Here is a 230,686-nt window from a genome sequence, read left to right as displayed (position 1 = left end):
AGAAATTCGTACATTTTATCGCTACGCAGGGTAACTTTACAGCCAATCGGCATGTCATCACGAATTTTAAATCCGGCAATAGATTTTCTTGCCAAGGTAACAACTGCTTTTTGTCCCGATATTTTTTCCATATCAGAAACAGCAGATTGCAAGACCTTCTTGTCCGCAACAGCCCCACCAACGCCCATATTAAGGGTTATCTTGGTGAGCTTTGGCACTTGCATGATTGTTTTATAACCAAACTGCTCCTGCATCGCAGGGACAACTTCAGATTTATATTTACTTTGTAGTCTAGCCATAGCCTTATTACCTTAGAGACCGACGTTTTCGTTAGTGGATTTAAAATATCTGACTTTTTTACCATCATCCAGAGTTCTAAAACCAACTTTGTCGCCTTTTTTAATTTTTGGGTTAAATAAAGCCACATTCGAGATGTCAATTGGCATGTTTTTATCAACAATACCACCGGAAACACCCATATTTGGATTACCTTTTTGATGTTTCTTTACTAAGTTAATGCCTTCGACTAACAACTTGTGATCTTCAAGTACTTTACTAACTTTGCCTAACTTACCCTTATCTTTTCCGACTATTACGATGACTTCATCGCCTTGCTTAATCTTTTGCATCTTTGGACCTCTATCTATAATACTTCTGGCGCTAGAGAGATAATTTTCATGAACTTATCGCCTCTCAATTCACGAGTAACCGGCCCAAAGATACGAGTACCAATTGGTTGTAGTTGGTTATTTAAAATTACGGCCGCATTTCCGTCAAAACGAATAACTGAACCATCAGCCCTCCGAACCCCTTTACGGGTCCTGACGACCAATGCATTATATACATCGCCCTTTTTTACTCTAGTACGCGGCATAGCGTCCTTGACGCTTACCTTGATGATATCACCTATGCCTGCATAGCGGCGGTGTGAACCTCCAAGGACCTTGATACACATGACCTTTTTTGCGCCACTGTTGTCGGCGACGTCAAGGCTAGTTTGCATCTGAATCATTTTTTAAATCCCAACTAAAATTATTATTTATCTATTGAAAGCTTCCAACACTTCCAACAGTTTGAACGCCTTATTTTTTGAAATAGGGCGGCATGACGTAATCGAAACAACATCACCTTCCTGGCAAACGTTGTTTTCATCGTGAACGAGAAGCTTAGTGGATCGCTTAATATACTTTCCATATACCGGATGCTTAACCAATCGCTCAACCAGTACAGACGCAGTTTTGTCCATTTTATTGCTAACTACCCTACCAGTTACTTTACGTACACTATCTAAATTTTCGCTCATATCTATACTCTTACCATTTCATTTAGAATAGTATTAATGCGAGCTATATCTCGCCTTACCAGCTTTATTTGACTTGGCTTGCTAAGCTGTCCAGTTCCTTTTTGCATTCTCAAATTGAACTGTTCGCGAGACAATTCCAAAAGACTGGAATTTAACTCTTCTTTTGTTTTGCTTCTTAAATCTTTCGCTTTCATTACATTATTGTCCGTGCAGAGAAAGTCGTTTTCACCGGCAATTTGGCAGCGGCCAACTCAAAAGCCTCTCTCGCCAATTCCTCGGAAACACCCTCAATTTCAAACAGCATTGTGCCTGGCTTAATTTGCGCAACCCAGTATTCTACACTACCTTTACCTTTACCCATACGTACTTCTAATGGTTTTTTAGTAATAGGCTTGTCAGGGAAAATTCTGATCCAGATTTTCCCCCCACGTTTTACATGCCGACTTATTGCCCTTCGGGCCGCCTCTATCTGGCGAGCCGTCATTCTACCACGGCTAATCGATTTTAAACCATACTCTCCGAAACTGACCGACGAACCACGCAAAGCGGTGCCGTTATTTCTGCCGGTATGTTGTTTACGAAATTTTGTTCTTTTTGGCTGAAGCATTTTTTATACCCCTTCAACTATTTTTTTGAGTCGGCGTTTAAAGACGCAGCATGCGCATCCATATCAAACACCTCACCCTTAAATATCCAAACCTTTATACCGATAATTCCGTAAGTAGTTTTGGCCTCGGCGGTGCCGTAGTCAATATCAGCACGTAACGTATGAAGAGGCACACGACCCTCACGATACCATTCTGTTCTGGCGATTTCCGCTCCGTTTAACCTACCAGCAACTGTGATTTTAATACCTTCAGCACCTAATCGCATAGTATTGGTTACTGCGCGCTTCATTGCACGACGATACATAATACGTTTTTCAAGCTGCTGAGCTATACTTTCAGCCACTAAATATGCGTCCAGCTCAGGCTTACGAATCTCTTCGACATTCAACTGAACAGGTACACCCATCATCGCAGAAATGCTCTGTCTCAAAACATCTATATCCTCGCCTTTCTTGCCGATTACAATTCCTGGGCGAGCAGTGTGTACGGTGATATTGGCATTATTCGCCGGGCGATTAATCTGCACTCTGCTAACAGATGCGTGAGCCAATTTTTTCTTGATATACTCCCTAACCTTCAAATCCTGCAACAGAAACACAGGATAATTTTGGCTATTTGCATACCATCTTGAAGTCCAATCTTTAACTATCCCGAGACGAATCCCTGTGGGATGTACCTTTTGTCCCATTTGCTACCTCTATTTCTCTGCTACTTTAATTGTTATATGGCAAGTTCTTTTCAGGATGTGATTCGCACGCCCTTTCGCCCTCGCGCTAACTCTTTTTAACGTTCTACCTTCGTTAACAAATACAGTTGAAACTTGTAACTCATCAACATCAGCGCTTTCGTTATGTTCTGCATTAGCTATTGCCGACTCAAGAACTTTTTTGATTATCGCAGCAGCTTTCTTAGAGCTGAAACTCAACAAATTTAATGCTTTTTCAACAGGTAATCCGCGTATTTGATCCCCTACAAGCCGTGCTTTTTGCGCAGAAAGAGGAGCATTACTTAATTTGGCCGAAATTTCCACATTCACTCCTTATCTTGATTTCTTGTCTGCTATATGGCCTTTATAAGTTCTTGTAGGGGAGAACTCACCCAACTTATGTCCGACCATATTTTCCGAAATCAATACCGGCACATGCTGTTTGCCATTATGCACAGCAATAGTCAATCCCAACATGTCAGGGCTGATCATTGACCTTCTAGACCAGGTTTTAATCGGTTTCCTATTATTAGCTCGCACTGCATCTTCAACTTTCTTAAGCAAGTGATGATCTATAAATGGACCTTTTTTAATTGAACGTGGCACGTCAAATACCTCTTATTTTTGCTTACGGCGTCTGACAATCATGTTGTCAGTACGTTTGTTTTTTCTAGTTTTATAGCCTTTTGTTGGCGTTCCCCAAGGAGATACCGGATGTCTACCACCCGAAGTTCTACCTTCACCACCACCATGAGGATGGTCTACAGGATTCATCGCCACACCCCTAACAGTTGGTCTAACACCGCGCCATCTTTTCGCGCCTGCCTTTCCTAATGAGATAAGATTGTGTTCCGAATTAGAAACTTCACCGACTACACCTTTACAATCTGATGGCACCTTTCTCATTTCGCCAGAACGTAGGCGAATGGTAACGTATGCACCATCCTTAGCCACTAATTGAACAGAGGTCCCGGCGCTCCTGGCAATTTGAGCACCTTTTCCGGGTTTTAGTTCGATGCAGTGAATTGTGGTACCCAAAGGCATATTCCGCAGAGGCATACAATTTCCAGGCTTAACTGGGGTTGTTTCCGCGCTTAGTATTTCCTGTCCGACCTCGATACCTTTTGGCGCAATAATGTATTTTCGCTCGCCATCTCTAAAAAGAATCAGCGCTATATTCGCCGTTCTGTTCGGATCGTACTCGATACGCTCAACTAGCGCAGGAATATCTGTCTTGTTACGCTTAAAGTCTATTATCCGATAGAATTTTTTGTGCCCCCCGCCAATATGACGAGTTGTTATTCTACCTAGATTGTTACGACCGCCGGTATTGCTCTTTTTGTCAAGTAGTTGTGCAAATGGCTTACCCTTATGCAAATCATTATTTTGTACACGTACTACAAACCGAGAACCCGGAGATGTCGGTTTTGATTTTAGAATAGCCATGCTCTTCTACCGCTCCTTATTTGCCTTAAAGTATTTATGCTGTCGCCAATTCGATGTTATGACCAGATTGAAGCTTTACATACGCTTTTTTCCAGTCCGAACGTTTACCCAAAGTACGCCCAAATCGCTTAATTTTACCTTTAACGTTCAAAACGCGTACGGACGCCACCTCAACTCCAAACATCAACTCAACGGCGTTTTTAATCTGCAGCTTCGTGGCCGATTTTTTCACTTTGAATACAAATTGGTTGTGCTGATCAGCAGCATTAGAACTTTTTTCCGACACAATCGGCGCATATAAAACACTTGCTAATTTTATCTTTTCGATGCTCATGCCAAACGCTCCTCGATCTGCTTCAGCGCGCTGGCTGTCGCAATTACCTTGTCAGCGGAAACCAAGGACACTGGATCCACGCTACTTGGAGTAACTATCGCTATATAAGGAAGATTTCTAGCCGCAAGAATTAAATTCTCATTTAAGTCATCCGCAACCACTAGCAACCTTTTTGCATCAATACCTTTTATTTTACTCAAAAAGTCTTTTGTTTTTGGTGTTGCAGGCGTGATGTCGTCGCAGACAGCTAATCTGCCCTGCCTCAACAACTCAGAAAAAATTGATCTAATACCGACCTTGTACATTTTTTTATTCAGCTTCTGATCGAATGATCTTGGTTGAGCGGCAAACGTCACCCCGCCTGTACGCCATATTGGACTTCTGGTTGTTCCAGCACGCGCACGCCCCGTACCTTTTTGACGGAAGGGCTTTGCTCCACCACCACTGACCGCAGCTCGGTTTTTTTGGCCTTTGGTACCGGCCCTTGCTGCTGAAAGATACTTAGTTACTAGCTGATGCACCAATGTTTCATTAAAATCCTGTCCGAAAACTTCCTCGGAAACCTCGAGTGCCTGTGCTGAATCTTGATTATTAATTGCAGGTATTTGCAAAGTCATAAATTAACCTTTATTTAACATTTTTACTGCTGGGGTGATGACAACATCTCCACCCTTGGCACCAGGCACAGCGCCTCTGACTAAAATCAGGTTCCGCTCAGCATCTACCGCATGGATAGTCAAATTTTGTGTTGTTGTTTTGACCGCCCCCATATGTCCGCACATTTTCTTACCCTTAAATACGCGACCCGGTGTTTGGTTCATACCGCTAGAGCCAGGAACCCGATGGGATCGTGAGTTACCATGCGTGGCATCTTGTGTTCTAAAATTATGGCGCTTAACAGTACCGGCAAAACCTTTACCGATGCTGGTGCCAGAGACATCAACTACCTGTCCGGCTTCAAACACATTAACTTTTAGCTCTGTCCCTGCCGAAAACTCAGTTACTTCGCTTTCGCTAAGCCTAAACTCCCACAAACCACGACCAGCGGTAACATTGGCAGATGCGTAATGCCCAGCCATTGCTCTGTTGACTTTTGAAGACTTAACATCACCCGCCGCTACCTGAATAGCGCGATAACCATCAGTTTCAACACTCTTCACCTGTATGACTCTGTTAGAGTCAATATGGAGCACGGTAACAGGTACCGAAGTGCCATCTTCGCAAAAAATTCGGGTCATACCACATTTACGACCAATAAGACCTATTGACATCTGCCAATCCCTCTAAATTATAACTTGCTGCTATTTAAGCTTAATTTGAACATCGACTCCAGCCGCCAGATCTAACTTCATCAAGGCGTCAACAGTCTTATCGGTTGGCTCAACGATATCAAGCAACCTTTTATAAGTTCTCAGTTCATACTGATCACGAGCATCTTTATTTACATGCGGTGAGATCAATATAGTAAAACGTTCCTTCCTAGTAGGCAAAGGAATGGGGCCCTTTACTTGCGCGCCCGTTCTCTTTGCTGTTTCTACTATCTCACCCGCTGACTGATCAATTAATTTATGATCAAACGCTTTTAATTGGATTCTGATAGTTTGATTAGCCATCTTGATTACTCGATAATAGAAGCAACAACACCCGCACCGACGGTACGACCACCTTCGCGAATTGCAAAACGTAAACCGTCTTCCATCGCAATCGGTGAGATTAGTTTCACGGTAACGGCGATGTTATCGCCAGGCATTACCATTTCAACGCCTTCTGGCAGATCGACCGCTCCGGTTACGTCGGTGGTTCTGAAGTAGAACTGCGGACGATAGCCATTAAAGAACGGGGTATGACGACCACCCTCTTCTTTTGACAGCACGTAAATCTCAGCCTTGAAGTGCGCGTGTGGCTTGATGGAGTTGACATGAGCCAATACTTGACCACGCTCAACATCTTCTCTTTTAGTACCACGCAACAATACACCGACGTTATCGCCCGCCTGACCTTGGTCAAGCAGCTTGCGGAACATTTCTACACCGGTACAGGTCGTTTGAACGGTATCTTTAATACCAACGATCTCAACAGCCTCACCGACTTTGACGATACCACGCTCAACACGACCAGTTACCACGGTACCGCGACCGGAGATGGAGAATACGTCTTCGATAGGCATCAGGAACTTGCCATCAATAGCACGCTCTGGCTCAGGAATGTACGTATCCAATGCTTCAACTAAGCGAACTACGGATTGTACACCGATTTCGCTTTGTTCGCCTTCTAAAGCTTTCAATGCAGAACCGACGATGATAGGGGTATCATCACCTGGGAATTCGTATTGATTCAACAGTTCGCGAATTTCCATCTCGACCAGTTCGATCAACTCGGCATCGTCAACCATGTCCGCCTTATTTAGAAACACTACGATGTATGGCACACCCACTTGGCGTGACAACAGAATGTGCTCACGGGTTTGCGGCATAGGACCGTCCGCGGCGGAGCAAACCAGAATCGCGCCGTCCATTTGGGCAGCACCGGTAATCATGTTTTTGACGTAGTCAGCATGACCCGGGCAGTCAACGTGGGCATAGTGGCGATTGGCTGACTCATATTCTACGTGTGAGGTGGAAATGGTGATACCGCGCGCACGTTCTTCTGGGGCGTTGTCGATTTGATCAAAAGCTTTAACTTCGCCGCCTTGCAGCTCCGCCATTACTTTTGTTAATGCCGCTGTCAATGTGGTCTTACCATGATCAACGTGACCAATCGTACCAACGTTTACATGCGGTTTCTTTCTTTCAAATTTTTCTTTAGCCATGATTCAATACCTGATATGTAAAAAATTTAAGATACTTTTCTAATAATCGCTTCCGCAATATTTGCAGGTGCTTCGTTATATCTTTCAAACTGCATACTGTACGTTGCCCTGCCCTGAGTCGCCGACCTAAGATCCGTGGCATAACCGAACATTTCAGCAAGAGGCACTTCGCACTCTATTACTTTTCCGGCCGGAACATCTTCCATCCCGTGAATAACACCTCTCCGTCGATTAATGTCACCCACAACCTCACCCATATAATCTTCGGGAGTTACCACCTCGACTTTCATAATGGGCTCCAGCAACGCAGGATTTGCAGTCTTAGCTCCATCCCTGAAACACATAGATCCTGCTATCTTGAAAGCCATTTCATTCGAATCGACATCATGATATGAACCATCGAATAAACTAACCTTTACATCAACAACTGGAAAACCAGCCAGAACGCCGTTTTCCATTTGCTCTTGCACACCTTTATCTACAGCTGGAATATATTCTTTAGGAATAGCACCACCAACCACTTCGCTCACAAACTCGTAACCAGAACCCGGCTCCTTTGGCTCCAATCTAAGCCATACATGGCCGTACTGCCCCTTGCCACCAGACTGCCTTATGAACTTCCCTTCGCATTCCACGATATTCTTAATCGTTTCTCGATAAGCAACTTGCGGCGCGCCAACATTTGCCGCAACGTTAAACTCTCTTTTCATTCGGTCGACGATAATCTCAAGATGCAACTCACCCATACCTGAAATTATAGTTTGACCCGATTCAGGGTCGCTACCTACTCTAAAGGAGGGATCTTCTTGAGCTAACTTCGCTAACGCAGCACCCATCTTATCCTGATCAGCCTTTGTTCTTGGCTCAACCGCTACAGCAATAACCGGCTCAGGAAATTCCATTTTTTCGAGCAAAATCGGCTTTTCAATATCGCAAAGCGTGTCGCCGGTTGTTACGTCCTTAAGACCGATTAAAGCGGCTATTTCACCAGCCCTAACCTCACTGATTTCAACGCGACTATTGGCGTGCATCTGAACGATGCGCCCTATACGCTCTTTTTTACCTTTTCCAGCATTTAAAACTGCATCTCCAGACTTGACCACCCCGGAATAAACCCTAAAAAAGGTCAGAGTTCCGACAAATGGGTCTGTAGCTATTTTAAATGCCAACGCGGAGAAAGGCTCTTCATCAGAAGCACTACGAACTACGTTGTTCTCTGCATCTGACAGGCCCTCTACTGGCTTAATGTCGAGAGGGGACGGCAGAAAGTCAATCACGCCATCAAGAACACACTGGATACCTTTATTCTTAAACGCCGACCCACAATAAGCTGGAACCAACTTATTCTGAAGAACTTGCGCCCGTATACCCTGCTTTACCTCTTCGTTTGTCAAAACACCTTTTTCGAGGTATTTATCCATTAATTCTTCGGTTGCTTCTGCGGCGGCCTCAACCATATGCTCGCGCCACTCTGCAGCAATACCTAGCATTTCCGAGGGAATCTCCATCTCCGTAAAGCCAACGCCCATGTTGGCATCTTCCCAGTAGATTGCCTTCATTTTCAGCAGGTCCACAACACCTTTAAAGGTTTCTTCAGCACCAATAGGCAGCTGCATAGGAACCACGACCCCACCCAGCCTTATCTTGATTTGTTCGACGACACGCAGAAAATCTGCTCCGGAACGGTCCATTTTGTTCACGAAAACCAATCTTGGCACATGGTACTTATTAGCCTGCCTCCAGACCGTTTCGGACTGAGGCTCCACACCACCAACAGCACAAAAAACCGCGCAAGCCCCGTCCAACACGCGCAGCGACCGCTCGACCTCTATCGTGAAATCAACATGACCAGGCGTATCGATTATGTTAATCCGATGCTCTGGGTATTGTTTTTCCATTCCGAGCCAGAAGCAAGTCGTCGCAGCGGAAGTGATTGTTATCCCTCTTTCCTGCTCTTGCTCCATCCAATCCATGGTAGCAGCACCATCATGGACTTCGCCCATCTTATGCGAAACGCCCGTATAGAACAGTATTCGCTCAGTTGTCGTTGTTTTTCCAGCATCAATGTGAGCCATGATGCCTATATTACGATAACGCTCAATAGGCGTCTTACGAGCCACAACAACAACCTAATCTAGCTTTGTTACCAGCGATAATGAGCAAACGCTTTATTTGCTTCCGCCATTCTATGCGTATCTTCACGCTTCTTCGCAGCTGCACCGCGGCCTTCCGAGGCGTCCAACAACTCACCAGCCAGCTTAGCCGCCATAGTTCTTTCGTTACGCTTACGCGCAGCATCAATCAACCATCTCATCGACAGCGCCAGCCTCCTAGCAGGACGAACCTCTACAGGCACCTGATAAGTCGCACCACCAACCCGGCGAGATTTAACCTCGACTCGCGGCTGTACATTTTCCAATGCTTTTGCAACCAAATCCAAAGTCTCTTTATGACCTTTACCTTCGATAACATCCAAGGCACCGTAAACGATTTTCTCGGCGACCGATTTCTTACCATCTTCCATGATCATATTCATGAATTTTGACAACATATCGCTACCAAACCGCGGATCCGGATTAATGACTCTCTTTGCAGCAACTCTTCTTCTTGACATCTTATATCAACCCTTATTTCTTAGGTCTTTTCGCGCCATATTTGGAGCGACCACATTTTCTATCCTTAACACCAGAAGTATCGAGACTTCCCCGAACCACGTGGTAACGAACACCAGGCAAGTCCTTTACACGACCACCCCGAATCAAAACCACGGAATGCTCCTGAAGGTTATGACCCTCACCACCGATGTAGCTACTTACCTCTGCGCCATTGGTCAACCGCACCCTCGCAACCTTACGTAAAGCCGAGTTTGGCTTTTTCGGGGTCGTGGTATAAACCCTAGTACAAACCCCGCGACGCTGAGGACAAGCCTCCAACGCCGGAACGTTAGTCTTTTCTATTTTTTTAGCACGAGGCTTACGGACCAATTGATTGATCGTGGCCATTCTTAACTACTCCGAATATGCAATGTTTAATAAGCAATAAAGAAATCTGCACAATTACAGATTTATATAGCTCCGCCCAAACCTATTGGCTGATGTGAGCAGAGCATAATACCTTTACAAAAGAACTAGGTCAAGCATTTTTGAGAACATCTACTCGACATTCAATGCTTGTTTCAAAGCCTCTTCAACGTCAACCGCTTCAATAGCGTGGACGGATGAATCCGAACCGGAAACGGCGTCGGCAGCCCTTCTCTTCCGTCGTTGTTCATGATAGGCCAAACCGGTACCTGCCGGAATCAGACGACCAACAATCACGTTTTCTTTGAGTCCGTTCAATGGGTCACTGATACCCCTCACCGCCGCATCGGTTAACACTCTCGTGGTTTCCTGGAATGAAGCGGCGGAAATAAATGACTCTGTAGCCAACGACGCTTTTGTAATACCCAACAGCAGAGAATCGTAGCTGGCAGGTATATTACCTGCTCTTTCAACTTGATCGTTGACAGCATTAATCGTTGTCCGCTCTACCTGTTCGCCCTTAACGAAATCAGTATCGCCGGAAGCGGTAATCTCTACTTTTCTGAGCATTTGGCGAATAATCGCCTCAATGTGTTTGTCGTTGATTTTTACGCCTTGCAAGCGGTAGACATCTTGAATTTCCTTGACCAGATAATCTGCCAATTCCTCTATACCGCGTAATCTTAAAATATCGTGCGGAGTCAATTCACCTTCAGCGATGGTTTCACCCTTATCAACAAACTCACCCTCGAAAACGGTAATATGCCGCCACTTAGGAATCAGCGTTTCATATTGCTCACCCTCAGAATCGGTAATGATAACGCGTTGCTTACCTTTAGTTTCCTTGCCAAAGGACACCATACCGGTTGCCTCAGCTAGAATCGCGGGATCCTTGGTTTTACGCGCTTCGAATAGGTCAGCTACCCGCGGTAAACCGCCTGTAATATCCCGCGTTTTACTAGATTCTTGCGGAATTCTCGCCAAAACGTCCCCGACCTTCACCTCTCCACCATCCTTAACACCGGCGATAGCGCCTGCTGGCAAGAAGTACTGAGCTGGGATATCAGTTCCTGGCAAATTAATTTGGCCGCCTTGCTCATCGATTAGGCGAACCATAGGCCGCAATTCTTTACCAGCCGAGCTTCTCTGCTTTGGGTCGGTAACTACTCGCGAAGTTAAGCCGGTTACGTCATCAGATTGCTCTTGAACAGTAATACCATCCACGAAGTCGAGCAGCTGAATAAAGCCTTCTACTTCGGTGATAACTGGGTGAGTATGTGGATCCCAATTAACTATAATATCGCCGGCACTAACCGGGCTACCGTCGCCAACCGACAATACAGCACCGTAAGGAATTTTGTAACGTTCGCGCTCACGACCGTAATCGTCCATCACCCCTACCTCGCCCGACCTCGAGACCGCTACCAGATTATTTTCTCTGTTCTTGACGGTCTTCAAGTTATTGAGCTTTGCAGTACCGCTTGATTTTACCTGAACGTTACTAACCGCAGCAGATCGCGAAGCCGCCCCACCAATGTGGAATGTCCGCATCGTTAACTGAGTGCCTGGCTCACCGATCGACTGAGCCGCCACAACGCCCACGGCTTCGCCGATGTTAACCAAATGACCGCGACCTAAATCACGACCGTAGCAACTGGCACAGACCCCTTGGCGCGATTCACAAGTTATCACGGAGCGCACCAACATCTTATCGACACCGTTATCTTCCAAAACCGTGACTAGATTTTCATCAATCATGGTTCCGGCAGGAATCAGAACATTATTGCCGGCTGCATCAGTGACGTCCATCGCAGCAACTCGTCCCAGCACGCGATCAACCAATGGCTCAACGACGTCGCCGCCTTCGATAATCGGCATCATGGTCAGGCCGTTTTGCGTACCACAGTCTGATTCGGCAATAACCAAATCCTGCGCAACATCAACCAATCGGCGGGTCAAATAACCAGAGTTAGCGGTTTTTAGCGCGGTGTCGGCCAAACCTTTGCGAGCACCGTGGGTTGAAATAAAGTACTGTAATACGTCCAGCCCCTCGCGAAAGTTCGCAGTAATAGGCGTCTCGATGATAGAACCATCGGGCTTAGCCATCAATCCACGCATGCCCGCTAACTGTCGAATCTGTGCTGCAGAACCCCGCGCACCAGACTCAGCCATCATAAAGATGGAGTTGAAAGATTTTTGTTTTACTTTCTCGCCTTTTGAGTTTGTGACTTCGTCTTCACCCAAACCTTCCATCATCACTTTTGCGACTTGATCGTTAGCTCGCGACCATATGTCGACAACTTTGTTGTAACGTTCGCCGTCGGTAACCAAGCCTGATGCATACTGATTCTGGATTTCGTTAACCTCGGCATCCGCTGAGCGAATGATATCGGCTTTCTTGACTGGAATTTCCATGTCTTCGATACCGAAAGATACTCCGGAACGCGTAGCATATTTAAACCCAAGGTACATGATCTTATCTGCCAACATCACGGTTTCTTTGATACCGAGATAGCGATAGCTATAGTTAATTAACCGAGAAATATTCTTCTTGGTCATATCGACATTGACTAGCTCATAGGGCATACCGTCTGGCACGATGTCCCAGACAATCGCGCGACCAACCGTGGTTTTCTTTCTGCTTACTAAGGTTTCGAAATCGCCTTCCGGGGTTTTTAATTTCTCAACGACCCGTATTTCAATTTTACTCTGCAATTCAACTGCCTTAGCATCCAGGGCCAGCATCACTTCAGACAAATCGCCAAAGATACTACCCTCGCCCACCGCATTAACTTTTTCACGCGTGATGTAATACAACCCCAACACCACGTCTTGCGATGGGTTGATTACCGGCTCCCCGTTCGCAGGTGACAAAATGTTGTTCGTCGCCATCATCAAAGTACGTGCTTCGAGCTGTGCCTCAATCGATAACGGAATATGCACAGCCATTTGGTCGCCATCGAAATCGGCGTTGAACGCACTACAAACCAACGGATGCAACTGAATAGCCTTGCCTTCGATCAAAGTTGGCTCAAATGCCTGAATACCCAATCTATGCAGAGTTGGTGCGCGATTCAATAGCACCGGGTGTTCACGAATAACTTCTTCGAGAATATCCCATACTTCGGCGCCTTCGCGCTCCACCATTTTTTTGGCGGCTTTTATAGTTGTCGCCAAACCCCGCAACTGTAATTTACTGAAAATAAAAGGTTTAAATAGCTCCAAAGCCATTTTTTTCGGCAAGCCACATTGATGCAGTCTTAATGTCGGACCAACCACGATAACCGAACGACCGGAGTAATCGACACGCTTGCCCAACAAGTTTTGACGAAACCGACCTTGCTTACCTTTGATCATATCGGCCAAAGATTTCAGCGGACGTCTGTTGCTACCAGTAATCGCTCGTCCACGACGGCCGTTATCCAACAAGGCATCGACTGCTTCTTGCAACATCCGTTTTTCATTGCGGACGATAATGTCCGGCGCATTCAAATCCAACAAGCGCGTCAAACGATTGTTTCTGTTGATGACCCTACGATATAAATCATTCAAATCGGAAGTCGCAAATCGACCACCGTCCAGTGGCACCAATGGCCGTAACTCGGGCGGCAGCACTGGCAGCACCGTCATAATCATCCATTCCGGACGATTATTCGACGCCAGCAAAGAGTCGATAACTTTTAAGCGCTTCGAATATTTTTTGATTTTGGTATCGGAATTCGTTGCGTTGATCTCTTCACGCAACGTGTTGATTTCGTCTTTTAAATCTATGGATTTAAGTAAATCATAGATCGCTTCCGCGCCCATTTTTGCGACGAAATCATCGCCGTGCTCTTCAACCGCGTTTAAATACTCTTCGTCGGTTAACAGTTGACCTTTTTCCAAAGGCGACATGCCCGGATCGATCACTACAAATGTTTCAAAATACAACACGCGTTCGATAGATCGCAGCGTCATATCCAACAGCAAAGCAATCCGGGACGGCAATGATTTCAAAAACCAAATATGCGCTACCGGGCTGGCCAAATCAATATGACCCATTCTTTCCCGCCGCACTTTCGATAGAGTAACCTCTACGCCGCATTTTTCGCAAATTACACCGCGATGCTTTAGACGCTTGTATTTACCGCACAAACACTCGTAATCGCTAATCGGTCCAAAAATCTTGGCGCAAAACAGGCCGTCACGTTCCGGCTTAAAGGTACGGTAGTTAATTGTCTCAGGCTTTTTAACTTCACCATAAGACCATGACCGAATCATGTCTGGCGAAGCCAATCCAATGCGGATATTGTCAAAATCATCTGTCCGACCTTGACGTTTTAAGAAATTCATTAAATCTTTCAAGAGCTTATCCTCTTTAAATGTTATCCGATATTGTCCAGAATCTATCTCGCAAAGAACGGAATTAATCTTGTTCCATTTCGATATTCACTGCCAGCGAACGTATCTCTTTCACTAAGACATTGAATGATTCCGGCATGCCGGCTTCCATTGAATGGTTGCCATCGACAATGTTTTTGTACATTCTGGTTCTGCCAGTCACGTCGTCGGACTTGACCGTCAACATCTCTTGCAATGTATATGCAGCACCATAGGCCTCAAGTGCCCAGACCTCCATCTCACCGAAACGCTGACCACCGAATTGTGCTTTACCGCCTAATGGCTGTTGCGTAACCAAACTGTAAGGACCGGTCGAACGCGCATGCATCTTATCGTCCACCAAGTGATTCAATTTCAACATGTACATATAACCCACCGTTACTTCGCGTTCGAATGGTTCACCCGTCAACCCGTCATAAAGCACGGTTTGACCGTGTTCCGGCAAATCCGCCAAACGCAGCATAGTACGAATATCCTCCTCCGAAGCGCCGTCGAATACGGGTGTCGCCATCGGCACACCAGCGACCAGATTCACAGCCATTTCCAAAATTTCTTTATCTGTGAACGAATTCAGATCTTCTATTCTGCCGCTGCAATTGTAAATTCTATCCAAGAAGCCGCGTATTTCCACAACTTTTGCCTGAGCTTCCAGCATCTTACCGATCTTGATTCCAAGCCCCTTAGACGCCCATCCTAAATGGGTTTCCAATACCTGGCCGACATTCATCCGGGATGGTACGCCTAACGGATTGAGCAAAATATCTACCGGATTGCCATCGGCGGTATAAGGCATATCTTCAATAGGCACGATTTGCGAGATAACCCCTTTGTTACCATGCCGACCGGCCATTTTATCGCCCGGTTGGATACGTTTTTTCACGGCCAAATATACTTTTACCATTTTCAACACGCCTGGCGCCAAATCGTCGCCCATCGTGATTTTTTTCTTTTTCTGCTCGAAACGCTCGTCGAATTCCTTGCGCTGCTGCTCGACATGCTCAGCAACTGTCTCCAATTGCACGTTAATATCTTCGTCCTGAGTGCGGATTTTCAACAACTCAGACGGCACCAATACATCCAGATAATCGGCGGTAATGTCGTCGCCTTTTTTCAGAGGGTTCGGACCTTTTTCGGCTTTCTTACCAGTCAACAAGGTCTTTACCCGAGCGAAAATATCGTGTTCGACGATTTTCAATTGATCGTCCAAGTCTTTACGGTATCGCTTGATTTCCGCGTCTTCAATTTCCAAAGCTCTCTTGTCCTTCTTCACACCGTCGCGGGTGAAAACCTGAACATCGATGACCGTACCGCGAACATTACCTGGTACGCGCAGAGAAGTATCCTTAACATCAGCGGCTTTTTCACCAAAAATAGCCCTCAGCAGTTTTTCTTCCGGTGTTAATTGCGTCTCGCCTTTTGGCGTCACTTTACCAACCAGAATATCGCCACCTTTCACTTCCGCACCGACATAAACGATCCCAGATTCGTCCAGTTTGGATAAGGCCTCTTCGCTAACGTTAGGAATATCCGCAGTAATCTCTTCCGGACTATGTTTGGTTTCGCGAGCAACGCAGGTTTTTTCCTCAATATGAATGGTCGTGAAACGATCTTCTTTGACCACTCGCTCGGATACCAAAATGGAGTCTTCGAAGTTATAACCATTCCAAGGCATGAAGGCGATCAGCATGTTTTGACCAAGGGCCAATTCGCCGATGTCAGTCGATGGACCATCTGCCAAAATATCGCCCGCTCTAACGATGTCACCCAATTTAACCAACGGCTTTTGGTTGATACAGGTGTTTTGGTTCGAACGAGTGTATTTAATCAGGTTATAAATATCGACACCTGGCACACCGGCTACGGTTTCGTTATCGTTCGCACGTACCACGATACGCCCAGCGTCGACCGCTTCGATACGACCGCCACGCGTTGCAACCACGGTTACACCTGAGTCTTTGGCCACTACGCGTTCCATACCGGTACCGACCAACGGCTTTTCAGCGCGTAAAGTTGGAACCGCTTGACGCTGCATGTTCGACCCCATTAACGCCCGGTTCGCGTCGTCATGCTCCAAGAACGGAATAATTGACGCCGCCACGGAAACGATCTGCTTGGACGATACATCCATGTATTGCACGGTCTCGGACGATGCTAGCGTAAACTCATCCTTGTAACGGCAAGATACCAAGCCTTCAACCAGTTTGCCGTTTTCATTCACAGCCACACTAGACTGCGCAATGACATATTCGCCTTCTTCAATTGCCGAAATATAATCGACTTGGTCGGTAACTTTACCCTCAACCACTTTCCGGTAAGGCGTTTCCAGGAAACCGTACTCATTGGTTCTAGCATAAACCGACAACGAATTGATCAAACCGATGTTCGGTCCCTCAGGCGTCTCAATCGGACAAACCCGGCCGTAGTGAGTGGTGTGAACGTCACGAACCTCGAAGCCCGCCCTTTCTCTGGCCAAACCGCCTGGACCTAACGCGGAAACGCGGCGTTTATGCGTTACCTGCGACAGTGGATTGTTTTGGTCCATAAACTGCGACAACTGGCTGGAGCCGAAGAATTCTTTCACTGCGGCAGAAACAGGTTTCGCATTGATGATTTCCTGTGGCATATAGCCTTCGGAATCAGCCAGGGTCAAACGCTCTCTGACAGCCCGCTCGACTCGTACTAAACCGATACGGAACTGGTTCTCGATCATTTCGCCGACAGAGCGCACACGTCTGTTACCCAAATGGTCGATATCGTCTACAGTACCGTTACCATTTCTAATTTTGATCAGCTCTTTAAGTACATCAATGATGTCTTCTTTGCTTAGCGTTCCCAGGCCTTCGGTTTCTTCGCGACCCAAGCGACGATTGAACTTCATCCTGCCAACGGCGGATAGATCATAGCGTTCGTCAGTGAAAAATAAGTTTTCGAACAGATTTTCAGCAGATTCCACGGTAGGTGGCTCGCCAGGACGCATCATTCGATAAATTTCGACCAAGGCTTCCAAGCGATTTGAGGTGGTATCCAGGCGCATCGAATTGGAGATGTATGGACCTCTATCCAAATCGTTGACGTACAGGGTATTGATCTCGCTGACACCAGCGTCTATCAATTTCTGTAACAAGTTATCGGTGATTTCGTCGTTAACGCTAGCTAACAATTCGCCGGTGGAAGTATCGACCACATTGTGACCAAGAATTTTTCCATGCAGATAGTCTCTAGGCACTTCAATTTCAGTGACACCGGACTTTTCCAGCTGGCGAACATGTTTCGCGGTAATTCTGCGCCCTTCTTCGATAACGACTTTGCCTTCGTGCTTAATGTCGAAGACAGCCATTTCACCCCGTAATCTATCGGGGATGACGTGGAACATTAATTTTTCGGCAGCCAATGAAAACTTGTTGGTTTCGAAGAAAATGTTGATCATTTCTTCGTTTTCATATCCCAAAGCCCGCAACAAAATAGTGGCTGGAATTTTTCGGCGTCTGTCTATACGCACATATACGGCGTCTTTATGATCAAATTCAAAATCCAACCAAGAACCGCGATACGGAATGACCCGAGCATTGAACAACAATTTACCGGATGAATGGGTTTTGCCTTTGTCGTGATCGTAAAACACCCCCGGAGATCTGTGTAGCTGCGACACGATGACCCGCTCAGTACCATTAATCACGAATGTACCATTGTCGGTCATTAGAGGCAGTTCACCCATGTAAACTTCTTGTTCTCTAATATCTTTGACGACCTTGGTATTGGCTGGCGCATCTTTATCATAGATGACTAGACGCACTAATACGCGCAACGGAGCTGAAAATGTAGCACCGCGCTGTTGACATTCTCTTACATCGAATGCGGGTTCCCCCAAGCGATATTTAACATACTCCAATACGGCATAGCCGGAATGGCTCACCACCGGAAAAACACTGGAGAATGCGGCATGCAATCCTTGATTACGTCTTTTATCTGGCTCTATGCCAGACTGCAAAAAATTTGCATACGAATCAATTTGTGTTGCCAAAAGATATGGGACTTCCAATACTTCGGAACCCTTCCCAAAATTATTACGGATACGCTTTTTTTCGGTAAAAGAATAGGCCATATTGCTTCTATACCTTCGTCGTCAGAGATTATTTACTACTGTTTCAGAAACAGTAAAAGGCCGACGGCAAAATGCCGTCAGCCCGGTTTGGTAGGCTTATGCCTGGTATGCAGTCAAGATGCTTATTTGATTTCGGCAGTTGCGCCAGCGTCTTCAAGATCTTTTTTGGCAGACTCAGCTTCGGATTTGCTGACGCCTTCTTTAACAGTGGTTGGCGCACCTTCAACAGCATCTTTAGCTTCTTTCAAGCCCAGACCTGTCAAACTGCGAACCGCTTTAATAACCGCTACTTTGTTTTCGCCGAAACCGGTCAAAATAACATCGAATTCGGTTTGTTCTTCAACAACAGCCGCCGCTACAGGAGCAGCAACCGCTACCGCCGCAGCAGCAGAAACGCCAAACTTTTCTTCCATCGCTGAAATCAGATCAACGATTTCCATCACAGTCATGTTAGAGACTGCTTCCAAGATGTCTTGTTGTGAAATTGCCATTGTATATTCCTCTAAAATTATTGAGTTTTAACTGGTTAACGCGAGATTATGCCGCTTCTTTCTCGTCTCTGACTGCAGCCAGAGTACGCGCGAGTTTCTCAATCGGTGCTTTCATGACAGACATCAGCATGCTGATACCTTGGTCACGCGTTGGCAATCTTGCCAATCTGTCCAGCTCCGATCCGTCAAAAGCCTGTCCGCCAATCGCCACTACTTTTGCGATCAGTTTATTATGGCCTTTAGAGAATTCGCTGATGAGTCGTGCAGCGCAGCCTGGATCTTCCATAGAAAATGCCAGAATTAAAGGACCAACCAGTCCTTCCTGCATACATTCGAACTCAGTCCCAGCGACAGCACGTTTAGCCAGTGTGTTTTTGACTACGCGCAAATAAACACCCGTTTCTCTCGCGGTTTTACGCAGTTCCGTCAATTCGGTAACTGTCAAACCCCGATATTCCGCAGCGACTGCGGAATGGGCTTTAGCGGCGAATTCAGCAACTTCCTCTACGACAACTTTTTTGCTATCTAAATTGAGTGCCACATCTACCTCCGGTACTTTCCGATTATGCATCGGATCTATGAAACGCATCTTTCGATGCCCCTTTCACGGTCCCTTTCACCAACTTTGCGGCTCCAGCTCCCGTCTGCGTAGGAAAATTAAGCTTTCGCACCTACGGTCTTTGACGGTTACCGATAACTCGGCAACCCAAAGCCTTAAAACTTGTTATTTTAAATCTCGATACTGCTTTGATCGATCCACAAACCAGGGCCCATGGTCGAAGATAGCGCGATCTTTTTCAGATACACGCCTTTGGCAGCAGTGGGCTTAGCTTTCTTCAGATCTGTAATCAAAAACTCCAGATTCTGTTTAAGTGAGGTTTCATCGAAAGACACCTTACCGATGGAGCAATGAATGATGCCCGCTTTGTCTGTGCGGTATCTGACCTGCCCTGATTTGGCATTTTTGACTGCAGTAACGACGTCAGGAGTAACGGTTCCTACTTTTGGGTTAGGCATCAGTCCTCTTGGTCCCAAGATTTGCCCCAATTGACCAACCACGCGCATTGCATCAGGTGAAGCGATGACCACATCGAAGTTCATCTCGCCTCGCTTAACTTGCTCGGCCAAATCGTCCATACCGACGATGTCTGCACCCGCTTCGCGAGCCGCATCAGCATTAGGGCCTTGAGTAAACACAGCAACCCTTACGGTTTTGCCTGTTCCGTTGGGTAACACGGAAGCGCCACGAACGTTTTGATCAGATTTACGCGGATCAACACCCAAGTTAACACTGACATCAATTGACTCGTCAAACTTGCTATTTGCGAATTCTTTTAACAGAGCGACTGCTTCCGTAACCGAATATTGTTTGCTTCTAACTACCTTTTCTTTGATAGCCTTGGCTTTTTTAGTAACTTTTGCCATTACACGCCCTCCACGTTCAAGCCCATGCTGCGAGCGCTTCCCGCAATAATTCTTATCGCCGCTTCTAAATTAGCCGCATTTAAATCTTCCATTTTGGTTTTCGCGATTTCTTCTAATTGAGCACGAGATACTGTGCCAACCTTATTCGAATTCGGTTTGCTACTTCCGCTTTTAATACCAACTGCTTTTTTCAACAAAACTGACGCCGGCGGAGTTTTAGTAATAAAAGTGAAGCTTTTATCACTATATACAGTGATAACGACCGGCAAAGGCAAGCCTTTCTCAACTTCTTGAGTTCTTGCATTAAATGCCTTACAGAACTCCATAATATTTACACCACGCTGACCCAGAGCGGGACCAATTGGAGGACTAGGATTAGCCTCGCCTGCCTTCACTTGCAGCTTGATGTAAGAATCAATTTTTTTTGCCATTTTATACTCCTAACGGGTGCATACGCTTTTCAGCTCCCCAACAAACAAAAATCCCTGCCATAAAAATGACAGGGATTCGTAAAAACCTCGAATTATAGACTAGGCTTTTTCAACCTGACCAAATTCTAATTCGACTGGTGTAGATCTACCGAAAATAAGAACAGACACGCGCAACCGGCTTTTCTCGTAATTGACTTCCTCAATATTGCCATTAAAGTCTTTAAATGGGCCATCGGTAATCCGAACAACTTCCCCAACCTCAAACAATACCTTAGGCCTTGGTTTATTTACGCCTTCTTCAACGCGATTCAATATAGCCATCGCTTCTTTTTCTGAGATAGGCGACGGCCTATCCGATGCCCCACCAATAAAGCCTAAAACTCTAGGGACGTTCCTAACTAAATGCCATGTTTCATCATTCAATTCCATTTGCACAAGCACGTAACCAGGAAAGAATTTTCTTTCGCTTTTCCGTTGCTGGCCCATGCGCATCTCAACAACTTCTTCGGTGGGAACCAGGATTTTCCCAAAAAACTCCTGCAAACCTTCCCGCGTAATCCGCTCTTCCAGGGCTTGTTTAACCTTGTTTTCGAAATTCGAATATGCGTGAACAACATACCAACGAAGCGACATTATTTAATCCCCTGACTCATCAGCAGTTGAACACCCCAAAATAAAAACATATCCAGCAACCACAGTATTAAGCCGACTATAAAAACCATTAGAAAAACCATCAGCGTAGTACGAACCGCCTCGTCTTTAGTAGGCCATACGATTCTTTTGAATTCCTGCTTAGATTCAAGCATGAAGCCCCACAAACCTCGCCCTTTGGCTGTTGTGAACCCCACAGCGACAGCTGCAGCCAAAACCGCAACCAAAATCAAAACACGATAAAGTAGCTGGAAATCAGAGAAATAATAGAACGCTGAAATGCCGGCAACAACAAAAACCAGAGATAAAGCCAACTTTACGATGTCGACCACTGAGGAGACTTCTTCTGCGTGTGCGTTCATTTAGTTAACTTGAATTAAATTATGAAGATTTCCTGAATGGCAGGCCAGGAGGGACTCGAACCCCCAACTTGCGGTTTTGGAGACCGCTGCTCTACCAATTGAACTACTGACCTATTCAGAAAATATTTTTTGAATCAAAACAGATGTTACTCGATAATAGAAGCAACAACACCCGCACCGACGGTACGACCACCTTCGCGAATTGCAAAACGTAAACCGTCTTCCATCGCAATCGGTGAGATTAGTTTCACGGTAACGGCGATGTTATCGCCAGGCATTACCATTTCAACGCCTTCTGGCAGATCGACCGCTCCGGTTACGTCGGTGGTTCTGAAGTAGAACTGCGGACGATAGCCATTAAAGAACGGGGTATGACGACCACCCTCTTCTTTTGACAGCACGTAAATCTCAGCCTTGAAGTGCGCGTGTGGCTTGATGGAGTTGACATGAGCCAATACTTGACCACGCTCAACATCTTCTCTTTTAGTACCACGCAACAATACACCGACGTTATCGCCCGCCTGACCTTGGTCAAGCAGCTTGCGGAACATTTCTACACCGGTACAGGTCGTTTGAACGGTATCTTTAATACCAACGATCTCAACAGCCTCACCGACTTTGACGATACCACGCTCAACACGACCAGTTACCACGGTACCGCGACCGGAGATGGAGAATACGTCTTCGATAGGCATCAGGAACTTGCCATCAATAGCACGCTCTGGCTCAGGAATGTACGTATCCAATGCTTCAACTAAGCGAACTACGGATTGTACACCGATTTCGCTTTGTTCGCCTTCTAAAGCTTTCAATGCAGAACCGACGATGATAGGGGTATCATCACCTGGGAATTCGTATTGATTCAACAGTTCGCGAATTTCCATCTCGACCAGTTCGATCAACTCGGCATCGTCAACCATGTCCGCCTTATTTAGAAACACTACGATGTATGGCACACCCACTTGGCGTGACAACAGAATGTGCTCACGGGTTTGCGGCATAGGACCGTCCGCGGCGGAGCAAACCAGAATCGCGCCGTCCATTTGGGCAGCACCGGTAATCATGTTTTTGACGTAGTCAGCATGACCCGGGCAGTCAACGTGGGCATAGTGGCGATTGGCTGACTCATATTCTACGTGTGAGGTGGAAATGGTGATACCGCGCGCACGTTCTTCTGGGGCGTTGTCGATTTGATCAAAAGCTTTAACTTCGCCGCCTTGCAGCTCCGCCATTACTTTTGTTAATGCCGCTGTCAATGTGGTCTTACCATGATCAACGTGACCAATCGTACCAACGTTTACATGCGGTTTCTTTCTTTCAAATTTTTCTTTAGCCATTACAAAACACCCCAACTACAACAAAAACAATCAATCTTATCTGGAGCTCATAACCGGATTCGAACCGGTGACCTCTTCCTTACCAAGGAAGTGCTCTACCTACTGAGCTATATGAGCGAGTACTTTACCCGAAGAATGGAGCGGGTGATGGGAATCGAACCCACGCAATCAGCTTGGAAGGCTGGAGTTCTACCATTGAACTACACCCGCAGATCCCATTAAATTTGGTGGTGGAGGGGGGAGGATTCGAACCTCCGAAGGTAGAACCGGCAGATTTACAGTCTGATCCCTTTGGCCGCTCGGGAACCCCTCCGTTACTTATTCGATCAATTATCCTTATTTACAAAATCCTAGTCAAGCTTTTTTTAAGGCCTCTCTTAAGAGAGGCCTTTCAATCATTGATCAGCGTAAGATTGCCGACGATTAGCGCCTCCATATTGCTTGCCAATTCCTCAAATAATCTCGCTAATCTCGCCTGCCCATCGAGCGACAAGCCGGACAATACATAATCCGCCACTTTTTCTCCTGCAACAGGACGACCAATACCGACCCTCAGCCGGTAAAAATCTCGGGAATCAATATGAGCAATAATATCGCGCAACCCATTATGCCCTCCATGACCACCATCCCTTTTTGACTTAACGAGCCCCTCGGCAAGCTCAAGATCATCATGAACCACAAGCATTTCCTCAGGATTAAGCTTGTAATACCGCAAAAACCTGCCAACAGACATGCCGCTTCTGTTCATAAAGGTCATCGGCTTTAACAATATAAGCTTATATCCACCAATACTGCACTCGGCTACCTCACCAGAAAACTGACCACTACCCGACCAAGCTGCACCAGCAATCCTTGCCAAATGCTCCACAAACAAAAACCCGGCGTTATGCCGGGTTTTTTCGTATTGCCGCCCGGGATTACCCAGACCAACAATTAACTTAATCATTTAACTCAAAACCTGAAATACACTTATTCAGCAACTTCCGCCGATTTTGATTTAACGATTTGCGCAACAGGATGATCATGCTCCGCACCATGCTGCAGAGCAGCAATTTCGACACCAGCGGGCAATACTAAATCAGACAAATGTATTGTCGATCCTGTATCCACACCCGCCAAATCAACTTCGATAAACTCCGGCAGGGCAGAAGGCATACAGAACACCTCTACATCGGACATGGCATGAGTAACCACGCCACCCTTTTTCACACCTACTGAAATAGCTTCGTTAATGAAATGCAAAGGCACATGCACCTTCAACTTATGCGCCCCATCAACGCGCATGAAGTCCATATGCAAAACTAGCGGTTTTGCAGGATGCCGCTGTATATGCTTAAGAACAGCTTTTTCAGTCCTGCCATCAATCTTAAGATCAAGCACATGGGAATAGACCGCCTCATGCACCAAATGCTTAACCACCTCATTATGATCCAGCAACAACATCTCAGGAGCACCGCCACCGCCGTAAATTACCGCAGGAACTTTACCCCGGCGACGAACAATTTTGGCCGCACTACTGCCTGAGGCACTGCGAGCTTCTGCAACAAATTCAAACACGTTAGCCATCTTTTTCTCCAAAAGCTTGTTCCACAAGCACTACTTTAATTCTTATCAATCAACATAAAGCGAGCTTACAGACTCGCCCATAGCTATACGGCGTATTGTTTCCGCCAACATCTCTGCAACACTCAGCTGCCTGATCTTAGCAACCCCGGACAATTCTGCCGTCAACGGGATCGTGTCGGTAACCACTAATTCATCAAGAACGGAGTTTTGAACATTTTCCGCCGCAGCACCAGACAACACAGGATGAGTACAGTAAGCAACGACTTTCTTAGCACCATTTTTCTTCAACGCCTCGGCGGCGTGACATAAAGTGCCCGCCGTATCGACCAAGTCATCCACCATGACACAAGTCCGCCCCTCAACATCGCCAATTATGTGCATAATTTCCGAAACGTTCGGCCTCGGCCGGCGCTTATCGATTATAGCCAAGTCTGCATCGCCCAGACGCTTAGCAATCGCACGCGCCCTGACCACACCGCCAACATCCGGCGAAACCACAATCAAATTCTCGTATTCTTGCCGCCAAATGTCACCCAGCAAAATCGGCGACGCATATACGTTATCAACAGGGATCCCAAAGAACCCCATAATTTGATCCGCATGCAAATCGACCGTCAAAGCTCTGTCGGCGCCAGCATTACCTATCATATCCGCGACCAATCTAGCAGTAATAGGCACCCTCGCCGATCTTGAGCGTCGATCTTGCCTGGCATATCCGTAGTAAGGCATAACGGCCGTTATTCTCGCCGCTGACGCCCGCCTGAGAGCATCAATCATTACCAACAATTCCATTAAGTTTTCGTTGGTTGGCGCGCAGGTAGGCTGTATAACAAATACATCCCTACCTCTAACATTCTCTTCTATCTCAACAAAAATCTCGCCATCACTAAAGCGACCAACACTGGCCATGCCGAGGCGCATGTTGAGCTTCTTCACAATACCTTCAGACAACGCCTTATTGGCATTACCTGAGAATACCATTACCGAGGCTTCACGCATTCAAGCACTCCCAAGGAACTATTGTGTGGAGATTATGGCTGGGCTGCAAGGATTCGAACCTTGGTATGCGAGGATCAAAACCTCGTGCCTTACCGCTTGGCGACAGCCCATTAAAATGATTAAACAGATCCCTGTTCTAATTTCTCGTACAGTGGCGACCTATTCAGCCCTTGAGCCAAATAAACCGACCAATTCGGACTCAGCGCAGAAAATGCCTCGCGCGCCGATTCTTCGGAATCGAACTGAGCAAACACACACGCCCCAGTTCCCGTCAATCTAGCTTCTGCGTATTGGGACAAAGCATCCACTGCCTCACCCACTGACTTATATAAATTGCTAACCACCGGAAGACAATCATTTTTCCAATCGCCTGCAATGAAGTCGCGCATTGTGATGGGTTTACTATCTCTTGTCAACTCTTCTGCTAAAAAAATTTGCCTGGTGTTAACGTGGCAATCAGGCTTGATCACCACAACCCATTGCTCCGCAAGCGTTATTGACTGCAACTCCTCGCCAACGCCTTCCCCCCAAGCAGTATAACCATAAACAAAAACAGGGACATCGGCGCCAAGCCGCAAGCCTAGCTCCATCAATTTGTCTAATGGCAACTTCAGGTTCCACAACTTATTCAGGACCAAGAGAGTGGTTGCAGCATCCGAACTACCACCCCCCAAGCCACCGCCCATGGGCAGGTTTTTTTCAACATCAATGCATACACCCAGTCGACAGCCGGTATATTGCTTCAATAAATTGGCAGCACGAACCGTCAAGTCTTCCTGCTCCGGCACACCCGGAATGGGATCACGCAAAAATACCCGACCATCCTCCGCAGGGTAAAAACTTATCCAATCACACAGATCAATAATTTGAAATACTGTTTGTAGCAAATGATAACCATCGGAACGACGCCCGGTGATTCTCAACATTAAATTTAGCTTAGCCGGCGCCGGCCATCTCTCGCCCCAGCCCGACACTTTTTCTTGCACTTCCGTCACGACAAATCCCACTGATCCACGACTAATTTAATTCTTGTTTTATCTTTTTCCGCGTTGATTTTTCGCGGCAGCACTACGGCATTAACATGCTGCATTTCTCTGAAACCGACCCGCCAGCCAGCCTGCAAGAAACCATCTCCCTGATCGACAAACGACTGTTCCGGATCTGGCAACCCGAGCACCCAATATTTCAAAGCGTTCACCGGCATCGCCACACCTAGTTGCTCCGCCAATACCTCTTCGACCGGCCCACGAAACTCTTTGCGGGTATCGCCGTCGTCTACCGACACGATGTCAGCCTCTACGGATATCATAAGCTTGCCTTGAGCCAGCGGCCCAGCCAGCTCAATATCATCGCGACCCAAACGATGCCTCCAACTCACCGACGCGGAAAACGAATCTCTCTCATCAGCCAATGCCAAACGCCCCTCGAAATACCAATGCTGCTGTTGCAAGACCCGCATATCTTGCAATCGATACACGCCATCAGACTTCTCAGATAACAAAGAACATCCGGCTATTAAAAAGACAGGCAATAAAAACACGCTCCCCTTAAAAATCATTGCCCGTTCTGCAGAAAGCGCTTTTTAAATTCCAACAAATACTCGTCATCGGGCGATTTTTTATAAACACTGTCAAAAAGTTCTTTGGCTTCTTTTTTCTCACCTAAAGACCAAAGCACCTCGGCAATATGTGCAGCAATCTCATTTTCCTGCTGCTTCTCGTAAGCTCTACGCAGAAACTCCAACGCTCGCTCGGGCTTTCCGAGCTTAAACTGCAACCAGCCATAACTGTCTATAACCACAGCCTCATCAGGCTGTAAGCTCAAAGCGCGCTCCAAATATTTCGCCGCCTCATCGTAACGCTGCGTTCTATCCGTCAACGTATAACCCAACGCATTCAACGCACCGACATCATCAGGCTTTTTGTCTAAAATCTTTTGCAAGTCGGCTTCCAACACATCCAACTTATCCAAGCGCTCGGCAACCAAAGCCCTGGCATATAGCACCTCTCGGTTATCGGGCATGTCTTTCAAAGCCAGCGTCAGGACATCAAAGGCTTCCTGGTAATTACCCAGTTGATTATATAGTTCCGCCCTAACCATCAAAATCCGTAAATGCTGCTCCGGATACTTGTCATCCATTCGCTTGATACGAGCCTCAATCTCGTCGAATCGTTTTTGATTCATCAACAAAGACACCGCCGCCATATCCGCGTCGAACGCATAATTACCGTCGCCGACCCGATCAAACCAAACCAAAGCCTTATCGGGATGCTGTTTCTCAAGTTCGATTTTACCCAGATAAAAACTAGCCTGCCCTTCCCATTCGGGATTGCTCAGCAACTTCTCAAGCACATTTTCAGCCTTATCGACCTGGCCTTGCTGCATATGGATCAAAGCAAGCGTAAACAAAGTTTCCGCATCGTCGGGCTTATCTTCCAGCACACTCTGACAAAGCTTTATAGCATCGTCGTAGTCTCGGTCATTGACCAACACTTCCAGCAACATTTTTCTCAGCATCCTGTCTTCCGGAGCCGCTTTTAGTGCCTTTTCCAAAGATGCGCGCGCCTTCGCCAAATCGCCCGAGCGCCCCGCCAATTGCGCTTGTAAAATCACCGCTTTATTCCAATCAGGCTGTATCAACAATGCTTGATTGACTTTTTGCTGGGCCAACTCGTTATTTTGCAAAACCGACGCCAAAACTGCCTGCAAGAAAAACACACTCGCCTGAACAGGATGCTCGATTGCCAATTCATCCAACACATCATAAGTGAACTGAGTGCGACCTTCTTTTTCCAGCAGCTTGGTCATTTCCAGCACAGCCACCTCAAAACCTGCAGGATCGTCAGCCAACATCGCATTGAGATTTTCTACCGCAGCCTTTTTATCTGAATTTTTGATCGCCAGTAACACAGCAAACTTTCTGGCCGCCAAATTTTTACCATCTTTGGCCAACCAAACCGTCAACGCCTCGCGAGTACGCTGCTCGTCTTTCAGAAACAGACCGATTTTGACGGCTCGTTCTGCGATCCGCGGATCATCGACCCGCTTAGCGGCTTGCAAATAAGCGTCCATCGCCAAATGATACTGATTGCGTTGACCGGCTAATTCGGCGGCCATCAGCAAATACAGCACCTCTTCATCGATCACCGTATTGCGATTAACCCTGCTTTCCAAACCCTCCGGCTTGGTCTGCAAACCCTCTACGTCAGGCTCTTTCTCGGGCGAAACAGCACATCCCGACATAGATAAAAATATTGCTATGGCTATCCATTTTTTCATGCAATCTATTGACCCATTTTTGAAAAACTATTGATGATAGATTACCAGAAAAAGCCCCCGAATCGGACTGTCGTTTCATTGTATTTGGACAAAAACCGCGTATTCCTTAAAATAGCGCACTTTTCTTGTGCTATTGTTCGCAAACGATGACTCTTCTTGCCGTAGGGATAAATTACAATACAGCGCCGATCGCGATCCGCGAACGCTTGGCGTTCCCGACGGAAATGCTCGACAACACGTTGAAAAACCTGTGGAATCTTCGCGAGATTAGCGAGGCCGCCATTCTGTCGACTTGCAACCGCACCGAGTTTTATTACCAGGCCGACAATGACAATCAATCCTCGCTAGTAAACTGGATTGCCGACACCAAACAAATCAAACCCGCCGAATTTACCCCTTATTTATACAGCCATAAGGATAGTCAATCGATACGCCACATGTTCAGAGTGGCTTGCGGCCTGGATTCGATGATACTGGGTGAGCCGCAAATTCTCGGCCAAATGAAAACCGCCTACCACGCCGCCTCACAAGCCGGCACGCTGGGCAGAAATCTCAGCAAATTGTTTCAACACACATTTTCCGCCGCTAAAAAGGTCCGCACCGACACCGCTATCGGCTCCAGCCCGGTCTCAGTCGCATTTGCCGCCGTGCAACTGGCACAGCAGATTTTCGACAAGCTCAGCGAACAAACCGCCCTACTGATAGGAGCCGGCGAAACCATAGAACTTACAGCCCGCCATCTTTATCAGCACGGCGTCGGCCGCATCATCATTGCCAACCGCACTTACGACAAAGCCCACGCACTGGCGATGCAGTTCAACGGCTACGCAATCAATCTCGCCGAGCTGCCGAATCATTTGGCGGAAGCTGATATTGTCGTGTCATCCACCGCCAGCCTACTGCCGATTCTCGGCAAGGGCCGCGTGGAAAGTGCGATTAAGATCCGCAAACACAAACCGATGTTCATGGTCGATCTGGCCATACCGCGCGACATCGAAGCCGAGGTGGCACAACTGCGAGACGTCTATCTCTATACCGTCGATGACTTGCAAAACACCGTCAATCAAAATATGGATTCGCGCCGCCGAGCCGCCGAGCAGGCCGAAGAAATTATCGACACCCAAGTCGAACACTTCATGGCTTGGTTGCGTTCCCAAGGCGCACAAGAAACCATCCGCGACTTCCGCACTCAGGCCGAGCAAACTCGCGACGAAGCATTGCAAAGAGCGCTCTCCCAGCTCAATGGCGGCGTAGCTGCCGACGAAGTACTGCAACGTCTCGCACATACCTTGACCAATAAGCTGATTCACACCCCCTGCGCGCAATTACGCGAAGCTGGCGCCAACGACCGCCACGACCTGATCGCTGCTTCCCGCGAACTTTTTAAATTACGATAAACCACTGAATGAAATCCTCGATACAAACCAAACTGGAAAACCTCGGCGAACGCTTCGAGGAAATCACCGCACTGCTGTCGCAACCCGAAGTACAAAGCAATCAAAACCAATTCCGCAGCCTAAGCCAAGAATACGCGCAGATCGAACCGCTAGTGGCTTGCTACAAAACCTATCAGGACAACGAAGCCAATCTGGAATCGGCTCAAGAAATGGCTAAGGACAGCGACCCTGAGCTGCGGGAAATGGCCAAAGAGGAAATCCAAGCCGCCGAGACACAGCGCGAAGAATTGGTACAACAACTGCAAATCTTGCTGCTGCCCAAAGATCCCAACGACAACCGCAACATCTTTTTGGAGGTGCGCGCCGGCACCGGCGGCGACGAAGCGGCGATCTTCTCCGGCGACTTGGCGCGCATGTATCAACGCTATGCGGAAAGACAAGGTTGGAGCAGCGAAATTATCAACGAAAATCGCGGCGAACACGGCGGCTTCAAAGAGGTCATTATGCGTATCAGCGGTCAGAATGTTTACTCGCAATTGAAATTCGAGTCAGGCACCCACCGCGTGCAACGCGTGCCGGAAACCGAATCGCAAGGCCGCGTGCATACTTCGGCCTGCACCGTGGCGATCATGCCGGAAGTCGATGCGGTAGACGAAATCGACATCAATCCCGCCGATCTGCGCGTCGACACCTTCCGCGCCTCCGGCGCCGGCGGCCAGCACGTTAACCGTACCGAATCGGCGATCCGCATTACCCACATCCCATCTGGTGTTGTAGTGGAATGTCAGGACGAGCGCTCGCAGCATAAAAACCGCGCCCGAGCGATGGGGGTATTACAAGCGCGCTTGATGTCCGCCGCCCAGGAAAAGCAACATGCCGAACAGTCTGAAAGCCGCAAACTGCAGGTGGGTAGCGGCGACCGATCCGAGCGCATCCGCACCTACAACTATCCACAAGGGCGACTAACCGATCACCGCATCAATCTGACGCTCTACAAACTGGAAGAAATCATGGAAGGCGGGTTGGAACATGTGATTCAGCCGCTGATTCACGAACATCAAGCGGAATTGCTAACCCAGTTGGGCAATGCCTGATTACGCTGCCGAATCGATTCAGAGCCTGTTGAGCAACGCCGCCGCAACGCTCAGTACAACATCCGAAACGGCAATGCTCGATGCGGAAGTATTACTCTGCCATTGCCTGGACAAAAGCCGTTCGTTTCTCAGAGCTTGGCCGGAACATCGGCTAAGCCCGCAACAAATCGCGCAATTTCAATTATTGGTCGAACGACGTTCGCAAGGCGTTCCTGTTGCCTACTTAACCGGCCAGCGCGAATTCTGGTCGCGCAATTTCAAAGTCAGCCCGGATGTGCTGATTCCAAGACCCGACACCGAATTGCTGATAGAGCTCAGCCTGTCGCTATTACCGACAGATCGGCCCTGTAAAATCATCGATCTCGGCACCGGCTCCGGCATTATTGCCATCACGCTAGCCGCCGAAAGACCCTTAGCCCAAGTGATTGCCTGTGATCTAAGTTCGGCGGCTTTAGAAGTCGCCCGATATAACGCGCAGCAAATCAACACCGACAATATTCGTTTTCTGCACTCGAATTGGTTCGACAACATCCAGGAAACAGGCTTCGATCTGGTACTGAGTAATCCGCCCTACATCGCCGATTATGACCCGCATTTGCACGAAGGCGATTTACGCTTCGAACCCAGCAGCGCCTTGATTAGCGCCGAAAACGGCCTGCAAGACATTCGCCAGCTTGCCCAACAAGCCCGTCAGCACTTAAAAGATCACGGCCAATTGTTGGTCGAACACGGCTACAATCAACAAACCGGGGTACAAGCCATTTTTAACGAATTTGGCTACCAGCAGGTCAACACCTTTGCGGATTTATCCGGCAATCCTCGGGTAACATCAGGAATATGGAAACCAGTATGAACAACAGCGAAATTTATCTACCGCGCAAGCTCACTAATCAATTGCTGCATTTAGCGCAATTATCTCCGAACGCCGAGGTTTGCGGCCTTATAGGTATGGATAGCAACGGCATGCCCGTGAGCTGTTACCCGGTAGAAAATCGCGCGCCCACCCCAGAGAACCGTTTCCTATTGGACGCCAGCCAGCAAATCGAGGCCATGCGCCAAATACGCGATAGGGGCGAAACGCTATTTGCGATCTATCACTCCCATCCGCACAGCCCGGCCCTACCCTCGCCAACCGACATCAAAGAAGCCAACTATCCGGACGCACTACATTTGATCATTTCCTTGAATACCAAGGGCGTATTGGAACTGCGGGGCTTTAAAATCGCCGGGCAAAGCGCGGAAGAAGTGGTTTTAAATCTGATTGAAGCTTAATTGCCCCAACTAGGAGCGGCCCATGGCCGCGATGACGGGCTCAATGCTCCCAAGACGCCACATCTTCGATAGGTTCAAGATGGGTATCGATATCGATATTGTCGAACTTATCCTTTATCTGCCCCTCGATGGTTTCCAACAAATCATGGCCCTGCTGCACCGTCCACCCCCCCGGCACCAGCACATGTACCGACATGAAACGCCGAGCTCCGGCATACCGTGTTCGCAACGCATGATACGCAATCCCTTCGGCGGTAACATAGCCTTCCAACACCGCAACGATTTCGGCGAGCTCATCAGGCGATAGCGCCGCATCCAATAAACCCGCCACGGTGCGGCGTATCAATTGCAAACCCGCCCAGACGATATTCAGAGCGACAGCTATCGCAATAATTGGGTCGAGTATTTCCCATCCATTCAGTCCCAATTGTTTGGCAAGCGCCAAACTTGGCTCGAAACGGTTGGCCACGGAAATTATAGCGATGCCGATTAAAATGCCGACCGTAGTCCAAACATCGGTCATCAGATGTTTACCATCGGCTTCCAGCGTAATCGATTGCCTGCGTTGACCAACGCCAATCAAGATTCTGGCGACAACTAAATTAATGAGCGACGCAAAGACCGAGACGGCAATCCCCAAATCCAGCTGATGTAATGCCAACGGATGCCATAGCCGCTCCCAGGCAGCATAAGCGATACTAAAGGCGGCCAGCAAAATCATGATGCCTTCCGCACCACTGGAAAAGTATTCGACTTTTTCGTGTCCGTAAGCGTGCGTGTCATCCGGCGGCCGCGCTGAAATACTCAGTACCACCAGCATGATAATCGCGGCCACCAAATTAATGACAGACTCCAATGCATCCGATAATAGACCCACCGAACCGGTCAACCAATAAGCATAGCTTTTCAAGGCTATAGTACTGACGGCAGCGGCAATGGATAGCCAACCGTATAGGGTTAAAGATTTTTGTTGGGGATTCATGCGAATTAACTAGATTTAAGATAGGCCTTAGTTTAGCAGACTGGCTTGCCGGTAATTTTGGCAGGGCAATTGTATACACGAAGCCTGAAACGAATATGACTAACAATAAACTACGAGCATAAAAAAAACCGCCTCGCCCTTGGGGGATCGAGACGGTTTTTAATTGGGTTGAGGCTATCCTTGCCTCTTGACTACTTCCTTACCAGTCAACTTGAGCGCGCATTTCAACCACATCAAAGTTAGAGCTGTTGTATGCCGCAGAGCGTGCCGCCATACCTTTTGTATCTATATTCAAAGCGTGAATAAAGTTAGCCATTAAGCGAATATGCGAATTGGGATACCAGTTCACACCTACTTTGCCGGTTGTCGCGCGACCACCATTGATGTTGCCGTCAACCAGATTTAAATAATCGTAACCGGCCGCGATTTCCCATGCCCCCCATCCGCCGTGGGTGTTAAAGTTTTGCTTTGGCTTAATTCTGTCCCATGCGCCGGTAGACGTTTTATAAGCTCTGGATTCGCCGGTCAGAAAGTAACTACCATAGCCATACCAGCCATTCAGCATTTCGTCGTTATAGCCTTTGCCGGAAACATTGGCTTGGATGTACTCAGCTTGCGCTGAAAATGGGCCGTAAACCAATGCTGTTTCGCCACCGAAACGGGCAATCCGTTGAGCAATGCGGCCATTGGCAGTCAACTGGCCGGTATTCAGAATATAGGTTCTATCTACATTCGTATTGAGTTGGTTACCAAAGCTGATACCGCCATTACTGAACGTACCGTCGGATTTAAAATTGTTGTCGATCTGACGCTCGGAACCCGACAAACCAACATGCAAGAACTTAGTTTTATCTTCGAACCAAGGCAAACCGGTGACACGGCCGGTTACCCCCCAACCCGTATCGCCTGAACCGTTGTTACGGTTGGTGTTACCCATAGTATTCAGCGAACTGGTACTGCTGGATGCACCACCTGAACCGACTGATTCGGTTTGCAAGGCAATGTTGGCCGTCCAACGTGGTTGCGAATAACCCAAGCCCAAGCCAACTTTGTAGGCATTGTCATTATCAGAGAAGGCGTTGACCACATTGTTACGCTCAATGAACGTCAAATAACGGTTACTGGTCGCCTCTTCCAAGCTGAATGGCTCTTTAAACTGGCCGATTTTTACAGCAAAAGGTGCATAGCCGTTCCAGGTCATGAAAGCATCGGTAATTCCGCTGGCTACTGTACCGTTACCGCGCGCAAAGTCGTACTCAAATTTGTATCCGAAGTCTTTGTAATAGCTACCTTCAATCCCAATACGGGCTCGACGAATACCTGCACCGTCAGCCAGTTGATTGGTTGTATTTGCGCCAGTTGCATTAGCTACACTGTCGCTACCCGATACATTCGTCATCGAATCGACCTGCATTCGGCCGTTTATTGACATTTCGAAATTTCCATCCTTACTTTCGAATTTGATACCTTTGTCGTCAATTTTAAGTTCGCCAAACCGCTCGTCTTTTACATGCTCGTCCAAAGATTTCAATTCGTTAGTTTTCAGCGCCAATTCTTCCTTGATTTGTTGAATTTCGGCTTTTTGAACCTGGGCGTCTGCTTTTTGCGCCGCAGTGTCTTCAACCTTTTCAAATGAACCTAATTTGGTGCGGCCGGGACCGGGTTCAGCAAAAATCTGCTTGGTTTTTGCATCAACATACAAATCCAGCGCCATTGCTTCAGCATAGATACCCGAGCCAATAATGGCCGCGACTGCCAGGCTCAGTTTAGAAAGTCTCATCAAATTTCTCCAAATATTTATATAAATCAATGCATTAACTCAACGATTATGACAATCAGCGAGCTTGAGCGCATTGTATGGAGGCAATGTGACAGCTTTGTGACAAAATGAATTTAATTGGCCTGCCCGTTGTTTTTTTGCGACAAGAACAGCACTCAAGGCGATTTTTCAGCCTATTGCTAGCTGAATATTGAGTTATTCAGATTGGCTTCTGTCACCTTTCAGCAACAGATATTCAGAGAATTGTAAGATTGGGTAGCAGAAGACTAAGCCCGTTTAGACGGTGGGATAAAACAATTTAAAAATGACTTCGAACTCGTCGCTGATTTTATCGAGGATGAAACTGAGTTGCTCGGGTGTCAGATTCAGGGCATTTACAGCTTGGGCGTCATAGGGATTTTCGATTCGACTCAAGCAGTTCGCCAGTCTAACCATAGCCGCCAAATCAGCATATGTTCCGATTAGATCTGGAAAGCAATGCAAGCGAATGCTCTCCACAATAACCTCCGGTAAATTCCATTGCTTGCACAACTCGGCACCGGCCTGAAAGTGATCGAATCCGATCACGTTCTGCTCTATGGTGACCTCATCGTCCACCGCAAGTTGGGTTTGAGACTGCACTAACAAGTCGACTTCCCGGGCCAATACCGGAATCCGCCGATAGAACACTAACTGACCGATATTATGGACCAAGCCGCACAGAAACGCCGTGTCGGCATAATGCTTGCCGAAATGAATATCCAACTCGCGTGCAATCAACGCGCAGCGCAGATTCCTGGCCCAGAAATCATGTACGGAGAAATGCTGTCCCGGCAAATCGGAAAAGCGTTCGACAATCAAAGCGCCCAACACCAAATTCTGTAACTCGCGGGTACCGATTAAGGTTATCGCTTTGGGTATCGACGCTATTTGGGACGGAAAGCCATAAAAAGCACTGTTGACTATCTTCAGCAGCTTTATCCCCAATGCCGCATCGGCTTCGATCACAAAAGCCGCATCCTTGGCAGTCTTATTCGGATCGTCGACTATTTTTTTCAACAAGAAATATGCATTTGGCGGCGAGGCGAGTTGTAAATCGCCTCTCAGCAAATCGGCAACAGTCAATGTAGATGGTGAGTGAGCAATCATCAATAATTCTAAAAAATTAAATTAACACCTATACTAAAAACCAAAAGCATGGAAATAACATTAAAGGCTGCGCTTAACCCTAGACCAATTATATGAAAATACAAGCTTATTGAATGCCGGCCTCTTCCATACAACCTGTTTACAATCCCCATGTTTAGCCAGTACCTGGATGGTAATAGATGATTGCCAGCGATGCGCTTAAAGAGAAATTGATTGTCGTTGCGGAACATAACGAAATCTCTGCTCAAAAAATTGTTTCCACATTAAAAGCCACGGGATTTACCGAAATTCGCATAGCCGAAAATGGCAATCAAATTTACGAAATTCTGAAGCCTTACGCCGACCAGCCCGATATGATCGGCCTCATCGTGTTGAATGCAGCGCTACCGCTTTGCCAAGTGCGGGAGATGTGCCAAAGTCTATCCAGCGCCAATTCGATATCGGTAATCCCGGTCGTGATTCTGAAGGACGACAGCGTTACCTGCGATCTCGACCGTTGCCTGCCACACCAAGACGATTGCCTGACATATAAAATCAATACTCCGGTCAACACGCAGGAGCTGATACTCGCCGTAAAATTTTTGCTACGCCTGAAACAAGAACGCCAGTTGCGTCATCGCCAGGAAGAGCAGTTGATCAACGAACTGGCCGCGAAAAACGTGATTGACGCCAAACTGAAGTTTCTAGTCGCTCACGACGAATTAACCGGCTTGTTCAATCGCAGCAGCTTCGAGCGCCAGCTAAGACTGGTGTTAAATCACAGTAATAAAGCACAAAAAGACGGGTCTTTATTATTCATTGACGTAGACCGCTTCAGCCTGATTAACGAACTGGAAGGCTTCGAAGTGGGTGATCGCTTGCTGGTCGAAATGGCTATTTTGGTCAGAAAACTATTGCCGGCTGGCAGTTTGTTCGCCCGTATCGGTGCCGACGAGTTTTGCTTGTTTCTGGAAAACAGAACCCAAAAGCAAGCGCAGATTCTGGCGGAAATCATCAAAACCACCGTGGACAATTTCCGCTTTTTTACCGGAGAAGTGTCTTATAGCGCCTCGGTTTCCATCGGTATTTCCACGCTGGACAGTACCATTTCCGCTTTCCATCCGGGCGAAATGATTTTGCATGCGCGCCAAGCCTGCAACTTTGCGAAAAGCACCGGTAGAGACAAAGTCTATATCTATAACAGCGAGGATCTGACCGTCAAGGAAAGACGCCGAGACATCTATTGGGTTCCCATCATTCGCAAGGCCTTGCGAGACAACCAGTTGTTTCTGGTTTTTCAACCTGTCGTGCAGTTGTCCGACGGTAATGTCTCCCACTATGAAGTGTTGTTGCGCATGCGCGGCGAAGGCAATGAAATCATCACCCCGGATCAGTTTATTCCGGTAGCCGAAAGAACCGGTTTGATTCACTCCATAGATCTTTGGGTCGTTGAAAATGCCATCGACTTTCTGGCAGCCCTACCAAGCTACATGTCATATATCTCCCTGGCCGTCAACCTCTCTAGTACCGCGTTTCAATATCCGGATTTACTATCGACCATCAAAGATAAACTGCAAATCACCCGGATCGGCGCCGACCGTTTAACCTTCGAAATCACTGAAACGGCAGCTGTCGACAATTTTGAAAAAACCCGGCACATGATTAACAAAATCAGAGCGTTAGGCTGCAAATTTGCACTGGACGATTTCGGCGCGGGGTTTTGTTCTTTCAACTATCTCAAAACCTTTCCGGTCGATTACGTGAAAATCGACGGTCAATTCATACGAAATTTGCTCGACAACGAAACCGACCAGATACTCGTCAAATCCATGGTGGAGATTGCCTCAAAACTCGGCAAGAAAACCATAGCCGAATTCGTTGAGTCGGCAGGTACGGCGATGAAGCTGAAAGAAATTGGCGTTAATTTCGGCCAAGGCTATGCATTCGGCAAACCCGAGCAGAACCTACTGGAGGGCCATAAAATTTCGCTGGGGCTGTTGCTAGCCAGCAGCCAGCCAGCTTAATCACCTAAAACCATTGGAAAACATTCCGCGAACCATGCTGCAAAAGGGGTATTAGTTTACCGACTTGACTAGCTCTGGTATATTCGCTCGCGGTGTTTAACACGCGTCATCACATTGTTCTGAATCTTAATAAATAAAACAAACAAAGGGGAAGGGTTATGGCTGAATTGCTTTTTATAGCGACGACAATTTTTGTTGCTTATGTAGTATTTGTTGTAATGGGCGGTAAAAAGGAAAAACCGGAAACAAGTAAACCCGAGCCTGCCAAGCCGGAATTGACTAAACCGGCAGTCCAAATGGAACAGGCACCGCCTCCCCTCGCCGCCGTGAAAACCAGCGCAAAACCCGCTCCAGCCAAAACCGCCACACCCAAACCCGCCGTCTCCAAAGCTAGTAAATCCGCCCCGACCAAAAAAGCCGTTGCCGCTACCCCATCCACCGCCGTCGAAAGTCTGAAAAACCCAAACACAGGTGAAGTCGCCAAAATCCCAGCCAGTTATGCCTTTGCCAAACGTTGGATTAAAGATGCACTGGTAGAAGAAGGCCTGCTGGAAAAAGTGTATAAAAACAACGAACTGGACGACGCCGCAAACGCCAAAATCCAAACCGCGCTACAACAATTGAAAGGCATGAGCAAATATCAATAACAGCTTATTAGGCGAGTAGCTGGCTACTACTCGCTTCCAACCCAGTGCGCTCGCTCTATTCAAGTCCCAGTTTTTTCAAGCGATACCGCAGCGAACGAAAGCTTAAACCCAAGTATTTAGCGGTAGCGGTCTTGTTCCAACGATTTTCCTCCAGCGCGGCGCTCAAAGCTTTTTTCTCTATGCCTTCGAGATAAGTTTCCAGCGACATCTTCTCAGCGTCAAAATCTTCGACTGCGGCCAACTCCATCCCCAAGGGCAAATTCAGATCGTCAGCCTCGATTACACCGTCTTCATGCAGCGCCAGCGCCCGTTCCAAGATATTCTCCAGTTCCCGGACGTTGCCGGGGAAATAGTAGCTTTTTAACGCCTTCATCGCCGGCTCGGTCAACTTGGGCAAAGCCATACCATTGGCTTTGGCCAAACCCTGCAACAAGTGTCCGGTAAGCTGCGGAATATCGACAGGCCTCGCGCGTAAAGGCGGCAAGCTTAGTTCGATAACATTGATCCGGTAATACAAATCCTGCCTAAAACTGCCTTCCTGGACCATTTTGGCCAAATCCTTGTGAGTTGCGCTCAATAAGCGCACATCAACGGCGACTTCGCGCTGCTCGCCAACCGGACGGACTTTCTTCTCCTGAATCGCCCGTAATAACTTGACTTGCAAGGGCAAAGGCAAATCGGCCACTTCGTCCAAAAATAAGGTTCCGCCATCGGCCGCCTGAAACAGACCTTGCTTATCGCTTACCGCGCCGGTGAAACTGCCTTTTTTATGGCCGAAAAATTCGCTTTCCATCAATTCAGGCGGAATCGCGCCGCAGTTAATCGCAATAAACGGATTCTCGCCGCGCGGGCTTTGCTGATGTATCAATTTGGCCACCAACTCCTTTCCCGAACCGGACTCACCGCTGATATAAACCGGCGCCTGATTGCGAGCCACCTTATCGATCTTCGAGCGAATATCGCACATCAGCGCCGACTCGCCGAGCAAAATGTCACGGGTACGCCGCTCTTTGTCGGTCACACGGGTCAGCGAGGCTTGTAGTGCGTGACTGACCAACTGCCGCAGTACCCCCAGATCGACCGGCTTGGACAGAAAGTCAAAAGCGCCCTTTTTCATGGCGTTGATCGCTATATCCATGCTGCCATGCGCGGTAATCACCGCCACCGGCAACTGCAATCCGACTGTTTGAATATAATCGACTAATTCCAGCCCGTCGCCGTCCGGCAACTTCATATCGGTAAGACACAAATCAAACACCTCAGCGGCTAGTAACTGTTTGGCTTCTGCCAAATTTGCCGCACAGCGGGTTTGAATGTGCATCCGGTTCAGGGTTATTTCAAGTAATTCTCTGATGTCGGGTTCATCGTCGACAACCAGTGTGACAGGCATATTCATATTTCAATGACAGCGTGATCGGCATTAGCCAGTAACAAGGTAAAACAACGCTTTTCGGGATAAGCAGCATAGCTCAACTCCGCTTGATTCAATTCCGCCAACTCCTTGGAGATATACAAGCCTAAACCAGTGCCTTGGTGAGAAGTGGTAAAGAACGGTTCGAACAAATGCTGTCGGTGCTCCGCAGCAATTCCAGCAGCATTATCGATAAATTTAATACACGGCGCATCCTGTATCTGGCTTACCTCAAGCACAATAGGCCCTAACTCCGGCCTACCGTATTGCAACGCGTTGGCGCAAAGATTATCGAGAATTTGCTTTAAATGGCCGCTATCGATACAGGCATTAACCCCTTGAACTTTAAAAATCAATTTAAAACACTCCGCCCGCTCACCCAGATTCAATTTCTGGTCGTTAAGGTAGGTCGGTAACCACTGATCCAAAGCGATTTTTTGTTTCTGCGACGGGTTGCGCCGAGACAGTTTAAGGATGTCCTCAATGATGCTGTTTACCCGCTGGCAGTGGTGTTGGATAATTTCGGTCAAACGCAGCTCTTGCGCGTCTAAATCCGGGGCTTCCGATAGTAATTGTCCCGCATGACTTATTGCGCTGAGCGGATTGCGAATTTCATGCGCAATACTGGCGGTCAGTCGGCCTAAAGACGCCAGCTTGCTCTGCTGTAAGCGTTGGTTATACAAAGCGATGTCCTCGAAAATCAGCATATACAAGGCTTCGTCATCCATACGCAACTCGGAAAATCGCACTTGCACTTCACTGCGATTGGCTAACTGGATAATCGCAAAATCCTGATCCCGATTATTCCGCCACAACTCGAAAGCTTGCCTGAGTTCCGGCGCTACCTCGGTCAGTTCTTCCGGATGCAGCACCAGCCCCAGCAAACGCAGCGCGGATTGATTGGAAAGCTGAGTGACCTGTCGTTCATCGACGATCATGATGCCCGATTGCAAATGCTGGATGATATAGCGGTTAAGACTTTCCAGTCTGGCAATGGTCTGTTCGTGCCGTCTGGCTAAAACCGCCGATTGTTCAGCGCGCTGCGCCAAGATCACCGACAAAAACGCGATAGAAAAAAACGACACACCAAGCATGCCGGCATAGGTCAAGGTAGTATTTTCGAAGGCATGTATTTCTATCGCATACACCTCTTCTGCAAGAATAGCCAGACTGGCCAAGGCCGCAAACAACATGGCGCAACGTCCGCCAATCAATAAGCCACCAGCCGCGATTGAAATAGCCAGCAAGATACCGATGCCGCTACCGATGCCGCCGCTGGCATGCATTAACAGGGTAATGATGACAATATCGGTAAAAATAAATAACTGTGCCAGACTGGCATAAGCCCAATGCGACCGAACTGCGAACGGCGCGGCAAACAACGAAATCCCCAGATAGGCAACACTGGTGAACTGATACAATGACGGGTCATAGGAACCCAATAACGACGGCCCAAACCGTAAATAAAACAGCATGACGAACAAGCTGGCGGCAATAAACCGATATAGGGCAAAAATCTTCAACATTAACCATGCTTGTCGAACGGGAATGCCGTACCCTTTAGAGAAAGGGCAGGGATAAAGAGTATCGACCTGTGAAGAAAGCATTGCCCGTGTTTTTTATGCAGAGTTAGTTAGAATGTTTTTTAGTTCAATCATAGCACCAACTTGAGACGCCGCGATTTAAGCCATCCATGGAGCACAAATGAATATTCACGAATACCAGGCGAAACAACTGTTCAGAGAGTTTGCGATCCCCGCACCGCAAGGCGCCGTGGCGACAACGCCCGAACAAGCGCAACAAGCCGCACAAACCTTAAGCAGTCCGGCCTGGGTGGTCAAAGCGCAAATTCATGCCGGCGCCAGAGGCAAAGCCGGCGGCGTCAAGCTTGCCCGGACTCTGGATGAAGTAAAAGACTACAGCGCGGCAATGCTGGGCACACGTTTGGTAACGCATCAAACCGATGCAGCCGGCCTGCCGGTCAATAGCGTCTGGGTAGAAGAAGCATCGGCAATCAACCAAGAATTTTATTTGAGTCTGTTACTGGACAGAGAAAGCGAACGACTAATTTTTATCGCTTCCGCCGCTGGCGGTATGGACATCGAAGCAGTAGCCGCCGAAACGCCGGAGAAAATAGTCCGCGTGCCGGTACACCCCGCAGCGGGACTACAACCCTATCAGTGCAGGCAAGTTGCGGCAGCGCTAGGACTGGGCAAGGACCAGCAAAGCCAGCTACAAACCATCATGACCGGTCTGTATCAACTGTTTTTGGCTAAGGACGCCAGCCAAATCGAAATCAACCCGTTGATCCAAACCGATAACGGCAAACTGGTCGCGCTGGACGGCAAGATCAATTTCGACGACAACGCCATCCCCTTGCACCCAGACATCGCCGCGATGCGCGATGCTTCGCAAGAAGATGCCAAAGAAGCCGAAGCCAAGCAATTCGATCTTAATTACATCACGCTGGACGGCAATATCGGCTGCATGGTCAACGGCGCCGGCTTGGCCATGGCAACGATGGACATGGTCAAGCTCAAAGGCGGCGCGCCGGCCAACTTCCTGGATGTGGGTGGCGGCACCAATAAAGACAAAGTGAAAGCCGCATTTAAATTGATTTTATCCGACGGCACCACCAAAGCGGTGCTGGTGAATATTTTCGGCGGCATCGTCAAATGCGACGTGATTGCTGCCGGCATCCTGGCCGCAGTCGAGGAGATGCACTTGTCAATCCCGGTGGTGGTGCGTCTGGAAGGCACCAATGTTGAACAAGGACTATCCATGCTGAAAGACTCCGGCTTGGGCCTTTACGCAGCGGAAGATTTGAACAGCGCAGCCGAACAGGCAGTTAAATTGGCGGAGGGCGTCGCATGAGCATTTTGATCGACAAACAAACTAAAGTCATTTGCCAAGGTTTCACCGGCAAACAAGGTACTTTTCACTCCGAACAAGCGCTGGCCTACGGCACACAACTGGTTGGAGGCGTCACACCAGGACGCGGCGGTTCTCAACATCTGGATTTGCCGGTATTCGACACCGTCGAACAAGCGGTGAAAGCTACCGGCGCCAAGGCAAGCATGATCTATGTACCGCCGTTTTTCGCCGCCGACGCGATCCTGGAAGCCGTCGATGCCTGCATCGAACTGATTATCTGCATCACCGAAGGCATTCCGGTGCTACAAATGCTCAAGGTCAAAGCAGCGATGCAAGGCACCAGTTCACTGTTAGTCGGCCCCAACTGCCCCGGCGTGATTACGCCAGGCCAATGCAAGATCGGCATCATGCCCGGCCATATCCACCTGCCCGGTAAAATCGGCATCGTTTCCCGCTCCGGCACTTTGACCTACGAAGCGGTGCATCAAACCACCCGTGAAGGACTGGGGCAAAGCACTTGTGTCGGCATCGGCGGCGACCCGATCCACGGCATGAACTTTATCGACGTGCTGAGCCGTTTCCAGAACGACCCACAAACCGAAGGGATCGTGATGGTCGGCGAAATTGGCGGCAGTGACGAGGAGCAGGCGGCGGAATTCATCAAAGCCCATGTCAGCAAACCCGTGGTTGGCTATATCGCCGGCCAAACCGCACCGCCCGGCAAACGCATGGGCCACGCCGGCGCAATTGTCACCGGCGGCGCGGGCACTGCGGCCGGTAAGATTTCGGCGATGCAAGCGGCCGGCGTGAGCATGGTCAGTTCGCCTTCGGATATTGGCGTGGCAATGCGAGATTGTTTTTCAAAAAAATAATGTCGATAAAAATAGCTTTAGCCCAACTGAACTTAACAGTTGCCGATATTCAAACCAACACCCGTAAAATCCTGGCTACCGCTGCACAAGCCAAAGAACAGCAGGCCGACCTGGTGGTATTTCCGGAGCTATGCGTTACCGGCTATCCACCCGAAGACTTGCTGTTTCGGTCTGATTTTATTCTGCAGGCGCAACGGGCCGTCGCCGAAATTGCCGAGAAGATTGCCGGCATAACGGTAGTGATCGGCTATCCTCGGCAGCAGGATGGCCGGCTTTACAATACCGCCGTGGCATTGCGTGATGGCGAAACCATAGCCCAGTACCATAAACAGGCCCTACCCAATTATGGTGTGTTCGACGAACAACGTTACTTTACCGCCGGCGCACAAACCTGTCTGTTTATGGTTAAAGACAGCCTGTTAGCGTTGACGATTTGCGAAGACATCTGGCAACCCGGCATCATTGCCCAAAGCCGCGCTGCCGGCGCTGACATTATCCTGACATTGAACGCCTCGCCGTTTCACGCCGGCAAGATGCAACAGCGCGAGGACATTATCTGCACGCAAGTCAAAGAAGCCGGAATTCCGCTGGTCTACGTGAACCAAATCGGCGGCCAAGACGAGTTGATTTTCGACGGCGCCTCGTTTGTCGCTGATCGTAACGGCAACGTCGTGTTCCGAGCAGCCGAATTCGCGGAGCAACTCAGCATCGTCGAATTCGTCGATCAACAACCGCAGACATCCACTATCGCCGATTTGTATCAACCGGTGGTTAGCGAATACAAAGCCCTGGTGCTGGGCATTCAAGACTACGTACGCAAAAACGGCTTTCAAGGCGCCATTCTCGGTTTGTCCGGCGGCATCGACTCTGCACTTGTGCTGGCCTTGGCGGTTGATGCGCTAGGAGCCGATCAAGTGGAAGCCGTGCTGATGCCCTCGCGCTATACCCAAGACATGAGCAATCAGGACGCGATCCAGGAAGCCGAAGCCTTGGGCATCAAATATCACGTACTGCCCATAGAACCGGCGGTGACTGCCTTCAACGCAATGCTGGCTCCGCTGTTTGCCGGCAGCAAAAAAGACACTACGGAAGAAAATATCCAGGCCCGCTGCCGTGGCGTGTTGTTGATGGCGCTTTCCAATAAACAAGGCAAACTGCTGCTGACCACGGGTAATAAAAGCGAAATGAGCGTGGGTTATGCCACGCTTTACGGCGATATGGCCGGCGGTTTTGCGCCGCTAAAAGACGTATCCAAATTACTGGTCTACCAGTTGGCCGAATACCGCAACACCTTGTCACCGGTTATTCCACAACGCGTTATCACGCGAGCGCCCTCGGCGGAATTGGCGCCAGACCAAAAAGACGAAGATTCCCTGCCGCCCTATGCTGTACTGGATCCGATCCTTGCTTTGTATGTGGAACAGGATAAATCCGCCGCCGAGATCGTGGCGCAAGGCTTCGCCGCAGCCGACGTACACCGGGCTATTTCCCTGGTCGATAGAAACGAATACAAACGTCGCCAATCGCCGCCCGGCATCCGCATCACGCCCAGAGCGTTTGGTCGTGATCGCCGCTACCCAATTTCATCCGCATATCGCGGCACGGCCGCGCTTAATCAACCTGCGCCCGACAACGTTAAGGAGTAAATCATGTCAAAAATGCGTGCCCTGTTACTATCCACCGGCTTGCTGCTGACCGCACAGACCGGTATTGCCCGCGAAATCAATATTCCGGTGCCGATGGAATACGGCTTAATCAAAAGTGTGCTGGTTAGCCAACTGTACGACGGCCCGGATCAATCGGTAAGGGCCTGGAAAGACGGCAAGCAATGTAGTTTTCTGGATCTGGACCACCCGCAAATCAGCGGCGAGCAGGGCCAAGTCAAAATCCAGAACAATGTACAAGCCCGCGTCGGCACCGCGCTGGGAGGCAAGTGCATGACACTGATCGAATGGTCCGGTATCTTGCAAACCTTGCAACAACCGACATTGGATGCTTCCGGCAATGTGCTGAGCTTCCCGGTCACCCAACTGAATGCGTTCGATCGCAACGGCCAGCCCTTGAATATCGCCCAATTGCAATCGCTGATCAAAAAAGCCGCGGAGCCGAAACTGGCGGCTCTGAAAATCGATTTAAACCAATCCCGCCCGGACATTGCTAAAACCCTGCTGCCGTTTATCGCCGCCGAAGATAGCGAGGAATTGCACGACACCATCAACAGTCTGCGCTTTAATCAAGTCAAAGCCGACGAGAAAGGTATTTTAATCAATGTGGGCTACACCGCTACCAACCAGAGTGCCGGCGACTTAAAAGCGGCCCCCGCATTGAACGAAACGGAACTGAAACAATGGCGCAGTCTCTGGCAAGGTTGGCAAGCATCCTTGGAAAAAAATATTGAGAAAGCCCCTATCAATACCGACGCCGACGCGAGCAGAGCCGCCTTACGCGATGTATTGCAAAAAGCCGGCGTGGCCTTTGAACAAGGCCTGACTGCGGAATATGTTGCGGAAAACGATCCGGTACGCAAGTTCTTCAACAGTTCCTGGGACGTGCTCGCCCCGCTGCTGCGCAACACATCTACTCAGCTACCCGGCAATAACAGCCTGCGCTATGTGACACTAATTGCCGCGACCGACTTGATGTACGAACTGGAATCGATAGGCTCGCCGCTGGGCCTGGAAGTATCGTCCAACGGTTTGCGCAAACTGGCCCGTTCGCTGATCGCTCAAGAATTCCCAAAAGGTAAAGCCAAGGCCAAACGCAAAGGTTAAATAGATAAAGCACGGTTGCCGCTCAACCGCGCTACAAAATAAAAAGGGATACCGGCCGTAAGACCGGTATCCCTTATTTTTTAGGTGTCGACGAGTTTAAACTGCGCCGGCGGCATAGGGTGCCAACGGATCGGCACCCAAGGTTCCCACCAGAGACTGCAAATAATCCGGCGAAGCAAACTCCACCAGTTTTTGCTGCGCCTGCCTATGCCGCTCAACCAACCTCTGCTCGCTGATCAAAGTCTGGTGGCTGCTTTCTTGTAGGAAACCGCCCAAATAATCGACGTGTCTTTGCCATAAAGCGATGTCGCGTTGCTGCTTGATATGCAGACGTTCCCGATACCAATCCGAGGCCAGTAAATAATCGCGGGTAAACATCGCCCGAATCTCCGGATGATGCGCATCCTTACCCTGATAATGACCGTCGGCCATGATATGCAGCAAGGCATACAGCGGCGGACAGGCATCTTCTATGCTGCCGTCTTCGATATATTGTTGCGCCACGCGCTGTTGGGTTTCGACGATATTATTGATACCGTCCACAAACACCTCCAAATCCTGGCGCTCCGGCTGCAAAATCTCGTCGGTAAATACCGCATAAGGATTATCGAAGATTTTACCCATCAAGCCATGTACGAAATGGCTGGTGATCCGATAACCCAGACGGCTGGCCAAGACGATTTGCCCCTTGTATTCGAAATCGCTTAAAGGTTCCAGATAGCCATGTTGCAACAGAAACTTGGGGTGACGCTCTTCCCGCGACAACCGCGCCCAGATCTCCGGCACCAACAAACTGATGTCGTGATCGACGCGGGTATCCGGACCGATAAATCCCGCCGAACTGGAAAAGCCGGGATAACCGGTCAAAATGAACGAGACCAGCGCGTTGTTCAAATCGGCGGTGCCGCGTAAGGCGTTGAACGGCCCTTTGGTCAACGCGCCTTCACTGCCAGCTCCGGTGGTAGACGGCGATTTGCCGGTCAAAGAACTGACAAAGTCCATGAACAGTTCCGGCAACTCTTGATAATGAATCGGGTTATAAACCGCCAGCGCACGAATGCCCGGCTCGGGCGGATTGTTGCGGCGCCCGGTCAACACCGCATCCACCGGATGGCAGAGCGGTTGATTGAGCGGAATTTTGCGATGCAAACGCGCGCCCAGCTCGGCCACATATTTGCGCAAGGGCTTCACCACATCAACGCGAGTTTCCAGGTAGCGGGGATTTTTCGAGGGCTTGCCGTTCACCAAGCGCGGATGCGCGGAACACACCACATAGCCTTTACCATCCTGGTAAGCATCGCTTAACAGCTTCTGCATCGGCGGCGTAAATTTGGAAAAGGTCATCACATCTTCCACGACAGCCGACAATTGCTGATGATTCAAAGGCTCGAAATTGGCCATGAAATTGCCGGGCCCGGCCATGTTCAGCTCGGTCTGCTTGTCGTAACCGGGAATAATCGCATCGTCCGGGCGCTGAAACAGCCGATATTCGCAGTTGCTGACCAATTTCAAGCTCGTTTCGTAGCCCTCATCCGGTAGCCAGGCGCGCACCGCCTCGGTAAGCACCACAACCGAAGCGCTAATATCGTCTTCCATTTGCACTTTCTCGCAGGCGATATAGTCTTGCCGCACTTTAAAAGTCCGCCAGCCACCATCCAGATCAAAACCTACCCGTAAATAAGTAGCCACGATCTTACGCTGATTCAATTTCAGCTCATGGCCGGGCGCGCCGTCAATCACGTCCACCGATAAATTGTCGCGCCAGTTATTACCCCATTCCGGGCGGTAAAAACGCTTGATCAAAAACACCAAAGCCAGAATGCTGGGCGGAATGGATCGCAGCCAATCATTGAACTCCGGAAGGTGATTGGGCGAAGGCGTCAACAACTTGATCACGGAACCCAGACTGCGTTCCTGACTGAGCACAGTGCGGCTAGGGCCATGGTCTTCGCGCTCGAAACCCGGCAAGAAGCGGCCGGTATAGTCTTTGTCGAAAATCGCCTGCACTCGATCCAGGTCGTGCTGCAAATCGTCCACAAACAGTGGCCCATAGATCGCCGCGTCCTCGATGGATTTGGAAATCTCCGATTTACCGCCGCCGGACACTGTGCAAGGCTTATGGCAAAAAGTGCCTTCCGCGACAGTACCGATCAAGCGCCAGGACGGCGCGCCGGGATGCTTGCACATCTCGATTTTATAACCGTTGGGCTGCACGTATATTTTGCCGGGTTGCAAACGAATACCGTGGCTCTGGCCATTTCTGATCCAGGTGATTTTCTGAGTCGCCAGACTCATTCGCAAATCCTGCGGTACGTAGATGATCTCCGGAAAGTGCCTATCCACCGCATAACCTTCCGGATGCACATCCATAATCGCGCCGTAGTGATAAGTCATTTCGTCGAAATCGTAGCCCGGTTCCCGGGTCAAACTGCCGATACCAAACTCATCGCCATGATTGATGCGGCGAAATGCCAGTGCGCCACCGGCATGTTCCTCTTCCGCCAAACCGAACAAATTGGCGGCATAGCTGATCTGGGTTTTAACTTCCTTCTTGCAATAGCCGTAATAGTTATCGGCCAGCAAGGTGACGATCACGCCACTGCGGTCGCGCGCAGTCAGTTTAAACGCCTGGCCTTCGTTATACAGTTCCGCCGGCTCCTGCCAGCACATGCCATCGGCGCGCTGGCGTTCGCTGGCTTCGTCCCAGTGCGGCAAACCCAGCTGTTTTTTGGTGAGCTTGGTTAAATGCGGCGCTAGAATCACGCACCCGCTGTGCCCGGACCAATGCTCCACATCCAAGGCCGCATCGCATTCCGGCAAGGCCGGATTACCGCCGTTACCGAAGATGCTCTCGACGAAATCCAGATTGCTGACCAGATTGCCCGGCGCGAAGAAGCGGATTTCCATGGACTTTTCGGCGGCAACGCCGGGAATTTCCGGACAGACTACCGGCCGCATCAACAAGGAGGCAAACATCCGCGCCGGCTTGGCTTGGTGAGCAGTAAACGGCAGCACCATCAAATCGTCGGGTGGATTCAGCGCCTCGCCTAACATCAACGCAAAGGTCAGTTTAGGCACCTGCTTCTTGTCGCCGGGCACCGGCAGACCGCCTTCGGCAACATGAAACGAGCCTTGCGTGGTACGCCGGTCGCTGGCCGGATTATGCAAAATGCCCTGTTTGACTCGAAAGCTGGAAACGATTTCGGAACGAAATTCGTCCTCGCCCAAGGGCAAAGACAATTCGCGCGCAACGCCATGCTTATCCAGCTCAAAAGTCATGGTTGGCAAACTAGGGATTTTGGCAAAGCCCAGATCTGCACAATAGCGCTCCAGAAAATCTTGAATGCGTCTATCGGCAGGATAAAGGGAGGAACTGGCCAACAGCCGGCTTTTTTCCAGATAACTATTCAGCAAGTCCTGGGCGGTATCCATAAATTGCGCCGACCCGGTATCGATACAAGTCGGCTGCCCGCACGAAGCCAGTTTAAGATTGATATAGAGATGCAACTGCTGCTTAACAGCTTGTTCGTCCTGCCCAACCGACCCGAGCCCCAGCGCCCTTAGCTTATCCATAACCCTCCCCCTTTTAGTTTTAAAAATCGATGCTTCCATGATATAGCAAACTTGGGGTGTGGGTCAGCAGCAATCCAATGCTCGCAACCACTAACCGGGCGTGCTTACACTAAATAGCCCAAAGCAAAACGCCAAACATTGGTCTGCGCTGATAGCAGATTGGTCAATTTTTCTCCATTTCGTCGTCACCAAGATTATTCAAAAACCACATTGCCGCGATTTGCTTGTGTAAATCGTCGAATTTGCTCTGCAAACCGTCCAACACTTGATGCAACTGCTCCGGCGTAGTCTGTTTAATATCGATGGCCAATATCTCTTGTTCCAATTGCTCCAATTGCGGGAACAACTCGGCGGCATTTGGCAAGCGCTTGATGCAATAGGTAGTCTCTTCGATACAGTGCACCACGGCCCTAGGGAAATCCGGGTTTTTTAACAGAAAATTCAGCACATCCTCACCGTTAATACGATTGCGGACGTGCTTGCGGTACATCAACACCGCGCTCAACGACTTCAAGACGTTGATCCACAAAATGGTTTCGTACTCACGCATCTTGGTGCTGCGATTTTCAGCGAGCAGCACGGTACCGAAATCCATAATCCGGCTGGTCATGTCGGCGCGTTCCAGATTGCGACCGATACAGATAAACCGGGCACTGTCGCTGCGGCTCATCGCCCCGGCCATAAAACCGGTAAAGCGCTGACAACCGGCCATGATTTCCTGTAAGAACAGCGCCCTACCCCGGCGATTGGACAGGCTGTCCAGATTATTGTTGGCGTACAAATACATTTCGTTGACTTGCTGCCAGGCTTCGTCCGGCATCAGCTCGCGACTGGTACGAATATTCTCACGGGCAAACGACAAAGACGCCAGCAAGGAGCCGGGATTACTCATATCGGCTAATAAAAATCGGGTGGTGTTCTGCTCGCTGGGGTTTTTAAAGCGTTGGTAAAACGCCTCTTCCACGCCGCAGATGTTCAGCAAATTGCGCCAGCCCAGTTCCACACCATAGGGTAAATCGTAGATCAAATGCATCGTGGCACTAATCAAGCGGGCGGTATTTTCGGTGCGCTCCAGGTAACGGGCCATCCAGTACAAGCGTTCGGCGGATCGCGATAACATCTTATTGCTCCCTGTTGATAATCCAAGTGTCTTTACTGCCGCCGCCTTGCGAGGAGTTCACTACCAGCGAACCGGCACGTAGCGCTACCCGGGTCAGACCACCGGCAGTCACAAAGCTGTTCTCGCCTTGCAGAATGAACGGCCGCAAATCGATATGGCGAGGCTCCAGTTTGTCGTTGCATAAGGTCGGGCAAGTCGATAAGGCCAGCGTGGGCTGAGCGATGTAATTGCGCGGGTTTTCCTGGATTAATTTATGAAACTGCTTGATTTCTTTTTGGGTGGCATGCGGACCGACCAACATACCGTAACCGCCGGATTCGTTGGCCGGTTTCACCACCAGTTCCGCCAAATGTTTCAACACATAGGCGCATTGCTCCGCGTCGCTGCATAGATAAGTCGGCACATTGGGCAGAATCGGCTCTTCATTCAAGTAGTAGCGAATCATCTCCGGCACGTAGGCATACACCACCTTGTCGTCGGCCACGCCGGCGCCGGGCGCATTGGCCAAGGCCACATTGCCGGCTTTCCAAGCCCGCATCAAGCCCTTCACGCCCAATACCGAATCCTTATGAAACACTTCCGGGTCGAGAAACAAATCGTCGATGCGCCGATAGATAACATCGACTTTTTCCAGACCTTTGATAGTGCGCATGTAAACGCAATCGTCATCCTTGACCAGTAAGTCGCCACCTTCCACCAATTCCGCGCCCATTTGCTGCGCCAGGAAAGCGTGTTCGAAATAGGCCGAGTTATAAATGCCGGGGGTTAATACGGCAATTTGTGGGGTGTCGCCGGTATCTGGTGCCAATGAGGCCAGCATTTCGAACAGCTGAGTCGGGTAATCGTCTACCGGTAAAATATTCAGATTTTCCAACAACTCGGGAAAGATACGCTTGGTAATTACCCGGTTTTCGATCATGTACGAGACGCCAGAAGGCACCCGCAGATTGTCTTCCAATACATAGAGCTTGCCGTCGCCAGCTCGCACCAGATCGCTGCCGCAGATATTGGCCCAAGTGCCGAACTTGGGCTGCATGCCCAGGCATTCCTTGCGAAAATTGCTGGAACTGTTGATCAAATCAGCGGGTACCAGGCCCTCTTTGATAATCTGCTGCTGGTTATAGACGTCATTAATAAAGCAGTTCAAGGCTTTCAGGCGCTGTTTCAGGCCGGTCTCCACCACTTGCCACTCCTGAAAATCGATCAGGCGCGGAATGATGTCGAAAGGCCAAGCCCGGTCGATATTGCCTTCGTCGCTATAGACGGTAAACGTAATGCCCATCTCCATGATGGCTGCTTCCGCCGCCGACAAGCGGCCTTTTATTGCGTCCATGCCCAAAGATTGCAAGTACTGACTCAAAGTAGCGCAAGCGTCCCTGGGTTTACCACCCGTCGCCATCATCTCGTCGTAAGCCTTGTCGGCGCTGTAATCCGCCCAAATTGTTGGTGTAACCATGTTGTATACATCCGTGAACGTTGCTTTTATGGTGCAGCTCCGCGCAGAATTGGTGCAAAAACGATCGCACCATTTCAACGCAAACCGGTTCTAATGCCTTAACCGAATTAAAGCAATAGCGATGCCAAGTTGTGAACGTACTAGCCGCATCCACTTAATATTTGCTCAACCTCGGCGGATTTATTTAGCCGTTCGTGATCGGAAATACCCTTTAGTTCAGAAGCTTGAATCAAACGAATGCTTTATATTAGTCTCTTCAAGGCAGAGCAACCGAATACATGCGGCCAGCCATGCTATCGGCCATTTCTTAACGTAACGGCATGTTTCTTGCGGGATTCTTCGACTACGCATCAAACCGAAGTCTCGTCAGAATAAGCATCGGCGCGGAAAATCCGGCTTGGAAAATATAAATAAACGAGTTCGGCTTTGATAAATTGCGCAATACCCGGTAAACCGGCAAACTAAACCTATGAAAACCTTAAGCACACCAGAAGCTTTCGCGCCGGGATACCGCCTCGACAAAGGCGTCCACGACGAAATGCTGGACGAGACCAGCCGGGTTAGGCCGCATTGGGCGCATCTGATGCAAGCATTGCAACTGCTCGGTTCCCGCGAAGTGGGACAACGCCACCAGGAAGCACTAAAGCTGCTGCGTGAAAATGGCGTTACCTATAATGTCTACGGCGACCCGGACGGCATTAACCGGCCCTGGCAACTCGATCCGATACCGTTATTGGTATCCGGCGACGAGTGGTTCGACATCGAAGCAGGGCTACTGCAACGCGCCGAACTATTAAACCTGATTTTGGCCGATCTGTACGGTCCGCGTCAGCTCATCAAGAAAAACCTGCTACCCTTGGAGCTGATTTATAACCATGGCGGTTTCCTGCGCGTTTGCGATCAAGTAAGCTTGCCCGGGCAACATCAGTTGGTGCTGTGCGCCGCTGACCTGGCTCGCGGCCCGGATAAAAAGATGTGGGTGCTGGGCGACCGTACTCAAGCGCCATCCGGCGCCGGTTACGCATTGGAAAACCGCTTGGCCATGTCGCGGGTCCTGCCCAGCTTGTTTCGCGACACACATGTCCACCGACTGGCGCGCTTCTTCCAATCGCTGCGCGCCGGCCTGAATGCTATCGCCCCCGGCGACGCCGACACTCCGCGCGTCGTGGTACTGACTCCCGGCCCGCTAAACGAAACCTTCTTCGAACACGCTTATCTGGCGTCCTATCTGGGCTATCCCCTGGTGCAGGGCGACGACCTGACCATTCGCGACGGCTATGTCTGGTTGAAATCGCTAGTCGGCTTACAGCGAGTGGACGTCATTCTGCGGCGGGTGGACGACAATTACTGCGACCCTTTGGAACTGCGGGAAGACTCGCGGCTCGGCGTTCCCGGCCTATTGGAAGTGGTCAGACGCGGTAATGTGGCGATTGCCAACCCGCTCGGTAGCGGTGTGCTGGAAAACCCCGGCATCATGCCCTTCCTACCAGGTATCGCCAAATACTTCCTGGGCCAAACCCTGAAGTTAAATTCGATAGCCACGTGGTGGTGCGGCCAAGCCCGCGAATTAAATTACGTCCTCGCCAACCTGGAACGTTTGGTCATCAAACCGATATACCGCAAGCCCGGCGAACACTCGGTGTTCGGCCATCAACTCAGCCGAGCACAACTCACGGACTGGCGCGCGCGCATCAAGGCCCGCCCGGCACTTTACGTCGGCCAGGAATACGAAAGCTTTTCCACTGTGCCGGCCCTGGTAACCGGCGGCTACGAACCCCGCCAAACCCTGCTGCGCTGCTTCATGGTGGCACGGGCGGACGGTTATACCTTGATGCCTGGCGGCTTGAGCCGCAGTGCGCCGAAATACGGCAATATGATGATCAGCAACCAAACCGGCGGCATCAGTAAAGATACCTGGGTGGTTGCCACCGAACCGCAACATCCGGCCATTCCAGCCAAACGCGGCGGCGGCCTGACCGGCCACGGCAATGCCTTGCCCAGTCGCGCGGCGGATAATATTTTCTGGGTGGGCCGCAACGCGGAACGAGCGGAAGGCGGCGTGCGCTTGTTGCGCGCCACTATAAAAAAACTTTTCAGCAACCCGGATCGCGACAGCCCAGACTATCAGCTCAGCCTGGAAACCCTACTGCGTTGCGTCACCAGCATGACCGGTACCTACCCCGGTTTTTTTGCCGAGGATAACGAAAGTTTACTGCAAGCGCCCGAAGCCGAATTACTGGCGGTAGTGGTCGACGAAAGCCGGGCAGGCAGCCTGGCCAACACAGTAAATCGTATGACCCAATCCGGTTACGCGGTGCGCGATTTATGGTCATCGGACACCTGGCGGGTCATCGACGAAATCGAGGAACAGGTTTCCGAAGCCCGACGGCTGGGTAAAACCGGTTTATGGTCGATGCAGGAACAAATGGACCAGCTGATTACCACCCTCTCGGCCTTCAGTGGCCTGGTAATGGAAAGTATGACGCGCGGCAACGGCTGGCTGTTTCTGGACATCGGCCGGCGCCTCGAGCGCGGCTTACAATTGGTATCGGTGTTGAGAACGGCGTTTGCCATGCCGCAAAGCGAGGCGGCGGAAACCCGCTTGCTCGAATCCTTATTGGATACCAGCGACAACCTGATTTGCTATCGCCAGCATTACCGCAGCAATCTGGAATTAGCCTCGTTTTTGGAATTGCTACTGATGGACCCTAACAATCCCCGCTCACTGGCCTATCAAATCGCCCGTTTGCAAGAACATGTCGGTAAACTGCCGCGCGAACCCGGCACGCGCCGTATTAGCCCGGAGGAGAGGCTACTATTAGAGGCCAGTTGCATTCTGAATATCGCCAACGTCGAAGACTTGTTGAACGTATCCGAATCCGGCATTCGCGAGGCGCTAGACCAACAACTCAGCAAGATTTACGCACTACTGGCCGCGCTGTCCGATACCTTGACCGCCAACTATTTCCGCCACGGGGACGCGCCGCAATCGCTGTCCTAAGGGAGTCACCATGCGTTATCGGGTTACCCATACCACGACTTACCGTTACCAACAAACCGTAGGCCTGTCCTACAACGAAGTCAGGATGCAGCCGCGTCCTTGTCCGAATCAACAATTGCTCAGCTCACAACTGAAAATCAGCCCCCTACCCTGCGACTATCGGACCCGCACCGATTTTTTCGGCAATCAAGTCGCCTGGTTTTCCATCCGCGAGCCGCACCGGGAATTTGTGGTCACTGCCAGCAGCGAAGTGCAGATTTTTCCGCAACCGGCGCAGTTGGACTTCAGCCACGGCATGAGCTGGGAATTGGTCAAGGAAGCACTCAGAACCGACAGAAGCGAGCCGCTACTGGAAGCGCGACAATTTACACTGGACTCGCCATTCATCTCCGCCGATACCGAGCTGGCTAACTATGCGCAGGCCTCGTTCACGCCCGGTAAAGCCCTGATCGAAGCGATACATGATCTGATGCAGCGCATTCACCGCGATTTCACCTTCGACCCGGAGTTCACCAATTTAGCCACTCCATTGACCACCGTACTGCAACATCGGCGTGGCGTCTGTCAGGATTTTGCCCATCTGGCCATTGGCTGCATCCGCTCGCAAGGTCTGGCGGCCCGCTACGTCAGCGGCTATATCGAAACTCTACCGCCGCCCGGCAAGAAAAAACTAGTGGGCGCCGACGCCTCGCATGCCTGGTTCTCCGTGTACTTACCGGACCTGGGCTGGATGGATTTCGACCCCACCAACAACCAATTACCTGGCGATCGGCACATCATCGTCGCGTGGGGCCGTGACTATAGCGATGTCACCCCGTTAAAAGGCGTGATTTTCGGCGGTCAGCACCACGAATTGAAAGTCGCGGTGGAAGTTGAAAATTTGGGCGTATAGAATACGAATAGGCGCAGAAAAAACAATAACAAAGCCCCAGCACCGTTAACTTTAATCCGTTAGAAACGCGCCGAAACACCCACACTTAGCTCGTGACAAAACCTTGCTTTTCGTGAGATAAACAGAACCTTTTGCCTGTCTATTCGTAAGCTTTTAATAAATCAAGGTACTCTCTTGCGCCGTTTTTTCACCTTTTCCCATGCAGAACTAGCCCATCTTACCGGCCTGGCTGCCACCTACGCACTCGCCGCAAAGCTAGTGCTGATGTTTTTCGCCGCCAATCACGTCGTTTCCGTCATCTGGCCGGCTAGCGGCATCGCATTGGCAGCCTTGTTGCTCGGTGGTAAAAAATTATGGCCCGGCGTGTTCCTCGGCGCATTGCTTGGCAATCTGTGGGTCGGCAATCCGCTGGAGCAGGCCCTGCCTATCGCTTGCGGTAATACTGTTGAAGCACTTGGCGGCTGCTATTTCCTGGGCGAGATTCGCAAACTGCAACAACCGCAGGACTACTTGCGCATATTGTTTGCCGGCGCCTTAGCTTCGGTGATCGCGGCAATAGCTGGCTCCTTAACCCTGTTGCATTTCGACGCTATAACGGCTCAGCAATGGTTGCCCAGTCTAACGCATTGGTGGATGGGCGACGTATTGGGTATCGCGATTATCACACCGCTAATTTTGGTCTGGCGGCAACCGCCAAGCTTTGACTGGAGCCCACCTCAAGTGTGGCGAGCAGTGCTGTATGTAACAACAGCGTTTCTCGTTGGGCACATGATTTTCTTGGAGTGGCCTCTAGGCCTTGGCCACTACGGCAAAGCTTTTTATATCTTCGCTTTTCTGGTTTACGGCGCGTTGTATTTTGGCTTACATGGCACTTTGCTACTAATCAGCATGGTGATGCTACAAAGTATGTTCGGCGCCATTTTTCAGGTAGGTTTTTTTGCAGCCGACAGCAGTGAAACCGGCTTATTGCTGCAATGGTGGTTTTTGCTGGTACTCTCCAGTGTCGGCATTTCTCTGGCGCTGGCCATTGAGCGATACCAGCAGTCCGAACAGACCACCAAAGCTCTCGGCGATTTCAATCAACATATTTTGCAATCCATCCAGGAAGGCGTAATTGTTTACGATGTGCATGGCCGTATCAAATTATGGAACAGCTTTCTGGAAGTCCTTAGCGGCCGAACTCAAGCAGAGTGCCTAGGTAAAACGCCGCTTGAACTGTTCCCTTGGCTGGCACAAACAGAAATTCCGAACGGCATTCAAAACGCCCTCAATGGCAGAACAATTTACCATCCGCCTTTTGCTGCCAGTGATGGCCGTTGGATTAGCTCCATGCAAATGCCTTTGCGTGACGATAACCAGCGAATTGTCGGCGTCATCGAGTTAATTAAGGACGAATCATCAAAGATCGAGTTCGGCAAATCGCTATCGGTTAGTGAATTGCGTTTTCAGAGCATTCTCGACAATACTCCCACGGTCATTTACAGCAAAGACCTGAAAGGCAATTACCTACTGATCAACCGTCAATTCGAAAAATTGTTCGCAATGAACAACAAAGACATCAAAGGCAAGCGGGATATGGATTTATTTCCCCTTGAGCAAGCCGAACCGTTGCGGGAACACGACTTACAAGTATCAAATAGCGGCCAGGCGCAGATATTCGAAGAAAAACTCCCCCATCAAGACGGCAACACTCACACTTATTTGTCGCATAAATTTCCGTTACGCAATGCACAAGGCGAAATTTACGCGGTGTGCGGTATTTCAACCGACATCAGCGAACGCAAGGAATCGGAAAAACTCTTGCAAGAAAGCGAGTTGCGTTGGAAATTTGCGCTGGAAAGCGGTGGCGACGGCGTCTGGGATTGGGATTTGACTACCGGCAAAGTATTTCTGTCGCCGCGCTGCATGGAAATTCTGAACTTTAGTGAACAGGATAGAGACAACGATTACCGCAATTGGGAAGCGACGATACATCCGGAAGACAGTGCCAGGATGATGGCCGACTTACAAACACATCTGGAAAATCGTAGCGCGCGCTTTAGCAACGAACACCGGGTCAAACATGGCGATGACCAATGGCGTTGGATTCTGACCCGCGGCCTGGTGATCAGCCGCGACAGCAAAGGCAAAGCCCTGCGCATGATCGGCACCCAAACCGACATTACCGAACGCAAGCAACTGCAATGGCTGCAATTATCCAAGATTGTCGACGGCTCGCCGGAAGCGACGCTGTTGGTCGGAGAGAACGGCACCATAAAGCTAGCCAACCCTCCCGCCGCGAAAGTGTTTATCTACAGCCTGGAAGAGTTGATCGGCCAGACTGTCGATGCACTGGTGCCTGAACGTGCCCGAGCTAAACACCCGAAGCAGCGCGCGCAATTTTTACAGGAAAACAAAGCCAGACCAATGAGCGCCAGCCGCTCGCTAACCGCAATGCGCGGTGACGGCACGGAATTTCCGGTGGAAATCAGTTTGACACCTATCGATATCGACAACCGGCGTTACATACTGGTGTCTGTTCTGGACATTAGTGAGCGTAAACGACTTGAACACGAAATGCAGTTGATGGCCATGATTTATCAGGCCATCGGCGAAGCGGTGATGGTGGCCGATGCCGACAATCGTATCATCGCGATCAACGACGCGTTTACTCGCCTGACCGGCTACACAGCGGAAGACGCGATAGGACATTCCACCGACATCCTGAAATCGGGCCGACACAATCCGGATTTTTACCAAACCATGTGGCACTCGCTGTTACAAACCGGTCATTGGCAAGGCGAAATCTGGAATAAGCGCAAAAACGGCGACATCTACCACGAGTGGTTGGTCATCAACACCATTTACAGCGAACATGGCGAAGTGGAGCGCCGGGTGGCAATGTTTTCGGAAATTACCGAGCAAAAACATGTCGAGCAAACCATCTGGCGCCAAGCCAATTTCGACCCGCTTACCAATCTGGCCAACCGCCGGATGTTTCAGGATCGCTTGAATCAGGAAATTAAAAAAGCCCACCGCGACAAAAACAGCTTAGCGGTGATGTTGCTCGACCTGGATCGCTTCAAAGAGATCAACGATACCCTGGGTCACGGCATGGGCGACATTTTGCTGCAAGAAACCGCGCAGCGCATATTGGCTTGCGTACGCAATGTCGATACGGTGGCCCGCCTAGGTGGCGACGAGTTCACTATCATTCTGGGCGAATTAGACTCGGAAACCAATATAGACCGAGTCGCACAGGGCATTCTGCACCAGCTTACCGAACCTTTCAGTCTAGGCGAAGAACTGGCTTATATCTCGGTCAGCATCGGCATTACTTTCTATCCGCAAGACGCGCTGGAAGCGGAACAACTGATCAAAAACGCCGATCAGGCGATGTATTCCGCCAAACAACAAGGTCGTAACCGTTACAATTTCTTTACCAGCGAAATGGAGCAAACCGCGCAAAACCGGATGCGCCTGACCAGCGATCTGCGCCAAGCGCTGACCAATCAGGAATTTTGCCTGTTCTATCAACCAATAGTCGAACTGAACAGCGGCAAAATGCATAAATGCGAAGCGCTGATCCGCTGGCAACATCCCACACGCGGCATGATCAGCCCGGCGGAATTTATCCCCTTGGCGGAAGAAACCGGACTGATAGTCGATATCGGCGATTGGGTATTTCGAGAGGCCGTAAAACAGGTCGCCGAATGGCGCGCCCAATATCGCCCGAACTTCCAAATAGGTATTAACAAGTCGCCGGTCCAATTTACTCGCAGCAATCTAGGCGACAATAAATGGATAGACTATTTACAGGCGCTGGGATTATCCGGCCAATGCGTGGTCATAGAAATTACCGAGAGCCTGCTGCTGGATGCCGACAACATCGTCCGCGACCACTTGTATGCCTACCGCGATGCCGGCATCCAGGTCGCTATCGACGATTTCGGCACCGGTTATTCTTCCTTGTCTTACCTCAAAAAATTCGACATCGATTATCTGAAAATCGATCAGAGTTTTGTGTGCAATCTGGAAGCAGACTCCAGCGACCTAGCGCTGTGCGAAGCAATCATCGTGATGGCACATAAGCTCGGCTTAAAGGTGATAGCCGAAGGCATCGAAACCCAGCAACAGCGGGAATTGCTAAGCGCTGCCGGCTGCGACTCCGGGCAGGGGTATCTGTTTTCCAAACCACTCGCCGCAGCCGAATTTGCACTGCTATTCGACGCCGAAGATCGACAGCCCACACCGCACGCCAAAACACTAAGCAAACCGGGTGGCCGCGGCGATTCCAGCATATCCAAGCTGTTCGGCTCCGACAGTTAAGCGGTTTGAACAAACGCGTATTAGGGGAATACTGTTTTGAATATAGAACGCATTCGGCATCAGCCGACCAAAATCGCTACTATGAATCTGAATGCCAAACCTTAAGGAGTATTTATGCGTTTCGGGAAATCCGCTTTGCAAGTCATTTTACTGACCAGCGCCACGCTATTCTGCCCACTAGTCTCCGCCGACGATGCGCCTAGTCCGCAACAAGCGTTGCAAAATTTCGGTATAGGTGCCGCACAAATTCCGCAACTGGAACGCGGCGAAATCGTCGGTTACGACGTCAGCGAAACCAGCCAAAAAGAACTGGCTATCGGCGTGGCAATGATCATGCCGGTGGGCTTACCGCAGCTCGCCGATTACATCAAAAAAGGCAAACTCAATGCCGGCGAAAGCGACATCCTCGCCACCGGTATGCTGGACGGCAACGCCAGCATCGACAGCTTTAAAAAACTCGCCTTTACCGAAAAACAACTGGACGAGGCCAAGGCCTTTCTGGAAGCGGAGCCGGGCGACGAATTCAACTTATCCAAAGCCGAATTCGACAGCTTGAAAAGTCTGCAGGCCGGCCTAAACGATGCCGACAACAAAACCCTGCTAAAAACCGCCAACCAAAAATACCGCGAGTTTTTACTGCAACGCCTGCAAGCCTATAAAAAAAGCGGCCTGGCCGGGATTGCCCCCTACAGCCGCGATGGCGGCACAGCCGATCCGGCTGCGGAACTGCGCAACGACGCCGTCAACAGCAAAGCCTGGGCGCGTTACTTTCCAGAACTGCAACAAGCCTGGTTAAACTATCCTGCCGCATTGCCGGCCAATGCCAGCGAACAGTTTTTATGGTTGAATCGGCGCGTGGAAGACCGCCCCACCGCCGTGCTGAATCATCGTGTCATCGCCATCAGCGAGGGCGGTGGGATTGTGGTTTCCCGGCAGTTTTACGTTGGCCACTCCTACAATTCCAGCCACGTAGTAGCCGGTGGCTTACCCTATAAAGACGGCACGCTGGTGTTTTATTCCATCCGCAGCTCCACCGATCAAGTCGCGGGCATGGGCAGTAGCCTGAAGCACTCGATAGGCCGTGAACAGATGAAAAAAGAAATGATCAAGCGCCTGCAACGGCTGAATAAAGACATGAAGCTCAAACCCGCAACAGTCGCGGCCGAAGAGTAACGGCGGCGAACATTGCCGATGATTTTGAACACAAGGCCAATCAAGCGCTAGTATTACACTTGATTGGCTTGCGCATTGCCCCCAACCTGGTAAATATCCCTATAACCTTATTCCCCAAAGCCCCTAAATCTTAGATGAATATAAAACACAAAGCCCACCCCTGGCACGGTATCTCGCCCGGCGACAACACCCCGGACATCGTCACGGCCTTTATCGAAATCGTCCCATCCGATACCGTTAAATACGAAATCGACAAAGACAGCGGCTATCTGAAAATCGACCGTCCGCAAAAATTCTCCAACATGATTCCCACTCTGTACGGCTTCATCCCGCGCAGTTATTGCGCGGAAAAAATCGCCGAATACGCGGCCGCCCGGTCCGGCAAACCGGTCAGCAAGGGCGACGGCGACCCTTTGGATATTTGCGTATTGAGCGAACGTAGCGTGACTCACGGCGACATCCTGTTGCAAGCCATTCCCATCGGCGGATTCCGTTTATTAGACGGCGGCGAGGCTGACGACAAGATCATCGCCGTAATGAAAGGCGACGAATTCTACCGGCAATGGCGCGACGTCTCCGACTGCCCGGAATCGTATATCAACCGTTTGAAGCACTACTTCCTGACCTACAAACACTTACCCAGTGAAACAAGCATCTGCGAAATCACCCACGTCTACGGCCGCGAAGAGGCCCATGAAGTAATCAAACGGGCAATGGCGGATTATCAATATCATTTTGGCTGCCAGGACGACGAGTAGCGTTGTTTGGGAATGGATGCGCTGAGCCGTTTGCAGCGCGTCCAGGCTGACAAATAGATTTTTCAAGCGCCTCTAACGACAAGCAGCACAGACTCATGATAGACTAAACTAAGTTAACTTGGTTTACTGGAGCTCATCGTGCAAACCGTCAACATCCACGAAGCAAAAACTCACTTATCTCGATTGGTTGAACAAGCTGCGAAAGGCGAACCGTTCGTGATTGCCAAGGCGGGTAAACAGCTCGTCAAGGTTTCCGCGCTGGACAGCCCAACGCGCGATCAAGTCCGACGTTTGGGGTTCCTGAGCGGATATATCAAAGTGCCTGACGATTTCGACAGGATGGGCGGCGAAGATATTGCGCAGTTATTCGCATACGATGAAACTGCTGCTTGATACCCATCTGCTGCTTTGGGCGGCTGGCTCGCCAGATTTGCTACCTGAACAAGCTCGCCGGATGTTGGAAGATATGCAAAACCAGCTATTTTTCAGCGCCGCCAGCCTCTGGGAAATCGCCATCAAACGCGGCCTCGGCCGTGACGATTTTCAAGTAGACGCAAGAGTGCTGCGGCGCGGTTTGCTGGACAACGGCTATACCGAAATCCCCATCGGCAGCGATCACGCGGTTTTCATCGAAAGTCTACCGCCCATCCACAAAGACCCGTTCGACCGCATCTTGGTTGCGCAAGCCAACGTAGAAGGTATAAGGCTTTTAACTGCCGATGCACTGGTTGCAAAATATCCGGGGCCGGTCAGGTTAGTTTGATACTCAAAAACTTTATTTTTTTGGGCCGGAATAAACGGAAGCATTTCTGGACTACCTGCTAATCTCAACGCAATTTTGAATCCGCCTAGAGATAAATAAATTTAACATCTGGCCTTGCCTGTTTGAATATTTCCAGATCCTTTTCCAAAATACCCGTTTTACCCAATTGAATTCGTTTTAATGATTTTATTCCGATTAAAGGACTTAGGTCATAAACATTTAAATTATGTAGGAATATATTCTCTAGTGATTTCAGAGCAGATATTGGTGACAAGTCATTTACTCTGGTGTAGTTTAGCAATAAGCTATTCAAAGAATTCAACTGTGCCAATGGCGCTAGATCAATGATATTTGTGTTGGATAAATTTAAATATTGAAGGGCATTTAGCTGTTTTAATTCATTGAAGTCATTAATTTCTGTAGCCTCTAAATTTAGCCTTTGAAGTGAAATCAAGCTATGCAATGGTACAAGACTGGTAATCTTGGTACCTCTCAAATTCAACGACTCAAGCGAACACAAATTAACCAATGCATTGAAGTCTCCAGCCTGTATCTTTTGCAAGCTAAGTTGACGGAGAGAAACTAACTTGCACAATGGCTCTATATTTTCTATAGGACAACTATCCAAGTCCAATCGCTCAAGACTGACTAATTCAGCAATATCGCTAATATCCTGTATTTCCGTATAGTCGCAAATTAGTGTTTTTAATTCTTTTAGACCAGCTAAAGGCTTGACATTACTAACTGGAGAAAAGGTAAATCTAAGATACTGTAATGATTTCAAATACCCCAGCGGCCCAATATCTCTTACGGGAACGTGAAAAATAGAGAGATGTTGGAGAGAGGTCAGTTTAACCAGTGGATTTAAAGATGTAACGTAAGTATCGTGGAGAAAGAGCTGCTTCAAATGTGTTAAATCTTCTAATAGGCTAATATCGGTGATACGGCCGGATGACAACCAAAGCGATTCTGTTTTGAGGAAAGGCCACGGTAATCGCTCACCAGGAAACAATTCGTTACAGACCAGGATCCATTCACAAATAAGCTGAGATGAGTTTGAGATTACAGAATTTATTGACTTCAACGCTGTTTTTGCTTTTGAGCCACCAACCAAGCGTAACAACCTTAAGCAGCGAGTCGCCATGTGACCATTCTGCCCATTCCACCAAGAGCTACTTTCCAAGGTGTCAACGCCGTAGTTTAGGATTTTCGGCCCAAGCAATGCCAACGCTTCAACTTCGTTCATGGATGTTGGCGGTAGCAAACTATCTAAAAAACCATCAATTTTGTTGGTTAAATCGGATGCCAGTTGCTTAGCGGCCGCCCTGCACCGGACCAAAAAGAATTGTCGAGATTTTGTCAAGACCAGCGCTTTCTTTTGTTGTTTGTTCAGAGCACCTTTTTTTGTTGGTACCTTGCTTGAAGTGATTTTATCCAATAAGCTTTTGACTAACGACGAACTAAAACTTTCTTGGGCCAAGGCCAATGCAAATAGAATCACCGGTTGCCAAGAGGGGTCATCTGCGTGTTTAGTCAAAATTTGCCAATTATTAGCTTCGACCACTCGTGTCGCCGCTAAATACTCTTTCAATGTATTATGAAGAAAGTCTATTCGGTCATCACTAGCCGGACGTAACATCCCACTTCGCTCTACTAGAGCTTGAACAACTTCACTTGCTTCAGCTTCTGTTCTGCCCGGAATAAAAGGAAGTGCTTCCGCAACTAACAATTCTGCGTCTCTAAGTTCGATGGAGGACTTGCCGTTGCTCACCATCCACCAAGCAATAATCTCCAGGAGGATTTTTTTCTGTGGATATTGCAAGGCTCGCCAACTGGCTGAAAAATGCTTGTCATCTAATCCCGGCGTTTCACGCTCTCGACGGTGTAAAAGCATATGACAAAGCGCCTCCGATAACTCCGCAGGGGTTTCCGGCAACTTTTCCTGCCGCTCCCGATAGAGGGCACAAATCATGGCGCAAAGTAGTGGATTGGAGGCTAGAAGGCCAAGTTCAGGTTGTTCGTTCAGTTCCCTTTTTAGTTGTCTTGCTGTCCGGTTAAGGTCTTCTCCAGGACGCGGATACAGTTTTAATTCAAGTGCTGCTGAGCGATACCATTTCTCGATAAACTCATCCCTGTCGGTTCGGCTCATAGGTTCGACTCGAGCCTCTATAAAATCCAAGCCCGCCAACCATCCAGGTTCTACTGCTCCTGGTCGGGTGCTAACCACGTAGGTACAGCGTGGATAAGTACGGATCAACTCTTCAATTTCTTGCGCCAACAAAGGCCGTTGGTCTAAATGAATTTCATCCACCCCGTCGAATAAAATTAAAGCCTGACCGGCATACAGTACAGACGTCATCCAATTTGAAGGTGCGTTTGGCAGATGCTTGGCAAGCATGCTGGGTAATTGGTTGGCCGGTGGCAATCGTCCTTGGGGGCAATCACGCAAGCGGATCAAAAATGGAATCTTGAGCCTCCACGTTTCTGATTCACGCTTTACGTAACTTGTCAGTCCCCAAGAATTTAGATCCATTTTTATCGGATTCTTGGGCGTATCAAAATCAGGAAGTTCTCCCGGATCAGCAGAGAGAACTTGTCGTGCCGCATGGATGGCGCACCATCTCAGCAGGGTACTCTTACCAGCACCAGCTGGACCGTTGATCAGCAAGCGCCCTGAGTTTGCCGATACTCTATCGAGCACGTATTCAATCGCAGTACTCGTATCACTGATATCCAATTGTAATTTTTCATTACCACTGTCTTCTGATTCGGTGAGCTTTTTTATAGCCTCTTGATTTCGAGCCAGTACGCTTGCAGATTCGTCATCATCTCTAGCAAGGTTTAACGAAACATAAGCAACGGAAAGCTGATGTTTCTGGAGCTTTTTCGGGATATCGCAGCCGAACAACTCTAATGTGTCGTACTGGTTTACAACGAACTCGCAGTAACGTTGGGTAAAGTGAGTATTTACCGACTCTTCTTCGGTGAAACGTAATTCTCTATCTACAGGTTGTGGTGGATCGACTGCATCCTTATCTAATTTTTTCAGCCACAAAAGCTCTGATATCGGCCAGAATCCATCTTTAGTCTTTCGTGCAATATTACGCGATACCCAACCCCGGCCCATTGAGTCCCATTGGCGTAACCATACCCCACCTGAATGGTGATCGAAGTCGACTTGTCCAAAACTATAACCATTGGGTTTCCGTGACGACTCATAACAAGCTCCAGCTGAAAGAATCAGCCGACCATCATCGTTAAACTCTAACCATTCTTGATGTTCGTGTCCGTGCAGTATAATCTCAAATTCTTGTTTCAAGCGCCGCATAGTTGACGGATCTTCAGATGCAGTAAACCAGTTGCCAGGATGGTGGATTAGTGCGAATGAAAAATCCACCGGCCCCATTCGCTGCCTCAACTGATTAATCTGCCAATCGCCGCCTAGCCAGATTTTGGCCTTGTCATTGTCATCAGCACAGGACCAGGCGGAGTTTAATCCAGCGATACCAACGCGAGTATTGTGTATCTCCAAAGCATCAGTCCAAATCAGGTGAGGATCGCCTGGTAAAAGATGTAAAAGGTTATAACTGGTAAGAAAGTTCCGATAATTCAACAGCCTTTCCATAAACCTTTGCCATTGCTTATTTTCATCCCTCATCATCGTAATTACATCGTCGAGTTTGAGATTTGGTTGGCGTATCCATGCTGTTTGATCTGGAGTAATTTCGTTTCGATCTACATCATGATTGCCAGGTACCAAATAAAGACTGCGAATTGGAATTTCTGGAATAAAAGCCTTGCGAATAGCGTCCAGAAAATCACGGACTAGCTGATATTGGTCGTCCATGCTTTCGCCCGAAACTGCCCCGAAAACCAAATCGCCAGTGAAAAATATAAGGTCTGGACACAAACCATGTTCTATCTGCATTTGCTTCAAATCACAGACAAGTGCGTCGGTAATTTGTCGTGAATCCCAGCCATCACGTTGGCGGGCATGGAAATCGGAAAGGTGCAACCAAGTCAGTTTGCGAGACATTTTGATCCGTCAAAGAAGTTAGCCGTGAGCTAAGTTTAGCAAACACAGTTGATTAACTAATGCGTATTACGCCGATGAGCTTTAGCCGCGCATAAAGGCCTTGGTTCATTCGGCGCATTACACCATCATTAATGCACCTAAGGCTCCCTTCATTCGAACTAGCTATCTGTTAGATCAGCCAAACTCATCCTGGTCATTTACACCAACCGGAAAACGTATATACTTCACGTAACTACATTTTACATATGGAGTGCCCCTATGACCTATGCCCGTATCTTCCAATCCGGCAATAGCCAGGCAGTGCGGCTACCCAAGGAGTTTCGCTTCAATACTGACCGAGTAGAAATTTTCCGCCGGGGCGATGAAATCGTATTGCGGGAAACGCCCGCCAACGCCGCCGCGATATTCGACGCCTTAGCCGCATTGCCCGACGACTTTATGAGCGATGGTCGCGAAGATACGCTGCCCCAGGATCGTGAGGCGCTTTGATGAGCGCCCGTTATCTGCTCGATACCAATATTTGCATTTATATCGCCAAGTACAATCCGCCAGAGGTGCGCGAGCGTTTTGCTCGTCACGCTGCGGATGAATTGGCGATGTCGGTGATTACCTTGGGCGAACTGCGATTCGGCGCGGAGAAAAGTCAGGCCAGGGAAAGGGCGTTAGCCGGCATTAACGAACTTACCGGTTTGATTCCGGTATATAGCTTGCCGGAAGCAGCTGGCGAGCATTACGGACAGATACGTTCGGCGCTGCAAAAGATCGGGCAGCCCATCGGCAATAACGATTTATGGTTGGCGGCTCACGCCAGAGCGGAAGGCTGGATTTTGGTCACCAACAACGAACGCGAATTTGTGCGAGTGCCGGGGTTGCAAGTAGACAACTGGGTAAACTCATCAGGCTGAACACCTAAGCAAGCGCCTCAGGCAGTGGCTTAGTCTGGGCTCCAAATATTATCCAGCGTCTATTGACTAATTTTCGTTCATCCTATTCAACTTATATGAGCTCAGGACAATCCGAATGAAACATTTATCAATAGCAATAATTTTGTTGGCCACCGTGGCCGGCTGCACAACAAGCTCTCCATATACCCAGCCATTAGCCGTAACCGACCCGGCTCCAACGCCAAAACCCATATCAACCACCTCCCTCTACCCGCCGGCCGCCGCCGAAAAAGCCGGTCCCGTGAATGTTTATCTGATTCCGTTGAATGATTTCTCGGAAGATGTTGCCGTGCAAATCGGCAGGGATTTGAGTAAGGAATTCGGGCTTCGGGTTAAGGGCACTGTGGCGATGGGCACGCAAGACCTGATGCCAATGCCTGGCAGCCAACAATTCGCGGCGGAAGACATCTTCGAACAAGCTAAAACCGTGATGCAGCGTTTGCCGGAAGCGGACAGCAACACCTATTATATTTTTCTGACCAACCGCGACATCAACAGCCGGGCCAGAAATTTTCGTTTCCAGTTTTCCTATCACGACAAAGTCTGTCGCTGTTCGGTGGTTTCCGCCGCGCGCATGCATCCGGAACCGGAAAATTCGCCCGGTGGCCGCCAACAGCTGGAATCGCGATTCGTAAAAATGACCAAACGCGCCATTGGTCAGATGGTTTTGGGTTGGGAGCGCTCCAGCGATATTAAGGATCTAATGTATTCGCCGATTATGAGCCTGGACGACATCGACCACTTGGGTAATCGACATCCGGCCATACCCAAAAAATAAGCCGGCAAAAGCAGCCGGCTTTGATGGTTTCCGCTGGATTTCACATTGTTTGAACCAGCCTGTGTTGCTGATTTATCCCCTCACCCCAACCCTATCCTTTATGCCCTGCGGGTGCGCGAGGAGAGTGGGCTTTTACGACAACCTCGAAAGATGAGAGCAATTTTTCAAGCTTTTAACTCCGGTATCGCCTAAGGAATACCAGTCTTAGCCTCGCAATTGGTCGCGGTATCGGTGCCGGCGCCACCGTCGCAGCTATCCGTATCCGCTTCGCCGTTGAGGGTGTCGTTGCCGGCTTCGCCTTTCAGCGAGTCTTGGCCTAAGCCGCCGCAGATGATGTCGTTATCGGCGCCAGCGCTGATGGTATCGTTACCGCTCAGACCGTGGATGATGTCACGGCGTTTGCTACCAACCAGCTTATCTGCACCGGGGGTGCCGACAATCGTAGGCACCAAACCGTTACACAACAGAGGCTGAACCGTAATGGTTTGCACGGTGCGGTTGTTGAGCGGCTGGCCGTCGGCTTGGTCGGCTAGCACATTCACCTGATTGCTCAACGTACCAACAGCGGTGGGAATGGCTTTGATGGTGACAATTGCGCTTGCTGCGTTGGCAAGGCTACCCAAATTACAAGTAATCACCCCACTGGCCGGCGCGCCGCAAGTACCTTGCGATGCCGTCGCGACGACTGATGACAAGCCGGAGACTGGCAAGGTATCCATCACCTTCACACCCGTGCCATTGGCCGTGCCATTGTTCTTGACGGTAATTGTCCAGATTAAATTATCGCGCACCATCGCGGCGGTAGTTGTCGCGGTGACCGCCAGATCTGCCGATGGCGCAGCAGCCAATTCAAAAGCACCAATATCGCATTGCGCGCCTTGCGGACGGGCTACGCCACGTTGATCGAAATTGCTCACCGGCGCATTCGCGCAAATAGCGTTATCAGCGGCATTAATGGCCGCGCTGCCGGGCATTAATGCCAAGGTTTGCGTAGGGCCGCCGTTGTTAGCCAGAGTGCTTGCGACGACCGTGCCGGCATCGATGCCGGTTATATTGCCGTTGGTACCGTTCACTGGAATAATCGGGCCCACACCGTTCCATTTGTAGTAAACCGTAGCTGGAAAACCAATCAAGTTATAACTGGCAGAGGCTGGCGAACCGCCGATGTCGGCCGCTCCCACAGCCGCCGTATTGCCGGCGACAATGCTGTTGTGCAGATTCAAGGTACCGACGTTTTCGATACCGCCACCTGAGTCTTCTATTGCGCAAATAAAGCCCGGCGAACAAATCGGCAGATGTACGCTGTTGCCGACAATGCTGCTGTTGATGATAGTCGCCGCGACGCCGGAGTTTCTAATCGCTCCGCCGACAACCGAACTGTTATCGAAGAAAGTACTGTTAGCCACGATAAGCGTGCCGCCCGGATTGGTTAGTGCGGTATTCGAATAGTTAGCGATGCCGCCGCCGGTGCGGGTGGCGGCATTACCGACGAAGGTGCTATTCAGCACAGTGAGACTGCCAAATTGGTTATACACGCCGCCGCCCTGTGGGTCGGCATAACCATTGGCCACAGTCAGGTTCTTTAAGGTCAGCGCGGCCCCTGGCGTCACCCACAAAACCCGCACGGCATAATTGCCGCTTACGGTCACGCTTCTGCCCAAGCCATCTATAACAAGGCCATCGGCATCGCTGATCGTCAAAGTGCTGCTCAACACGGCAACACCGTTGACGCCGAAGGTGATGATGTCCGCACCACTGCCGGCCGGGCAATCGCCGCCGCTGGTATCGCTATCGCTGTTAGCGTTGGCAACCGCCTCGCGCAGCGTGCAACTGCCATCCGCCACGGCCGACACATCCAGCAGATTGGAGACGTTGAGAGTGTTGGCCCAGGCAGGCGAACCTGCTAGCGCAGATAACACGACTAAGGCCTTGCAGTGGACGGACGAGCTGATTTTAATGCGGGAACGGTTCATATTAAATTTCCTTGGTGCTTGATTTGCCTTGAAACAAGGCTGCGAAGAATCGCTGACTCTGTGTAATTACGCGCTTAAGCGCGATACATTCAGATTATTTGGCCTGCTTATTTTGGGAGAGCCGACCCTTATGCACTGCCTTACGGGCAGGAAGAAGTTACGAGCAAATTCTGACGTTTGCGACGGGGCAATTACCTTGTTAATTACCCAAAATTAGCAAAGGTTCAAAGCGGATAAAAAAATTAAGCGAGGTAGGCTGTTGCCGATAGACTCGAGATTTAACCCACGCGACCGAGTCGGCTATACTCGCCGCCCAATTACCTTTGGATTTCTAAACATGACTCCCGCAATCCGGCGAAAAACTTGGCTGATAGGCTTACCGCTACTGCTATTACTGCTCAGCCCAACCGCCTTCGCTCACGGCGTCGATGCCAATACCGAGCGGTTTTTACTCGCAAATCAAGACGTCGCCATTGGCCCGTTTTTGTATATCGGCGCCAAACATATGGTCACCGGCTACGATCATTTGTTGTTTTTGGTGGGCGTTATTTTCTTTTTATTCCGCACTCGCGACGTGCTGCTGTATGTCAGCCTGTTTACCTTGGGGCATAGTTTGACCTTGCTGTTCGGCGTGCTCAGCCATATTACGGTCAATCCATTTCTAATCGATGCCATCATCGGCCTGTCGATAGTCTACAAAGGCTTTGACAACCTGGGCGGTTTTCAGCGCCTGCTGGGCTTTCAGCCCAACACGAAATGGGCGGTGATAATTTTTGGCTTGTTTCACGGCTTTGGTTTGGCGACCAAATTACAAGATTTTTCGCTGCCCGCAGCAGGACTTTGGAAAAACCTGCTGGCATTTAACGTGGGCGTTGAAATCGGCCAATTCCTGGCCCTGCTGTTTATCTTGATTGCGCTGGACTTTTGGCACCGTCACCGCAGTTACTATTCTTTTTCCACCGCGACCAACACCCTGTTAATGTCCGGCGGCTTAATCCTATTCGGCTACCAAATCACGGGATACCTCATCCATGGATAATTCGATGCAAGACACCAATCCGCCAATTCAATCACTTAAATCACTGACCATCGCCAGCCTGTCGGCAACGCTACTGGCCGGTGTGATTCTCGTCACTGCGGTATTACCCGCCGAATATGGCCTGGACCCAACCGGCTTTGGGCAAATGACCGGCTTAACCAGCTTGTCATCGGCAAGCAAAACCGTCGGTCCATCAGCAGCCAGCGCTTGCGCGGAGCCACAACAAGCAATAAGCGCGGCGCAACCCGCTGCGACTTCTACATGGCAGGATACGGTCAAAATCGTGGTGCCACCCGGCGAAGGCCTGGAATACAAATTCCATCTTGCTAAAGGTGCGGCCCTGGAATACGCATGGAGTACCAACGGCTCTGCGCTGTATTTTGACTTTCACGGCGAACCGCAAGGTGACAAAACCGGCTATTTCAAAAGTTACAAAGAAACCACCGACAGTCAATCCAGCGGCTCTTTAAGCGCGCCCTTCGAAGGCTCACACGGCTGGTATTGGGAAAACAAATCCACCGCCCCGGTGACCGTGGTGTTAAACACCAAAGGAACGTATCGAATTTTGGGGTTGATGTGATAAAGCAATCAAGCAGTCCGCCAAATTCATCAAAATAGACAAACAAAACCGCAAAAAACGCAAACTTAGGGCTGGGTTGCTTTAAAAATCTGAAACCACGTCGATGCCCACTGAACTCTATCTTGAATATACGCCGCCCTCTCGGGAAATTGCTTAACATGATTGGGGTGCCAGGGGCTCGCCTCCCAAAGAGTGTTCGGTGAGCTCATTCCTTTAATCTCTGGATTGGCAAAATACTGACCGGTCAAAGCCGTGTGCTTATCTGCTTTATGGAACCCGGCGTTCACCAACAAAGTCGGCAAATTGATACTCCGGGCAGCAAGACGATTTGCAGCCAACGCGAATATTGGCTGTATCCAGGGATCAGTGTCGTGGTTCACCCAATAACAGGCTTGTGGACCCGACGCTTCATTACTTTCTATGCTGCCCGCATGTATTTCTTTGGCTTCACAAGCCAGATGGCGCGAGAAGCCCCGCCCATCGCTAACAAATTGAGCGCGCACCACAATCATTTCGGCGAGTTGATTCTGCTCGATCCGGACTAAAACAGCTAAATCGTCACTGCCCCGATTTGATGGAGATTGAGCGTACAGTAAACCTTGCCAGCTTCCCTCTGGTAGCGGTAGATTCATATTACCGATAACAACCTCATCAACAAAAACCCGGCCGGAAATCGAATCAGTGAGGCTTTTGGCCTTGCTGGACGGCCGACCCGATTGTTCGGTCTGCGGACTACCATTGATATAGAAACGGTCGGAACGATAAGAGCCTTGAAAGGATGCCGGGCGAAGACCGGTAATTGTATGCAGTTTTTCAACAGCCTGAGTGTACTCGCGGGAGTCCTTTTCATAGGCATAAAAAGCGCCTGATTGCCGTGTGCAGATTTGACAAGGCGACGAATCGTTGGAATACACATCAACTGCAACCTCTGCCGGCACTCCTTCAACATCTTGGCCGTGATAGCCCGCCAGAATGACTTTTTGAAGATTGGTGCCGTCCGCGCCACTGATCTTCCACTTGACCGGCTCATAAGCCATCAAGGCAATTACTTTCGGTACCGAAGATCGAGACAGCGTTACAGTAATGGTCTTTTGGGTGTGTTGTCCCGCGTACTTCTGATGGCAATCCAACATCGTGGCGGAATTGCTTTTATCGCCAACACACTTGGCCCACCAGGGTTGTTCCTGCTGACCGTTTACTAGAGCACCTTCGTAAACACCAATTATATGAAGCTCGGTCCCCGGAGGAAAACTTGCAACCGGCGGCGAGAGAGACACGTCGAAGGTTGCGTCATGCCAGCTGCCATTGCGCGTTGTCGCGGGTATCGGCAAACTTTGGCCTAATGCCGGCGCGGTCGCCTGACCGAGCGGTTTATAGCTTGCAGAGGGCTTTGTCAACGCCTTCGGCGGCGTATTCCACGGCCCCAACAAAACAGCCATCGCAGTCGCTAGGCATGTTATCACCACGGTCCAGCGCCACGCGGCGGAGCGCACCCACAGTCCTTCTTCCCTAATCATATACTTGGAATCAGTTATCCTTTTGCATAGGCAACAGCACGCTGCAGTTCATCGAGACCCAGCTCTATGCGCGCCACACCTTGTTTTTTAGCTTCGATTAACGAGTCCGCCAATTGTTCTTCGATGGCCCTTACCAGATCTCTAGACGAACTGTTTTTACCTAGTTTTCGGTAACGAGCCATCAAAGTCAGGATAATTTGCGGCTCTATGCCCTGCTCGACAATCTCCAGCCCGTAACCGCGGATCATGTCTTCAATTTCCAATGCGGCAACGCGGGCGACGTCCAGGCCCTGCAAAGGCCGAAACACGAAAATGCGATCCAGCCTGTTCAAAACTTCAGGGGCAAACTGAGCCTCGCGTAACGCTTCAACCGCAGCAACGCGCATCGCGTCAGGATCTTGCGCATAAGTATCGGCAAGCTCAGTCAATCGGTCGGTAGCAGCATTGCTGGTCAAGACGAAAATCGCTGACGTGGTGGAAACCTGCCGGCTATCCGAGCGTTCGGTAACAAACCCATCATTCCACGCGGTCAAAAATGCTTTGAGCACATCGGGATGGGCCTTTTCGATTTCATCGAGCAATACGACGGCATTTGGGGTATCGCGCAAGCCAGACGTCAACTTACCGTAAGAATCAGAGCCAACGTAGCCTTTGGTCATGCCAAACAGTTGCGAAAGGGAATAGCTGCCCGACGCAAACTGCGTCATGTCGAAATGCAATAAGGGTCGCTCCAGCTCTTTCGCCAACACTTTAGCCAGGTAGGTTTTCCCGGTTCCCGGCGGCCCGGCGAACATAAACACCCCCACCGGCTTACCACGCTGCGACAAAGCCAACCGCCGGCGAATTTGTGAAGACATATCGTCGCAAACCGCGTCCTGGCCTATGACACGTTGCTTCAAGGCATTAGACAAGCTCTCTGCATCGATAAATGTCGCACTGTCTTGTTCTGCCAAACCGTCTTCGATGATTTTCTTATTAGTCAGTCTATCGAGTATATCCATCAGAGATTCCGTTTTAAGAAATGTGGGTAATCGTGAGCGATCGTGCAGCCAGGCTAATAGCAATAGCAACCAACCCAACAGCGCAAAAGCTACGATGTACCAAACCCCCGAACGAAGTATTGATACAACGACTGGGATGAGCGGTGTTTTGGGCCAGTGATCTTCGACAAACTGAAACAACATGACAAAGGTCATGATCGCAAATAATGCCGGCATCCAACGACTGAGGGTGTTAAGCATGCCGATCAATCAAAACGACACGGGCAGTGTCAGGGTTTGAGAGGTTTGCAGTACCGGCAAGGAAACCATGCCTGCGCCATTTTTTATGCCTAACGTAATTCCTCCGCCCCCATCATGCACACCGCTGATCTTGACGGTTTTCGAGGAATCCACCGGCACGGCGATGCGCGTCTGACTTTTCTTCAGGACAATATCCATTTCATATCCTGCTGTCGAGACGTGAACAACATCGCCATCGGCCGCAGCGAAATCCCATAAGGTGATCCAAACCAAACTCGTCTCACTATGGGGTAGACTCGATATAGCGGTTGTTGACGGCGCATTGTGATTTGACAGTGCGGTTTGTAACTGCTGACGCTGAGGAATTTGAAGTTGCATCGAATCCAGAGCAGGATCGACGTCCTGAACAGCAACCGCTTCAACATCAATTGACTTAAGCTTGGCAAATTCCGCAATCAATTCCGCTTGCTCGGATTTCGAGACATTATCATTCGACGCCGAACGCCATATAGCCGTCATCCCAAAGCCCAGTCCGGCAACCAACATCATCCCCGCCAAAATAAGCTTGAGCTTGGACGGACTAGATGAAGCGGAGGGCATTGGTTTTCCCTGCGATTGCAAAGCGGATTTTGGCAAGGGCTCTAGATGTTTCATTGAACGAGATGGGCAGAAAGACACGCGAGGGTCTTTAGTTATAGAAATACATTTATCCCAAGAGAATGAATGCTATGTCGACGCAAGTATAGACAGAATCAGCTAAAAGCGTGAGTGGCTGTTAACTAGCTTGTTCCCACGAATCACGTCGCATTTTGGCTCAATTTTGTGGGCCTAACATAGATAAAACGGGGTTTTCGCTAGCTATTGGTTTTTTGCCTAATGAATGTCTATTCTTCCGAACATTCCTTAAGGATCTCTAAAACCATGAAATCATTCCCCATAAGCAATTCAATTGCCACCGTCTGTAATTCCCGCCGCCACTTTTTAAAACTAGCGGCGGCTGGCTTGGTTTCTGCCAGCACACCGGCATCAGCATTGTTCCGACTGAACAACCCATGCCTCGATCCCTCCGGCACGCCTGCTTCGGCTCTAGAAACCGCCGCCTGGCAAGGCATCAATCCGGCCGATTGGTGGGATTGCCATACGCATATCGTCGGCTCCGGTGACGGCGGTAGCGGCATCACCCAAACGCCGGATATGCATGCGCCCTTGCGGCATCCGCTGCAAACCCTGCAACATTGGGCTTACGCCAACGCAGCCTGCATCCCCGACACCGACCAAGACACCGCCTTCGTCAAACGCCTGCGCGCGTTAATGGACACCACGCCCAAAGGCGCCAAGGCCATGTTGTATGCCTTCGACCGCGCACACGGCGCCAGCGGCGATCCGGACCATGCCAATACCGCATTTTTTGTCCCCAACGAATACGCTCAGGCCTTGGCGCTAGCCTATCCGGAACGCTTTGAATGGGTAGCCAGCATCCATCCCTACCGCCCCGATTGCGTGACGGTACTGGAACAAGCCGCCGCCAACGGCGCGCGAGCCGTAAAATGGCTACCGCCGGCAATGGGCATTGATCCAGCTTCGCCGCAGTGCGACCGGTTTTATAAGGCAGCCGCCGCATTGAATATCCCGATCATCACCCACGGCGGCGAAGAGAACGCGCTGCACGGCGCCGACCAGCCTTTGTTCGGCAACCCACTACGGCTGAGACGGGCGCTGGATGCCGGCGTGCGGGTCGTCATCGCGCATTGCGCCACTTTGGGCACGGATGTGGATGAAAACGGCCGGGAAGTCAAAAGCTTTGATTTGTTCGCCAAGTTAATGGCCGATAAACAATGGCAGGACCGGCTATACGGTGACATTTCCGCGATTGTTTTGCGCAACCGCGATATAGAAGTGATTAAAACCCTGCTCACCGAAACCGCCTGGCATAGCCGACTGTTATACGGCTCTGATTACCCCTTGACCGGGATTTTGCCATTGATTTCGCCCGAAGCATTCGCCAAGGCAGGCTTGCTGACCGAAGACGCCGTCGAACCCTTGCTGGCGCTACAGGAATACCATCCGTTCCGCTTCGATTTTGTGTTGAAACGTAGCTTGGCTTGGCAGGGTAAGCGTTTTGCTAACAGTGTATTTGCCACCCGGCCGTTTTTTACGCGGAAAAGCGGTTAATTCAAGAGATGGGCAAAGCGCAGTGAAGCCGATCGATAGCCCCGCACAATTGGCGAAAGTTTAAGCTATCACCCGCAGCAAATTCCCATACAACAAAGCCTTGCCGGTTTTGCTTTGCATCCAGAGTTGTTTGATTTCGCTTTGATTTCTAGAAAAGCAGGGGGCGGCGGCGCTGGCTAAATCTTGCAGCTCCACTTTGGGGGAATAAGTGTTCAGAATTAAAAACGCCCCCGGATGCATCAAGCCGTGCGCGGTTTCGATCAGGTCGGCAAGATGATTCTCCAGCTTCCATTTTTCGCCCTTGGCGCCTAAGCCCCAGGCCGGCGGGTCCATGATGATGCCGTCGTAGCGGCTGCCGCGTTTCAATTCGCGTTTGGCAAATTTCAAGGCATCTTCCAGCACCCATTTAATATCGGTCAGCGCGCTACGTGCCTGGTTGTCGTTGGCCCAATCCAGCATTTGCTTGATTGAATCCACATGCACCACTTCCGCACCATGCGTGCGGGCTACCAGCGACGCCGCACCAGTATAGGCAAACAGGTTTAACACCTTGTCGCCCGGCTTGACCCGTGCGGCGATAAATCGCCAGTTGGCTTGTTGCTCCGGAAACAAACCTACGTGTTTGAATTTGGTTAGCTTTAAACCGAACGTCAATTGTTGATAAGCAATTTGCCAGTGTTCGTTTGCCTGTGGCTTTAGCTTTTTCCAAGTACCTTGGGTAGACGACAGCTCTTCGAACTCCCAATCCGCCCTGGCCTGCCAATCCAAGCAAGTCCAACCCGGCTGGAAATGGGCTTGAATCTCCGGGCGTATCGTCACAACGTCGCCCCAGCGTTCCAGCTTCTTACCGTCTCCGGCATCCAGCAGCTCATAATCGGGCCAGCCGACCGCATATTCCCGGGAGTTTAAATCGGCTGCCTCATTTCCATTGCCCGCGCGGCGCTCGGATGATTTGCGCTGAGTGAATTGCTTTGACATTTTGTGATACTGGGTTGCGATGAGTCGGACGTGGGGCCAATCACTGACGCCCAACACTGGATTAAACCGCAAATTCTATTCTCTAATGCCGATACCGGCCACTCCAGGCTCTGACTTTGGGGCAATCGCCACTGCCAGTTCACAAACCAATCAACAATTTGACCTGATTTTATTAATCCTGCAACATGCCTGCGGCCCGGTCAAAACCTAGTTGGCAAGGCCCAAAACTTAAAGAAGGTAATCAACTACTAACGACCACCGCGTCTTTTACGGACAGGGATGCATACCCATGACAATCAAACCGCTAACGCCAGCGCAATTATATACGCCTTGCAAGCTCGAACAGTTGACGTTTAAAACCACCGACGAGCTGGACGATGTCGATAGTGTATTGGGTCAGGAACGGGCCATAGCCGCGATTACATTTGGCATCCGTCTCGATAAACCCGGCTATAACATCTTTGCAATGGCGCCGGACGGCACCGGCAAACTGACCACCATCAAACAGCTGGCCGAGCACGAAGCCTGCCGGCAGCCGGTGCCGTCCGATTGGTGTTATGTACATAACTTTAAACAGCCGGCCAAACCCAGGGCGATTCGCCTGGAGCCCGGTGAGGGCAAAGGCTTCCAGGAAGACATGGCCGAGTTGATCGACGAACTCAGCGTCGGCATCCCCGCCGCCTTTGATGGCGACGAGTACCGCGCCCGCGCCGGCGAGCTGGAAAATGAATCGCGCCAGCGGGAAATCGAAGTACTAAACCAGCTGCGCGAAGAAGCCGAACAAGCCCATATCATTTTCACGGAAACCCCCAACGGCTATGCCTTCTTGCCGGCCGACGACAATAACGAGCCTTATGTGCCCGAGCAGTTCAATAAGCTGGATAAAGAGCGCCAGCACCAATTTCACACCACCGTTCTGAGCTTGCAGGAAAAGGTGCAGGATGCGATCAAAAAATTTCCGCAATGGCGCAAGGAAACCAAGCGCAAACTGCAGGCCCTGAACCGGGAAGTGGCCGAGCTGGCGGTGCATCATTTCATAGACAATCTGAAGGATAAATACGCCAAGCACCAAGCGGTGCTGGATTATCTCAGCGCGGTGCAACAAGACATCATCGACCACGTCCGCGACTTTATTCCACATAGCGACAAAGTATTGTCGTTCATGGAATTGCCGCAAGACCCCAATCCGTTCAAGCGTTACCAGGTCAATCTGATGGTGGATTTGAATCACAAACGTTCGGCACCGGTGATTTGCGAGGATTTACCCAACCACGGCAATCTGCTGGGCCGCATCGACCATCAAGCACAAATGGGTTCGCTGGTGACTGACTTTACGATGATCAAGCCCGGCGCGTTTCATAAAGCCAACGGCGGTTATCTGATCCTTGACGCTCGCAAATTGTTATTGCAACCCTATGCCTGGGAAACCTTAAAACGCACCTTGCAAGCCGGCGAAATCCGCATCGAATCGCTGGAACGCGCGCTGAGTCTGATCAGCACCGCCTCGCTGGAGCCCGAACCGATCCCCTTAAACATCAAGGTCATCCTGCTCGGCGATCCGATGCTGTATTACCTGTTGAGCTTCTACGACCCGGAGTTTCAAGACTTTTTTAAAGTCGCTGCGGATTTTGCCGGCCAGGTAAACCGCGAGAACAACAGCCTGGAATACGCCGGGTTATTGGCGACGATTGCTCGCCGCGAAAAACTGCGTCCGCTCAGCCAACAAGCCGTGGCCCGCATCATCGAGCACAGTGCGCGGATGGCCGACGATTCGGAAAAGCTGTTAACCCATCTGCGCAGCATCAAGGATTTATTGACCGAAACCGATTATTGGGCCGGCGAAAACGGCCACACCGTCATCGCCAATAGCGACGTGCAACAAGCCATCGACGAAAAAAATCACCGACTGGACCGGATTCGCGAACGGCTTTACGAAACCATTCAGCGCGGCACCATCATGATTGCCACCGCCGGCAAGGTCGTCGGCCAGATCAACGGCTTGTCGGTCTTGCAATTGGGTGAATTCAGTTTCGGCCAGCCGTCGCGGATCACTGCCACCACCCGGATGGGTAACGGCAAGGTGGTGGACATCGAGCGGGAAACCGAACTGGGCGGGGCGATTCATTCCAAGGGTGTGCTGATCTTGTCCAGTTTCATCGCCGCCCGCTACGCCCGCACCAGCCCATTCTCGCTGTCCGCCAGTCTGGTGTTCGAACAATCCTACGGGCATGTGGAAGGCGACAGCGCCTCGCTGGCGGAATTGTGCGCGATTCTGTCGTCGCTGGCGCAAGTGCCGCTACGCCAGGATCTGGCGATGACCGGCTCGGTGAATCAGCTTGGACAAGTGCAGCCTATCGGCGGCGTGAATGAAAAAATCGAGGGCTTTTTCGATATTTGTGCGGCGCGCGGCCTAAGCGGTAGTCAGGGTGTGATCATCCCGGCCAGCAATATTCCGCATCTGATGCTGCGTTGGGATGTGGTGCACGCCGCACAGGCCGGGCAGTTTCATATTTATCCGGTCGCCACGGTCGACGATGCGCTGGGTTTATTGAGTGACATGGCCGTAGGCATCGCAGATGCTCAAGGCCAATATCCAGCCGAGTCGTTTAACGGCAAAATCGCCGCGCAGTTGCAGCAATTTACAACCTTGATTAAGGAGTTCGCGGCTAAAGTAGACAGCAAATAACCTGCCATCTGCTTAGCCCACTTGGATAGACAACATCGAAATAGCGCCCAGCGTGGTTTTGTCCGTTAAAAATTGGACTTTTTCGCCCTCGTCTTGCAAACCGAGGATGTAAAGCAAGGGCAAAAAATGTTCGTCTGTAGGAATTGCCAAGGCCGCATCGCTTATCTCCCGGTACCTGACTAACCCGCGATGATCTTGGCCGGCAATTAACTGTTTAACCCGTTCGGCAAACCTTACCGCCCAAGTATGGGCCGTATCTCGCCAAATCACCGCCTGCAAGTTATGCACGATATTGCCGCTGCCGATGATCAACACGTCCTCATCACGCAACCAGCGTAAGGCTTTGCCTAGTTGGTAATGCTGTTCCGGCGATTGATTGCGATCCAGACTAAGCTGCAACACCGGAATATCGGCAGCCGGGAACATGTGACACAGTATCGACCAGCTGCCGTGATCTAAACCCCAATCGGTATCGGCTTGAATCGGCACTTGCCGCATCGTTTGGATGATGCGCAGCGCCAAGGCCGGATCGCCGGGTGCCGGATAGCCCATATCAAACAAGGCTTGCGAAAAGCCGTAAAAATCGTGGATGGTGGTCGGCTGATCCATGGCTGTGAGCCGCACACCCTCGGTTTGCCAATGCGCGGAGACACACAGAATGGCCTTGGGTTTACGCAGGCTTACGCCCCATTCGGCCCAAGCCCGGCTAAATTCACCGGCTTCGATGGCATTCGTCGGGCTGCCGTGGCCAATAAACAACGCCGGCATTCGAGGCTTGCCTAAATTTGCGGTAGTGTCCGGAAGATGTTCGGATGTATTCATGACTATCCTCGCCGTTTGGGCTGGCAGACAATAATTTAACGTACTGCTCGAGATTCAATGCTCAGCAGCGGATGTTGTGGCAACTCCCGACAAAAATCGCCGAACTGCTCGGCCGGCATCGGTCTGGCCACCAGATAACCTTGTAGCAATTTGCAGCCTGCTTGTTTTAAAAACTCCGCATGTTCGAAGGTTTCCACGCCCTCGGCGATAACCGCCAAACCCAAACCGTGTGCCATGGCAATAATGGCGCGGATAATGGTAGCGTCGCTGAGGTCTTCGATACAATCGCGCACAAAGGATTGATCGATTTTTAAAACATCGAGTGGAAACTGCTTTAAATAGCTGAGATTGGAATAACCGGTGCCGAAATCGTCGACCGCAAAACGTACCCCGGCTTTACGCAAGGCATTAAAAGTCTTCCGGCTTTCTTCGGAAGGTCTTAACAAACAGCTCTCGGTCAATTCCAACTCCAGCACACCCGGCCCCTGCCCCTCGGGCAAGCAGCGCTGCAAAATGGTCAAGGTGCGCTCGGCAAACTCATGATGCCAAAACTGTGCCGGCGAGACGTTAACGCCTATATGAAAATCGCTATCCACCAAGCCCTGTTGCCTCCAAGCCACCAAGGTATTCAACGCCGTTTCCATCACCCATTCGCCAATCGGCAAAATTAAACCGGTTTCTTCGGCTAGCGGAATAAATTCGGTTGGCGAAATCCATTCGTCTTTATGCTGCCAGCGCAGCAAAGCCTCCGCACCGATCAAACATTTCCGAGTGCAATCGTATTTGGGTTGAAAATTCAGCGTCAATTCACCGAGTTCCTGCGCGCGCTTCAAGCCGCTTTCCAAGTTCAAACGCCGGGCGCCGAGTTGTTGCAAGGCCGGCTCGTAAAATCGATAGGTATTGCGGCCTTGCGTTTTGGCATCGTACATGGCGCAATCGGCGTAGCGAATCAATGCTTCGCTATCGTCGCCGTCGTGCGGACACAAGGCAATACCTATGCTGAAACTGGTGCTTATCTCATGGCCGCGTATCGAAAACGGGGTATGCAACACGCTGCCGATTTGCTCAGCCACCAGGGCAACATCCTCGCGCGCTTGAGAAAGTTCGGGGTTAAGGTCATCGACAATAATCACAAATTCGTCGCCACCCATTCGCCCCACGGTGTCGCCACCCCGCACCGCATTCCGCAGACGCGTCGATACTTCTTGCAACAATAAATCGCCAAAGGAATGCCCCAAGGTATCGTTGACATATTTGAACCTGTCCAAATCCAGGAACAGCAGCGCCATAGAGCTTTGCCGACGATGTGACTGACTCAAGGCCAACTGCAGGTGGTCCTTCAATAACGTGCGATTAGCCAAGCCGGTCAATTCGTCGTAAAACGCCTGCCGCTCCAGCATGGCTTGGTAACTTTCGACTTCGGCGCGGTAATCGCTCAACCAGGACACCATCAAGTTAAAGGCTTGCACCAATTCCCGGACTTCCGGACCGCCGCTCTCCAAAGTCACCGGCTGAATATGGCCATCGGTCAACTGATGCGCGGCTGCGGCCAGCTGTTTCAACGGCGAAGCGATACGTGCGGTCAATGTTAGCGATATGGTCAAACCTATCAGCAAAATCATCGCCACCACCAGCAATCCCCACTGGATGGCATGGCGCACCACCGCAACAAAATCGTCCATATTCATCGCTAAACGTACTTCGCCTATCGCCCCGCTGCTGGCCGATGTTTGCAGAAATAGTGCATCCTCGTTTTGAAAACCGCCGCTGGTAATCGGTTGAATTATTTCCAAAACGCTGTGTCGCCGCGACGCCTTCCACCAATTCCAAAAACTTTCCGGCTGTTTGCCGGCCGCCTCTACCGGCGCCGATTCGCTAAGCGAATCGACTGACATCCTCGCCAGTTGGCGGCCCTGGGCATCGAAAATGACCACGTAAGCTAAACCCGGCACTTTGCGCAAATGCTCCAATTGGTATTCCAACAATTTGCCTTGGCCGGTAAATACCGCGTATTCGCTGGTCTCCGCCAACATCATGGCTAGTGCCTGGCTGTGCTGTTGGCGTGCTTCGAATTGCCGGGTCAATTGCATATAGGTGGCAATAAATCCCACGCTCAAAGCGGTGACCAATACTAATGTGGCATTCAATAAATTAAAGCGCGTCGCCATATTCATCGACGGTTTGCTCATGGCAACACCTCGATAATGTCCGGCAACCAACGCTCGGGGATGCTGCGTTTCATATGCTCAAAGGTTCGGCCATTGACGATTACCCGTTCTTTGCGCGGCGCTTGCGGCGGCAAACCGGCCGGAGCGGCGCCGTTAACCAATATGCTCCAAGCCAAGTCCGCCGCCTGCGCTCCCAAATCGGCATAATCCCAATCTAATGCATAGATGGCACCGGCTTTGACCCATTGCTCCGATAAACCTATCAATGGCGTTCGATTGCGAAACGAATACAGCAACAACTCCCGCACCGCTATTGCATTAAATGCGGCGACCCCATCCACGACCCACAAGGCGTCAAGTTGCGGCGGCAATTCTTTCAGTAAATTAGGCAAATCTTCCGGTGCTGCGGCCGGCGCCGGAATCAGTTCGATATTGTCTACTCTGGCCAATTGCTGTAAGGCCTGAAACAAAGCCAAGCCGCGGCGTGGATCGTAAATCACCGCAATATGCTGCACATCAGGCAATAATCGCCGCAACCACCGCCATTGCAAGGTCGGCGGAAAATCCAAACTAACCCCGGTTAGCCTCGCTTGACCGCGTAACTGTTCGCTATCCAGCAATAAGCCGGCGACAATCGGGATAGGCCGCGCCAAGGCCAGTGTCGCACGAGTCGCCGGCGTACCCAGCGTAAACAACAATTGCGGCGGCCGTTCCCGCAAATGTTCCGCAACATCCTGGGCGATGGGGTCGCCGACGGTTTGGGTTTCGATATTGACGGCCAAGCCGCGTAGCGCCAGGGCTGAACTAAAACCTTGCAAAGCTTGCCGGTAAGGAGCGCTGTCATGGCTCTGCAATACCAGAATGCCCGCGTCCAACGCCTGGGCTATTGGTTGAAATACCACTATCCCCACACATACCCCGGCGAGTGGATTTAGCTTAAAACGAGCGCGATGCCACCATCGCTCGAAAAGCAAACGCATAAACATAGGCGTGGCGATTCCCGCCCCGCTTAACCATATCCGAACAAATAAGATTGCCTTAAAATTCAAGCCCGACTCTCAGACGAAAGTTACGGCCATCCTGAGGTATCTGATCCGGCAAGCTGGCATTCGGCGGAATGCGCGGGTCGGAATAGCGCTCGTCAAACAGGTTGTAGACACCGCCGGTCGTTTCGACACCCGGCAGCCATTTACGGGTAAACAGCACCAAGTTGCTCACTGTGTAACTGCTGCTATTGATATAGCCCGGATTATCGCGTTGGCTGACATATTGCACCTCCAGGCTGGCAAACAGCTTATCCTGCCAAAGCGGCGCACTTAGGTTCAACTTCAACATATGGGTCGGCGAGTTTGGCGCGGTATCAAATCCGGCAATCCGGGTTTGTTGATAGGTATAACTAAAGCGGCTTTCGAAGTTCTGATACCGCGCCTGCAATTGGGTTTCTACGCCGTGAGCCTCGGCTTTACCCTGATTGCGGAATTGTCTGACGCCGGTATCGACTTGGCTAATTAAGTCATTGAGTCGATTGTAGTAAGGACTGAGCCGGAGGTTTAAATACTCGTTAAGCTTTTGCTCCAGCACGATTTCGTAGGATTCGATACGTTCCGGCTTTAATGCCGGGTTACCGATCCAGGTACCGGAGCAACAGGTATAGTAAGTCTCGAAGGCGTTGGGCGCACGGAAGGCGGTGCCGTACAATAACTTGATCGTAGTGTCGGTGAAAGGTTGATAAATCAGGCCCAAGCGCGGATTAGCAGTGCCACCGAAATTGTCGTAGTAATCGTAACGGGCACCGGCGTGTAAACTCAGATTATCCAGAATTGCCCATTCGTCCTGCAAATAGACGCCGGCGATGCTGCTATTCAGCCGATTATCCGCCCACTGCAAATACGGTTGCAGATCGAAGTTGGCCATCCGTTGCGCATAGTTGCGCCGATACTCACTACCGAGCGTTAAACGGTGGCTATCGAAAAACGTGTGGCTGAGTAACATTTCCCCACCCATCCAGTTACCCTGCCAGTAATCCTGATTGGTGAGCAATTGTGCCGGATTGGGGAGGCTATTTAGATTGTCGTCAAATTCGTAACCGTCCCAAAACAAGCGGCCGGTCAACTCCCAGTCATGTGCAAAATTATGCCGATAATTCAGGTCGGCATAAGCGCGGCGATCATGATAATGGCTGCCACTCACACCCAAGTCCGCGCCGACGCTGCCGGCCGGAAGGTACTTTTTGCGCTGCATGTAACCGCTGCTCAACGTAAAGTCGCCCCAGGCCAACTTGCCAAACAGGCGCTCGACTTGTTCTTGGTCCAACCAATTGGCCGAGCCAAAATTGCCATAGTTAAGGGTATGATGGCCATCGCTATGGTAATAACTGGCCGACAATAAGCCCTCCATGCCGTTGGCAAACTTCTGCCCATAGCTGACCTGGCCTTGGTGGCTATCGTAACTGGCCACTTCGCTACCCAGCCGCACGCCTTGCAAGTCGCGCCCACGTTGGGTAATGACATTCACCACGGCAAACACCGCGCTACTACCGTATAGCGACGAAGCCGGCCCGCGCACCACTTCCACTCGCTCGATATTTTCCACATCCACCAAAAAATCCCGGCCCAAGCCGGCATAATCCTGCAAACTCTCGTTAACTCTATGGCCGTCGATCAACACCAATATCCGGGTGTTGTAATCTCCCGGCGGCGCGAAGCCACGCACACCGACATGCTGATAGGCACGATCATAGGTGCTAAGAAATCCCGGTAAACTGCCCAGCATCGCCGCCACGGTGCGCCAACCGTAATGCTTGATTTGTTCCGAGGTAATCACATCCACGGCCGCTGGGGCTTTGGTGATGGGCTGTTCATGGCGCGATGCACTAAACACCGACGGCAGTTCACCGAATAATACCGCTTGCTCATCGGCGGGCGCACCGTCCACCACAGCCTCATCGGCCCGCAACGGGAGCGCAACCGATAGCAAACAGATCGGCAATATAAGAGTGAGAGAACGTATCGACGGCGATGGCATACTAGCGATTGTGACCCATTTATAACTAAAAAGCGCGAAAGACTGAGCGCTTAAGCTTAGCTAATTGAACGTGGAAACCAAATCGACAATATGTTTTTTCTGGGTCATATCACACACAAACCCTGAAACCGCCAAGTGGCTGAGGTGTTAAAAATGGGACAGGCAGTCGTTTGAATCATGAACAAGCCATGACTCAAACTGTCCTCACTGCATCGATATTATTGGTGGTAAAAAATCCTGGAAAGCCTGATGCGTTTAAATTACAGCGGCAAAGCGTCCACGCTGATAGTCGTCAATCGCTTGCTCGATTTGCTCCCGGTTATTCATCACAAACGGCCCGTGTTGCACAATAGTTTCGCGTAACGGTTTGCCGGCTACCAATATCAAGCGGCTGTCTTGCTTGGCCTGCAAGATCAACCCATCCGCGACGGCGCTATTGCTAAGAATAGCCATACGCTGGTTAGAAACCGTCCGTTCGGCCACCGCCACCTCGCCGCGATACACGTAAAAAAACACGTTGTGGCCTGCAGGAAGCGACTGGCTAAAACTGGCGCCAGCAGGCAAATGCACATCCAGAAACAGCGGTTCGGTATCCGGCCGTTGAATAGCGCCCACAACGCCATGGCTGCTGCCGACAATCACCCGCACCTTGACGCCATTGGCTGTGAGCAATTCCGGAATCTGCTCGCTTTGCACATCTTGATACCCGGCCGGCTGCATTTTCTGGGCGGCAGGCAGATTGATCCACAATTGAAAGCCTTCCAACAGGCCGTCTTTTTGCTCCGGCATTTCCGAGTGAATAATCCCGCGCCCTGCCGTCATCCATTGAATGCCGCCGGTTTCCAGCAAACCTTGGTGCCCGGCGTTATCGCTATGCCGCATCCGTCCGTTGATTAGATACGTCAAAGTCTCGAAGCCGCGATGCGGATGATTGGGAAAGCCGGCGATGTAATCGTTGGATTTATCACTGCCGAAGGCATCCAGCATCAAGAACGGATCGAGGCGTTGCTGCAAAGCTTGGCCCAGCACGCGGGTCAATTTCACACCGGCACCATCCGACGTGGCGTGGCCAACTACCAACTGCTCGATAGCGCGGGACCGCATTACGTCATCGCTTTTAACTGTGTCTGTTTTCATCGCTGTTCTCCTATATAAGGTTAACGGTCAGGCCGCCAAAGCGGCGATTTGCGTAGCGGCGGCTTGCAAGGCCAATTGTTCGGCGTCGCCGCCCATCGCCAAACCTTCCGCGTAAATGAAAGTGACATCGGTCATACCCAAAAATCCCAAGACGGTGCGCAAATAAGCGCTTTGGCTATCGGTCTCGGTGCCGCTGTGCTTGCCGCCGGCGGTTTGAATCACATACACCTGCTTGTTTTTCAACAAGCCTTCCACGCCGTTTTCGGTGTATTGGAAGGTCACTCTGGCCCGAGCGATGGCGTCTATCCAGGCTTTCAATTGCGCTGGAATCCCAAAGTTATACATAGGCGCGGTCAATACTACGATTTCAGCTTGCTGAATTTCAGCGATTAAGGCGTCGTCCAACGCCACTCGTTGCGCTTGCTTGGGGCTGCGTTGTTCGGCGGGCGTACTTAATGCAATCAAGGCTGCCTCGTCCAACAATGGATGCGGGGTTTTCGCTAAGTCGCGTACCGTTAATTCAGCGGTCGGCGTTTGCTGGCGTAAACCGGCCACCAAATTGTCGGCCAGGCGGCTGGAATAAGCGTTTTCGGCACGGATGCTGGAATTGATTTGCAGAATGTTCATGTCAGTCTCCCAAAGGTGTTGAAGTTGGGTTGACTATACGCCGGGATAATATTGGGCAGAAGACCGGAAAATGGATAACATTGTTCCACTGGAGGAACAATCATGCAGATAGACCCCAATGACTTATGGCTATTCGCCAAAATCGCCGATGCCGGCAGTTTTTCCAAAGCCGGCGAATTGCTGGGTTTGCCCAAATCTACCCTGTCGCGACGCATCAGTAATCTGGAAAAACAATTAGGCGAGCGTTTGCTGCAACGCACCACCCGGCAGCTAAATTTGACCGAATTCGGTTTGCGCCTGCTACAACATGGCCGGCAGGTCAGTGAGGAAATCGAAGCGGCGATGGCCTTGGCGCAACACCGGCAAGTTCAGCCCAGCGGCGTATTGCGCATCTCGATGCCCAACGACTTTGCCAATCTGTTTTTGGCGCCACTGCTGGCAAAATTCAGCAACAGCTACCCGGCCATTGCTTTGGAAATTGATCTATCTGCACGGCGGGTGGATTTAGTTAGCGAGAGTTTCGATCTGGCGATTCGGATGGGCGATTTGCCCGATGACGCGACGTTGACGGCCAAGCGTCTGAATCTACAAACCTGGGGTTTGTATGCGTCCCAAGCTTATTTGCATAAACGCGGCACACCGGCGCACCCTGAAGAATTGTTGGAACACGATGCCCTCAGCCTGTTGGCTGGCAATCGGGAAGCGCCGGCTTGGCGTTTGACTAAGGGCGAACAACAATGGCTGGGCATGCCGCCAATACGCATCAAAGCCAACTCGCCGGAATTATTGGTCAAACTGGCAATGCAGGACCAAGGCATCGTCGCGGCGCCGGATTCTTACGCCAGTACTTACATGCCTAATCAGGAACTGGTGCGCGTGCTACCGGAATGGTGTTTACCGCAAACCACGGCTTGGTTGGTGTTCCCCGGCCGGCGCTTGATGCCGACCAAAACCCGAGTGTTTATCGATTTCTTGGAAACGCATTTAAAAGACTTAGCATGAGACGTAATCGGTGACTAAGGAAACGGCAAAAACGCCTGGCCGCATAGCTTATTTGTTTGACTGAAATTACCTGTGCCTATAGAATCGGCGCCGCCTAACGCAAGGTTAGGAAGCCTGTCATTTCAACAATTCAAGGAAAACTCATGTTTAAATTTTTGGCTATTTCACGTGGTATCGCTCTGTTAGGCGGCATGCTGGCGATCAGCTCGGCACAAGCAACCGTGGTTGCCGGCTCGGACTACATCAAGACCGCAACTACTCATTACGTTATTAACTCAGCGGAAAGCTTTGCTACCTACATCCCCTCTTTTATCGTAATCGGCGCAGACGGCTCAGAGCCAAGTGAGAACTTTGGACCGTTCAGCATATCCGGTACATTTGACGTCGAACGCTATCAAAGTACGGCGAACCCTTCTGCAACGCCGGCAATCGCTGAAATTGCCGACAAGCTCTTGTTTACCAACGCCAACCTCACGCTGAACGGCGCAATCCATAACTTCAATTTCCCAAGTTTCTTTAGTCTTATGACGAGCGACACAGCCTTTCATTCGGAGTCGGCATCTTCCGGCTGTCCTGTGCCACTAGGCCTTATCGAGTCCTGTGTGACAATGCCCACCCCCAACCCATCGTCTTGGTACGGAACCCTGAGCGATGAATCCGTAAGCATGGACGGCTTCGCGGCAGTAGATAACATAAGAGCGGGTTACTCGTATCACATACAGGCTTCCGTGGTCCCGTTGCCGGGAGCCGTCTGGCTATTTGCTTCAGTTCTGGGTCTGGCAGGAATGACGCAAAGAAAACAGCGTAGCAATTTGAATAGTCTTTTAGGCTCCGGATCTACAGAACGCATGACGGCGCATCCTGCTGGATTGATGCGCCGCCAACTTTATAATAGCTCCAAGCAATGAAGTTTCGAATCGCCACCTAATAACACCAACGACAGGAAACCACGGCCTGTCTGGTATTTTCCGGCCGGCATTTGATGCCTACGAAGACCCGGGTGTTTATTGATTTTTTGGACACACGCATTAAAGCGTTTGGTTAAAGTATGTAAGATTGTTTTTGCGTCCCAATTAGAGCAGAAAGCTGCGAGCAATTAAAATAATTGAATATAAAGGAAATTGGCATGGCAATACCAACTAAAACCACTGAAGGCGATATAGAAATTTACGATATTTTAGAACGCAAATTAATCAATATTTGCTGCCGAAAAATTGCCATATTCATCTCTATTATTTCTTACTTTTTAACTCCGTATTCGACAGTTCGAGCCGCCAGTTTTGACTGCCAAATGGCTGTATCAAATATCGAAAAACTTATTTGCGCAAATCAAAAGCTGTCCAACCTTGACGATCAATTACATTCTGCTTATAAAAAGCCTTAGAAAGCAGGACAACTACCGATAAAGTAAAACAAGCACAAAAAACCTGGATAGAAGAGCGCAACGTCTGCACTGTTACCGCTTGTGTCCAGTTGTATTATGAAAAAAGACTTAACGAGTTAACCGTATCCTCTCAATCTAAAGCTCCAGAACAGTTAAATAATTATTCACCACAATATGCTGAACAACCGGGGCCATGGGTACAAGTTTTTCCGGATTTCGCGTCAGAAATTTTGGTTACAGAGGAAGACTACAAGCCTAATGGACCTATCAAAATTGACTCAGTGCAAATTGTATTAACGAGTAATAATACAAAATTGATATATGGCAGTCGAGACGAGGAGACTCCAGAGCAAGAACCAATTGCTTACAATCCATATGTGTTGCCTGAGGAATTTGGCGACTTTTCATATATTCTATATAGTCATTACCGATTAGCTTCGTATGCAAATGGAAAGATTGATCCTCACGATGGTTGTATTTACCCTACCGCCAACGAAATAAAATTTCATCTTCTGAAAAATGGCAGCTATTACAGCTGTGGTACTTTATTCAATCAATTAAAGCCGGCCATAAGAGAGAAGTTTGTAGAATGTGCGGCTAAACATAAAAATCCACTCCATTCCAAGAATGGAAGATTCTTTGTTAGTAACAATCAAAATATTACTAAATGTATGACTTCGCTCGAATATGAGAGCAGGATAAACAATAGAATTAAAAATTCAATCGATATAGAGATGGATGTTTCTGGGTCGCATGCCGTAGGATATGCTTCGGTCATTCCTTATATTAAATTGGATCAAGAGCTTTTTCATTGTTCAGGTTATGGATTGCCTGTGATTTGGCGTGATAATCGTTCTTGGACTAAACCTTATTTAATGAAGAAGCAATATTTAATCAAAACAGGAGGTTTTATTTCCTGTTTTGATACTAAGCGTATTTTGGATGAGCCTAAATCATTTGGCATTTACTTAAATGACGGAACCGTCTTGCTCAGGGGGAATTTATCGGTATTGCGGATACGTTTAAGTGATGGCTCGACCGACGCCCCGGCATCCATTGCCCGTGGTTTTAACGAGGGTATTCTCCAAAAAATTATTTCGGATACTCAGGAGTCACCTGACGATATCTGTGAGTTTTTTAATTGTCCGGTTGCAGAAAGAGCGGGTTGGCACCCGACACCGTGGAAGGCGTTAAGACCGCCTGAAGAAAATGATAGGCTGACTAAAGAATTATTTCCTTATGTTATCAAGGCCGTGGATGGTTTGTTATTGGAGCAATTTGAAAACAAAAGTCCTTAGTCTATACACTGGTTTTCTTGCTGCCAGACCCTCCCTATCAGTTTTAAGGAATCCGACTCGTCAGATAATCAGCAATATATCCGTCGAGACCAATAGTTGTTGATGGCTGGCAGACATTGAATACCCACCAGCCTTTTATGTTCTACCAGGGTAAGGCCGAACCGTCATACTTAATAAACCTGCCGGTGTCCGCCAGGCTAAAATTATCGATCAACTCACGCATGCCTGACACGCTTTCTTCGACATCGATCAGGCCGTTCGGTCCGCCCATATCGGTTCTGACCCAGCCCGGATGCAGAATCAACACACCAACCGCTGTTAGCCGCAAATCAATGGACAGGCTTTTCAATGCGGCATTCAGACCGGCCTTGCTGGAGCGATACAGGATGCTGCCGCCGCTAGTGTTGTCGGTCGTGCTGCCCATCAAACTGCTCAAGGCCACGATCAAGCGTTTGTCGCTGCACTGCACATTCGGCAAGAACGCTTCGGCCAATTTAAGTGGTGCCATGACATTGACCGCCAGCACGTTCGCCCAGGTTTGATAGTCCAGCTGTCCAAAACCACGGTCGGCTTGATCGCCGTAGACGCCGGCATTGCTCAATAAGACATCGATTTTTCGGTCGGCCAGCTTGGTTGCCAGTGCATCGATTTGGCTGAAATCCGCCACATCCAGCGTTTCGATTTGAATCCGTGGGTATTGCTTGGCAAGCCCGGCCAATTGCTCAGCCTGGTTCGGGTGACGGCAGGCCGCGATCACTTGATAATCGGCAGCGGCATATTGCCGGCAAAACTCCAAACCCAAACCGCGATTGGCGCCGGTGATTAAAACAGTTTGCATCGTTACGTCTCCAACGAGTGATTAAAAAAACCAGGAAGCTTAGTCGGTTTGCTAAAAATCTTGGCAAGTCCCGGCGAAAAATTGCCGATTGAACTATTTGTCGTTAGCCAGGCCTCACCGACACAGTTTTAGCATGAAACTCTGGGAGGCTAGTATGCAAATGCAATCAGTTAAATCCAGCACTATTGATGTAATCGGTTACGACGAACAATCCCATAAATTACGCGTGTCATTCAAAGACCGACAAGCTCAGGATTTTTGCCACGTGCCTGAACATCTGTTCGCCGCCTTTCTCAACGCCCGCTCCAAAAATCGGTTTTATAAGCGCCATCTGCAGGACTTGTTTCCTTGCTAAGCACTACCGAGCCAACGCCTTGCAGCGGCGACGGCAGCAATTACCCCTGTCCCAACTGCCGATAAAGCTGCATCATCCTCTCGGCGATAGCTTGGTCCGCGCAATACAACACGCCGCAATGATTCATAAAAGTCGAGCCGGTCGGATTGAATACCAGCGCTTTGCCGTGTATATCACTGACCGGCGCGCCGGCTTCCTGGAATAAACAGGCGGTGGCAGCGTAATCCCACACGCTACCGCCGCCCTTATCCGGCTTGGGGAATTTGAAATAACACGCCGGCGCCTCGGTCAGCGCTTGGCAGGCGTTTAACGCCGCGCCGCCTTGCAAACGCAGCTTGGCGCCAGCATAGCCCAATTCAACGGCAATCCGTTGCAGTTCGACTTGCGTAGCGGGATACAAAGGATCTTGGGCAAAGCTTTTATCGGTGATGAACGTCAAAGCTTGCGCCAGCGGTGCCGGCTTAAAAGCTTGTTGGTTTTGCCAAGCACCGCGATCTTTAATCGCGTGATAAAGCGTCTGAGTTAAGGGATCGTAAACGACACCTATCAGCGCTTGCCCGGCGCGCGACACCAAGGCAATGGACACCGAATAGCCCGGTACGCCTTCGATAAACGGCAAAGTGCCGTCCAAAGGATCGATGCACCAGAAATAATCCTGTTGCAGACGGGCGCCATCGTCGGGACTTTCTTCCGACAGCATGGCCAAATCGTATCTGGCGCTGGTCGGCCGCAAGGTTTGCAAAATGCTGTCCTGGCTCCAATGATCGATTTCCGTCACTACCTGAGCCGCCAAGCTGCTGCCGCCGTCTTTGGTATTGACCGCAACGGCATCATGCGAATGCCTGTCTATCAATTGCCCGGCCTGCATCGCAGCCGAGATGGCACATTGGCCAAGTAAATACAGATCGTCCGGGGACAAGCGCATCAGCTCTCCTGGGATTTTATAATTGGGCGATGACTTGTCGCGCCAGCCGCTCGCTATAGCTGTTGGGCGACCAATATCCCGGGTTCCAGCCTTTTAAAAAGCGGTGAAAATCGGTCCACGCCATCGGATACAATGCCCGCCAATCGCGTTCGACGGCGTCGGCATCGACGGTTTTTTGTTGGCGCCGCAAAGCTTGTTGCAAGGCCTGAAAATAAATATCCAGCAACTCACGCTCGCGGCGTTGGCACTCGTCTTGCCCCAAACAGCTGTCGATAAAATAAGCGACATCCTTGATCCCGCAACCGCCGCCCACATATTGAAAATCCACCGCCGCGACCTGGCGGCCGTCCGCCGAAAAACAAAAATTAGCCAGTTTGGCATCGCCATGCACAAAGGTTTGGTAAGGCGTATCGCGCAGCTTTTGATCGATCGCCGGCGCGGCATTTTTCAAGGCAATATCCTGCAAGGCTGCCAATTCGTGGGGCCGGGTTTGCAAATGCCAATAGGTGCCGGTGGGCCACAAACCCTTGGGTTTTTCGCCGATAAACGTGGCATGAAAATTTGCCAGCCAATTTAGACACGTGTGTATCTCCTGATCGCCGGCGGTCGAGCGACGTTGAGGAAACCCCACCGGATGCAGGTCTTCCAAGACCAGCACTATATCGTCGCCAAGCATCTCGAATGCCAGACAAACGGGCACGCGGCAATCCGCGTCGCAATGCCTAGCCCAGCGCTGATACCAAACTGTCTCAATCTGATAAGAACGTATTTTGCGCCGATGCGATAGCTCCTCATCCGAACCTGGAAGCTGCAGGCCTGGCGCCGACAGCTTTACGTGCTTGACGATCACGCTATCGTGGTCGCAGCCGGTTAAGCCATAGCGCAAAATATAACCGTAACCACTCCACAGGCTTTGAATCGTCTCCAGTTGAAACGCATCATTAGCCCCGGTAGCCTTCAGCACAAGATCGTGTAGGGTATTTTGCATAGGGATGGTGAGTGCCTTAAGAATCGCTAATTTCCGGGAATACACCGAACGAAAGCCCGGCTTGCATGTCGGATTGCGCTATCGTTGGTATAGTTCATACCATATTTAGGCAACGCAGACAGCCAAACCATTAAAACTCACCGCCATGATACCGACTATGAATTTTGCATCGGATAACTGGGCCGGGGCCCACCCCGCTATTTCAGAACGCTTGTTGACGGCCTCGGCGGGATTTTCCGCGCCCTATGGTGCCAGCGCACTGGATCGCAAAATAGAGCAACAGTTTAACGAGCTATTCGAACGAGAAGTAGCGGTTTATTTCGTCAGCACCGGCACGGCGGCCAACTCGCTAGCGCTAGCTGCCGTCAACCGTCCGGGTGGCGTATCGTTTTGTCACCGCGAAGCACACATGCTGGAAGACGAATGCGGCGCGCCGGAGTTTTTCACCCATGGTGCGCGGTTGGCTCCGGTAGACGGCGACAACGGTAAAATCGATCCTGACAATCTGCAGGCCGAAATCATGCGTTTTCCGCCTAATTTTGTGCATGCCGGCCAACCCATGGCTGTTTCCATTACTCAAGCGACCGAGATCGGCACCTTGTATCAGCCCGAGGAAATTGCCGCCATCGCAGACGTTGCGCACACTCACAGCTTACCCTTACATATGGACGGCGCGCGCTTTGCAAATGCGCTAGTGTCGCTCCAATTAACGCCCGCAGAAATGAGCTGGAAACTGGGCGTGGACATCGTGTCTTTCGGCGCCACCAAAAATGGCTGTTGGTGCGCGGAAGCTTTAGTGTTTATGCATCCGGCACAGGCTAAAGATTTGCCGTTTATCCGCAAACGCGCCGCGCAGCTGGTGTCTAAAAGCCGATTTATCGCCTGTCAGTTCGAGGCTTATTTAGCCGACGACCTTTGGCTGAAGCTGGCCCACCACGCCAATACGATGGCAGCACGTTTGCAAAACGGTATTGCCAACTCGAAACATGCCCGCTTAGCCTGGCAGGCGGAAGCCAATGAAGTGTTCGCTGTGCTGGACCAGAAGCATGCAGATCGCCTACAGCAACAAGGTGCGGTGTTTTATCCCTGGAATCCACCACGCGCGAAACCCGAGCTGATTGGTGAGCAGGAAGTGTTGGTGCGCCTGGTCACCAGCTTTGCAACGGAGCCTGCACAAGTGGATGCCTTGATTGAGCTTTTGGGCTGAGTGCACTTTGCTAGTTTCGATACGCCTGCATAAATGACGGTCGATGTTGCGCATCTATCACCTAAAGCCAACGCGCTGACTTGGCCCTTGATCAACTATACCCGCCCATGACTGTCCCGAACGCTTTGCAACGGCGCCGCGCTTGGCGGCAAACCGCTGCCATGGCTCTACCGATGCTATTGTTGTTTTGCCTGGCCTTGTGGTGGCAACGGGCGGTTTTGCTGGAATTGCTATTGCAACAATTTTTGAAACAAACCGCGTTGATCTCACCCACGCTGTCCGGACTTTCGTTCGACCATAAGCAAGCCAAGCTATCTGCATTCAGCTTCGATCTGGCCACGCCAACCGGCGACTTATCCGTTGCCATGCAGGATCTTACAATCGATTACGACCTGGAAAAGCGCATAGTCGACAGTGCCGACATCGGTCACGCCGCGCTGAAATTTAACTACCGTCCTGCCGACAAATCCGTAACGAAAACCGCCGAGAACCCTCCCATCAACTTAGCGCTGGACCGATTGCGCATCGCCAATCTGGATGTCGACATCGATACACCTTGGGGCTTGAGCAACTTCGCCGGTCAAGCGCACGTTGCGCGCGGCGCGGCGGATGCTATCGAGGCAACGTTTCAGGATGCCAGACAAGCCATTCGACTAAAAATCGATCCCGGTTTTACAACCGCCGCACTCCGTGTCGAACGACTACCGCGTGGCAATATTTTTCAACTGACTGCCACTCAACTGGCTCTACCCACCAAACAAATCAGCTTGAATGCTGATGCACTTTCGCTTATCGAGTGGTTTAGCAGCAGCTTGCTGATACCGCAGTCCTTGCGGACAAACATGCCGACATCCGACTTAGCGAAGCTCAGCCCGCTACTCAGCGCTACACAGCTAAGCGCAAACGCCAAAACCACGAACAACTTTGCCACGCTGCAAGCTAACGCCGTGTTAAAGCGGGATAAGGAGTCGCTGCTTACTATCGATTTGTCGATGACAAACAAGCAAACAATCGATGTCGACGGCCGCCTGGAGATGCTCGCCACCGAGGCATTGGATTTAATCAAGCCCTGGTTACCGGCCATGACGGCTACGTGGACAGTGAGCAGCGGCAAAGTGCAAGGCAACCTGAAACTGCATAAGCCAAACAATCAAAATTATTTCGGAACGGCACAGTTACACATTACTGACTTGGCCTTGATGGCCGGCGCCGTAAAAATCGAGAACGGTAAGCTCGAGCTGAATATCCCGGAGTTGGCGAATCGCGCCGTGGACTTATCGGCGGAGGCGCCGACGCTGGGATTCGGTAAGGAACTGGTCGCACGTAAGCTTAATATCAAGGCCCGCTATCTCGATCAGGAACTGTCTCTGAACCAGGCCAGCCTGGCACTATTCGACGGTACACTGGAATTGCTGCCAAACAAAATACTGTTGGAGCAAACGCCCATACTGCTGACCTTACAACTACATGGTGTCGATCTGTCGCAACTTTTGAATAGTCTGCATTACCCGAATATTTCCGGAACCGGCAAGATTGACGGCGAACTGCCGCTACAGCTATCGGCGGGGGCTATTGATCTGCAAGATGGAATCATCAGCGGGACGCAGCCGGGAGTGTTACGCTATGTTGGACCAGCAGATAATCAAAATATCGCCTTTAAGGCCCTACGAAATTTGGTTTACCGGAATCTGCAAGCCAAGGTAAATTATCGCCCCAATGGCAATTATCATCTGGGTTTGCGCCTGGAAGGCAGTAACCCGGAAGTTTTGTCCGGCCATCCGCTGGCCTTTAACTTGAATATTAGCGGCCAGCTGCCCGAGCTATTGCAAAAAGGTATTTTAGCCGGCGATTTGGAACGGACCATTTTGGAACAAGCCACCGCCAAACCAGCCAATGTGGAAAAATCGCCTAAGCCCCCCAGCGGGGATCAACAACCCAAACCGCCGTCGGCGGACCGGAGAAGTCAATGAACTGGAAAGCTGCAAGTAGTGCGGCCATCCTGTGCGCCAGCGTCTACCTGACGGGGTGCTCGCCCTCCGTCAGACTGGAAGCGCCGGATAAACCGATTGAAATCAATATGAACATCAAGATTGAACACGAAATCCGCTTGAAAGTGGAAAAAGACGTAGACGAATTGATTAACAGCCAAAAAGGTTTGTTTTAAAGGAGCGAATGATGAACAACAAAAAATTGCGGTCAATTTTGGCACCGTTGTTTCTAGGCTTATGCCTGATCGCCTTGCCGGTTAGCGCAGCCGACCTGGCCCAGGCAAAATCGGCAGGACTGGTGGGCGAGCAAATGAATGGTTTCCTGGGCCTGGTTAAACCCGACGCGCCGGCCGAGATACAAACCCTGGTAACCAGCATCAACGCCCAACGTCTGGCCGAGTACCAACGCATAGCCGCTAAAAATGGCGTCCCGGCGGAGGAAGTTGGGCGACTGACTGCCCAAAAAGTCATAGGACAAGCGGCGTCTGGGCAATTTGTAGAAACGCCTTCAGGCTGGACACAGCGTTAAGGGTAAGAGCCGCCGCCAATAGTGGAGCGGTATTTAAGGTCGCGAGTCGCTAACGCCAACTGCATAGGATAAATACCGTCATTTGTTCGCAGTGGCACTAATAAGTCAAATTTAGCTATCTCCCGACCTAAACCTGAACATCACCAGCACCACTCCCGAGAAGTTACCTTGCGATCCCACTTAGTCAAGCCGAACCATAGTCGTTGAAACTACAGGGGTGGCAATTCGCTTAGCCGTATTGGGTTTTGCAGATCCAACGCTGCATTCATTCCTGCGTGCACGAATGTCCGGCCACTGTTTCAACTTTATGTAGCGGCCCGCGCTTTTTTCACCGCTTTATTTTTCGAGGAAAAACCCGGCCAAATGCCCATAATTTCAATGTGCGACAAATTGTCACACTTTTTTGTAGACAGACGCATTTTAATCCAATAGAATTCGCCCACTTTCAGCGAAGCGCAGACGATTTGCAAGAATCCTGATCGTTAAATGAGGGGGGAGATAGGCGACCGTTAACCCGGTATAAAAACAACAATAAACGCGAGAAATTAACCTACTGCTCAAAGGTAGGCGTCCAATCAATACTAAAAAATAAGACCGGACGAAGCCCACTTTATGTGGGCTTTTTTATGCGTGCTTATTTAGCTCATAAACCCGCCACTTTCTTATCCTCCTCTTCCTGAAAATTTCTGTAGTTAATCGATATTTTTAAACCGGCAAAGCGCCCAGACATCTTGATCAATTCGGACGTGGTTTTATCGAACATCAACCTGACTTCGCTCAAAGCTCTGTCTTCGTAACCTTCTTCTATATCCTTGGCATCTAAGCGAAAATGGTAAAGATAAACTTCCTGTTTTTCTTCATCGGTGATTTCCAGCGGCTCGCCCAATTGTTTAATCACGGTGGCTTTTTTTGGTAGTAACGCGGCGATTTTCTCCATCTGATCGGCTTTGGCTCTCAGCTGTTTCTTCTCTTCGTTGATTTCCGCGCCGCCCAGCGAACGAAACGAAGCTTCCAGAAACTCTGGAGGGGCGATTTGTAAAAACAGGTTGGAGAAAGTCCAGTCGGTGACTTTATCTTCCTTGTTAAAGGCCAGATCCAGATAAAAACTGATCTCCGGCGCGATCAACTTGCTGTCTTTGTCTATCTTCCGGAACCAATAGCGCCAGCGCTTGCCGTCGCCCGTATGTTCTTCGCTGCTGGCATGCAGTTTGGCCAGCGATACAAAATCTTCGCTAAACAGCTTGGGTTGCTTAAAGTGCACGGTGAAATCCTCTTTGGAAGTCACCGCAAAATAACGGTCGAACTCGTCCATTTGCAAATAGGTCTGGTAGGCGTGCAACCAGTGCAAACAGCCCGTCATGGTACTCAGCAATGCAAAAGCCAAAAACAGGCGAAAAAAGCGATTAATTTTATTCATAGCCCCCTCAGTGCCGGGTAGGCGCATTATTATCTGTTTCGGCTGCCGGATTGGTCAGCAAGTTTTCCACGTCGACTTTGTCGAAGCGGTATTGAGCTCCGCAAAATTGGCAATCGACTTCGATGTCGTCGCGTTCCTGCAAAATTGCCTGTAACTCCGACCGCCCCAACGCCGTTAAAGTGCCGCCAATTTTTTGCCTTGAGCAATTACATTTAAACTCCACCGTTTCTGGTGCGTAAATTCTGACCTTTTCTTGATGAAACAAGCGGTGTAGTAGGTCTTCGCAATCCAGACTCAACAGTTCGTCGGCGGTCACGGTATTGGCCAATATTTCAATATGTTCCCAGTCGGCTTTATCCTGATTGCTGCTTGGTAATTCCTGAATGAACAAACCGGCCGCATGGGTTTTGTTCGCAAACAGCCACAAACGGGTATCGAGTTGCTCGGACTGGGTGAAATAGGTTCGCAATACATCCGCCAGCGTTTCCGCCTCGACGCCGACAATGCCTTGATACGGCTCGGCGTCCGACTCCACGGTCAACACCAGCCGGCCGCCTTCGCCTATCATTTCCTGCAAATTCGCGCCGGCCACACTGGCCTCGCTACGCACCAATCCTCTGATTTGCCTATCGTTGCTGGATTGCGCCACCAGCGCTTTCAAGTCGCCGCTGCCCTGTATCTGCATGATCATCGCGCCTTTAAATTTGATGGTTGCCGACAATAAAACCACCGCAGCCAAGGCTTGTCCCATTTGCGCATCCACAGCATCGTTGACCAAATGTTGATATTGTTTGGCTTCTTGCCAGCTTCTTTCCAGCCGAACCCATTCGCCGCGCACTCCGTGCTCTTCAAAAATAAAGCGGCGTAAGCAATCTTGTTGTTTCATGATTTAGTTTATTCCTCTTAACTGAGCCGCGATTATAATCCGCACTACCCCATCATTCGACCTCGGGATGCACTTATGTCTTTACTATTCAAAAAAACCGCCATGCCCAACGCCGAACAAGCCTTAGCGGGACGGCAGCAAGCCATAGACAGCGGCCAATCTCACGCAGTCAACGGCCACCCTATCCATCCGCCGTTTCCGGCGCACCTGCAACAGGCAGTGTTCGGCCTGGGTTGTTTCTGGGGTGCCGAGCGTAAATTTTGGCAACAAGCCGGTGTGTTCAGTACCGCAGTGGGTTATGCCGGCGGTTTTACCCCCAACCCCACCTATCAGGAGATTTGCACCGGCATGACCGGCCACGCCGAAGTGGTGTTGGTGGTGTTCGATCCGGCTGTGGTTTCCTACCAAAATTTACTGGCAATATTTTGGGAATCGCACAATCCTACCCAAGGCATGCGTCAGGGCAATGATGTCGGCACCCAATACCGTTCCGTTATCTACTGCCACAATCGCCAATATCAAGAGGCGATAGCCAGCCAACAACAGTATCAAGCACAGTTAATGGCAGCCGGCTTTAATGAAATTACCACCGAAATCCGCAATGCCCCGACTTTTTATTACGCCGAGGAAGATCATCAACAATATCTGGCTAAAAACCCATCTGGTTACTGCGGCCTGGGCGGCCTGGGCGTTTGTTTTTCGGGAGACACAAATCACCAATAAATGCTAAGGCATTATAAGACTTGAGATTATTGTTTCACCGCCATCCCTGCGGAGTTTTTCCGGTTGACTTTTAGGAAAAAATCCTTCAATTTACGCGCCTGGTGTGGCTCTCCCTCTGCGCTCGGCTATAACCGAACAAGCCCTAAAGAGCAGTCATCCAAACAGAGCTTTAAAACTAATATTAGTCTTAACAACACAAAACCGTACTCTGTCTCATCAACAGATTACCAGGAGGAAACATATGAAGAAGCCTGTAAAAAACTGGCTGCTTGCTTCGACTGTAGCTACTTTACTTGCTGCACCAACTGTCTCTACCGCTAACAGCGATGTTGAAAAATTGACACAAGACCCAGCTAACTGGGCAACCTGGGGCGGCGACTACGCCGGCACTCGTTACAGCAAACTGTCGCAAATCAACGCTCAAAACGTTAAAAGCCTGCAACCTGCCTGGTCTTTTTCTACCGGTGTTTTGCGTGGTCATGAAGGCGGTCCTTTAGTTGTTAACGGCGTTATGTTCATTCACACCCCGTTCCCAAACACTGTTTACGCGATCGACCAAAAAACCAAAGCAGTCATCTGGGAATTTACTCCAACCATGGACGCTGACGTAACCATCCCTGTGATGTGCTGCGATACTGTTAACCGTGGTTTGGCTTACGGCGATGGCAAAATCTTCCTGCAACAATCAGACACCGTTCTGACTGCACTGGATGCCAAAACCGGTAAACGTGTATGGAGCGTACAAAACGGCGACCCTAAATTGGGTATGACCAACACCAACGCACCTATCGTTGTTAAAGACAAAGTCATCACTGGTATTTCCGGCGGTGAATTCGGTGTTCGCGGCTTCTTGGCTGCCTACAACATCCGTACCGGCCAATTGGATTGGAAAGGCTACAGCATGGGTCCCGATAAAGACACCTTGTTGAAAGCGGGTAAATCCACCACTTGGCAAGACGGCAAAGTCACGCCTGTTGGCGCTGACTCAGGCACTAGCACCTGGAAAGGCGACCAATGGAAAATCGGCGGCGGCACCACCTGGGGTTGGTACTCTTACGATCCTAAATTGAACCTGGTTTACTACGGCTCAGGCAACCCATCTACTTGGAACCCTGTACAACGTCCAGGCGACAACAAATGGTCTATGTCTTTGTGGGCTCGTGACGCTGACACCGGTGAAGTCAAATGGGTTTACCAAATGACACCACATGACGAATGGGACTATGACGGTATCAACGAAACCGTTCTGGTTGACCAAGAAGTCAAAGGCAAAATGCATAAAACCATCGTGCATTTCGACCGTAACGGCTTTGGCTACACCTTGGATCGTGAAACCGGCGAACTGTTGGTTGCTGAGAAATTCGACAAATCTGTCAACTGGGCTTCTCACGTCGATCTGAAATCAGGCCGTCCTGAAGTAGTGCCTGAGTTTTCTACAGAGCACAACGGTGAAGACGTTAACACTGTAGGCACTTGCCCTGCGGCGTTGGGTTCCAAAAACCAACAACCTGTTTCTTACTCTCCACAAACCGGCCTGTTCTATATCTCAGGCAACCATTTGTGCATGGAGTACGAACCTTTTGAAGTATCCTACACTGCTGGCCAACCTTATGTAGGTGCCACGCTGTCTATGATGCCCGCTGGCGCAGACGTGCTGACCGGTAAAAAAGACGGCACCACCAACTTGGGTCAGTTCACTGCTTATGACGCTAAAACCGGCAAAATCGCTTGGTCTAACAAAGAGCAATTCTCTGTATGGTCAGGTTCGGTTGCTACCGCTGGCGGCGTAGTATTCTATGGCACCCTGGAAGGCTATCTGAAAGCTGTTGATGCTAAAACCGGTAAAGAATTGTACAAATTCAAAACCCCCTCAGGCATCATCGGTAACGTCAATACCTGGGAATTTGAAGGCAAACAATACGTTGGCGTTCTGTCAGGTATCGGTGGCTGGGCTGGTATCGGTATCGCAGCGGGTATCGACGACGGTACATCAGCATCTAGCTCAGAAGGTTTGGGCGCTGTGGGTGCTTACAGAAGCTTAAGCTCTTACACCAAATTGGGTGGTACACTGACTGTGTTTGCTCTGCCTAACTAAGATCTAACTCCTTAGATTTCAGTAAAGCAAGCCTTGGCCGAGTAATCGGCCAAGGCTTTTTTACGTATAGACCCCAGCTAAAAGGAAACTGCGATGAAAATATCCTCAACCGCCGCAAGACTGATAATGACGGCGACCTTGGCTGTATCCACTATTTCCGTGAATGCCCAAGACAAATTCCGGGTTTGCGCCGATCCGTTAAACCCGCCCTATTCAACTAAAGACCAAACCGGCTACGAAAACAAAATCGCAGCCCTATTTGCCGAGCAATTAGGACAGGAACTGGAATATACCTGGCTGCCGGAAAGAATCGGCTTTATCCGTAATACGTTGAAAGCCGAGAGCGATAACGGCGAAGGTTTTAAATGCGATGTAGTTATGGGTGTACCGGCCGGTTACGATCTTACCGACACCAGTAAACCTTACTTCCATTCGACCTATGTACTACTAATTGCCAAAGGCCGCGGCTGGGACGACATTAAAGACAGCGCGCAATTAGCCAACCTACCCTTGGACAGACAGGAAAAGCTGAAAATAGCAATGTTCGACCGTGGACCAGGCACCGAATGGTTGCAGAAAAGCGGCTTACTGGAACAGGGCGTTCCCTATCAAAGCATGACGGGCGATAGCGAGCACAACACCGCCATGCAAATCGAGAAAGACTTACGCGCAAAAAAAATAGACATGGTAATTTTGTGGGGACCAATGGCCGCGTATGTGCAGTCGCAAGCTCCCAAAGGCAGCTATATTGCGATACCCATGCAATCATCGCCTGGCTTGAAGTTTGATTTTTCGATAGCGATGGGCTTGCGTCAAGGCGACAACAAACGCAAGCAACAACTAAATGAATTGATCGACAAAAACCTGGACAAAATCCAAGCCATCATCGCAAGTTACGACATCGCTGTATTGCCGATCCCCGCAGACACCGGCAAAAAAGACGACGATTGAAATGCCCTTTAAGGTCTAGCGCCCGAACAGTCTAACCAAATGGGCGAAATGCCCGGCTTTATCATCGGTTAACTGCGACCATTCGAACCGCCAGCGCCAATTTCCTTCAGTGGTGCCTGGCGTGTTCATCCGGTCGGGTGAGCCCAGCTTCAAAATATCCTGCATCGGAATCACCGCCAGATTGGCAACAGACCCGAACGCGGCATGAATCAAGGCGCTGGGCATGGGTAAGCTAGACCAGCCAAGATAATCATATATACGCTGTTTCTCGCCGTCGTTTAGCCCCTCGAACCAACCCAGCGTGGTATCGTTGTCGTGGGTACCGGTGTAGACCACACTGTTTTTCTGATAATTGCACGGCAAATAGGGATTGCGGCTGTCGTCGCCGAAAGCGAACTGCAAGATCTTCATGCCTGGCAAATCGAAACTGTCGCGCAAGACTTCCACTTCTTCGGTGATAATGCCCAAATCCTCAGCCACCAAGGATAAAGAGGCAAATTGCTCCTGAATGGACGCCAGCAATTCGGCACCCGGCGCTTTAACCCAACAGCCATTGATTGCCGTATGCTCGCTCGCCGGAATCTCCCACGCCGCCTCCAAGCCGCGAAAATGATCGATACGTAAAATATCGAACATTTCGTACTGGGATTTAATCCTATCCAACCACCATGTGAAGCCGGTTTTCTGCAAATAATCCCAATCGTAGTGCGGGTTACCCCAACGCTGGCCGTTCTCGGAAAAATAATCGGGCGGCACGCCGGCCACCACATCCATTTCCCCCAAATCATTAAGTTTGAACACGGCCCGGTTCGCCCAAACATCGGCACTGTCGTACGACACAAAGATCGGAATGTCGCCAAACATCAGCACGCCATGCTTGGCGGCGTAGTCTTTCAATTCATGCCATTGCCGGAAAAACACATATTGCTCAAATTTGATGGTTTCGATCACAGCTTTCAGCAACTGCTTCGATTCGTTCAGTGCGTTCGGCTCTCTTTGCTTTAGCGCATCCGGCCATTGATTCCAACTTTTATGACCAAACACATTACGCAAGGCGATGAACAAGGCAAAGTCATCCAGCCAATCGGCCTTTTCCACGCAAAACTGTTTAAAATCGTGTTGCTGTTCCGCATCAGCCAAGCTTTGAAAGCCATAAAACGCTTTGGTTACCAAACAACTTTTGGTGTATTCGGCATTGGTATGACAATCGCCGCAGCGATCCGTCGATTGTAGCCAACCCTTATCGGCCAGCCATTGGATGTTAATCAAGGCAGGATTGCCGGCATGCGCCGACAAACACTGGTAAGGCGAACCGTCCCCATGCGTCATACCCAGCGGCAAAGTCTGCCAGACTGTGGCGCCTATATCGTGCAGAAAATTAACAAAATTGAAGGCTTCCTTACCTAAATCGCCACACTCTCCACGGCCCGGCAACGATGTTATGTGTAGCAAAACACCTGCGCGGCGTTTATCCAAGAGAGCACCCATGTTGTTTGTTCCGTTTATTTATATTTGATTTCCACGCCGCATTGCGCCACCCATCGCCGGACTACCGCTGCCTTGCGTGAACGACAAGGCTAAATACGGTGGTGGTTCTTCACCCAGCAATCGATATAGATTGCTCAAGTTAAGCCGATACTGTTTTTCAAAGTCGCTGACCGCGTCGCCGGGATTATAATCGCCAAACCACCAAAACCAATCCGAACCTTCGCAGACCCCCAATTGCACCTGTGCTACTGCCAGTTGCTGCTCCGAAAGCTTGCCGTTGGCGACGGCTTTATCGAAGGCGATTTTCACATCTCCCAGCATATCCCATCCGCAGTTTTTGTCGGCATCGCCAATCCAGGTCGAAAAGGTACCATACACCCAACTACCCGCGACTAATTTGGGCAACACACCAGCCTGAGAAGTAGGGCTATCCAGATACTCGGAAAAGGTGGTTAGTTCGATGCGCGGGTGTTCGCTAAGCCGCTGATACAGCGCACTGAGAAAATAATACCCGTTATCCGGAAAATATTCCCATGCATTTTCGCCGTCCATAATGATCGAAACCAGCGGAGTTTGCTTTTCGTAATCGGCGATATTTTCCAAGTGCTGAATAAGATCAGCCACCGCATCGTCAGCATGCCATTTTGAATATTCGAATCCGATTAAATCCGACAAACCATCGTCGCGAAAGAAGCAGGCTATCTCAGCACTACCTAGCTTAAACGGCCGATGCACTCCGACCGCTTCGCCTATCCCGCAGGCACGGATGCTGTTATGCAAAACATTGCCGCCGCTAGCCGCCCATTTGAAACCAAAATCAGATAACACTTCCAGGGTCCGCTGACTGATACTGCCTTCGGACGGCCAACAACCTTGCGGTTCGAAACCGAAAAAATGCCGAAAAGTCGCCAAGCCTTTTTGTAAATGCCAACGCACCCGTTCGTCACCGCCGGGGTAATGGGTAATCGCAGGCAAGGTTACGCCCGGCATTGCTTCGCGGGCACTGTCTATCTCAAGCATTAAGGGCATGATCGGATGCGCATAAGGCGTCACCGAGAGTTCGACGCGACCTTTTCTGGCCAAGGCTTTATACCGGTATATGACTTTGGATAACAGATCGCGGATAATTTCAACAATCTCTATCCTATCATGCAGACTAAAGCCGCTGCCCTTTTCGATTAAGCGTTTGACGCGGTTATCGTTGAGCTTGACCGTCTCGCCCATCCAGACCAAGTGATACCAGACCAAAATGTCGGAAATAAATTGCGCATTCAGGTAATTGAGTGAATCCTGGTGCGCTTCAATCCAATCCGCCATATCGATTAATTTACGGAAAGCCGGATAGCGTTCAATCTGCCGTTCGCGATTGGCTTTCCGGCAATCGCGCAACAACTTTAAGCGTTTCTCCGGATCGGCAGAGACGGAAGGCTCGACCAAAGCAGCCAGCAAGGGATCTTTAATGGCTATTCGGTCGTGTAAATAGCCGCTGACCTGATTGGAATAATCTTCAATCTGCTCTAGTAGGATAGGCGCAAAATTCACCACCGCTTTCGCAGCCGGAGTGGCTTCCAGGTGCGCGACCATATCCACATAATCCTTGATTACATGCAGATAGGTCCAAGGCAGCTTGAATTCGCCGCTGTGCATGTCGCGGTACTCCGGCTGGTGCATGTGCCAGCACAGCACCAGCTTAAGCTTTTTATCGGACATAATTCCGTCTTTGTCCCAGCATATCGGACGTGACCAACACCACGCCACCCTCGCTGACATAAAAGCGCTTCTCGTCTTCCGCCCTATCCTCGCCTATCACGGTACCCTCCGGTATTTGGCAACCTTTTTCGATGATAGCTTTAGTAATCCGGCAGTGTCGACCGATATTCACTTCGGGCAGTACCACAGAATCCTGCACCGAGCTGAATGAATTGACTCGCACCATGGAAAACAGCAGCGAGTGACGCACCGTGGCACCGGAAATCACACAGCCACCGGAGACCATGGAGTCGATAGCCTGACCGCGTCTATCGTCATCGTCGAACACAAATTTAGCTGGCGGCGTTTGCGCTTGATAAGTCCAGATCGGCCAAGTGTTGTCGTAAAGATTCATATCGGGTTTGACACCCACCAATTCCATATTGGCCGCCCAGTAAGCGTCTATGGTTCCCACATCGCGCCAGTAGCTTTGTTGGCCGCTTTGCAAATCCAGGAACGGGTACGCATTGACTCGGTATTTTTCAATTACCGACGGAATGATGTCCTTACCAAAATCTCGGCTGGAGCCTTTGGTATCGGCATCTTTAATCAACTGTTCGAACAAGAAACCGGCATTGAAAATATAAATGCCCATGGAGGCCAACGCGGTGTTTTCGCGACCCGGCATGACCGGTGGATTCTCAGGCTTTTCCACAAACGCCTTAACCCGACGGTTTTCGTCCACGTGCATTACGCCGAACGCTTTGGCATCTTCCAACGAGACTTCGATACAACCGATAGTCAGATCCGCCTTGTTGGCAACGTGATCGGCCAACATCACCGAATAGTCCATTTTGTAGATATGATCGCCGGCCAATACCAATACAAACTCAGGATTACGGGCCCGCAAGATGTCGATGTTTTGATAAATTGCATCGGCGGTGCCTTGATACCATGAGTCTTCGTCATGTCGCTGTTGCGCCGGCATCAAATCGACGTATTCACCAAACTCGCCACGCAAAAACCCCCAGCCCTGCTGAATATGACGGATCAGCGAGTCAGCCTTGTACTGGGTCAGCACGCCGATCTTACGAATATCGGAATTAATACAATTGGACAGAGGAAAGTCGATGATACGGAATTTACCACCAAACGGTACCGCCGGCTTAGCGCGCCAATCGGTCATGTCCTTCAGCCGCGAGCCGCGGCCGCCAGCCAGAATTAAGGCGATGGTGTTGCGGGTTAAATCATTGACCCGTCTCTCCGTTTGGTGTGTATCGACGACTGACATGTGTATCCTCTTTCAATTAAATAAGCTGTACCGCCAAAATCCGACTTCAACCGACATTTAACAGATTTCTCGACCTGCCACTTGCCGCGTAGAGCCATTATCGTTACTCTTCACGGAAAAGTAAAAACTCAAGCGATTTGATGCTGAAATGTCGGTCATTACCAAAATTGCTATCCCTGCCAACCGATAACTAACTATAACTGAGGCATTGCAAAATGAACAAGCCAAGCAAATCCAACACGCTTGATTCAGAACTATTAAAACTCACCGAAGCAAAGCATCACGATCCTTTCGGCGTGCTGGGCCGTCATGGCCAAGGCAGCGATAATGCCATCAGAGTGTATTTGCCCTATGCGGAAACCGTGCGAATCAATAGCCCCAAAGGCCCTGAATTTTCTCGTATTCCCGACACCGATTTTTTCGAACATCACCCCGGCAAGACATCGATCGCCGAGCATTACCAATTGTTTTGGACGGATAAGGACGGACATGATCATCAACAGTATGACCCATACTGCTTCGGCCCGGTACTACCCGAGTTCGACCAGCATCTGTTCGCGGAAGGCCGGCATTGGCACATCTATCAAAAGCTCGGCGCGCATCTACACAGCGTAGCCGATGTTCCCGGCGTGCATTTCGCGGTCTGGGCGCCTAATGCACAGCGGGTTAGCGTGGTCGGCGAATTCAATCGTTGGGATGGTCGCTGCCATCCGATGCGTAGCTTGGGCAGCAGCGGTATCTGGGAAATTTTCATTCCCGGCTTGTCTGTCGGCTGCCTATACAAGTTTGAGATTCTGAATCGCCACACCGGCCAACTGTTGGTAAAAACCGATCCTTACGGCCAGCAATTCGAATTCCGTCCGCAAACTGCGGCGATCGTCACTGCCGAAGACAGCTATACTTGGCAAGACGGCAGCTGGATGGATCAGCGTCCACAACACGACTGGCTACATCAGCCGATGTCAATCTATGAAGTGCATCTGGGCTCCTGGCGACGCGATCATCGCGGCAACTTCCTGAACTACCGGGAACTGGCCGAGCAATTGGTCGATTACGTCAAAGAGTTAGGCTTTACCCACATCGAGTTATTACCGGTTACCGAACACCCGCTGGACATCTCCTGGGGCTACCAAACCACCGGTTATTTTGCGCCTACCAGCCGTCACGGCACACCGGATGATTTCCGCTATTTCGTCGACCATTGCCATCAGAACAACATCGGCGTGATTTTGGACTGGGTCCCAGCCCATTTCCCCAAAGACAGTTTCGCACTGGGCCGTTTCGACGGTACGCCGCTTTACGAACACGAAGACCCGCGCAAAGGCGAACACCGTGACTGGGGCACACTGATTTACAACTACAGCCGCAATGAAGTCAAAAACTTCCTGCTGTCCAGCGCCTTCTTCTGGCTGGAGGAATTCCATCTTGACGGTCTGCGTGTCGATGCGGTGGCGTCGATGTTGTATCTGGATTATTCCCGCGACGCCAACGACTGGATCCCGAATATGTACGGCGGCAACGAAAACCTGGAAGCCATCGACTTCCTGCGCCATATGAATACCGTCACCCACGAGCAACATCCCGGCACCGTGATCATGGCCGAAGAATCCACTTCCTGGCCGCAAGTGACCCGCCCGACCTGGACCGGCGGCTTGGGTTTCTCGATGAAGTGGAATATGGGTTGGATGCACGACATTCTGCATTACATGCAGGAGCAACCCATTCATCGCTCCTACCATCACGATTCGCTGACCTTCGGCCTGTTGTATGCGTTTACCGAAAACTTCGTACTGCCGTTTTCGCACGACGAAGTGGTACACGGCAAAGGCTCGATGTTGAATAAAATGCCTGGCGACGAATGGCAACGTTTTGCCAATCTGCGCTTGCTGTACACGATGATGTTTACCTATCCGGGTAAGAAACTGTTGTTTATGGGCTGTGAATTTGGCCAAGGCACCGAGTGGAGTTGCAACCGCACCTTGGATTGGTACGTTTTGGATTATCCGCATCACAAAGGCCTGCAAACCCTGGTTAAGGATTTGAATAAACTCTATTCCAGCCACGCAGCGCTGTACCGCTACGATTTCGATCACCACGGTTTCGAATGGATCGATTGCCACGACTATCAGCAATCGATCATCAGCTACCGACGCAAATCGGCGCATGAAGATCTGATCGTGATTCTGAACTTCACTCCGGTGCCACGCGAAAGTTATCGGATCGGTGTGCCCAATCCCGGCACTTACTACGAAATTTTCAACTCGGATTCGGAGTATTACGATGGCAGCAACACCGGCAACGGCGCAGTGCTGTCCGAACCGCAACCGTGGATGAATCAAGACCACTCCATTTCCGTCACCTTGCCGCCCCTGGCCGGCATTATTTTGAAAATGTAGTTTTTAATCGTCATGAAAAAAATTCTGTTCGCGAGCAGCGAAACCCATCCCTTGATCAAAACCGGCGGCCTGGCGGATGTCGCCGGCAGCCTGCCTTTAGCCCTGGCCGAATTAGGCCAGGACGTGCGCATCATCATGCCTAATTACCAGGGCATCAAGAACTGTGAGCCCGGTCGCTACCTATGCACCATACGCGTCAATAATTGCGACGTGAATCTATTGGAAACCCGCCTACCGGACAGCGACGTCATAGTCTGGCTGGTGGATTATCCGCCGTTCTTCAATTTTCCCGGCAACCCGTATCTTGATGAATCCGGCCGCCCCTGGCCGAATATCGGCGAACGATTTGCGCTGTTCTGCCGCATTATCGTGGAAGTGGCGACCAACCGGGCTTATCTAAATTGGTACGCCGACATCGTGCATTGCAATGACTGGCAAACCGGTTTGGTGCCGGCTTTGCTGTCCCTGGAGCCCAATCCGCCTGCGACAATTTTCACCATCCATAATATGGCTTACCAAGGCCTATTCCCTGGCAACACCTACGCCCAATTGAATCTGCCAGGACAATTGCTGCATCCGGACGGTCTGGAATTCCACGGCATGCTGTCGTTTATCAAGGGTGGTCTGAGTTATTCAGATCGCATTACCACAGTGAGCCCCACTTATGCTCAGGAAATCCAGACAGCGGAGTTCGGCTATGGATTAGAAGGCCTATTGGCGCACAAACAAAATCATCTGCGCGGCATTCTGAACGGCATCGACATTGCGGTTTGGAATCCTGCCAATGATGACTATATAGCCCAACCCTTCAGTGCTGACACGCTAGAAGGCAAGCAAGTCAATAAGGCCGCCTTGCAACAACAGTTAGGTTTACCGGTCGATCCGGAAATTCCACTGTTTGGTTTGATAGGCAGACTTGTCGAGCAAAAAGGTATCGATCTGGTATTGAGCTGCCTACAGGAGATGACCACCCTACCCTTGCAATTTGCCTTACTGGGCAGTGGCGACAAAAGCATCGAATACCGCTTACAGGAATTTGCCCGCCTTTACCCGGAAAGAGTTTCCATCACCATCGGCTATGACGAGCGTTTGGCGCATCAAATCGAAGCCGGTGCGGACATTTTTCTGATGCCGTCGCGCTTCGAACCTTGCGGCTTAAACCAGATGTATAGCCAATGCTATGGCACGATACCTATCGTCAGAAAAACCGGCGGTTTGGCGGACACGGTCGTCGATGCGTTGCCGGAAAGCATTGCCAACGGCACAGCCAGCGGTATTTCGTTTAACGATACCTCGGCGGCAGCATTGATAGAAGCCATCAAACGCAGCCTGGTGTTATTCCACAATCAACCGGTCTGGCGGCAAATTCAGCACAACGCGATGGTCAAGGATTTCTCCTGGCGAAACAGCGCGAATCAGTACCTAGCGCTTTACAATGAAATCTAAAGCCTGGTTGGCCGGCCTGATATTGAGAGCCGGCCTCGCAGTGGCTGACGAGTCGGCGATGGAAGTCATCCCGCTCGTCAACCGTCCCGCCGCTGAAGTACAAGCTTTACTAGCACCCTTACTGGACGCCGAAGATCGCGTGGTTGAAAATGGCTCCAGCCTGATCGTGAAAACCAATCCAGCCAAACTCGGCAAAATTAGGGCGCTCATCCAAAAACTCGATGCCCGGCTTAGCAATTTATTAATCAGCGTTTTGCAAACCAGCAGCAAAACCGCCGCCGAATTGAACGCCGAAGCGGCAATTACCGCCGCGCCGAACCGGGTTCGTATGCGCGGCATGACCGGCAACACTGAGGATTTGCAAAACCGCCAACAGCATCAGCAATTACGTACCCTGGAAGGCCAAGCGGCCCATATCAAAACCGGTGAGGTACGGCCGGTGCAAAGTTACAGCGTATACAACTCGGGATATGGTTACGGTAATTCTGTGAGTACGAATACCCAGATGATTGAAGCCAGTACCGGCTTCGCTGTTACCCCGCGCTTGACCGGCAACCAAGTCATTCTCGATGTCGAGCCGTGGGCGGATAGCTTTCAGCGCAACGGCCATATCGAAACCCAATCCGCTCGCACCACTTTACGCGCCAATCTCGGCGAATGGGTGGAACTTGCCGGCAATGCCGAAACCGAACAATCCGCTGATCGCGGCTTCAACAGTTTTAACCACGGCACCCGGCAAAATGTTTTACGCATTCTGATCAAAGTCGATCAAGCGGATTAATTCTGACCAGGCAAACACAAGCCTGCGACTACCAACTAAATAATCCTACCCCCGCATACTCACGAAATTATTTTCTGGATTTGTGCGCGGCAACATAATATGAATATCGCAATTGGCGGAAAGCACACACTAATTGGTTATGATGGCCCGACGTATTCATGAACAGCCCTATGAGCATCATTGCCAAACGTTACGCGACCGCACTTACATATTTTCTAACGATTATATGTCTGGCTACATCCAACTGGGTGTCCGCCAAAGAAACTCTGCGGGTGCTAACTTGGGACGGGTACGCCGACAATGAAGTCGTTTCGGCATTCGAACAACGCTTCGACGCCACAATAGAACGAACCCTGGTAACCTCGGACGACGACCTTTGGCAGAAAATTAATAGCGGCAGCTATGACGTGTTTGCCGTCAATACCGCGGAACTACAGCGCTATATCGATCAAGGCCTAAGCAAACCGATCAACATGGCGAATATTCCTAACCACGCCCAGCAATTACCCCGCTTCCAAAACCTGCAAGCCATCCCCGGCTTGGTACGGCAGAACGATACTTATGCCATACCTTATACCTACTCCGAAATGGGGCTGATCTACAACCGCAAACTAGTCAAGACTGCGCCACAATCCATGGCAGCCATGTGGGACGCAGCTTATCGGGGCCGCGTACTGGCTTTTAACACCAGCAATCACAATTTTTCCTTGGTCGGCTTATTGTTGGGTGTGCCAAATCCGTTTCGAATGACAGCCCCTCAGTTGCAACAGACCGCTCGCGAACTGGTCAAGTTACGCCGCAATGTATTGACCTTTTACGCCACCGCCGAAGAAGCAACGCGGCTTTTCGCCAAGTATGATATAGCCTTGATTTTCGGCAATTACGGTACCCAACAACTGAAAGCCCTGCGCGAAGCAGGCGCGGACATCGGCTATGTCATTCCACGTGAAGGCGCACTCGCATGGCTGGATTGCTGGGCCATTAGCCGCAATAGCCTAAAGCAGGAATTAGCGGAAAAATGGATTAATTACACCCTGGAAAAGACGGTCAGCGAACGACTTTCGCTGCAACACGGTTTGGCAAACACCATTTCCGCGTCAGTAACCGACAGCACCCAAAACAATCCCATCATTTGGTTGGAACCGACACTCAATCCGCTAACTCGCAAAACGCTATGGGATAGAATCATTTCCGGCGAAGCACCCGAGGCATTCTGAGTGCGCTCCAGCATCGGCATCAAACTGGGTTTCTGGCTGGCACTGCTGGGTACGCTATCGACAGGCCTAACCGGTTATTACGTATACGACCGCAGCCGTGTCATGCTGGTGAAAACGGCCAAGGAAAAGTTACTCAACGACACGCAAGGCTTGGGACACCGCTTTGCAGACGCATTGGCAGATACCGCCAGCAATGTTAAATTGCTGGCCAATCTGCCGGTCAGCGCCGATATTGCTTCGGCTGGGCCTAGCGCTGACTTGCCGACACGCAAAATTCAATTAGCTGAGATTTTTGTTAGCCTACTAAACGCCCACCCCGAATACAGTCAAATCCGTTTGATCGACACCCAGCATTACGGCAAGGAATTGGTCAGAGTCGATAGAGACCAAGACAAGCCCAAAGTCATTGCCGAAGCACAATTGCAAGAGAAAAACCATTTTCCTTACGTATTCGAAACCGTGCCGCTACCCGCTGAACAATACTACGTTTCCGAAATCAATTTAAACCAAGAATTAGGTACCCACATGGGGTTTGGCAAACCCACACTGCGGGTAGCGATGCCGATAAAATCGGCGAACCTCACTATCGCCGTGACCGTAATCAATGTCGACTTGGACGGCTTGTTCGAGCAAGTCCGCAGCAATATTCCGGACGATATCAAGTTATTGCTCAGTAACGACCGAGGGGATTACTTGATTCACCCCGACGGCGCAAAGACCTTTGGGTTTGAGAGCGGCCGCAGCTTTCTGATTCAGGATGATATTCCTGACATAAAAACGATTCTGGCAGGTAAACAAGAGCATTCGGTATTCGCGACTAGTGATACGCAAAGTCTGGCTGCGTCGTCTCTAGCCGCTTTTGTAAAGCTGCCGTTGGGTTCGGCAAGCAGCGGCCGCTTCGTATTGCTGGGCTTGTATACACCCTTACAAAACGTATTAGTCGAAAGCAAGGCGCTAGGCATGGGGGTCATTGAAATTACCTTGTTGTTCAGCCTGCTGGCAAGTGTGATTTCGCTAATATTAGCTCGAGTGCTGGCCAAGCCGCTAAACTCGATGACTAGCGCGATTGGGCAATTTAAGCTAGGTACCCCGCTAACCGGCTTACCCACGCATCGTAACGACGAGATCGGCTACCTGGCCAATAGCTTCATGTCGATGACTGACCAATTAAATTCGCAGGTAGCTGAGTTGCACGCCTCGGAAGCTAAGTTGCATGCCATTCTCGACAACGCACCAGTCGGCATTTGGTTGGCCGACCTCAACAGGCGTTTTTTGTTTGTAAACCATACCTTTTGCGACGCCCTTGGCCTGCCTGAAGCCCGCTTCATTGCTAACGAGCAATTGGCCGAACTGTTCGGTGCGGAGACCGCGGCCCGATTTTTAAGCGCCGATCAAGAATGTTTGGCGCAAGCAAATCAACCGCATCAATCCCTCGAGCACATAAAATTTACCGACGGCAAACGACACACCATACAGATAACCCGAACTCAATTGCAGGACATCAATAAAGATACTGTCGGTATCATCGGCATTGCCATGGATATCAGCGACCGTCAACAAGCGGCGAATCGCGAACGCGCCCATAACCACGTACTGGAATTGCTATCCAAAGGCTCAGCACTGCCGGAAATCCTGCAAGCCGTCGTGTGGGGAGTGGAAACGCAAAATCCGGACTTACTTTGTTCGATTTTGCTATTGAATAGCGAAGGCAACCGATTATTTATTGGGGCGGCACCGCGATTGCCCGACTTCTACAACGCCGCCGTAGACGGCTTATACATAGGCCCCGGTATTGGCTCCTGCGGCACAGCCGCTTACTTCGGCCAACGGGTCATTGTTGAAGATATTCAGAACCACACTTATTGGGGGCCTTTTACCGAGCTTGCGGCTCAGGCCGGCTTAGGAGCATGCTGGTCGGAGCCGATCCGTGGCGCGTCCGGCCAATTATTGGGTACTTTCGCTATTTACCAGCGACAACCCGCAGCACCGGGCGCCGACGATATTCAGATGATTGAACAGGCTTCACATCTGGCCGGCATCGCAATCGACCGCAGCCGCAGTAATGAAGAACTGCAATTGGCCTCTTTAGTGTACCAAAACAGTAGTGAGGCTATGGCGGTCACAGACGCTCAAGGCATGATTCTCAATGTGAACCCGGCCTTCACCGACTTGACCGGCTACACCTTGGATGAAGTCATCGGTAAAAACCATAATATTCTGAATTCGGAACGGCAAGGCGAGCAGTTTTACCAAGCGATGTGGCAAGCCATTAATAGCAGCGGCCATTGGAAAGGCGAAATTTGGAATCGCCGAAAAAACGGTGAGATATTCGCGGAACAACTGACCATTAACACCATATTTAGCGCGGATGGCTTACCGCAACGGCGCGTCGCGCTATTTTCCGACATCACGCAAAAGAAACAATCGGAAGAACTAATCTGGAACCAGGCTAATTTTGATCCACTCACCGGCCTGCCCAACCGTCGGATGTTCCATGACAGACTAGACCAAGAAATCAAAAAGGCGCATCGCAGTGGCTTACAGGTGGCGTTGATATTGCTTGATCTGGACCGTTTCAAGGAAATTAACGATACCCTAGGGCACGATATGGGAGATTTATTACTAAAAGACGCATCGCAACGATTGCTGCGTTGCGTGCGCGATTCGGATACTGTTGCCAGATTGGGTGGCGACGAATTCACCGTTATCCTCGGCGAACTGGAGGATGCCGACAACTTGGAACGCGTGGTCAAAAACATCCTGCAAAGACTGGCCGAGCCATTTCAACTGAAAACCAAAGTGGCCTACGTCTCGGCCAGTATCGGTATTACGCTATACCCCAAGGACGCCGAGAGAATCGATGCCTTGATCAAAAACGCAGACCAGGCAATGTACGCTGCCAAACACCAGGGCCGGAATCGCTATTGTTATTTCACACCATCAATGCAGGAAGCCGCGCAAACACGCATGCTGATTGCCGAGGATTTGCGCCATGCTTTGGAGACCGACCAGTTTGAAGTGTATTATCAGCCGGTCGTGGAGCTTGGCTCGGGAGCCATTCACAAAGCCGAAGCGTTAATACGCTGGCAACACCCAACGCGCGGCATGGTCAGCCCCGCAGAATTTGTACATATTGCCGAAGATATAGGCCTGATTGCCGAGATCGGTGACTGGGTGTTTAAACAAGCGGCGAGTCAGGTAAAACAGTGGCGTTCGCGCTACCATCCGGATTTCCAAATCAGCGTCAACAAATCGCCGGTACAATTCTACGAAGGCCATTCCCGCCAAACTTGGCTGGAACATTTGCAAACCCTTGAGCTACCTGGAGAAAGCATCGTAGCGGAAATTACAGAGGGCTTGCTGTTGGACGCCAGCAATGTAGTGAAGGATCAACTACTGGCATTTAGAGATGCCGGCATCCAAGTATCGCTGGACGATTTCGGCACCGGCTATTCGTCGCTGGCTTACCTGAAGAAATTCGATATCGATTATCTGAAAATAGATCAGTCTTTTGTCGGCAATTTGTCGCCGGATTCCAGCGACAAGATTCTCTGCGAAGCGATTATCGTGATGGCGCACAAGCTGGGCATGAAGGTAATCGCGGAAGGCATAGAAACCGAACAACAACGCCAACTACTACTCGATGCCGACTGCGACTATGGGCAGGGCTATTTATTCTCCAGACCCCTGTCTGCCAATGCGTTCGAGGAACTACTAATACAGCAGACTTCCAGCGCAAACGCCCCGGACAAGCCTATTTGATCTTCAGTTTCAGTAAATGCACCCGCCGATTATCGGCCCGCAACACCTCAAAACAGAATTCGTCCAGCTCCACTTTTTCGCCTTTCTTAGGAAAATGTTCAAGCCGCTGTACGACCAACCCCCCCAGGGTATCGTATTCGTCGTCTTCCAATGTAGCGGAAAAATAGTCATTGAATTCTTCGATGGGCGTCAGTGCACTGACTATAAATTCTTTTTCGCTACGCTGCGAAATAAATTCTTGTACTTCATCGTCATCATGCTCGTCTTCGATCTTACCGACGATTTGCTCCAGCACGTCTTCAATCGTCACCAAGCCGGCGGCATTGCCATATTCGTCAACGACGATGGCCATGTGGTTGCGCTCGGTGCGAAATTCTTTTAGTAACACGTTTAAACGTTTGCTTTCCGGCACCACGTTGACCGGACGCATGACATCTTCAACTTTCAGGGTTTTATCCCGTAAAGCGTGGGCGAGTAAGTCTTTGGCGAGTAACACGCCGACAACTTTGCTGCGGTCTTCTTCGATGACCGGAAAACGGGAATGGGCAAATTCGACCACTAAAGGAAAGATAGTTTCCAGTTCCGACTCCCTGGGAACGACCACCATTTGCGAACGCGGAATCATGATGTCTCTGACCCGCATTTCCGCTACGTGCATCACGCCTTCCATCATGGCAAGCGCATCGGAATCTAAAAGATGTTTTTCTTGCGATTCTCTCAATATCTCCAGCAAGTCTTCCTGATCTTGCGGCTCCCCACTCAGAAAATGACCGATGCGATCGATCAAGCTCTTATGGGGTTGACTACTCGGGGGTTACCATCGCTCATTGCTTTCCATCCTCCATATAAGGGTTAGCTACACCTAATTTGCTCAAAATTTCGATCTCTAATGCTTCCATTTGTTCGGCATCCTGATCCTCTATATGGTCATACCCTAGCAAATGCAATACGCCGTGTATAGTGATATGCGCCCAATGCTGTTCGGGCAATTTGTTTTGCTGAACAGCTTCCAATCCAATCAACGGCGCGCAAATCACCAAATCGCCCAGCAAGTCCATTTCTATGCCATCCGGCGCTTCAAATGGAAAGCTAAGAATATTGGTTGGCCCACTCTTGTGGCGATACTGTTGGTTTAGCTCAGCGCTTTCGACATCATCGACCAATCGAATCACCAACTCACAATCAGCGCCATCCTCAAAAACAGCCAATGCGGCGTCTACCCATTGCTGAAACTGCTCAAGTTCGGGATGAGGCGCCGAAGTAGCAATTTGCATATCGATATAATTCATAAGCTAAGCCGAGGGCGCGTGCTCTTTTTCGTATTGCTCGTAGGCGGCGACTATTCGCTGCACCAAAGGATGTCTGACTACATCGCGCACGCCAAAAAAGGTGAAACTGATACCTTCCACATCCGTCAGCACTTTCAATACATGCTTCAAGCCGGACATTTTTTCGTTGGGTAAATCGATTTGGGTGACGTCGCCGGTAATGACGGCGGTGGAGCCGAAACCGATCCGGGTCAGAAACATCTTGATCTGTTCCACCGTCGTGTTTTGCGCTTCATCCAGAATAATGAAGGAATCATTCAAGGTCCTACCGCGCATAAAGGCTAAGGGCGCCACTTCGATGACATTTTTTTCCAGCAATTTTTCGACGCGTTCGAAGCCCAACATGTCGTATAGCGCATCGTACAACGGTCGCAAATAAGGATCGACTTTTTGCGCCATATCGCCCGGCAGGAAACCCAATTTTTCGCCGGCTTCCACTGCGGGCCGCACCAGGATTATCCGCCGTACCGTCTCGTTTTGCAGCGCGTCAACTGCGCACGCCACCGCCAGATAGGTTTTGCCTGTACCGGCAGGGCCGACGCCGAAATTGATGTCATGCGAGACGATTTTGCGCAAATAATCTTGTTGATTAAAGCCTCGCCCCTTAATCACGCCGCGCTTGGTCTTGATTGCCACCGGTTCCAATTTAACCGCCGGTACTGCCTGTAGTAACTGATCGATACTGGCATCCTGTAAGCTCAGATGCACCTGTTCCGGGGTAATTTCTTCCCGTTCCGTCATTTCGAACAATTTCTGAATCACTGCGCAAGCCGCATTCACTGCTGCATCGACGCCTGTGACTTTGAAATGATTGCTGCGACTGGCGATCTCTACCTGTAAGCGTTGTTCGATCTGGCGGATATGCCCATCTAACTGCCCACAAAAATTAGACAAGCGTTGCGCGTCGGCGGGTAACAGAGTGATTTCTTGAGAAAAATGGCTGGCGGTCAACACTAGGCGGTCTGCGTAATTTTTTCGATGGATGATTCTACCAGACGACCTCGTATTGAATTGGGCAAGGCTTCTGCAATGTACACATCGACGAATTGCCCGATCAAGCGCGGGTGTCCGGCAAAGTTGACGGCGCGGTTATTTTCGGTACGACCGGTGAGATACAGAGGGTTTTTCTTAGAGATACCCTCTACCAGTACACTTTGCACGGTACCAATCATCGCTTCGGAAATAGCCATGAACATCTCATTCAGTCGATCTTTCAGGCGCTTCAGGCGCTGTTCCTTAACAGCCATACTGACGTCATCGGCAAAAGTAGCCGCCGGCGTACCCGGCCGAGCACTAAAAATAAAACTGTAGGAAAGGTCGTAACCGATTTCCTCAATCAACGCCATGGTATCTTCAAAATCTTGCTCGGTCTCTCCGGGAAAGCCGACGATAAAATCAGAAGATAGACTAATACCGGGCCGTACAGCCTTCATCTTGCGCATGATTTCCAAATAATCTTCGCGCGTATGACCACGCTTCATCTCGGCTAGAATTCGGTTGCTGCCGCTTTGCACAGGCAAATGCAAATGATTGACCAGCTGCGGAATCTCGGCAAAGGCTTCGACAATATCATCGGTAAACTCCAAAGGATGCGAGGTGGTAAAGCGAATACGGTCTATACCCTCCACGGCGGCGACGAAATGTAAAAGCAGCGCAAAGCTGGCAACATCACCGTCTTCCATCGCCCCACGATAAGCATTAACGTTTTGGCCGAGTAGATTGATCTCACGCACACCTTGCTTGGCCAGTGTCTCAATCTCAGCGATCACAGCCTTGAGCGGTCGGCTGACTTCTTCACCGCGTGTGTAAGGCACCACACAATAGGTGCAATATTTACTGCAACCTTCCATCACGGACACGTAGGCTTTAGGACCTTCCGCACGCGGTTCCGGTAAATTATCGAATTTTTCGATTTCCGGAAAAGAAATGTCTACGACATGTTTACCGCCGCTACGCGCTTGGTTCAACAACTCAGGCAAGCGGTGCAAGGTTTGTGGGCCAAAGACGATATCGACATAAGGCGCACGTTTTTGCAGCGCGGCCCCTTCTTGGCTGGCCACACAGCCACCGACGCCGATAATCACACCGGGGCGTTTGTCTTTGATTTTTTTCCAGCGCCCGATGGCGGAAAACACTTTTTCCTGGGCTTTTTCGCGGATCGAACAAGTGTTTAGCAACAACACATCGGCTTGCTCCGGAATATCGGTCAATTCCATGCCGTGCGATGCAATCAATACGTCCCGCATTTTATCGGAATCGTACTCGTTCATTTGACAGCCGTTAGTCTGTATATAAAGTTTTTGCGCCATGCTTGATGAGATACCTCAACTACTCTCACTAACAAAAAACCCCCATCTCGCGACGGGGGCTCGTAATGGCGGGATTATAAACTCAATTTTCGGCAAATGCTTGTTTTATACGGCAATCCCCACTTGCAAGGCCTCGAACCAATCCAGGAAACGCTTCACATCATCGCCTTTGAACATCCGGCCATGTTGCGGAGCCAAAATGTCGATATCCAGCTTTCTCACCCGATCAATCCAGGCCCGCTTGGCTTGATTGGAGGGCATCCAACGTTGATGGAAATACCGCATTTTCTCGATATGCGTATCAAAGTTATCCACAAAGACCGGCGTACCGGGCCCTTCCAACGCTGCACCGACGTCGCCGGACATCAGGATTTTGGCGTGCGGATCGTAAATATGAAAATTGGCGGAGGAATGCAGATAATGCGCGGGCACCACCTGCAGTTCGGTAGTACCGAGATTGATAACCCCACCATGATCGGGTATCGGCACGTATTCGATAGTTTCGCAGCCGAAGTGCCTTAAAAAACCTTCCCATAAAGCCGACGCATGCAGCTTGGCATTGGGCAGCGCTTGATCCCATAAACCCAAGGACGAAATAATGTCCGGGTCTTGATGCGATGCAAACAAATCGGTAATTTCCTCTACCGGCGCATGATGCAAGACTGCCGCCAGCATCGGTGCAAACAGTTCTATGCCACCGGGATCGATCAATAAGCAGCGATTAGCGGTCCTCACCAAATATTGGTTGGTATCGATAATTTTGTCGGGCTTATGCACGTCGCGGCCCAACATTATCCATTGGTAGGCGCCCTCATAAATTTTGGTCATTTTCATGCTAACTATACCTCTTGGCCATACGGGGTTTGATGGGCGCGCTATTCGGCGACATTAATAATCGTCAATGCACTCCGACACTTATGTACTTTGTCGTTGATTATTTGCGCGGCATTATCGACACTTTCCGCTACAGCCTGCAGACTTTGCAGATACTCGCCCGCTTGCGAGGCCTCGATCCGGGAATTGGCGGCAATCACCCGCGCAGCCCTGGCCGGATGCATCACATCCGCTAATTTAATCAATAGTTCCGACACTTGGTGTATAAACTCTCGATGACAAAGCTGTGTTCTGAGCCTGACTTCTTGCAATGAAGCAGTCAAGGAATCGGCGTATCGCGCGCCGACAGCCAACTGCCCAACTTTCTCGAAGCGTTTACAAGCCTCGGTCATGCGTTGTTCATTGACCGTCAAGCGATAGAGATGGAAAGCGTATTCGTTGATGTTATTGACCAATTCAATCGTTTCCTTGGCCAATTCGTTAATGAAATCGGTAATCGGCTGAAAGCCCTTGGCCTTTTCTCCGGCTCGAAAGGCAATGGCTTTGGCATTGGCAGCCGCCAAGGAAATTTCCTTGGCCACTTCCATCACCGCGCTCAATTCGGCGGCGATGGAAGCCACGGCGACAAACTGGGACTTGGATTGGTTGACTTGCATACTAAAAGGTCCTCTGATCGACGATAAATTTATTTATAGCTTAGCCGACAAATAAATACCCGTGCTGTGAGTTCCTAATTAATGCGCGTCTAGCCTGATTATTTAGGTCGATAGTGAGTCGGATCGCTCACGCCCAGATTTTGAAAACCCGCCGCGCGCAATCGACACGCGTCACACACGCCGCAGGCGCGGCCTTTGATATCCGCCGAATAACAGGACACAGTGTCGGCATAATCGACACCCAGCGCCAAGCCTTGTTCAATAATCTCGGCTTTACTCAAGGTAATCAGCGGCGTGTGGATTTGAATTTTATGGCCTTCAACGCCTGCCTTAGTACCCAGATTAGCCATATCCTGGAAGGCTTTGATGAATTCCGGCCGGCAATCGGGATAACCGGAATAATCCACAGCATTTACACCGATGAACACATCATGAGCTTTCACCACTTCCGCCCAACCCAATGCAAACGCCAGAAATATGGTATTTCTGGCCGGCACATAAGTCACCGGAATACCGGCTTGCGGTGAAGTCGGCACATCGATCCGGGCGTCGGTCAACGCGGAACCGCCGATTGCGCTCAATCCCAGGTTAATGATCTTATGATCGGCAACCTGATAGTGCTTGGCGATTCTCCTCGAAGCCTCCAGTTCGGCGTTGTGGCGCTGCCCATAGTCGAAACTCAAGGCGTAGCAAGTAAACCCTTGTTGTTTGGCAAGTGCCAATACCGTGATGGAATCCAGGCCACCGGACAATAAAATAATTGCCGACCTGGAACTGCTGTTATTTTCCACGCGCGTCGTTCCAAAGAAATTTATGTAATTGAATTTGAAACCGAACCTGCAGCTGGTCGGCCAGTATCCGTTCAGCCAATTCGGCGGGCGTCATCACATCCATCACCGGCGAGAACAGCACTTCACAGCGCTCGGTTAACTGGTATTGCTCAAGTTGCTGCTTAGCCCAGTCATAATCGGCTGCGTCGGCGATTACAAATTTGACCTGATCCTGCTGGCTTAGATATTGAATATTTTCATAGCGATTGCGGGCCATCTCACCAGAACTAGGCGTCTTCAAATCCATGACTTTACTCACCCGGCTATCGACCGCCGACACATCCAACGCACCACTGGTTTCCAGCGAAACATGGTAACCGGCGTCAAGCAGCCCAACCATTAACGGATTGCAGGCCGGTTGAGCTAGAGGCTCGCCGCCGGTTACGGTCACATAACGAGTGTGGTAACGACCAACTTGCCGGAGGATGTCGTCGATACTGAGTTTTTCGCCGCCGCTGAAAGCGTAAGCGGTATCGCAATAAGAACAGCGCAAAGGACAGCCGGTCAAGCGAATAAAGACGGTGGGCAACCCCACCGTATTCGCTTCACCCTGTAGGGAATAGAATATTTCGGTAATACGTAGCGTTTGATCCATCCGAACGCCGATTTATTGCGGCATTTGCGCCAGCTTTTTTTCCGCCAAATGCGCAGCCGTGGTGCCGGGATAGCTGGTAGTTACCCGCGTCAAATAATCGCGAGCTTTTGCGGTATTTTGCAGATCGAATTCGATATAACCCAGTTTCAGCAAGGCATCAGGGACTTTCGAACTATTGGGGTATTGGCTGACCACCTTATTGAACGCGGCGCGCGCCGCATCGAATTCACGGTTGATCTTATGCGCCTCCGCCAGCCAATACTGCGAATTGTCGGCAAACTCGCCAGCCGGAAAATCTTTCAACAAATCCTGAAACATTTTGATGGCTTGAGTATTGTGACCGTTACGCAAAGTGTCGTAAGCCGCCTGATACCTTTCCTTTTCGTTACTTGTCGCCGCTGCTGCAGCCGGCTTATTGTCCACAACAGGCGCAACCGCAGTGGGCGTCGCAGTTGTGGCGGGTGCCGGCGTTGGCGCAGCCGGGGCCGCTGGCTGGGCCGCAGTAACTGCCGTTTGCCCATTCGCAGCCGCATCGGCGGCAGGCGTTGGTGCGGGCGATTGGCTCTGCGGCGCTTGTCCGCCAGCAGTAAGAGCCTGCATCCGATCATCAAGGTCGGAGTACATATTGCTTTGTTTTCTTTGCAAGTCGGCGATGGTCTGAGATTGCTCCTCGACCATGCCGCGCAATTGCTGCACTTCCGACTGTAATTGCTCCAATCTGCCCAATACATCAAAAATAGCATTGTCAGTTGCAGCAGGCTGCGCATAAGCATTCGCTGCCGGATATCCGGCACCATTAGGCGCAGCACCGACTTCGGCACACAGGCCAAAGCCAAGGCTCAGAATCAGAAGCGCACGCTTACTCATTGATAGCCAACTTCCACGCGGCGATTTTGTTGCCAAGCCGATTCATCATGACCGGACACGACAGGTTTTTCTTCACCATAGCTAACCACTTCCAACTGGCTAGCGGTAACGCCTTGCGAACGCATCATTCTTTCTACGGATTTAGAACGTTGTTCGCCCAGCGCAATATTGTATTCGCTGGAACCGCGTTCGTCGGCGTGGCCAGCCAGGATGACGTGTTGGTTTGGATGCGATGCCAAATAACGAGCGTGCGCAGCAACCACAGGCACATAGTCTTGTTTGACTTGGCTGCTATCAATTTCAAAGTAAATCACTTGTTTAGACAACGGGTTGTTAGGATCGCTGAACTCAGGACCCAGGTTTGCACCGGAACCGGAGCCAAAGCTGCTACCGTTGCCTGAACCGAATTGGCTGCCGGACATGGAACCATCAGACAGACCGCTGGTTGAAGCATCGGTGCCTTGAGTAGAATCCGCCAAGCCTTCTTCTTCGGTTGAGCTACAGCCGGTCGTTACCAAAATCGCAGTCATGGCTAAAGCCAAATAGGTTTTGTTAAATCTCATCAATTTTCTCCAAATATTAAGTAAAACTCAGGTAGCGATAGTTTGAGGGCTATCGCGCTTGCAATCAAGGTGCCCAGGCCGGCTCACGGACCTCGCCACTCTCGAATGCCAATTTCTGTTGCATCGCGCCATCGGTAGACACCACCGATAAGGCCGACCGACCGCCGCGATTCGCGGCAAACAAAACCATGCTGCCATTAGGCGCAAAACTGGGCGACTCGTCGAGGTTGCCTTCGGTCAAGACATTGACGGTGCGCGAAGCCATATCCATAACCGCAATTTTATAGCCGCCGCCACTGCCGGTCACCATCGCCAGGCTTCTGCCATCAGCGGAAAAACGGCCTCTGGCGTTATAGTCGCCCTGGAACGTCACGCGACTAGCCTTGCCACCCGAGACGGGCATCAGGTAAAGCTGCGGTTTACCGCCTTGATCGGAGGTAAACAATATAGAACTACCATCCGGCGACCAAGTCGGCTCGGTATCGATCGATAAACCGCTGGTCAAGCGAGTTAATGAGCGACTACCCAGATTCAACACGTAAACATCCGGACTGCCATCTTTTGATAGAGTGATCGCCAGACGGCTGCCATCCGGTGAAAAGGCCGGCGCGCCATTGATACCTGGATATGAGGATACGCTTTCCCGTTGTCCGGTCGCCAGGGTTTGCACCCAGATTTCCGAACGCTTGGTATGAAAGGATACATAGGCAATTTTGCTGCCGTCAGGTGACCAGGCGGGCGCCATGATAGGTTCGGGAGACTCGGCAATGGTTCGCGGATTGTAGCCGTCGGCATCGGCGACCTGTAGCATAAATTGCTTGCCATTGCCTCGGCGAACGCTGGTCACATAAGCAATCCGTGTATTGAACGCTCCCTTACGACCAGTCAATTTTTCGTAAATCAGATCGCTGATGTGATGCGCGGCGCGACGCAATTCGTTGGCGCCGGCGGTCAAGCGGTAACCCATCAACAACTGGCCGTTATGCACGTTGAACAAATGAAATTGGATGTTGTAGCTGCCGCCATTGCCGACCACTTGGCCTATCGCCATATAGTCTTGGCCCAAAACCTGCCAGTCCTTGAAGTTGACGCGTTCCGGTTCGCTGGGTTTGGTCAGCATATCGTCTTCGGACAAGGTTTTGAAAAAACCGCTGCCACCCAGATCAGAACTGATCACATCGGACAATTTGACATTACCGACAGAGCCTTGTTGGGCAAACGGCACGATGGCAATGGGCACCGCAGTTTGCGAACCTTTGGTGATTTCTATGGTTAAACCAGCCGCCTGCGCCACTGTGAACATCCCAGCCAAAATGCCGCCGACTAAAATTCTTGTAATTAACATCATTCTCTCGTTTCCGTTTTACTGATTATTCCGGTTTAAACACGAAGGTGAAAACTCTAAATTCCTGATTAAATAAGTTTTTATCTTGCGGTACTGGCAAAGGCGAGGCTTTTCTCACTGCATTTTCCGCCGAACGGTCAAAAATCGGATCACCGCTGCTTCCAATCACAACCGCTTCCATTACGTCCCCGCTGGCTAACAATTTTACCTGAATTGTGCATCTCAAGCCTTGTGTCGCGTTGATAGGCCGAGTCCAGGCGCCTTCTACTTTGCGCGCTATCATTTGCTTGGCTGAATCGACCGCCTGTTTATCAGCCTGCGCTTTTGCCGCTGCAGCCGCTGCTGCTTCGGCTGCTTCGGCTGCTTGTCGGTCCTTTTCAACTTTTTCAGCCGCAGCTATCGCAGCTTGGCGCTCTTGTTCGGCTTTGGCTTTTGCCGCCGCTTCCGCCGCGAGCCTTTCTTTATCGGCCTTCTCTGCCTTTTCCGCCGCCGACTTGGCCTGACGTTCTTTCTCAGCCTTGGCTTTGGCTTCCGCTTCGGCTGCCAACCGTTCTTTTTCGGCTTTTTCTGCCGCTGCTTTGGCTTGGCGTTCTTTCTCTGCTTTCTCGCCGGCTAACTGTTTATCTTTTTCCGCTTTGGCTCTGGCCTCGGCTTCGGCGGCTTGCTTGGCTTTTTCAGCATTAAGCGCGGCCTGTTTCTCCTTCTCGGCCTTAGCTTTTTCGTCAGCTAATTGCCTTTCCTTTTCAGCCTTTGCTTCCGCTTGCTTTGCTTGTTCCTGGCGCTTGGCTTCTTCGCTCTTTTGCTCCTGCAGTTTCTTTTGCTGCTCCAGGGCTTTTTGTTCCTGTAACTTCTTTTCCTGCTCCAGCTTTTTGATTTCGGCTTCCTGCTGTTGCTTCTCTCGCGCCGCTTCCGCTAGTTTTTGCTCCTTCAACTTGGCTTCGCGCTCTACTTCCTGCTGTTTTTGTTTTTCCAGTTGTTTCTGTTTCTCGGCTTCCTTTTGCTTTTCCGCCACTTCCTTTTGTTTTTCCAGTTCGGCTTGCTTCTGTTTTTCCGCGACTTCCTTTTGTTTGTCCAGCTCGGCTTGCTTCTGCTTTTCCGCGGCTTCCTTGGCTTTTTTCTGTTCCAGAGCTTGCCGTTCCTTGGCCTCCTCTAACTTTTTTTCCTCTTCCTTACGCTTCGCAGCAAGCTGTTCCTGCATCTTCTTTTCTTCTAATACTTCTTGCTTGCGCTTTTCGGCGACTTCCTGAATTTTTTGTTCTTCAAGCACACGCTGTTTTTTAGCTTGCTGCAACAGCTGCTCTTCCGCTTTTCTGGCGTTTTCCAGTTGCTCTTGATGCTGTTTCTCGGCGTGTTGCTTGTTTGCTTCGTTCTGCTTTAAGCGCTCGGCTTCCGCATCGATTTCCGCACCGTCCAATACAGTCGCCTCGATGATGTCCGCGGGGGGCGACATTTTCGCGTCGTCAGTCTCAGTTAGAAAACTGAAACTGAACAACAATACAATCAGAATATGTAGCGCTATCGCCTGCGCGAGCGAAGGTTTAAAACTTTTCATGGTGGTGTTTATTTGCTGTCTGGCGGCGGCGCGGTCATCAAACCCACTTTGGGGGCGCCGGTTTTCTTAAGTTCCACCATCACGCTGACGATACTACCGTATTCCACTTCGTGATCGCCACGCACATACAGTTGGGCTTTGGGGTTATTTCTGAATACTGCAGCGACTCTGGTTTTAACCGTATCGACATCGACCGGCGTCTCGGCTTCTTCATCGCCGTTGCCAATATCGACGTATAAACTGCCATCCTTCTTGATCGACACGATCACAGGCACCTGGTCTTGCAGATCCACCGACTCTGCCTCGGCTTGCGGCAACTCGACCTCGACACCGGTCTGTACCAACGGCGCGGTAATCATGAATATCATCAACAGTACAAAAGTAACGTCAATGTACGGAACGACGTTTATTTCGGCCATTACGCCGCGTTTTTTTCGCGATCTGCGATTGCTGCCGCCTACATTCATTTGCTGTGCGCCTGTCTTTGCAGTAATACCACGAACTCGTCGACGAATAACTCGTAACGACCGGCCAAACGATCCAAGCGGGTGGAGAAACGGTTATAGGCAATTACCGCCGGAATCGCCGCAAATAAACCGATCGCGGTAGCAATTAACGCTTCGGAAATACCCGGCGCCACATTCGCCAAGGTCGCATTTTTAATTTCACCCAAAGCGCGAAACGAATTCATGATGCCCCAGACGGTACCAAACAGACCTATGTAAGGACTAGTCGAACCGACCGTCGCCAAAAACGGCAAAGTCTCATCCAGCCTGTCCAACTCACGGGACAACTCAATCCGCATCGCCCGTTGCGCGCTTTCAACCTGAACAGAAGGTTCGACATCACCCTTCTGGCGCATCCGCGCAAACTCGCGGTAACCCGCCAGAAAGATTTTTTCGATGCCTTCCGGCTCGAAACGGTCGCTGGACATTTTTTTATACAATTCGGCAAGACCGACGCCGGACCAAAACTCTTCTTCGAAATCGTCAGTGATGGCTATGGCTTGTTTCAATTCTTTACGCTTGGAAAAGATGAAGGTCCAGGAAGCAACTGATGCCGACAACAGGATGAACATAACAAACTGCACGACGATGCTGGCTTCTTTGACCAGCGTCAGGATGGATAAATCGGTATTCATTAGCTTAAATGTTCCAAAATAGCAGAGGGAATTAGTTTGGGCTTCATGCTTTGCGCATCAAGACAGGCAATACGAATTTCAGCGTTGCATAACAGGTTCTGTTGCCGGGTAATCGATTGCTCAAAGGTAAAATTAGTTTTTTTATATTCAATGACTTTTGCGCTAACGTCCAACAGCTCGTTGAAGCGGGCGGGTTTTAAATAGTCGACTTTCACCGAACGGACCACAAAAATCAGGCTTTGTTCAGCCAATAGACTATCCTGCTCAAAACCTAAACTGCGCAACATTTCAGTCCTGGCGCGTTCAAAAAATTTCAAATAATTGGCGTAAAACACTACACCGCCGGCATCGGTGTCTTCGTAATACACCCTCACCGGCCAACTAAATTCTTTCATTCGTCTCTTAACGAATTATTAATTGGCAAATATGTCATCGCTGCCGAGTTGTTGATTGGGCACCGGCAAACCAAAGTGGCTGTATGCCTTATGCGTGACCACCCTGCCTCTGGGAGTGCGCATGATAAAACCTTGCTGCAATAAATAGGGTTCCAGCACGTCTTCAACCGTACCACGTTCCTCGCTGATTACCGCTGCCAGCGTATCCAGCCCAACCGGACCGCCTTGAAAATGCTCTATCATGGCGGTCAATAATTTCCGGTCCAGCATGTCGAACCCTTGTTGGTCGATTTTCAACATATCCAAAGCTTGTTTGGCAATCTCGCGAGTCACCGTGCCGTTTCCTTTGACTTCCGCAAAATCGCGCACTCTACGTAAGAGTCGGTTGGCTATGCGCGGTGTGCCTCGCGAGCGGCAAGCAATTTCGTCGGCGCCGCCATTGTCCATGCCAATATTTAATAGCTTCGCAGAGCGACTGACGATACTGGCCAGTTCTTCAATGGTGTAAAACTCTAGGCGTTGGACAATACCGAAACGGTCGCGTAAAGGCGATGTCAACAACCCGGCTCGGGTCGTGGCACCAATCAGCGTAAATGGCGGCAAATCCAGCTTGATCGAGCGGGCTGCCGGGCCTTCGCCTATTATAATATCAATTTGGTAGTCTTCCATAGCCGGATACAGCACCTCTTCCACCGCCGGGCTGAGTCTATGGATTTCGTCGATGAATAACACATCGTGCGCTTGCAGATTGGTCAGCAAAGCCGCCAAGTCGCCGGCTTTATCCAGCACCGGACCTGAGGTTTGACGAATGCTGACATTCATCTCCGCAGCCACGATATTGGCCAGCGTAGTTTTCCCTAAGCCGGGTGGTCCAAAGATCAATACATGATCCAATGCTTCTGAGCGCGTTACCGCGGCCTGGATAAAGATTTCCATTTGCTCGCGGAGTTCTGTTTGCCCAACATAGTCTTTCAGGCGCTTGGGGCGAATGGCTCGATCCACGCGCTCTTCGTCGTTATTGCCTTGTGCGGTAACCAAACGGTCACTTTCAATCATTTAACCGCACCCCGCAGCGCCAGACGAATAATGTCCTCGCAGCTTTTATCTTCTGTGGCAATCGATTGCACCATTCGCGCCGCATCTGCCGGCTTATAACCCAAAGCGCACAGCGCGCTGATCGCTTCTTGCTTGGGACTGGCCGCCAAACCAGGCAGCGAACTCGGCCGATCAACAGATGCCGATAGTTTGCTTAATTCCGGCAGGCGACCACGCATTTCGATAATCAAACGCTCAGCCGTTTTTTGGCCCACGCCAGGCAAGCGCACCAAACCTTTTACGTCGTTATCATGCACGCAGCGATAGAACTCTTCGGTACTTTGTCCGGACAGTATCGTCAATGCCAACTTGGGTCCGACACCATTGACCTTGATCAAGGTTCTGAACAACATGCGCTCGCTTTCCGTGGCAAAGCCGAACAGGATATGCGCATCTTCCCGCACCACCAGATGGGTATGCAGCTTAACCTCTTCTCCCAATGCCGGCAGGTCGTAAAAGGTATTCATCGGCGCCTCGACTTCGTAGCCGACGCCGTGTACATCCAACAATAGTTGTGGCGGCGCTTTGTGGATCAATTTACCGCGTAAAAAACCGATCATGAAATCGCCTTCTGCAGACGCATAGCGGTCTCCTGATAGTGGCTATGACACAGGCCGATAGCCAACGCATCGCTAGCATCGATCTGCATGTCGCCTTGAATACTCAACAAAATTTTAACCATGTGCTGGACTTGGAGTTTGTCGGCATTGCCCTTGCCAACCAAGGCCTGTTTAACTTGCCTGGCCGCATATTCGAACACTGGCAGATCGCGATTCAAGGTCGCGCAAATTGCCGCGCCGCGCGCCTGGCCTAGCTTCAGGGCCGAATCGGCATTCTTATGCATAAACACTTGCTCTATGGCCATTTGTTCCGGCCGGTACAACTCAATTACCTGGCTAACGCCATCGAAAATCTGCTTCAAGCGCTCGGGAAATTCATCCGCCTTAATACGGATACAGCCGCTCGCAACATAGCGAATACCGCGCGGCGTCGATTCCACCACACCGTATCCGGTGATGCGCGAACCGGGATCTATACCTAAAATTCTGGTCAATAGTGTATTGGTACGGGTAATTTAGGAGTGTCGTGATTAGGCATCGAGTGCCGTCATGATGTCGTCGCTGATATCGGCGTTGGAATACACATCCTGCACATCGTCCAGATCTTCCAAACGGTCGATCAGCTTCAGCATTTTTTCGGCGGACTCGCTATCCAATTCTGTTTTTACGTCAGCATGCATGGTCACCTCGGCGTTTTCAGGCTCCAAACCGGCAGCAAGCATGGCTTCCTTGACCGTCATATAGTCTTCTGGCGTGGTAAATACATCGATAGAGCCATCGTCATTGGTAAGCACATCCTCTGCGCCCGCCTCCATGGCCGCCTCCATCAGCACATCTTCGGCAATGTGGCTGGCATAACTGATGATACCGACTTTGCGAAACATATAAGCCACGGAGCCATCGGTACCCAAATTGCCGCCATGCTTAGCGAAAGCGTGGCGCACATCGGCGACGGTACGGTTACGATTATCGGTCAGGCAATTCACCATCACTGCCGTACCGCCGGGGCCGTAACCCTCGTAACGCACTTCTTCGTAGACTACGCCATCGACGGCACCAATAGCTTTTTTGATGGTGTTATCAATGGTATCGCGCTTCATGTTAGCACCGAGCGCCTTATCGATAGCCGTGCGTAAACTTGGATTATTGGTCGGGTCGCCACCGCCCGAACCTTTTGCGGCCACGGTGATTTCGCGGATCATTTTGGTAAAAATCTTGCCGCGTTTTGCGTCCTGAGCGCCTTTACGATGCTTGATGTTAGCCCACTTGCTATGCCCTGCCATTGTATCTCTCTGAATCTTCTAAAAATTTGTAGATTTTACCATCGTCCCGCCGGCTTATCGACCCTTGCTTATAATACCAGGGGCAATATCGCAGCCAGTGAAGCGTCGACAACGTAGCTATCCGCCTGTTCTTCCACCAAGGGCCTGCGGACTACACCGCCGAAACCGATCATATACGCACCGGCTAATTTAGCTTCCAAATCGGTCTTGCCGTCGCCTATCATCACCAAGGACGAATGATGCATCCTCAGCCTCCGGCAAATCCGCGCCTTGCCGCCGCTGACGGCCAAGGGTGAATGTTGGGCAAAATCCTGATAATGACCGTCTTCGTCAAACAGCACATCGACCGCATGCACATGGTCTTCGGGTATCCCCAGTTGTTCCGCCAAGGGCAGTATCGCTTGCCGCAAGCCGCCACTGATGATGTGAATTAACTTGTTATTGGCCCGTAGGGTTTTGATCGTTTCGCTAACACCCTCTACCATTTCGGCAATATATAACTCGGCCAGCCACTCTATCGCCGATTTGTCGGGCCTGATCAAATCCAGCCGCTTCGCGTAAACATCCTCCAGAGCCAGTTCGCCGTTCATGGCCGCATCAGTTAATGCCGCAACCTGTTCGAATAAACCGTTGCGTCTGGCCAATTCATCAATCCCTTCGACCCGACTCAGCGTGCTATCGCAATCGAAACAAATAACATCAAAGCTCATAAAGCAATTTGCCTCGCCGTATGTACCGCAGGCACATCACACACAGATTTCAACACCTGTTCGCTTAAAGGATTAGATACGCTGATGACCATCATCGCCAATTGGTGCTCGTCGGCGATGCTGACCTGCATCCGAGTAATATTGATATTGGCAACACCCAATATTGAGCTGATTGCAGCGATCACGCCCGGCTTATCATCGTGGCGCGTGATCAATAACGCACCTTCAGGCACCACTTCGATTTCAAAATGATTAATACTAACCAAACGCGGGTGTTGATTTCCCAACAACGTACCCGCCAAAGACACCGATTTATCGGCGCAATAGCCGGTGATTTTGATTAGGGATTGATAGCCTTCTGATTCCTCAGTCTGGGATTCAATCAGGGTAATTCCCTGACGTTTAGCGATGTTCTCGACATTTACACGGTTAACCGGTGTGGAAAGCTGCCCCCCAGTAAACCAACCATCGCTTCAGCGGATATGGGCCGAATCTTCACCTCTGCAGCTTTACCAAATACCGCCACCTCTAGCTTCTGAATGGGTTGATCGATCAAGCCAACCAAAACTTTACCGAGAATATTGGCCAAGTTCATAAATGGCTGAGCTCTGGTCAATTCTTCCGCAGACAACCTAGGCAGGTTCAGCGCATTAACAGCTTCGCCGGTCTGCAAATATTTAACCGCCTGACGAGCAATCTCGACACTGACAGCAACTTGCGCCTCCTTGGTCGAAGCCCCTAAATGCGGGGTAAATACCACATTGTCCAATGTCAGCAGCGGGGAATCCTTGGGCGGCTCTTGCTCATAAACATCCAGCGCCGCACCGGCGATACGACCTTCTTTCAAGGCATCGTATAACGCCGATTCATCAACCAAGCCGCCGCGCGCACAATTGATCAACCGTGCAGATTTTTTCATCATCGCTAACTGCTCTAGACCAATGATATTTTTGGTTTTTTCCAGCAAAGGACAATGCAAGGTCAAATAGTCGGCTTGTTTAACCAAGGCATTCAAATCGACCATTTCCGCGCCATGCTGGGCAAAAACATCCGGCGCTACAAACGGATCATGAGCGATCACGCGCATTCCCAAACCATTGCCGCGTTGAGCGACGATCCGGCCAATAGTCCCGAAACCCAATACTGCCAAAGTTTTATGCGCAATTTCAGCCCCCATCAACTTGGAGCGCTCCCATTTGCCGTCTCTGACCGATTGATTGGCAATTGGCAGATTACGACTCAAGGAAAACATATGCGCAATTGCGAGTTCCGCCGTGGTTGTGGCATTGGCATCCGGAGTATTCATCACGATGACACCTTGCTCGGTCGCGGCATTCAAGTCGACATTATCTACCCCTATGCCGGCACGCCCGACTACTCTCAGACGAGTTGCCGCTTTTAATACACGAGCCGTAACCTGGGTATCGCTGCGAATTAAAAGGGCATCGTATTCCCGAATAACGTCGCACAGTGCATCTTCACTTAAGCCAGTTTGGATATGTATCTGTATCCCTTTCTGGGCATTTAAGAAATTAATGCCATCTTCCGCAAGCTTGTCTGAAATTAATATCTTTTTCATCGCCGTGAATGGATTATTGGATAAAGCCAGCATTCTAGCAGCTTTGCTATAATCGCCGTAATGCGCGTTCCCGACAAACAACCGAAGTCTATCGCTTATGAGAATAAAATCGGCGCTTTGCGTCCTATCGGTTATCTGTTTACTTGGCGCAGTTGCCTGGAGGCTAACTTATACAAAAAGCTTCGCCCCAAATGCCGTTTTTACCACATTGAAAGGTGATCAATTGGCAATCGCTGAGCTGAAAGGCAAGCCAATTTTGATAACATTTTGGGCGACCGACTGCCCTAGCTGTATCGAAGAAATTCCGGATTTGATCGCGTTACATCAGCAATTTAATGGAAACGACCTACAAATCATTGCGGTGGCAATGCCTTACGATCCGCCTAGCCATGTGCAAGCATTTGTCAAAGAAAGGCTGCTGCCTTACGCCGTTGCATTAGATATAGACAGCAGCCTTATACGCGCTTTTGGTGATGTGCAACTGACCCCAACAACGTTTTTGATAGATAGACAAGGCGTAATCATCATGCACAAGGTTGGCGCCTTCGATTTAGTGTTTTTAAAAGCGCTTCTGACACAATTGTAGAAAAACTCCGTTGCAATTAGGTGTGAGAAACCTCTTCTAGCGATTGCAAAAACATTTATCACTATCGCTACTCAAACTTAATCATTTTGCGAATGGAAATATTCATGGCCAAAAAAAAGCCCCACTAGTATTAGAGGGGCTTTTGGTATAAGAGCTTGGCGATGACCTACTTTCACATGGCAACCTGCCACACTATCATCGGCGCTAAGCGGTTTCACTTCCGAGTTCGGGATGGGATCGGGTGGTTCACGCTCGCTATGTTCACCAAGCAAACTGGTTTGGCTGTTGTTGCAGCCATCATGCACAGGTTATAAGCTTTCGCTGTTAGGCTGATCTTGCTTTCCGCTTTCACGCTTAGCGTAGAGTTTGCCTCTGACCTGTTGTTCATGGAAATCTGTATCGAGCTTGTCGTTCTCAGTTAGTTATCAGCTTGTCAACTGTTACCCAAACGCATTGGGTGTTATATGGTCAAGCCTCACGGGCAATTAGTACACGTTAGCTACGCCCATTACTGGACTTCCACACCGTGCCTATCAACGTCGTAGTCTCCGACGGCCCTTCAGGGGACTTAAAGTCCCAGTGAGATCTCATCTTGGGAGGGGCTTCCCGCTTAGATGCTTTCAGCGGTTATCCTGTCCGAACGTGGCTACCCGGCAATGCCATTGGCATGACAACCGGAACACCAGAGGTTCGTCCACTCCGGTCCTCTCGTACTAGGAGCAGCTTCCCTCAAATCTCAAACGCCCACGGCAGATAGGGACCGAACTGTCTCACGACGTTCTGAACCCAGCTCGCGTACCACTTTAAATGGCGAACAGCCATACCCTTGGGACCTGCTTCAGCCCCAGGATGTGATGAGCCGACATCGAGGTGCCAAACACCGCCGTCGATATGAACTCTTGGGCGGTATCAGCCTGTTATCCCCGGCGTACCTTTTATCCGTTGAGCGATGGCCCTTCCATACAGAACCACCGGATCACTATGACCTACTTTCGTACCTGCTCGACTTGTCCGTCTCGCAGTCAAGCACCCTTATGCCATTGCACTCATTGCCTGATTTCCGACCAGGCTGAGGGTACCTTCGTGCTCCTCCGTTACTCTTTAGGAGGAGACCGCCCCAGTCAAACTACCCACCAGACACTGTCCCTAACCCGGATAACGGGTCGAGGTTAGAACTCCAAACATACCAGGGTGGTATTTCAAGGTTGGCTCCACGAGAACTAGCGTTCCCGCTTCAAAGCCTCCCACCTATCCTACACAAGTAGGTTCAAAGTCCAGTGTCAAGCTATAGTAAAGGTGCACGGGGTCTTTCCGTCTAGCCGCGGGTACACTGCATCTTCACAGCGATTTCAATTTCACTGAGTCCCAGGTGGAGACAGTGTGGCCATCGTTACGCCATTCGTGCAGGTCGGAACTTACCCGACAAGGAATTTCGCTACCTTAGGACCGTTATAGTTACGGCCGCCGTTTACTGGGGCTTCGATCAAGAGCTTCTCCGAAGATAACCCCATCAATTAACCTTCCAGCACCGGGCAGGCGTCACACCCTATACGTCCACTTTCGTGTTTGCAGAGTGCTATGTTTTTGCTAAACAGTCGCAGCCACCGATTTTTTGCAACCCCCTTCCGCTCCGTGAGCAAGTCACTTCACGTAATGAGGGCATACCTTCTCCCGAAGTTACGGTATCATTTTGCCTAGTTCCTTCACCTGGGTTCTCTCAAGCGCCTTAGAATTTTCATCCCACCCACCTGTGTCGGTTTGGGGTACGGCCACTAGTAACCTGAAGCTTAGAGGTTTTTCCTGGAAGCAGGGCATCTATCACTTCGCTGCTCTTTCGAACCGCTCGTCATCACGTCTCAGCATAAAGCACCCCGGATTTGCCTAAGATGCATGCCTACCTGCTTAAACGGCCACTTCCAACCGACCGCTGATATAGCCTTCTCCGTCACCCCATCGCAGTTACTACTGGTACAGGAATATTAACCTGTTTTCCATCGACTACGCTTTTCAGCCTCGCCTTAGGTGCCGACTAACCCTGCGTCGATTAACGTTGCGCAGGAAACCTTGGGTTTTCGGCGAGGGGGTTTTTCACCCCCTTTATCGTTACTTATGTCAGCATTCGCACTTCCGATACCTCCAGCCGACTTCTCAATCGACCTTCGCAGGCGTACGGAACGCTCCTCTACCACTCACGCTTAACGCGCAAATCCGTAGCTTCGGTACTATGCTTAGCCCCGGTAAATCTTCCGCGCAGACCGACTCGACCAGTGAGCTATTACGCTTTCTTTAAAGGATGGCTGCTTCTAAGCCAACCTCCTGGCTGTCTGTGCCTTTCCACATCGTTTCCCACTGAGCATAGATTTGGGGACCTTAGCTGACGGTCTGGGCTGTTTCCCTTTTCACGACGGACCTTATCACCCGCCGTGTGTCTCCCGTGCTTGCACTTGCTGGTATTCGGAGTTTGCATCGGGTTGGTAAGTCGGGATGACCCCCTAGCCGAAACAGTGCTCTACCCCCAGCAGTGATACACGAGGCGCTACCTAAATAGCTTTCGAGGAGAACCAGCTATCTCCGAGCTTGATTAGCCTTTCACTCCGATCCACAACTCATCCCCGTATTTTTCAACAGACGTGGGTTCGGCCCTCCAGTTAGTATTACCCAACCTTCAGCCTGGTCATGGATAGATCGCCCGGTTTCGGGTCTACACCTTGCGACTAAACGCCCTATTAAGACTCGCTTTCGCTACGCCTCCCCTATTCGGTTAAGCTTGCCACAAAATGTAAGTCGCTGACCCATTATACAAAAGGTACGCAGTCACCCCACGAAGGGGCTCCCACTGCTTGTACGCATACGGTTTCAGGTTCTATTTCACTCCGCTCTCCGCGGTTCTTTTCGCCTTTCCCTCACGGTACTAGTTCACTATCGGTCAGTAAGGAGTATTTAGCCTTGGAGGATGGTCCCCCCATATTCAGTCAAAGTTTCACGTGCTCCGACCTACTCGATTTCACTAGAAAAAGGTTTTCGTGTACGGGGCTATCACCCTGTATCGCCGGACTTTCCAGACCGTTCCACTAACCTTATCCTAGCTTAAGGGCTAGTCCCCGTTCGCTCGCCACTACTTAGGGAATCTCGGTTGATTTCTTTTCCTCCGGGTACTTAGATGTTTCAGTTCTCCGGGTTCGCTTCAGTGAGCTATGTATTCACTCAAAGATGACGTGCTTATGCACGCCGGGTTTCCCCATTCGGACATCTCTGGATCACAGCCAGTTTGCAGGCTCCCCAAAGCTTTTCGCATGCTACAACGTCCTTCATCGCCTCTTACTGCCTAGGCATTCACCGTATGCGCTTATTCACTTGACCATATAACCCGAATACGTCTGTACTTTGGTTATACTGTCAGCTGACATTTTCGCTGATTTTTTCTGCTTGAGAACGACATGCTGCCTGACCTCTGCCGTTCTCTTTCGAGAATGACGTCATTCAAACCGCAACTCGTTTTAGTTCGATCATTGCTGATCGTTACTATAGTTACAGATTTCCATATTGTTAAAGAGCTATCGGTACGAATACCAATGCTATAAAGTCTTTATCTACTCATTGAGATAAAACCTTATAGCGCTGACGTCCTAACATCGACTATCTACTTATGACGAACTGGTTTACCCTCAGCGTTCAGCATGATGGTGGAGCCAGGGAGGATCGAACTCCCGACCTCCTGCGTGCAAGGCAGGCGCTCTCCCAGCTGAGCTATGGCCCCTAAAACAGACTAAAGACCAAGACTCAAGCCAAAATCCGACTTCGCCCAATGTTCCACTCTAGCCAGAATCATTGTCTGTTCGTATTCGCCTTGTCGCTTTCGCCTTTTATGCGTTGGTGGGTCTGGGAGGAGTTGAACCTCCGACCTCACCCTTATCAGGGGTGCGCTCTAACCAACTGAGCTACAGACCCAGGTGCGTCTTTCAATCGAAATAATTTGTTGTGAGTACGTATGACAGTTACTCTGTCTTTGTAAGGAGGTGATCCAGCCCCAGGTTCCCCTAGGGCTACCTTGTTACGACTTCACCCCAGTCATGAATCACAAAGTGGTAAGCGCCCTCCCGAAGGTTAAACTACCTACTTCTTTTGCAACCCACTCCCATGGTGTGACGGGCGGTGTGTACAAGGCCCGGGAACGTATTCACCGCGGCATTCTGATCCGCGATTACTAGCGATTCCGACTTCACGCAGTCGAGTTGCAGACTGCGATCCGGACTGGGACCGGCTTTTTGGGATTCGCTTACTCTCGCGAGTTCGCAGCCCTCTGTACCGGCCATTGTAGCACGTGTGTAGCCCTACCCATAAGGGCCATGATGACTTGACGTCGTCCCCACCTTCCTCCGGTTTATCACCGGCAGTCTCCCTAGAGTTCCCGCCATTACGCGCTGGCAACTAAGGATAAGGGTTGCGCTCGTTACGGGACTTAACCCAACATCTCACGACACGAGCTGACGACAGCCATGCAGCACCTGTGTTCGAGTTCCCGAAGGCACTCTCTCATCTCTGAAAGATTCTCGACATGTCAAGGGTAGGTAAGGTTCTTCGCGTTGCATCGAATTAAACCACATGCTCCACCGCTTGTGCGGGCCCCCGTCAATTCATTTGAGTTTTAGCCTTGCGGCCGTACTCCCCAGGCGGTCAACTTAATACGTTAGCTCCACTACTAAGTTCTTTAAGAACCCAACAGTTAGTTGACATCGTTTACGGCGTGGACTACCAGGGTATCTAATCCTGTTTGCTACCCACGCTTTCGTACCTCAGCGTCAGTTTTAGTCCAGGGAGCCGCCTTCGCCACTGGTGTTCCTTCAGATCTCTACGCATTTCACCGCTACACCTGAAATTCCACTCCCCTCTACTAAACTCTAGCCTGCCAGTATCAAATGCAGTTCCCAGGTTAAGCCCAGGGCTTTCACATCTGACTGAACAAGCCGCCTACGCACGCTTTACGCCCAGTAATTCCGATTAACGCTTGCACCCTCCGTATTACCGCGGCTGCTGGCACGGAGTTAGCCGGTGCTTCTTGTATAGGTAATGTCAGTCTACCGGGTATTAACCGATAGGTATTCCTTCCTATTGAAAGTGCTTTACAACCCTCAGGCCTTCTTCACACACGCGGTATTGCTGGATCAGGCTTTCGCCCATTGTCCAATATTCCCCACTGCTGCCTCCCGTAGGAGTCTGGGCCGTGTCTCAGTCCCAGTGTGGCTGATCATCCTCTCAGACCAGCTATGGATCGTCGCCTTGGTAGGCCATTACCCTACCAACTAGCTAATCCAACATAGGCTCATCTATTAGCGCCAGGTCCGAAGATCCCCAGCTTTCCCCCGTAGGGCGTATGCGGTATTAGCGTGAGTTTCCCCACGTTGTCCCCCACTAATAGGCAGATTCCTATGCATTACTCACCCGTCCGCCACTCGTCAGCGCCCGAAGGCCTGCTACCGTTCGACTTGCATGTGTTAAGCATACCGCCAGCGTTCAATCTGAGCCATGATCAAACTCTTCAGTTTAATTTTAACTTGTTACTAAACAAGATTAGTAACCAATCTTGGCTCGACTACAGAACATCTTTTCTTGCGAATTGACGTGGTTTCTGTGTCGACTATCTCTATAACAGAGCATCGCCATCACACATACCCACACAAATTATTTCGATTTAGTTTGTTAAAGAGCCAGAGCACTTTGCCCTGTTGAGCCGACGTATTCTACAGCGTTTTCAGTTTCTGTCAAATTTATTTTTAAGTCATTTCAAAAAACCGAAACACCAAAAAAAAAAAACGAATCCACCAATCAACAGCCTCAAACCCGCCGAACCAAGCCGACCGCTTTACCACCAAAACCAAGTTGCTTTAGCAGTGAAGAGCCGTCCATTCTAGCCAGACATTGACTAAACGTCAAGCACTTATTTCGATCCGAGCAAATTTTCTTTTACCTACTTGATAAACATGCTTGGTTGGCGCCGAAATAATGGCTTTGGGATCTTCCAATTTTTCACCATCAATTTTTACCGCGCCTTGTTTAATCAGACGCAACGCCTCAGAAGTACTTTCCACCAACCCGGCAGCTTTTAGTAGATTAGCAATTGGCATCCCCTGGTCGCCGCCCTTAATTTGGACTTCCTCAATATTATCCGGCAGTACACCTCGCTGAAACCGCGCTTCAAAACTTTCCAGCGCCGTTTTTGCAGCTTGAAGCCCATGAAACCTAGTAACAACCTCCTGAGCTAGAGCGACCTTGTAATTTCTTGGATTTTCACCACCCGCGCATGCAGCGCGCCAATTCTCAATCTCTACCATTGGTTTAAAGCTCAATAACTTGAAATACCGCCACATCAGCTCATCGGAAATGGACATTATTTTGCCGAACATATCATCAGGTACATCGGCGATACCTATATAGTTATTTAGCGACTTGGACATTTTCTGCACGCCATCAAGCCCCTCCAAGATCGGCATAGTCAACACGACTTGCGGTTTTTGGCCGTAGCCTTCCTGCAACTGCCTGCCCATCAATAGATTAAATTTTTGGTCGGTACCACCCAGTTCGACATCGGCTTTCATGACCACCGAGTCATACCCTTGTATTAATGGGTATAGAAATTCGTGAATCGCAATAGGCTGTCCGCCTTTATAACGCTTACTGAAATCATCGCGCTCCAGCATTCTCGCCACGGTATTTCTTGCGGCCAACTGAATCAGCTCCGCACTTGTCATCGCACCCATCCATGCCGAATTGAACTTCACTTCGGTTTTATTGGGATCGAGGATCTTAAACACCTGCGCCTGATAGGTTTTCGCGTTTTCCACTACTTCTTCACGGCTCAACGGCTTACGTGTGACGTTTTTGCCGGTCGGGTCGCCTATCATTGCCGTGAAATCACCGATCAAAAATTGCACGTTATGGCCGGCATCCTGAAATTGCTTGAGCTTATTAATGAGCACTGTATGCCCCAGATGCAAATCGGGCGCCGTCGGATCAAAGCCGGCCTTAATTGTTAAAGGCCGATTTTCCTCCAGCTTTTTGAGCAAATCCGATTCCAGCAAAATTTCTTCTGCACCATAGCGCAGCTGAGCCAAGGTTTCTTGCAACAATGTCTTCTCCCGATAGCCTTAAGTTTTGGGCGCGCATTATAAGTGATGCAATTGTACGGAAGGATAAAAAATGGCCTTTTGTTGGCCTTGTGCACCAAAATTGCCTACAATGAAACGCTCGACAAACGATGAAGTGTGATTACTGTGAAGAACAGAATACTCAAATCGGTGCTACTAGGCACCTGCACCGTTGTTGCCGCCAGCGCAAGTTACGGATTGATACCGCATAAAGGTTTTGAAGATACAAAGACTTTGGAGCAAGACAGATTAATCTCATCCAAGATCAACCAATACACCAAATACGTAAAGCCACCTGAAGTCCAACACCTGGACATCACCGAAGAATTGGAACACACCGTCAAATCCGGTGAAAACCTTTCCAGCATTTTTTCAGCGTTAAATCTTAGCCGAGAAGATTTACACAAAATCATCCACGCCAACGCGGCCGGCAAACAGTTTGCCGATGTGGAACCTGGTCAGGACGTTGTTGCCACCCTCAATGCATCCGGCGAACTGGAACAGCTGACTTACAGCAAAAACCCTTTCGAAACGCTGATCGCCACCCGACATGACGACGAATTTGACGTAGAATTGCTCAGCAAAAAAGTCGACTACCAAATAGCCAGCAATAAAGGCACGATTGATTCTTCACTATTCGAAGACGGCAAAGAAGCAGGCCTGTCCGAAAAACTAATCCTCAAACTGGCAGATATTTTTGCCTGGGACATTGATTTTGCACTTAGCTTAAGAGATGGCGATCAATTTACTGTTGTCTATGAAAAACTTTTTGTAGACGGGAAAGAATTCGACACCGGCGAAATTCTCTCGGTTGAATTCGTCAACCAAGGCAAAACCTACACTGCCGTGCGTTATGAAGACAACCAAGGCAACTCTGGCTATTACACCCCGGACGGCAATGGTTTGCGTAAAGCCTTCCTGCAAACCCCAATGGACTTTGCCAAAATCAGCTCGCATTTTGATCTGCATCGCAAACATCCAATTCTGAATACCATCCGTGCCCACAAAGGCGTCGACTATTCGGCGGCAATTGGTACGCCCGTTAAAACCACTGGCGACGGTAAAATTGTATTCCGCGGTGTAAAAAACGGCTATGGCAATGTCGTGGAAATTGAACACGGTCAAAAATACTCGACTTTGTACGCGCACTTGTCAGGTTTCAAATCCGGCCAAAAACTCGGCAGCGCTATTAAACAAGGCGATGTAATCGGTTACGTTGGCAAAACCGGTTTGGCGACCGGTCCGCATTTGCATTATGAATTCCGCATCGACGGGCAGCATGTCAACCCGGTTACCGCCAAAATACCGCGCTCAATGCCTATGGACAATGCCATACTAGCCAAATTCAGAGCACAAACCCAGCCTTACATGGCACAACTCAAACAAGCGAAAGGCGACGCGGTAGTCGCGCAAAACTAAAACGGTGCCCGAGCTTTATATAGGCTTAATGTCAGGAACCAGCATTGACGGGATCGATGCTGGTTTGGTTGATTTTGCCGATGGCAAAATAAAGCTCCTCGCTTTCTATTACCAGCCGTTTTCCGCCGATCTCAGACAAAGAATCCAGAACCTAAGCCAACCCAACCAGCCCGTTTTGCTCACAGATTACGGCTCACTGGATAGCCAGATCGGCCACCTGTTTGGTACCGCCGCACTGACTTTACTCAGTAACGCCGATGTCCAGGCGAACGAGATCAAGGCTATCGGCAGTCACGGACAAACGGTTTATCACGCTCCGGAGACAGCCAATGGCTTCTCCCTACAAATCGGCGACCCGAACCGCATCGCCCAAGTTACCGGCATCACTACCGTAGCCGACTTTCGCCGCCGCGACATCGCTGTCAGTGGCCAAGGGGCTCCGCTGGTGCCGGCATTTCATCAAGCCGTTTTTGCTGACACTAACCAAGCCAGAACGGTGGTCAATATTGGCGGCATCGCCAACATAACAGCATTAAACGATAGACCGGTGAGTGGCTTCGATACGGGCCCCGGGAACGGCCTGATGGACTGGTGGTGCCAGCAACATTGTCAGAAAAATTATGACAGTAACGGCGACTGGGCAGCCCAAGGCCTCCCCCACGCGGCTTTGCTTGATGCGTTAAAAGACGACGACTACTTCCGGCTAGCGCCGCCGAAAAGTACCGGCAAAGAATATTTTTCACCGGCCTGGTTAAAACACAAGCTCAGCTTATTTCCCAGCCTCAAGGCCGAAGACATTCAAGCGACACTCTGCCAGTTCAGCGCCGACACTATCGCCGACGCCGTTCGCCAATATGCCCCCGATACGATGCAAACCTTAGTCTGTGGCGGCGGCGCACATAACGGTCAATTGATGACTCTTTTACGGAAACGCCTGGATATGCCGGTAATTTCCACAGCGGAACTGGGAATCGATCCCGATCATGTCGAAGCGATAGCGTTTGCCTGGCTGGCACGACAAACTATGAATAATTTGCCGGGAAATTTATGTAGCGTCACGGGCGCAAGCGCGCCCGTGGTTTTAGGTGGGATTTATCCGGGTAAAAACGGCTTAAGCTGAGAAAGACGAGCCGCAACCGCAAGTCGTCGTCGCATTAGGATTGCGAATTACGAATTGCGCGCCAGACAAGTCTTCCTTGTAGTCGATTTCGGCACCGCTAAGGTACTGAATACTCATCGAATCTATCAACACTGTTACGCCGTCTTTGACAATTTGCGTATCGTCTTCGTTTACATCTTCGTCAAAGGTAAAGCCGTATTGAAAGCCGGAACAACCACCACCACTGATATACACTCTCAGCTTAAGATTATCGTTACCCTCTTCCTGAATCAAACCCGCTACTTTTTGCGCGGCACTGTCGGTAAAAACAATAGGATCGGACATATAAAACTCTATAAGCAATTGAAAGATTAAATGATTATGACTATACCCAGTAATTCAGTCAAGAATTATCAACTATAAATTTCAGCCCACCCGAGAAAGCCTAAACAACGTAACAACCGGGTGAGTATTCGCAACAAATCTTGCTGAAACTTTATCGCAAACGCCGTCGCTTCGCCTAAAATCATAGATAGTCGACCGCTCGCAAAAAGCTCACTCACAATCGCTCGATACCAGGAGGCTTACCATGCTTATCACCTTCCTCAGACACGCTACCGCCGAAGATAGCAGCATGTCCATACCCGATGCGGATAGAGGCTTAATCGATAAAGGCGAAAAACAGGTGAAACGCGTGGCGGCATTTTGTTTAGCCAACGAATTGATGCCAGGATTAATTTATTGCAGTCCATTGTTACGCGCCCAACAGACCGCAAGAATCCTCAACCAGCGCCTGCCTGGCAGCCCTGCTCCACAAACCGTTGACTGGCTGGGTATCGATACTTCTGCACAAACCATCGTCACAGAACTTGCCAAACTGGCTGAACAAAGCATGAACGACGTTTGGTTGGTTGGGCACGAACCGGATTTCTCCGTTACCATTGCCCACTTACTCGGCACCGTTCCCGACAATATTATTATCAAAAAAGCTTCGCTAACCCGCCTGGATGCTGATATTGCGGATCAAACCTCGGCTAAATTGCTGTGGAGCATCCCTTGCGCATTGATGCGCTAAGGATAAACCCACCCAAATTTCAAGCCAATTTAAGCAAAGATCTCCTCGTCCAGCAGATAACAACCCGGATCCTCGGCCCAAAAATCGCCCGTCATTTGCTGGGCTCTCACGCGAGTATTGCCATTACAAATACTTTGATAATCGCAATCACCGCAACGGCCTTGTAACGGACGGGGCGAAGCTTTCAACCCGGCCATAAGCGGATCGCTGATGTCAGGCCAAATTTCAGAGAAAGGCCGTTTGCGCACATTGCCCAAACCGTAATGCCACCAAAACGTGTCGGGGTGGACATTGCCCAGGTTGTCGATATTGGCGACATTGACGCCGGAGGCATTGCCGCCCCATTGCTGAAGTTTGGCCTGAATATGCGCTGCTTGCTCGGGAAAGTGGCGCTTGACCCAATGCAGAAAATAAACCGCATCGGCGTCGTTGTTGCCGGTGACTACTTCCCGGCGCACCCCCTGTTGCTCCCAACTTAAAGACTTTGCGAACAAGCTATCCATGACCTGGCGGGTCAACTGAAACTCGGCGTCATCCTTACGATTTTTATTACCGCGGCCGCCGTAGTTCAGATGTGACAGATAGAATTTGTCGATGTCCTCGTCGTCCATCAATTTCAACAAATTACCGAAATCGTGGGCATTGTCCTGCGTCAAGGTAAACCTTACGCCAGCTTTGATACCGTGGTCGCGGCACAATCTAATACCGGCCAGTGAGGCGTCGAACGAACCTTGTTTTTGCCGAAATGTGTCGTGAGCCTCGCGGAGTCCGTCCAGACTGATGCCAATATACTGATAGTCGATGGCGGCGATCTGCTCGATATTGGTTTGGTTGATCAAGGTACCGTTGCTAGACAAGGCCACATAAAAGCCCATGTCGCGGGCGCGCTGCGAGATAGCGAAAATATCCGGATGCAACAGCGGCTCGCCGCCCGACAGGATCAACACGGGTACTTTGAAGGCTTTCAGGTCGTCCATCACCGTGTAAATCTCCGGCGTGCTCAATTCTCCAGGGAAATCGATGTCGGCCGACGTGGTGTAACAATGTTTGCAGGTCAGATTACAGCGGCGGATCAAATTCCAGATCACCACCGGTCCGACGGGTTTGCGTGGTATTGTCAGTGGGGTGGGATGCAGCAGTTCGCGCATGTATTGGCTCAGTCTGAACATACACTAGCCTCCGATGCGCAAACCGGTTTTTTTCAGAATTTTAGTGCTGTACAACACCTCATGGCTACGCGCATGCTCGCCCAATAAGTCGGCGATAATCGCCACCTGCTGATCGGCGTCCTGCTCGGTTTTGCCGTGCACCATGGCGAACAGGCTGTAAGGCCAATCCGGCAGATGCCGGGGGCGCTGATAACAATGACTGACGAAGTTCAGGCTCGCAACCTGACGACCAAGCGCGTCTACTTGATTGTCGTCGACATCCCACACCGTCATGCCATTAAAGCGATAACCCAATTTGTAATGATTGGGCACAGCGGCAATGCGGCGAATGACGCCGGTCTGTTGCATCTCGGCCATGCTCAACATGACTGCTTGAGCGGACAAGCCCAGTTGCTCGGCGACGGCTTGATACGGCTCGCTAACCAAGGGCAAGCCGGCCTGGGTAGCGTGGATAATTTTTCTGTCTATCTCATCGATTGGCATCAGGCTTCCAATTGCAAACCAACATAGTATTCGTTGATCTTCGGCATGTTGTAGACGGTCAGGCCCGTCAGACGTTCGATTTCGGCGATCACTTTTAGCACCTGCTCGGTTTGCTCGGTAGCCAGCACAAACCACATGTTCAGCGCATGATTGCGGGCATAGTTATGCGCCACTTCCGGAAAGGCATTGACGATCTCGGTCACCTCGTCGAAGCGCTCATCCGGCACTTTCAGCGCGGCCAAGGTCAAGGCCCCTCCCATTTGTTCGGCGTGATACATGGGCCCGAAGCGCGACAACACCCCGTCGGCCAGCATGGTTTGCAATCTTGATAACAAGTCAGATTCTGCCATGCCCAATTCCTTGGCAACCCGTTGATAAGGCGCTGCACAGATGGGAAAACCCAGTTGTAAGCGGTTGATGATGGTTTTATCGACGCTGTCCATGATGATTCAATTAGGTGATTTTTGAGAAAGTTTGTACCGATTGTTAATGCCAAATATGTCGTTCGCTGAGCGGAGCCGAAGCGAACAATTGACTTCGGCTCCGCTCAGTCAACGGCAATTTGCTTGGTTTGGGTACATTTATCGCCATAAATCGCCTTAGAGGGCTTGTAGTTCGAATGCCGTCTGGCTGGATGCAAATGCCTCCGCAGCGGTACGAGTGGCTTGATCGGCTTGCGGCTCGCGGCGGGAATACAACGCGCCGCGCTGTTTGAAGCAACGTCGGCTAAACAGCACTTCGAAAGGGTAATCGCTTAAATCACAGGCATAACGCAGTTCGGCCCACTGTGTCATCACCACGTCCCGGCTTTTGCCGTGAATCATGCAATACAGGTTATAGGGCCATACCTCAGCCTGACGCGGGCGTTGATAACACAGATTCACGCAAGCCTGCTGGCTAATCAAAACGCCGATCCGCGCCACGTGCTGGTCCGGGACGTCCATTACGATCATTGCATTCGCCTGGTAACCCAGTTGGCGATGCTTAACCACCACGCCCCAGCGCTTGATCAAACCTTGCGTCTTCAAGCGCGCCAAGCGCTCAATCACGTCTTGTTCGCTTATTGCCAGTTGCGCCGCTATGGCCGCATAGGGCCGCGCAGCGATGGGCAAACCAGCCTGGACAGTTGCAATCAGTTGATAATCGACATCATCAATCATGCAGATTCAATTCAAAGCCGAGGTTAATAAAATAGTCAGCCAACATTGGTAACAACATGGCTGGATACCCGGTCTGGGTTTCGATGTCGGCGATCACCGTATTTAGATGCGCTTCGCTATCGGCTATCGCGACAAACCATAAATTGAAACGGTTTTCGCGTTCATAGTTATGGTTGACTTCCGGGTGGGCGCTCACCAGTTCGGCTACCCGAGCCAAATCGGTTTCCGGAACCGCCATTGCCACTAAGGCACTAGTGCCGATATGATTTGGCGCGATCACCGGGCCGATACGACTGATCATTTGCAGCTCGGACAAAGCATGAAAGGCATTCAATACCTCGTCTTCGCTGACCCCAAGCTGTTCGGCAATATCGCGATACGGTGTTGGGCTGAGTGGGAAATCCTGCTGGTAATCGTTGAGCAGGCGTTTATGTAAGGGCGCCAGCATGTTTACCAACCTATACGATTGGCGCGGTCGCTAAAGAAAACCCCGCTGGGCTTATACGCCGGCAAGCGGGCCGTTTCGGCAAAGGTTTCGGTGTCGTAAACCATCACGCTATCTTCGTCGCGCACCGCCAGCCAAACCGCCTCGCCCCGCGGGCTAAATTCCATATGCAGCACGGCTTTGCCGGGTTGCAGGGTTTTGATGATATTAAAATCCTTGACGTCTATCACCTGCACAGTCTGATTATCCGGGAAGGCGAAATTCACCCACATCTGCCGACCATCCGGTCGTCCGCTGACGAACACCGGCTGACCGGCGACCGGAATCCGCTTCACCAACGCCCAATCGCGCTTGTCGATAACCAGCACTTCATGCTGGCCGATGGCCGGCACGAATAGCCAATCGCCGGCCATGGTCCAGCCTTCCAGATGCGGCATTTTGTAGACCGGCAGTTGTTCGTCGTCTTTGCCGTAATCTTCCAGGATAGGCTCCACACCTTTTTCCGGCTGCCACAAATCCAGCAAAGCCAAACCCTTCTCGCCAAACAGGCCGGCGGCGTAGTAATGGCCGTCGGGACTTAGCAAGGCATCGTAGGGTTGTTTGCCGATATCCTTAAATTTTTTGACGCTGGGTTCACGCGGGTTTTTGGCGTCGATCAGCCAAATTTCGTTGGCCTCGAACAGGCTGCAGACAAAATGTTGGCCGGGGGCGTCGACTAGGCCGACGACTTTGGAAAGCTTATTTTCCTCACCGTAGCTTGCCGGAATCTCGGCCAGTTGTTCCAGGGTGTCCGCCGAAAAGATTTTTACCCCACCCGGCGTGTAATTGGACACAGCAATCAATTTGCCGTCCTGAGAAATCGCCCCGCCAATACTGTTGCCGGCTTGAATCACCCGTTTGTCGATTTTATCTAGCAGTAAATCGATCTTGGTCAGACCGCCATCGCGGCCGAATACATAGGCGTAGCGCTGATCGCGGGAAAACACCACCGAAGCATGCGACAAATCCCCCAAGCCTTCGATACGGCTGAGCACTGCTGGCTTACTGGTGTTGACGATTTGGACACTGGCGGTTTCGCGTTCGATCACAACGCCGAGATCGCCGGTAGCGCGCAAATCGCCACTGGCTTCGCAAACCCACAATAACGAGACAGCAATGATAACTTTACGAATTATTTGGTTCATATGGACGCCAAGAGAAATTGTTAATGCCCGCACCATTGATCCTCGCAAGGTCGCCCGTCATTGTCACCATCAGTCACACTGCCAGGGCAATTATTCAAATAAAACATTGCCTCTTCGCATGAATTCATTTGCGTACACCGCGTTTTGCCTTCGCATGTAAATTTCGTAGCAGCTTGTATTTCAGGCTGTTCTGTTACTTGGTAACTGATCTCAGAGACAGTTGATGGCCTAGAAATAGCAATCTCACGACTTTTAAATTTATCCACCGCAAACCCAACGACAAGCGCGACAATAACAATAGTACTAAAAATTGATCGATAGCTACTGTTTCTATGCCTGTATGCGCGAGCCTTATGAGGTTGGGGTTTAAGTGCATTTTTTCGCGGAGCTACTGGGGCAGGTTTCACGAGCTTCCGCTCTGTGAATACGCTTTTCGTCCCTTCGATAGTTACGCCAACTGCTCTTTTTTGGCCTGTGAGGTCAATTATTACATCGAAATAAACTATGTCTCTTTCAACCGGCCTTCGGATTGCATCTTTCAAAGACGATATATGAAAAAACACATCGTCACTGCCATCGGCGGGAGTAATAAAACCATACCCTTTGTCATCCATCCAACGCTTTAAAATACCTTTTTGCACACTAATCGAATCTAAGGTTGCCGTAAGCGTTGAATCAGCCAGCCGGTTTCATCGACCGTTAAAAAAGCCCGCCAAGGCGGCATCGCCGTCCCGGCGCGACCGTTTTGGATGGCATCCAGTAAGAGGTCATCGCGCTTGTCGATCAATGCTTCCGGCATCAATGATGGCCCCAAGCCGCCTTTCGGCGGCAGGCCATGGCAGGAGCCGCAATCGTGTTTAAGCATATTCAACAATTCCTGCTGCCTGTGCGGATTAGGTTGTTCCGCAAAGGCGCAGGGTGATAGCAAGCCAATTAACAGCCAGCAATAACGCATTAACTAGGGTTTAACGCTGCCATAATACGCGGCGATGTCATTGATTTCCGCATCGGTCAAAGAGCCGGCAATCGCATTCATGATCTCGGATTTCCGAGTCTTGTCGCGATATTGTTTGATCGCGGTTTTCAAATACTCTGGATCTCGTCCGCCCAAAGGTGGAAACGGCGCATCGGCGCTGGGCATCCGGATGCCGTGGCATTGCGCGCAGACCGCGCCGGCCTTGGCTTGGCCGACATACAAACTGGTCGCCTGCGCGCTACCGACGGCCAACAATCCCGCCAGCAGCGACACGATTAAATGAGTCATCTTCATTTTGCTTGCTCCATTTCGTCGGGTGACAAGCCGCGCGTCATGTATTTAACCCGGCCGCGCGAGAATATTCCTGCCGGGCTTTCCATCGGTACGCTGGCGACTTTTTGCAAGGTGTTGGAATCGTACACTACCACTTCGTCACCGTTGTAACCGGCGCTGATATACAGGAATTTACCGTCGGCGCTGTATTCAGGGAAGTATGCGTGACCGCCGACATCCAGCGTTCTAGCCACTTCCAGGGTTTTCTTGTCGATCAATTGCACGGTGCGGGCGCGTCTGTCCTTGCTGATGATGTCAACCGCGACATAAGGCGCGTTGGCATGTGCAGCAGGCGATTCGGTGCCGCCGGAAACCGGCACTTGTTTGACGACTTCCATTTTGTCCAGATCCCAAACGCTGACTACGGTTTTATCGCAATCGCCGAAGTTGGTACCAAAGCCCAAGGTGCGGCCGTCGACTTTAACCGCTGAACCGCCGCCCACGTGCGGCACGCAACCGGCTTCCAGTTTTTTGATGATTTCGCGTTTTTCCAGATCGATGGCCGCCACGATGCTGTCGTCATAAGACGCAATCATCAACTTTTTGCCGCCGTGCGTCAGGAAGGCGTCGTGCAAATGCCGGCCCACTTTCTCAATGCGGGTCACCGGGAAGCCTTCTTTGTTTAAATCGATCACCCAAACCTGACCGGCATTTTCCAGCGCAATCGCGAAAATGTCCGCATAGGGGGTGCCGATGATCATGCCGGAATCGGACGAGACGTGCTTACCATCGGGATCGGTGCCTTCGAGTTCAAAGGCTTTTAGGGGCTCCAGGGTGTCGGCATTCAGTATCACGGCGTTATGCGGCACGAAAGAGCCGGCCATGATGTATTTACCGTCGCGCGAGACGCCAATACCGGGGCCATTCCAGCCGGTTTTGATGCTGCGCACCGCTTGCATGGAATATAAATCAACTTTAAAAATTTCGGCGGTATCGGTTTTGACGTAAGCCCAGCGCGGATTGGCCGGGTTGAATTCAATGATATGCGCGGCAGTGCCGGTGGGTACTTCGCCGACTTTTTGATGAGTAGAGCTATTAATAAAGATCGCTTTGGAGCCTTCGCCACGACCGTATTTGCCGCGCGCCGCCACCCCAATCAGATTTTCGAATTTATCGTCGATTTGGAAGCTAGGCTTGGCCGGCAAGGTGCTTTCGTCTTTAACATAGACTTTCAACGACTTTTTCATATCGTCGATCGTCCAGGCCGGATTGGGTTGTTTGGGGGTTTCTTGCAGGTGTTTAATCACGCCGCGGATTTGGTCATCATCAAGTTTGCCATAGAACGGCGGCATTAAAGTGTCAAAGCTGCCAGCCATCACGATGGTGCGCAAGGCTGTGGGGCTGCGGCCTTTCAACGTGGCTGAATTCAGCGCTGGCGCCAGATAGCCACCGTGATCGGAACCGTGGCAGCTGGCGCAATTGTCTTGATAAAGTTTGTGAAAATCGTCGGATTTTGCTACTGCCGCCCCGGATGACAGCAGCATGGCGATGGAACTCGCCAGTAGGGATTTATTGAGTGTTTTTATAGTATTTTTCATTTAAATTTCCTGCCACCCGCAAGTGAAAAAAAGAGCCAACTTGGTGCATTAAACCATAAAAGACCAGGACGAACAGCCACCCGGTTTAGCATGGTAAAATAACAACTTGTTGACTCCAGGCCGATGTTATAAAGTAATATTTCGATTCGCTATCAATTTACCCCCTGAACCATCGCCTTGTCAACTTTGTGGGTCACGATGAGAATGCAATTTATGCAACAAACTGATATTTATGAACTTATTGAGTGCATGACCACTTTGATCCGCTCCGAGGAACGGAAAAAATGTACGGAACTAGGCTTGCAACCCGTACACTTCCAGGTGCTCAATTACCTCTCGCGCTGTAACAAGTACAGTAATACGCCGGCGGCTGTGGCCAATTATTTGGGCATGACGCGCGGCACCGTGTCGCAATCGCTGATTATTCTTGAGAAAAAGGGTTATATCGGCAAAACCCCGGATGCCAACGACAAACGCGTGGTGCATTTGCAATTGTTAGCCGAGGGTGCGGCGGTATTGCAGCAAGCTCGCCCATCCGACCTGTTTCACGGCGCCACCGCAATCCTGCGCAGCAGTGATTCTCCGCCATCCGATGCCAATGTGTTTCAACAAGCACTCACAGCCCTGCAAAAAGCCAACCAATCACAATCATTCGGCGTCTGCAAAACCTGCCGTAATTTCAGCGAAAAGGACGGCGGATTTTTCTGTCAACTTACTCAGGAAAAGCTCAGCAATGAGGATAGCGAACAAATTTGCCAGGAGCACAAGCCTGTCTAACTATCCGAACGGGCCGCAGATAGACAGTAAACAAATCCTCGCCCGACTTATAACCAGCCATTTCGCGGCTCGATTTGGGATTTAATATGCCTATACCTCGCATAGCGTTTACACCCGGCGAACCGGCCGGCGTCGGCCCGGATTTATGCGTACAACTCGCGCAACAGGAACAGGCTTGCCAACTCGTTGCCATTGCTGACCCGGAATTATTAAAGCAACGGGCGGAACAACTTGGTGTGCCGCTGACCATTCAACTTTTCGACATCGATCAAGCTGTCAACAAGCAGCAAGCCGGCACCATAACCGTACTGCCAATCAGCTTAAGCGAGCCAGCCGTTTGCGGACGTCTCAACTCCGCCAATAGCCGATACGTTCTGGAAACCATCCGCCAAGCAACTTTAGGCTGCATGAGCGGCGCATTTGCGGGAATGGTTACCGGCCCAGTGCAAAAAGGTGTAATCAACGACGCCGGTATCCCGTTCAGCGGTCACACCGAATTTATCGCCGACCTGACCGGCGGCACACCGGTCATGATGCTGGCCACACCCGGTCTGCGCGTCGCGTTGGCGACTACCCATTTACCCTTGTCGGAGGTAAGCGTGGCAATCACTGAGGAATCCTTGGCGACAATCATCCGCTTGCTGAACCGCGACCTGAGACAACGTTTCGCAATAGACCAACCAAAAATACTAGTCTGCGGCCTAAATCCGCACGCCGGCGAAAGCGGCCATCTGGGCCGCGAGGAAATCGAGACCATCGAGCCGACTTTGGAGCGCTTGCGTGGCGAAGGCATCATACTTTACGGCCCACTTCCTGCTGATACCTTGTTTACCCCAAAATACCTGGATATCGCCGACGCGGTCCTGGCGATGTATCACGACCAAGGCCTGCCGGTACTGAAATACAAAGGCTTCGGTCAAGCCGTAAACATCACCCTCGGCCTACCCATCATCCGCACCTCGGTCGACCACGGCACCGCGCTGGACCTGGCCGGCACCGGCAAAGCCAACCTCGGCAGCTTGCAGTTTGCGTTGCAGACTGCGCTGGATATGATTCCTCACTTATCAAACTAAAAATGACCCACACCGCCCGCAAACGCTTTGGCCAGAATTTTCTGCACGATCACAGCATCATTTATAACATTCTGGCCAGTGCCCATCCGCAGGCTAGCGAACATTGGGTGGAAATCGGCCCCGGCTTGGGCGCACTAACGCTGCCTTTACTGGAGTCCGGCGCAAAACTCGATGTGGTCGAGCTGGACCGGGACCTAGTCAGCCGCTTGCAAAAACAATTTGCCGGCCACAGCAATTTAACCGTGCATAGCGCCGACGCTTTGAAGTTCGATTTTGTCGCTTTGGCGCAAGCCGGCGAAAAACTGCGCATCATCGGCAATCTGCCTTACAACATTTCCACGCCGCTAATGTTTCATCTGTTGGAGACCACCGACTGCGTTGAGGACATGCTTTTTATGTTGCAAAAAGAGGTCGTGGACCGGATTTGCGCCGAACCGGGCAGCAAGAAATATGGCCGGCTCAGCGTGATGATGCAGTATTACTGCGAAACCGAATTGCTGTTCGACGTACCGCCGGAAAGTTTCGACCCTATCCCACAAGTAATGTCGGCCATCGTTCGACTGACCCCACATGCGCAGCCCCCAGTCACTATCCCGGACCTGAAAAGCTTTAGCCAATTGGTGACCCAAGCATTTTCGCAACGCCGCAAGACCATTCGCAATTCGTTAAAGAATTTTATCAGCGAACAAGACATCATTGATTTGGGCATTGATGCCAATCTACGAGCCGAATCGATCAGCTTGGCGGAGTTTGCCTTGCTGAGTTCACACATCCAAGCAGACATTGCCGGTTAGTTTTACCACGGCCCAATCCGCAGCTCCGGACAACATTTGGCGGCATTCGCAGGGCAAGTACGATAAAATGCCGCATTTTTCCGCCAGGCTCACGAATTGATGCGCTTGAGCCGGCTCTCTTTATATATAAAGGCAACCAGCCTGATTCATACACTGGAGTGATTGATATGCGCATTATCCTGTTAGGCAGCCCCGGTTCGGGCAAAGGCACCCAAGCTCAGTTTCTCACCGAGAAGTTTGCGATTCCGCAAATTTCCACAGGCGATATGCTGCGCGCCGCCGTTCGCGCAGGCACCCCACTGGGTATTGAAGCCAAAAAAGTCATGGATGCCGGCGGCCTGGTGTCTGACGAGATTATTCTGGGCCTGATCAAAGAACGCATTGCCCAGGACGACTGCCAAAACGGCTTTTTGCTGGACGGCTTTCCGCGCACCATCGCTCAGGCTGAAGGCTTGGCAAAAATGGGCGTGGAATTGGATCATGTGATTGAAATCGCCGTTGATGACGAGGAAATCATTAAACGCATGAGCGGCAGACGCGTGCACATGGCCTCCGGCCGTACCTATCACGTAATTTTCAACCCGCCGAAACAGGAAGGCTTGGACGACGCCACCGGCGAAGCCTTGATCCAACGTGACGATGACCAGGAAGAAACCGTGCGCAAACGCCTGAGCGTTTATCACGATCAAACCAAACCGCTGGTCGGCTTTTATTCCGCACCCGATCAAAACGCTAAATTCGCTTCGATTGCCGGCGTCGGCTCGGTGCAAGACATTACCGACAAAGTGTTCGCGGTGTTGGCATAAAAACTTAGTAGGGTACGCAATGCGTACCTTTTAGCTTTCGGTACGCGATGCGTGCCCTACAGTAGAGAAATCCAAATGGCTGGTAAAACCTTATACGACAAACTCTGGAACGACCACGTCGTTCATACCGAAGACGACGGCTCGTGCCTGATTTACATCGATCGGCAATTGCTGCACGAAGTAACATCCCCGCAAGCCTTTGAAGGCTTACGTCTGTCCGGCCGCCAACCTTGGCGCATCGCCAGAAACTTGGCCGTTGCCGATCACAACGTGCCGACCACTGACCGCGACAAAGGCATCGCTGACCCGGTTTCAAGATTGCAAGTCGAGACCTTGGAAAACAACTGCAAAGAGTACGGCATTACCGAATTTGATATGAGCGATATTCGCCAAGGTATTGTGCATGTGATCGGTCCTGAGCAGGGAGCCACTCTGCCTGGCATGACCATCGTCTGCGGCGACTCGCATACCTCTACGCATGGTGCTTCTGCGGCCTTGGCGTTTGGTATCGGCACCTCGGAAGTTGAGCATGCACTGGCCACCCAATGTCTGGTGCAGAAAAAAGCCAAAAACATGTTGATCAAAGTCAATGGCAAAACCGGTCCTGGCGTTACTGCCAAAGACATCGTGTTGGCGATCATCGGCCAAATCGGTACCGCTGGCGGTAATGGCTACACCATCGAATTTGGTGGCGATGCGATTTGGTCTTTGTCGATGGAAGGCCGGATGACGGTCTGCAACATGGCCATCGAAGCGGGCGCTCGTGCCGGTTTGATCGCGGTCGACGACATTACCATCGATTATTACCAAGGCCGTCCCTATGCGCCTAAAGGCGACGACTGGAACATGGCGGTACGTTATTGGCAAAACCTGCGTTCCGACAGCTACAACGGCGATTTATTCGATAAAGTCATCAATATTGATGCCGCTGGGATCAAGCCACAAGTCAGCTGGGGTACTTCACCGGAGATGGTAGTGGCAGTCGATGCCAACGTGCCCGATCCCGCCCAGGAAGCCGATCCAGTCAAGCGGCAAAGCATCGAGCGGGCTTTACAATACATGGGCTTGCAAGCCGGTCAAAAAATCACCGACATCAAGCTGGACAAAGTCTTTATCGGTTCCTGTACCAATTCACGGATCGAAGACTTGCGCGCCGCTGCGGCCGTGATCAGAGGCCGAAAAAAAGCGGCTTCCGTGAAACAGGTATTGATCGTGCCCGGCTCGGGCTTAATCAAACAACAAGCGGAAGCGGAAGGTCTGGACAAAATCTTCACCGCCGCTGATTTCGAATGGCGCGATCCCGGCTGTTCGATGTGCCTGGCGATGAACGCCGACCGCCTGGAAGCCGGCGAACATTGCGCATCGACGTCGAATCGTAACTTTGAAGGTCGCCAAGGCTACGGCGGCCGTACCCACTTGGTCAGCCCAGCCATGGCCGCGGCGGCAGCGATTGCCGGTCATTTCGTTAACGTTGCGGAGGATGTCGCATGAAAGCTTTTACTACCTTGACCGCGTTGGTTGCGCCGTTGGACCGCGCCAATATCGATACAGACGCGATTATCCCCAAGCAGTTTTTGAAATCGATTCGCCGCGCCGGTTTTGGCCCGTATTTGTTCGATGAATGGCGTTATCTGGATAGAGGCGAGCCGGAAATGGATTGCACTAACCGGCCTTTGAACAAAGACTTCGTGCTGAATCAAGCCAAATACCAAGGCGCGCAAATCTTGCTGACCCGCGAAAACTTCGGTTGCGGTTCCTCGCGCGAGCATGCGCCATGGGCTCTGGAAGATTACGGATTCCGGGCAATTATCGCCCCGAGTTTTGCCGATATTTTCTTTAACAACTGCTTCAAGAACGGTATTTTGCCTATCGTGTTGCCAGCCGAAACCGTCGATCTATTGTTCAAGGAGGGCGTAGACGGTTATCAGCTAACCATCGATTTGCAGGCGCAAACCATCACCACGCCTAGCGGCCAAAACATTGGCTTTAGCGTCGATGAAAACCGCCGCTTCCGTTTGATGAATGGTCTGGACGATATTGCGTTGTCACTACAACACGCCGACAAAATTAAAACCTATGAAGCTGAGCGCGCCAAACGCGCCCCGTGGTTGTTCAAAGACGCATAAGCTCCATTGAAAGGTAAAAAAATGCCCAAAAAAATTGCAGTCCTGGCTGGCGACGGCATCGGACCGGAAATTGTTGCCGAAGCGATCAAAGTTTTAAGTTTTCTGAATACCGACATGAATTTGGGTTTGGTATTTGAGAACGCTTTGATCGGCGGCGCCGCGTATGATGCTTTCGGCACCCCGTTGCCGCAAACCACGCTGAATCTGTGCAAAAACGCTGACGCGGTATTATTGGGTGCGGTCGGCGGTCCTAAGTGGGAACCGCTAGCGCATGCGATACGTCCGGAGCGCGGCTTATTGGGTATTCGCTCCGAGCTAAATCTATTTTCTAATCTGCGTCCGGCGATTTTGTATCCGCAACTGGTCGATGCCTCGACCTTGAAACCGGAAGTTGTCATGGGCTTGGACATCATGATCGTCCGCGAACTGACCGGCGGCATTTATTTCGGGCAGCCGCGCGGCGTGCATGTGGCGGAAAACGGCGAAAAAGTCGGTATCAATACCAAGATTTACAGTGAGTCGGAAGTCCGTCGCATCGCCCATTCCGCATTCAAGATTGCGCAAAAGCGTCACAAAAAACTCTGTTCGGTGGACAAAGCCAATGTGCTGGAAGTCACCGAATTGTGGCGTAACGTGATGACCGAAGTGGGCAAGGACTATCTGGACGTACAACTGAGCCATATGTATGTCGACAACGCCGCGATGCAACTGGTGCGGGCACCGAAACAGTTCGATGTGATCGTTACCAGCAATATGTTCGGCGATATTTTGTCCGACATCGCGGCGATGCTGACCGGTTCCATCGGTATGTTGCCCTCGGCTTCCTTGGATGCCAACGCCAAGGGCATGTACGAGCCGATACACGGTTCCGCGCCGGACATTGCCGGCCAGGGTATCGCCAATCCATTGGCGACCATTTTGTCGGTCGCGATGATGCTGCGTTATACATTTAATCAGCCGGAAGCCGCCGAGCGCATCGAACATGCTGTGAACACCGCATTGGACAGTAAAGTCAGAACCGCGGATATTTACTCGGAAGGCATGATCAAAGTCAGCACTTCCGGCATGGGCGATGCCGTACTCAACGCCTTAAAAGGATAAGCAATATGTCTAAAACTTATGATGTAGCAGTCGTCGGCGCCACTGGCGCGGTCGGCGAAACCATGATTTCCATTTTGGAAGAACGCAACTTTCCGGTCGGAAAAGTATATGCCTTAGCCAGTGAGCGCTCGGCCGGCAAACGCATCCCTTTTAAAGACGGCTCGCTGGTCGTCGAAGATTTGGCGACGTTCGACTTTTCCAAAGTGCAGATCGGCCTGTTTTCTCCGGGTGCATCGGTGTCCGCAGAATACGCACCCAAAGCCGCTGCCGCCGGTTGCGTGGTGATCGACAATACCTCGCAATTTCGCTACGACGACGACATTCCGTTGGTGGTGCCGGAAGTCAATCCGGAGAAAGTCGCCGATTACAAAAATCGCGGGATTATCGCCAATCCCAATTGTTCTACCATCCAGATGCTGGTTGCGTTGAAACCGATCTACGATGCTGTGGGCATCAGCCGGATCAACGTCGCCACCTATCAAGCCGTTTCCGGCACCGGTAAGGAAGCAATCGAGGAACTGGCGACGCAAACCGCCAATCTATTGAACGCCAAACCGGTAACGCCCAGCGTCTATCCGAAACAAATTGCTTTCAATGTATTGCCGCAAATCGATGTATTCATGGACAACGGCTATACCAAAGAAGAAATGAAAATGGTCTGGGAAACTCAAAAAATCCTCGGCGATGCCGATATTCTGGTTAATCCGACCGCTGTGCGGGTGCCGGTGTTTTTTGGACACTCGGAAGCCGTGCATATCGAGACTAAACAGAAAATCTCCGCCGAACGGGTGCGGGAGCTGTTGGCGTCGACCCCCGGCATCACCTTACTGGATGAACGGGAGAACGGCGGTTATCCCACTGCAGTGACCGAATCGTCCGGCAACGACGACGTGTTTGTCGGCAGAATTCGCGAGGATATTTCGCATCCGACCGGCATCGATCTCTGGGTCGTCAGCGACAATGTCAGAAAAGGTGCGGCGCTTAACAGTGTGCAAATAGCCGAAGTCCTGGTAAAAAGCTACATCTAGTCTACGCTTAGCTCTGTGTTTTATAGTGGGTCAGTAAGTACCGAGGTATTACAAGTGAAGGAAAGCAATGTGAGCAATTTAACTAAAGCCTTAGCGGTTGTGTCGTTACTGGCACCAGTCAGTGCCCAACCCTTAGGTATCGGCGAAATTGAGTTACATTCGGCCCTTAACCAAAAACTCGATGCCGAAATCAGGCTGAGCGTTGCACCCGGAGAAAACCCTTCCGATGTCACGGTAAAATTGGCCCCACCGGAAAAGTTCGACCAAGCCGGCGTGGTTTGGAATTATTTTTTATCCAAAATCAAGCTGGAACCGGTGATCCAAGCAAACGGCTCCATTATTGTGAAAGTCTCGTCGCGGGAAGCCTTAACAGAACCCTTTCTGGATTTCCTGCTGGAAGTGACTTGGCCGCAAGGCAGCATGATGCGCGAATTCACATTGCTCATCGACCCGCCGACAGCGTATAACCAACCAGTAATTCCTGTTGCGGAAACTAGTGGTTACAGCGCCGAGCCTATAGAACCGGTGGCGCGCCCTGCTAAGAGAACCCGAACTGCGCCCAAACGCGCAGTCCGCGCCGAGTCTAACGATAGCATTACCCCACAGACACCGACCAGCGGCGAATTCGGCCCCATCCAAAAATCAGACACTTTGTGGAGTATCGCCACTCAAGTGGGTCAGGACAAAAACATTCCGACCCAGAAAATGCTTACCGCGTTGTACAAAGCCAACCCGGACGCATTTAACAATGGCAACATAAATTCCTTGAAAGAAGGCGCCACGTTAAAGATTCCTGAGCCGGACGCGATCATGAATCCTGCGCAAAGACAAGCACAAAATGAGCGCAAAGCGGCCGGCAAGCAGGTCAAACCGGAAACCACTCAAACCGAAACGCCTAAGAAAGCGCTTGAACTGGTTGCGCCTACCGAAGCCAAGGCAGCGGGCACCGGCGCGATAAAAACCGAACAAAACTCGGCTGCAGCAGCTCATCCCACTGTACACGGTACCACCGATCAGGCACCTGATGGGAAAGATCTGGAGCTGCAAGCCCGCATCGAAAAACTAGAGCAACAACTGGGAATGATGCAACAGCTGCTGGCCTTAAAAGATCAGCAGCTCGCTACCTTACAAAACAACAAACAAGCACAAACTACCGTTCAACCGGCTCCGGGCGAATCAGCCCAACAGCCGACGCAACCGACCCCACAGGCACCCGCCGTTACCGCTGAACCACCAGCTCCGCCCGTAACAACCACACCGCAACCACCGATTACCGAACCTGTAGTTGTTGCACCGCCAACGCCTAAGCCTGTTGCTCCTCCGGCTCCCAAGGTTACACCGCCTCCGGCGCCCCCGATTGTTGCTGAAGACGAAGGCCTGTTTGGATCAGACGCTTATTATTGGGTTGCAGGCACTTTAGGCACTGGCATTTTTGGATTTCTGGGCTGGTTATTGTGGCGCAAACGTAAAATCGACGAGCGCACCAACACCGAAAGCATGTTCGCATCGGCCAGCCAAATTCGTCTGCCAGATTCCGAAAGCAGCTTGTCCGTACCCATCATGGACATCAGCAGCACCGACGAATACGATGTCGGCACGGTAGGTGAAAGTTCGTTTATCAGCGACTTTACCCCTAGCGATTTCGATGCATTCGATACCGATCAAAACGAAGTAGACCCTATCTCGGAAGCCGACGTTTACTTGGCGTATGGTCGCTACCAGCAAGCGGAAGAGCTTATTCGCCATGCGATAAGCGAACAACCTAACCGTGACGAGTGCAAACTGAAATTGCTGGAAATCTATTATGCCAGTGAAAACAAAGACAGTTTTGCCAGTTACGCTCAAGAACTAGCCGATGCCGGCAAACAAGCAGATAAGCCATTCTGGAAAAAAGTCTCAGACATGGCGAAAGAAATCGTTCCTGATTTAGCGTTGTTTGGTGGAAGCTTTGCTGCCACTACAGCGCCAATCAGCAAAAATGACACAAGTGTCAACATCACAGCCTCGACTGTAGCCGATACAGAAATTATCGATTTGGATAACAGCTTTGCGCTGCTCGACGATGAGTTGTCGGACCTGGACATCAATGAGGATTTGGCTTTAGAGGACAACGGACTAGATTTCGATCTGGGCAGCTTCGGCGGCACCACTAAGTCTCAGGACCAGAATAAGCAATCCGACGCAAACATCGAGAGCATTGATTTCGATCAGCCATCTTCGTCCAAGTCTGCTGCTGATGCTGAGCCTGAGCCCGACGACATAGAATCGTTCGACTTCGATTTTGCACTCGATACCAACTCGGAAAATGGCAAAGCCGATTCTGCTACCTCAGAACTGGAAACCCTGGACTTTGCCGGCGCGTCAGGTTTGGAGGCCGATATGGAATCCAAACCTACTGATAGTAACGAGGTGCTCGAAGCAAAATCTTCTAGCACGTTGGACACTTTAGAGAGTTTCGACTTTAACTTCGATACTGAAGATAAGGCCAACGCTGATACAGCAAAGGTTGTTGAGGCCTCCCAAGCAGATCTAGAAACGTTTGACTTTAGCAATTTCGACGGTAACGAAAAAGCCGCTGCAGACGCTACGGAAACCAGCGAAAAATCGCTCCCGGACGTAGAAAGTTTCGATTTCGACTTTGATAATATTAGTGCGGAAACATCAGCTGACGATAGCCACCATAACGATTCAAAGCTGAATTTGGATTCGCAGTTGAAATTGGAAACATTCGACTTTTCCGATTTTGACAATATCACACCTAAATCGGCGCAATCCTTCGACAAAGCAATTGAGACATCGATAAAATCAGACGGCGAGTTTGATTTTAATTTCGACTTTGACACCCCTATAATTAGCACTACGGACAACAACGAGTTTGAGTTGGGGGTTTCCGATTTGACCGATATGGACGAATTCGAAACCAAAATTGATTTGGCAAAAGCTTATGTCGACATGGGTGATACCGAAGCCGCAAAATCGATAGCCGAAGACGTACTATCCAAAGGCTCAAAACAACAACAACAAGCCGCACAGGCTTTGCTTGACGAACTTAAATAAGCATCGACTTCAACAACCTGATTTTTCTGGATTTTTAAAACCAATGCTTGGAAAAATCGGTTGTAACTATCAGCCGATTGCAACAGCCGTTTAGCCCCATACACCCCGCAACCTTGGCGGCACAATATTAACCAGCCGCCCCTAGGTTTTTAGCCTGATACCATTCTCTACAAGTATCCATAGCCAGTGTTTACTTAAGCTTACCGCCGTGCCACGAGTTTCTTCCACCAATAAAATTGGTGCTATGCTGCCGAACCGAATCACTCAAGACGCAACTCTTTTTTCTCTCAGACATGCCCAGCATCGTTATTACCACTCTCAACGCCCGCTATATTCATACTGCTTTTGGCTTGCGCTATCTGTATGCCAGCATGGGTACCTTGCAAGCTGACACGGCCTTATTGGAATTCGGCATCCAACAGCGCCCGATCGAAATTGTCGAGAAGCTGCTGCAACAACAAGCGAGGGTTATCGGCTTTGGTGTTTATATCTGGAATGTAGCAGAAATTAACTCAGTGATAGCAATCCTGAGACAAGTCGCCCCAGAAATTATCATCATACTTGGGGGCCCAGAGCTTAGCCATCCACCGGATTTACCGAGCGTTGCCCAATTGGCGGACTATATCATCACAGGCAACGGTGAAATAAGCTTTCCCATCTTATGCAGACAATTGCTATCAGGGCTAAAGCCAGCAGACAAAATCGTCACCGGCGAAATGGCTGCGTTGGAGAACTTGGCATCGCCATATCCATACTATACCGACACCGACATTCGCCAACGGATTGTCTACGTTGAAGCATCGCGCGGATGCCCATTCAAATGCGAATTTTGCCTATCTTCCCTGGATACCACCGCCAAACCATTCAACTTAAACGAATTTTTGCGCCAAATGGAGACTCTATACCAGCGAGGCGCGCGGCATTTCAAGTTCATCGACCGGACTTTTAATCTAAGGGTAGACAGCAGCGTCGCCATCCTTGAGTTTTTCTTGGCACGATTGAGTGAAGATTTGTATTTACACTTTGAAGTGATCCCTGACAATTTACCTGAGCGTCTGAAACAGGCCATCATGCAATTCCCGCCCGGCGTACTGCAATTTGAAGTGGGCGTGCAAACTTTTGATCCGACCATTCAACAACTAATCAGCCGCAAACAAGACAATCAAAAGACCCAAACCAATTTAAACTGGCTACGCCAACATTCTAATGCCCATATTCATGCCGATTTGATCGCTGGCCTGCCTGGCGACACTGTGGAGAGCTTCGGCAACAGTTTCGATAAATTGTTTGCGCTGAATCCGCAAGAAATTCAAGTCGGCATTTTAAAGCGCCTACGCGGCGCACCAATCAATCGTCATAACGACAACTATCGCCTACGTTATGACCCACAGCCGCCTTATGCCATTCTCAGCACCCGCGACATAGGCTTTACCGACTTGCAACGCATTACACGATTTGCCCGCTTTTGGGATTTGATCGGCAATTCCGGCCGTTTTGCCACAACCCTGCCGCTGATTGTCACCGATCAACCGTTCGCCCGCTTTTTGCAATTCAGCGATGCGTTATATGCATTAACAGACAGCACCTGGCAAATTGCTTTGAAGCGCTTGTTCGAATTAACCTATTCTGTACTGACCGACACATTGCTTATACCGCATGCCGATGCGCTAGCAGCGTTAGCTCAGGATTATCAACGGAGCGGCGAGAAAAGCCCACCAAAGTTCTTGCAACAAACGACGACAGCGATCGCAATAAAACGCGGTGTGGCGAATAAGCGGCAAAAACAGTACCTATAACTTGCAATCTGATTCGCCATCATTCAGAACCTGCCATGGTATTTAAACATGCCCACTTACCGGTAACCCACCCCTGAATACGCGACTCTTAGCCATCTCCAGCGGATGGCGGCCGCATAGTTTCATAACCATCTCGATAACTCGCATACAAAAAGCGGTAACCCAAGGCCTTAAGCCTGGCATTGCTGCAGCGTTTGTTTTGCGGAGCATCCGGTGCAACCGGCAATATAGAAGGATGTGGATAAGCGAATTGCTCTGACAACCAATTCATCACTTCCCAAAGTGAGGCAGGGTCATCGTCAGTTGCCAGATAACAAGGCTCCAACGCTAAACCGGCGAGTTGTTTTTCCAGTAAAAACAGCAAAACCGCCACACAATCCCCTGAGTGGATACGGTTGGTGTAACTGGGAGGTTGTTGCTGGACGCTTTCTCCTGTCGCTGCTCGGCGTAACAACCAATCGCGGCCCGGCCCGTAAATACCGGAAAAACGCACCACACAATTGTCATCACCAGCCGCCCACAAACGTTTCTCCGCAGCCACCAGCCACCGGCTAGTCGCACTGATTGGCTCCGTCACACTGGTTTCATCGACCCATTCACCTCGACTTTGTTCGTAAACACTGGTTGAGGAGACCATCAGCCAAATCGGTGATTTTTCAGCTGACGCAACATGTGCTAACAAATTGCTCAGACCAACATCGTACAGTTCTTGATACGCTTCGCCCTCTCGGCTATCCGGAGCAACTATAAATATCACCGCATCAAAATTGCTTGGTAATGAAGCCAATGAAGACGCCGATCTTATATCGGCAATAAAGATAGGAAATGGGGTTGAGATAGGCAGTGCGCAGCGCTTCAGTCCGGTTACTTTGTACCCCTGCTGGTGCAAGCGCAAAGCCACCTGGTAGCCAATATCACCACAACCAATAACTAATATATTTGCCAATGTTTTATACGAACTATTCTTTATATCCCTTATTATCACCTGCCAGAGCAGGATGCTCTAAAAATATTTTCCGGTTAAAAATATGTAGTGCTGCATTGCTAAACTGCGTTATTAAAGCGCTTGCGAACAGAACAGTGCGTAATTTCCAACAGGCATAAAAAAACCGGATGGAGTACTAGACTCCAACCGGCCTAAAAGCCCACTAATTTCTCGGGTTTAAACGACCTGTTTACGACGACCGATATACAGAAAACCCATCAAAGCACTTGTCATAAACCATACCGAGGCAGGGAGAGGTACGCTGGTGACAGGGTTTTGATTAGCAGCTGCTTTCAAATCGAATCCAAACAGAAAGCTTAAGTTGTTGGTGATCACACTAGGTTTAACAAAGGTCAACAAGAAGGTATTAGGAGCGCTCAGCTCGTAATTACCGGCTTCGCTAACCCACCCGTTTGCTGTCAACATGCCCAATTTAAAAGGGCTAGCAGAAGCAAAGCTGCCTACACCGTTAAAAGTGTACACAGGTGCATCAGCAGCCAGATCAGCGGTAGCAGCGAAGATACCGAAGGTGTCGCTTGAAGTAAATGGGAATGTACTAGAACCGAAGGAGATAAAATTACTATCGCCGTCAGTAGCTTCCCAAATGATGCCTGCTGAGCTTGCAGTCGAAACTGCAAACAGGCAAACAGCAAGCCAAAGTTTTAAAGATAAAAGCATTTTCATGGATTGTTCCCCATTTTTACTTACGTTAACAAACGGCTATCCTTTAGCCACCTTATACCCTGAAGCCATAATATCGATATTCGATATCGGCTTTAGCAGAGTTCTATGTGCTCACGATAAGTTTTGAACTCTCGTAAGCTCCTATTGCCAAACATCAGTGATCGCAAGGCAATACTTAAATAGTGAATCCCTGAAACAGGGGACAAGTTCAAACAAATGAGTGATATATCCAAATAAATACGGCAGCCCCGTGCAGCAAAGCCGTGCTCAATTATGTTCCTAACGTTCGAAGAACTATGACGTAGCCCTGTTACTCCCGTTGCAACTAATTGGCCCACCTGTCATTTCAGGGGTTTACCCATACTTTCAACGGTCACAAGCACGTCAATACAACCGTTTCTCTCCATCACAAATCACTCAGAACTCTACCGCACAACATAACGCGCAAAAACGCCTTCTTACGATAAAAACGTCTGGAACTCTTGGGTGAGTCGTATTGCTGCCAGACAAATGGGGTTACTCAGAATTAAAAACTGTCAGGGGAAATTACTTATGTTCGCATTCTACAAACTGCAACTTAATCCTTTATTAACAAAAGATTAAGTTTTGATTAAAGCCTTCATGCACTTTAAAAACGGGCTAACCATATGGCTTTTATTGCCGTTTTGCGGTGTTTTATTCCTGGATGGGACAAAACTGGAACAGTTTTAAAAAATCCACAAACAAAAACAAACCAATAGATTGATTTTTTATAGCGTACCGGGGGGATGACTCCGGGAGGTAGAAGTTATTAATGCAACAAAAGGCTATTGTGTGGACGATGGCTGTCTGCGCCCTGATCTATGAACTGATTTTACCGGCCCTTTTGTGTTTTATGTTTGGAGCGAATTATTCCCAGGTGCCCCATACTATATTAAGGCTTTGTAATATTTGCTAATTTATTGATTTTATGGCGTCCCGGAGACGATTCGAACGTCCGACCTGTCCCTTAGGAGGGGACCGCTCTATCCTGCTGAGCTACCGGGACCTTAAGTGGGGAATTTTACCACAGGGCAAGAAGGCTAGGCTTTCTGTTTTCTAATCTCTACACGTTCAAGCGAAGTTATGAAATAGGACAACTTGGATTGACTCTTTGCAGACAAATTTTCGAAAAGCCCGCCTATTTGCACTTTCGCGGAAGCGGCAGACACCGGCTTCACAAAGCGCACCGACAAATCAAAATCCATTGCATAATCTTCAAAGGTAATTTGACAATTTTTGATCATATCACCGCGCTGAACCCTTGCTCTGTTAACCGGCACGGTAATACCCGCACCACCCCTGGATAAATCGAAAAGACTACCGCCGACCGAAATACCCGTGCGCTGCACAACCCCGGAAAAGGGAATATCGATACTACTAATTTCCAGCCTTGGGGTACGCCGGCGCTGCGGATAAAACACCCGATCAGGCAACGGGGCTTTGTAGTAATTGATGCCTCTTGAATGACCTACTTCTATATCCGTCAGATTAAACGATAAATGGATACCTTTGTGAAAGGTAGAGAGTTTCAACGAGCGACTAAGCAGCAAAAAATCATTGCCGTGTTTAGGCATCAACTCGTCGAGAATGATGACTTTTTTATCCAGTTTGACAGCAAGTATCGAGGAGCTAAAATCCTCACCCTCCACCTGAACGGTACAGAGCGGCGAACTATTTTCAATTTCGCCCAGCAACTTGGCAATCTTATCGGAATCGGTAATAAAGTTGGGATTCTCAAAACTTAACAGCTCTTCATCGTCATCTTGGGCGAGTTCCGTCGGCAACGGTTTTGAAAATAAATGCTTAAGTTTTCGCAGCATGTGAGCGGCCTGTCTGTGTATTCGGCGCTCAGTCTACACTGAAATTAATGTATGCGAAAACAGCTCGTTACGGGTAACACCATCAGGGCCGTAAGTAGCGGTTAACGGCGACTTACCTCTCAAAATTTGTAGCGATCTTTGCGTATGTCTACTCAATAACGCGATGCTCGCACCGTTTTGTTCGTTAATGGCGCGGCAGGTTTGGGAGAGCCTAACAATGTGATTCCAGTAATTCCAGGACTCGGAAATATTGATGCCGGCGGCTTTGGCTTTGACGAGATAGGCTTTGATTCCATCGTTACTCACCACCAATTGTTCGGTGGCGAGCACTTGCCCTAATTGCTTGGTAAATTGCTCAAGCTGGGCAACCAGATCCTTTTTATGTGAAGCGAGTGCCGAAATCACATCCGCATCGGCTTTTTGTTTTAGATTCGCTGCTTCGGTATTTAGCAACTCAAGCAAGCTTTGCGTCGCTTTTAGGCCGTTATTTAATAGTTTCTCAGTGATTTGGTAAGTTTTCTCTATCATAACGTCATGTGCTGTTGGTTAGTTGACCTTCAAATTGCAACATTTTCTCGGCAACGCGCTCGGCGTTAACTTGATAGCTGCCGTCCTGCACAGCGGCTTTTATCGCCGCTACGCGGTCTTCATTCACCACGGGGGCCGCAGCGCTTGTAGCGGTTGCCGATTTAATGTCCTGGGCGGTCGCGGTAATATTGACAGTGTCCGTGGAGACACCACTGACGGGCTTTTCTTTAAGCTCGACCGAGTCCTTAACCGCTGATTTTGCCGGTAGCGGTGTGCTAACAGATTTGCCGGTGATAGGTTCGATAGCCATGGCGAAATTCCTAAATTAGTTTTATCTGTAGCATTTAGCGGCATCATCGTAAATTCCTTTAATGCTTGATCAAAAATACACCGATACCTGACCGGAATCGACTACCGTAGCCTGTATTACCCGCTGCGAAGACATATTTTTTACATTGATTTTCTGACCTTTGGCGCCATCGCCCATCGCAGTACCAACAGCACTGATTAGCACCCCTGCCTTGCCTGACTGAATATTGACCCGTTCGCCCCGTTTCACCAATGTCAACTCGGCAAAGTGCAGCTTGCTTAACACACTCCCAGCGGGAATATTGCGCACCGCCTGCTTATCGACGACGTCATCCAGCTCGGTAAGATAACCCTGTTGCAACAAGCCAATATCGCGAGTTTCCGCACTCAAATACTCGGCGCGGATCACGTCGCTGCGCCGCAAAGATCGATTCAGCACCAACACATCTTTAAACGACCTTACTGACACCATACTGTAAATCGTCCAGCCTTTTTCACCGTGACAACGCACTCCCACAGTATTTCTCCCCGGCTTTATCTCACCAGACTGGGTAAACACCTGTAACGCCTGTTCGCACTGCGGCAATTGCAAACGCGGGTCAATTTGTGCGCCGCCTATTTCATACTTGCCACCGGGTTCCAGGTTGGTAGTGATATATTGATTAACCGCATCCTGGATTAGCGACACCGATTGCATCGGCCCAGCTAATGCCATTTCCGAGACCAATAGCAAAATCACTGTTATATTTTTGATCTTCATTGCCATCGCCGTATTTTTGACTTTTGTAAAAACTCAGCACGAAACATACCAGTAATTTTATAAAGTAAAAAAAAGCAAAGTGTCTATAATTGCAAACAGCATATTTCAGGGGGTTTTATGGCCGGAGTCTTAGACGGAGTCGATCAGCGCACTAAACTGGCGGGGCACAACAGATTCGAACTTTTGTTGTTTAAACTGGTTAGTAAACAACGCTTTGGAATTAATGTTTTCAAAGTCCAGGAAGTAATTCAATGTCCACCCTTAACTCAGATCCCCAATTCTCATTCGGTGATTTGTGGGGTCGCGCACCTGCGCGGCAAAACCATTCCCGTACTTGATTTGTCGATGGCTATAGGCATGAGACCATTAGTACGCGACGCCGGCTGCTATGTCATTGTTACTGAATACAACCGCTCCATTCAAGGCTTTCTAGTTGGATCGGTGGACCGAATCATTAACATCGGCTGGGAGCAAGTAAAAGCTCCACCTACCGGCACCGGCAAAGAAAGTTACCTAACAGCGGTGACCGAAATCGACGGAGAACTGATAGAAGTCATCGACGTCGAAAAAGTAATGAAAGAAGTTATCGGCGGCCGCGAAGAAGCTTCCGCCGAAGTCATCGACATGGAAGTAACCAGCAAAAACGATCACATTTTGGTGGTGGATGATTCGTCGGTGGCTAGAAATCAGGTTAAACGCGTCTGTCAACAAATTGGCATCGAATGCACGCTATTAAAAGATGGCCAAGAAGCTTGGGATCATTTAAATGCGCTAGTCGCGGACGGCATCGATATTCAGGACAAATATTCAATGATCATTTCCGATGTGGAAATGCCGCGTATGGATGGCTACACGCTGGCCACCAAAATCAAGGCCGACCCCAATATGAAGAAAATCTATTTAATTTTGCATACTTCATTAAGCGGTGTGTTTAACACATCAATGGTACAGAAAGTCGGCGCTAACCAGTTTCTGGCCAAGTTTGATCCCGACTCACTAATGAACGCCATCCAACAGCAGCTCAAGCTTTATCATGCCGAGCATTCTTGATCGAAACACGCCACTCCGCCAGCCCCTAAAACCTAGACATGTTGAAGCAGGCTGAACCAGGTAGTACGACAGGTAAAGTTATTGACATTTCAGCCGCAGAGTATCAAGCCATACAACAGTTCCTCAGCCAAAGTTGCGGCATAGAGTTGGGTGATAGCAAACAATACCTGGTAAAGAGCAGATTGCTGCCCCTAATGAGCAAGTTTGAATTCTCAAGCTTTGCCGAATTGGCCAACGGCCTACAATCCGCTTCGTTTTCCGCGCCAAAATTAAAAAACGCGGTTATAGACGCCATGACCACCAATGAGACATTCTGGTTTCGGGATGAACGGCAATTCGCCGAGCTTAAAGACCACGTCTTACCCGGCTTGCTAAATAGTAAAAACGGCAACGTAAGAGTCTGGTCTGCTGCCTGCTCGTCGGGTCAGGAACCTTACTCGATAGGCATTTGTGCTCTGGAAGCCATCAGAGCTTCTGCAAAATCTCGCTCGGTGCAAATTATCGGCACGGACATTTCGGAAGCCATTCTCGAAGAGGCCAAAAAAGCGGTTTATTCGGAAGCCGCACTGTCACGCGGCATGGACAGCACCAATAAAGCCCGATACTTCCACAAAAATTACGACGGCTACTTACTTTCCCCAGAAGTCAGCCAGCTAGTGCGTTTTCAACAATTCAACCTACTTAAATCATTCACTGCGCTGGGCCGTTTTGACCTAATCTTTTGCCGCAACGTATTGATCTATTTCTCGGATCAAGTCAAACGCGACATCCTCACCCGTATGGCCGACAGCCTGGAACCAGGCGGCTATCTTTTTCTCAGCAGCACCGAAGCGATGCCGATAGGTTTGAACGGTTTTGAATTGGTTCGCTCCGGCTTAACCAGCTACTTCAAAAAAACCAATTAAGCCCTCGTCAGTTTATTGACGATGTCACTAAGCGGCAGCATTTTGCCGCCGCACCTGAAACACTCTTTTTTGACGCAGCCTCCATCCGTCAAAACCCCTATACAGATGAAATAAAAGCCTATTTATTTTATGGCACATTTACTGCTTTTAGGTTTAAAAACCCAAAGGTGGCAATTATGGCTATTAACTTCGACAGTGCCTTAGGCATACATCCGCAAGCGTTAGCACTACGCGAAAAGCGCAGCGAGATTCTGGCTTCAAACCTAGCCAACGCCGACACGCCTGATTACAAAGCCCGCGATCTGGACTTCAAATCGGTGTTTCAACAAGCCTTGGCCGGGGACAGCTCGGAACTGAAACGTAGCCAGCAAGGCCACCTGCCTAGTCAAAACAATGTACTGGGTGCCGACCTGCTCTACCGCAATCCGCAACAAGCCTCGCTAGACGGCAATACCGTCGAATCGCACATCGAGCAAGCCAAATACGCGGAAAATGCCGTGCAGTACGAAGCCAGTTTGCGCTTTATCAACAATAAGTTTTCCGGCCTGATGTCCGCCATTAAAGGAGAATAACCATGTCTTCATTTCGCATCTTCGACGTTGCCGGCAGCGGCATGAACGCGCAAAATCTGAGACTGAATCTGGTAGCCAGCAATATTTCCAATGCCAGCAGCGTCAGCAGCAGCATAGATCAGGTATACAAATCCCGCCAACCGGTATTTGCCGCCGAACTGAAAAACGCGATGGACAAAAACAGCACCGCCAGCGGCGTCAACGTGCTGGGCATCGTCGAAAACCAGGCGCCGCCGATGATGGAATATGCCCCAAATCATCCGCTGGCGGATGCAACCGGCTACATCTACAAATCCAACGTCAATACCGTGGAAGAAATGGCCAATATGATGTCCGCTTCCCGCTCCTACGAGAACAATGTAGAGGTGTTGAACACCGCTAAAAACCTGATTCTACAAACCCTGAAAATGGGACAGTGAGGCATTTATGACCAGCGCAATAGACACATTTAACAGCCTCGGCTTGGCCACTACCGGTTCCGGCACATCGAGCGGCGTGCAAAAACAAACCTTGGGGCAAGATCAGTTTCTGAAACTGCTAACCACGCAAATGACGCATCAGGACCCGATGAAACCCATGGACAACGGCGAATTTCTTGGCCAGATGGCTCAATTCAGCACCGTATCGGGCATTCAGGATTTACAGGCTTCGTTCAAAGAGTTTGCCAGCTCGCTCAGCTCCGACCAGGCCCTGCAAGCAGCGGGACTGGTCGGCCGCCATGTTTCGGCACCGGCTACGGAAGCGCTGCTTGGCGCGGGCGGCAGCGTCTCAGGTGATTTCGAAATGCCCAGCAGTTCCCAGAATGTCAGCGTCAAAATCATTGACCCGCAGACCGGCGCCACTATCCGCGAAATTGACATGGGCGCGCAAGCAGCCGGCACCACCACTTTTGAATGGGACGGCAAGGACAGCAATAATCAATTTGCCGACCCTGGCGTCTACAAAGTTCAAGCTGAAGCCAAAATCGACGGCGTCAATACGGTATTGGCCACCAACATTAAATCGCTGGTGAAAAGCGTGACAATGGGTAGCGGCAGTAGCGGTTTGCAAGTCAATCTGGACGGCGTCGGCACCGTAAAATTCAGTCAAATTAAACAAATCTTGTGAAGGAGAAGGCATCATGGCTTTTACAACAGCATTAAGCGGCTTAAACGCTGCATCCAACAACCTGGCGGTAACCGGCAACAATATTGCCAACGCCAACACTGTCGGCTTTAAAAAGTCGCGCTCCGAATTCGCCGATGTCTATGCGTCCAGTCTGGGCGGTGTTAGTAACACCACTGCCGGTGCCGGTGTCAAAGTCTCCAACGTCGCCCAACAATTCAATCAAGGCAGTTTGTCGTTCACCGACAACAATTTGGACCTGGCGATCAGCGGTGAAGGTTTCTTCACCATGGCGAAAAGCCCAACCGAAACCAATGACATCACTTATACCCGCTCCGGCGAATTCAAACTGGACAAGGATGGCTATCTGGTCAACAACCAAGGCAAATCGCTGATGGTTTACAAACCCAACGGCACTGCGGTGGCCGACGGTTTCAGTACCGGGGTGACGCAACCGGTGCAGATCAATACCCTCACCGGTCTACCCAGCGCCACAGACACCGTATCGTTAGCAGTGAACCTCAATGCCAACGATTCAGTTCCTACGGTGACGCCGTTCGACCCCACCAACAATAACTCCTACAACGCGCAAACCTCGGTGACTGTTTATGATTCGCTGGGCTCGCCGCATATTCTGTCTACATACTATGTAAAAGGCACCTCTACATCCTCCACTACGGACTGGAGCGTGTATCATTATATGGCCGAACCGGCCACCCCAACCGCCAGAACCTCGATCAACGCCGGCACCTACGGCACGACGGTTGCCGCCCCGGCGACTACGACCACGCTGCCAACACCAGCCGTAATGACTTTTGATTCCTCGGGTAAATTACAAACCCCGGCGTCCGGCCGTTTTGCGTTGAGTAATTACACGATACTACCGGCAACCGGCGCATCCCCTATCAAGGTAGGTACGATGGATTACTTCGGCTCCACCCAGGTTCAGGAAAAATTCAGCGTCAACACCATGACCCAAAACGGCTTGCCAGCCGGACGCTTGACCGGTATCGACATTGACGACGAAGGGGTGATATTTGCGCGTTTCAGCAACGGTGGTTCGCAAACCATGGGTAAGGTGGCATTGACTCGTTTCGCCAATACCAATGGCTTGGCCAAAATCGGCGACACCGCTTGGGGACAAAGCGCCAATTCCGGAGAACCGATACCCGGAGAAGCAGGTGCTAACAACTTTGGTCTGATTCAGGCCGGCGCATTAGAAAGTTCAAATGTCGAGTTGTCGGCACAATTAGTCAATCTAATCGTCGCCCAACAAAATTACCAAGCCAATGCCCAAACCATCACCACCGAAAATTCGATCATGCAGACCATCCTGCAAATTAGGTAATTAATGGGGAACCGTCATGGACCGTAGCCTTTATATTGCAATGAACGGCGCCAAGCAGACTTTGCTGGCGCAGGGCGCCAACGCCAATAATCTGGCCAACACCCAGACGACCGGCTTCAAGGCCGATTTCGAGCAATTTCGCGCGATGCCGGCCTTTGGTCCTGGCTACCCTTCTCGGGTTTATTCGATGACCGAACGCCCAGGCACCAACATGTCTAGCGGCAACATCCAAACCACCGGCCGCGACCTGGATGTCGCCGTTAACGGCCAGGGCTGGATCGCAGTGCGCAATACCGACGGCCAGGAAGCCTACACCCGTGCCGGTGACCTGCGCATCACGCCGGAAGGCTTGTTGCAAAACGGAGCCGGGCTTTCGGTACTCGGCGAAGGCGGCGAACCGATCACGATTCCACCCGCTCAAAAAATGGAAATCGGTACTGACGGCACCATTACCATCGTCCCACAAGGTGTCAATGCCACAAACAGCGTCATCGTCGAGCGCATCAAGCTGGTAAATCCCGATCCGGCCAATCTGGAAAAACGTGAAGACGGCTTGATGCATGCCAAACAAGCCGGCGCCATCCCGGCCGACGCCAACGTCAACCTGATTCCGGGCTCGTTGGAAGCCAGCAACGTCAATCCGATGGCGGCGATGGTGGAAATGATAGAACTATCCAGAAATTTCGAATTGCAAACCAAAGTGATGAAAAGCATTGACGACACTTCCGGCGCCAGCGCCAAGCTGATGCAAATGGCATAGTTTCTGCTTTACTCCTGATAAGACAAAAATTTGTCAGATCAGGAGAGCGTCATGACAGAAAGAGCATTATGGGTCGCAAAATCCGGTTTGGATGCCCAACAAACCCGCATGGCGGTTATTTCCAATAACCTGGCCAACGTCAATACCACCGGCTTCAAGAAAGCCAGACCAATATTCGCCGATTTGATGTATCAAAACGTCCGTCAGGCCGGCGCGCAGTCTACCCAAAACACCCAATTACCCACCGGCTTGCAGCTCGGCACTGGGGTACGCACGGTAGCTACCGAAAAACTGCACACCCAAGGCAATATTCTGCAAACCGGCAACTCGCTGGATATAGCGGTAAGCGGGCGCGGTTTTATGCAGATTTTAATGCCCAACGGCGACATCAATTACACCCGTGACGGCTCGTTCAAAATGGACTCCACTGGCCAAGTGGTAACCTCGAACGGCATGCCGCTGGAACCGGCCATCACCGTCCCGCAGGACGCTCTGAGTGTCACAATCGGCCAGGACGGCACGGTCTCGGTGACCCAACCCGGCACTGCGGCCGCCAATCAGATAGGACAGATCCAAATTGCCGACTTCATCAACACGGCCGGACTAGAGCCGATTGGCGACAACCTGTTCCGAGAAACCGTCGCCAGCGGCGCACCGATCATCGGCGCACCAGGCGAAAACGAGCTGGGCGGTTTAATCCAAGGCTCCTTGGAAACCTCGAACGTCAACGTCGTGGAAGAACTGGTCAATATGATAGAAACCCAGCGCGCTTACGAGATGAACTCCAAAGCCATTTCCACCACCGACCAAATGTTGTCCTTTGTCACCCAACAACTTTAATCTAGGACAAGGCTCATGAACAGATTCATTAAACGGCAAGCAGGCGGCAAAATTTTGCTGATAGCGGCAATCGCGTTAATGACCGGCTGCGATACTTTGCCGAGACGCGACCCCGATTTTGCCCCGGTACAACCCGCAGACCTACGCCCACCGCAACAAAGCAATGGCGCGATTTATCAGGCCGGCTACGACATGCGCTTATTCGAAGACCATGCCGCGCGCCGGGTTGGCGACATTTTGACGGTAACTTTCGATGAAAATACCTCAGCCACCAAACAAGCCAATTCCAAGGCCAGCAAAAACTCGGACATTAACATCAAAGGCACCGCCCCAACTCTATTTGGCGTAGCCAGCGAGGCCTTGCTTGGACATGACCTGTCGTCTTCATTTCAATACAGTACCGATCGCAGCACCGAAGGCAAAGGCGACGCCAAACAAAGCAACAAACTATCCGGCGACATCAGCGTCACTGTCGTGGACGTGTTGCCCAACGGCAATCTGCGGGTACGCGGCGAAAAACGCGTCACTTTAAACGACGGCAGCGAATACATTCGTCTGTCGGGCATCGTCCGCCCTATCGACATTAGCGTCGCCAATAAACTGTCCTCCAGCAAGGTTGCCGACGCCACCATTATGTACACCGGCGACGGCGCCTTGGCCGACAGTAACAAACCCGGCTGGATCTCGCGAATTCTTTCGAGCCCATTGTTTCCTTTCTAGCTGCGGCAGACGGAGAAATCTGATGAACAAAATACTCTTTTCAATAGCCCTGCTGCTATTGGCAAACACCGCGCAAGCCGAACGCATTAAAGACATAGCGTCCATCGCCGGTGTACGCAGTAACCAGCTCGTGGGTTACGGCTTGGTAACGGGCCTGGATAAAACCGGCGATAAAACCAAATTTACCGGCCAAAGCCTACGTAGCATGATGGGCAAATTGGGCCTAACCTTGCCGCCCGATACCGACCCAAAATCCAAAAACGTCGCACTGGTCAGCATTCACGCCGACCTGCCCGCTTTTGCCAAGCCCGGTCAAAAAATTGACGTCACGGCCTCATCAATAGGCGACGCCAAAAGCCTGCGCGGCGGATCGCTGTTGATGAGCCCCTTACGCGGTGCCGACGGCAATGTCTATGCGGTCGCACAAGGCAACTTGGTGGTGGGCGGGCTTAGCGCCGGCGGCCAGGATGGCTCGAAAATCACCGTCAATAATCCGCTGGTGGGCCGCGTACCTAACGGCGCCACGGTGGAACGGATCGTCCCCAGTTCTTTCGATCAAAGCGCGGACCTGGTATTTAATTTGAATTCCTCGGATTTCACCACCGCTCAGCGTATGGCGGATTCCATCAACAAAGCTTTAGGTGCCGAAACCGCGCAAGCCGTCGACGCCACCTCGGTCAGCGTCAGGGCGCCGGTCAACCCCAACCAACGGGTGGGCTTTGCCTCGGTTATCGAAAACCTGGAGCTAGCACCCGACGATGCGCCGGCCAAAGTGATTGTCAACTCCCGCACCGGCACGGTGATTATCAACAGCAAAGTCAGAGTACAGCCGGCAGCTGTGTCTCATGGCAGCTTGACCGTGACTATCAGCGAGAACCCACAAGTTAGCCAGCCCAACCCATTGTCAGGCGGCAGCACGGTTGTCACACCGCAATCCAATGTCTCGGTAAAAGAAGACAAGAACCATATGTTTGTCTTCAACCCCGGCGTATCCCTGGACGAAATAGTCCAAGCGGTGAATGGCGTCGGCGCCGGCCCCAGCGATTTGGTCGCCATCTTGGAAGCATTGAAATCCGCCGGCGCGCTCAGAGCCGAGTTGATAGTGATTTAAAGAACGTAACACAGCCGCCAATTGCATGAATTTTTGGAGATTCCCATGTTAAACGTAGACAGCGCTTCGGTTTATACCGACTTCAACGGCCTGGCGAAACTTAAACAAGGCGCCCGCGAGCAATCGCCCGAAGCCATCAAGGAAGTCGCCAAACAATTCGAGTCGGTGTTCTTAGGCATGATGATGAAAAACATGCGTCAAGCCAAATTGGCCGAGGGCATATTGGATAGCCAACAAACTCAGTTTTATCAAGACATGTACGACCAACAAATGTCTGTGCATTTGGCCGGCAAACCCGGCATCGGCTTTGCGGATTTAATTGCCAAACAATTGTCGCCCAAACAAAACGACGAGGAAAAAGACGACAAACTGACCGCTAACGATTTCTTGAATCGTGCTGCCGGCACTGGCGCTAGCACTAATCCCGACAATCACCAGTCCTTGCGCACCGGGGAAGCAGCGGAGGAGCAAATGCCGCTGGACGCTTCCGGCCTAAGTAGCCTGGAGCGTAGCTTGGCCCGTTTGGAACGCAGCCAAAAAACCCTGGCCGACCAATGGCAAACCCTGGACGATAAAGTACGGAACGATAACGATCAGCCGCTAACATCCAGACAGGAATTCGTTACCCAACTAAGGCCGCATGCCGAACAAGCCGCGCAAAGCCTGGGTGTGGATGCCAATGTGTTACTGGCTCAAGCGGCATTGGAAACCGGCTGGGGCCAAGGCATGGTTAAAAATGCCCAGGGCGATAACAGCTTTAATCTGTTCAACATCAAGGCGGATAAATCCTGGCAAGGCAAACAAGCCAAAACCATGACGCTTGAATACGCCGGTGGAGTCGCTAAAAAAGAAATGGCCGGCTTCCGGGCTTACGATTCCTACAAAGACAGCTTCGACGATTACGTGAACTTTATCAAAACCAATCCGCGTTATAGCGAAGCCTTGAAAAAAGCCGGCAACGCCGGACACTATTTACACGAACTGCAACAAGCCGGTTATGCCACCGATCCAAGGTATGCCGAAAAAGTAATGACTATCTACCAAAGCCAAACCGCGGCCCAGGTAGCAGCTCTAAAAAGCGCGGGTTAGGAGGCTACCATGGCCATTGGAATTCTCGGAAATGCATTATCGGGGCTGACGGCGTTCCAACGCTCGCTGGAAACCACCAGCAACAACATCAGCAACGCCAACACCGAAGGCTATAGCCGACAACGCACTGAACTGGCTACCCGCCCCGAGCAATTTACCGGCAACGGCTATATGGGTAACGGCGTCGAAGTTGCCAATATCACTCGCAGCTACGACCAATTCATCACCAATCAATTGCGCTCCAGCACCGCCACTTATAACGAGGTCAACAGCTTCTACACCTTGTCGTCGCAAGTCGATAATATTACTGCCGATGCAACCACCGGTCTGGCACCGGCCATGAAAAGCTTTTTCGATGCAATAGACGGTGTCGCCAACGATCCCAGCTCGGTGGCCGCCCGCCAAGTCATGTTGACCGAAGCCGAATCCTTGACTCAACAGTTCAACACCATGAGCGAGCGCTTCGGCGACTTGCGGAAACGCGTCAACGACAATGTCACCAGTGCGGTTCAAGAACTCAATGGTTACGCAAAAACACTGGCCGAACTAAATGTGAAGATCGTATCGGACATAGGCCGTTCATCCGGCAAGCAAATGCCCAACGAATTAATGGATCAGCGCGATCTGTTGTTGACTAAAATCGCCGAAAAAGCCGATGTTTCCTATGTCAGCCAGAGCGATGGCTCATACAACGTGTTTATCGGCAAAGGCCAGCCTTTGGTGCTAGGCAGTGCGGCTTCGACACTGTCGGTGGTGGGTGATAGCAACGACGTCAATCAAAAGCTGATCATGCTGAATGGCCAAGATATTTCCAGCCAACTATCCGGCGGCGAACTATCCGGCAACCTGCGCTTTCGAGATCAAGTGCTGGACCCCGCGCAACAGCAGCTGGGCTTGCTGGCTACCGGACTGGCGACCGAATTTAACAATATTCATAAAGCCGGCTACGACATCAACGGCAATACCAATGTAGATTTTTTTGATTTGAATTCGCCCACCCCGCAAGTTAAAGCAACGGTTAGCGATAGCAATCTGGTGGTTTCCAGCGCGTTTGTGTCGCCGACATCGGCATCCGGCTTGGGGGCATCCTACAGACTGGACGTTACGGCAACCTTACCGGCGACCACTTTCAGCCTAACCAATTTAAGCGACAATACCACTACGGCCGGCTTAAGCGCCGCCACTCTAGCGACCACCGCCGCGACTAACGGTTTTAGCATCAGCTTTAGCGGCGGTTCGCTGACTACTGGCGATTCCTTCCAAATCAGCCCCAACTTTAATGCCGCCGCCAAAATAAAACTTAACTCGGCCATCACCAATCCAAGGCAAATCGCCGCCGCCAGCGCCACCGGCCTAACCGGCGACAACAGTAATGCACTGAAACTGGCCAATCTGGAAACCCAAGCAAAAATGTTCGGCGGCAAAGCCAGCTTTACCCAAGTCTATGGTCAAATGATCTCCGACGTCGGCTCGCAAACCCATGCAGCTTCGGTCGGCCGCACCGCCCAGGAAACATTGCTGAAGCAAGCCAGCAGTGCTAAAGAAAGCGTATCCGGCGTCAACCTGGATGAAGAGGCAGCCAATCTCATCAATTTTCAAAATTCGTATCAGGCAGCAGCCAAAGCCGTTTCGGTGGCCAACTCGCTGTTCGACACCCTGATCGGCGCATTCCGCTAGGAGATTATTATGCGCATTTCAACTTCATGGAATAGTCAGCTCGGCGTTAACGCGATGTTGGATCAACAAGCCAAACTCAGCGAGACTCAGCTAAAACTATCGTCCGGCAAGAAATACCTAAGCCCTGCCGAAAATGCGGTCGCCGCCACCAGCATGATAGACCTGGATTACAACATAAAGGAAAACCAGCAATACCAGGTCAATATCGGCGCGGCCCGGCAAAGACTGAGCCTGGAAGAATCCGGACTGGATAATGCGGGTAACGTTCTGCACAGAATCAGGGAATTGACCGTACAAGGCTTGAACGACAGCAACACCGCCACCAACCGCAAGCAAATCGCATTGGAAATCGACGAATTGAACAAGCAATTGTTAAGCATCGCCAATACCAAAAATGCCAACGGCGAGTATATTTTTTCCGGGTACAAAACCGACCAGGCCGCTTTTACCGACACCCCGGCCTACGCCTATCAAGGTGACGCGAACCAACGCAGTATCGCCATAGGGCCCAGCCGACAAGTCACCGACGGCGACCCCGGCGAGTCGGTATTCGGCAGTATTCAAGCAGCGCCGCTGACGGCCGGCAGCATCAGCAATGTTTTTCAAGCAGTCGCACAAATATCCGCTGATTTAAAAGCCAACACCCCTAATAAAAACTCGTTGAACGACATGGATACGGCGCTGGTGCGCTTCGACACCATTCGCGCATCGGCCGGCGCCCGCTTGAACGCCTTGGACGATCAGGAAAATTTAAACGCCGACTACATCCTCGACAACAAATCCACCGCCTCGGACATAGGTGATCTGGATTACGCAGACGCCTTGAGCAAATTTAATCTGCAACAAGTATCGCTGCAAGCGGCGCAGCAGGCCTATACCAAGGTGCAAAACCTGTCTTTGTTTAACTACATTTCCTAAGTTTTTGGCGCGAGGCTTTAGGTAGGCTACGTGAGCGCTTGGTTGGCCCGCATCACTTTCCGGTGTTAAGATTCTTAACGTGCGTACGCCGCAGACCGCAATAAAACAGCGGCGCTATGCCGGCCAATCGAATCGATTTAACGTCGGAAGGAATGAAATGGCAAAAACCATGAGTTGGCACCGCATCACGCTCTCGCGCCAGGAGTACGAGTCCGGCGAAGCTCACGTCTTGATGGGCGCATTCCGAGCAGCTTACATAGCCAGAAACGGCCCCGCAGGCATGTCGATGTTCGGCGGCTGGTCCGACGATGGCACGGCCTTTCTGGTTTACACCACACCGGGTTCGGTACGGCACATCACGCCGCTGTTGGACGCCTATTCTGCCCGTCAAATCGCGATGCCCGATCCGTCCGGTCTGTCTTTGATTTATGGGGACGAGTCGGGTTTCTCCTCATTCGCGATAGGATTTGAAGCCTAATGCCGCCGCTGATTAACCAGGCCGGGTAGCTGACAGGCGTTGTAATGTGGACTATAAGATAATCCAATTTATAAGAAGGAGGTAAATGACAGTAAGGTCGGGGTTAGAGTAGCGCAAGATCAATTGAGTCTGACCCTATTGATTCTCGGGGCTCCCGAGTTGTACTAATGTGAAATAACTATTTAACTAAAGGAACGATTATGTTGCAGATCAAATTTAAGAAAATGAGAGGGATGGTATGTCTTTTCGTACTATCGTCGCTCTTAACTCCAACATTAACTCAAGCAGACTCAACAATCGTGCTGGCCGCAGCGGAAACCGGGTCGGTAGCCGCGAGACAAGCCGCGGATCAAAAGGCGGCGCTGGCAAAAAAGGCTGCGGAGCGAGCCGCAAAGAAAGCTGCCGAGACACCAACGCCTGCTGATACCAAAACGCCTAGTGAAACCGCGGCACCTGTTACTGAGCAAAAGGATAAATAATTGGTTAGCAAAAACCAGTGGGGGCCTACCCCATTGGTTTCGACTACTCGCTGCAATAGCTCAAAGCGCCACGGTGCATATAGTTTTATATCGAGACAGATTTTTCGCTTCAAGTAACTGTTGAACAAATTGATCATTTTGGCCGGGCGGTAGAATTTAGTACTGCACGGCCCGTATCCTGGGCGGAAATCCCCCCATACGTCACCAAAGTTAATCCGTGGCTAGACCAGACAATCTTGTTCAGGCACATGAATTTGAACCATCGTTTCGATAGAACGGCACACTGGCGGTCTCAGATCGACCCGTTGCGGACAGCCCCCGATTTCTGGTGAACGACTAATTTAGCCCTTACAGTAGCCTGTTGATCCCGGCAGTTTGTTCACAATTTCAAGGTGGCTGTAGGGCGGATAAGCGTAGCGTCATCCGCCCAATCGGTTAAACTCTTTTCATGCCAAACTATCGACGCAATCGCATTCCCGGCGGCACCTATTTTTTCACCGTTAACCTGCTCGAACGCAAATCGACGCTGTTGATCGAACATATTGCAGCGTTGCGGGAAGCTGTGCGAACGGTTCGGGAAAAGCAGCCATTTTACTTGTGCCCTATGGGTATATCGATGCCTGGGTGGTTTTGCCTGATCATATGCATGCGATTTGGACATTACCGGCCGGTGACGATCTATATTCCAACCGATGGCAGGCTATAAAAAAAGCCTTCTCGAAAACAATCCCTAAAACCGCATATCGTTCAGCAACCAGAATAAAGCGCCACGAGCGTGGCATATGGCAACGTCGTTTTTGGGAGCATACCATTATCGGTGATGCCGACTATGCGGCACATATGGATTATATTCATCATAATCCGGTCAAGCATGGTTGGGCGACAGCGGTTAAAGATTAGCCGTATTCAAGTTTTCACCGCTTGGTCAAGATGGATATTTATCCATTAAATTGGGCAGGGTTAGATTTGGCATCATTCGAAGTGGGCGAACCGGATAATTGACGCATTATCGGCGGATGACGCTTTGCTTATCCGCCCTACGGCCCTGTCCCGAATGTTGTCTTCGACGAATTCGGTGCTGCGGAAGGAGATGACGTATTCGGGATTATCGCCTGGGGTTTTGAACAGCGTACCGCTAAAGCCGGTGTCGGTGTTGGCTTGTTGGGCGACGACTTTCCAGTTGGCTTGAAAGTCCTTGATTTCGGGGGTGGTGAGTTTGCTGGTGTGTTTATTGCCATCTATCAATGCTTGATTAAATTCGTCGGAACCTGGCAAATAAAGAGTTCCAGACATATTGGTTAAGAATGCCTCTGCAACGACTTGCAGTTGCATATATCTCAAATAAGTTGAGATCGTAGATTTGTTCATGGTTTAACTCCTTGACTGGTATGTAATACATCCATTATGAAATCACGCTTGGAATGGCCTACCACTCTCTGTGGAGGACATGACCAGCCCACTTCGGTTTTAGCAAATGACCACGGCTGCCGGCCGCCAGCCGCACTGCCGCCACCTCGGTCATGTAAATAACCGATGCGCTGTCCCAGCAACTCGCCCGTTTGCAGATCGACTACTTTCAAGGCGCTGCCGGCTATCCACATCTTGCGTTCTTCCGGGGTTTCCAGGTCATCGTAGGTCACGCCGTAGCGCGGCGGCGGATTGCCGGCCGGTTCGCGAGTTAATACGAACTCAATCGGTCCTCCGGCATTAAAATTAACGGACTCCAATAATTCACGGGGGACATAATCCATTTTGCGCCATTTTTTTCGGTTGGTTCTGTCGGTTTTTTGCCAACTGCCGGTGTAGCGGTAACGTTTCCCGTCCAAGGGATCGATGGCCTCAACGTATTGAAACGCTGGTCGCCGTTTAAACGTTTTCGAATCTTCAAGCCAATGTCCGTGGTCAACGGACCCGTCGCGCAAGAATCCTTCGATATAACCGTCAAAGCTCATATAACCAACAGCATGGTCGTTTTTATAAAGCCCGCTTTTGTCGAAATCCCCGAGACTTTCATAAGGACTCTTGGCATCGTTGCTGTACTGGCTGATGCCGGTGTTTTCATCGAACTCCAGCTTCATCAAAAACACCCCGTCGACATCGTCGACGGTGCGATAAATTTTTTCGCCCGCGCCCTTGCACAACTCGTGATAGCGGTCCAGGGCCTTGGTCATGGTGGCGAGCTTGGCATCCAGTGCTTGTTGTTTCAGGTGGTTTTGATGGAGCTTGTAAGCCACAGGCATCAGAAATATCGCCAACACCAAACCCATGGCTAGATATCTGAGTTTAGAATTATCGATATTGCGCCGGGCGGCGGAAATGCTAAACCACAGCACGACCAGAAAAGTAGCGACAGCGCCTATCGCCACCGCCCAAACGATCAAGCGCAAGGTCCCCGGAGCGATAAACAAATTTAAAAGATCCCAACCCATGTTTTAATCTCGGTAATTGGCAAAGCCGTAAGGCGAAAGAAGCAGAAATCGTAGGGCGTCAATAGGCGTAGCCGTATTGCGCCGCATGTTGGCCTTAAATCATTCGGCGCATTACGCTAGCGCCAATGCGCCCTACGCGGGCTATGTTTATTCATTGGGAGATCAATGCTTAACTTCTAATGCTCATTGCAAACTGATCATCCGGTTCTGGCCGATAGCCACCTAATAATCCCAAAAACTCAATTAACGACTGGAGACACCTGCAAAAGCGGCGGGCTAAAATCAAAACCAAAATGCTTGGGGTCTTCGCCTATCACCGCTGCCGAGACGATGTAAAACACGTAATCGTAGGTTTCCACCGGAATTTCGTATTCTTGGATGAATTTCCAGAAGTTGCGGTCGCGCGGGTTGTCGGGCATTTTTTCCACCATACCGCGCACTTTATTGTGGCCATAGTTATAGCTAGCCATTACCAACAAGCCCGACGCTTGAGCTTGCTTGCTGTAGATGTATTTCAGATATTTGGCGCCGGCCTGGGTGGCCTGCGCAAAATCAAAACGCGCATCTTGCTCGTCGTATTCTCTGACATTGGCCAGCGGACCCGGTGGCAGGCCGTATTCCTGGCCGGTGGTGGCTAAGAATTGCCAGGCACCCTTGGCAATGCCAAAACGCGTCTCCGGCCCTATCGCTTTGGTGTCGTAATTGCTTTCTTGTAGTGGCAAATACATAAAATAAGCCGGCAGGCCTTCCTTATCCAACGCATCCAACACCATTGGGCCATATTGGTTGTCTTGCATGTTTTTAACAGCCAAGCGCAACCTGCCTGTATCTTGCCAGTTTTTGATGTACTGCCGCACCTGCGTGACAAACTCGTCCGGCAACTCCAACTCGCTTTCCCCAAAACCTCTCACCACGCGGGTGATTAACTCGCGTTCGTATTGTTCGTCGGTCGGAAAGCTTAGGCGCAGAAAATCGATTTCTTTTAGATACTCCTGGTACTTGGCTTTCATCAATTTCAGCTTTTGCCGTTCTTCCGCCAGGCGTTTTTTCTCTTCCAGAATTTTTGCCTGTTCGGCTTTGATGCGCTCCTGAGAAACTTTTAGTTTTTCGTCTTTTACTTCTTCAAAGGCTTTTGCCAGGGACTCGACATTCTCCGCCAAGCGCATATCGGCTTGCGACAAACTGACTTCCAAGGTTTTTACGTCGTAAAACATATTGATCGCCAGTTTGCGGGCGTTGTCCAACGCCAGATATTGATAAGTCACCAAGCCGGCGGAGATCACAAACAATAGGCCTAGCGACCAAATCAATTTTTTGTAGTTTTTGGTTCTGACCGTCCTATCCTCGCGGATCACGCGGCGCACCATGCGCGTGTAGTCGCCCATATCCGCCGATTCTTCCTCGGACAACAGGCGGTTTTTGATGGCATCTGCCGATAAGTTCTGCTGAACCTTAGGCTGTGGCGCCACTTGCGGCTGATTAACAACCGGCGTTGGCGCGGCGGCATATAAGGTGGCATCGTCTGCTGGCTTAGACTGCGCTGGGTTTGGGTTCGCAGAGGCGATTTTGAGTTCAAACGGCGAAACGCCCAAGCCCAACAAAACCGGCAAGTGTAATTTGGTTTTAGCCGCCAGCCGCTGTTTATCCCGATACACGCCATGCGTGCTATTTAAGTCCACGACCCACCAGCCATCAGGCTCCCGCTTAATCTCCAGATGATGGCGGCTAATAGATTGATCGTTGACGACAACCGCGTTCTCTTGTGCCCGGCCGACGCTGAAACTGTTTTCAAACGAAAAATGAGCGATGACTTGGCCGCTAATATCCAACAAATCGACCTGAAGCGTCTCCGGCCGGGCCAATACGGTGCGATCAGCATCTATTTCCGCTGCATTAAACGGACTTACCCCCATGAAAACGGTTTTATCGTCTTCCATCAACTTGCCTCATCGTTACAGTGCTCGCGTCTAAGCTGGTTATCCGGACTTAATCTTGTCTGTGCCGCTTAACAAGATTAATCGCTCTTTTGTATTGCCACCAGGAAAACCCGGCAACAATAAGCACGCGACGAATGCCCAAGAATAAATACGCGTGACTGCCCTAGTCTGTCGGCCATGCCTCGGGAATTAGGCTATTTCAATTTAGAACAATGCCTTGGATTTTAATCCGGGTAATCCCTAGAATTCCAAGTGATTGCTAATCCTTATCCAGCGAACACTTCCCAGGCGAATTGACGGGGACTACGGTATTCATCAATAGCTAAAACGACTAGCCAAAAAATCAGAAATAAAAACGAGTCAAATTGCATAGGCCGGCTGCTAAGTGAAACAGGGCCGACAGCATCGGCCCTGCGAAGTCAGGTATAAGCACTAGCAGGTTTGGTTTTGCCAGTGTCGGACAAGGATAGTCCAACAATGGCCGTCATGCTTATGAAGTCTTGCGGACGACAATTGCTTGGCTGAGTTGATACACCGCCATCGCGTAGAGTGGGCTGTGGTTGTAGCGGGTGATCACGTAGAAATTATGCAGGCCAACCCATAAATCCTCCCCCACCTGTTGCTGGTAGGCCAGTAGTTTGACAGTTTCGCTGGCGGCCAATTGCGTTGGGACATCCACCCCTAAACGGCGCAATTCGCCGGCGCCAACATCCGGTTTGACGCCCTTGCTCAATGCTTGCCGATAGGCATCGCCGCGGGCACTGACCGGGTAAGCCACGGCCCCGCCGGGTCGCCACTGGTTGCGCACGAAATAATTGGCCACGCTGGCAATTGCATCGGCGCTATTGGTCCAGATATTCCGTTTGCCGTCCTGATCAAAATCCTTGGCGTAGCCGCGAAAACTGCTGGGCATGAATTGCGGCAAACCCATGGCGCCGGCGTAAGAACCCATAGGCTGCAGCGGGTCCATATGTTCTTCGCGGACTAACACCAGGAATTGCTCCAACTCTTTCAGGAAAAATTCGCTGCGCGGCGGATAGGCAAACCCCAAGGTCGCCAGCGCATCGATCACCCGGTATTTGCCGGTATGCGCGCCGTATTTGGTTTCCACGCCGATGATGGCGATGATGATTTCCGCCGGCACGCCGTATTGGCTTTCCACGGCTTTCAGCGCGGCTTCGTTGTCTTTCCAAAACTGCACGCCGCCAGCGATACGCGCCTCAGTCATGAATATCTCCCGATACTGAAACCAGGGTTTGCCTTCCGCCGGTTTGGACATCGCGTCCAGAATCGGCTGCTGGATTTGCACGGCTTTGAACAGATTGCGCAATTCAGCTTCGTTGAAATGCTGCTGCTTGACCATGTTGTGGATAAATTGTTTAAAGCTGTCGGTTTCCGCCACTTCCGCAGACGCAGAACCAGTACCGGATAACGCAGCGGCTAATAGCCAAGCGGATAGTTTCTTGTTCATTTTCATAAGCTAATTAGACGGGTAGTAATTTACGGTGAGTATGGATGGACATCAGAATACCGAAGCCGGCCATCAGCGTCACCATCGACGTGCCGCCGTAACTGATCAACGGTAGCGGCACGCCGACCACCGGCAACACGCCGATCACCATGCCAATATTCACGAATACATACACAAAAAAAGTAAACGCCAAACTGCCGGCCAACAGGCGCGAGTAGGTATCCTGGGCTTGCACGGCGATGTAAAAACATCGGCTGATAACCAGCAAATATAAAACCAGCAGTCCAACGCAACCGAACAAACCAAACTCCTCGGCAAACACCGCAAAGATAAAGTCCGTGGAGCTTTCCGGCAAGAAGTCCAATTCCGCCTGACTACTGCCCAGCCAGCCCTTACCATTAATACCGCCGGAACCAATGGCGATCTTGGACTGAATAATGTGGTAGCCGGCGCCCATCGGATCGGCCTCCGGATTCATAAATGTCAATACACGATTGCGCTGATATTCGCGCATAAAATGCCACAACACCGGCGTCAACGATGCCAACAACGCCACTATCCCCAGCATGAACCACCAGGACAGCCCGGCAAAAAACAGCACCGCCGCGCCGGAACTGGCAACCAATAGCGAGGTACCCAAATCGGGCTGTTTTGCAATCAGCAATACCGGCAAAATCAAGAGAATCGCCGCGCCCAAAACATGCTTTGGCTTAGGCGGCAAGGCATGTTCAGACAAGTACCAGGCCACCATCATCGGTGCGCTAATTTTAGTGAATTCGGATGGCTGAAAGCGAAAGAAGCCCAAATCCAGCCAGCGCTGCGCGCCCATACTGATCTGCCCCATCACCGCCACCGCCAGCAACAACAGCACGCACACCGAGAACAGCGCCACCGAAAAACTTTGGAAGCGGCGCGGGTTGATATGCGCCAACACTATCATCAATAAAATGGCAAACCCCATACGGGTGGCATGCCGAATCAATAACGGCACCTCTTGCCCGCCGGCACTATACAAAATCACGAAACTGGCCGCGCAAATCAACAACAGGCCGATAAAAAGCGGAATATCGATATGCAACTTTCTGAGCAAATTACCTAGCAGCGACGGCGGCTGGAATTGTTCATTGCGCATTTCGGTTCTCATGGCTGAGCGTCCTTTTTCTGGTTCAAATAGGCATCGATAATTTCGCCGGCGATAGGTGCCGCCACCGAACCACCATGCCCACCGTGTTCGGCGATAATCGCCACCGCAATTTGCGGGTCGTGAACTGGAGCAAAGGCGATGAACAAGGCATGATCGCGCATTTTAAAATCAATGGCGTCTTCGTTGTATTTCTCTTCCTGCTTGATGGTAAAAACCTGAGCGGTACCGGTTTTACCGGCAATTTGATAGGTAATGGCTTTGGCCAAGCGGCCGGCGGTCCCCCTGGAACCATGCACTACGTTGGTCATGGCTTTGATGATGTTCTCGACATTTTGCGCTTTTAGCGGAATCAGGGCGTCGGCCTTACCGCCGATCAAGTCGGCATAATCGGCGCTGATAATGCTGTGCACCAAATGCGGGGTGATCACCTTGCCATAGTTGGCCAGCGTAGCGGTAGCGTGCGCCAATTGCAGCGGCGTGGCTTGCGTGTAACCCTGGCCGATTCCGGTAATCAGCGTTTCGCCCGGAAACCAGGCCTGACTACGGTAATGTTTTTTCCAATCCTTGGACGGCATCAAACCGTCAACTTCGCCGACCAAATCAATCCCGGTTTTCCGACCGAAACTGAATTTATCCATAAATGCATGCATTTTATCGATACCTAGTGCCAGCGCCAGATCGTAGAAATAGACGTCACAGGATTGGGTAATCGCATCATTCATGTCGACCATGCCATGCCCGCCCTTTTTCCAGTCTCTATACTTATGATCGACATTCGGCAATTTGTAATAGCCGGGGCAGAACAATCGGTGATTGAATTCGGTGACGCCGTACTCCAGGCCAGCCAAAGCCAGAAACGGCTTGACCGTCGAGCCGGGTGGATACTGGCCGCGCAGGGCCCGATTATATAAGGGCTGATCCGGCGAATCCTGCAAGGCTTTGTATTCCTTCCCGGAAATACCCGAAACAAACGGATTGGGGTCGAAACCGGGTCGACTGGCGAACACCAGTACGCCGCCGGTCTTAATTTCAATGGCGACGGCCGCACCGTTGTATTCCGATAAGGCATCGTAGGCGATCTTCTGCAAATCGATATCTAAGGTTAGATAGATGTTAGAACCGGATACCGGCTCAACCGTCGCCACGGTATTGACCGCCCTGGCCTGAGCGTTGGTTTCTATCTCTTCGTAACCGGCGGTACCTAACAGATGCTCTTCGTAGGTTTTTTCGATACCGGTTTTACCGATGTGGTTGGTACCGCGATATTTGGCCAAAGGCAGGGTCTTCATCTCCTGCTCGTTGATTCGACCGACATAGCCGACTACATGCGCAGCCAGATCGTCATAGGGATAATGCCGCACCAAGCGCGCGTAGACATCCACGCCGGGAAAATACGGCCTGACCACCGCAAATTTAGCCACATCTTCGTCGCTGAGATTTTGCAGCAAGGGCGTGCTGGTGAAAGATTTATTGCGTTTACGCTGTTTTTGAAACAGATCGATTTTTTCTTCGGAAATGTCCAGCAACTTTTGCAGTCTGCCTAGCGTGTCGTCGAGATTTTCGATCTGTTCCGGAATCAGTTCCAAGCTATAGGTTGGGACGTTTTCCGCCAGCATCCGACCCTTGCGGTCGTAAATCACCCCTCGTGTGGGTGGCAAGGGTGAAATCTTGATGCGATTATCCTTGGATAGCGTCGCATAATGCTCGTGACCGACCACCTGCAAATACACCAAACGCAGCACCAGGCCAGCGATCAAAAACAGGATCAAGATAAACGCCGCGACGATGCGGCTTAAGAATAAGCGGCTTTCCGCTAGCGGATCCTTGATGGCAAATTTTCTATCCATACCTCGTTAAACGATGCGCGCCATCACCCGGATATAGCGCAGTACCACAAACACTAGCGGCCATACCAAAGTCCCGGACAACACCGGATACCAGAACGATAGCGACAAGCGATTACCGGCTTGCATGCTTTCCGTGCCGAAAATAATGCTCTGCGCTCCCAGCAAACACAAAAATACAAACACGCATTGCTGCACCATCGGAAATTGCCGCAAACGCCGGTGTTCGTTAATGCTGAAATAGCAAATCAATGCATAGATCAAGGCGTACTGACCTAGTAATCGGCCGGTTAGTACATCGGTCAACAAGCCTATCCCCCAGGCGCTGAACACACCAAAACGCTCGGGCAAGGCAATTGACCAATAAATCAACACCAGTACGATCCAGTCGGGATTGAACAGCTCCATGCTGGGAAACAGCGACATCACCCGCAACACCATCGCCACCGCCACGGTGACGAAAAAGTACACGGTGGCGACAAAATCAAGGCGCAACATTCTCGGCTTCCTTGGATTCCGGCATGACTGGCGCTTTGCCCGGCTCGCCCAACACTACCGGGGTGGAGTGACTCCAGACGATTAAAAACTCATGGCTTTTATCCAGTTCGGCTTTGGGCGTGGCATAAATATTGGCGAAGGATTTATCCGGCCGGGCTTCAAACTTATCGACCACCGCCACCGGGTAACCGGCCGGAAACACCCCTCCAAGCCCGGAAGTAACTAATAGATCGCCCGGCACGATGTCGGCATTGTTGGCCAGAAACGGCAAATGCAGGCGATTGGGTTGGCCGGTGCCAAACGCAATGGTGCGCAAACCGTTGCGGTTGACCTGTACCGGTATGGCATGATCAGGATCGGTAATCAGCATCACTTCCGAGCTGTACGGCAGCGCCCGCACCACCTGTCCGACGATGCCATTGGCATCCAATACCGGTTGTTCCGGATGTACGCCAAAACGCGAGCCTTTGTTGACCACCACAGTATGTTCATAAGGCGCGAGCTTTACCGAAACCAGCTCGGCCACCAACACCTGCTCGCCGAGTTGAAACGAATTCTCCAGCAACATCCGCAGACGGGTATTTTCTTTTTCCAAGGCCGCAAATTTCAACAATTTGGTATCGTTGATGAACTGAACTTCTTTTAGACGCTTGTTTTCTTTTTGCAATTCGACAAATGAAATGATCGTACCGGACACCGTCTGGTAAAAATCGACAGGTAGACTGGCCAGAGCTTGTAAGGGATAGGTGATCACCGACAACACGGAGCGCACCCGATCCAGGCGTTCACTGCGATAATCGATCACTAACATGGAAATTGATACCAGTAATGCCACCAGTAAACGGGTGTTAAGCGAAGGGCCTTTGGCAAATAAGAGTTTTATGGCAAACCTCTAACAATCAAGACGCGACAAGCAAGACCGGCACCCATCGACGCGATAGCAAGAACAATCAAGCTCCGCTCGATGGCAGTTCAGGTGCCGAGCGGCATAAATTTCGTAGAAAAGGCTGCTTTAACCACTTTGCACGGTTAAAGCAGCCTTTCAGAGACTTTTTCTATTCCGTGCTTATTCCAAGGAGAACGCTGAAGCACCTTTAGAGTCCAACATTTCCAACACCATACCGCCGCCTCGGGCCACACAAGTCAACGGATCGTCGGCGATATACACCGGCAAGCCGGTTTCCTCGGAAATCAAACGGTCAATATCTTTCAACAACGCGCCGCCGCCAGTCAAGACAATACCGCGACTGGCCACATCTGCCCCCAGTTCCGGTGGAGTTTGCTCCAGCGCAACTTTTACCGCGCTGACGATACCGGATAACGGCTCTTGCAAGGCTTCCAGAATTTCGTTGCTGTTCAGCGTAAAGCTGCGCGGCACGCCCTCAGCCAGATTACGGCCGGTTACTTGCATTTCCCGTACTTCGCTACCGGGATAGGCTGCGCCGATTTGGTGTTTGATTTTTTCGGCTGTCGCTTCGCCAATCAATGTGCCGTAATTGCGGCGCACATAGCTGATGATCGCGTCATCGAAGCGGTCGCCGCCGATACGGACCGATGCGGAATAAACAATACCGTTCAGAGAAATGACGGCTACTTCCGAAGTACCGCCACCAATATCCAGCACCATCGAACCATGCGCAGTATCCACCGGCAAACCCGCGCCGACCGCAGCCGACATCGGCTCTTCGATCAAATAAACTTCCCTAGCGCCAGCCATGGCCGCCGATTCGCGAATAGCGCGACGTTCGACTTGGGTCGAGCCGCAAGGTACGCAGATCAGAATGCGCGGACTCGGCCGCAGCAATTTATTTTCATGCACTTTTTTGATAAAAAATCGCAGCATGCGCTCGGTGACGGCAAAGTCGGCAATCACGCCGTCTTTTAGAGGTCGGATCGCAGTGATATTGCCTGGCGTACGACCCAGCATCATTTTGGCATCGGCGCCGATGGCGGCGATGGTTTTTTGACCACGAATCTTATCTTCTTTGATAGCCACTACGGAAGGTTCGTTGAGGACAATTCCCTGGCCTGGAACATAGATCAGCGTATTTGCCGTACCCAAATCGATAGACAAATCATTGGAAAAGAGGCCACGAATTCTTTTAAACATTTTATGCAGTACCCTAAGCGCACACGGAAAATCCCGCTACTTTAACAATCAAGCAGGTATTTGAGCAAGATATAAAGTATCATAGTTTTACTAAGAAAACCTGGAGTTAGAAGAATGTCGTTAACAGCGAATGACGTTAAAAAAATCGCTCATCTGGCAAGGCTGGGCATTGCTGAACAAGATGTCGAACACTATGCAAAAGACCTATCCGGCGTACTGGAGTTAATGACGCAGATGGGCCGGTTAAACACCGACGGCGTCACCCCGATGGCCCATCCGCTGGACCAGATGCAACGCCTACGCGAAGACACGGTGACCGAGGCCGACCAACGCGACCCTTTCCAATCCATCGCCCCGCAAACCGAAGCCGGACTATACCTGGTTCCCAAAGTCATCGATTAAGGACGATTATGCACAACCTTACCCTTAGCGAACTGGCAGCAGGGCTGCGCAGTAAAGAATTTTCCAGCGTCGAGCTAACTCAAGCTTTTTTGAGCCGAATCCGCCAACATCAAGACCTGAACGCCTTCATTACCGTTAGCGAACAAAGCGCCTTGCAACAAGCGCAGGCTGCCGATCAAATACTCGCGACCGGCAATGCCGAACCCCTGACCGGCATCCCCATCGCCCAAAAAGACATTTTCTGCACGCTAGGCACAAAAACCAGCTGCGGTTCAAAAATGCTGGATAACTTCATCGCCCCTTACGACGCCACAGTGGTCAACAACTTCAACCGAGCCGGCGCCGTCATGCTGGGTAAGTTGAACATGGATGAGTTTGCGATGGGCTCGTCCAACGAAAACAGTTTCTACGGCCCTGTGCGCAACCCTTGGGCCACCGATTGCGTACCCGGCGGCTCTTCCGGCGGCTCGGCAGCAGCCGTAGCGGCGCGCCTTGCGCCTGCCGTGACAGGCACCGATACCGGTGGTTCGATTCGTCAACCGGCGGCGCTGTGCGGCATCACCGGTTTGAAACCGACTTACGGCCGAGTATCGCGTTACGGCATGATCGCTTACGCCTCCAGTTTGGACCAAGGCGGGCCAATGACCCGTAGCGCCGAAGATGCAGCTTTGTTGCTGCAAACCATGGCCGGTTTCGACCCTAAAGACTCCACCAGCGTCGATCAAGCCCTACAGGACTACAGCGCCAGCCTGAACGATAGCTTACAAGGTCTGAAAATCGGTCTGCCGAAACAGTTTTTTAATACCGCGCTGGACAGCCAAATGGCTGCCACCATTCAGGCCGCTATTGCCGAATATCAAAAACTGGGCGCGGAAGTCATAGAAGTGGACATGCCCAATCTCGAATTGGCGATCCCTGCCTATTATGTAATTGCCTCGGCAGAATGCTCATCCAACCTGTCGCGTTACGACGGTGTGCGTTTCGGTTACCGCTGCCAAAATCCGGCAGACTTGACCGACCTTTACACCCGCTCGCGCGGCGAAGCCTTCGGCGCGGAAGTCAAACGCCGCATCCTGATGGGTGCTTATGCGCTATCGGCCGGTTATTACGACGCTTATTATCTTAAAGCTCAACAAGTGCGCCGCCTGATAAGTGAGGATTTTAAACGCGCGTTGTCGGAAGTCGACGTGCTGATGGGCCCCGTCACACCCAGCACCGCGTTCCGCATCGGCGAAAAAACCAGCGATCCGATCCAGATGTATCTGGAAGACATCTACACAATAGCCATCAACCTGGCCGGCCTGCCGGCCATGTCGATTCCAGCTGGCTTTATAGACGGTAAACCGGTGGGCCTGCATGTGATAGGCAACTATTTCAGCGAAGCCAAACTGCTGAATGTCGGTCATCGCTACCAGCAAGTCACCGACTGGCATTTGCAAGTACCGAAAGGCTTCGCATAACACCGGAGGCAACATGGCGCCTATCACCCAATTATCGCAACTGGACCCCAACGGCATTTACAGCTATGCCGATTATCTGACCTGGCAGCTGGAAGAAAGTGTCGAGTTGATCAAGGGTAAGATCATGGCGATGTCGCCGGCGCCAAATGTCAAGCATCAAAGGATTGCTCTTAAGTTACTGCGCCCAATTGACAACTACTTCTTGCATAAAAGCTGCGAAATCTTTATTGCCCCATTCGACGTCAAACTTTACGACCGTCGCAAATCGCTACTCAAAAATGGCGAAGCCTTCAGCGTCGTCCAACCCGACCTATGCGTTATTTGCGACAAGGACAAACTGACCGAACAAGGCTGCGACGGTGCACCAGACTGGATTATCGAAGTCTTGTCGCCGGGTAATAGCCGCAAGGAAGTTCGCCTGAAATACGATTTATACGAAGAAAGTGGTGTCGGCGAATATTGGCTGGTGTTCCCTTACGAACAAATCCTCCAGCAATTTGTGTTGGACGAGCTGGGCAAATACCAATTGCGCGGTTTGTATCCGGGCAACGAAATCGCCGCTCCGCATTTATTCCCCGACTTGCAAATCGACCTGAACGACGTTTTTGCCGAATAGATTTAAAGGAAACCAAGAATGAACTCACAATGGGAAGCCGTTATCGGCCTGGAAATCCACACCCAACTCTCGACAAAATCAAAAATCTTCTCCGGCGCGGCTACCGCTTACGGCGCGGAGCCCAACACCCAGGCCTGCGCGGTTGATTTGGGCTTGCCGGGCGTATTGCCGGTTTTGAATAAAGACGCAGTGCGCAAGGCCGTGACTTTCGGGCTGGCAATCGACGCCGAGATTGCGCCGCACTCGGTATTCGCCCGTAAAAACTACTTTTACCCCGACTTACCGAAAGGCTACCAGATCAGCCAGTTCGAACTGCCCATCGTCGGCAACGGCCATTTGGACATCGAAGTCGACGGCGTCGAAAAACGCATCGGCATCACCCGCGCTCATTTGGAAGAGGACGCCGGCAAATCCTTGCACGAAGACTTTCACGGCCTGACCGGCATCGACTTGAATCGCGCCGGCACGCCGCTGCTGGAAATCGTCTCCGAACCGGACATGCGCTCCGCCAAGGAAGCCGTGGCCTACATGCGCAAACTGCACGAACTGGTGCGCTACCTGGAAATCTGCGACGGTAATATGCAGGAAGGCTCGTTCCGCTGCGACGCCAACGTCTCGGTGCGCCCGAAAGGCCAAAAAGAATTTGGCACCCGCGCCGAAATCAAGAACATCAACTCATTCAAATTCGTCGAAAAAGCCATCAATCATGAAATTGAGCGGCAAATTGATGTGATCGAAGGCGGCGGCAAAATCGTCCAGGAAACCCGTTTGTACGACGCCAACAAAGACGAAACCCGCTCGATGCGCAGCAAGGAAGAAGCCAACGACTACCGCTACTTCCCCGATCCCGACCTGTTGCCGGTATTGATCGAAGAAAGTTTGAAGGACGAAATTCGCGCCACGCTGCCGGAATTGCCGGACGCCAAAAAACAGCGCTTCATCGAGCAATACACCCTGGATAACGAAAGCGCTACCACCTTGACCTCATCGCGCGAACTGGCCGACTTTTATGAAACTGTTGTCAAAGCCTCCGGCGACGAAACCAAATTAGCCAGCAACTGGCTGACCGGTGACGTGTTGGGCGCATTGAACAAAGCCGGATTGGAAATCGGCGATTGCCCGGTCAGCGCCGAACGCTTGGCCGGCCTAATCAAACGCATCGCCGACAACACTATTTCCGGTAAAACCGCCAAACAGGTATTCGACAAACTCTGGAACGGCAAGGACAGCGCCGATGAAATCATCGAAAAAGAAGGCTTGGTGCAAATCACCGACATGGGCGCCATCGAAGCCATCGTCGACAAAGTGATCGCCGCCAACCCGGCGCCGGTCGAGCAATATCGGGCGGGCAAAGACAAGGCGTTGATGGCCTTAGTCGGGCAAATCATGAAAGAAACCCAAGGCAAGGCCAATCCGGGTGAAGTGAACAAGATGTTAATTGTCAAGCTGAAAAACTAAGGCCGGCGCCTCCCGGAGCATCGCTGAATTAATCTTCATCCCCGCGCAGGCGGGGATTCGGAATTTTGACTTTTCTGGGCTCCCGCCTACGCGGTAACGACGGGATCAGCTAAGAAAAACTTAGGTATTTCCGGCGATTGAACTCGGCACATACAAAATTTCCGGCAATACCAATTCCCAACGCTCGCAACGCAGATTTTCGGTATTGCCGGCGGTTTTGTGCCTTACCGAAATGGCGGCAACCCGCACCGCCACTAATTTTCCTGTTGGTGGAGTAAAGGCTTTGGCCATCCGCGTGACTGTCATACCGTTTAAATCCGCCAACTCCCAACCGCTTTGCCCATCGTTTCTGGCTCGCAATGTCAACTCGCTGCCAACCTCCAATGCCGCAATCGTCCGATGAATAGGCTTATCCGGCGCGAAATATCCCGGCCATGACAGCGCAACTTGCTCCAAATCGGCCACCCAAGTACGTTGACCCAACGCTGGCAATTCGCGACTAAATTGCGGCTGGGTTTTAACGCAAAGCGCCTCGCAGTCTCGAATAAAAGCATGCCGCCCACCCTGTTTGGCGCAAATAGTCAGGGTTTTGCGGGCGCGGGTCATAGCCACGTAAAACAGTCGCCGCTCTTCGTCGCTGCTTTGCTGCCAGCCGCCGCCGTCCAGAATCAACACATGATCAAACTCCAAGCCCTTGGCACGATGCGCTGTCAATAACAGCAACGGGGCGTGCCGACTATCGTTTACCCCGGACTGGCTGCCGGAACCGAATTCGTAAAGCGCTTCGACAAGGTTGCTAACCACATGCTGACAGCCTGGGGTGACAGTCTCGGCAGCGATGATAAATTGCGCCAGCATGGCGCGATAAGGATGTTCGATCAGCTCATCCACTGATTGCCGGTAGCGACGCTGAAACCAGTGCGACAAGGCCCCGTAGCGCAGCAATACTCTGGACTTACCAGACTTAGCCTGTGGCTTGTTCAACAAAGCCAGCAGACCATAGCCTTCCCGTGTGCCATGCAAATTCAGCAAAGCATTATCGCGCAGCAAGCGCATCGGAATGCCTTGCAAGCGACACAATTCACCTAGTGGCTCTAATGTTTCCCAATGCCTGGCGATCACTGCAAACCGGCCCCAATGGCTGGTTTGGCCCGAACTTGCCAAGCTATTCAGCCGCATCAGCTCGGCCAGCGCCACTTCCACTTCACCATGGAGTGATCCCGGCGTTTCCAGGATATGTACCCGGCCTTGCGTCAAACTATCCAGCTCGGCAAACTCGCCGCCCTCCGCTGTCTCTCGGCGCGCGTAGTTGATTTGGATAGCATGCTGCGTTTTCATCCGCTCTCGCGTCGGCGCAATCACCCGATTTGCGCAATGAATGATCTGCGCGGTGGAGCGATAGTTTTCAATCAGATAGTAAGTTTTGGCTTGATAGTCAGTCGCAAATTGCTTGATGAAGCGCACATTGGCTTGGTTGAACGCGTAAATATTTTGGTCATCGTCGCCCACCGCCAGCAAGGACAATTTATCGTCCTCGCTGTTGATGGCTCTGCCGGCCAGCGCGCTGATCAATTCGTAATGCTCGGCGTTGATGTCCTGATATTCATCCACCAGCAAATAGCGCAAACCGGATAGCAAGCGGTCGCGCTGGATGCCCGGCCCCAACTCATCGCCCTGCTCCGCTTGCTGCAATAATGCCGTGGCGGACTTAAACACCGCCTTAAAGTCGACTTGTTCGCCATGCTCGGCGGCTACCGCATAGCTAGTACCGGTGAGGCGCATCGCCAGACTGTGCAGAGTTTGTACGGTCACCCCGGCGGCATCGGCACCGATTAATGCCCATAAACGCTTGCGGATTTCGACGGCCGCCGAGCGGTTATAACTCAACACCATAATGTCTTCCGGCAACACCATGCATTCGCGCAGCAACCAGGCCACCCGATGCACAATCACCTTGGTTTTGCCGGAGCCGGGACCGGCCAGCACCAGTTGACTGCCTTCCAGCGGCGCGGCGACGATGGCTTGTTGTTCGGGGTTTTGCAGGTCGGTGAGGATACGTCGATGTGCGGCTTCGGTGGTCGCCATTTCCAAAATATCCTGGCGACCGGCGAAATAGCGGCGCACAAATTCATGCCTGTCCATGCCAAAGTAATCGACGATAAACGCCATCGCCGCCTGAATCTTACCCAGCGCCAAACGGGCGTATTCCGCCATTACATGCACCTGGATGATCTTGTCCTTGTAATGCAAAGCCAGCTCGGCGTAATCGGATTTTTTAAACTGCCGGCGCCGGGCTTCGGCATTCAGCTGAATGCTCATCGCCGCGCGGAACACCGCCTTACCGCGCGCCAGATGCAATACTTCGTTGCTGTCCAGATAAATCAACGCCGCCGCCAAGGCCACATTCCAGTCGCGCACCTCCAGATCCTGCAAGGTCAGATCGGCTTGCAAGGCTGCTTCCAAATCACCTTGCTTACAGGTGACCAGCAGATTATTGCCCTGCCGCCGCGCCAGAAAGTAGTTCAGCAACGCCTGGGCCAGCCGCATACGCTTGTGGCGGATGGTGTCGATGTCCTGCCAGCTGCGCAGCAATTTCAAATAGCGATTATCCTGACCGGCCGGACGCAACGCGAAAAAGCCGCGCAGACCGCTGCCATCGCCAAAGGCTTCGGCAAACGATTTCATCAAGCGGGTCAATTTGTCCGGCGTCAATGCCACGCCGGCGTCGCGGCGCAAGGTATCGCACAGCCGCCGCACATTCAAAATCTGCCATTGCTCGCGATCCGCATCCGGCGCGGCCTCGCGCAGACTGGCAATCAAGCCATCTTCCAACTTACGCAAGTCTTCCAGCCTGTCGGCGGTATCGGGGTCTCGGTACAGCGTCACCCCGATTTCGGTATCGTTGGATACCAGTTTAAAGCGGTCCAAATCCCGCAACATGCTCTGCACGTCGTGAGAGTTGCGGCCGGTCGCCAGCATCAAGTCGTCGGTGCTAATACCTTCGTCGTCTTCGCTATAAAACAATTGCGACAACAGCGCGATATAAGGCTCAATATCGGCATTCGGCCCCAGTTTTTTCTGCAGCAACACTCTGGCTTCATCGATACTGGCCACCTGCAAGCTGCCCGGAAATACCCGGGTGTGATTTTCCTGGCGCTCCAGCAAACGCGCTTCTTCCAGCCAGGCCACCGCGATGCGGACCTTGGTGTCGGCATCGGCGGCGTCGGGATCGATGCCGTGCTTGTCCGGAATTTCCAGGAGGATTTCGCCGCTGGTGACCACCACCGAACCTTCGCTGCGGTCTTTGCGCTCGATGCTGCGTAAAGCTTTTAAAATCGCGTAAATATCGTGTTGCGTCAGCCGCGAATTACGCAACAGGCGAAACTGCACATCCAGATCGGCGTCGTCGTAAAGCAACACGCAGCGCGCCGGGTCTTGGTCGCGCCCTGCCCGGCCCGCTTCCTGTAGATAATTTTCCAAGGAACCCGGCGTATCCAAATGAATCACCAGCCGCACGTCGGCCTTATCCACGCCCATGCCAAAGGCATTGGTGGCGGCGATGACGCGCAACTCGCCGGCGATGAAGGCTTCCTGCACCTGGCGTTTTTGTTCGGGCTGCATGCCGCCGTGGAAATAGCCGCAATCCAGGCCGGCCTGTTTTAAAAATTCGGCCATTTCCTCCACGGTTTTCTGCCGGGCGCAAAACACGATAGCGCCACCGGCGTCGTGTAAGCTTTGCTCCAACAAACGCAACACTTCCGGATATTTTGCTTGGGCAGGCACCGCATGCACTTCGTACTGCAGGTTTTCGCGGCTGACGCCGCCAGTCAAACACGCCAGCGTAAAGCCTAAGCGCTTAAAAAAATGCTCGACAATATCCTCTACCACGTCCGGCTTGGCGGTGGCGGTAAAACAAAACACCGGCGACGGTTTGTCCTTTTGCCGGGCCTTGATAAAGCGAGACACATATAAATAGTCCGGGCGAAAATCGTGGCCCCATTTGGATAAACAGTGCGCTTCGTCAAACACCCAAGCACCCACTTCGCGATGCTGCAAGGCCTTGGCGAAAGCGCTGCTTCTAAATTGCTCCGGCGCGATAAAAATCAAACCCAAATCGCCCAGCCGCAACTTATCCAGCATCACCTGCCGTTCCAGTGGATTCAGCAAGCTGTTGATGTAACCGGCGCAAGTGATGCCGCGCGCTTCCAGGTTATCGACCTGATCCTTCATCAAGGATTGCAGCGGCGAGATAATCACCGTCAAACTGCCGTTGCGGTAAAAGCGCGCCAGCGCAGGCAATTGGTAACACAGCGATTTGCCGCCACCGGTCGGTAAAATCGCCAGCGTCGGCGTGCCGGCAAAGCCGTATTCGACGATAACCTGTTGCAAAGAGCGGCCGTCCTCGGTAGTTGGCGTCGGCCGGAACTGCGTGATGCCCGGAAAATAGCGCGGCAGCAGTTGCGACAGATCGTGCTGCTCCCGACACCAGCCACATTCGGCATCACCGCACGGCACATCGCGCAAGGTGGCGATAAGTTCTCGGGTTTTCGGGAACGACAAGCTCACCCAAGGCGGCAGTACGGAATTGCCGCCCGAAACTCGCAACCAGGCCAGCACGTAGGCCAGCGGCTTGTGCCAATCCGGCTCCGGCAAATAGTCGTTGACGATCTGCTGCTGCCCGGCCCGGCATACCTTGCCGGCGGTGGCGCGCCGCCAGGCCGCTTGCGCATCGCTCAAGGACGGCCTTAGCGCCGCGCGCAAAGTCGCAAAGAAGTTCGCCACACCCTTGCCATTTTCCGGTGCCAATAAAAAATGCAGGCACAGCGCTTCGTCCGGATGCTCCGTAACCCGCTGCCGCAAGGCCTCGGCCTGATCCAGAAACAGCTCGTAAGCCAATTCCGCGTCGCGAACCGGATTGTTGCGGGTGGTGGTGCAAAGCTTGTAGTCCTTCACCAAGCGATGATAAGGATTTTGCGGAAAGGCCACCGGCGACAATTCCAGCGTATCAACCAGCGGCAAGCGATGCAGCGCCAAATCGGGATGCAACACCAGCAAAGCCGGCTGATCGAAAGCAATCACGTTATGCCCCAACACAAACGCCGCACCTTCGCTGATCTGATCCAGTTTTTTAGTCAGCTCGGCAGCTTTACCGGATAAGCGCAAACGGGCATCGGTATCCGGCCGATACGCACCGATCTCCCGCAGCCGCAAGCTATCCTGACGGGCGGTTTCAATGTCGATGCACAAGCACTTGGCTCGGATTCTGTCGGGTGGTTGAGCCATTATGTGAGGGGAATGGAATGCAGGTAATTTATGTTCAAACCAGATAGAGATTACTTAATAAGCTCGACCTGCCGGTTGCCAACTCTCCATGCCGAGCTAGGCGAGCGAGGCCTTAAAGATAGCGCAATCTAATCAGGGTTCTATACCTACACGCAATGCACTGAAATTTGGTCATAACCAATACGACACCAATTAGCAACATTACCTGGCCCAACGCCGCGCGTCTTTGAGAAGTAACAGGAGCTGTTGTTCTTGTAAGGGAGAGGCAATAAATCCAAAACGCCTGTAAAAACGGGCGGCCTCATCATCAATCGGGTGCGATTGCCCGGATGCCTGCTTGCTCTGCAATCAGCAGCGATCTTCGAATAGCATCCTGCAACAATCCGATGCCGATACCGCGCCCTTGATGATCTTTGGAAACCGCCAAACGAGCAAGAATTGCGACTGGAATGGGGTACTGTCCCATTCCTTTGCGAATACGTTCCGGGGCATCCAACGTGTCGATTTAACCAACAGTCAAACTGAAAAAGCCAATGACTCGTTGAGTATCGTCTGTAACGACAAAGGTTTTAGCTGAACCACTGCCCTGCGCTAGCCTGGCATGACGAACCAACCATTCGTTAAGCGCTGGTTTGCCACAATCGAAAAAATCCAGATGGTGCAATGCCCCAAGGGACTCAGGGCAACAGTGACTCACGAATTATCCCAGGGAGTGGTTCGGGAAAACAAGTCGCGTAACCCCTCATTTTCTTCGCTTGGGCCATACAATAAATCCAAAAAAGCCTGATATTGGCTGCCTGATACCATAAACAATCGTTGGTCGAGCAAGGTTTGTTCAGCTGCTTGACAGGCGCTGTCAAGAATAAACTCAGTTAAAGACTTGTGCGCCACCTCTGCCGCTCGACGCAATATAGCTTCTTGCTCTGGTGTAGCGCGCAGCCCCAATCGAGCAGATCGGGTTGCGACAGTGGCTGCAATTCTCATGGGTGCCTCAAGGAATTAGATTACCCCACTATGTTAGTACAAACGCACAGAAACTATTCCAAACCTCTTTTTACAATTAAATAATCCCGCTTGGATTGACCAATAACAGCTCATTCGCTGAAAATCTTGGAAACGGAGCGATAGCGAAGTGAAGATTTTTAGTCCCCGATAGCCGTAGCGCCGGGCGGGTATTCGCAGCGAAGCGGAGAAAACCTGCAAGGCATCGCGACACGGCGTCAAGTCATGCGAGAGCCGATGTTTCGACCCCCTGTTGGGTCGAGACGAGGTGACGCGGACGAATCGGGGCCGCCGAAGGCATAAACTGCCAGCAAATTTTTCGCGCTGAAATCGGATGGGACCCATTTCAGCTTTACCGAAAAATGCTGGCGCTCTTGTGTTTTAGATCAATCCCTTTGAAAGCACGTCCTTGGTTTAAGTCATAGCAAATTCGGTGACGTATTAGCTCACACTCCAAGCCTCACTTAATACCTCGGCTTGTTTTAAACACAGCTCAACCGCTTCATCGGCTTTATCCGGTGGATACTTCCAACGCCGCAAGGCTCTTCTGACCAGATTTCGCAATCTGGCCCGCACGCTATCGCGCTTGGCCCAATCGACAGTGGTGCTGTTACGCAATTGCTCGGTAATATATTTCGCCAGTTCGCGTAGATTGTTATCACCCAACTCACGCACGGCCGATTCATTTTGAATCAAGGCCCGATAAAAGGCGATTTCATCCGGATTTAAACCCAGTTTTTCCGCTTGCGCCAAATCCGCCTGCATGTCTTTGGCAATGGCAATTAGCTCTTCAATCACCTGAGCGGTTTCTATCGCGCGGTTATGATATTTGCGTAAAGACTCCAGAATGCGATCAGAGTATTTTTTCTCGGATACCACATCGGTTTTCATGCGAGCCTTCACTTCATCGCGCAGCAAACGTTCCAGCAAATCGACGGCCAAATTTTTCTCTTTCAGCCGCGCCACATCATCCATAAACTCTGGCGACAGCAAGCCAATATTAGGCTTATCCAAACCCACCAAGCTAAAAATATCATCCACGCCATCGGCCACAATGGCATTATCGATAATCTGCTTCAGTGCCGAGTTTTTCTCTTCATCGGTGCGGCGTTTATCCACCGTCGTAAATTTGCTTATCGCCGCTTTTACAGCGCTTAGAAAGGCAATTTCCTTTTTCAGCGGCTCGACTTCATCCAGCGTCGAACATAAAGTGTAGGCATGGCTTAACGCCGTCATCACATCCAAAAAGCGCTTTTTACCGTCTAGCTCACCATTACGGCCTTGCAAACTTAAAACATGATTCATCGCGCCCGGTAATAACTGCAAGGCCTGGGTGGCAAAGGCACTGTAATCAAAGCCCTGCATCATGCCCCGCACAATATCCAGTTTTTCAAGTAGCAGCGCATAGGCCTCATGCGTATCCAGCGTGGGTGCCCCTTTGCCTTTGGAATCGGTATAGGTTTTCAGCGCCTGCTTTAACTCGCTGGCGATACCGATATAATCCACCACCAAGCCGCCGGGCTTATCTTTAAACACCCGATTCACCCGTGCAATCGCTTGCATCAGGTTGTGGCCTTTCATCGGTTTATCGATGTACATGGTATGGCAGCACGGCGCATCAAAACCGGTTAGCCATATATCGCGCACAATCACCAATTGCAACGGATCCCCCGCATCTTTAAAGCGTTTTTCAAACAGCTTTTTAGAGGCTTTACTGTAAATATGCGGCTGTAACTTGGCATGGTCCGATGCCGAACCCGTCATGACAATTTTAATCGCGCCCTTGTTGGGGTCGGCGTCGTGCCATTCCGGCTTAAGCGCAACGATGGCGTTATACAGCTCCACACAAATATCCCGGCTCATGCACACGATCATGGCTTTGCCCGGCATACTGGCAATCCGGGTTTCGAAATGACTCGCCAAATCCTTCGCAACCTGCTCCACCCGTGGCGTACTACCCACCAGTTTTTCCAAGGCGGCCCATTGGGATTTGGTATTTTCGCGGCTGGCGATGTCTTCTTCATCTTCAATCACCTCGTCCACTTCCGCATTCAAAGCCTCGATGTCTGCCGTGTTTATGTCCAGCTTTGCCAGGCGCGATTCATAATAAATCGGCACCGTCGCGCCATCATCCACCGCGTCTTGAATATCGTAAATCGACACATAATCGCCAAACACCGCGCGCGTGTCTTTATCTTGCGCGGCAATCGGCGTACCGGTAAAGCCAATAAAGCTGGCGCTGGGCAAGGCATCGCGCAAATGCTTGGAATAACCAAAGGTATATTGGCCTTTGGCATTTAGCTTGGCTTTATCGCCATATTGGCTGCGATGCGCTTCATCGCTGATCACCACGATATTGTGGCGAGTACTTAACACCGGATGACTGGCTTCATCCGCCAGCAAGGCAAATTTTTGGATGGTGGTAAAAATAATCCCGCCCGCTTGGCGTGCGGCCAACATCTCGCGCAAATCGTCACGGTCACCCGCCTGCACCGGCGTTTGTTTCAGCGTTTCCACCGCCATGCTAAAGGTATTAAACAGCTGGCCGTCCAAATCGTTTCGATCGGTCACCACCACGATGGTCGGGTTATTCATCTGCGGCTGCGCTAATAATTTGCTGGCATAACACACCATCGAAATCGACTTGCCCGAACCTTGGGTATGCCACACCACCCCCGCTTTACCTGAACCTGGTACGACGCGCTGGGCATAATCGGCGCGAGGCTCGGCTGAACGGTCATCTATCTGTTGCGCGGCAATCACCGTAGCTTTGACCGCTTCACGCACCGCATGAAACTGATGGTAACCGGCAATCTTTTTAATCAACTGACCATCGTCCTGCTCAAACAAAATAAAGTAATGCAGATAATCTAAAAATAATTCCGGCTGAAAAAAGCCCTTCACCAAGGTTTCCAAACGGTATTCAAACAGCGGTTTATCGTCTTGATTAGCGAGCGTGCGCCACGGCAAAAACCGCTCTTTATTGGCCGTCAGCGAACCCACCCGCGCATGTAGCCCATCACTCACCACCAGCGCCGCGTTAAAGATAAATAAATCGCTGATTTCATCCTTATAGGTTTGCAATTGCTGATAGGCCGCCCAAATATCCGCACTGGCATCCGCCGGGTTTTTCAGTTCCAGCACCGCCAACGGCAAACCATTCACAAACACCACTACATCCGGCCGGCGATGGCCTTTGCTGCCCGCAAGCGTGTATTGATTCACCACCAAAAACTGGTTATTGCTGACCGTGGCAAAATCCAGCAAGGCCACATAATCGGTTTTTTCTTCGCCGCCGATTTTAAAATCAACCTTCACTCCCTCTAATAACAGGCGATGAAACACGTGGTTGCTTTTGATTAACACCGGCGATTCCGGCTTGGCGATTTGCTGGGTTACGCGCTCCAAAACATCGATCGGAATATGCGGATTGATTTTTTGTAGCTGGCTGAGTAAGCGGTCAACGAGCACTATTTGCCGATAATCGACACGTTCCGGGCGCTCACCATCGGGCGCGATGTCATAACCGTTAACATAGTCATAGCCAATGGTTTGAAACCAATCGAGGCAGAGCTGTTCCAGTTGGTCTTCGGTTATCATCGGCTGTCCTTAAAGCATGTCAGTTTCAAGAGCCCAGCAAACCCTTATTGGCCTGCCAAACCGCGTTTAATTGCCGGGTAATCAGCGTTATCGTTTCCGTTTTAAGCTCCAACTCTCTGGCAAGCTCAGCAAAGTTGGCAACCACCTCGACGACTTCCGCAAGCGCTTGCTGCGCCAGTTTCCAGTTGGCAAACCCGGCATGGCGGGCAAGCGTCTGCATGGCTTTAAGGGGTGGATTTTTGCCAAAACCCGCAAATGCCGTGGCATGTTCGGCGTAAGGATGCGGACTAAACGTCACATCATAAAACGGTGCCAAGCGCCAAGCGCCGCTGTCATCCTGCAAAAAGGCCCAGTTTTTACTGTGATCATCCTGATTACAGGCAAACAAATTAAACAACGCCCGCCGAAATTGCCGCTGCCCCACCGCAGGCGATTTGCACAACTGTCGGCTGGCCTTAATCAAATCGGCATAATCCAGACTGGGGCTGCGAAAATCGGCATCCAACAAACCACAGGCGCTGTGCAAATGATAACGCCCGGCCTTATCCCCAGCGCCCCCCAACCAATCAAAGCGTTTTACCGCCAACCATGAACGCGGACCACTGCGGGTAGCCACCTGCAACAACTGCCATTCGGGCGGCTCCAGTTTGGCCCGCTGCGCCAACTGCAAATAGGCCGCCTCACACAAGCCCTCTTCATGCCCCAAAGGCAGATTTTGCGACGTGAATTTCACCAACCACGCGTCATCGCCCGGCTGTGCCCGTGTTCGGCAGTGCAGCGGCTGATCCGGCGACATAAACAGCTGCGCCTTAGGTCGGGCACCACCCGAACTGCTTACCGCCACCAACTCGGCCAACACCTGCTCCGTTTCACCCTCAAACAGCGCCTGCGCCTCCAGACCCAAGTTCGCCAAATCAATCGTCTCGCTGCTGTCTGGCAGCCAATCCGCTACCGGTTCAAAACTGAGTGCCCCCATGCCGTTATGCCCCACAAATGCCAGTCGATCCATCGCGGTCACGTGTGCCGCCAAAATACCCTGCTGACGAAACACCCGATCTTGTAACAGCAAGCCCCAGCCATCGGGCAGACAGTCGGCAAACACCCCGTGAATACCTTGGTGCGGCGTGTCGGGCCCTAGCTGTAGTTCCGTGCTCGGTTTTAAGGTAAACGGCGACAGGTTAGCGTAGCGCTCAAGGTAATCGGCAGCGTATTGAAAAAACACCCCCTGGCGATTTTGCGCCAGCACCCCAACCGCCACCGAATCGCCGGTTGACAAGGTGCGGCGAACGTCCAGCTTTTGGATGGGCTTAAAATTCATCGCGTAGCACCTCATCAATCGAACTCGGCAGCGGCGCGCTCTGGCTGGCAGGCTGCGTCAAGGCATACAAGCGCTGTAAGTCATCCAGGCTCTGCCAAAGCAGCAGCAGTTGCCGAAAAGCGATTTGCCCGGTACGTTCAAACTTTTTGATCGTCGCAGCAGGCACACTGCTTCGCTCGGCCAGCGCCTCTCGCGACCACTTCGCCTGTTCACGCAGGCCACGCAAATGCGCCGCAAACGCCAGCTGCACCTCCGCATCATCCAACAATAAAAATCGACGCATGACTAACCAGAGCTATGGATACAATAGTATCCATTATAGCCGTTATAAGCCAAAAATAGATATCATTGTATCCATCAATAAATTCCATATCTCCGAGGTGGCTTAAAAGCCCCCTCTCCCAGCGGGAGAGGGTTGGGGTGAGGGACAATGACAACAGACCCAGTTTGAATAATTACCCATTGCTCAGGCAGATTTCGCCGGAGAGGAGTTTGGGGAGAAGGGTGTCTCTCACATTAGCGAGCGTTAAATTCTCCAGAGATCCATCTAGGATTTTATTGATTGATGCTTCAATAGTAGAGTCAAATTTTATTAATAAATCAGTACTTGGCCTAGTAATACTTAACTTTTCAAAAGTTGATTTATTAATTATAGGTATTGTAGAACCGCTACTACCAATAAGGAAAATCTCTTGCCTTCTGTTCCTCAAATTAAATCATAGGTAATTACGAAAATATTTTTCACCAACAACGATAGAGTTTATTTGCTGATTAGTAAATGCATTTGCAGGAGAAACAATTGCCTTTCCCATCTAACTGCCAATGCAAGTTACACATATAGAGCCATTCTCAATTTTTGTGTTCTTAATCGACAATTGCCCTTCATGTGTAAGATGGCGTGTTTAAACGGGATGGTGGCGATTAAGTCAATCAATTCGCCCAGTTTGGCAGGATCGATTTGTAAACTGGTATAGCGCTTGTTGAGGATGCCTTTGAGTTTGGCATTATCGTGTTCGATGGCTTCCAGGGCATGGTCGATCAGTTGTCCGACCGAGCTGATGCGGGTGCAGAGGCGTTTTTCGCTGTCATCTTCCGGCGCTTGAGTCAGCACGTCTCCGGCTCTGGTCAGCCAAATGACGCTGTTAATGACGACTTTATTTTGGTTTTGCAAAAACTCCCAACGCGCTACCTTTGGCACCCAAAACACGTTGGTTTCGGCGTAGTAGTCGCGTTGTTCCAGTTCGGCATTGATTTCGGCTTGATAGTCGGCGCTGTCTGCGCCGCCAAAATAAGCAGGGTCTAAATAGTATTCGTGGTCTGGGTTTTTAAATTGATTGGTGAGTTCTACGCGGCGGCTATCAAACGAATCGCTGACGTATTTTAAAAAGATCAAACCGAGTACGGTGTGCTTGTATTGCGAGGCATCCAGGGTGGAGCGCAGCTTGTCGGCGCTGGTCCAGAGTTTTTTATCGAGGTTGTTTAAAAACTGTTGTTAGTCGTCATTGACCATGGGCATTAGGTTTTTTAAATTGATTCTGGCGTCTAGTGGGATTTATCGTAAGCGCTTATTAAACACCACCCTTGACTGAGTTTATTAACGTATGACAGAGGGTGTGAGTTGCCAAGGTAACAGGGCTTCAAAATCTTCTGCCGTTTTTGCCAAAGGCAGTTGCCGGAACACGGCAATCAAATAACCATAAGGCTCAATGCTATTGGCTTTGCAGGTTTCGATGAGCGAATAAAGACTGGCGCTGGCTTGTGCGCCACCCACCGTGTCGCTGAACAACCAGTTGCGACGGCCAATCACAAAGGGGCGAATCGCATTTTCGCAGGCGTTATTATCAATCGGCCAGCGGCCGTTCTCGACAAAACGGATCAGTTTTGGCCATTGGGCTGACAGGTAATGCAGTGCTTTGCCCAGTAAACTGTTAGGCATCACGCCATGCAGGTGTTGTAGCAGCAGTGTTTCGATATTGGCCAGGATCTCGCGACTGTGCGTTTGCCTGAATTGCAGACGTTGTTCGGGACTGGCGTCTTTGGTCCGTGATTCAATGGCGTACAACTGGCCAATCGCGGTGATAAAGCGTGTCGCTAGTGGCTCAGACACTCGGGCTGGTTTGGGCTGCGCGGCTTCGGCTTCGACGAAATAGCGTCGGGCATGCGCCCAACACCCTAAGTGAATCAGGCCGTGACCGGCAGCCAAACCGTTATAGACCTCATAACCATCGCTCATCAGAACGCTGCCGGGTTTGATGCCTTCGTATAAGGGTTGCGCCTGGCTACGACCACGCCCCGGGGTATAGCTGAACAAGCGGATCGGAGGCCCAGAATCGGTCATCTGCACCCACAAATAGCTCTTGGTCTGTGCTGCGCGCCCCGGTTCTTTGAGCACTTGCACCACGGTCTCATCACCGTGAATGACATCCGCTTCCAGTAGTCGATCCCGCAACAGATTAATCAAAGGTTGCAACGCATGTCCTACGCGCACCACACTCGCAGCCAGCGTACTGCGGGATAAATCACCGCCAAAACGGCTCAACAGCGCGGCTTGCCGGTATAACGGCAGGCCGTCCTGATATTTACCGGTAATGACCCAGGCCAGTGCCGCCTCGGTGAGCAAGCCTTTCGGAATAATCCGCACTGGTGCCGGGGTGACCCGGATACTGTCATCACAGCAGGGGCAGGCATATTTGATGCGTTGATGCTGTATCACCCGCACTTGTTGTGGAATGATGTCCAGCTGTTCACTGATTTCGGCACCGATTTCCACCAATGGGCTGCCATCATGCGCGCATACCCGTTCCGACTCTGGCAATTCATGACGGACAATCTCGCGAGGCAGATAAGGATCCAGCGGCTTGCGACCGCGTTTCTTGCGGCTATGGGGGGCGATCTGGACTTCAGTATCGGGAATGCTTTCTTCAGCCACCGGCTGTCCGGTGGGCGCCAACGCTTCGGCTTCGTTGATGAACAAGTCGCGCTGAGCAGGATTAGCTCGGGCTTCAGATTTGGCAGCAAACAGCTGCCGTAAAAAGGCATCGACCCGCTGCTTGAGCAGATCACGCTCGACGGTGACTACACGTAGTTGTTGGGTGAGCATATGCACCAACTGCTGGTCAGCTAACCACGACTGCCGCTCGGCCAATAAGGCCGCATATTCGTCAGATGTCAGCGTGATAGTCGTCGTCATAAGTGCCTATTTTACAAGGTTTTTGACGACGAAACCTCAGCTAATTTGGCTGTAGCTTCGGGCGGAATGTGGGCGCATGGCGGCCAGATCAATGCCCTCTAATAGCCAATGGAGTTGTTCCACGCTCAGCACCATCAGCGCCTCCTGCTTCGGCCAACGGAACCGGTCAGCCTCCAGGCGTTTAATCATTAACCAGAAGCCGTTGCGATCCCAGGCCAGTAACTTGATCCGATCACGGCGGCGATTGCTAAACACAAACACCGCCGACTCAAACGGGTTGAGGCTGAGTCCCTGTTCGACCAGCAGCGCCAGACCATTGATTGCTTTACGGCCGTCCACCGGCTCACGGTACAGATAAACCTTTAACCCCGGGTCGAAGCGGAACATGGCAAGTGGGCCAAGGTGTTTAATAGCGGTGATAGCTCAGCCAGGTCAATGGCCTGGAGCGTCATCTGCACACCGTTCACTAGGGTAATGGACAGCATCGCTTCGCACGTCTGAGACTTAATAACCGGTGTCAGCACCGGCACAAAAGCCGGTAGTGGCGGCACTAACTCATCGGCTTGGGTGTCACGCGCAGCGGCCTGATAGTGATTGATCCACTTTCGTAGTAGGTTAGCATTGATGCCATGCTCCAGCGCTTTGCGTGCAATCGACACACCCGGCTGCAAGCAACTCTGAACCAGCTCTTGTTTAGCGATCGGATCATAGCGGCATCGGCCATCACAGCGGTGACCGATGACTAACCGCCTGGATAACGCACTCTTTGTCTCTAGCATGTAGGTGTCCACTTAGTCGAAGGTGGACACCATCTTCGACTCTTTCAGTTATCGATGACAGACGTAGTTAAATGAGCGCTTACGATTTATCGGTGTTTACCAAACACTACAAATAAGCTTGGACGAAACGTTTTACCGCATCCAACACATCAAGAAGGGAAGCGGTTAGATTAAGAGTCTTGTTGATGACTTCTGCTTTGAGTTCAGAATCATCAGGGTAGTCGTGTTCGTCAAATGGGGCATGGCGTTGCAGTTGACTCACAGCCCAAAGCAACCTATCAGCATGACGGTCATAGATTTTTAGTCTCTCTTGTATCACGGAAATCATTGCCACTGAATCCCGGTCTGTTTAGCAATCTGATAAATAGGTAATTCAACCGAGCCATCGGCTTTACGCAAGACCACGTCGATTTTTTGATCCCCGAGCCTTTTATGTAAATCACGTAGAAACGTCAATTTACTGGTGATCAAGTCCGCTGCCGAGAGCGCTTGGACCTCAATATAGAGGTCGATATAGCCACCTTTCTCTTCATCCCGAACTCTTGAGCCAAACAACCAGACATGGGCATCTTCACCGAAGTCGCTTAGGACGCTTTCCCGTATCGTTTGGGCTTGAGATTGTGATAACCGCATGGTTTGTCGCTCCTTTAACAGCATCTACAAGCCTTTCAGCCATGTAACGAGGTAACCGAATGGATACGGTTGCCATGATTCTAGTAGACTTTATCAGACATAAAAAACCCCGCGAAGTCTTTAAACTCGCAGGGTTTGGTACGTCTTGGGTTTTTCTGGTACTAGTATTTGGTGGAGGTGGGGACTAACGAATCACACTCTGAAACACAGAGGTGACAAGCACTCCAGCAAACTACTGACTACGTGTTACTGCGATAGTTACTGCTCAATTGCCACACAGCAAATAACCTAGATTCAAGGATAACACACAAGCAGTATTTTTGTGTTTTTGAGCCCGTACCAATCTAGATTTGGAATTGAACCCGAGTCCAATTGCTTGTAAGTAGCCCAATGACATTCGCCAATGACTCCGACCGGCCTATTGCAAAATATTAGGGGCTGTTGCCGTTTTACATGGGCAACCAAATGAAAGCGCAGGCCAAAGCGACGACACTTTCAAAATTGCGTTTCAATTTGTCATATCGCGTCGCGATGGCTCTGAAATGTTTCAGTCGCGCAAATACATTTTCAACGAGGTGGCGATACTTGTAGAGGCACCAGTCCATTTCGTCATTCCCAATGGTTGAGTTCTGTTTTCTAGGAATGATAGGCACACTCCCTTTGTCTCGAATTTGAATACGTAAAGACTCACTGTCATAGCCTTTATCAGCAATCATGTGGGCAGCCAAAGGGAGTTTAGCCACCAATTCCGGCGCTTCTTTACAGTCGTGCACCTCGCCCCCCGTCACCGAGAAATGAATGGGCAGCCCGCAAGCATCAACGGCCATATGGATTTTGGTGGTGTTGCCCGCGACGGATTTTCCAATGGCTGTTTCCTGCTCATGGGCCGCGCCACTACTATGTTGATGAGCCTTCACAATACTGCCGTCGATAAATGCCCATTCCAAATCCGGTTCCACCACCAGTCCCCGAAAGATACCCATCAATTTTTCCTGAAGCGACCACGCGTTGAATCGTTTATACACGGCATTCCATTTGCCAAACGTTATAGGCAAGTCTCGCCAGGGGCAGCCTACTCGCAAGCGATAAAAAATCCCCTCTACCGTTTGTCGTAGCGAAGGCTTGTCATAAATCCCCAGGCTCAACATGATGGCTTTGAATTTATTCCAGTATTCATCCGTAAACAACTGTCGTGGCATCGCTTGAGTATAGGTTGATTGAAAAACTCAAGCATTTGGGCTATTCAGTTCGATTTCAAGGCTATCATCCCAAAACGGCAACAGCCTCTAGTAAATTACGAAAACGATGATTTAGACCAGAAACCTGACAATCAGAACAAAGAAAAGCATATGTGCAAGCACAAAAGCCCTACTCGTCCGGCTTGATTTTGTCGTTTATATGGTTACTAGCTTGTTTGTCGGATAACTCTTCGATATGAAATCTTCCAAGCAGTTTTTGTAACAAGTTAATTGAGAGATTGTCACTAAAGCTTCCAATAAATGCAATAATCCAAATCAATTCAGGTGTTTGGGTATTTGCAGTACCAGCAAAAACAATAAGGCCGGCAATTACCATAAGATAAGTTAAAACACCCATAACTATTCCAACTATAGGCCTAAACATTAACCACCTATATGCTTCCGTTCTGTCCGTGAAAGGAAACTGGCCAGCGCGTAACAACATTGAAGTTAAACTCCCAATCATCCCCCAAATCCAAATTGGAAGCGGAATTCCCATTATTAGTAGAGCATTTAACTCTTTCGCACTTGTACCAACTGTAACTACTTTTGCTGCAGTTAACCCGCCTACAAACAACACAAATATATAGACAATCGCAACCACAACAATAAAAGACGTTTTGGCACTTTGAGACCTTCGTATCTCTATCTCTAGTTTTGCCAAAGCCAATCTTGCATCAATTATATTTTTTCTGAAAATTGGTGGTGTTAGAAAATCTTCTGCGTTGGACAGAAGCTGTAGGCATTTCCCTTGTGCATCTGGGAGGTCGCGAAGAGCAAGGGGTATTCGCTCATAAAAATCATCAATATTCTTTCTAAGTTTCTCAACACGGTCAGATTCTGCGCCACTTAATTCCTCAGGAGTAAACTCAATTTTGGAACAAGTCTCCCTTGAGTCTACAGATGTATCCGGATCACTATGATTATTCTGATTTTTTTGATTCATTGTAGTTATTTAGAGTACCAATAATGTTTTTACGCTACAACTAGGGAAGTTTAGAGGTGTATTAAAATTCAGCATCAATTGACGACAAAAAATAGACTATAGCGAAATCCCTCATTTAGGTAAATGATCAACAGTTCGCTGTTTCATCACGTCCAAAAAACGTTAATCAACACTGACGCAATTATATCGGAATCGTTGACTTGATTTGCATCGGAACCTGTAGCTTGAACTCAAGATCAACAGACAAAAGAATTCAACGGCAATTTTTGAGGAACGTCTACTTCTCGTAATGACTCCACATCCGTAAAATCTTCACCTGTCGCTCAGACTCAAGCACCTGATAGACAAGACGATGCTGAATGTTGATTCGCCGTGAATACGCGCCTGATAAATCACCCACTAGCTTTTCATAGGCTGGTGGATTTTGATACGGATCGCTTTCCAATATTTTTAGCAGCTGCAAAGCCTTTTCTTTTAAACCCGCTGATGCAAGATTTTTTGCGTCTTTTTGTGCCTGCTTCGTGAAGATTAACTCCCAGCTCACCAATCTAGTTCCTTGCTACATTCGTCAGCAGGTGTCGCCATACCCTCAACAATAGACTCTCTCATACCGGGAACACTTAATAGAAAGAGCGTTTCCTGAATCGCTGACCAATCCTCAGCGGAAAGCAAAACAGCGTTAGAGCGTTTACCAGTAATTGTTATCGGTTCGTGCGATTCGTTTGCTTGATCTATGAGTCTATAAAGGTTTGTACGTGCTTCGCTTGCTGTGAGTGTTTGCATGTAAGACTCCAATGAGAAAGGATTTTGCCAATCGTACGTTATTACGTACTCATATTCAACAGCAATCATGTTTTGCCATTTGTGAATTTAGAGGGCGTTGGTGTTGCGATGGTTGAACAGGTGTCTACAGGTAGCTCAGGCACTGAATATGCTTTACGAGAACCCGCTTTCAAAAGCATAGCGCCGCCAATCTACAGAACAAAATCTAAATTGGCTTTCAGTAGGCATTCGTAGTTAGGTAAAAATTGGGGGGTACAAAAATTGAAAAAAAACGTACCTTTAATAATTTTTCAATTTTTATAAACTGACAATCAATTGATCAAGACGCTATAGCAGACACAATACTCAAGCTCAAGTAGGGTACATTTTTGATAGTTTTTTGTTCCTTTTTTACAAACAGATTCATAAGTATAGAGGCTGTTGCCGTTTTGGGATGATAGCCTTGAAATCGAACTGAATAGCCCAAATGCTTGAGTTTTTCAATCAACCTATACTCAAGCGATGCCACGACAGTTGTTTACGGATGAATACTGGAATAAATTCAAAGCCATCATGTTGAGCCTGGGGATTTATGACAAGCCTTCGCTACGACAAACGGTAGAGGGGATTTTTTATCGCTTGCGAGTAGGCTGCCCCTGGCGAGACTTGCCTATAACGTTTGGCAAATGGAATGCCGTGTATAAACGATTCAACGCGTGGTCGCTTCAGGAAAAATTGATGGGTATCTTTCGGGGACTGGTGGTGGAACCGGATTTGGAATGGGCATTTATCGACGGCAGTATTGTGAAGGCTCATCAACATAGTAGTGGCGCGGCCCATGAGCAGGAAACAGCCATTGGAAAATCCGTCGCGGGCAACACCACCAAAATCCATATGGCCGTTGATGCTTGCGGGCTGCCCATTCATTTCTCGGTGACGGGGGGCGAGGTGCACGACTGTAAAGAAGCGCCGGAATTGGTGGCTAAACTCCCTTTGGCTGCCCACATGATTGCTGATAAAGGCTATGACAGTGAGTCTTTACGTATTCAAATTCGAGACAAAGGGAGTGTGCCTATCATTCCTAGAAAACAGAACTCAACCATTGGGAATGACGAAATGGACTGGTGCCTCTACAAGTATCGCCACCTCGTTGAAAATGTATTTGCGCGACTGAAACATTCCAGAGCCATCGCGACGCGATATGACAAATTGAAACGCAATTTTGAAAGTGTCGTCGCTTTGGCCTGCGCTTTCATTTGGTTGCCCATGTAAAACGGCAACAGCCCCTAGTTGACGCTACACCAATGGCTTAAACCAATTATTTAAATTAGCTATTACGCTTCAAATAAAACAGATGCCCTGGAGGGATCATGAACACATAAACTGAAATTAACTGACTGCGCATTCAACATCTCTAACGCTAGATATAAATCTAGTAGGGCCTACTTGCGCCCTAAAATCAAGACAATACCGAATTAAGCTAAACACTTATTTTGCAGGTAGCGGCTTAAGAGAGACTGTTTGTCAAAAACAGCGATAGATCGTTATACCCTAAAGAATCACTTTGGACACAACCCAATGAAAAAAAACGATATTAATTATAGACAAAAAAACACGGAAAACAAAGAAGAATCTTGTTCTGACGGCCCAGAAATAGCCACGGAGATTCAAATAATACGAATAAAGGCTGTGTGCGAAAAAACGGGAGTTTCAAGATCAGGCTTATACAGACTAGTAGCATCAGGGGATTTCCCAAAACCTATATCTTTAACAAGTTATACAAAAGGCTGGATTGAAAGCGAAGTAAATCAGTGGTTACAAGAAAGAGCTAAAAAAAGAAAATCAATAGACACAACAGCTAAGTGAATATCAAGATTATTAATATTATAGAGTAAGCAAACGTTACTAAAAATTAAGAATAAATTATGATTATAGACAAAGACCACAGCATTATACCTGAGCAACATAACGGATTAATACTGAAAAGAAGTTTCCAATTTTGCGATGAGAAAAACAATATAGTTGGATATACAGCATATTACGGCAGCACAAAAGTCAAAAGGATGTATTTACTATTTATGGATAAATAGCATAGATGCTGACCTTGGAAAAATCCCCCCATTAAATTTAAGTCTATTTTTAAACACAACTAATAATGAGCAAATACTGATCGCAGATAACGAATTTGAAGCGGAGATATTCAGAAAATTAAGATATTGCGCTGTAGCTTCAGCACACGACTGGAATTTTCAACACGAAACTGACTGGTCGCCATTGAATAAATGCAAACAAGTCTATTTATTTCCCAAAAATGATGAACTAGGAGAAAGAAATATGAAACTTATTGCAGCAGAAATACTTAAATTAGATGAACCACCGATAATTAAGATTGTACGAAATGATGAAATATCAGAAGGGGATAGCTTTCTGGATTGGTTAAAAACTATAAGCGGCTCAAACTGGAATAATACTTTTAAAAATCAATCGCGTTGTTACATAGTGTGATTGCAGAGGCTCTAATTGACGCAAATGATATTCCCGAAGAGTGGGGACTTAAAAATGATGAACATGAAGAAGATGACTGGCCGGAGCCAGGTAACATTAATAAATTGATGCCACCCGTGATGACATTAAAGGAAAAAATGCTCCCAGTAGAACTTAGGGCATGGGTGGTAAATGCCAGCGAACGATTACAAACCCCTTTTGACTTAGTAGCAATCAGCGCAATCATCGCCATTGGCTCTTTGATTGGATCAGGTTGTGCAATAAAACCAAAGCAAAATGACGACTGGGTGGAGTTTGCAAATCTATGGGGGATATTAATTGCCAATCCTTCAAATAAGAAAAGCCCCGCTATGAACGAAATTATGATTTTAATACAACGTTTGCAGCGAGAAATTGACGACGAATTTGAAGAAGATTCAAAAGAATATCAATTACGAAACATACAAAATAAAGCAAAATTAAAGGACATTGAAAAACGCATTGGAAACTTAGCAAAGGAAAGGATAGACCCAGACGAGGCCCTTAGACTTGAATATTACGATGTCTTGAAGGCAATTAAAGAGAGACATCATGGGGTAATATTAAAAACCAACGAAACCACAATACCTAAGCTGACCGAATTATTTAAAACAAATAGCAGAGGTATATTCTTAATCCGCGACGAAATAGTTGGCTTGTTAGCAAAATGGGAGAAGAACAATACGGAGCGATCTTATTATTTATCAGCCTGGAGCAATAAAACAGGTTATGTCAATAGCACCATCATACGCGGAAATACCAACGCTACAACCACGAGTATCAGCGTACTAGGAACGGCTCAACCTGACACTATTAAATAATATGTAATCAAGGCCAAAGAAATTCGCAATGATGGTTTGATTCAACGATTTCAACTCGCAGTATATCCTGACGAGTTAGAAATGTATGACTCAACGGATATTAGCCCGGACAAAGAAGCCACCGAACGAGTATATAGCCTGATGAGAAAAATCTTAAAGATGAATTTCGTTGAACATGGGGGAATTAAGATGCCAAATAAAGACCAACCCTATTTCAAATTTTCAAGAAATGCTCAACAAATATTCAACAGATGGCAAAGACGACTCTTAGAAAAACAAAATGCCAATGAAGAGAGCCCTATCATGAAGCAGCACCTAGCAAAATACTCAAAATTAGTTCCAAGTTTAGCCCTTATATTTCATTGCATTCAGTTAGCGGATAAAGACTCAAGAGAAGACATTAAAAGTAACACGCTTATGTTAGCTATAGAATGGGGAAAGTACCTTGAGTCGCACGCCCGCAGAATATACTCATTCGCAGACATCTCAGAATTAGTAGCTGAAAAATTAATACAAATAATTGACTATCATGATTTAAAGCCAGTTTTTAGTATAAGAGACATATACAGCAAACATCGGTCTGGACTTGGAAGACATGAAGTTAACATTGGCATTGATCTTTTACTAAAGGAGAACTTTATAAAAGAAGTTCACAGTGAGAAAAGAAAAGGTAGTCCATCGCAAAAATATGCGGTCAATCCAAAAGCGTTTAATTAGCTTTTAAACACTCCTTGCACCCGTCATTCATTCAATAACAAATTATAAGACCCCAAATATGTTAATAATAAACCGTGGAGTAAATTTAGATTTAGAGCAAGTGGAGGAATGGATAAAGGATACTATTCTGGATGGTGTAGCTATTAAAACTGCTATGCACGATTTTAGACGCGATATTTATCTTCTTGTTTATTACAACGCTCACTTGGGATATAACTCTGATAGGGTTTTTATTTATAGTGAAATCGGACGAAACCCTAATATTAGTAAAAAATTAATTTGTGACCTAATAAATGCAGCCATTGTTGAATCAGTTCTAAATCTTAGGCAAGGGTCAATGGAAATTGAGCCGCTTTTAGCTTTAAAACATAATGCTGCGATTGAAGACTGGAATTGTATTTTTGATCACGCATCAGAATATAAATTCATTGAAAAATGTGTAACAAACGCTAACCGCATACGCCTCAGAAAGGGCAAGAAAAAACTAAACACTACTATCTACCCAAGCAAGCGATTAATAATGCAAGCAGTGCGGAATTTTTATAACCAGCCAAGCAAGAATCCCAACTGCATCAACTCAGAAGACCCTTTAAAGAAACCAGCAATTAAATCAAAATTTGCGTACTGGAATGTAGATTTCACGAAATACCAAAAAAAGGACAGAACACAAAATACGATATTTAGAATGTAATTACCCATACCTTTGCCAAATAACCACGGAAAACGCAAACAAATCACATTACGGAATACGGTATTAAACTAACAGCACGTTAAAAGCATATATTTAATACTAATTTTATATTTATTCAATCAAAGTGCATGTGCATTTAGTGAAAATAGCATTTACCTTACTTACCCAACATACTACGCACTTTGTTTTTGAAAGATCTAAATTTAATTAATTAAACATAAGAGTGTTAAGATGAAAACAACCAGATCAATCAAAACACGTCTACTAATAGATAAGATTGCTTTTACTGTACGCCTAGATCGTTACAATAAGGATATAGTATTGAAGCGCTTTACTGTAGATAAAATTTATAAACAGTATAATGGCAGAGTATTTTCTGATAGCAACCAGAGATATAATAACAACTATCAAATTACAGTTTTAAATGAACATAAAGTAGATGTCTCTATATATCCGATAACTTCATCTCATAATTTTTTCGCATTGAAACCAACCCAACAAAACTTAAGAAAGAAGGACGTATAAAATTAAGACGTTTTCTTATTAAAGCGCTTGGATTAGATATTGTAAAAACAATTTATTTTCATGCTAACATAACAAGGCTGGATTTAACTCTTGATATTTTTGGCATTGAAGACAACTTATATCTTCATATTGACAGAGCCGTTACATCAAAAATATTTCGCAATAAAAAAGGTAAACTTGAATCTCAAATATTAGGAAGTAAGCGTAGTAACTGTCAAGTGACAATGTACGATAAGAATGCGCTACGTGTTAAAAAAGGCTTAAAACCAGTAGGCAGTTCTTATCAGCGCATTGAATACTGCTTAAGAGGTCTTCGTTGCTCTATGTATGGCTTAAATTCAGACCTGCTTAAGCACTTAATTAAGATAAAATTTTATCGCAATGACTTTCTGACTGATACACGTTTCTCAAAAGCATTTCGTTCGGATACTATTTCAAATGGTTTAAACTTCGCTTTTAATCAATGCAACAGAAATTTGAGACTCCGTTACCGTAGATATATTGACGAGTATCGTGTTTATCCTATTAATGTAGATGGCCTGGATTTTGATCTTGCACGAGACAGAGTATTTAAGCACCTTAAGCATAATGAATACGAGAAACTATTCCATAAGCGCCCTGCTCTCCAAAAGATTATAACCGCTCTGGAAAAAGAAATTAATATATTAAAAACTAACAAGAAATACGCCAGCAAACGCCTCAAATAAAACGCATCTACAAAATATAATTTACAAGATTTCAGATCAGAAAACCTTAAAATAAAAAATTATTCAATAGCTTAGTAACTACACTTTGAAAAATAAAGCACGAAATAGTGACACTTAAACTATAATAAAATTTATAATGCAATTCTAAATTGGTATTGCACTGGTGGGATCATTGGAAAATAGTTATTATTCACCTAATAAATACGCGCTTGATCTTAATTTAGCTATTTCAGTTTTCCAGAGTAACGAATATTTATCTATCGCCAAACATGCGCCATGTAATCAAACTACGTCTTAGACAGCTAATAACCTACTTGATTGTTGTCTATCCGGTTTGTTTTTGTTCAAGTACCAATGCCGAATTCTTTTCTAGCACTAACCTTTACCAATGGCTAGAAAATGACATGAACGGTATTGAATCTTATGAAGGCGGCATGAGTAAAGGCTACTTGATGGGAGTCATGGATATGCTGGCAACTACTTTGCCTCCGACAATCTGCGTTCCTAAAAATACTGGCATCAGCGCTTACGAATTAAAGTCTGTGGTCTACACGTATATGGCGACACATCCTGACATGATCAAGGAAAAACCTGACAAAGTTGTTTATCAGGCGCTGTCTGAGCACTGGTCCTGCAAATGATCTCTAACTAGTCAACTAAATGCATCAAAAACGCCCCAAGCTGTAGATCATCAAGAAAGTTATTACGGTGATCCAAAACATTTTTGATAAGCAATCCGCCAATCATTAACCAATAGCTGTTGCGCATTTTTCAACGATAAACGTCCTTGGCACACTTCTTTGTTTAAACGATTTTCCAGTCGGTCCTTAAGGTGAGCGTTCCAAGGTGTTCCTCCATACGCTTGTGGCCATAGATTACTGACGTCATCAGCTCCACCTAGTTCACGACTAATCAAATGATCAATTTCACAGGTTTTGTTATGCGCATCTGCAATGCAATGTGGATCGTCATAACCGCTATAGCCATAATTAGCAAACACTTGCTTCTTCATATTAGGCGTGACATGACGCTCATCCGCTCCCCACTTAATGCTACAGATTTTGGTTTTTGTCAGTCCAGGACGAGCAACTCCAGGTGTTTTTGATAAATCAGGAATATCGTCCGTAACTGCAATGCTGATTGAGCTTACTGTCAGTAATACTAATAAGGGTATGGATAATCTATTCATCGTCAGATTAAAAACTCTTCTTTACTACGACCAGCAGCTTGATAAGCTTTTATCCATTTAGGGGCTAATCCTCTACCTGTCCATTGGTTGTTTGGATTTTCAGAATCACGGTATTTGATTACGACAGTGGACGAGCGTTTATCGGCTGACTTGCTGCTATCGCTAATTTGTACAGTTACACCGATTGACGCAGCAAGCTCTTTAATCTGAGCAAGCACTTCTTTGCGTTTACTCTGTTGTCTCTCAATGAGTTCCGCTTGTGCTTTGGCAATGATGGCTTGTATTTCTTCCGGTGATTTTGTTTCCAAGTTCATGATGAGTATTCTCAGTAATAAAATGGTAATAGCTAAAGGACTAATCTAGCAGAGTTACTGTAATTTGCTAACGGACAAAAATGATCTTCTATGGGTAAAAACGCTATGATGGGATTTATTTTAGGTACTGCTGAGCGTCAAGCATGAGAGCAATTGGTAATTTTTTCTGGTTCGTATTAGGCGGCGCTTTTATGGGCTTAGCGTGGTGGTTCGCAGGTGTGGTTGCGTTCTTAACTGTCGTTGGTATTCCTTGGGCAAAAGCGTGTTTTGTCATCGGACAGTTTTCATTCTTTCCGTTTGGCAAGGAAGCCATCAGTCGTCGTGAACTCAAGCAACATGATGACATTGGTACTGGCGCATTAGGATTTATTGGTAATCTGATTTGGTTCGTGTTTGCGGGATTGTGGTTGGCCATCGGTCACATTATTTCCGCCGTCATCAATTTCTCTACGATTATCGGTATTCCGTTTGGGATACAACATCTCAAATTGGCGGCGATTGCATTAGCACCGATTGGTCAAACCATCGTGACAACTGAAGAAGCTGATGCGATACGACGCGCAAACGCTGATGCTTGGGTAGATCAGTCACGACATCGCTAAGTGTGTTACTGCTGTCGCTTAAAATGATTTACAAGCGCTCAAATATTATGCAGCCTTGTCATAATGCAACAGTTCGCGATTGTTGTGTGGCTGATACCATTCCTTAAAGTCTAACGGCAATTCCATTACTGGTCCGGTGATGCAATAGCCTAATACGCCATCTGTCGTGATATAGGGTCTACCGCTACTGCCGTTTAAGCATTGCAATTGTTGGTAAAGACTGGTGGAGGTGTTCATGTTCATCCCTAATGAATTAACTGCGACCTATCGTAGACAAACGAACTTAAACTGAGCTTAATGTCACTCAGGCAAGTAACGGACGCTAGGTTGTGTTGGATTAGATGGTTCCGTTGAATTTACTAACAAAACTGACCTGAAAATTCAGCTGAGTAATACCACTCGCAAAACATTTATTTTGCCGAATATACGAGTCGTACATGCCATGACCACCTTGACTTTGCATATTACGATAACCGTCATAGCCTTTGGGGGATAAAAATGCGTGATTAATTTGCTGGGACAATGTAATGTAATTCTGAGTGGCTAAGTTTGACATGGTAGGCTCCAAGAAGTGAAAACAGAGGAAGTGTACGTCACGACTACCAATC

The 230,686-nt window shown here is 50.1% G+C and carries 209 protein-coding genes, 8 tRNA genes, 3 rRNA genes and 3 pseudogenes (1 of these 223 cut by a window edge); 84 read left to right on the top strand and 139 right to left on the bottom strand.

What is annotated here, in order from left to right; all coding sequences use genetic code 11:
• The 38 genes from rplE to EBA_RS03695 all read right to left on the bottom strand — a co-directional run.
• Window positions 1-299, bottom strand: the 5' portion of a protein-coding gene (gene rplE, locus EBA_RS03880; protein ID WP_192373435.1) for a 50S ribosomal protein L5. It extends 241 nt beyond the left edge of the window; 299 of the gene's 540 nt are visible here — the first part of the coding sequence; it begins with the start codon at window positions 297-299; its stop codon lies beyond the left edge, outside the window.
• 12 nt (window positions 300-311) lie between these two features.
• Window positions 312-629, bottom strand: coding sequence for a 50S ribosomal protein L24 (rplX, locus tag EBA_RS03875; protein WP_192373433.1), 318 nt, complete (start codon window positions 627-629; stop codon window positions 312-314).
• Between the two features lie 14 nt (window positions 630-643).
• Window positions 644-1,012, bottom strand: a complete 369-nt coding sequence (rplN, locus tag EBA_RS03870; RefSeq protein WP_013820378.1) for a 50S ribosomal protein L14 — start codon at window positions 1,010-1,012, stop codon at window positions 644-646.
• Window positions 1,013-1,039: 27 nt separating this feature from the next.
• Complete coding sequence (gene rpsQ, locus EBA_RS03865; RefSeq protein ID WP_192373431.1) at window positions 1,040-1,303, bottom strand: 30S ribosomal protein S17; 264 nt, start codon at window positions 1,301-1,303, stop codon at window positions 1,040-1,042.
• Between the two features lie 2 nt (window positions 1,304-1,305).
• Window positions 1,306-1,497 (bottom strand): 50S ribosomal protein L29, encoded by a 192-nt coding sequence (gene rpmC / locus EBA_RS03860; protein WP_192373429.1) that lies wholly within the window; start codon window positions 1,495-1,497, stop codon window positions 1,306-1,308.
• The gene (gene rplP, locus EBA_RS03855) at window positions 1,497-1,910 is read right to left on the bottom strand and encodes a 50S ribosomal protein L16 (RefSeq protein WP_026602118.1); all 414 of its coding nucleotides are present in this window, start codon (window positions 1,908-1,910) and stop codon (window positions 1,497-1,499) included. Before rplP ends, rpmC begins: the two co-directional genes overlap by 1 nt.
• A gap of 17 nt (window positions 1,911-1,927) precedes the next feature.
• Entirely contained in the window at window positions 1,928-2,599 is a 672-nt protein-coding gene (gene rpsC, locus EBA_RS03850) for a 30S ribosomal protein S3 (protein WP_192373427.1), read from the bottom strand.
• 9 nt (window positions 2,600-2,608) lie between these two features.
• Window positions 2,609-2,941 carry a 50S ribosomal protein L22 gene (gene rplV, locus EBA_RS03845; RefSeq protein WP_192373425.1) on the bottom strand — a complete coding sequence of 111 codons (333 nt, stop codon included), beginning with the start codon at window positions 2,939-2,941 and terminating at the stop codon, window positions 2,609-2,611.
• Between the two features lie 9 nt (window positions 2,942-2,950).
• Window positions 2,951-3,223 (bottom strand): 30S ribosomal protein S19, encoded by a 273-nt coding sequence (gene rpsS, locus EBA_RS03840; protein WP_192373423.1) that lies wholly within the window; start codon window positions 3,221-3,223, stop codon window positions 2,951-2,953.
• 12 nt (window positions 3,224-3,235) lie between these two features.
• Entirely contained in the window at window positions 3,236-4,063 is an 828-nt protein-coding gene (gene rplB, locus EBA_RS03835; RefSeq protein ID WP_192373421.1) for a 50S ribosomal protein L2, read from the bottom strand.
• 34 nt (window positions 4,064-4,097) lie between these two features.
• A complete protein-coding gene (gene rplW / locus EBA_RS03830) occupies window positions 4,098-4,397 on the bottom strand; it encodes a 50S ribosomal protein L23 (protein WP_225615892.1) in 300 nt (99 codons plus the stop codon).
• The gene (gene rplD / locus EBA_RS03825; RefSeq protein WP_192373419.1) at window positions 4,394-5,014 is read right to left on the bottom strand and encodes a 50S ribosomal protein L4; all 621 of its coding nucleotides are present in this window, start codon (window positions 5,012-5,014) and stop codon (window positions 4,394-4,396) included. The genes rplW and rplD overlap by 4 nt, the downstream gene beginning before the upstream one ends.
• Window positions 5,015-5,017: 3 nt before the next feature.
• A complete protein-coding gene (gene rplC, locus EBA_RS03820) occupies window positions 5,018-5,668 on the bottom strand; it encodes a 50S ribosomal protein L3 (RefSeq protein WP_192373417.1) in 651 nt (216 codons plus the stop codon).
• Between the two features lie 30 nt (window positions 5,669-5,698).
• Complete coding sequence (rpsJ, locus tag EBA_RS03815) at window positions 5,699-6,010, bottom strand: 30S ribosomal protein S10 (RefSeq protein ID WP_013820389.1); 312 nt, start codon at window positions 6,008-6,010, stop codon at window positions 5,699-5,701.
• A 5-nt stretch (window positions 6,011-6,015) separates the two neighbouring features.
• Window positions 6,016-7,206: an elongation factor Tu gene (gene tuf / locus EBA_RS03810; protein WP_192373399.1), complete on the bottom strand. Its 1,191-nt coding sequence runs from the start codon at window positions 7,204-7,206 to the stop codon at window positions 6,016-6,018.
• 26 nt (window positions 7,207-7,232) lie between these two features.
• Window positions 7,233-9,326 (bottom strand): elongation factor G, encoded by a 2,094-nt coding sequence (gene fusA / locus EBA_RS03805; protein WP_192373415.1) that lies wholly within the window; start codon window positions 9,324-9,326, stop codon window positions 7,233-7,235.
• Between the two features lie 23 nt (window positions 9,327-9,349).
• Window positions 9,350-9,820 (bottom strand): 30S ribosomal protein S7, encoded by a 471-nt coding sequence (gene rpsG, locus EBA_RS03800; RefSeq protein WP_192373413.1) that lies wholly within the window; start codon window positions 9,818-9,820, stop codon window positions 9,350-9,352.
• Between the two features lie 13 nt (window positions 9,821-9,833).
• Window positions 9,834-10,208, bottom strand: coding sequence for a 30S ribosomal protein S12 (gene rpsL, locus EBA_RS03795; protein WP_013820393.1), 375 nt, complete (start codon window positions 10,206-10,208; stop codon window positions 9,834-9,836).
• A gap of 150 nt (window positions 10,209-10,358) precedes the next feature.
• Window positions 10,359-14,558 (bottom strand): DNA-directed RNA polymerase subunit beta', encoded by a 4,200-nt coding sequence (gene rpoC, locus EBA_RS03790; RefSeq protein ID WP_192377155.1) that lies wholly within the window; start codon window positions 14,556-14,558, stop codon window positions 10,359-10,361.
• Window positions 14,559-14,631: 73 nt separating this feature from the next.
• On the bottom strand, window positions 14,632-18,708 hold the full coding sequence (rpoB, locus tag EBA_RS03785) for a DNA-directed RNA polymerase subunit beta (RefSeq protein WP_192373411.1): 4,077 nt from the start codon (window positions 18,706-18,708) through the stop codon (window positions 14,632-14,634).
• Window positions 18,709-18,830: 122 nt separating this feature from the next.
• Entirely contained in the window at window positions 18,831-19,199 is a 369-nt protein-coding gene (gene rplL, locus EBA_RS03780) for a 50S ribosomal protein L7/L12 (RefSeq protein ID WP_192373409.1), read from the bottom strand.
• Between the two features lie 46 nt (window positions 19,200-19,245).
• On the bottom strand, window positions 19,246-19,740 hold the full coding sequence (gene rplJ, locus EBA_RS03775; RefSeq protein WP_192373407.1) for a 50S ribosomal protein L10: 495 nt from the start codon (window positions 19,738-19,740) through the stop codon (window positions 19,246-19,248).
• Window positions 19,741-19,928: 188 nt separating this feature from the next.
• Window positions 19,929-20,624 (bottom strand): 50S ribosomal protein L1, encoded by a 696-nt coding sequence (gene rplA, locus EBA_RS03770; RefSeq protein ID WP_192373405.1) that lies wholly within the window; start codon window positions 20,622-20,624, stop codon window positions 19,929-19,931.
• Window positions 20,624-21,055 (bottom strand): 50S ribosomal protein L11, encoded by a 432-nt coding sequence (gene rplK, locus EBA_RS03765; protein ID WP_020484793.1) that lies wholly within the window; start codon window positions 21,053-21,055, stop codon window positions 20,624-20,626. Before rplK ends, rplA begins: the two co-directional genes overlap by 1 nt.
• A 99-nt stretch (window positions 21,056-21,154) precedes the next feature.
• Window positions 21,155-21,688 (bottom strand): transcription termination/antitermination protein NusG, encoded by a 534-nt coding sequence (gene nusG, locus EBA_RS03760; protein ID WP_192373403.1) that lies wholly within the window; start codon window positions 21,686-21,688, stop codon window positions 21,155-21,157.
• Window positions 21,688-22,068, bottom strand: a complete 381-nt coding sequence (secE, locus tag EBA_RS03755) for a preprotein translocase subunit SecE (protein WP_192373401.1) — start codon at window positions 22,066-22,068, stop codon at window positions 21,688-21,690. Before secE ends, nusG begins: the two co-directional genes overlap by 1 nt.
• A gap of 37 nt (window positions 22,069-22,105) precedes the next feature.
• Window positions 22,106-22,181 (bottom strand) — tRNA-Trp (locus tag EBA_RS03750).
• Between the two features lie 33 nt (window positions 22,182-22,214).
• Window positions 22,215-23,405: an elongation factor Tu gene (gene tuf, locus EBA_RS03745; protein ID WP_192373399.1), complete on the bottom strand. Its 1,191-nt coding sequence runs from the start codon at window positions 23,403-23,405 to the stop codon at window positions 22,215-22,217.
• A gap of 41 nt (window positions 23,406-23,446) precedes the next feature.
• A tRNA-Thr gene (locus EBA_RS03740) sits at window positions 23,447-23,522 on the bottom strand.
• A gap of 19 nt (window positions 23,523-23,541) precedes the next feature.
• Window positions 23,542-23,615: transfer RNA gene (locus EBA_RS03735), tRNA-Gly, on the bottom strand.
• An 18-nt stretch (window positions 23,616-23,633) separates the two neighbouring features.
• Window positions 23,634-23,718: transfer RNA gene (locus tag EBA_RS03730), tRNA-Tyr, on the bottom strand.
• 78 nt (window positions 23,719-23,796) lie between these two features.
• Window positions 23,797-24,351 (bottom strand): aminoacyl-tRNA hydrolase, encoded by a 555-nt coding sequence (pth, locus tag EBA_RS03725; protein ID WP_192373397.1) that lies wholly within the window; start codon window positions 24,349-24,351, stop codon window positions 23,797-23,799.
• Between the two features lie 23 nt (window positions 24,352-24,374).
• On the bottom strand, window positions 24,375-24,971 hold the full coding sequence (locus EBA_RS03720; RefSeq protein WP_192373395.1) for a 50S ribosomal protein L25/general stress protein Ctc: 597 nt from the start codon (window positions 24,969-24,971) through the stop codon (window positions 24,375-24,377).
• 45 nt (window positions 24,972-25,016) lie between these two features.
• The gene (locus EBA_RS03715) at window positions 25,017-25,970 is read right to left on the bottom strand and encodes a ribose-phosphate diphosphokinase (RefSeq protein WP_192373393.1); all 954 of its coding nucleotides are present in this window, start codon (window positions 25,968-25,970) and stop codon (window positions 25,017-25,019) included.
• A 35-nt stretch (window positions 25,971-26,005) separates the two neighbouring features.
• Window positions 26,006-26,080 (bottom strand) — tRNA-Gln (locus EBA_RS03710).
• Between the two features lie 9 nt (window positions 26,081-26,089).
• Window positions 26,090-26,965 carry a 4-(cytidine 5'-diphospho)-2-C-methyl-D-erythritol kinase gene (gene ispE / locus EBA_RS03705; protein ID WP_192373390.1) on the bottom strand — a complete coding sequence of 292 codons (876 nt, stop codon included), beginning with the start codon at window positions 26,963-26,965 and terminating at the stop codon, window positions 26,090-26,092.
• On the bottom strand, window positions 26,962-27,471 hold the full coding sequence (gene lolB / locus EBA_RS03700; protein WP_229427394.1) for a lipoprotein insertase outer membrane protein LolB: 510 nt from the start codon (window positions 27,469-27,471) through the stop codon (window positions 26,962-26,964). The genes ispE and lolB overlap by 4 nt, the downstream gene beginning before the upstream one ends.
• A 53-nt stretch (window positions 27,472-27,524) precedes the next feature.
• Window positions 27,525-29,249, bottom strand: coding sequence for a tetratricopeptide repeat protein (locus EBA_RS03695; protein ID WP_225615887.1), 1,725 nt, complete (start codon window positions 29,247-29,249; stop codon window positions 27,525-27,527).
• A gap of 146 nt (window positions 29,250-29,395) precedes the next feature.
• Here EBA_RS03695 and hemA point away from each other — a divergent pair, with 146 nt between their 5' ends.
• Genes hemA through EBA_RS03675 form a run of 4 tightly spaced genes read left to right on the top strand, consistent with a single transcriptional unit; the run spans window position 29,396 to window position 33,012 of the window.
• Entirely contained in the window at window positions 29,396-30,646 is a 1,251-nt protein-coding gene (gene hemA / locus EBA_RS03690; protein ID WP_192373387.1) for a glutamyl-tRNA reductase, read from the top strand.
• Between the two features lie 8 nt (window positions 30,647-30,654).
• Window positions 30,655-31,740, top strand: a complete 1,086-nt coding sequence (prfA, locus tag EBA_RS03685) for a peptide chain release factor 1 (protein WP_192373385.1) — start codon at window positions 30,655-30,657, stop codon at window positions 31,738-31,740.
• Entirely contained in the window at window positions 31,733-32,593 is an 861-nt protein-coding gene (gene prmC / locus EBA_RS03680; RefSeq protein WP_192373383.1) for a peptide chain release factor N(5)-glutamine methyltransferase, read from the top strand. The genes prfA and prmC overlap by 8 nt, the downstream gene beginning before the upstream one ends.
• Complete coding sequence (locus EBA_RS03675) at window positions 32,590-33,012, top strand: Mov34/MPN/PAD-1 family protein (RefSeq protein ID WP_192373381.1); 423 nt, start codon at window positions 32,590-32,592, stop codon at window positions 33,010-33,012. The genes prmC and EBA_RS03675 overlap by 4 nt, the downstream gene beginning before the upstream one ends.
• 40 nt (window positions 33,013-33,052) lie before the next feature.
• On the opposite strand, the gene EBA_RS03670 is transcribed toward EBA_RS03675, so the two are convergent.
• The 3 genes from EBA_RS03670 to EBA_RS03660 form a co-directional block, all read right to left on the bottom strand.
• Window positions 33,053-33,994, bottom strand: coding sequence for a cation diffusion facilitator family transporter (locus EBA_RS03670; RefSeq protein ID WP_192373379.1), 942 nt, complete (start codon window positions 33,992-33,994; stop codon window positions 33,053-33,055).
• Window positions 33,995-34,193: 199 nt separating this feature from the next.
• On the bottom strand, window positions 34,194-35,774 hold the full coding sequence (locus EBA_RS03665; protein WP_192373377.1) for an OprO/OprP family phosphate-selective porin: 1,581 nt from the start codon (window positions 35,772-35,774) through the stop codon (window positions 34,194-34,196).
• A 276-nt stretch (window positions 35,775-36,050) separates the two neighbouring features.
• Window positions 36,051-36,902: an HDOD domain-containing protein gene (locus EBA_RS03660; RefSeq protein WP_192373375.1), complete on the bottom strand. Its 852-nt coding sequence runs from the start codon at window positions 36,900-36,902 to the stop codon at window positions 36,051-36,053.
• A gap of 179 nt (window positions 36,903-37,081) precedes the next feature.
• On the opposite strand from EBA_RS03660, the gene EBA_RS03655 reads away from it, so the two are divergent.
• Window positions 37,082-38,905, top strand: coding sequence for a GGDEF and EAL domain-containing protein (locus tag EBA_RS03655; RefSeq protein WP_192373373.1), 1,824 nt, complete (start codon window positions 37,082-37,084; stop codon window positions 38,903-38,905).
• A 158-nt stretch (window positions 38,906-39,063) separates the two neighbouring features.
• Entirely contained in the window at window positions 39,064-39,552 is a 489-nt protein-coding gene (locus EBA_RS03650) for a hypothetical protein (protein ID WP_192373371.1), read from the top strand.
• Window positions 39,553-39,607: 55 nt separating this feature from the next.
• On the opposite strand, the gene EBA_RS03645 is transcribed toward EBA_RS03650, so the two are convergent.
• Window positions 39,608-40,948: a sigma-54-dependent transcriptional regulator gene (locus EBA_RS03645; protein WP_192373369.1), complete on the bottom strand. Its 1,341-nt coding sequence runs from the start codon at window positions 40,946-40,948 to the stop codon at window positions 39,608-39,610.
• Window positions 40,945-42,489, bottom strand: a complete 1,545-nt coding sequence (locus EBA_RS03640) for a sensor histidine kinase (protein ID WP_225615885.1) — start codon at window positions 42,487-42,489, stop codon at window positions 40,945-40,947. Before EBA_RS03640 ends, EBA_RS03645 begins: the two co-directional genes overlap by 4 nt.
• 178 nt (window positions 42,490-42,667) lie before the next feature.
• Between EBA_RS03640 and sucC the strand changes: the two genes are divergently transcribed.
• The 4 genes from sucC to EBA_RS03620 are packed head-to-tail and all read left to right on the top strand — an operon-like array spanning window position 42,668 to window position 47,480.
• Window positions 42,668-43,837: an ADP-forming succinate--CoA ligase subunit beta gene (gene sucC / locus EBA_RS03635; RefSeq protein WP_192373365.1), complete on the top strand. Its 1,170-nt coding sequence runs from the start codon at window positions 42,668-42,670 to the stop codon at window positions 43,835-43,837.
• Window positions 43,834-44,709, top strand: a complete 876-nt coding sequence (sucD, locus tag EBA_RS03630; protein WP_192373363.1) for a succinate--CoA ligase subunit alpha — start codon at window positions 43,834-43,836, stop codon at window positions 44,707-44,709. The genes sucC and sucD overlap by 4 nt, the downstream gene beginning before the upstream one ends.
• Entirely contained in the window at window positions 44,709-46,355 is a 1,647-nt protein-coding gene (locus EBA_RS03625) for an NAD+ synthase (RefSeq protein ID WP_192373361.1), read from the top strand. Before sucD ends, EBA_RS03625 begins: the two co-directional genes overlap by 1 nt.
• Window positions 46,356-46,358: 3 nt before the next feature.
• Window positions 46,359-47,480, top strand: a complete 1,122-nt coding sequence (locus tag EBA_RS03620) for a hypothetical protein (RefSeq protein WP_192373359.1) — start codon at window positions 46,359-46,361, stop codon at window positions 47,478-47,480.
• Between the two features lie 96 nt (window positions 47,481-47,576).
• Here EBA_RS03620 and EBA_RS03615 read toward each other — a convergent pair whose 3' ends face one another.
• The 3 genes from EBA_RS03615 to EBA_RS03605 form a co-directional block, all read right to left on the bottom strand.
• Window positions 47,577-51,053, bottom strand: coding sequence for a hypothetical protein (locus EBA_RS03615; protein WP_192373357.1), 3,477 nt, complete (start codon window positions 51,051-51,053; stop codon window positions 47,577-47,579).
• Window positions 51,054-51,216: 163 nt separating this feature from the next.
• Entirely contained in the window at window positions 51,217-52,173 is a 957-nt protein-coding gene (locus tag EBA_RS03610) for an alpha-E domain-containing protein (RefSeq protein WP_192373355.1), read from the bottom strand.
• 1 nt (window position 52,174) lies between these two features.
• Entirely contained in the window at window positions 52,175-53,629 is a 1,455-nt protein-coding gene (locus tag EBA_RS03605; protein ID WP_192373353.1) for a circularly permuted type 2 ATP-grasp protein, read from the bottom strand.
• Between the two features lie 469 nt (window positions 53,630-54,098).
• Between EBA_RS03605 and EBA_RS03600 the strand changes: the two genes are divergently transcribed.
• The 7 genes from EBA_RS03600 to EBA_RS03570 all read left to right on the top strand — a co-directional run bounded on the left by EBA_RS03600 (window position 54,099) and on the right by EBA_RS03570 (window position 64,524).
• Window positions 54,099-56,630 carry a circularly permuted type 2 ATP-grasp protein gene (locus EBA_RS03600; RefSeq protein ID WP_192373351.1) on the top strand — a complete coding sequence of 844 codons (2,532 nt, stop codon included), beginning with the start codon at window positions 54,099-54,101 and terminating at the stop codon, window positions 56,628-56,630.
• Between the two features lie 10 nt (window positions 56,631-56,640).
• A complete protein-coding gene (locus EBA_RS03595; protein WP_192373349.1) occupies window positions 56,641-57,522 on the top strand; it encodes a transglutaminase family protein in 882 nt (293 codons plus the stop codon).
• A 174-nt stretch (window positions 57,523-57,696) separates the two neighbouring features.
• Complete coding sequence (locus EBA_RS03590; RefSeq protein WP_192373347.1) at window positions 57,697-61,830, top strand: EAL domain-containing protein; 4,134 nt, start codon at window positions 57,697-57,699, stop codon at window positions 61,828-61,830.
• Between the two features lie 114 nt (window positions 61,831-61,944).
• Complete coding sequence (locus EBA_RS03585) at window positions 61,945-63,003, top strand: hypothetical protein (RefSeq protein ID WP_192373345.1); 1,059 nt, start codon at window positions 61,945-61,947, stop codon at window positions 63,001-63,003.
• A 134-nt stretch (window positions 63,004-63,137) separates the two neighbouring features.
• Complete coding sequence (locus EBA_RS03580; protein WP_192373343.1) at window positions 63,138-63,761, top strand: inorganic pyrophosphatase; 624 nt, start codon at window positions 63,138-63,140, stop codon at window positions 63,759-63,761.
• A gap of 138 nt (window positions 63,762-63,899) precedes the next feature.
• The gene (locus EBA_RS03575; protein ID WP_192373341.1) at window positions 63,900-64,154 is read left to right on the top strand and encodes a type II toxin-antitoxin system Phd/YefM family antitoxin; all 255 of its coding nucleotides are present in this window, start codon (window positions 63,900-63,902) and stop codon (window positions 64,152-64,154) included.
• Window positions 64,138-64,524, top strand: a complete 387-nt coding sequence (locus EBA_RS03570) for a type II toxin-antitoxin system VapC family toxin (protein ID WP_192373339.1) — start codon at window positions 64,138-64,140, stop codon at window positions 64,522-64,524. The genes EBA_RS03575 and EBA_RS03570 overlap by 17 nt, the downstream gene beginning before the upstream one ends.
• 85 nt (window positions 64,525-64,609) lie before the next feature.
• Here EBA_RS03570 and EBA_RS03565 read toward each other — a convergent pair whose 3' ends face one another.
• On the bottom strand, window positions 64,610-68,560 hold the full coding sequence (locus tag EBA_RS03565; protein WP_192373337.1) for an NACHT domain-containing protein: 3,951 nt from the start codon (window positions 68,558-68,560) through the stop codon (window positions 64,610-64,612).
• A gap of 258 nt (window positions 68,561-68,818) precedes the next feature.
• On the opposite strand from EBA_RS03565, the gene EBA_RS03560 reads away from it, so the two are divergent.
• The 3 genes from EBA_RS03560 (at window position 68,819) to EBA_RS03550 (ending at window position 70,282) form a co-directional block, all read left to right on the top strand.
• Window positions 68,819-69,049: an antitoxin gene (locus tag EBA_RS03560; RefSeq protein WP_192373335.1), complete on the top strand. Its 231-nt coding sequence runs from the start codon at window positions 68,819-68,821 to the stop codon at window positions 69,047-69,049.
• On the top strand, window positions 69,049-69,465 hold the full coding sequence (gene vapC, locus EBA_RS03555) for a type II toxin-antitoxin system tRNA(fMet)-specific endonuclease VapC (protein ID WP_192373333.1): 417 nt from the start codon (window positions 69,049-69,051) through the stop codon (window positions 69,463-69,465). Before EBA_RS03560 ends, vapC begins: the two co-directional genes overlap by 1 nt.
• Window positions 69,466-69,580: 115 nt before the next feature.
• Window positions 69,581-70,282, top strand: a complete 702-nt coding sequence (locus EBA_RS03550; RefSeq protein ID WP_192373331.1) for a hypothetical protein — start codon at window positions 69,581-69,583, stop codon at window positions 70,280-70,282.
• Between the two features lie 188 nt (window positions 70,283-70,470).
• On the opposite strand, the gene EBA_RS03545 is transcribed toward EBA_RS03550, so the two are convergent.
• Complete coding sequence (locus tag EBA_RS03545; protein ID WP_192373329.1) at window positions 70,471-72,255, bottom strand: choice-of-anchor Q domain-containing protein; 1,785 nt, start codon at window positions 72,253-72,255, stop codon at window positions 70,471-70,473.
• A 337-nt stretch (window positions 72,256-72,592) separates the two neighbouring features.
• Here EBA_RS03545 and EBA_RS03540 point away from each other — a divergent pair, with 337 nt between their 5' ends.
• Together EBA_RS03540 and EBA_RS03535 are read left to right on the top strand one after the other, a co-directional pair.
• Window positions 72,593-73,294 (top strand): HupE/UreJ family protein, encoded by a 702-nt coding sequence (locus tag EBA_RS03540; RefSeq protein ID WP_192373327.1) that lies wholly within the window; start codon window positions 72,593-72,595, stop codon window positions 73,292-73,294.
• On the top strand, window positions 73,287-73,874 hold the full coding sequence (locus EBA_RS03535) for a hypothetical protein (RefSeq protein ID WP_225615883.1): 588 nt from the start codon (window positions 73,287-73,289) through the stop codon (window positions 73,872-73,874). Before EBA_RS03540 ends, EBA_RS03535 begins: the two co-directional genes overlap by 8 nt.
• A gap of 65 nt (window positions 73,875-73,939) precedes the next feature.
• On the opposite strand, the gene EBA_RS03530 is transcribed toward EBA_RS03535, so the two are convergent.
• The 3 genes from EBA_RS03530 to EBA_RS03520 form a co-directional block, all read right to left on the bottom strand.
• Entirely contained in the window at window positions 73,940-75,391 is a 1,452-nt protein-coding gene (locus tag EBA_RS03530) for a hypothetical protein (protein ID WP_192373325.1), read from the bottom strand.
• 14 nt (window positions 75,392-75,405) lie between these two features.
• Entirely contained in the window at window positions 75,406-76,392 is a 987-nt protein-coding gene (locus EBA_RS03525; protein WP_223146639.1) for an AAA family ATPase, read from the bottom strand.
• Window positions 76,393-76,641: 249 nt separating this feature from the next.
• The gene (locus EBA_RS03520) at window positions 76,642-77,286 is read right to left on the bottom strand and encodes a hypothetical protein (protein ID WP_192373323.1); all 645 of its coding nucleotides are present in this window, start codon (window positions 77,284-77,286) and stop codon (window positions 76,642-76,644) included.
• Between the two features lie 267 nt (window positions 77,287-77,553).
• Between EBA_RS03520 and EBA_RS03515 the strand changes: the two genes are divergently transcribed.
• On the top strand, window positions 77,554-78,804 hold the full coding sequence (locus EBA_RS03515) for an amidohydrolase family protein (RefSeq protein WP_192373321.1): 1,251 nt from the start codon (window positions 77,554-77,556) through the stop codon (window positions 78,802-78,804).
• A gap of 60 nt (window positions 78,805-78,864) precedes the next feature.
• Here the strand turns inward: EBA_RS03515 and EBA_RS03510 are convergent, their stop codons facing one another.
• Window positions 78,865-79,782: a class I SAM-dependent methyltransferase gene (locus tag EBA_RS03510; protein WP_192373319.1), complete on the bottom strand. Its 918-nt coding sequence runs from the start codon at window positions 79,780-79,782 to the stop codon at window positions 78,865-78,867.
• Between the two features lie 289 nt (window positions 79,783-80,071).
• Between EBA_RS03510 and EBA_RS03505 the strand changes: the two genes are divergently transcribed.
• A complete protein-coding gene (locus EBA_RS03505; protein ID WP_192373317.1) occupies window positions 80,072-82,468 on the top strand; it encodes a Lon protease family protein in 2,397 nt (798 codons plus the stop codon).
• A gap of 12 nt (window positions 82,469-82,480) precedes the next feature.
• Here EBA_RS03505 and ygiD read toward each other — a convergent pair whose 3' ends face one another.
• The 6 genes from ygiD to EBA_RS03475 form a co-directional block, all read right to left on the bottom strand.
• Window positions 82,481-83,290: a 4,5-DOPA-extradiol-dioxygenase gene (gene ygiD, locus EBA_RS03500; RefSeq protein WP_192373315.1), complete on the bottom strand. Its 810-nt coding sequence runs from the start codon at window positions 83,288-83,290 to the stop codon at window positions 82,481-82,483.
• A gap of 35 nt (window positions 83,291-83,325) precedes the next feature.
• The gene (locus tag EBA_RS03495) at window positions 83,326-85,479 is read right to left on the bottom strand and encodes a putative bifunctional diguanylate cyclase/phosphodiesterase (protein WP_192373312.1); all 2,154 of its coding nucleotides are present in this window, start codon (window positions 85,477-85,479) and stop codon (window positions 83,326-83,328) included.
• Window positions 85,476-86,360 (bottom strand): ABC transporter substrate-binding protein, encoded by an 885-nt coding sequence (locus tag EBA_RS03490; RefSeq protein ID WP_192373310.1) that lies wholly within the window; start codon window positions 86,358-86,360, stop codon window positions 85,476-85,478. Before EBA_RS03490 ends, EBA_RS03495 begins: the two co-directional genes overlap by 4 nt.
• 136 nt (window positions 86,361-86,496) lie before the next feature.
• Entirely contained in the window at window positions 86,497-88,434 is a 1,938-nt protein-coding gene (locus EBA_RS03485; RefSeq protein ID WP_192373308.1) for a TonB-dependent receptor plug domain-containing protein, read from the bottom strand.
• Between the two features lie 303 nt (window positions 88,435-88,737).
• Window positions 88,738-89,619, bottom strand: a complete 882-nt coding sequence (locus EBA_RS03480; protein ID WP_192373306.1) for a pirin family protein — start codon at window positions 89,617-89,619, stop codon at window positions 88,738-88,740.
• 27 nt (window positions 89,620-89,646) lie between these two features.
• Window positions 89,647-90,246 (bottom strand): FMN-dependent NADH-azoreductase, encoded by a 600-nt coding sequence (locus tag EBA_RS03475; protein WP_192373304.1) that lies wholly within the window; start codon window positions 90,244-90,246, stop codon window positions 89,647-89,649.
• A 102-nt stretch (window positions 90,247-90,348) separates the two neighbouring features.
• On the opposite strand from EBA_RS03475, the gene EBA_RS03470 reads away from it, so the two are divergent.
• The 4 genes from EBA_RS03470 (at window position 90,349) to EBA_RS03455 (ending at window position 93,930) form a co-directional block, all read left to right on the top strand.
• Window positions 90,349-91,248, top strand: a complete 900-nt coding sequence (locus EBA_RS03470) for a LysR family transcriptional regulator (protein WP_192373302.1) — start codon at window positions 90,349-90,351, stop codon at window positions 91,246-91,248.
• Window positions 91,249-91,391: 143 nt separating this feature from the next.
• Window positions 91,392-92,156, top strand: a complete 765-nt coding sequence (locus tag EBA_RS03465; RefSeq protein WP_192373300.1) for a hypothetical protein — start codon at window positions 91,392-91,394, stop codon at window positions 92,154-92,156.
• Window positions 92,157-92,374: 218 nt separating this feature from the next.
• Window positions 92,375-92,632 (top strand): lysozyme inhibitor LprI family protein, encoded by a 258-nt coding sequence (locus EBA_RS03460; protein ID WP_192373298.1) that lies wholly within the window; start codon window positions 92,375-92,377, stop codon window positions 92,630-92,632.
• 89 nt (window positions 92,633-92,721) lie between these two features.
• Window positions 92,722-93,930: a hypothetical protein gene (locus EBA_RS03455; RefSeq protein ID WP_192373295.1), complete on the top strand. Its 1,209-nt coding sequence runs from the start codon at window positions 92,722-92,724 to the stop codon at window positions 93,928-93,930.
• A 142-nt stretch (window positions 93,931-94,072) separates the two neighbouring features.
• Here EBA_RS03455 and EBA_RS03450 read toward each other — a convergent pair whose 3' ends face one another.
• Window positions 94,073-94,768 carry an SDR family oxidoreductase gene (locus EBA_RS03450; RefSeq protein WP_192373293.1) on the bottom strand — a complete coding sequence of 232 codons (696 nt, stop codon included), beginning with the start codon at window positions 94,766-94,768 and terminating at the stop codon, window positions 94,073-94,075.
• A gap of 154 nt (window positions 94,769-94,922) precedes the next feature.
• On the opposite strand from EBA_RS03450, the gene EBA_RS03445 reads away from it, so the two are divergent.
• Entirely contained in the window at window positions 94,923-95,123 is a 201-nt protein-coding gene (locus tag EBA_RS03445; protein ID WP_192373291.1) for a KTSC domain-containing protein, read from the top strand.
• 40 nt (window positions 95,124-95,163) lie between these two features.
• Here EBA_RS03445 and EBA_RS03440 read toward each other — a convergent pair whose 3' ends face one another.
• Together EBA_RS03440 and EBA_RS03435 are read right to left on the bottom strand one after the other, a co-directional pair.
• Window positions 95,164-96,048, bottom strand: a complete 885-nt coding sequence (locus tag EBA_RS03440) for a 3'(2'),5'-bisphosphate nucleotidase CysQ family protein (RefSeq protein WP_192373289.1) — start codon at window positions 96,046-96,048, stop codon at window positions 95,164-95,166.
• A 16-nt stretch (window positions 96,049-96,064) separates the two neighbouring features.
• Window positions 96,065-97,036, bottom strand: a complete 972-nt coding sequence (locus EBA_RS03435) for an oxidoreductase family protein (protein ID WP_192373287.1) — start codon at window positions 97,034-97,036, stop codon at window positions 96,065-96,067.
• Between the two features lie 157 nt (window positions 97,037-97,193).
• On the opposite strand from EBA_RS03435, the gene EBA_RS03430 reads away from it, so the two are divergent.
• The 4 genes from EBA_RS03430 to EBA_RS03415 all read left to right on the top strand — a co-directional run bounded on the left by EBA_RS03430 (window position 97,194) and on the right by EBA_RS03415 (window position 100,760).
• Window positions 97,194-98,243 (top strand): threonine aldolase family protein, encoded by a 1,050-nt coding sequence (locus EBA_RS03430; RefSeq protein ID WP_192373285.1) that lies wholly within the window; start codon window positions 97,194-97,196, stop codon window positions 98,241-98,243.
• 107 nt (window positions 98,244-98,350) lie between these two features.
• On the top strand, window positions 98,351-100,213 hold the full coding sequence (locus tag EBA_RS03425) for an intermembrane phospholipid transport protein YdbH family protein (RefSeq protein WP_192373283.1): 1,863 nt from the start codon (window positions 98,351-98,353) through the stop codon (window positions 100,211-100,213).
• A complete protein-coding gene (locus tag EBA_RS03420) occupies window positions 100,210-100,407 on the top strand; it encodes a YnbE family lipoprotein (protein ID WP_192373281.1) in 198 nt (65 codons plus the stop codon). The genes EBA_RS03425 and EBA_RS03420 overlap by 4 nt, the downstream gene beginning before the upstream one ends.
• 11 nt (window positions 100,408-100,418) lie before the next feature.
• Window positions 100,419-100,760: a YdbL family protein gene (locus EBA_RS03415; RefSeq protein WP_192373279.1), complete on the top strand. Its 342-nt coding sequence runs from the start codon at window positions 100,419-100,421 to the stop codon at window positions 100,758-100,760.
• 643 nt (window positions 100,761-101,403) lie between these two features.
• Here EBA_RS03415 and EBA_RS03410 read toward each other — a convergent pair.
• Window positions 101,404-102,177 carry a hypothetical protein gene (locus EBA_RS03410; RefSeq protein ID WP_192373277.1) on the bottom strand — a complete coding sequence of 258 codons (774 nt, stop codon included), beginning with the start codon at window positions 102,175-102,177 and terminating at the stop codon, window positions 101,404-101,406.
• A 7-nt stretch (window positions 102,178-102,184) separates the two neighbouring features.
• Entirely contained in the window at window positions 102,185-103,063 is an 879-nt protein-coding gene (gene hslO, locus EBA_RS03405) for an Hsp33 family molecular chaperone HslO (RefSeq protein ID WP_192373275.1), read from the bottom strand.
• A 75-nt stretch (window positions 103,064-103,138) separates the two neighbouring features.
• Here hslO and msrA point away from each other — a divergent pair, with 75 nt between their 5' ends.
• From msrA to EBA_RS03390, 3 genes are all read left to right on the top strand, one after another.
• Window positions 103,139-103,786, top strand: coding sequence for a peptide-methionine (S)-S-oxide reductase MsrA (gene msrA / locus EBA_RS03400; RefSeq protein WP_192373273.1), 648 nt, complete (start codon window positions 103,139-103,141; stop codon window positions 103,784-103,786).
• A 241-nt stretch (window positions 103,787-104,027) separates the two neighbouring features.
• Window positions 104,028-105,881 carry a methanol/ethanol family PQQ-dependent dehydrogenase gene (locus EBA_RS03395; RefSeq protein ID WP_192373271.1) on the top strand — a complete coding sequence of 618 codons (1,854 nt, stop codon included), beginning with the start codon at window positions 104,028-104,030 and terminating at the stop codon, window positions 105,879-105,881.
• A 93-nt stretch (window positions 105,882-105,974) separates the two neighbouring features.
• A complete protein-coding gene (locus tag EBA_RS03390) occupies window positions 105,975-106,832 on the top strand; it encodes a quinoprotein dehydrogenase-associated putative ABC transporter substrate-binding protein (RefSeq protein WP_192373269.1) in 858 nt (285 codons plus the stop codon).
• A gap of 15 nt (window positions 106,833-106,847) precedes the next feature.
• Here the strand turns inward: EBA_RS03390 and malQ are convergent, their stop codons facing one another.
• The 3 genes from malQ to glgC are packed head-to-tail and all read right to left on the bottom strand — an operon-like array spanning window position 106,848 to window position 111,300.
• The gene (gene malQ, locus EBA_RS03385; protein WP_192373267.1) at window positions 106,848-108,320 is read right to left on the bottom strand and encodes a 4-alpha-glucanotransferase; all 1,473 of its coding nucleotides are present in this window, start codon (window positions 108,318-108,320) and stop codon (window positions 106,848-106,850) included.
• An 18-nt stretch (window positions 108,321-108,338) separates the two neighbouring features.
• Window positions 108,339-110,030, bottom strand: coding sequence for a glycoside hydrolase family 57 protein (locus tag EBA_RS03380; RefSeq protein ID WP_192373265.1), 1,692 nt, complete (start codon window positions 110,028-110,030; stop codon window positions 108,339-108,341).
• Complete coding sequence (glgC, locus tag EBA_RS03375; protein WP_192373263.1) at window positions 110,020-111,300, bottom strand: glucose-1-phosphate adenylyltransferase; 1,281 nt, start codon at window positions 111,298-111,300, stop codon at window positions 110,020-110,022. The genes EBA_RS03380 and glgC overlap by 11 nt, the downstream gene beginning before the upstream one ends.
• Window positions 111,301-111,515: 215 nt before the next feature.
• On the opposite strand from glgC, the gene glgB reads away from it, so the two are divergent.
• From glgB to EBA_RS03350, 5 genes are all read left to right on the top strand, one after another.
• Window positions 111,516-113,696, top strand: coding sequence for a 1,4-alpha-glucan branching protein GlgB (glgB, locus tag EBA_RS03370; RefSeq protein ID WP_192373261.1), 2,181 nt, complete (start codon window positions 111,516-111,518; stop codon window positions 113,694-113,696).
• 12 nt (window positions 113,697-113,708) lie between these two features.
• The gene (glgA, locus tag EBA_RS03365; RefSeq protein WP_192373259.1) at window positions 113,709-115,142 is read left to right on the top strand and encodes a glycogen synthase GlgA; all 1,434 of its coding nucleotides are present in this window, start codon (window positions 113,709-113,711) and stop codon (window positions 115,140-115,142) included.
• Complete coding sequence (locus tag EBA_RS03360) at window positions 115,132-115,923, top strand: type II and III secretion system protein (RefSeq protein ID WP_192373257.1); 792 nt, start codon at window positions 115,132-115,134, stop codon at window positions 115,921-115,923. The genes glgA and EBA_RS03360 overlap by 11 nt, the downstream gene beginning before the upstream one ends.
• Window positions 115,924-116,081: 158 nt before the next feature.
• Complete coding sequence (locus EBA_RS03355) at window positions 116,082-117,140, top strand: extracellular solute-binding protein (protein ID WP_223146638.1); 1,059 nt, start codon at window positions 116,082-116,084, stop codon at window positions 117,138-117,140.
• Complete coding sequence (locus EBA_RS03350) at window positions 117,141-120,902, top strand: EAL domain-containing protein (protein WP_192373255.1); 3,762 nt, start codon at window positions 117,141-117,143, stop codon at window positions 120,900-120,902. It begins immediately after the preceding gene.
• Here the strand turns inward: EBA_RS03350 and EBA_RS03345 are convergent.
• From EBA_RS03345 to serA, 21 genes and pseudogenes are all read right to left on the bottom strand, one after another.
• Window positions 120,895-121,689, bottom strand: a complete 795-nt coding sequence (locus EBA_RS03345; protein WP_192373253.1) for an HlyC/CorC family transporter — start codon at window positions 121,687-121,689, stop codon at window positions 120,895-120,897. The two genes, EBA_RS03350 and EBA_RS03345, sit on opposite strands and share 8 nt — an antisense overlap.
• A gap of 37 nt (window positions 121,690-121,726) precedes the next feature.
• The gene (gene ybeY / locus EBA_RS03340; protein WP_192373251.1) at window positions 121,727-122,191 is read right to left on the bottom strand and encodes an rRNA maturation RNase YbeY; all 465 of its coding nucleotides are present in this window, start codon (window positions 122,189-122,191) and stop codon (window positions 121,727-121,729) included.
• Between the two features lie 3 nt (window positions 122,192-122,194).
• On the bottom strand, window positions 122,195-123,184 hold the full coding sequence (locus tag EBA_RS03335) for a PhoH family protein (protein WP_192373249.1): 990 nt from the start codon (window positions 123,182-123,184) through the stop codon (window positions 122,195-122,197).
• Complete coding sequence (miaB, locus tag EBA_RS03330) at window positions 123,184-124,539, bottom strand: tRNA (N6-isopentenyl adenosine(37)-C2)-methylthiotransferase MiaB (RefSeq protein ID WP_192373247.1); 1,356 nt, start codon at window positions 124,537-124,539, stop codon at window positions 123,184-123,186. The genes EBA_RS03335 and miaB overlap by 1 nt, the downstream gene beginning before the upstream one ends.
• 105 nt (window positions 124,540-124,644) lie before the next feature.
• Window positions 124,645-125,373 (bottom strand): oxygen-binding di-iron domain-containing protein, encoded by a 729-nt coding sequence (locus EBA_RS03325; RefSeq protein WP_192373245.1) that lies wholly within the window; start codon window positions 125,371-125,373, stop codon window positions 124,645-124,647.
• A 41-nt stretch (window positions 125,374-125,414) separates the two neighbouring features.
• Complete coding sequence (locus EBA_RS03320) at window positions 125,415-126,029, bottom strand: chemotaxis protein (protein ID WP_192373243.1); 615 nt, start codon at window positions 126,027-126,029, stop codon at window positions 125,415-125,417.
• Window positions 126,030-126,127: 98 nt separating this feature from the next.
• A complete protein-coding gene (queC, locus tag EBA_RS03315) occupies window positions 126,128-126,820 on the bottom strand; it encodes a 7-cyano-7-deazaguanine synthase QueC (protein WP_192373241.1) in 693 nt (230 codons plus the stop codon).
• Window positions 126,810-127,454 carry a 7-carboxy-7-deazaguanine synthase QueE gene (gene queE, locus EBA_RS03310; protein WP_192373238.1) on the bottom strand — a complete coding sequence of 215 codons (645 nt, stop codon included), beginning with the start codon at window positions 127,452-127,454 and terminating at the stop codon, window positions 126,810-126,812. The genes queC and queE overlap by 11 nt, the downstream gene beginning before the upstream one ends.
• A gap of 12 nt (window positions 127,455-127,466) precedes the next feature.
• Window positions 127,467-128,321 carry a tol-pal system protein YbgF gene (gene ybgF, locus EBA_RS03305; RefSeq protein ID WP_192373236.1) on the bottom strand — a complete coding sequence of 285 codons (855 nt, stop codon included), beginning with the start codon at window positions 128,319-128,321 and terminating at the stop codon, window positions 127,467-127,469.
• Window positions 128,318-128,884 (bottom strand): peptidoglycan-associated lipoprotein Pal, encoded by a 567-nt coding sequence (pal, locus tag EBA_RS03300; protein ID WP_192373234.1) that lies wholly within the window; start codon window positions 128,882-128,884, stop codon window positions 128,318-128,320. The genes ybgF and pal overlap by 4 nt, the downstream gene beginning before the upstream one ends.
• A 64-nt stretch (window positions 128,885-128,948) precedes the next feature.
• Window positions 128,949-130,187, bottom strand: a complete 1,239-nt coding sequence (gene tolB / locus EBA_RS03295; RefSeq protein ID WP_225616453.1) for a Tol-Pal system beta propeller repeat protein TolB — start codon at window positions 130,185-130,187, stop codon at window positions 128,949-128,951.
• Between the two features lie 67 nt (window positions 130,188-130,254).
• Entirely contained in the window at window positions 130,255-131,781 is a 1,527-nt protein-coding gene (gene tolA, locus EBA_RS03290; protein WP_192373230.1) for a cell envelope integrity protein TolA, read from the bottom strand.
• An 8-nt stretch (window positions 131,782-131,789) separates the two neighbouring features.
• Window positions 131,790-132,200 carry a protein TolR gene (tolR, locus tag EBA_RS03285; RefSeq protein WP_225615880.1) on the bottom strand — a complete coding sequence of 137 codons (411 nt, stop codon included), beginning with the start codon at window positions 132,198-132,200 and terminating at the stop codon, window positions 131,790-131,792.
• A 44-nt stretch (window positions 132,201-132,244) separates the two neighbouring features.
• Complete coding sequence (gene tolQ, locus EBA_RS03280) at window positions 132,245-132,922, bottom strand: protein TolQ (protein WP_020483188.1); 678 nt, start codon at window positions 132,920-132,922, stop codon at window positions 132,245-132,247.
• The gene (gene ybgC / locus EBA_RS03275) at window positions 132,922-133,317 is read right to left on the bottom strand and encodes a tol-pal system-associated acyl-CoA thioesterase (protein WP_192373226.1); all 396 of its coding nucleotides are present in this window, start codon (window positions 133,315-133,317) and stop codon (window positions 132,922-132,924) included. The genes tolQ and ybgC overlap by 1 nt, the downstream gene beginning before the upstream one ends.
• A gap of 18 nt (window positions 133,318-133,335) precedes the next feature.
• The gene (ruvB, locus tag EBA_RS03270; protein ID WP_192373224.1) at window positions 133,336-134,373 is read right to left on the bottom strand and encodes a Holliday junction branch migration DNA helicase RuvB; all 1,038 of its coding nucleotides are present in this window, start codon (window positions 134,371-134,373) and stop codon (window positions 133,336-133,338) included.
• Window positions 134,370-134,972 (bottom strand): Holliday junction branch migration protein RuvA, encoded by a 603-nt coding sequence (ruvA, locus tag EBA_RS03265; RefSeq protein WP_192373222.1) that lies wholly within the window; start codon window positions 134,970-134,972, stop codon window positions 134,370-134,372. The genes ruvB and ruvA overlap by 4 nt, the downstream gene beginning before the upstream one ends.
• Window positions 134,969-135,466: a crossover junction endodeoxyribonuclease RuvC gene (gene ruvC, locus EBA_RS03260; RefSeq protein WP_192373220.1), complete on the bottom strand. Its 498-nt coding sequence runs from the start codon at window positions 135,464-135,466 to the stop codon at window positions 134,969-134,971. Before ruvC ends, ruvA begins: the two co-directional genes overlap by 4 nt.
• Before the next feature lie 36 nt (window positions 135,467-135,502).
• Entirely contained in the window at window positions 135,503-136,255 is a 753-nt protein-coding gene (locus tag EBA_RS03255; RefSeq protein ID WP_192373218.1) for a YebC/PmpR family DNA-binding transcriptional regulator, read from the bottom strand.
• Between the two features lie 68 nt (window positions 136,256-136,323).
• Window positions 136,324-136,965: an HAD-IB family phosphatase gene (locus EBA_RS03250; protein ID WP_192373216.1), complete on the bottom strand. Its 642-nt coding sequence runs from the start codon at window positions 136,963-136,965 to the stop codon at window positions 136,324-136,326.
• Window positions 136,962-138,544: pseudogene (gene serA / locus EBA_RS03245) on the bottom strand (phosphoglycerate dehydrogenase). Before serA ends, EBA_RS03250 begins: the two are co-directional and overlap by 4 nt.
• 97 nt (window positions 138,545-138,641) lie before the next feature.
• Between serA and EBA_RS03240 the strand changes: the two are divergent.
• Window positions 138,642-139,130 carry a TlpA disulfide reductase family protein gene (locus EBA_RS03240; protein WP_192373214.1) on the top strand — a complete coding sequence of 163 codons (489 nt, stop codon included), beginning with the start codon at window positions 138,642-138,644 and terminating at the stop codon, window positions 139,128-139,130.
• 153 nt (window positions 139,131-139,283) lie between these two features.
• Here the strand turns inward: EBA_RS03240 and rrf are convergent.
• From rrf to tyrS, 6 genes are all read right to left on the bottom strand, one after another.
• Window positions 139,284-139,399, bottom strand: a 5S ribosomal RNA gene (rrf, locus tag EBA_RS03235).
• 195 nt (window positions 139,400-139,594) lie between these two features.
• Window positions 139,595-142,490: ribosomal RNA gene (locus tag EBA_RS03230) — 23S ribosomal RNA — on the bottom strand.
• A 321-nt stretch (window positions 142,491-142,811) separates the two neighbouring features.
• Window positions 142,812-142,887 (bottom strand) — tRNA-Ala (locus EBA_RS03225).
• A gap of 114 nt (window positions 142,888-143,001) precedes the next feature.
• Window positions 143,002-143,078, bottom strand: a tRNA-Ile gene (locus tag EBA_RS03220).
• A 61-nt stretch (window positions 143,079-143,139) separates the two neighbouring features.
• Window positions 143,140-144,673: ribosomal RNA gene (locus EBA_RS03215) — 16S ribosomal RNA — on the bottom strand.
• Together the 16S, 23S and 5S rRNA genes with 2 tRNA genes alongside form the textbook arrangement of a ribosomal RNA operon.
• 384 nt (window positions 144,674-145,057) lie before the next feature.
• Complete coding sequence (gene tyrS, locus EBA_RS03210; protein ID WP_407663530.1) at window positions 145,058-146,251, bottom strand: tyrosine--tRNA ligase; 1,194 nt, start codon at window positions 146,249-146,251, stop codon at window positions 145,058-145,060.
• Window positions 146,252-146,398: 147 nt separating this feature from the next.
• Between tyrS and EBA_RS03205 the strand changes: the two genes are divergently transcribed.
• Window positions 146,399-147,691 carry a peptidoglycan DD-metalloendopeptidase family protein gene (locus EBA_RS03205; RefSeq protein ID WP_229427821.1) on the top strand — a complete coding sequence of 431 codons (1,293 nt, stop codon included), beginning with the start codon at window positions 146,399-146,401 and terminating at the stop codon, window positions 147,689-147,691.
• A gap of 4 nt (window positions 147,692-147,695) precedes the next feature.
• Entirely contained in the window at window positions 147,696-148,811 is a 1,116-nt protein-coding gene (locus tag EBA_RS03200) for an anhydro-N-acetylmuramic acid kinase (RefSeq protein ID WP_192373210.1), read from the top strand.
• Here the strand turns inward: EBA_RS03200 and erpA are convergent.
• Window positions 148,803-149,135 (bottom strand): iron-sulfur cluster insertion protein ErpA, encoded by a 333-nt coding sequence (gene erpA / locus EBA_RS03195; protein ID WP_192373208.1) that lies wholly within the window; start codon window positions 149,133-149,135, stop codon window positions 148,803-148,805. The genes EBA_RS03200 and erpA overlap by 9 nt on opposite strands.
• Before the next feature lie 244 nt (window positions 149,136-149,379).
• On the opposite strand from erpA, the gene sixA reads away from it, so the two are divergent.
• Window positions 149,380-149,865, top strand: a complete 486-nt coding sequence (gene sixA / locus EBA_RS03190) for a phosphohistidine phosphatase SixA (RefSeq protein ID WP_192373206.1) — start codon at window positions 149,380-149,382, stop codon at window positions 149,863-149,865.
• Window positions 149,866-149,894: 29 nt separating this feature from the next.
• Here sixA and nirJ read toward each other — a convergent pair whose 3' ends face one another.
• From nirJ to EBA_RS03140, 10 genes are all read right to left on the bottom strand, one after another.
• Complete coding sequence (nirJ, locus tag EBA_RS03185; protein WP_192373204.1) at window positions 149,895-151,034, bottom strand: heme d1 biosynthesis radical SAM protein NirJ; 1,140 nt, start codon at window positions 151,032-151,034, stop codon at window positions 149,895-149,897.
• Between the two features lie 3 nt (window positions 151,035-151,037).
• Complete coding sequence (gene ahbB, locus EBA_RS03180; RefSeq protein ID WP_192373202.1) at window positions 151,038-151,517, bottom strand: siroheme decarboxylase subunit beta; 480 nt, start codon at window positions 151,515-151,517, stop codon at window positions 151,038-151,040.
• The gene (locus EBA_RS03175; RefSeq protein WP_192373200.1) at window positions 151,517-151,960 is read right to left on the bottom strand and encodes an Lrp/AsnC family transcriptional regulator; all 444 of its coding nucleotides are present in this window, start codon (window positions 151,958-151,960) and stop codon (window positions 151,517-151,519) included. Before EBA_RS03175 ends, ahbB (EBA_RS03180) begins: the two co-directional genes overlap by 1 nt.
• A 156-nt stretch (window positions 151,961-152,116) precedes the next feature.
• Entirely contained in the window at window positions 152,117-152,677 is a 561-nt protein-coding gene (gene ahbB, locus EBA_RS03170) for a siroheme decarboxylase subunit beta (protein ID WP_192373198.1), read from the bottom strand.
• Window positions 152,670-153,125 carry an Lrp/AsnC family transcriptional regulator gene (locus EBA_RS03165; RefSeq protein ID WP_192373196.1) on the bottom strand — a complete coding sequence of 152 codons (456 nt, stop codon included), beginning with the start codon at window positions 153,123-153,125 and terminating at the stop codon, window positions 152,670-152,672. Before EBA_RS03165 ends, ahbB (EBA_RS03170) begins: the two co-directional genes overlap by 8 nt.
• 2 nt (window positions 153,126-153,127) lie before the next feature.
• The gene (locus tag EBA_RS03160; protein WP_223146637.1) at window positions 153,128-154,306 is read right to left on the bottom strand and encodes a cytochrome D1 domain-containing protein; all 1,179 of its coding nucleotides are present in this window, start codon (window positions 154,304-154,306) and stop codon (window positions 153,128-153,130) included.
• Between the two features lie 20 nt (window positions 154,307-154,326).
• Complete coding sequence (locus EBA_RS03155; RefSeq protein ID WP_192373192.1) at window positions 154,327-154,947, bottom strand: cold shock domain-containing protein; 621 nt, start codon at window positions 154,945-154,947, stop codon at window positions 154,327-154,329.
• A gap of 11 nt (window positions 154,948-154,958) precedes the next feature.
• Entirely contained in the window at window positions 154,959-155,171 is a 213-nt protein-coding gene (locus EBA_RS03150; RefSeq protein WP_225615875.1) for a c-type cytochrome, read from the bottom strand.
• 93 nt (window positions 155,172-155,264) lie between these two features.
• Window positions 155,265-155,570 carry a c-type cytochrome gene (locus tag EBA_RS03145; protein ID WP_324615324.1) on the bottom strand — a complete coding sequence of 102 codons (306 nt, stop codon included), beginning with the start codon at window positions 155,568-155,570 and terminating at the stop codon, window positions 155,265-155,267.
• Between the two features lie 2 nt (window positions 155,571-155,572).
• Complete coding sequence (locus tag EBA_RS03140) at window positions 155,573-157,153, bottom strand: nitrite reductase (protein ID WP_192373186.1); 1,581 nt, start codon at window positions 157,151-157,153, stop codon at window positions 155,573-155,575.
• A 204-nt stretch (window positions 157,154-157,357) separates the two neighbouring features.
• Between EBA_RS03140 and EBA_RS03135 the strand changes: the two genes are divergently transcribed.
• From EBA_RS03135 to EBA_RS03090, 10 genes are all read left to right on the top strand, one after another.
• Window positions 157,358-157,930, top strand: coding sequence for a MarR family winged helix-turn-helix transcriptional regulator (locus EBA_RS03135; RefSeq protein ID WP_225616451.1), 573 nt, complete (start codon window positions 157,358-157,360; stop codon window positions 157,928-157,930).
• An 86-nt stretch (window positions 157,931-158,016) separates the two neighbouring features.
• Window positions 158,017-159,003, top strand: a complete 987-nt coding sequence (pdxA, locus tag EBA_RS03130; RefSeq protein ID WP_192373184.1) for a 4-hydroxythreonine-4-phosphate dehydrogenase PdxA — start codon at window positions 158,017-158,019, stop codon at window positions 159,001-159,003.
• A 2-nt stretch (window positions 159,004-159,005) separates the two neighbouring features.
• The gene (gene rsmA, locus EBA_RS03125; protein ID WP_192373181.1) at window positions 159,006-159,797 is read left to right on the top strand and encodes a 16S rRNA (adenine(1518)-N(6)/adenine(1519)-N(6))-dimethyltransferase RsmA; all 792 of its coding nucleotides are present in this window, start codon (window positions 159,006-159,008) and stop codon (window positions 159,795-159,797) included.
• Window positions 159,798-159,964: 167 nt separating this feature from the next.
• Window positions 159,965-160,603: an adenylate kinase gene (gene adk, locus EBA_RS03120; RefSeq protein ID WP_192373179.1), complete on the top strand. Its 639-nt coding sequence runs from the start codon at window positions 159,965-159,967 to the stop codon at window positions 160,601-160,603.
• A 75-nt stretch (window positions 160,604-160,678) separates the two neighbouring features.
• Window positions 160,679-162,094 carry a 3-isopropylmalate dehydratase large subunit gene (gene leuC, locus EBA_RS03115; protein ID WP_192373177.1) on the top strand — a complete coding sequence of 472 codons (1,416 nt, stop codon included), beginning with the start codon at window positions 160,679-160,681 and terminating at the stop codon, window positions 162,092-162,094.
• Window positions 162,091-162,729: a 3-isopropylmalate dehydratase small subunit gene (gene leuD / locus EBA_RS03110; RefSeq protein WP_192373175.1), complete on the top strand. Its 639-nt coding sequence runs from the start codon at window positions 162,091-162,093 to the stop codon at window positions 162,727-162,729. Before leuC ends, leuD begins: the two co-directional genes overlap by 4 nt.
• Window positions 162,730-162,750: 21 nt before the next feature.
• A complete protein-coding gene (gene leuB, locus EBA_RS03105) occupies window positions 162,751-163,830 on the top strand; it encodes a 3-isopropylmalate dehydrogenase (RefSeq protein ID WP_192373173.1) in 1,080 nt (359 codons plus the stop codon).
• 5 nt (window positions 163,831-163,835) lie between these two features.
• Window positions 163,836-164,858 carry an aspartate-semialdehyde dehydrogenase gene (locus tag EBA_RS03100; protein ID WP_192373170.1) on the top strand — a complete coding sequence of 341 codons (1,023 nt, stop codon included), beginning with the start codon at window positions 163,836-163,838 and terminating at the stop codon, window positions 164,856-164,858.
• A gap of 69 nt (window positions 164,859-164,927) precedes the next feature.
• Complete coding sequence (locus tag EBA_RS03095) at window positions 164,928-167,915, top strand: FimV/HubP family polar landmark protein (protein ID WP_192373168.1); 2,988 nt, start codon at window positions 164,928-164,930, stop codon at window positions 167,913-167,915.
• Between the two features lie 293 nt (window positions 167,916-168,208).
• Complete coding sequence (locus EBA_RS03090; protein ID WP_192373166.1) at window positions 168,209-169,711, top strand: B12-binding domain-containing radical SAM protein; 1,503 nt, start codon at window positions 168,209-168,211, stop codon at window positions 169,709-169,711.
• Between the two features lie 88 nt (window positions 169,712-169,799).
• Here the strand turns inward: EBA_RS03090 and EBA_RS03085 are convergent, their stop codons facing one another.
• The 7 genes from EBA_RS03085 to flgA all read right to left on the bottom strand — a co-directional run bounded on the left by EBA_RS03085 (window position 169,800) and on the right by flgA (window position 174,818).
• Entirely contained in the window at window positions 169,800-170,696 is an 897-nt protein-coding gene (locus EBA_RS03085) for an SDR family oxidoreductase (RefSeq protein ID WP_324615323.1), read from the bottom strand.
• A 177-nt stretch (window positions 170,697-170,873) separates the two neighbouring features.
• Window positions 170,874-171,380 carry a hypothetical protein gene (locus EBA_RS03080; protein WP_192373162.1) on the bottom strand — a complete coding sequence of 169 codons (507 nt, stop codon included), beginning with the start codon at window positions 171,378-171,380 and terminating at the stop codon, window positions 170,874-170,876.
• Between the two features lie 950 nt (window positions 171,381-172,330).
• Window positions 172,331-172,407 (bottom strand) — tRNA-Arg (locus EBA_RS03075).
• 34 nt (window positions 172,408-172,441) lie between these two features.
• Window positions 172,442-173,221, bottom strand: coding sequence for a flagellar brake protein (locus EBA_RS03070; RefSeq protein ID WP_192373160.1), 780 nt, complete (start codon window positions 173,219-173,221; stop codon window positions 172,442-172,444).
• Between the two features lie 33 nt (window positions 173,222-173,254).
• On the bottom strand, window positions 173,255-173,749 hold the full coding sequence (locus EBA_RS03065) for a flagella synthesis protein FlgN (RefSeq protein ID WP_192373158.1): 495 nt from the start codon (window positions 173,747-173,749) through the stop codon (window positions 173,255-173,257).
• 4 nt (window positions 173,750-173,753) lie between these two features.
• A complete protein-coding gene (gene flgM, locus EBA_RS03060) occupies window positions 173,754-174,059 on the bottom strand; it encodes a flagellar biosynthesis anti-sigma factor FlgM (protein ID WP_192373156.1) in 306 nt (101 codons plus the stop codon).
• Window positions 174,060-174,128: 69 nt separating this feature from the next.
• On the bottom strand, window positions 174,129-174,818 hold the full coding sequence (gene flgA, locus EBA_RS03055; RefSeq protein WP_192373154.1) for a flagellar basal body P-ring formation chaperone FlgA: 690 nt from the start codon (window positions 174,816-174,818) through the stop codon (window positions 174,129-174,131).
• A gap of 117 nt (window positions 174,819-174,935) precedes the next feature.
• Here flgA and EBA_RS03050 point away from each other — a divergent pair, with 117 nt between their 5' ends.
• The 16 genes and pseudogenes from EBA_RS03050 to EBA_RS24850 all read left to right on the top strand — a co-directional run bounded on the left by EBA_RS03050 (window position 174,936) and on the right by EBA_RS24850 (window position 188,871).
• Window positions 174,936-175,868 (top strand): chemotaxis protein CheV, encoded by a 933-nt coding sequence (locus EBA_RS03050; RefSeq protein ID WP_192373152.1) that lies wholly within the window; start codon window positions 174,936-174,938, stop codon window positions 175,866-175,868.
• 38 nt (window positions 175,869-175,906) lie between these two features.
• Entirely contained in the window at window positions 175,907-176,773 is an 867-nt protein-coding gene (locus EBA_RS03045; protein ID WP_192373150.1) for a CheR family methyltransferase, read from the top strand.
• A gap of 176 nt (window positions 176,774-176,949) precedes the next feature.
• Window positions 176,950-177,345, top strand: a complete 396-nt coding sequence (flgB, locus tag EBA_RS03040; protein WP_192373148.1) for a flagellar basal body rod protein FlgB — start codon at window positions 176,950-176,952, stop codon at window positions 177,343-177,345.
• A gap of 2 nt (window positions 177,346-177,347) precedes the next feature.
• Complete coding sequence (gene flgC / locus EBA_RS03035; RefSeq protein WP_192373146.1) at window positions 177,348-177,764, top strand: flagellar basal body rod protein FlgC; 417 nt, start codon at window positions 177,348-177,350, stop codon at window positions 177,762-177,764.
• Window positions 177,765-177,771: 7 nt separating this feature from the next.
• Window positions 177,772-178,452: a flagellar hook assembly protein FlgD gene (locus EBA_RS03030; protein WP_192373144.1), complete on the top strand. Its 681-nt coding sequence runs from the start codon at window positions 177,772-177,774 to the stop codon at window positions 178,450-178,452.
• A gap of 13 nt (window positions 178,453-178,465) precedes the next feature.
• Complete coding sequence (gene flgE, locus EBA_RS03025) at window positions 178,466-179,797, top strand: flagellar hook protein FlgE (RefSeq protein WP_192373142.1); 1,332 nt, start codon at window positions 178,466-178,468, stop codon at window positions 179,795-179,797.
• Window positions 179,798-179,813: 16 nt separating this feature from the next.
• On the top strand, window positions 179,814-180,557 hold the full coding sequence (flgF, locus tag EBA_RS03020) for a flagellar basal-body rod protein FlgF (protein WP_192373140.1): 744 nt from the start codon (window positions 179,814-179,816) through the stop codon (window positions 180,555-180,557).
• A gap of 51 nt (window positions 180,558-180,608) precedes the next feature.
• Window positions 180,609-181,397, top strand: coding sequence for a flagellar basal-body rod protein FlgG (gene flgG / locus EBA_RS03015; protein WP_192373138.1), 789 nt, complete (start codon window positions 180,609-180,611; stop codon window positions 181,395-181,397).
• Between the two features lie 15 nt (window positions 181,398-181,412).
• Window positions 181,413-182,117, top strand: a complete 705-nt coding sequence (gene flgH / locus EBA_RS03010) for a flagellar basal body L-ring protein FlgH (protein ID WP_192373135.1) — start codon at window positions 181,413-181,415, stop codon at window positions 182,115-182,117.
• A gap of 22 nt (window positions 182,118-182,139) precedes the next feature.
• Window positions 182,140-183,228 carry a flagellar basal body P-ring protein FlgI gene (locus EBA_RS03005; RefSeq protein WP_192373133.1) on the top strand — a complete coding sequence of 363 codons (1,089 nt, stop codon included), beginning with the start codon at window positions 182,140-182,142 and terminating at the stop codon, window positions 183,226-183,228.
• Window positions 183,229-183,273: 45 nt separating this feature from the next.
• A complete protein-coding gene (gene flgJ, locus EBA_RS03000; protein ID WP_192373131.1) occupies window positions 183,274-184,317 on the top strand; it encodes a flagellar assembly peptidoglycan hydrolase FlgJ in 1,044 nt (347 codons plus the stop codon).
• 9 nt (window positions 184,318-184,326) lie between these two features.
• Window positions 184,327-185,994: a flagellar hook-associated protein FlgK gene (gene flgK / locus EBA_RS02995; protein WP_192373129.1), complete on the top strand. Its 1,668-nt coding sequence runs from the start codon at window positions 184,327-184,329 to the stop codon at window positions 185,992-185,994.
• A gap of 9 nt (window positions 185,995-186,003) precedes the next feature.
• Window positions 186,004-186,912 carry a flagellar hook-associated protein FlgL gene (flgL, locus tag EBA_RS02990; RefSeq protein WP_192373127.1) on the top strand — a complete coding sequence of 303 codons (909 nt, stop codon included), beginning with the start codon at window positions 186,004-186,006 and terminating at the stop codon, window positions 186,910-186,912.
• Window positions 186,913-187,081: 169 nt separating this feature from the next.
• On the top strand, window positions 187,082-187,390 hold the full coding sequence (locus EBA_RS02985) for a hypothetical protein (RefSeq protein ID WP_192373124.1): 309 nt from the start codon (window positions 187,082-187,084) through the stop codon (window positions 187,388-187,390).
• A gap of 200 nt (window positions 187,391-187,590) precedes the next feature.
• Window positions 187,591-187,869 carry a hypothetical protein gene (locus EBA_RS02980; RefSeq protein WP_192373122.1) on the top strand — a complete coding sequence of 93 codons (279 nt, stop codon included), beginning with the start codon at window positions 187,591-187,593 and terminating at the stop codon, window positions 187,867-187,869.
• 448 nt (window positions 187,870-188,317) lie between these two features.
• A pseudogene (locus EBA_RS24850) lies at window positions 188,318-188,871 on the top strand (REP-associated tyrosine transposase).
• Here EBA_RS24850 and EBA_RS02970 read toward each other — a convergent pair.
• The 9 genes from EBA_RS02970 to EBA_RS02930 all read right to left on the bottom strand — a co-directional run bounded on the left by EBA_RS02970 (window position 188,842) and on the right by EBA_RS02930 (window position 199,302).
• A complete protein-coding gene (locus tag EBA_RS02970) occupies window positions 188,842-189,237 on the bottom strand; it encodes a hypothetical protein (RefSeq protein ID WP_192373120.1) in 396 nt (131 codons plus the stop codon). The pseudogene EBA_RS24850 and the gene EBA_RS02970 sit on opposite strands and share 30 nt — an antisense overlap.
• Window positions 189,234-190,298 (bottom strand): LapA family protein, encoded by a 1,065-nt coding sequence (locus tag EBA_RS02965; protein WP_192373118.1) that lies wholly within the window; start codon window positions 190,296-190,298, stop codon window positions 189,234-189,236. Before EBA_RS02965 ends, EBA_RS02970 begins: the two co-directional genes overlap by 4 nt.
• 239 nt (window positions 190,299-190,537) lie before the next feature.
• Window positions 190,538-192,235: an FHA domain-containing protein gene (locus EBA_RS02960; RefSeq protein WP_192373116.1), complete on the bottom strand. Its 1,698-nt coding sequence runs from the start codon at window positions 192,233-192,235 to the stop codon at window positions 190,538-190,540.
• A gap of 490 nt (window positions 192,236-192,725) precedes the next feature.
• Window positions 192,726-193,706: a lytic murein transglycosylase B gene (mltB, locus tag EBA_RS02955; protein ID WP_225615873.1), complete on the bottom strand. Its 981-nt coding sequence runs from the start codon at window positions 193,704-193,706 to the stop codon at window positions 192,726-192,728.
• Between the two features lie 13 nt (window positions 193,707-193,719).
• Entirely contained in the window at window positions 193,720-194,850 is a 1,131-nt protein-coding gene (rodA, locus tag EBA_RS02950; protein WP_192373112.1) for a rod shape-determining protein RodA, read from the bottom strand.
• On the bottom strand, window positions 194,847-196,697 hold the full coding sequence (gene mrdA / locus EBA_RS02945) for a penicillin-binding protein 2 (protein ID WP_192373109.1): 1,851 nt from the start codon (window positions 196,695-196,697) through the stop codon (window positions 194,847-194,849). The genes rodA and mrdA overlap by 4 nt, the downstream gene beginning before the upstream one ends.
• Window positions 196,698-196,703: 6 nt before the next feature.
• Window positions 196,704-197,192: a rod shape-determining protein MreD gene (mreD, locus tag EBA_RS02940; protein ID WP_192373107.1), complete on the bottom strand. Its 489-nt coding sequence runs from the start codon at window positions 197,190-197,192 to the stop codon at window positions 196,704-196,706.
• Entirely contained in the window at window positions 197,179-198,075 is an 897-nt protein-coding gene (mreC, locus tag EBA_RS02935; protein ID WP_192377148.1) for a rod shape-determining protein MreC, read from the bottom strand. Before mreC ends, mreD begins: the two co-directional genes overlap by 14 nt.
• A 183-nt stretch (window positions 198,076-198,258) precedes the next feature.
• The gene (locus tag EBA_RS02930) at window positions 198,259-199,302 is read right to left on the bottom strand and encodes a rod shape-determining protein (protein ID WP_192373105.1); all 1,044 of its coding nucleotides are present in this window, start codon (window positions 199,300-199,302) and stop codon (window positions 198,259-198,261) included.
• A gap of 114 nt (window positions 199,303-199,416) precedes the next feature.
• Between EBA_RS02930 and gatC the strand changes: the two genes are divergently transcribed.
• The 4 genes from gatC to gatB are packed head-to-tail and all read left to right on the top strand — an operon-like array spanning window position 199,417 to window position 203,238.
• The gene (gatC, locus tag EBA_RS02925) at window positions 199,417-199,704 is read left to right on the top strand and encodes an Asp-tRNA(Asn)/Glu-tRNA(Gln) amidotransferase subunit GatC (protein ID WP_192373103.1); all 288 of its coding nucleotides are present in this window, start codon (window positions 199,417-199,419) and stop codon (window positions 199,702-199,704) included.
• Between the two features lie 8 nt (window positions 199,705-199,712).
• On the top strand, window positions 199,713-201,164 hold the full coding sequence (gatA, locus tag EBA_RS02920; RefSeq protein ID WP_192373101.1) for an Asp-tRNA(Asn)/Glu-tRNA(Gln) amidotransferase subunit GatA: 1,452 nt from the start codon (window positions 199,713-199,715) through the stop codon (window positions 201,162-201,164).
• Between the two features lie 13 nt (window positions 201,165-201,177).
• Window positions 201,178-201,780, top strand: a complete 603-nt coding sequence (locus tag EBA_RS02915) for a Uma2 family endonuclease (protein ID WP_192373099.1) — start codon at window positions 201,178-201,180, stop codon at window positions 201,778-201,780.
• A gap of 18 nt (window positions 201,781-201,798) precedes the next feature.
• Window positions 201,799-203,238 (top strand): Asp-tRNA(Asn)/Glu-tRNA(Gln) amidotransferase subunit GatB, encoded by a 1,440-nt coding sequence (gene gatB / locus EBA_RS02910; RefSeq protein ID WP_192373097.1) that lies wholly within the window; start codon window positions 201,799-201,801, stop codon window positions 203,236-203,238.
• A 120-nt stretch (window positions 203,239-203,358) separates the two neighbouring features.
• Here the strand turns inward: gatB and EBA_RS02905 are convergent, their stop codons facing one another.
• The 15 genes from EBA_RS02905 to EBA_RS02830 all read right to left on the bottom strand — a co-directional run bounded on the left by EBA_RS02905 (window position 203,359) and on the right by EBA_RS02830 (window position 222,010).
• A complete protein-coding gene (locus EBA_RS02905) occupies window positions 203,359-208,521 on the bottom strand; it encodes a RecQ family ATP-dependent DNA helicase (RefSeq protein ID WP_192373095.1) in 5,163 nt (1,720 codons plus the stop codon).
• A 693-nt stretch (window positions 208,522-209,214) separates the two neighbouring features.
• On the bottom strand, window positions 209,215-209,505 hold the full coding sequence (locus tag EBA_RS02895; protein ID WP_192373093.1) for a type II toxin-antitoxin system TacA family antitoxin: 291 nt from the start codon (window positions 209,503-209,505) through the stop codon (window positions 209,215-209,217).
• A gap of 459 nt (window positions 209,506-209,964) precedes the next feature.
• Window positions 209,965-213,123 carry a type I restriction endonuclease subunit R gene (locus EBA_RS02890; RefSeq protein ID WP_192373091.1) on the bottom strand — a complete coding sequence of 1,053 codons (3,159 nt, stop codon included), beginning with the start codon at window positions 213,121-213,123 and terminating at the stop codon, window positions 209,965-209,967.
• A gap of 25 nt (window positions 213,124-213,148) precedes the next feature.
• On the bottom strand, window positions 213,149-214,441 hold the full coding sequence (locus EBA_RS02885; protein ID WP_192373089.1) for a type II toxin-antitoxin system HipA family toxin: 1,293 nt from the start codon (window positions 214,439-214,441) through the stop codon (window positions 213,149-213,151).
• Window positions 214,431-214,724: a helix-turn-helix domain-containing protein gene (locus EBA_RS02880; RefSeq protein ID WP_192373087.1), complete on the bottom strand. Its 294-nt coding sequence runs from the start codon at window positions 214,722-214,724 to the stop codon at window positions 214,431-214,433. The genes EBA_RS02885 and EBA_RS02880 overlap by 11 nt, the downstream gene beginning before the upstream one ends.
• A gap of 546 nt (window positions 214,725-215,270) precedes the next feature.
• Window positions 215,271-215,870, bottom strand: coding sequence for a type I restriction-modification system subunit M N-terminal domain-containing protein (locus tag EBA_RS02875; RefSeq protein ID WP_229427424.1), 600 nt, complete (start codon window positions 215,868-215,870; stop codon window positions 215,271-215,273).
• A gap of 165 nt (window positions 215,871-216,035) precedes the next feature.
• Window positions 216,036-217,631, bottom strand: a complete 1,596-nt coding sequence (gene tnpC, locus EBA_RS02870) for an IS66 family transposase (protein WP_192373085.1) — start codon at window positions 217,629-217,631, stop codon at window positions 216,036-216,038.
• Window positions 217,632-217,667: 36 nt separating this feature from the next.
• On the bottom strand, window positions 217,668-218,018 hold the full coding sequence (gene tnpB / locus EBA_RS02865; protein WP_192373083.1) for an IS66 family insertion sequence element accessory protein TnpB: 351 nt from the start codon (window positions 218,016-218,018) through the stop codon (window positions 217,668-217,670).
• The gene (locus tag EBA_RS02860) at window positions 217,994-218,410 is read right to left on the bottom strand and encodes a transposase (RefSeq protein WP_192373081.1); all 417 of its coding nucleotides are present in this window, start codon (window positions 218,408-218,410) and stop codon (window positions 217,994-217,996) included. The genes tnpB and EBA_RS02860 overlap by 25 nt, the downstream gene beginning before the upstream one ends.
• A gap of 106 nt (window positions 218,411-218,516) precedes the next feature.
• On the bottom strand, window positions 218,517-218,738 hold the full coding sequence (locus EBA_RS02855) for a hypothetical protein (RefSeq protein ID WP_192373079.1): 222 nt from the start codon (window positions 218,736-218,738) through the stop codon (window positions 218,517-218,519).
• On the bottom strand, window positions 218,735-219,043 hold the full coding sequence (locus EBA_RS02850) for a nucleotidyltransferase domain-containing protein (protein WP_192373077.1): 309 nt from the start codon (window positions 219,041-219,043) through the stop codon (window positions 218,735-218,737). Before EBA_RS02850 ends, EBA_RS02855 begins: the two co-directional genes overlap by 4 nt.
• Window positions 219,044-219,492: 449 nt before the next feature.
• Complete coding sequence (locus EBA_RS02845; RefSeq protein WP_192372303.1) at window positions 219,493-220,242, bottom strand: IS5 family transposase; 750 nt, start codon at window positions 220,240-220,242, stop codon at window positions 219,493-219,495.
• A 169-nt stretch (window positions 220,243-220,411) separates the two neighbouring features.
• Window positions 220,412-221,227, bottom strand: a complete 816-nt coding sequence (locus EBA_RS02840) for a hypothetical protein (protein ID WP_192373075.1) — start codon at window positions 221,225-221,227, stop codon at window positions 220,412-220,414.
• A gap of 277 nt (window positions 221,228-221,504) precedes the next feature.
• The gene (locus EBA_RS02835; RefSeq protein WP_192373073.1) at window positions 221,505-221,771 is read right to left on the bottom strand and encodes a Txe/YoeB family addiction module toxin; all 267 of its coding nucleotides are present in this window, start codon (window positions 221,769-221,771) and stop codon (window positions 221,505-221,507) included.
• On the bottom strand, window positions 221,768-222,010 hold the full coding sequence (locus EBA_RS02830) for a type II toxin-antitoxin system Phd/YefM family antitoxin (RefSeq protein ID WP_192373071.1): 243 nt from the start codon (window positions 222,008-222,010) through the stop codon (window positions 221,768-221,770). Before EBA_RS02830 ends, EBA_RS02835 begins: the two co-directional genes overlap by 4 nt.
• A gap of 501 nt (window positions 222,011-222,511) precedes the next feature.
• On the opposite strand from EBA_RS02830, the gene EBA_RS02825 reads away from it, so the two are divergent.
• The 8 genes and pseudogenes from EBA_RS02825 to EBA_RS24520 all read left to right on the top strand — a co-directional run bounded on the left by EBA_RS02825 (window position 222,512) and on the right by EBA_RS24520 (window position 228,614).
• The gene (locus EBA_RS02825; RefSeq protein ID WP_192373068.1) at window positions 222,512-223,261 is read left to right on the top strand and encodes an IS5 family transposase; all 750 of its coding nucleotides are present in this window, start codon (window positions 222,512-222,514) and stop codon (window positions 223,259-223,261) included.
• Between the two features lie 306 nt (window positions 223,262-223,567).
• Window positions 223,568-223,855 carry a helix-turn-helix transcriptional regulator gene (locus EBA_RS02820; protein WP_192373066.1) on the top strand — a complete coding sequence of 96 codons (288 nt, stop codon included), beginning with the start codon at window positions 223,568-223,570 and terminating at the stop codon, window positions 223,853-223,855.
• Between the two features lie 156 nt (window positions 223,856-224,011).
• On the top strand, window positions 224,012-224,494 hold the full coding sequence (locus EBA_RS02815; RefSeq protein ID WP_192373064.1) for a hypothetical protein: 483 nt from the start codon (window positions 224,012-224,014) through the stop codon (window positions 224,492-224,494).
• Between the two features lie 107 nt (window positions 224,495-224,601).
• Window positions 224,602-226,050 (top strand): annotated as a pseudogene (locus EBA_RS02810) (DUF3987 domain-containing protein).
• A gap of 58 nt (window positions 226,051-226,108) precedes the next feature.
• Window positions 226,109-226,741, top strand: a complete 633-nt coding sequence (locus EBA_RS02805; RefSeq protein WP_192373058.1) for a hypothetical protein — start codon at window positions 226,109-226,111, stop codon at window positions 226,739-226,741.
• A gap of 231 nt (window positions 226,742-226,972) precedes the next feature.
• Window positions 226,973-227,266: a hypothetical protein gene (locus EBA_RS02800; RefSeq protein WP_192373056.1), complete on the top strand. Its 294-nt coding sequence runs from the start codon at window positions 226,973-226,975 to the stop codon at window positions 227,264-227,266.
• Between the two features lie 224 nt (window positions 227,267-227,490).
• Window positions 227,491-227,973, top strand: coding sequence for a hypothetical protein (locus EBA_RS02795; RefSeq protein WP_192373054.1), 483 nt, complete (start codon window positions 227,491-227,493; stop codon window positions 227,971-227,973).
• Between the two features lie 269 nt (window positions 227,974-228,242).
• Complete coding sequence (locus EBA_RS24520) at window positions 228,243-228,614, top strand: Rap1a/Tai family immunity protein (protein WP_225615868.1); 372 nt, start codon at window positions 228,243-228,245, stop codon at window positions 228,612-228,614.
• A 62-nt stretch (window positions 228,615-228,676) separates the two neighbouring features.
• Here EBA_RS24520 and EBA_RS02785 read toward each other — a convergent pair whose 3' ends face one another.
• Both EBA_RS02785 and EBA_RS02780 read right to left on the bottom strand, forming a co-directional pair.
• Window positions 228,677-229,162, bottom strand: coding sequence for an HNH endonuclease signature motif containing protein (locus tag EBA_RS02785; RefSeq protein ID WP_192373050.1), 486 nt, complete (start codon window positions 229,160-229,162; stop codon window positions 228,677-228,679).
• A gap of 2 nt (window positions 229,163-229,164) precedes the next feature.
• Window positions 229,165-229,476 (bottom strand): H-NS histone family protein, encoded by a 312-nt coding sequence (locus EBA_RS02780; RefSeq protein WP_192373030.1) that lies wholly within the window; start codon window positions 229,474-229,476, stop codon window positions 229,165-229,167.
• Between the two features lie 143 nt (window positions 229,477-229,619).
• Between EBA_RS02780 and EBA_RS02775 the strand changes: the two genes are divergently transcribed.
• Window positions 229,620-230,078 carry a YccF domain-containing protein gene (locus EBA_RS02775; RefSeq protein WP_192373028.1) on the top strand — a complete coding sequence of 153 codons (459 nt, stop codon included), beginning with the start codon at window positions 229,620-229,622 and terminating at the stop codon, window positions 230,076-230,078.
• Between the two features lie 45 nt (window positions 230,079-230,123).
• Here EBA_RS02775 and EBA_RS02770 read toward each other — a convergent pair whose 3' ends face one another.
• Together EBA_RS02770 and EBA_RS02765 are read right to left on the bottom strand one after the other, a co-directional pair.
• Window positions 230,124-230,315, bottom strand: a complete 192-nt coding sequence (locus EBA_RS02770) for a hypothetical protein (protein ID WP_192373026.1) — start codon at window positions 230,313-230,315, stop codon at window positions 230,124-230,126.
• Between the two features lie 100 nt (window positions 230,316-230,415).
• On the bottom strand, window positions 230,416-230,634 hold the full coding sequence (locus tag EBA_RS02765; protein WP_192373024.1) for a hypothetical protein: 219 nt from the start codon (window positions 230,632-230,634) through the stop codon (window positions 230,416-230,418).
• Window positions 230,635-230,686: the final 52 nt, after the last annotated feature.

The organism is Methylomonas albis, from assembly GCF_014850955.1.
Taxonomy (GTDB): domain Bacteria; phylum Pseudomonadota; class Gammaproteobacteria; order Methylococcales; family Methylomonadaceae; genus Methylomonas; species Methylomonas albis.
The sequence above is the reverse complement of the archived record's forward strand: the minus strand, read 5'-3'. Positions and strand labels throughout refer to the sequence as shown.

What these genes read in the sequence shown, in the direction of transcription:
- rplX (WP_192373433.1), bottom strand. Translation starts at nt 629, where the DNA reads ATGCAAAAGATTAAGCAAGGCGATGAAGTCATCGTAATAGTCGGAAAA.
- rplN (WP_013820378.1), bottom strand. Translation starts at nt 1,012, where the DNA reads ATGATTCAGATGCAAACTAGCCTTGACGTCGCCGACAACAGTGGCGCA.
- rpsQ (WP_192373431.1), bottom strand. Translation starts at nt 1,303, where the DNA reads ATGAGCGAAAATTTAGATAGTGTACGTAAAGTAACTGGTAGGGTAGTT.
- rpmC (WP_192373429.1), bottom strand. Translation starts at nt 1,497, where the DNA reads ATGAAAGCGAAAGATTTAAGAAGCAAAACAAAAGAAGAGTTAAATTCC.
- rplP (WP_026602118.1), bottom strand. Translation starts at nt 1,910, where the DNA reads ATGCTTCAGCCAAAAAGAACAAAATTTCGTAAACAACATACCGGCAGA.
- rpsC (WP_192373427.1), bottom strand. Translation starts at nt 2,599, where the DNA reads ATGGGACAAAAGGTACATCCCACAGGGATTCGTCTCGGGATAGTTAAA.
- rplB (WP_192373421.1), bottom strand. Translation starts at nt 4,063, where the DNA reads ATGGCTATTCTAAAATCAAAACCGACATCTCCGGGTTCTCGGTTTGTA.
- rplW (WP_225615892.1), bottom strand. Translation starts at nt 4,397, where the DNA reads ATGAGCATCGAAAAGATAAAATTAGCAAGTGTTTTATATGCGCCGATT.
- rplD (WP_192373419.1), bottom strand. Translation starts at nt 5,014, where the DNA reads ATGACTTTGCAAATACCTGCAATTAATAATCAAGATTCAGCACAGGCA.
- rplC (WP_192373417.1), bottom strand. Translation starts at nt 5,668, where the DNA reads ATGTCAATAGGTCTTATTGGTCGTAAATGTGGTATGACCCGAATTTTT.
- rpsJ (WP_013820389.1), bottom strand. Translation starts at nt 6,010, where the DNA reads ATGGCTAATCAAACTATCAGAATCCAATTAAAAGCGTTTGATCATAAA.
- tuf (WP_192373399.1), bottom strand. Translation starts at nt 7,206, where the DNA reads ATGGCTAAAGAAAAATTTGAAAGAAAGAAACCGCATGTAAACGTTGGT.
- rpsG (WP_192373413.1), bottom strand. Translation starts at nt 9,820, where the DNA reads ATGTCAAGAAGAAGAGTTGCTGCAAAGAGAGTCATTAATCCGGATCCG.
- rpsL (WP_013820393.1), bottom strand. Translation starts at nt 10,208, where the DNA reads ATGGCCACGATCAATCAATTGGTCCGTAAGCCTCGTGCTAAAAAAATA.
- rpoC (WP_192377155.1), bottom strand. Translation starts at nt 14,558, where the DNA reads ATGAATTTCTTAAAACGTCAAGGTCGGACAGATGATTTTGACAATATC.
- rpoB (WP_192373411.1), bottom strand. Translation starts at nt 18,708, where the DNA reads ATGGCCTATTCTTTTACCGAAAAAAAGCGTATCCGTAATAATTTTGGG.
- rplL (WP_192373409.1), bottom strand. Translation starts at nt 19,199, where the DNA reads ATGGCAATTTCACAACAAGACATCTTGGAAGCAGTCTCTAACATGACT.
- rplA (WP_192373405.1), bottom strand. Translation starts at nt 20,624, where the DNA reads ATGGCAAAAGTTACTAAAAAAGCCAAGGCTATCAAAGAAAAGGTAGTT.
- rplK (WP_020484793.1), bottom strand. Translation starts at nt 21,055, where the DNA reads ATGGCAAAAAAAATTGATTCTTACATCAAGCTGCAAGTGAAGGCAGGC.
- nusG (WP_192373403.1), bottom strand. Translation starts at nt 21,688, where the DNA reads ATGTCGCTTCGTTGGTATGTTGTTCACGCATATTCGAATTTCGAAAAC.
- secE (WP_192373401.1), bottom strand. Translation starts at nt 22,068, where the DNA reads ATGAACGCACACGCAGAAGAAGTCTCCTCAGTGGTCGACATCGTAAAG.
- tuf (WP_192373399.1), bottom strand. Translation starts at nt 23,405, where the DNA reads ATGGCTAAAGAAAAATTTGAAAGAAAGAAACCGCATGTAAACGTTGGT.
- pth (WP_192373397.1), bottom strand. Translation starts at nt 24,351, where the DNA reads ATGATTAAGTTAATTGTTGGTCTGGGTAATCCCGGGCGGCAATACGAA.
- EBA_RS03720 (WP_192373395.1), bottom strand. Translation starts at nt 24,971, where the DNA reads ATGGCTAACGTGTTTGAATTTGTTGCAGAAGCTCGCAGTGCCTCAGGC.
- EBA_RS03715 (WP_192373393.1), bottom strand. Translation starts at nt 25,970, where the DNA reads ATGCGTGAAGCCTCGGTAATGGTATTCTCAGGTAATGCCAATAAGGCG.
- EBA_RS03695 (WP_225615887.1), bottom strand. Translation starts at nt 29,249, where the DNA reads ATGAAAAAATGGATAGCCATAGCAATATTTTTATCTATGTCGGGATGT.
- hemA (WP_192373387.1), top strand. Translation starts at nt 29,396, where the DNA reads ATGACTCTTCTTGCCGTAGGGATAAATTACAATACAGCGCCGATCGCG.
- prfA (WP_192373385.1), top strand. Translation starts at nt 30,655, where the DNA reads ATGAAATCCTCGATACAAACCAAACTGGAAAACCTCGGCGAACGCTTC.
- prmC (WP_192373383.1), top strand. Translation starts at nt 31,733, where the DNA reads ATGCCTGATTACGCTGCCGAATCGATTCAGAGCCTGTTGAGCAACGCC.
- EBA_RS03675 (WP_192373381.1), top strand. Translation starts at nt 32,590, where the DNA reads ATGAACAACAGCGAAATTTATCTACCGCGCAAGCTCACTAATCAATTG.
- EBA_RS03670 (WP_192373379.1), bottom strand. Translation starts at nt 33,994, where the DNA reads ATGAATCCCCAACAAAAATCTTTAACCCTATACGGTTGGCTATCCATT.
- EBA_RS03665 (WP_192373377.1), bottom strand. Translation starts at nt 35,774, where the DNA reads ATGAGACTTTCTAAACTGAGCCTGGCAGTCGCGGCCATTATTGGCTCG.
- EBA_RS03660 (WP_192373375.1), bottom strand. Translation starts at nt 36,902, where the DNA reads ATGATTGCTCACTCACCATCTACATTGACTGTTGCCGATTTGCTGAGA.
- EBA_RS03655 (WP_192373373.1), top strand. Translation starts at nt 37,082, where the DNA reads ATGATTGCCAGCGATGCGCTTAAAGAGAAATTGATTGTCGTTGCGGAA.
- EBA_RS03650 (WP_192373371.1), top strand. Translation starts at nt 39,064, where the DNA reads ATGGCTGAATTGCTTTTTATAGCGACGACAATTTTTGTTGCTTATGTA.
- EBA_RS03645 (WP_192373369.1), bottom strand. Translation starts at nt 40,948, where the DNA reads ATGAATATGCCTGTCACACTGGTTGTCGACGATGAACCCGACATCAGA.
- EBA_RS03640 (WP_225615885.1), bottom strand. Translation starts at nt 42,489, where the DNA reads ATGTTGAAGATTTTTGCCCTATATCGGTTTATTGCCGCCAGCTTGTTC.
- sucC (WP_192373365.1), top strand. Translation starts at nt 42,668, where the DNA reads ATGAATATTCACGAATACCAGGCGAAACAACTGTTCAGAGAGTTTGCG.
- sucD (WP_192373363.1), top strand. Translation starts at nt 43,834, where the DNA reads ATGAGCATTTTGATCGACAAACAAACTAAAGTCATTTGCCAAGGTTTC.
- EBA_RS03625 (WP_192373361.1), top strand. Translation starts at nt 44,709, where the DNA reads ATGTCGATAAAAATAGCTTTAGCCCAACTGAACTTAACAGTTGCCGAT.
- EBA_RS03620 (WP_192373359.1), top strand. Translation starts at nt 46,359, where the DNA reads ATGTCAAAAATGCGTGCCCTGTTACTATCCACCGGCTTGCTGCTGACC.
- EBA_RS03615 (WP_192373357.1), bottom strand. Translation starts at nt 51,053, where the DNA reads ATGGATAAGCTAAGGGCGCTGGGGCTCGGGTCGGTTGGGCAGGACGAA.
- EBA_RS03610 (WP_192373355.1), bottom strand. Translation starts at nt 52,173, where the DNA reads ATGTTATCGCGATCCGCCGAACGCTTGTACTGGATGGCCCGTTACCTG.
- EBA_RS03605 (WP_192373353.1), bottom strand. Translation starts at nt 53,629, where the DNA reads ATGGTTACACCAACAATTTGGGCGGATTACAGCGCCGACAAGGCTTAC.
- EBA_RS03600 (WP_192373351.1), top strand. Translation starts at nt 54,099, where the DNA reads ATGAAAACCTTAAGCACACCAGAAGCTTTCGCGCCGGGATACCGCCTC.
- EBA_RS03595 (WP_192373349.1), top strand. Translation starts at nt 56,641, where the DNA reads ATGCGTTATCGGGTTACCCATACCACGACTTACCGTTACCAACAAACC.
- EBA_RS03585 (WP_192373345.1), top strand. Translation starts at nt 61,945, where the DNA reads ATGCGTTTCGGGAAATCCGCTTTGCAAGTCATTTTACTGACCAGCGCC.
- EBA_RS03580 (WP_192373343.1), top strand. Translation starts at nt 63,138, where the DNA reads ATGAATATAAAACACAAAGCCCACCCCTGGCACGGTATCTCGCCCGGC.
- EBA_RS03570 (WP_192373339.1), top strand. Translation starts at nt 64,138, where the DNA reads ATGAAACTGCTGCTTGATACCCATCTGCTGCTTTGGGCGGCTGGCTCG.
- EBA_RS03565 (WP_192373337.1), bottom strand. Translation starts at nt 68,560, where the DNA reads ATGTCTCGCAAACTGACTTGGTTGCACCTTTCCGATTTCCATGCCCGC.
- EBA_RS03560 (WP_192373335.1), top strand. Translation starts at nt 68,819, where the DNA reads ATGACCTATGCCCGTATCTTCCAATCCGGCAATAGCCAGGCAGTGCGG.
- vapC (WP_192373333.1), top strand. Translation starts at nt 69,049, where the DNA reads ATGAGCGCCCGTTATCTGCTCGATACCAATATTTGCATTTATATCGCC.
- EBA_RS03550 (WP_192373331.1), top strand. Translation starts at nt 69,581, where the DNA reads ATGAAACATTTATCAATAGCAATAATTTTGTTGGCCACCGTGGCCGGC.
- EBA_RS03545 (WP_192373329.1), bottom strand. Translation starts at nt 72,255, where the DNA reads ATGAACCGTTCCCGCATTAAAATCAGCTCGTCCGTCCACTGCAAGGCC.
- EBA_RS03540 (WP_192373327.1), top strand. Translation starts at nt 72,593, where the DNA reads ATGACTCCCGCAATCCGGCGAAAAACTTGGCTGATAGGCTTACCGCTA.
- EBA_RS03535 (WP_225615883.1), top strand. Translation starts at nt 73,287, where the DNA reads ATGGATAATTCGATGCAAGACACCAATCCGCCAATTCAATCACTTAAA.
- EBA_RS03530 (WP_192373325.1), bottom strand. Translation starts at nt 75,391, where the DNA reads ATGATTAGGGAAGAAGGACTGTGGGTGCGCTCCGCCGCGTGGCGCTGG.
- EBA_RS03525 (WP_223146639.1), bottom strand. Translation starts at nt 76,392, where the DNA reads ATGGATATACTCGATAGACTGACTAATAAGAAAATCATCGAAGACGGT.
- EBA_RS03520 (WP_192373323.1), bottom strand. Translation starts at nt 77,286, where the DNA reads ATGAAACATCTAGAGCCCTTGCCAAAATCCGCTTTGCAATCGCAGGGA.
- EBA_RS03515 (WP_192373321.1), top strand. Translation starts at nt 77,554, where the DNA reads ATGAAATCATTCCCCATAAGCAATTCAATTGCCACCGTCTGTAATTCC.
- EBA_RS03510 (WP_192373319.1), bottom strand. Translation starts at nt 79,782, where the DNA reads ATGTCAAAGCAATTCACTCAGCGCAAATCATCCGAGCGCCGCGCGGGC.
- EBA_RS03505 (WP_192373317.1), top strand. Translation starts at nt 80,072, where the DNA reads ATGACAATCAAACCGCTAACGCCAGCGCAATTATATACGCCTTGCAAG.
- ygiD (WP_192373315.1), bottom strand. Translation starts at nt 83,290, where the DNA reads ATGAATACATCCGAACATCTTCCGGACACTACCGCAAATTTAGGCAAG.
- EBA_RS03495 (WP_192373312.1), bottom strand. Translation starts at nt 85,479, where the DNA reads ATGAGCAAACCGTCGATGAATATGGCGACGCGCTTTAATTTATTGAAT.
- EBA_RS03480 (WP_192373306.1), bottom strand. Translation starts at nt 89,619, where the DNA reads ATGAAAACAGACACAGTTAAAAGCGATGACGTAATGCGGTCCCGCGCT.
- EBA_RS03475 (WP_192373304.1), bottom strand. Translation starts at nt 90,246, where the DNA reads ATGAACATTCTGCAAATCAATTCCAGCATCCGTGCCGAAAACGCTTAT.
- EBA_RS03470 (WP_192373302.1), top strand. Translation starts at nt 90,349, where the DNA reads ATGCAGATAGACCCCAATGACTTATGGCTATTCGCCAAAATCGCCGAT.
- EBA_RS03465 (WP_192373300.1), top strand. Translation starts at nt 91,392, where the DNA reads ATGTTTAAATTTTTGGCTATTTCACGTGGTATCGCTCTGTTAGGCGGC.
- EBA_RS03460 (WP_192373298.1), top strand. Translation starts at nt 92,375, where the DNA reads ATGGCAATACCAACTAAAACCACTGAAGGCGATATAGAAATTTACGAT.
- EBA_RS03450 (WP_192373293.1), bottom strand. Translation starts at nt 94,768, where the DNA reads ATGCAAACTGTTTTAATCACCGGCGCCAATCGCGGTTTGGGTTTGGAG.
- EBA_RS03445 (WP_192373291.1), top strand. Translation starts at nt 94,923, where the DNA reads ATGCAAATGCAATCAGTTAAATCCAGCACTATTGATGTAATCGGTTAC.
- EBA_RS03440 (WP_192373289.1), bottom strand. Translation starts at nt 96,048, where the DNA reads ATGCGCTTGTCCCCGGACGATCTGTATTTACTTGGCCAATGTGCCATC.
- EBA_RS03435 (WP_192373287.1), bottom strand. Translation starts at nt 97,036, where the DNA reads ATGCAAAATACCCTACACGATCTTGTGCTGAAGGCTACCGGGGCTAAT.
- EBA_RS03430 (WP_192373285.1), top strand. Translation starts at nt 97,194, where the DNA reads ATGAATTTTGCATCGGATAACTGGGCCGGGGCCCACCCCGCTATTTCA.
- EBA_RS03425 (WP_192373283.1), top strand. Translation starts at nt 98,351, where the DNA reads ATGACTGTCCCGAACGCTTTGCAACGGCGCCGCGCTTGGCGGCAAACC.
- EBA_RS03420 (WP_192373281.1), top strand. Translation starts at nt 100,210, where the DNA reads ATGAACTGGAAAGCTGCAAGTAGTGCGGCCATCCTGTGCGCCAGCGTC.
- EBA_RS03415 (WP_192373279.1), top strand. Translation starts at nt 100,419, where the DNA reads ATGAACAACAAAAAATTGCGGTCAATTTTGGCACCGTTGTTTCTAGGC.
- EBA_RS03410 (WP_192373277.1), bottom strand. Translation starts at nt 102,177, where the DNA reads ATGAATAAAATTAATCGCTTTTTTCGCCTGTTTTTGGCTTTTGCATTG.
- hslO (WP_192373275.1), bottom strand. Translation starts at nt 103,063, where the DNA reads ATGAAACAACAAGATTGCTTACGCCGCTTTATTTTTGAAGAGCACGGA.
- msrA (WP_192373273.1), top strand. Translation starts at nt 103,139, where the DNA reads ATGTCTTTACTATTCAAAAAAACCGCCATGCCCAACGCCGAACAAGCC.
- EBA_RS03395 (WP_192373271.1), top strand. Translation starts at nt 104,028, where the DNA reads ATGAAGAAGCCTGTAAAAAACTGGCTGCTTGCTTCGACTGTAGCTACT.
- EBA_RS03390 (WP_192373269.1), top strand. Translation starts at nt 105,975, where the DNA reads ATGAAAATATCCTCAACCGCCGCAAGACTGATAATGACGGCGACCTTG.
- malQ (WP_192373267.1), bottom strand. Translation starts at nt 108,320, where the DNA reads ATGGGTGCTCTCTTGGATAAACGCCGCGCAGGTGTTTTGCTACACATA.
- EBA_RS03380 (WP_192373265.1), bottom strand. Translation starts at nt 110,030, where the DNA reads ATGTCCGATAAAAAGCTTAAGCTGGTGCTGTGCTGGCACATGCACCAG.
- glgC (WP_192373263.1), bottom strand. Translation starts at nt 111,300, where the DNA reads ATGTCAGTCGTCGATACACACCAAACGGAGAGACGGGTCAATGATTTA.
- glgB (WP_192373261.1), top strand. Translation starts at nt 111,516, where the DNA reads ATGAACAAGCCAAGCAAATCCAACACGCTTGATTCAGAACTATTAAAA.
- glgA (WP_192373259.1), top strand. Translation starts at nt 113,709, where the DNA reads ATGAAAAAAATTCTGTTCGCGAGCAGCGAAACCCATCCCTTGATCAAA.
- EBA_RS03360 (WP_192373257.1), top strand. Translation starts at nt 115,132, where the DNA reads ATGAAATCTAAAGCCTGGTTGGCCGGCCTGATATTGAGAGCCGGCCTC.
- EBA_RS03355 (WP_223146638.1), top strand. Translation starts at nt 116,082, where the DNA reads ATGAACAGCCCTATGAGCATCATTGCCAAACGTTACGCGACCGCACTT.
- ybeY (WP_192373251.1), bottom strand. Translation starts at nt 122,191, where the DNA reads ATGAATTATATCGATATGCAAATTGCTACTTCGGCGCCTCATCCCGAA.
- miaB (WP_192373247.1), bottom strand. Translation starts at nt 124,539, where the DNA reads ATGGCGCAAAAACTTTATATACAGACTAACGGCTGTCAAATGAACGAG.
- EBA_RS03325 (WP_192373245.1), bottom strand. Translation starts at nt 125,373, where the DNA reads ATGAAAATGACCAAAATTTATGAGGGCGCCTACCAATGGATAATGTTG.
- EBA_RS03320 (WP_192373243.1), bottom strand. Translation starts at nt 126,029, where the DNA reads ATGCAAGTCAACCAATCCAAGTCCCAGTTTGTCGCCGTGGCTTCCATC.
- queE (WP_192373238.1), bottom strand. Translation starts at nt 127,454, where the DNA reads ATGGATCAAACGCTACGTATTACCGAAATATTCTATTCCCTACAGGGT.
- ybgF (WP_192373236.1), bottom strand. Translation starts at nt 128,321, where the DNA reads ATGAGTAAGCGTGCGCTTCTGATTCTGAGCCTTGGCTTTGGCCTGTGT.
- pal (WP_192373234.1), bottom strand. Translation starts at nt 128,884, where the DNA reads ATGAGATTTAACAAAACCTATTTGGCTTTAGCCATGACTGCGATTTTG.
- tolB (WP_225616453.1), bottom strand. Translation starts at nt 130,187, where the DNA reads ATGTTCACAGTGGCGCAGGCGGCTGGTTTAACCATAGAAATCACCAAA.
- tolA (WP_192373230.1), bottom strand. Translation starts at nt 131,781, where the DNA reads ATGAAAAGTTTTAAACCTTCGCTCGCGCAGGCGATAGCGCTACATATT.
- tolR (WP_225615880.1), bottom strand. Translation starts at nt 132,200, where the DNA reads ATGGCCGAAATAAACGTCGTTCCGTACATTGACGTTACTTTTGTACTG.
- tolQ (WP_020483188.1), bottom strand. Translation starts at nt 132,922, where the DNA reads ATGAATACCGATTTATCCATCCTGACGCTGGTCAAAGAAGCCAGCATC.
- ybgC (WP_192373226.1), bottom strand. Translation starts at nt 133,317, where the DNA reads ATGAAAGAATTTAGTTGGCCGGTGAGGGTGTATTACGAAGACACCGAT.
- ruvB (WP_192373224.1), bottom strand. Translation starts at nt 134,373, where the DNA reads ATGATTGAAAGTGACCGTTTGGTTACCGCACAAGGCAATAACGACGAA.
- ruvA (WP_192373222.1), bottom strand. Translation starts at nt 134,972, where the DNA reads ATGATCGGTTTTTTACGCGGTAAATTGATCCACAAAGCGCCGCCACAA.
- EBA_RS03255 (WP_192373218.1), bottom strand. Translation starts at nt 136,255, where the DNA reads ATGGCAGGGCATAGCAAGTGGGCTAACATCAAGCATCGTAAAGGCGCT.
- EBA_RS03250 (WP_192373216.1), bottom strand. Translation starts at nt 136,965, where the DNA reads ATGAGCTTTGATGTTATTTGTTTCGATTGCGATAGCACGCTGAGTCGG.
- EBA_RS03240 (WP_192373214.1), top strand. Translation starts at nt 138,642, where the DNA reads ATGAGAATAAAATCGGCGCTTTGCGTCCTATCGGTTATCTGTTTACTT.
- erpA (WP_192373208.1), bottom strand. Translation starts at nt 149,135, where the DNA reads ATGTCCGATCCTATTGTTTTTACCGACAGTGCCGCGCAAAAAGTAGCG.
- sixA (WP_192373206.1), top strand. Translation starts at nt 149,380, where the DNA reads ATGCTTATCACCTTCCTCAGACACGCTACCGCCGAAGATAGCAGCATG.
- nirJ (WP_192373204.1), bottom strand. Translation starts at nt 151,034, where the DNA reads ATGTTCAGACTGAGCCAATACATGCGCGAACTGCTGCATCCCACCCCA.
- ahbB (WP_192373202.1), bottom strand. Translation starts at nt 151,517, where the DNA reads ATGCCAATCGATGAGATAGACAGAAAAATTATCCACGCTACCCAGGCC.
- EBA_RS03175 (WP_192373200.1), bottom strand. Translation starts at nt 151,960, where the DNA reads ATGGACAGCGTCGATAAAACCATCATCAACCGCTTACAACTGGGTTTT.
- ahbB (WP_192373198.1), bottom strand. Translation starts at nt 152,677, where the DNA reads ATGATTGATGATGTCGATTATCAACTGATTGCAACTGTCCAGGCTGGT.
- EBA_RS03165 (WP_192373196.1), bottom strand. Translation starts at nt 153,125, where the DNA reads ATGCTGGCGCCCTTACATAAACGCCTGCTCAACGATTACCAGCAGGAT.
- EBA_RS03160 (WP_223146637.1), bottom strand. Translation starts at nt 154,306, where the DNA reads ATGAACCAAATAATTCGTAAAGTTATCATTGCTGTCTCGTTATTGTGG.
- EBA_RS03150 (WP_225615875.1), bottom strand. Translation starts at nt 155,171, where the DNA reads ATGCTTAAACACGATTGCGGCTCCTGCCATGGCCTGCCGCCGAAAGGC.
- EBA_RS03145 (WP_324615324.1), bottom strand. Translation starts at nt 155,570, where the DNA reads ATGACTCATTTAATCGTGTCGCTGCTGGCGGGATTGTTGGCCGTCGGT.
- EBA_RS03140 (WP_192373186.1), bottom strand. Translation starts at nt 157,153, where the DNA reads ATGAAAAATACTATAAAAACACTCAATAAATCCCTACTGGCGAGTTCC.
- EBA_RS03135 (WP_225616451.1), top strand. Translation starts at nt 157,358, where the DNA reads ATGCAATTTATGCAACAAACTGATATTTATGAACTTATTGAGTGCATG.
- pdxA (WP_192373184.1), top strand. Translation starts at nt 158,017, where the DNA reads ATGCCTATACCTCGCATAGCGTTTACACCCGGCGAACCGGCCGGCGTC.
- rsmA (WP_192373181.1), top strand. Translation starts at nt 159,006, where the DNA reads ATGACCCACACCGCCCGCAAACGCTTTGGCCAGAATTTTCTGCACGAT.
- adk (WP_192373179.1), top strand. Translation starts at nt 159,965, where the DNA reads ATGCGCATTATCCTGTTAGGCAGCCCCGGTTCGGGCAAAGGCACCCAA.
- leuC (WP_192373177.1), top strand. Translation starts at nt 160,679, where the DNA reads ATGGCTGGTAAAACCTTATACGACAAACTCTGGAACGACCACGTCGTT.
- leuD (WP_192373175.1), top strand. Translation starts at nt 162,091, where the DNA reads ATGAAAGCTTTTACTACCTTGACCGCGTTGGTTGCGCCGTTGGACCGC.
- leuB (WP_192373173.1), top strand. Translation starts at nt 162,751, where the DNA reads ATGCCCAAAAAAATTGCAGTCCTGGCTGGCGACGGCATCGGACCGGAA.
- EBA_RS03100 (WP_192373170.1), top strand. Translation starts at nt 163,836, where the DNA reads ATGTCTAAAACTTATGATGTAGCAGTCGTCGGCGCCACTGGCGCGGTC.
- EBA_RS03090 (WP_192373166.1), top strand. Translation starts at nt 168,209, where the DNA reads ATGCCCAGCATCGTTATTACCACTCTCAACGCCCGCTATATTCATACT.
- EBA_RS03080 (WP_192373162.1), bottom strand. Translation starts at nt 171,380, where the DNA reads ATGAAAATGCTTTTATCTTTAAAACTTTGGCTTGCTGTTTGCCTGTTT.
- EBA_RS03070 (WP_192373160.1), bottom strand. Translation starts at nt 173,221, where the DNA reads ATGCTGCGAAAACTTAAGCATTTATTTTCAAAACCGTTGCCGACGGAA.
- EBA_RS03065 (WP_192373158.1), bottom strand. Translation starts at nt 173,749, where the DNA reads ATGATAGAGAAAACTTACCAAATCACTGAGAAACTATTAAATAACGGC.
- flgM (WP_192373156.1), bottom strand. Translation starts at nt 174,059, where the DNA reads ATGGCTATCGAACCTATCACCGGCAAATCTGTTAGCACACCGCTACCG.
- flgA (WP_192373154.1), bottom strand. Translation starts at nt 174,818, where the DNA reads ATGAAGATCAAAAATATAACAGTGATTTTGCTATTGGTCTCGGAAATG.
- EBA_RS03050 (WP_192373152.1), top strand. Translation starts at nt 174,936, where the DNA reads ATGGCCGGAGTCTTAGACGGAGTCGATCAGCGCACTAAACTGGCGGGG.
- EBA_RS03045 (WP_192373150.1), top strand. Translation starts at nt 175,907, where the DNA reads ATGTTGAAGCAGGCTGAACCAGGTAGTACGACAGGTAAAGTTATTGAC.
- flgB (WP_192373148.1), top strand. Translation starts at nt 176,950, where the DNA reads ATGGCTATTAACTTCGACAGTGCCTTAGGCATACATCCGCAAGCGTTA.
- flgC (WP_192373146.1), top strand. Translation starts at nt 177,348, where the DNA reads ATGTCTTCATTTCGCATCTTCGACGTTGCCGGCAGCGGCATGAACGCG.
- EBA_RS03030 (WP_192373144.1), top strand. Translation starts at nt 177,772, where the DNA reads ATGACCAGCGCAATAGACACATTTAACAGCCTCGGCTTGGCCACTACC.
- flgE (WP_192373142.1), top strand. Translation starts at nt 178,466, where the DNA reads ATGGCTTTTACAACAGCATTAAGCGGCTTAAACGCTGCATCCAACAAC.
- flgF (WP_192373140.1), top strand. Translation starts at nt 179,814, where the DNA reads ATGGACCGTAGCCTTTATATTGCAATGAACGGCGCCAAGCAGACTTTG.
- flgG (WP_192373138.1), top strand. Translation starts at nt 180,609, where the DNA reads ATGACAGAAAGAGCATTATGGGTCGCAAAATCCGGTTTGGATGCCCAA.
- flgH (WP_192373135.1), top strand. Translation starts at nt 181,413, where the DNA reads ATGAACAGATTCATTAAACGGCAAGCAGGCGGCAAAATTTTGCTGATA.
- EBA_RS03005 (WP_192373133.1), top strand. Translation starts at nt 182,140, where the DNA reads ATGAACAAAATACTCTTTTCAATAGCCCTGCTGCTATTGGCAAACACC.
- flgJ (WP_192373131.1), top strand. Translation starts at nt 183,274, where the DNA reads ATGTTAAACGTAGACAGCGCTTCGGTTTATACCGACTTCAACGGCCTG.
- flgK (WP_192373129.1), top strand. Translation starts at nt 184,327, where the DNA reads ATGGCCATTGGAATTCTCGGAAATGCATTATCGGGGCTGACGGCGTTC.
- flgL (WP_192373127.1), top strand. Translation starts at nt 186,004, where the DNA reads ATGCGCATTTCAACTTCATGGAATAGTCAGCTCGGCGTTAACGCGATG.
- EBA_RS02985 (WP_192373124.1), top strand. Translation starts at nt 187,082, where the DNA reads ATGAGTTGGCACCGCATCACGCTCTCGCGCCAGGAGTACGAGTCCGGC.
- EBA_RS02980 (WP_192373122.1), top strand. Translation starts at nt 187,591, where the DNA reads ATGTTGCAGATCAAATTTAAGAAAATGAGAGGGATGGTATGTCTTTTC.
- EBA_RS02970 (WP_192373120.1), bottom strand. Translation starts at nt 189,237, where the DNA reads ATGAACAAATCTACGATCTCAACTTATTTGAGATATATGCAACTGCAA.
- EBA_RS02965 (WP_192373118.1), bottom strand. Translation starts at nt 190,298, where the DNA reads ATGGGTTGGGATCTTTTAAATTTGTTTATCGCTCCGGGGACCTTGCGC.
- EBA_RS02960 (WP_192373116.1), bottom strand. Translation starts at nt 192,235, where the DNA reads ATGGAAGACGATAAAACCGTTTTCATGGGGGTAAGTCCGTTTAATGCA.
- mltB (WP_225615873.1), bottom strand. Translation starts at nt 193,706, where the DNA reads ATGAACAAGAAACTATCCGCTTGGCTATTAGCCGCTGCGTTATCCGGT.
- rodA (WP_192373112.1), bottom strand. Translation starts at nt 194,850, where the DNA reads ATGAGAACCGAAATGCGCAATGAACAATTCCAGCCGCCGTCGCTGCTA.
- mrdA (WP_192373109.1), bottom strand. Translation starts at nt 196,697, where the DNA reads ATGGATAGAAAATTTGCCATCAAGGATCCGCTAGCGGAAAGCCGCTTA.
- mreD (WP_192373107.1), bottom strand. Translation starts at nt 197,192, where the DNA reads ATGTTGCGCCTTGATTTTGTCGCCACCGTGTACTTTTTCGTCACCGTG.
- EBA_RS02930 (WP_192373105.1), bottom strand. Translation starts at nt 199,302, where the DNA reads ATGTTTAAAAGAATTCGTGGCCTCTTTTCCAATGATTTGTCTATCGAT.
- gatC (WP_192373103.1), top strand. Translation starts at nt 199,417, where the DNA reads ATGTCGTTAACAGCGAATGACGTTAAAAAAATCGCTCATCTGGCAAGG.
- gatA (WP_192373101.1), top strand. Translation starts at nt 199,713, where the DNA reads ATGCACAACCTTACCCTTAGCGAACTGGCAGCAGGGCTGCGCAGTAAA.
- EBA_RS02915 (WP_192373099.1), top strand. Translation starts at nt 201,178, where the DNA reads ATGGCGCCTATCACCCAATTATCGCAACTGGACCCCAACGGCATTTAC.
- gatB (WP_192373097.1), top strand. Translation starts at nt 201,799, where the DNA reads ATGAACTCACAATGGGAAGCCGTTATCGGCCTGGAAATCCACACCCAA.
- EBA_RS02905 (WP_192373095.1), bottom strand. Translation starts at nt 208,521, where the DNA reads ATGGCTCAACCACCCGACAGAATCCGAGCCAAGTGCTTGTGCATCGAC.
- EBA_RS02895 (WP_192373093.1), bottom strand. Translation starts at nt 209,505, where the DNA reads ATGAGAATTGCAGCCACTGTCGCAACCCGATCTGCTCGATTGGGGCTG.
- EBA_RS02890 (WP_192373091.1), bottom strand. Translation starts at nt 213,123, where the DNA reads ATGATAACCGAAGACCAACTGGAACAGCTCTGCCTCGATTGGTTTCAA.
- EBA_RS02885 (WP_192373089.1), bottom strand. Translation starts at nt 214,441, where the DNA reads ATGAATTTTAAGCCCATCCAAAAGCTGGACGTTCGCCGCACCTTGTCA.
- EBA_RS02880 (WP_192373087.1), bottom strand. Translation starts at nt 214,724, where the DNA reads ATGCGTCGATTTTTATTGTTGGATGATGCGGAGGTGCAGCTGGCGTTT.
- tnpC (WP_192373085.1), bottom strand. Translation starts at nt 217,631, where the DNA reads ATGACGACGACTATCACGCTGACATCTGACGAATATGCGGCCTTATTG.
- tnpB (WP_192373083.1), bottom strand. Translation starts at nt 218,018, where the DNA reads ATGTTCCGCTTCGACCCGGGGTTAAAGGTTTATCTGTACCGTGAGCCG.
- EBA_RS02860 (WP_192373081.1), bottom strand. Translation starts at nt 218,410, where the DNA reads ATGCTAGAGACAAAGAGTGCGTTATCCAGGCGGTTAGTCATCGGTCAC.
- EBA_RS02855 (WP_192373079.1), bottom strand. Translation starts at nt 218,738, where the DNA reads ATGATTTCCGTGATACAAGAGAGACTAAAAATCTATGACCGTCATGCT.
- EBA_RS02850 (WP_192373077.1), bottom strand. Translation starts at nt 219,043, where the DNA reads ATGCGGTTATCACAATCTCAAGCCCAAACGATACGGGAAAGCGTCCTA.
- EBA_RS02845 (WP_192372303.1), bottom strand. Translation starts at nt 220,242, where the DNA reads ATGCCACGACAGTTGTTTACGGATGAATACTGGAATAAATTCAAAGCC.
- EBA_RS02840 (WP_192373075.1), bottom strand. Translation starts at nt 221,227, where the DNA reads ATGAATCAAAAAAATCAGAATAATCATAGTGATCCGGATACATCTGTA.
- EBA_RS02830 (WP_192373071.1), bottom strand. Translation starts at nt 222,010, where the DNA reads ATGCAAACACTCACAGCAAGCGAAGCACGTACAAACCTTTATAGACTC.
- EBA_RS02825 (WP_192373068.1), top strand. Translation starts at nt 222,512, where the DNA reads ATGCCACGACAGTTGTTTACGGATGAATACTGGAATAAATTCAAAGCC.
- EBA_RS02820 (WP_192373066.1), top strand. Translation starts at nt 223,568, where the DNA reads ATGAAAAAAAACGATATTAATTATAGACAAAAAAACACGGAAAACAAA.
- EBA_RS02805 (WP_192373058.1), top strand. Translation starts at nt 226,109, where the DNA reads ATGTTAATAATAAACCGTGGAGTAAATTTAGATTTAGAGCAAGTGGAG.
- EBA_RS02800 (WP_192373056.1), top strand. Translation starts at nt 226,973, where the DNA reads ATGAAAACAACCAGATCAATCAAAACACGTCTACTAATAGATAAGATT.
- EBA_RS02795 (WP_192373054.1), top strand. Translation starts at nt 227,491, where the DNA reads ATGTACGATAAGAATGCGCTACGTGTTAAAAAAGGCTTAAAACCAGTA.
- EBA_RS24520 (WP_225615868.1), top strand. Translation starts at nt 228,243, where the DNA reads ATGCGCCATGTAATCAAACTACGTCTTAGACAGCTAATAACCTACTTG.
- EBA_RS02785 (WP_192373050.1), bottom strand. Translation starts at nt 229,162, where the DNA reads ATGAATAGATTATCCATACCCTTATTAGTATTACTGACAGTAAGCTCA.
- EBA_RS02780 (WP_192373030.1), bottom strand. Translation starts at nt 229,476, where the DNA reads ATGAACTTGGAAACAAAATCACCGGAAGAAATACAAGCCATCATTGCC.
- EBA_RS02775 (WP_192373028.1), top strand. Translation starts at nt 229,620, where the DNA reads ATGAGAGCAATTGGTAATTTTTTCTGGTTCGTATTAGGCGGCGCTTTT.
- EBA_RS02770 (WP_192373026.1), bottom strand. Translation starts at nt 230,315, where the DNA reads ATGAACACCTCCACCAGTCTTTACCAACAATTGCAATGCTTAAACGGC.
- EBA_RS02765 (WP_192373024.1), bottom strand. Translation starts at nt 230,634, where the DNA reads ATGTCAAACTTAGCCACTCAGAATTACATTACATTGTCCCAGCAAATT.